Genomic DNA, 227,882 nt, shown 5'->3' with positions numbered 1-227,882 from the left:
AGTACAAGGTGATCCCGGCGCACAGGAGCGGCGCGGCGGCCTCGAACGGGACGCCTTCGGGGATGCGCAGCGCGAAGTGCTCGTCGACGACGATGTGGGTGGTGTAGCCGCCCTGGGTGATGGTGCCGTCGGCGTCGACCGCGCCGTAGGTGCCGACCATGCCCTTGAGGCAGTACTGCTCGTTGCCCTTGCGGCACTGCTCGCATTCGCGGCAGGAGCCGACCATGCAGCCGACGCCGGCGCGGTCGCCCACGGCGTGCTTCGTGACCTCGGCGCCGACCTCGGTGACGATGCCGACGATCTCGTGGCCGGGCGCGAGCGGGTACTGCTGCGGGCCCCAGTCCCCGCGCACGGTGTGGATGTCCGAGTGGCAGATCCCGGCGTACTTGATCGCGATGAGCACGTCGTGCGGGCCGAGCTCGCGGCGTTCGACGGTGGTCTTGACGAGCGGTTCGGTCGCGGACGGCGCGGCCCAGGCATTGACGGTCGGCACGGTGGCTCCTTCGGAAAGTGACGTGACACCGGTGAGCTTGAGCGCCAGGACTCGACGTACGCCCCATTCCGGTTCCGGTCCATCATCGCCCCGATTCGGCCCGCCGCCAAGGACCGGGTCCTGACCGGGGCGCGCCAGCGGGGGAACAGCACGGCCCCCCTGGCATCGAAACGCCAGGTGAACGCCGCATCCGGGCTCAGCGGTCGGCGGCCGCGATCACCGGTTCGGGCTCCGGCTCGCCGGCCTTCCGGCCCATGCCGACCAGGCACAGGACCGCCGGGACGAGCAGGGCGCCGCCGGTGAGCAGCGCGGTCCGCAAGGTGAACGCGGTGCCGATCGCGCCGATGACGGGCCCGCCGACGATCTGCCCGCCGCTGTCGAACATGTCCCTTGCGGACAGTGCGGTGGCCCGCACCTTCGGCTCGACCCTGACCACGAGCCAGCCGTTCACGAGCGGCTCGTACAGCGGCCGGGCCACCGAAACGAGCAGCAGGAACACGAGCGCGACCCAGAAGCCCTGCGCCAGGCTGAAACCGATGACGCCCGCCAGCGTCACGGCGGTGAACAGCACGAGCATCCCGATGATCGCGCCGGAGCCGAGGCGCGCAGTGCGCCGGGTGGCCCACTCGGTGACGCCGATGCCGCCGAGCGCCACAGCGCACGAGATGAGGCTGAACCACATGGCCGGCTCGAGACCGAACAGGTTCGGGAACCCGATGTCCTCCAGCAGGAACGCGCCCGAGAGACGGTCGAAGCTCTCGCTCCACAGCCCGAACGCGAACGTCATCCCCAGCAGCAGGACCAGGCCCGGCACGAGCTTCGGCGCGCGGCGCGCGGCGAGGAGCTGCCCGCCCACTTCGGCGCGCGCCTGCCCGAGCACGGTCCGCACCTTGCCGTCGCCGGCGGGCCGCTGGAAGTGCCGTTCGGGCATCACGATCACGAGCGCGACCGTGCAAGCGCCCATGAGCACGCCGCCGACGAGGAACGGCAGGCTGAGCGCGATGCTGCCCAGGGCGCCGCTGAGCAGGCTGCCGGTGATCCCGCCGATGAAGCTGAGCTGCGTGGCCCGCAGGTAGACCGGGGTCATCTCGGCCCGCTGCGTCTCGTCGGCGACCCAGGACTCCTGGGCGCCGCTCATGAGCGCCGCGCCGAGCGCCAGCAGCACCTGCGCCGCCAGGTGCACCCAGAACGCGGCCGAGAACCCCATCCACACCAGCCCGCCCGCGTACACGCCGAACCCCGCCACCACGCACGCCCGCCGGCTCACCAGGTCGGCCAGGAACCCGGTCGGCAGCTGGAACACCAGGTACGCGGCTTCGAGCACCGTGCCGATCAGCATGAGCTCGAACGGGTTCATCCCGCCCTCCTCCACCCGGTACACGATGGACGTGGTGAACGCCATGGCCACAAGGAAGGACAGCCCGACCCGCATCGCGAGGTAGAGCCGGTACGGGTTCACGCGAGAGCGGTCGACGAGGGGCACAGTCGCCAACGATGCGGCAGCGCCGCATCGATGTCAATCGAATTCTGATCCCTAGCAGCGGGTACGGCGCTCGTGAGGCCCCGCAGCGGTTCTCAAGGTTCGAGCTTCTTGCTGATCCACACCCTGACCTCAGGAGGGCAGTCGAGGCGCTGCGAAAGGCTGAGCGCCCCATGACCGAGCACATTGGACTCGTGGACCACTACGGCTTCGGCGATGGCGAACTTGGTCTCCACGCTCGCGTTCGGCCACATGGCCTCCTCGAGCCAGCTCATGAAGTCCGGCGAGCAGTCGAGGACGGACCGGATCAGACTGGCTGTCTTCCGCCGGTTCGCGGTGCCGATCCGGCCGCAGTCCCATCCGGCCAGCACCGCCTCGGCGTTCTGCCGCACCTCCGCCGTCGGCAGTCGGGTCGCCCCGAGCTTTCGCATCGTGGTTGACCATCGGGTGAACTGCTCCGAGAGCCCGTCTTGCACCGCGGCGGATCGCCCCGCCGTCGCTCCTGACCGCAGGAGGGGAGCAGAGGTCTTCTCCACCAGTTCACGGACCAGGGTGTCGCTGAGCGGGCGATGCTCGTCGACCCGGAACAGCAGCGAGAGGAGCTCTTTCACGAGCAGTGTGCTCTCGCCGGTGTCGAATGCGGCCCGGAGCCGGTTCGGCACGACTTCCGAGAGCAGCTCGACCACGGTCGCCTCGTCCGGGCTCGCCGACTCGTCGCCGGGGACGGGACTCATCAAGACGGCATCCGGAGTCGCTGCCGGATCGGCCAGTAGCCTCGCGAGTTGGACGGCGACCGTGGCGTGCGGTGTTCGGAGTGCTCCGCAGCGCCATACGGCGTCTTCGACCCTCGAGTAGCTGCCTGCCTTCACCGATTCGTCTATGAAGGACTCAAGGCCGCGAAGTGCGGCGGAGGCGCTGGCGCCTTCGAGGATCTGAGCGGTGATCCAGGCTTTCGCGGTGTCGTCCTGGACGGCTATGCGCCCTTCGAGACGAGCGCGGCGCGCGGTGTCCTCACCCCGTTCTGCCGGGATCAACGACCTGAACCGCTCGCGCTGCCGCATGAGGAATTCAGTCGGCGCGATGCGCAGCCAGGCTCCGATCGGGCTGACTCTGATGGAAGTCCATTCCTGGTCGGGTTCGTCGTCGGACGCGGCCCGGGTCCTGCGCTGATCGACCTCCTCGAAGTCGGTCAGGAGTGCTTCGTGCAGGTCGAGTTCCGGCCCGGCGACTTCTACCAAGGCCGTCCAGACTCGGCGGGGGTCTCCTGCCGCATGGGCTTGGAACGCCTCGATCAGGGTCTGCCGCTCTTCTTTCTGCATGTCTTCGGCGATCTGCGAGGTGAGCGCCAGCGCGTTGCCGATCGTGCGTCGGCCCGGGGCGTGGAGGTGGCGGCCCACCGCCAGACCGGTCTCATGGCGGAAGTCGTCGGCGACGAACTTGGCGGTGTTGGTCCACCGCTCGGGGTACTCGGAAGCCCGCTCGGAGAGCACGCCCGCCAGGAGCGCATCCCGGATTTCGGCATCTTCGCAGAGTCGGCGTACGAGCCTGACCTGAACGGAGTCCCAGCCGGGAGGCAGGTCTGCCTCGAGCAGCCCGATCCAGTCGTGCCAGCCGAGCCGTTCCCGGATGTCGTCGTCGGCCCAGCACCAGTGGAGGAGTTCGACCTGATCATCGATGTCGATGCCCGGAGGGCTCTCCGAGAGCATCGGTTCGGCGAGCAGCGCGATCGGATTCGTGACCGCTTCCGGGTCGGTGATGACGGCGCTCAGGAGCAGCCGTTTCCCGATGCTGCCCAGCTGCTGGTAGCGAGCGCAGAGCAGGTGGTGGAGCGAGTCGCCGAAGGCGTGTTCGCAGAGCTGCTCGATGAGGAACGACGGCAGGTTGATCCATATGTCGTTGGACAGGTCGGCTCGGCGCTGCTCGACGTGCTGCAGCGACAACGACAGGTACGGGATGGGGGAGGGGAGTTTGGGCAGGAGCAGGCCGATGGTCCGGGCGACTTCGGTGATCGCCTGCTCGTCGCAAGTCTTGAGGAGCGGCATGCTGATGTCGAGCGCGGTCCGGGCGCATTCGGCGGGCGCATCGGCGAGGTAACCGACCAAGGAGACCAAGAGCGGCTCGCTCTGCGCGGCGACGTGGTCGGCAACCGCTTTGAGGCGGTCGGGCAGACCGCGGCTCAGTGCCGACAGCAGTTGGAACTGCGCACCGATGGGGACGTCGAGGGGAACCACGGCCGCCAGCTCTTCGTATCGCGACTGCGTGATTTCCTCCAGCAGCAGCAGATGGAGGGCTACGGGCCACATGTGCGAACCCGTGTCTTCGAGCTGCGAGCGGAGATGGTCGAGATGGGCATGCCGATCGCGGCGGGTGAGTATCAGGGCGATGGCGAACTCCGCGAAGGTCTGGTGGAAGAACCCGTATCGTCCCGATCGCTCGAGTACCACCCCCTCGCTCACCAGTGCCTTGAGGCCGATGCCCGGTTCGTCGTCCTCGTAGGCCACCCACAGCGTCAGCTTCTTGCCGTCGATCGTCAAGATCCGGTCCGCGAGATCGAACGCGTCGACTTCCTGCGCCGCGGACTGCGAAGTGACCCTGAGGTGCCGGTCTCGGGCGATGCGATGCTTCCAGTACGTCTCGTACAGGCCGGTTATCGTCAAGTCCCCGGGCAGCCATCCACCCTCCGAGAAGAGGTCGCAGGCCATCGCGAGTCGAAGCGGCACTGCGCAGATGCGCTTGACCGTGCGCGCCCTGGATGGATCGGACAGCGAGGTGAGGAAGCGGCGCTTCTGGAGCTCGCTCCGCTGCAATGAGTCGACGTAGTCCTCCGCCCAGCGCAGGATCTCGACGTCGCTGAGATCGGGCATCCTGATCGCGTGCAGTCGGCTGTCGCCGTGCCATGGGGCGGAGGGATCAGGCCGGTACAGATCGTCGTACTCCTGCTTGCGGCAGGTGACGAACACCTGCGCGTGGAGCGAGCACTGCTTCAGGAGCGAGGCGAGGGCGTGGACGGTGCGCTCGGTCGTGACGACATCGAGCGTGTCGATGAGCAGGTGCACCGAGCCGTGCCGTTCGCTGAGCCGCTGCAAGGCCTTGACCAGTCCCGATTCGGGGTGGGGCAGTTCCGCGGCGCGGGCGAGCGCGACATCGGCCCGGTCCGTCCGCATCAAGTCCTCCATCGCCTCGACCCGGTTGCAGAGCACGGTGACGACCGCTGCTCCGCCGTCTTCCTGCGGTTGCGCCAGATGCTGCGCCAGTTGCCGCAGCAGGATGCTCTTCCCCATGCCGCCCTCGCCGGTGACGAAGGTGATGCGTCCCGCCTCCGCGTCGGCTCGGCGGATGTCGTCGGGGAGCAGATCGAGGCGGTTCACGACGGGCAGGGCGAAGGATTTGATGGTGTCGAGGCCGGCCAGGAAGTGCCGGTCCGACAAGGCGGGCCGCTTCGGGCGCGCCGGCGTTCGGCCCTTGCCCAGTTCCTCCTGTGCCGCCTTGAACAGCGCGTCCCAGTCGATTTCAGGCATCTCGACTGCGTCAGAGAAGAGGACAGTGCGCATGCGAGCCCAGGTCGCCGCCGACGGAAACGTCTTCCCCAGCTTCGTGTCCGACCAGGTGGCGTGGCCGACGCCCTTGTGCTGCCCGACGCCGCTGAGCCGCTGTGCGCCGCGCTCTCCTTCCGAAACCTGTGCCAGTGCCGTCTTGAGCGCCTTCATGAACGCGCGCTGCGCCGGGCCGGGCGGGTCCTTCGCCATCTTTCCTCCGGGGAGTGCGCGCGACCGATCCGGACGTCTTTTCCGGACGGGGGTGGTCGTTTCCCATGGTATAGGCGCATATCGCGAGGTCCGGAGCGCCGTACCGCACCGGACACGGTCGCCGGACCGCGGGAACCCGGCGAGGCTGGGATCCATGAACGCACCTACGACGCACTGCGCGGGCCCGACACACCAGGGCCGTTCGGCCTCGGTCCTCATGGTGGCCCAGGAGTGGAACTCTGGAAACGGTGGCCTGGCCACGCTCAACCGCTCGCTGTGCGTCGCTCTCGCCGCAGCGGGTGCGTCGGTGGTGTGCCTGATGCCGAGCGCGTCGCCCGACGAGCGTGCTCATGCGGCGGCGCATGGCGTCGTCCTGGTCGAGGCCCGATCGGTGCTCGGAGGGCTGCCCCGCCAGGCCATGGTGCGCATGCCGCCGCTGGCTCCGGGGTGGGTTCCCGATCTCATCGGCGGCCACAGCCGGTTCACGGGCCCTGAGGCGATGTGTCTCGCCGAGGACTTCTTCCCAAGCGCCAAGCGGCTGCAGTTCGTCCACATCGCTCCGGACGAAATGGAGTGGTACCGCCCGGACCGCGCGGACGACGCGGGTGTCCGGGCGGAGGACCGGACCCGTCTGGAGTTGGCGCTCGCCGCAGGCGCCTACCGCACCGTCGCAGTCGGGCCGCGGCTGCACGGGCTCCTGCGCCGCGAGCTGTCGGTGCACCCCGGTGTCCCTGAACCGGCATTGCTGGTTCCCGGGTTCGACTCCGAGCCGTTCCGGCCGCGGACGCCGCCGCCGGGCGAGCCGGTGCAGATCCTCCTCATGGGCCGACTCGAAGACTTCGACATCAAGGGCGTCGACATCGCCGCGAGAGCGCTGGGCCGTGCGGTGAGCCTGCGGGGCGGGGCGCGGCGTCCCGAGGTCGAGTTGCTGGTCCGAGGCGCGCCTCCGGGCGAGAGCGCCGCCTTGCGCGACCGGATCCTGGATCTGGCGGGGGACATCGACCTCCGGGTGACTCCTCGGTGCTTCACCACTGACCGGGTGACGCTGGACCAGGAGCTGACGAGGGCGAGCCTGGCACTCGTGACCTCCCGTGCAGAGGCCTTCGGGCTCGTCGCCCATGAGGCGATCGTCGCCGGGACGCCCGTGCTCATCAGCGATCGCTGCGGTCTCAGCCCGCTCGTGGAGAAGGTCGGCTCAGTGCAGGCCGTCGGCCCAGTCGTGCCGGTGACGCGGCGTCTGGACGAGGACGTCGAACGCTGGGGCTACCGGATCGCCGCCGTGCTCGACGACCGGGCGGCGGCGTTCCGTCGGGCCGATGAGCTGCGGCGGGCGCTCGCCGCACGATGGACCTGGAAGGACGCCGCAGAGCAGGTGCTCGGTCTCTGAGGAGGCGGGGCGGCACTTCTGAGCGTGAGCGAAGGACTGCACTGGGACAGTAGGATGGGAGGGTCGACGCCATTCGGAGGTCTTCCCCATGCATCCCTATGGAGCCCAGCACGACCGCGCCGCCTCCGCGCCCGCCAACGAGTTCCACGACCGAGTCCGCAACGTCGTCCAGATCGGACACGTCCGCGAATTCCGTTTAGCTGCAAGCGATGCCACCGAGACGCGCCAGTGGCCGATCCGTATCGGCGCGATCCCCGATCTCGCCGCCGCGCGTCAGTCCCGAGCCCTTGACGAGCGGCTCGCCTCCTCCCCGTTCCACGCCGGCGCGACCTGTCTGATCCTGCACGGCATGGGCGGCGCCGGCAAGACCCAGGCCGCCGCGGCCTATGCGCACGACCGATGGCGCAGTGGCGACATCGAACTGCTGGTCTGGGTGAACGCCGCCTCCCGCGACGCCGTCATCGCGACGTACGCGCAGGCCGCAGTCGAGATCTGCGATGCGAACCCGGACGACATCGAGTCGAGCGCGGCGCGGTTCCTGTCCTGGCTCGACCGGCCCACCGGACGCCGCTGGCTGCTGGTCCTGGACGACTTGACCGATCCGGCCCACCTCAACGGCCTTTGGCCTCCGTCCAATCCGGACGGCCGCGCGCTGGTGACGACCCGCCGGCGCGACGCGGCCCTCGACGGCGCTGGCCGCGCACGCCTCGCGGCGGACCTGTTCACCGAATCCGAGGGCCTGGCGTTCCTTCGCCGACGTCTCGGAGACGCCTCGCAGTGCATGTACGGCGCACGAAGGCTGGTCGCGGACCTCGGATTCCTTCCGCTGGCGCTCGCTCAGGCCGCGGCCTACATCCTCGACCAGCCGGGCATGACCTGCGAGGACTACCGTCGCCTGCTCGCCGACCGCTCGATCGCGCTCGCCCAGCTGCGCCCGGAGTCGCTGCCGGACGGCCACGTCCGGGCGACCGCGGCGGCATGGTCCCTTTCCATCGAGCGCGTCGATGCGGTGCAGCCGGTCGGGGCGGCCTCCGCACTCCTGCAGCTGATGAGTCTCCTCGACCCCAACGGCATTCCCGTTGCCCTCCTGACGGGCGGTACGGCGGCGGCGTTGCTGAAGACCGTCACAGGTTCCTCCGCATCCGGCGTCGGCGATCCTGGCGACGATCGAGCCCTGCACCGCGTGCTGGGCCGGCTCCGGCAGATGAGCCTGGTCGAGCATGACGGCCGATTGATGCGGATGCACGCGCTGGTCCAGCGTGCGGTCTTCGACGAGATCAGCGACGTCGACTCGGTCGCGACGACCGCGGCGGCCGCGCTGGTCGAGGGCTGGCCCGAACCGGAGCGGCACTCGCCGCTCAGCGCCGTGTTCCGGTCGAACGTCGCCTACCTCTGGCGCGCTGCAGGACCGTCGCTGCTGCGCGGCGGTGTGCACGAGTTGCTGTTCAGGTCCGGCGAGAGCCTCGGCAACCACGGACGGACCGCGGAGGCGCTGGCCTACTTCGAGCGGCTCCATGCCGCCGCACGCGCCGAGTGCGGAGCCGACCACCCCGAAGCCCTGCGCGTGCGGTCGCGGATCGCACATTGGCGGCAGGCGACCGGGGACGTCGTCGGTGCATTCGCCGCCCTTGAAGCCCTGGCGGCGGAATGCATCGAAGTGCTCGGCCCTGCACACCCGCTGACCTTCGCCGTCCGCGTCGATCTCGCGAAGCGGCAAGGCGAGTGCGGGGACGACGCAGGTGCCGCACGGGCACTGGAGGGGATCATCGAGGAGCAGGAGCGGGCGCTGGGACCCGACCACCCTGGGCTTCTTGAGGCGCGATTCAGCTTGGCGCGCTGGCGGGGCCGGGCCGGGGACGCGACCTATGTGGTGGACGTGCTCGGCGCCCTGCTCGAGGAGCATGTTCTTCGGCTCGGCCCGAATGATCCCGCGACACTGGCCGTCCGGTCGAGTATCGCCCGCTGGCAGGGACGGACCGGTGACATCGCCGGTGCGGTCGCGGCATATGAGCGGCTCCGTGCTGATCGGGCGGCCGTCTTCGGCGCGCGCCACCCGGACACGCTCAATGCGAGGTACCACTTGGCCACTTGGACGGGCCGATCGGGTAGGCGGTCCGAGGCCATTGCGATGCTCGAGGCGTTGATCCCCGAACTCATCGACATCCACGGCGCTTCGCACCCGCGGGCGCTGCGGGCGTGGGCCAGTCTCGCCTGCTGGTGCGGTGAGTCCGGCGACGCCGCCCGGGCGAGGGACACCCTTGCCGATCTGCTTCCTGAGCAGTCCAGTGTGCTCGGGTCGGACCATCCCCACACGTTCGAGACCCGCCACAACCTGGGGCGGTTCCAAGGTGAGGCGGGCGATCCGGACGCGGCTGTCTCGACCTTGAAGGGGCTGCTTGCAGATCGAAGCCGTGTACTGGGCCCTGACCATCCGAAGGCGGCGGCGACGCGTGCGGACCTCGAGTTCTGGGCCGCGCGTGCAGCGATGCGCTGAGCGAGGAGCGCCCGTCGCACTCGGCACTGGAGCAGCGGACGAGAGCGCCAAATGCACCAGGGGTCGGGGCGCATGCGCCCCGGCCCCCGCTGTGCGGACGTTAGTCCGCTCTGACGCCTTCTTCTTCAGCGTTCGCCGTCTGACGGGTGCGGACGCGGCGCAGGAGCGGTACGACGACGACCGTCAGGACCAGGATCGCCACGAGCGTGCCGGAGACGGGCTGCTGCACGAACTCGGTCACGTCGCCGCCGAAGATGCGCATGGAGCGGCGGAACGAGGCCTCCAGGAGCGAGCCGAGCACGAACGCGAGCACGAACGGCCCCGGCTCGAACCCGAGCTTGCGCATCCCGTAGCCGAGGAGGCCCAGGCCGATCACGAGCAGCATGTCGAAGGCGTTGTTGCGGATCGAGTAGGTGCCGATCATGGTGATGACCACGGTGATCGGCGCCAGGATCCCCGGGCGCACCTTCAGCATCCGCACGAACAGCCCGATGAGCGGGATGCTCAGGATCAGCAGCAGCAGGTTGCCCAGGTACATCGAGTTCACGACGCCCCAGAACACGTCCGGGTGGTCGCTCATGAGCCCCGGGCCCGGCGTGATGCCCTGGAGCATGAGCGCCCCGAACAGCACCGCCATGGTCGCGTTCGCCGGGATGCCCAGCGTCAGCAGCGGGATGAACGACGAGGTCGCGGCCGCGTTGTTCGCCGACTCCGGGCCGGCGACGCCTTCGATGGCGCCCTTGCCGAACCGGGACGGGTCCTTCGCGGTGCGCTTCTCCACGGCGTACGCCACGAGCGAGGCCATGGTCGCCCCGCCGCCGGGCAGGATGCCGAGGACGAACCCGGTGACCGAACCCCGCAGGATCGCCAGGCGCGACTTGAGCCAGTGCAGGCGGCCGGGGATCGCCCGCCCGAACGACGGGACCGCCGCCTGCGGCCGGTTCCGGTGCTCGAGGTTGTACAGGATCTCGCCGACCCCGAAGAGCCCCATGGCGACGATGGTGAAGTCGATGCCGTCGGCGAGCTGGTCGGTGCCGAACGTGAACCGCGGCGTGCCCAGCAGCGGGTCGAGCCCCACCGTCGCGAGCAGGAGCCCCGCCGCCGCAGCGGCGGCGCTCTTGATGACCGACCCGTTCCCGAGCGTGCCGACCAGGAAGATCCCGATCAGCGCCAGGATCGTGTACTCGGCTGGGCCGAACGCCAGCGCGACGCCGGCCAGGGCCGGGGCGATGAACGAGAGCAGGATGATCGAAGCGGTGCCGCCGATGAAGGAGGCGATCGCGGCGATCCCAAGCGCGGGTCCGGCCTCGCCGCGCCGCGCGAGCGCGTGCCCGTCGAGCGCCGTGACCACTGTGGAGGCTTCGCCGGGGAGCTTGAGCAGCACCGAGGTGATGGTGCCGCCGTACTGCGCGCCGTAGAAGATCCCGGCGAGCATGATGACGGCCGCCGTCGGTTCCAGGTTGTAGGTGATGGGCAGCAGGATCGCGATCGTCGCGGCCGGGCCGAGGCCCGGCAGCACGCCGATCAGCATCCCGACGGTGACGCCGAGCAGGCAGAAGAGGATGTTCTGCCACTCGAACGCCACCGCGAACCCGGAGAGCACGGAGGAGAAGTCCACGGTCGATACTCCAGAGGGGACGGACTAGAAGGCGATGAGGTGCGGTAGCGGCACGTTGAGCCCGATGATGAACAGGACGTAGGCGACCGCGGTGACGGCGACCGCCAGGATCGCGCTCATGAGCCACGACTCCCGGCTGAGGAACCGCAGCCACGCGAACAGCAGGAGCACCGTCGGCACCTCGAAGCCCACGATCTCGTACAGCGAGGCGTACACGGCCAGGCCGCCCGCGGCGGCGAGCACCGCCACGGTCCCGCGCGTGAACGCCTCGGTGTCTCTGCGGGTCTTGGCGGTCACGGCGATGATCCCGATCCCGGAGGCCACGAGCAGGCCGGCCACGATCAGCGGCCAGAGCCCCGGCCCGGGTTCGGTGAGGCTCCCGATGTTCAGTCCGAAGCTCAACCAGGCCGCGACGGCGCCGAGCAGCACGGGGATCGCCCCCGCCACCACCGCCTGCACGCGACCGCCCGCACGCGGCTCCTCAGGCTGCTCGCCCTGGGCCGCTTCGGTTTCGGCATCGGCCATGACCGCCTCGCTCATTCCGCGCTGCCGAGTTCGACGCCGGACGCGGCGATCTGGTCGGCGAACTGCTGGGTGGCCTCGGCCAGGTGCAGTTCCGCCTCCATGCCGTCGACCTCCCAGCGCTCCATGTAGTTGTCCTGCAGGAACTGGCCGTACTCGGAGCCCTCGCGGGCCTCCTCGAACGCGAGGGTCAGCACGCCCACGACCTCGTCCGGGGTATCGGCCGGGACGACGATGAACCGGCGCTGGTCGACGAGGATGTCGTGACCCGACTCCAGCGCGGTCGGCACGTCGTTGAGGTAGACGCTGCGCTCCTCGGAGAACACGCACAGCGGCCGCATGTCACCGGCCTCGATGTGCGGCATGGTCTCGGCGAGGGACAGCGACGCGGCGTCGATGTCCTGGCCCAGCAGTGCGGTGACCGTGGGGCCGCCGCCGTCGAACGGGACGTCGGTCGCCTGGACCTGGGCGAGACCGAACAGCAGTCCGGCCGAGAGCTGCGAGCCGGTGCCCACACCCGTGGTCCCGAAGTTCACCTGGTCGGCCGCGAGCAGGTCGGCCAGGGTCTGGTACGGCGAGTCGGCGTGCACCACGAGCACGTAGCCCTCATTGGTCAACGTGGTGATGATGCGCAGGTCCTCGATGACGACCGCGTCCGGGTCGTCGACGATGAGCGGGCCGATGGCGAACAGCGACTTGACGGCCAGGGCGATCGTGTAGCCGTCCGCCTTGCCCGCCAGGAGTTCCTTGAGCCCGACGGCGCCGTTGGCACCGGGCTTGTTCGTGACGGGCAGGGACTCGCCAAGGGGCTCCTCGGCGGCCTTGGCGACCGCGCGGCTGATCAGGTCGCCGGAGCCGCCGGCGTCGAAGGGCACCCAGAAGTCGACTGCACGGGTCGGGAAGTCCGTGTTCGCCTCGTCAGCGCCGCCCTGCACCTGGCAGGCCGACAGCGCGGCGAGGGGCGGCACTGCGGCGAGACCGGCGAGCAGTCCGCGTCGGGGGAAGGGGTGTTGCATTGTCTGCTCCTCTTAGTGATCGAATAGCCACGAATTCACCCCAGTGCGGGGCGTTTCGGGTTGAACATCCATCCGGGGACAAGGTATTGCATAGCGGTCGCGTCATCGCGCGCGCCCAGAGCATTTCTCGAATACTGCTCGTGAGCTGCTTCTACTTGCGCCGCATCGAGTTCGATGCCGAGACCGGGCGCGGTGGGCACTGCGACGGCACCGTCTTCGATGCGCGGCGGATCGACCGTGAGGCGCTGGCCGTCCTGCCAGATCCAGTGCGTGTCGATGGCGGTGATCTCGCCGGGCGCGGCGGCGGCGACGTGCGTGAACATCGCCAGCGACACGTCGAAGTGGTTGTTGGAGTGGGAGCCCCACGTCAGGCCGAAGGCCTCGCAGGCCTGCGCGACGCGCACCGAGCCGGCCATCGTCCAGAAGTGCGGGTCGGCCAATGGAATGTCGACGGCGCTCGAGCGCACCGCATGCGCGAATTCCCGCCAATCGCACGCGATCATGTTCGTCGCCGTGCGCATACCGGTGGCGCGCTTGAATTCAGCGAGCACTTCGCGGCCGGAATAGCCGTGCTCCGCTCCACAAGGGTCCTCGGCGTACGCCAGCACGCCGTCCAGTCCCCGGCACAGTTCGATCGCTTCCTTCAGTGACCAGGCCCCGTTGGGGTCCAAGGTGATCCGCGCGTCCGGGAACCGCTCGGCCAGCGCCGTGACGGCCTTGGCCTCCTCCGGCCCCGGCAGCACCCCGCCCTTGAGCTTGAAGTCCCGGAACCCGTACCGGGCCTCTGCTGCTTCCGCAAGGGCCACAACGGCTTCAGGGGTCATCGCCTCCTCGTCGCGAAGCCGCGTCCAGGCGTCGTCCGCACCGGACCCGTCGCGGTACGGCAGGTCCGTGCGGCCCCGGTCCCCGATGAAGAACAGGTACCCCAGGACCGGCACGCTGGTGCGCTGCGGCCCGTCCCCGATCAGGGCGGCGACCGGCACGCCGAGGTGTTTGCCGAGCAGGTCGAGCAGGGCGGCTTCGAGTGCGGTCCTGACGTGCACGGTGACGCGCTGGTCGAAGGTCTGTCGGCCCCGCCCGGCCGCGTCCCGGTCCGCGAAGCGGTGGCGCACGGCCTCGAGCACCATGCGGTACGCGCCGATCCCGGAGCCCACCACCAGGTCGGCGGCGTCGCGGAGGGTCTGCGCGATGGCCTCGCCGCCGGGCACTTCGCCGACGCCGGTGTTCCCGGACTCGTCGGTGAGGATCACGAGGTTCCGCGTGAAGTACGGCGCGTGCGCGCCGGAGAGGTTGAGCAGCATCGAGTCCTGCCCGGCCACGGGCACGACGCGCATCGCGGTCACTCTGGGGGTGGTCGCCTGTTCCGCTGGGCCAGCGGCCGGTTCGAGTCGCGTCATGAGGCGGACTGCTCGATCAGCGCGGATAGGGCGGCCAGTTCGTGCTCGGCCAGGTCGGTGAGCGGCGGGCGCACGGGCCCGGCCGGGCGGCCCACGGCCGTCATGCCCGCCTTGACGATCGACACCGCATAGCCCTTGCCGGCGTTGCGGATGTCCAGATAGGGCAGTACGAATTCGCGGAGCCGCCGGTACACCTCGGGGCGGTCCCCGGCGCGCACCGCGTCGTAGAACGCGAGCGCGAACTCGGGGACGAAGTTGAAGATCGCGGAGGAGTAGGTGGTCACGCCGAGCTGGAGGTAGGGGAGCGCGAAGGTCTCGGCCGTGGGCAGGCCGCCGATGTACAGCAGCCGCTCGCCGAGGGTCGCGTACAGGCGGGTCATGAACTCGATGTCGCCCACGCCGTCCTTGAACCCCACGAGGTTCGGGCATTCGGCCGCGAGCCGCTCGATGGTGCCGACGCTGTACTCGGCGTTCGACCGGTGGTAGACGATGACGCCGAGCGCGGTCGCCTCGCACACCGCGCGCACATGGGCGACGAGGCCGTCCTGCCCGGCCTCGGTGAGGTACGGCGGGAACAGCAGCACCGCGTCGGCTCCGGCGGCCTCGGCGTCGCGGGCGAAGGCGACCGCCTGGGCGGTGCCCTGGCCGGCCGGGGCGATGATCGGGACGGCGCCGGCGGCCTCGTCGGCGGCGACGCGCACGACCCGGCCGACCTCGTCGGGGGTGAGCGAGAAGAACTCGCCCGTGCCGCCCGCTGCGAACAGGCCCGCCGCAGGGAAGGACGCCAAGTGCCCCAGGTGCTTCCGGTACCCGTCCTCGTCGAAGGAGAGGTCCTTCCCGAAGTGGGTCACGGGGAAGGACAAGAGCCCCTCGCCCAGCGCACGCTGGATCTCTGCGGGGGTGTATCGCGACATATGCGGCAGTCTCCTGTTCCGGGGGGCTGAGGCCCGTACCGTAACCTCCGCCGCTTATACCGGTCCAACACTCATTCGATATCGACTGATACCTTCACGGTATGGCTACAGGCGACGTGGGTTACACACTCGACCAACTCCGCGGATTCGTGGCCGTCGCCGAGGAGTCCCATTTCGGCAGGGCCGCAGAGCGGCTGCGCATGACGCAGCCGCCGCTGAGCCGCCAGGTCCAGCGCCTCGAACGCGCCGTCGGCTTCGAGCTCTTCCTGCGCACGCAGCGCGGGGCCGAGCTCACCCCGGCCGGGCGCATCTTCCTGGAGGAGGCCCGCAGGCTGCTGTCCTCGGCGGACACCGCGCCGCTGCGAGCCCGCCGCGTCGCCGCGGGCACCGCGGGGACCATCCGCATCGGCTTCACCGCGGTCTCGGCCCTCACCGTCCTCGGGCGATGGATCAGTGTGGCCGCCGAGGAACTGCCCGGCGTCGACCTCGTTCTCAGCGAGATGGTCACCCACGCGCAGCTCGACGCCCTCCTCGCGGGGGAGATCGAGGTCGGGCTCGTGCGCCAGGTGCCGCGCTCGGACCTGCTCGACTCCCGGCTCGTGGCACGGGACTCGCTCATCCTCGCCGCCCCGCGCGACCACGTCCTCACGCGCCTGGATCGAACGCCCACAATGGAGGACATTGCCGAGCACGACGTCGTCACCTACTCGCCGTCGGAGGCCTGGTACTTCTACGAGCTCGTGGTCGCCGCGTTCCAGCAGGCGCACTTGAAGCCCCGGTACGTGCAGCACATCAGCCAGGTCCACACGGTCCTGTCAGTGGTCGACGCCGGGCTCGGGGTCGCGCTCGTGCCCTCCTCGGCCAGCGCGCTCAACCTCTCGAACCTGGTCTTCCTCGACATCGCGGACCTGCCGCCGGACACGGTCGAACTCCACGCCGTGTGGCGCCACCGCCACGGCAACCCCGCGCTCGACGCGCTCCTGCGCCGCGTCTGAGCGCCTAGGCTGCCGGCCCGATCGACTCGCGGTCCACGAACGCGGTCGGCAGCGCCGCGTCGTTCTGGGAGGAGCCGCCGTCGATCTCGGTCAGCAGCCGCCTGATCCCGAGCTCACCGAGGGCCGCCAGCGGCATCCGGATCGTGGTCAGCGCCGGCGTCGGCAGGTCGGCCCCGAAGATGTCGTCGAAGCCGACGATGCTCAACCGGCCCGGCACGTCCAGGCCGTGGTCCCGGCATTCGCGCAGCAGCCCGAGCGCGACGAGGTCGTTGTACGCGAGCACCGCGCTCACGTCGGCGGCCTTCACCCGCCCGAACGCCTCGGCCCCGCCCTCGCGGGTCGGCGCGTTCGATTTGATCTCCACGATGGACATGTCCCATTGCACTGCGATCTCGAACGCGTGCTGCCAGCGCTGCCCGTTCATCCACGAGGCCTCGGGCCCGGCGAGGTAGGCGATGCGGCGGTGCCCGGCCTCGCGCAACCGCTCCAGCGCCGTCGTGATCCCCGGCCGCACATCGGGGATGACGGCCGGGATGCCTTCGACGAGGCGGTTGACGACCACGAGGGGCTTCACCGAGGAGAGCTCCTGGATCTGGTGGTCCTCCAGGCGCGAGCCCACGAGGAGCAGTCCGTCCACTGAGGTCTGCAGCCGCTCGGCGGTGGCCCGTTCGAGTTCGGGGGACTCCTGCGAGTCGGCGAAGACGATGGTCATGCCGGTCTCGGAGGCCACCCGTTCGGCGGCGCGCACCAGGTCGAAGTACACCGGGTTCGTGATGTCCGAGACGAGCAGGCCGAGCGTGCCGGTCTTGCCGGTCGGCAGCGCCCGCGCCATGGGGTTGATCCGGTAGCCGAGTTCTGCGGCGGCGTCGCGGATGCGCCGCTCGGTCTGCGCGTTGAGGCGGCCGGGCTTGTTGAGCGCGCGCGACACCGTCGAGGGGCTCACCCCGGTCAGCCGCGCGATGTCGTAGATCGTCGGGGGCGCTTTGCGCTCGCCGTTGCGGGGACGGGTGGCGGCGTCGGACTGCTCCATGCCTCCCCTTTCGCGCTTGTTGCCGGGGGTTGTCATCCGGCAATCGTTTGGTGCCACGCAGCCGCGAGCCGCGGCAGGGCTCACTGAGCATACCCGAGGCCCGCCCCTTTTGCGGAGGCGAGGGTTCCGCGATTTCGGCGATGGCAATCGATTGACGAACGGTGTCGAACACGGCGTTCCCGCTGCTCCTGCTACGTCCCGACGTCCTTGCGGAAGCGGGCGAGCTTCGCTTCGACGTCGCGGATCTTCGCGTCGACGAAGAGGTGCTTGGAGTGTCGGTTCTCGCGGAGCCATGCTGCGGCGGCCATGGGAGTCCTCAGATGCGGGGGTGTCGGCTCAGGTCACCGTATCGCAGGCGGTCCGGCGGTCACGGGACGATCGAGTCGACGTACCCGCCGTCGACCCGCACGGCCGCGCCCGTGGTCGCGGACGCGAGCGGAGAGCTCAAGTACGCCACCAGGTTCGCGATCTCCTCGGGGTCGATGAGGCGGCGCAGGAGCGACTGGGGCCGGTGCAGGCGCATGAACTCGCGTTGCGCCTTTTCCCACGGCAGGTCCTTGTCGACGAGCTGGTAGACGAACTCCTCCACGCCGCCGGTGTGCGTGGGCCCGGCGATCACGGAGTTGACGGTGACTCCGGTGCCGGCCGCGGCCTTGGCGAAGCCGCGGGAGACGGCGAGGAGCGCGGTCTTGGTGGTGCCGTAGTGGATCATCTCCTCGGGGACGACTATGGCGGAGTCGCTGGCGATGTTGAGGACGCGGCCCCAGCCCTGCTTGCTCATGTCGGGCAGGTACGTCCGGATCAGGCGCACCGCGGAGAGCACGTTCACCTCGAAGTAGCGCCGCCACTCGTCATCGGCGATCTCCAGCGCCGGTTCGGCCCCGAAGATCCCTAGGTTGTTGACGAGGATGTCGACTGCGGGCAGGCCCTCGGCGAGCGCTGCTGCGCCGTCCTCGGTGGCGATGTCGCCGGGGGCGGCGAAGCAGCGGTCGGTGTAGGTGGCCTCGTTGACGCGGGCCACGGCGGCGTCCACGGTCTCGGGCTTGCGGCCGTTGATGCCCACGCGCGCCCCGCCGAGGGCGAGTTTCGCGGCGATGGCCTCGCCGATGCCCTGGGTGGAGCCGGTGACGAGCGCGGTCCTGCCTTCGAGGTCGATCGAGATCATGGAGCCACCGTAGCGCCGGTACGACGGGGCCGCGCCGGTTCGCGGCCGCCCGTACTCGCCTAGCGGGGGATGAGCCGCTGGAGCTGGGTCACGTGCCCCGGTTCCAGTTCCTCCAGGCTCGCCACGCCGAGGAGCTTCATCGTGCGCTCGACCTCCTCCTTGAGGATCGCGATCGTGCGGTCCACCCCGTCGCGCCCGCCCGCCATGAGGCCGTACAGGTAGGCCCGGCCGATCATGGTGAACCGCGCGCCCAGCGCAATCGAGGCGACGATGTCCGCCCCCGACATGATGCCCGTGTCCACGTGCACCTCGGTGTCGCGGCCGACTTCGCGCACGACCTCGGGCAGCAGGTGGAACGGGATCGGGGCGCGGTCGAGCTGGCGGCCGCCGTGGTTGGAGAGCGTGATGCCGTCGACACCCATGTCCGCCAAGCGCTTCGCGTCGGCGACGGTCTGGACGCCCTTGACCACGAGCTTCCCGGGCCACTGCTCCTTGATCCACGCCAGGTCCTCGTAGTCCACCGTGGGGTCGAACATGGTGTTCAGCAGCTCGGCCACGGTGCCCGACCAGCGGCTCAGGGAGGCGAACGCGAGCGGTTCGGTGGTGAGCATGTCGAACCACCAGTTCGGGTGCTTCGCCATGTCGAACACGGTCTTCACCGTGAGTTCGGGCGGGATGGCGAAGCCGTTGCGCTTGTCGCGCAGCCGCGCCCCGGCCACTGGGACGTCCACTGTGACCAAGAGGGTGTCGAACCCGGCCGCCGCGGCGCGGTCGACGAGCGCCATCGAGCGGTCGCGGTCCTTCCACATGTAGAGCTGGAACCAGTTGCGGCCGTTCGGGCCGCCGGCTTCGGCCACGTCCTCGATCGGGGTGGTGCCCATCGTGGACAGCGCGAACGGGATGCCCGCGGCGGCCGCCGCTCCGGCCCCGGCCCGCTCGCCCTCGGTGTGCATCATCCGCGTGAACCCGGTGGGCGCGATGCCGAACGGCAGCTCCGAGCGGCGGCCGAGCACGTCCCAGCCGGTGTCGAGCTTCGAGACGTCGCGCAGGATCGCGGGGTGGAACTCGATGTCCTTGAACGCCTGCCGCGCGCGGGCCAGCGAGAGTTCGGCCTCGGCCGCGCCCTCGGTGTAGTCGAACGCGGCCCGCGGGGTGCGCTTCTTGGCGATCCGGCGCAGGTCCTCGATCGTGAGCGCGGCGCGCAGGCGCCGCCGCTTCGCGTTGAAGTCCGGCTTCTTGAACTTCACCAACGGCAGGAGGTCCTTGGGACGGGGGAGTTGTCGCTGCGTCATGTGCGGGCCTATCGGGAGGGGGACGGGGCGTCCTGCAGCCCGGGAGGCGGCCGCTCGGCACCGCCGCGACCCGAACTACGGTTTGAATCGTTTCAAACACGGAGCTTATCCCACTCGACGCTCCCGCACCAGAGCGAACCTCGGAACTCCCGCCGTAAAAACCCCGCCTCCGATGCGCCGACTGCGCACCGGAGGCAGGACCGGGCTCACTCGCCGCTGCGCAGCCAGACCGTGGTCTCCGGCGGCAGCTCGCCGTTGAGCGGGCCGCTGGCGGTCAGCACCTCGCCGGCGGGCAGCGGCACGGCGGTCGTGCCGAAGTTCGCCACGGCCTCCCAACCGTTGGCCCGGCGCAGGTGCAGCACCTGCGGTCCCGAGTCGACCCACGTCAGCGATTCGTCGGTCTGGAGCCGGCGGCGCAGTGCCAGGGCGTCGCGGTACAGGTTGAGGGTCGAGTCCGGGTCGTCCGACTGCGCCTCGACCGAGACCGGGCCGAACCACTCCGGTTGCGGCAGATGGGCTCCGTCGCTGCCGAACCCGTACGACTTGCCCTGCTCGGTCCACGGGATCGGCACCCGGCAGCCGTCGCGGCCCACGTCCACGCCAGGGCTGCGGAAGAACGTGGGGTCCTGCCGCTCCTCGTCCGGGATATCGGCGACCTCGCCCAGTCCGAGCTCTTCCCCCTGGTAGAGGTACGCGCTGCCCGGCAGCGCGAGCATGAGCAGCGTCGCGGCCCGCGCGCGGCGCAGCCCGGCGGCCTCGTCCAGCACCGGGTCGGTGCCGCCCGAGAGGAGCCACTTGCGGTTGTAGTGGCGCGGCCGGTCCCCGTTGGGCGGCAGGCCGTACCGGGTCGCGTGGCGCACCACGTCGTGGTTGGAGAACACCCAGGTCGTGGAGGAACCGGACGCGGCGGCCTGCTCGAGGTTGTCGACGATGATGCGGCGGAACGCATCGGCGTCGAAGTCGGCTTCGAGCAGGTCGAAGTTGAACGCCTGGCCCAGCCCTTCGGCGCTGGCGTAGCGGGCGCGGCGCGCGGGCGGGTCGACCCAGGCCTCGGCAACGGCGATGCGCGGCGGGTCGTACTCGTTGAAGACCTCGCGCCAGCCGGCGTAGATGTCGTGCACTTCATCCCGGTCCCACAGCAGGTGGGTGCCGGTGGCCCGGTCCATCGCCGCGAGCTCGGCCTCGGAGGGCAGGTCCTCGGGGAGGTGCTTGGCGAGGGCGTGCGCGACGTCGACGCGGAAGCCGTCCACGCCCCGGTCGGACCAGAACCGCAGGGTCTTGAGGAAGTCCTCGCGCACGTCCTCGTTGCGCCAGTTGAAGTCCGGCTGCTCGGGGGCGAACAGGTGGAGGTACCACTGGCCGTCGCCCACGGGCTCCCAGGCCGGGCCGCCGAACATGCAGACCCAGTCGGCGGGCGGCCGCTCGCCGTGGGGGCCGAGGCCGTCGCGGAAGACGTACCGGTCGCGTTCGGGGGAGCCCTTCGGCGAGGCCAGCGCCTGCCGGAACCACTCGTGCATGTCGGAGGAGTGGTTGGGGACGATGTCGACGATGAGCTTGATGCCCGCGGCGTGCAGGGCGCCGATCATCTCGTCGAAGTCGGCGAGGGTGCCCAGGCGCGGGTCGACGTCGCGGTAGTCGGCGACGTCGTAGCCGCCGTCGGCCAGCTCGGAGGGGTAGAACGGGCTGAGCCACACGGCGTCGACCCCGAGCCGCGCGAGGTAGTCGACCCGGGAGGTGATGCCGGGGAGGTCGCCGAGGCCGTCGCCGTTCGCGTCGGCGAAACTGCGCGGGTAGATCTGGTAGACGACGGCCTGGCGCCACCAGTCGGCGTCGAGGCGTGCGGGTGCGGTCGTGTCGGCGGTGCTCGTGAGCAGCTCGGTCATGGACGTGAGCCTTTCAACTGTTGATATCCTGATTAAATCTAGTTCTCAAATCAAATGGCTCCCGCCATACTGGGCCAGGAAAGCCGAGGTGTCAAGAGACGTGCCCCGAGAAGACGAGAAGTACGCATTCTCACTGCGCCGCGCGAACGCGGCCGCCGTGCTCGAGTACGCCTGGGGTAGGACCGCCTTCACCGCCAGCGACGCCATCGCCGCGACGGGGCTGACCCGTTCGACCGTGATCGCGCTGTGCGACGACCTGGTCGAACGAGGCTGGTTCGCGGAGCTCCCGAACGCCCGCGCCGCGGGGGAGGAGTACCGCAAGGGCCGCCCCGCCCGCCGCTACGAGCTGCGTGCGAGCGCCGGAGCGGTCGTCGGCGTCGACGCCGGCCAGCACTGCATCACGGCGACCGTCGCCGATCTGCGCGGCAACGTCCTCGCGCGCACCTACACCGAGATCGACCCCGACGGCCTCGGCGGGCCCGAGCGCGTCAAGGCCGCCGATGCGACCATCGACCAGGCGATCGCGCTCTCCGGCGTCCCGAAGGCCTCGGTCATGTGCGTCACCGTCGGCGTGCCCGCCCCCACCGACCGCGACGGCGAGTCGCCCGACGGCGAATACGAGTACTGGCGCCGCATGAACCCGGGGTACGCCGCCCACTTCCGCGCGCGAGGCCTGCTCACCGAGGTCGAGAACGACGCCAACCTGGCCGCCCTCGCGGAAGGCGCCCTCGGCGCGGGCGTCGGCGCCTCCTCCTACATCGTCCTCATGTCGGGCGAGCGCTTCGGCGCCGGCTATGTGGTCGACGGCCACCTCGTGCGCGGGAAGCGCGGTGCCGCAGGCGAACTGCGGCTCCTCAACCTCGTCGAGGGCGTCGGCTCGACCGAGGGCATCGGGGCGCTCCTGCGCGACTGGGCCCTGGCACTGCGCTCATCGGGCACAGTGGACACTTCGAGTCCGATCATGGAGGCCCCCAGGCCGAACCTCAGCGCTGAACTCGTCTTCGAGGCCGCCGCGGCCGGTGACCCGGCGGCGCTCGCGCTCCTGGACCGCATGGCCGAGCGCCTCGCCCGCGTCTGCGCGGTCCTCGGCGGCCTGCTCGACGTCGAGCGCATCATCTTCTCCGGCGCGGTCGCCGACTCCCTCGCCCCGGTCCTGCCGCGCACCGCCGCCGTGCTCGAAGGCCTCACCCACCCGCCCGCGCCGGACCTCGTCGCCTCGCCGCTCGGCGGCGGCGTGGTGAGCCTCGGCGCGGTCACCCGCGCCCTGGAGATCGTGAGGACCGACGCGATCGTCCTCGAACCGCTCGCCCCGGCCGATCCCCCTGGGACCGGAGGTCGCCCTCCGGCCCCAGGGACCCTCACTCACTCCGCACGGATGTCGTCCACATAGACCGTGCCCGCCGCCGTCGTCCCGCCGTAACCCAGGTACAGGTTGAACGCCGACACCGCCGCCAAGTGCTCCGCGTCCAGTCGGGCGTCCGCGTGCCCGGTGTCCCAAGGCGCGGGCCGGAAGTCGGCGAACGGCGCGTTGACCTCCGCACCGGACGTGTTCGACAGGCCCGTGTTGTACTCGAAGTACGCGCCCTTCGACACCACCTGGATCGTCATGCCGTTCGTGGAGCCGTCGCCCTTGAGCCACAGCTTCAACGCGCTGAACGCCGTCCAGTCCTGGCCCACCGACTTCCCGATGCCCGTGTACCCGGCGTTCGCGAAGTCGTACGAGTACGCGAGACCGTAAGCGCCCGAGGCCTTGTGGTCCGCCGTGAGCGTGGTCGTGTTGGCGTTGACGTGGCTGTACGCCTCGCTCAGCGTCAGGTCGTCCCCGGCGTACCCCTCGAAGTCGTCGATCCACCCCACCGGGAGCGGCTCCACCTCGCCGAGGAACACCAGCGCCGAGTCCGTCATCATGCGGCCGTTCACCTTGGCGCTCACCTTGACCGTGACCGTCCGGTTGTCCAACCAGGACGGATCGATCGACCACTTCCCCGAGTAGAACCCCGCCGAGTCCCGCGTCAGCGCCACCGGCGTGCCGCCGTTGATCGAGTAGGTGGCCTTCCGCGAGGTCGCGGAGGTCAGGCGCATCCGGATCGTCGTCTCGGCCGTCGTCACGCGCTGGCGGTCGGTGGGCGTCACCAGGTGCAGGAACGGCGCAGCGGGCACCGCGTAGGTGCGCGCGTCGTAGACCCCGTCGAGATCGGAGGCGAAGAGCGAGTACGGGTCCTCGTAGAACTCCACGAAGTCCGGCTCCATCGCGTGCCCCGGGAACGGCACGTACGCGCGGTTGTTCCCGCCGAAGTTCGCCCAGGTCAGCATGTGCGACACCCGGCTCGCGGCCGGGTCGGCCTTCAGCGCCCCGAGGAGATCGGTGAACCAGTCGAGGTTCCGGCCCTCGTCCCCGGACTCCCCGAACTCGGTGAACGCCGGCACCTTCCCGCGCTCCTCGGCGAGGCCCACGACCATCGCCAGGTCCTTCATGGTGCCCGCCAGCCACTCCGGCGAGCCCGCCGAGTTGTCGTACGCGTCGTAGCCGAGGACGTCCACGAACTCGTCGCCCGGGTACGTCTTCATGTAATTCGTGGGGTCGCCGCCGAAGCTCGAGTTCGGCGAGTACGAGTACAGCAGGTTGTGCACCTTCTTGGTGTCCCGCAGGTACTCCACGGTGTACCGGAAGATCTCGATGAACTCCGCGGAGGTGCAGTGCCCTGCGCCCCACCAGAACCAGCCGCCCGTGTTCTCGTGGAACGGCCGGAACACGATCGGGATCAGCGTGCCGTCGGGCCGCTTGGCGCCCTTCACCGAAGCCGCGATCCGGTCCAGGAACTCGTTGAAGTCCGCGTGCTTCGGCCCGCCGGGGAGGATCTGGCTGACGACGCGGCCCGTGGTGTCCCAGAAGTCCCCGCCCGTGACGAAGTTGTACAGGTGCGCGCTCAGCACATTGATCCCGCCGAGCGCGTCCGACTTCTCGAAGGCCCAGCTCATGGCCTCGATGTTCTCCTCAACGGTGCCGCCGTATACGCCCGGTTTCTGGAACCCGTTGAGGATCAGCGTGTCCCAGCCGAACACGGCCGGGTAGTCGCCCGTGGTGGCCTGCACGTCCGAGGTGGTCTCGGTGAAGGTGTCGAAGGTGAACCCGTCGGTGAGGGTGTGCTCGTGGCCGAACAGGATGCCCTGGCCCTGCTGGTCGAGCATGTACTGGAAGAGCGCACGCGTCTGCGGCGTCGCGCAGTCGTCGACGAGCTTGACGCGCTGCCGCCGGTTCGTCTCGGCGCCGGCGGCCAGCGGCATGCCGGCGGACGCGGCGACTGCTGCCGCGGTGGCGGCGCCGAGGGTGATCACGGCGCGCCGGGGCGCGCGGAATGCGGAGATAGGCACTTGCGTCTCCTTTGGAACGTAAGGCCCTCGCGGGAGGGGTTGGATCCGGTGAGCGGCTATGACCTGGGGTTTCAAATACTGAATCGGTTAAGCCGACCACAGGATATCCATAGCGATTCATCGATGTCAACGGGTGCGGCGCTATCGCCTCGCCGCTTGACCGGTTCGGCCCGGGCCCGCGCGCGCTGTCCGGGACGGACGCGGACGGTCGCGCGCGCTGCCGCAGGGGCCGAGATCACCTAGGATGGTTGGGCATTGACCCCTGCCCACCCCTGACCCCGTTGCGAGGTGCAGCCGTGGAACCCGGATCGCTGATCGCCGACCGCTACCGACTCGACGCGACGATCGCCTCCGGGGGGATGGGCACGGTCTGGCGCGGGTACGACACCCGCCTCAAGCGGGCCGTGGCCGTGAAGATCCTCAAGTCCGGCTTCGAGCGGGACGAGAACGCCCGCGTCCGCTTCGAGCACGAGGCGCAAGCCGTGGCCTCCTTGCACCACAAGGGCATCGCCGCCCTCCACGACTACGGCGAGACGGCCGACGACAGCGGCGCGATCCTCTCCTACCTCGTGATGGAACTGATCGAGGGCCGCTCGTTGACCGAAGTGCTCCTCGGCGGCCCGATGGATCCGGCCGAGGCCATGCGGTTGTGCGCCCAGGTCGCCGAGGCCCTGCAGGCCGCGCACGACGCCGGAATCATCCACCGGGATGTGAAGCCCGCCAACATCATCATCGACGAGCGGGGGCGCGCGGTCCTGGTGGACTTCGGCATCGCCCTTTCGGCGGGGCGCACCGCCATCACCGAGACGGGCCTGCTGCTCGGCACCCTCCTCTACGCTTCGCCCGAGCAGCTCGAAGGCCATGAGCTCACCGCGGCCACCGACGTGTACTCGCTCGGGGCGGTCGCCTACGAATGCCTCGCCGGGACGCCGCCGTTCACCGGCGAGACGGCCGGGACCATCCTCAACGGACACCTGAACCAGCCCCCGCCCCAGTTCTCCGAGACGGTGCCGCCCGCGCCCGCCGCCGTGGTCTTCCAAGCCCTCGCCAAGGGCCCTGAGAGCCGCTGGCCCACCGCGGCGGCCTTCGCTGAGGCGAGTCTGCATGCCGCCGCGAACCCCGAAGAGCCGCATGCCGACCCCGCGCTCTTCGCACCGGCCCCAGCGATGCCGAGCACGACCGGTCCGCAACCCTTCCCCGCCCCGGTCCTCCCGCGCCGCCCTTCCATGCGCAAGCGGCTCCTGGTCGTCCTCCCCACGGCCGCGGTCGCCATCGTGGCCGCAGTCGCGGCCCTGATGCTCTCGCCCTGGCTCAGCGAAGCCGGTGACGGCGGCGGCGGCGAACGAGGCACCCTCGCCGCCGCAGGCCCATCGGCCTCAAGTGAAGGCGCGCCGGCGATCGCCGCCTCCGCGACCCCGGAGCCGTCCGCTACGGAGACCACCAGCGCCGTCGCGACCGACCTGGAGGAGACGACGAGCAAAGCTGACGAAGGCGGTGGCGAAGAGGCGACCGGAGGAGGAGACGGCGGTGCGGGAAACGAACCGACCGAGGACGCCACTGAGGATGATCCCGGCATGATCGACGGCAGCCCCCCGAACCTCCCGGACGTGAGGGGCGAGTGGTACACCGAGGCCCGGGACCACCTGCGATCGGAGGGTTGGACCAACGTCGCCTTCGCCACCGAGTCGACCGACCCGGACAACGGCCAGACCGAATGCAGCGTCGTCTACCAGGACCCGGACCCGGGCGCTCCCACCGACTACGACACCCCGATCACGCTGACCTACCTCGAATTCGCCGATGGCAACTGCTAAGCGGCGAGAGGCCCCGCTAGCGGCCGGTTTGCCCGCCCACTGCGATAACGGACCGGCGTGGTCGGTTCTGATAGGTACGTTCAGTTCTGGAGTTCCTCTCGAAGACGCCGCGCCAGTTCGGCCTTGGCGGCCGGGCTCTGGTCGATGACGCCGTTCTCTCCCATGAGCGCGTGGTACTGCTGCTGCGCGTAGGGGACATCTGGCGGCAGGGGCGCCACGTGCCAGTGGACATGCGCGTTCCCCTGCAGGCTTCCCAGCGACAGCACGTAGATCCGCTCGACCGGCAGCACCGCCTGCAGTCCCACCCCAATCTGCCGAACCAAGGCCTGGAGCGCCAGGTACGCTTCTTCGCTGAAGTCACGGATGACATCTTCGAGGTGCCGCTTGGGGCAGACCAACACGTAACCCTCGAGGGTCGGGTACCTATTGAGGAACGCGATGTGGTCGTCGTCTTCGTACACGACTTCGTGAAAGGCTTCGGGCTCGCCTGCTACAAGCGCACAGATGAAGCACCGCCCGCCCTGCATGTTCCTGACGTACGTCGCTACGTCGAACGGCACCTTCGCTATCCCGCGATCATCCATCACGTAACCTCGCACTCGCCGGATGAAACGAATGCGTCCGAACGAACGCACCCACGAACTGCTTACGTGACTTCGGTCGATGCCGCAACTGCGATCGCGAGGGCGCGGTGTTCTCGGGCCATGGCCTCGAGGTTTGATCGGAGCTCTGCCAGCCATTCGGGCTCGTCGTTGCCCGGCGTGCCGAGGGCTCGCGTGATCCGGACCAGCGAGCAGACGGCGTGTACGCCTGCGAACAGCCGTAGGCTCGCGAGCTCGTCCTCTTCGACGGCGCGAACGCTGCGGTATCCCGCGATGAACGCCTCGACCAGGGCCTTCCGCTCCTCCATGATGCGGCCGTCGGGCCCGGTCAGGTCCCGCAGGGCGTAGGCGACATCGGCGGCGTACCAGGAGAGCGCGGCCTCGTCGAAGTCGAAGGCCGTCGCCTGGTCGCCGTCCCACGCGAGGTTGTCCAGCTCGAAGTCGCCGTGGACGGTCCCGAACCCGGCCCGGTCGCGGGGCAGCGCGGCGACTCGCTCGCCCAGGCGTGCAGCGGCTTTCACGAGGTCGGTGTCGTCGGCGAATCGCTCCGGCACCTCCGCCAGCTCGCTGAATGCCTGCGGCAGAGCGGCATCGAGGCCGGCGGCATCGCGATGCACCACCGCGAGCGCGCGGCCCCACGCATGGGTCTGGTCCGCGGTGAGTTCATCGGCGTCCACTTCTTCGCCCGGCGCGGCTTCCACCACCATGGCGCGCATCGGTCCATGCGCGGTCGGCACGGTGACCGTGAGCGCTCCGGAGTCCGCCCGTACGGGCCGGACGACCGGTGTGCCCGCCTCGGCGAGGCGGTCCATGAGCGTCGCCACGGCCTCCACGGATTCGGGGCCCGTGTAGGTCTCCGGCACGAACCGCAGGTACCGCTTGCCACCCGGGTCGGGCAGCACGAACACGTGCGAGGCGCTGGAGCGCCACCACCTCGCGGTCCCGGGCTCGTACCCCCATGCGGCGGCGACCTCGTCGGCGATCGGACTGGTCCAGGCTTCGGTGACGGTCTGCTTCAGACGGTCGATCTCATTCAATGGCATCATCGCGAGCCAGTCTCGCTTGCTTGGGGGTGCGAAGGCAACCGGATTCCCAACGGCACGCCACCGTGCGAACGGTCCTCGCGCTCTGGGTAGGGTCGGTCTTCGAGATCCACATTCCACCGGCGGCGCTCCGGCCGCCCGTGGGCATATCGAAGGACGAAACCGGCATGAGTAAGCCTTCGCAGCCTCCGGCTTTCGATGAACGGAAGCCCCGCTCGGCGAACTGGAAACGCATCTCCATAGTGGTCGCCGCCGCGGCCGCACTGTTCGCGGGAACGACCGTGGCCACGGCCCTGGCATTCTCGCCCACCGGCTCTGAACCCCCCGACGACGCCTTGGATTCCTCCGCGAGCGCCTCCGAGCCCGCCTCGACCACCGAGGCCGCTTCCGAAGGGGCCGCGCTCGCCGGCCCCTCCGAGTCCCCCTCACCCGAAGCCGTCGGCGATTGCGGGCGAGCGCCAAGCAGCACACCGAAAGTCACCGTCACCGAGGTCGACACCGGCGGCGTCATCGGGTACGGCCAGGAAGGCGACACCGAGCGCCTGCCCATGGCCATCGCGGCCCGACCCGGCGGGTCCTGGCTCGCCTGGATCGGCACCGACGACCGGATCCACCTCGGCAAACTCGACTGCGACGACCAGCTCGAAGGCGAACCGATCGCCTTCGAAGGCGTCGACCTGCAGGACGTCATCGCGGACGAGGACGGCGTCGTCGTCCTGGTGACCCGCGAAGGCGAATGCGGCGACGGCCCGCTCTGCGGCGGCGAGTCCAGCCCCTGCCGCACGATGCACATGGTGCGCTTCGACAACGCGGGCGAACAGGTCTGGGAGCGCGAGGTCACCAACCTCGGCGAAGGCCTCGACGGCTACGACGACGGCGCGCGGTTCATCTGGTGGTACCAGCACCACGGCCGCCTCGCGACCGACGGCGAGCACTTCGCCGCCTACTTCGGCGTCGCGATCACCGTCGCCAACGGCGACTGCGTCGACATCCACCAGGGCGACCGCATGCAGGTGGTCGACGCGGACGGGAACCTCGTCGACCACCCGGACGCCTTCGCGACCGGCTGCAGCCACAGTTGGACCACGCGGATCGTCTGGGATCCGGCAGCCGACGAGTTCGTGATGGTCTGCGCCACCGACAACGGATGCCGGATCGCCCGGCCCGACCCCTACGAGACCGTTGCCGAGGGAACCTGCGACGGCACCCTCTTCGGCGGCGACCTCGTCCTCGCCGGCGACGGCGCGCGCTACTGGACCGCCTGGAGCCAGGGCGGCGAAGTGCGCCTCGCGCGGTTCTCACCCGAGAACTCGAGCGGCGAACTCGGGATCGACGCCGCCCATCCGCACCTCGTCACCTACGGCCAGACGCACATGCTCCTTGCCTGGGAGGACGGCGACGGCATGCGGGCGCAGGTCCGGGACTCCGGGACCGGCGCGACCGTGGGCGACGACTTCACCATCGACGTGCCCGACCACGCCTACCAGGCGTTCAAGGCCTACGACGACGGCAGCGCCGCCTACCCCGCCGCCGGGGACGGCGACTCGATCCTGATCGCCAGGGTGATGCCGCTCAGCGGCTGACACGTCCCGGATCACTGGATCGGCCGACTCGCGGACTGCGCCGCGGGCGCTGTGTCAGGCTTCGCATGGGCGGGTACCACCGCTCCAGTGATCCGGACTGTGGAGGCAGGCAACATGAGCGTGGTCGTCATCGGAAGCGCGAACCTCGACCTCGTCTACGAGGTCGAGCGCATCCCCGCGCCGGGCGAGACGGTGCTCTCGCGCGGCCTCGCCTCCTTCCCCGGCGGCAAGGGCAACAACCAGGCCATCGCCGCCGCCCGCGCCGGGGCCGAGACGCGCTTCATCGCCGCGCTGGGCCGCGACGCGGCGGCCGACCAGCTCGCCGCGCAGGCCCGGGACGCGGGCATCACCCTGCTCGACCGCCGTGTGGACGCCCCGACCGGCACCGCCGTGATCTTCGTGGACCGCAAGGGCGAGAACTCGATCGTGGTCAACTCGGGCGCGAACGCCGCGCTCGTGGACCTCACCGAGGCCGAACTGGCGGAGATCGCCGCCGCGGACGTCATGGTGGTGCAGTTGGAGACGCCGCTGGAGACCGTGACCGCCGCGATCCGCGCCGCGCGGGCCGCCGACACGGTCGTGGTCCTCAACGCCGCGCCGAGCGGGGCCTTCCCCGAGGAGCTGCTCGGCGAGGTCGACATCCTCATCGTCAACGAGCACGAGGCCGCCGAACTCGCGGGCGAGCCGGCCGGGACGGGCGAGCGGTCGCTCATGTCGGTGCTCACCGCGCACGGCTGCGACGTGGTCATCACCCTCGGCGCCGACGGGGCGTACGTCGGCGGGCGCGGCATCGACGCGGTGAAGGTCGCGGCGTTCCCGGTCGAGGTCAAGGACACGACGGGCGCGGGCGACGTGTTCGTGGGCGCCTTCGCCGCCTCCCTGGACCGCACGGCCGACGAGCGCTCGCTCGTGGCGGCCACCGAGTTCGCGACCGCCGCCTCGGCCATCGCGGTGCAGCGCAAGGGCGCGGGCCCGTCGATTCCGACCCTGGACGAGGTGCGGAGCCTCCTGGACTCCTGATTTCGGGCCGCGCGGCGCCGCTTTCGGCCATGATGGAGGGAGCAATCGGGCATCGGAGGCTCATCATGATCGGATTCATCGTCGCAGGGCTCATCATCGGCGCGCTGGCGCGCCTGATCAAGCCCGGCAAGCAGAACCTCGGCATTCTCGCCACGCTCGTCCTGGGCCTGGTCGGCTCGGTCATCGGCGGGACGATCGCGAACCTGATCGGCACGGGGGACATCTTCGAGCTGAACATCGTCGGGTTCATCGCGGCGGTGATCGTCTCGGTGCTCCTCATCGGCGTCGCCGAGAGCCTCATGGGCCGCAAGAAGTCCGCCTGACCTTCCCGCGGGGCCCCGCACGCCGTCGCGTGCGGGGCCCCGCGGCATGCAGACCCGCCGACGGCACATGGCGAAGGCCCTGTGCGCCGTCCGCACAGGGCCTTCGGGGCGTTCGGCTAGCGGGCGGCCGTCGTCGGTGCGCCGATGAGGCGCGGGGCGATGACGACCCGGTCGATGTCCGGCGCCCAGGCGCTCGCATTGCCCAGCCGCAGCGATTCGTCCGCAGTGGACAGTGTCACGGGGATCGTGCGCTGCGAGAAGCTGTTCCAGGAGTACGTGTAGCGGAAGTACGCGTGTCCCACCTGCTCACTGCCCTCCTGGACCTCCAGCAGCCGGTCCACGACCTGCGGGTTGTAGTCGTGCTGCCCCGAGGTCTCGGCGTTGGCGTAGTAGACGGTGAGGTCGTAGTCCCCGGGGGCGGCGAAGCCGTCGCGGGCGATCTCGACCGCGTTGCCGGTGCCGTTGCCGATCCAGCCCGCGAAGGCGCTCCCGGAGGCGTTCGTGCCGGTGCTGTCCGCAAGCTGCGTGACCGACGCCTGGCCGTGCAGGCTCATGTCCTCGGCCTCGACCGAGACGGCCGCACTGTCGGCGGCGCGGTTCCGGATCGTGGTGAGCGACTGGACCACAGCGCCGCCGGGGGAGCGCAGCTCGATCTCGTTGATGCCCTCGTTGAGGTGCACGGTGGCGGTGGAGCGCCACTTCCCGGCGCCGTTGGCGGTCACCTCGGTGACGGCGTCGCCGTTCACCGCGAGCTCGACCTTGGACGCCTTCGTGGAGGCCCAGTCGATCTGCACGTCGTAGTAGCCGGTCTCGATCGCGGTGGCGTACAGGTCCGCCCGGTCGTCGCCGCTCAAGGCCGCGCCGCCCTTGCAGTTGCCGGTCCATTTCAGGGCGGCGCCGTTCTCCAGGCGGAAACCGGAAGCCGGGTACAGCGTGGGCTCGCCTTCCTCCACAGAGGTCAGTGCGACCTTGTCGAGCGTGATGTCCGAGTTCGGGAGCCTGGTGGTCCCGTCGGCGCTGGCGCGGATCGACAGGGTGTGACTGCCCGCGGTGAGGTCCACGAGCAGTTCGGCGCTGCCGCGGTACTTCCACCTGCTGTTGTCGTTGAGCGCCAGGTCGGCCGCGTACTGGACGGTGCCCGCCGACTCATCGTCCACGAACAGCGCGTGCCGGCCGGGAACGCCCGGAGCGCCGCCGATCACCTGGAGCCGGTAGGTCCCGTCGTGCGGGACCTCCACGGTCCATTCGGCGCGGGAGCCGACCTGGTTGAAGGAGCCCACGTCCTTGCCGCCGGAGGCCAGGAACTGCCAGCCGCCGTTCGCCTGCGGGTCCTGCGTGTACACGGTCGCGGCGGTAATCGCCATGTCCTCGGCCTCGATCGTGTCGCGCCACGGCTGCGCGGTGGCATCGGCCTCGACATCGCGGCTCTGGCTCGGGGTGATGATGAGCTGGTAGCCCGCGTACCGGTCGTACGTGGGCACGTCGAGCCGCAGTCCGCCGTTCGCCACGTCGAGGCCGTCGTAGGCGGCGATCACGCGCGGGGTGTCGGCGAGGCCTTCGGCGCCGCTCAGCGCGTTCTCGCGGATCTCCACGTCGACCTTGCTGCCGAAGATCGACTTGTCGAGCCCTGAGAGGTCAAGGGCCACATCATTGTCGGTGCCTCCCCAGAGGACGGTGGCGCGGCGGTTCGCCTCGTCGACCGCGCCGATGCCCTGGAGGGTGTCGACGCCGTTGGGCGTCGGGGGCGTGACTTTCACGGTCTCGCTGCCGTCGAGGTCGCCGTACCACTTGAACATCCACCAGCCGGCGTTCGCGCCGTTCGGCCTGGCGCTGTTGTCGGAGAGGTTGCCCGCGTAGTTCCAGTAAGCGGTCTGGGCGTCCACCTTGGTGTCCTCGAACATCGAGAACCACTGGACGAGCTGGCCGGGGACGCTCATGTCGCGCAGCATCCCGTACTCGGTGATGTTGACCGGGATGGGGTCGAGGCCGAGGGCGCTTTCGAGCGCGCGGTAGTCGGCGAAGTTCTGCCGGTACGAGCCGAGGTTGTTGATGCCCAGCTCGTGCCAGACGAAGATGTCCGGCAGTGAGTCGTTGGCCTTGGCGAACTCGAGGATGTCGCGGCTGCGCTCGGGCTGCCAGCGGGTGTCGCCGGGCCCGGCGATGCGGGCGTGGCCGTGGCCGTGGCGCGCCCAGACCTCCTGGATCTTCTCGTAGACGGCCTGCCAGTCGCCGAGGAACTGGTCCTTCTGGCCGGCCCAGTTCGGGTACCAGTTGCCGCCGTCGGGCTCGTTGAAGGGCAGGAACACGTAGTCCTGCGGGCGATCGGAGTCGGTGGCGACGGCCTCGGTCACGAACTCGATGACCTCGAGGAAGTCCCAGACGCCGTTGCCGCCCTGGGTGTAGGTGCCGTCCTCCAGGTTGTACGTGCGGTCGTCGCCGGGGCGCCGGCCGCCGTTGTACGGCCATTCGGGGTAGTAGTCCTGCATGTAGATGTACATGTCCTCGCCGTGCTTGGCGAAGAAGCCGTCCTCGACCTTGATCGCGTCGCCGGAGGGGTGCTGGGTGCCGTACGGCGCCTTCTGCGAGGTGTTGGTGATGTGGGCGCCGTTGACGAGCGCCTGCGTGGGGGCGCCTTCGTCGCCGAAGCCGTAGAGCGTGCCGGAGGCGCCGCCGCGGAAGTCGCCGGTGCGCTCGGCGAAGTCCACCGCCAGCACGTCGGGGTCGGCGGCCTGCGCCGGCGCGGCGACGCCGGTCAGGGCGGTCGCGGCGACCGCCGCGGCTGCACCGGTGCTCATGAGTCTCCTCAACATCAGGGGGGTCCTCTCTTCATTGAGATGGGGGTATTTCGGCCCTCGGGCCGCAGGTAGACCGTACCGATTTTTGATAACGATTTCAAGACGTGACTTGAAATCGATTTCAGAACTGGGTTAGGGTTCGAACCGTTGACGACATCGCGGCCGACTCCCGACCGCGCTCACGACGTACGGACAAAGGGGTATCGTGACCGATCAGTTCTCTTGGGGCAGTAGACGTCTCGAGTTCGGATTCGCCTGGGGCGACGACTCGCCGGTGCGCATCGCCGGCGTCACCCGCGACGGGACCGCGATCCCGGTGCACGCCGTGCCCCTCGTCGAGGTCACGACCGCGCAGACGGGCAACAGCCCCGGCGCGGACCGCATCTCCCACACCCAGCTCGGCCTGGAACTTCGCTACGTCTCGCACTCCGAAGCCCGCACCGCGAACGGCCGCCTCCTCACCATCTGGCAGGCCGCCGACGGTGTCGAAGCGAGCATCGCGATCGAAATCCTCGACGGTGCCGAAACGGCCGTCCGCTCCCGCGTCTCGGTCGTCCCCGCCGGGGACCGCGCTCTCGTGCTCCGCTCCGTCGCCTCCTGGAGCGCCGGGTTCACCCGGCCCGGCACCGTCGACGACGACAACCTCGCGGGCTGGCACCGCGTCCAAGGCGTGAGCGACTGGTTCGGCGAAGGCCGCTGGTCGCGAACCCCCTTGCGCGGCATCGACTTCCCGCGCCTCTCCACCCAGCTCGCCCACAGCACCCACGACCCGCGCGGCCACTACTCCGTCACCTCCGACGGCACCTGGTCCACCGGCCGCCACCTTCCGGTCGCCGGCGTGGAGACCGAGGGCCTCGCCTTCGCCTGGCAGATCGAGCACAACGGCGCCTGGCGCTGGGAGCTCGGCGAAGACCTCCTCGGCGGCTACTTCACCCTCTCCGGACCCACCGATATGGACTCCTCTTGGACCCGCGTCCTGCGCCCGGGCGAGTCGTTCACCAGCGTCCCGGCCACGGTCACCGTGGGAGGCGACTTCACCGAAGCCGTTGCGGCCCTTACGGACTTCCGCCGCGCCGCCCGCCGCCCCCACCCCGACAACGCCGCGATGCCCGTCGTCTTCAACGACTACATGAACACCCTCATGGGCGACCCCACCACCGAGAAGCTGCTGCCGCTCATCGAATCCGCCGCCGCGATCGGCGCCGAGATCTTCTGCATCGACGCCGGCTGGTACGACGACGGCGGCAACTGGTGGCCCAGCGTGGGGGAGTGGCAGCCCTCCACCACCCGCTTCCCCGGCGGCCTCGGCGAGGTCATCGACGCCATCCGCGACGCCGGCATGGTGCCCGGCCTCTGGCTCGAACCCGAAGTCGTCGGCGTCGACAGCCCCATGGCCGGCAAGCTCCCCGATGCGGCGTTCCTCCAGCGCCACGGCCAGCGCCTGGTCGAGCACCAGCGCTACCACCTCGACCTGCGCCACCCGGCCGCCGTCGCGCACCTCGACGGCGTCGTCGACCGGCTCGTGAACGACTTCGGCGTCGGCTTCTTCAAGTTCGACTACAACGTCAACCCCGGCCCGGGCACGGACCTGAACGCGGACAGCGTGGGCGACGGCCTCCTCGGCCACAACCGCGCCCACCTCGCCTGGCTCGACGGCGTCCTCGACCGCCACCCCGACCTCGTCATCGAGAACTGCTCCTCCGGCGCGATGCGCATGGACTTCGCCGTCCTCTCCCGCCTCGCCATGCAGTCCACTTCGGACCAGCAGGAGTTCGCCAAGTACCCGCCGATCGCCGCCGCCGCGCCGATCTCCCTCCTGCCCGAGCAGGCCGCCAGCTGGGCCTACCCGCAACCCGAGATGAACGACGAAGAGGTCGCGTTCTGCCTCGTCACCGGGCTCCTCGGCCGCTTCTACGTCTCCGGCCACCTCAACCAGATGACCGCAGCCCAGCGCGCCACCGTCGCCACCGCCGTCGCCACCGCGAAGGAACTCCGCGGCGCTATCGCCACCGGCCACGCCTACTGGCCCGCCGGCCTCCCCGACTGGACCGACCCCTGGGTCGCCCTCGGCCTGCGCGGAGAAGGCCAGGACCTCGTCTCCGTCTGGCGCCGCGGCGGCGACGCCGCGACCGCACTGCACCTGCCGCACCTCGCCGGACGCGACCTCCGCGTCACCACCGTGTTCCCCCTCGACCTCCCCGAATGGAAGACCGACTGGGACCGCGACACCGCCACCCTCACCGTGCAGGGAGGCGACGCCGACATCGCCGCCCGCACCCTGCGCCTCGACTACTAAGTCCCTCACACCGTAAGGAGCGATTCAATGAAGAAGCAGTTCCGCATCGCGCTGGCGGTCGCCGCCGCAGGCGCGATCACCCTCGCCGGGTGCTCCGACCCCGGCGCCGACACCGGGTCCGACGGACCGGTCTCCTGGCCCGCGCAGGACGCCGACCTCTCCGGCACCACCCTCACCATCTGGGCCGCCCAGAACTCGAACACCGTGCCCGACAGCGTGATCGCGGGCTTCGAGGAGCTCACCGGCGCCGAGGTCGAGGTCGTCACCATCCCCGACCCGTACGAGCAGGGCGTCCAGACCAAGGTCGCCACCGGCGACAAGCCCGACCTCGCGTTCTGGCAGCCCACGGCCTCCCAGCTGACGGCCCTCAACGCCTCCCAGAACCTCCAGCCGCTCGACGACGCCCCCTGGCTCGACGCCTACAAGCCCGAGCTGCGCGACATCACCGGCATCCTCGACGACACCCGCTACGCCACCCTCATCACCACCCCGGCCGTCGAAGGCGTCTACTACAACAAGGAGGTGTTCGCGGCCAACGGCATCACCGCGACCCCCACCGACTGGGACTCCTTCCTGCAGACCGCCCGCGACCTCAAGGCCGCCGGCGTCACCCCCTTCCACGAGATGGCCGCCGACCGCTGGGGCACCCAGTGGTGGGTCCAGGTGCAGCTCGCCGACGCCGCCGCGGACGGCCTCTGGGACCGCGTGAACGCCAACGAGGAGTCCTTCACCGACCCGACCATCCAGGGCGCCATCGACACCTACAAGGCGCTCATCGACGAAGGCCTGTTCAACGAGGACATCAAGACCGCCACCTTCGAGGACCAGGGCGCCGCCCTCCTCGCGGGCGACGCCGCGATGGTCATGCAGGTCAACTCCTACTTCGGCCAGCTCCAGTCGCTCGCCGACACCGAGGAGCTGAACCAGAAGATCGGCTTCTTCCCGATCTCCCCGTCCGGCAACACCGGCACCTTCATCCCCGACCAGTCGAACGCCCTCGTGGCCTTCAAGACCGGCGACGAAGCGCGCGAGGCCGCCGCCCGCCAGCTCCTCTCCTACTGGATGGGCGACGGCTACGAGGACTTCGTGACCGCCCAGAACACCGTCTCGCTCCAGTCCGGTGTGGAGACCCCGGCCACCGTGCCCGAGGCCCTGCTCGCGGTCAGCGACTCGGTCGGCACCTCGGTCGGCTCCATGCAGGCCCTCGCCATCGCGAACCCGGACCTGTACATCTACCTCGCCGACATGATCCAGGGCACCAAGACGCCCGCCGAGGTCGCCGAGGCCACCCAGGCCCAGTTCGCGGAACTCGCCAAAGCCCAAGGCGCCGAAGGCTTCTAACACAGCCGCTCAACCGAGGGGCGCCGGGCCTGGTCAAGACCCCGGCGCCCCTCACACCCCAGCAACGCCGCTATCAGGAAGGCCGAACTCCGTGACCACCATGCTCGCCAAGGGCAAGGCAGGACCCCGCCGCCAAGACCATCCACTGTGGTTCCTCATCCCGGCGCTCGCGGTCCTGGTCGTGTTCTTCCTCGTCCCCACCGTCTTCAACTTCGTCTACGCCTTCACCGACTGGTCGAGCTTCAAGAGCGCCATCAACTTCGCCGGGCTGGACAACTTCACCTCCCTGTTCTCCAACGGCACCCTCCTCAACTCCCTCAAGGTCACCCTCGTCTACGCCGTGCTCGTCGCGGTCTTCCAGAACGCCTTCGGACTCGGCCTCGCGCTCCTGCTCGAGCGGGACACCCGCGTCAACCGCGCCGTGCGCGTCGCGTTCTTCGTCCCGGTCATCATGTCCGCGCTGGCGGTCGGCTACATCTTCCAGGCGCTGCTGAAGCCGGACGGGGCCCTGAACGGCATCATCGGCTGGTTCACCGGCGCAGAGGTCGCGATCCCGTGGCTGGGGAGCACGACGTGGACCATCGTGGTCGTCGCGGTCGTGCACGCCTGGAAGTGGATGGGCCTCTCGATGCTCATCTACCTGGCCGGCCTCAAGACCATCAGCGAGGACGTGCTCGAAGCGGGCCGCCTCGACGGGGCCGGGCGCTGGACCATGTTCCGCTCCATCCGGTTCCCGCTGCTCGCCCCGGCCGTCACGTTCAACGTCGCGACCGCGCTGCTCGGCTCCATGAACGGCTTCGACATCGTCCAGGCCACCACCGAGGGCGGCCCCGGCGGCACCACCGAACTGCTGAACATCTTCATCTTCCGGACCTTCGGGCAGGGCCTGTTCGCCCAGGCCACGACGATGAGCCTGGTGCTGTTCCTCCTGGTCGCCATCCTCGCCTTCCCCGTGATCCGGTTCCTGCGCAAGCGAGAGGACGTGCTGTGACCCTCACCGCCGAACGGCCCGAGACCGCCGCCCGCACCGCACCCGCGCGCCGCAGACCCCGCCGCCGCTTCCCCGTCCAGCCGGTCGCGGCGGTCCTCGTCGCGGTCCTCGTGCTCGGCGTCCCGTTCTGGCTCGTGATCGCGACCGCCGCGAAGGACCAGGCCGAAGCGCTGAACCCGGACCTGTCGCCGCCGAGCGAATGGCGGCTGTTCGACAACTTCGCCGAGGTCTTCGCGGACGGCCGCATGGTCGCGGGCTTCTTCGGGAGCCTCCTCGTGATGGTCCCGGCCGTGGTCGGCGTGCTCATACTCGGCTCGATGGCCGCCTGGATCCTCGGCCGCCGCGGCGGGCGGCTCACGGCGGCGATCTACGCCCTGGGCATCTCGGGGATCGTGCTGCCGCCGGCGGTGGTGACGATCGTGCTCCTGCTGCGCCAGCTCGGCCTCGCAGGCACCGCGCTCGGCATGATCGGCGTGTACATGGGCATGTACCTGTCCACAGTGATCTTCTTCGTCACGGGCTTCGTGCGCACCATCCCGCACGAGCTGGAGGAGGCCGCCCGCGTCGACGGGGCCGGGCCGGTGCGCACCTTCATCCGCGTGATCCTGCCGCTGCTGCGGCCGGTGCTCGCCACCGCGACCATCCTGATCTGCCTCTACATCTGGAACGACGTGTTCTACGCGCTGTTCGTGGTCGGCGGCCGGTTCGACACGCTGCCGCTGAACCTCTACCAGGTCGCGAGCGCGGGTCTGTATCTCCAGAACTGGCACCTCATCTTCGCCTATATCATCCTGATGAGCCTGCCGCTCCTGATCACGTTCGTGGTCGCCCAGCGCAGGATCATCTCCGGCATCACCAGTGGTGCGGTCAAGTGAGCGCCACCGGTGCAGTGAAGTGAGGAGCGCTGTGGCCAGGACGGGCAGGAACCCGACGATCTCGGACGTCGCCGAACTGGCGGGCGTCTCGGTCCCGACGGTCTCGCGGGTGCTCACCGGGGCCGCGAAGGTGAGTCCCGCCAAGCGCGAGCTGGTCGAGGCCGCCATCGCGGAGCTCAACTTCCGGCCCAGCGCCGCCGCGCGCGTGCTCGTCTCCCGCAAGTCGCAGACGATTGCGGTGATCGCGGGCAACACCTCCCGGTACGGCTACGCGGAGACGATCCGCGGCATCGAGATCGCGGCCCGCGCCGAGGGCTACACGGTGATGATCACCGTCGTGGAGAGCGCGGACGCGGAAGAGGTCGACCGCGCGGTCGCCGCGGTCCAGATGCAGACCCTCGCCGGGGTCGTGGTCCTCAAGTTCGACCCGCCCGGCGTCGCCGCGCTCCACAAGCTCGGCGCTGACCTCCCGGTCGTCGCCCTCTCCGGTACCAGGGAAGCCGGTGTGCCGCAAGCGGTCCTGGACGAGGCCGCCGCGGCCGAGGAGCTCACCGCGTACCTGCTGGGCCTGGGGCACCGCACCGTGCACCATGTGCGGGTCCCGCCCTCGCGCCGGGTCGACGGCCGCACGAGCGGCTGGAAGCGGGCCCTGACGAAAGCGAACGCGCCGGTACCGCCGGTGCGCGACGCCACCTGGGATCCCAAGAGCGGCATAGCGGTCGGCCGCGAGCTCGCCGCCGATCCCGAGGTGACGGCGGTCTTCTGCGGCAACGACGAGATCGCCATGGGCGTCATGCGCGGCATCACCGAGGCGGGCCGCCGCGTCCCCGAGGACATCTCGGTCGCCGGCTTCGACGACCACCCGCTCGCCGAGCTCTGGAGCCCGCCGCTGACCACAGTGGACCAGGATTTCGCCGGCCTGGGCACCCGAGGCTTCCAGCTCCTGAAGCAGGCGATCGACGACACGGGAGTCCGCCGCTACTCCAGCGAGCGCCCGGCCCTGGTCCTGCGCGAGAGCACCGCCGCCCCGCATCACGCCAGGTAGGCGCTTCTTCAACCAACTGGTTGACAACGATCGGACCGTAGTCTATCGTCGTATTCAACCAACTAGTTGAGGACGACCCGTGGGAGACAGTACGCAGCAGCTCGACCGGGCCTTCGCGGCACTCGCCGACCCGACCCGCCGCGACCTGGTCGCCCGGCTGTCCGTCTCGGACGCGACGGTGGGCGAGCTGGCCGAGCCGTACGACGTGAGCTTCCAGGCCATCTCCAAGCACGTCAAAGTGCTCGAGGAAGCCGGCCTGGTGACCCGCAGCAAGGACGCCCAGCGGCGGCCCGTCCACCTGAACAGGGAGGCATTCGACCTGATGACGCAGTGGATCGAGCGCTATCGCCGCGAAGCAGAGGAACGCTACCGCCGCCTCGACGCCCTACTGGCCCGCACGGCCCAGGACGACGAGGACCGGCGACCCGACAAGGAGCAGGCATCATGAGCAAGCACGAAACCGAGATCAAGGCAGACGCCAAAGTCCCGACCATCGAGATCACCCGCGAGTTCGACGCGGCGCCCGAACGCGTGTTCCAGGCCCACGTCGACCCCGACCTCTACGCCCAGTGGACCGGACCCCGCGAGTCGAACACGAAGATCACCCGCTGGGACGCCCGCACGGGCGGCGAGTGGGCGTTCGGCGGCGAGAGCGGAGGCGAGGCGTACGCCTTCTTCGGCAGCTTCCACGAGGTCCGCCCGAACGAGCGGATCGTCTGGACCTTCACCTACGAGGGCGAGCCCGACGGCGTCTTCCTCGAGACGATGACCTTCGAACCGCTCGATGGCGGCCGCACGCGGCTGCGGGTGCTGAGCGTGACGCAGGACTTCGAGACCCGCGACGGCATGCTCGCGAGCGGCATGGACGTCGGCGTCAACGAGGGCTTCGAGAAACTCGACGAGCTCTTGGCGCAGGAAGCGGCGTAGAACCATGGCGCAGAACGGAACCCAGGTGCCCGACGACCCGGCCGGGCGGCACGCCTTCGACGCCGCGCGCATCACCGCACTCGTCGAAAGCGCGAGCGCCGACGACTGGTCGCGCCCCAGTCCCGTCCCCGCATGGACGGCCCTGGACGTCGTGAAGCACCTGGTCGAATGGCCGCGCGACTTCCTCAAAGGGGCCGGGATCGAACTGGGGTCCTTGGACGCCGGCGCCGCCCCGGCCGCCGCCTGGAAGCGCCACGTCGCCGACATCCAGGCGATCCTCGACGACCCCGCCGGGCGGGTCCTCAGCAACCCGCACACCGGCGACAAGCCGGTTGACGAGGCGATCGACCAGTTCTACACCGCCGACGTCTGGGCCCACTCCTGGGACCTCGCCAAAGCGCTCGGACGCGAACCCGACCTGGGGGAGGAGCGCTGCCGCACCGCGCTCGCGGAAATGCAGCCGATCGACCAGATGCTGCGCGACAGCGGCCAGTTCGGCCCGGCCGTGCCCGTCGCCGACGACGCGTCCCCGCAGGACAAGCTGGTGGCCTTCATCGGCCGCGACCCGGCGTGGCGGCCCGAGGGCTGACCGATACGAGGAAACGGCGAAGCGACGGCGAGGGCCGGGAACCACTGCGGTTCCCGGCCCTCACTTGTCTTGCGCGGCTTGCGGTCGCACCCCCGAGTCGCCGCGCCCGCCGTCGCCCCGAGGCGAGGGCCTGCTCGCCAGAACGCCTCTTGTCCGCTAACCGACCATTGTCGACATTCCTGGTATCGACACCATGCCCGCTCGCTGGGGAAACACCGCCGCGTCCAAGATCATTCCCCTGCATGCGAGCCCACAAGGGACCCACCGCGCCTGTGTGTGTTGGTAGCGTGACTTCTTGCCAGGTCACCCAAGCCTGGCGTCGGGCCCGACGCTCTCAATCCCCCATCTTCTCGATGCAGTGCAGATCGGATTTCCCCATGAAGAAGCCCATCGCGAAGCGCGTGCTCATCGCGCTCGTGACGCCCGCCCTGCTGCTGGCCTCGCCGGCAGCCGTCATCGCCCAAGAGAACGACCCCGACCCCAAGGACGGTTACCAGAACCCCGAGGAAAGCCTCAAGGACGAGCTCACCAGCACGGCCGAGTCCCACGGCTGGACCTTCGAAGAGGCCGAGGCCCAGTACCGGGTCGCCGAGGCCATCGGCGAGATCGCGGCCAGGATCGCCCCCGAGCGCCTGGACGTGTTCGTCGGCACCGCCCTCTCCGAGAAGCCCGGAGGCACGCCGACGCTCTACGTCAAGGGCGAAGCCGACTCCTTCGTGCACGAGGTGATCAAGGAGAGCGGCCTCGACGTGATCGTCGCCGACCAGCAGCCCTTCTCGTTCCTCGAACTCGAGGACCGCAACGAGCGGCTCAACCGCGAGCTCACCGAGATCGGCTTCAGCGACCTCTCCAGCGGCTTCGACATCACCGCCGAAGGCGTGATCACCGCCGAACTGGCCGCGAACCCGGAGCTGCCCTCCGACCCGGAGGAGATCCTCAAGAAGCTCTCCGAGGAGTTCCAGAAGGGCGTCCAGCTGACGGTCTCGGACAAGCTCGGCAACACCGCCGAGCACGGCTACGGCGGCATGGCCGCTTACGTCGGCGGCACGTTCAACTGCACCACCGGCTGGACGGTCATCAACGCCCGCGGCGTCACCGGTGTGAGCACCGCCGGGCACTGCACCGGCATCAACCAGGCCTGGCAGCCCGGCCACGGCTTCATCCCCTTGACCTTCCAGCAGCAGCACCGCGGCTACTGGGGCGACATGGAATGGCACACCACCCCCGGGCACGTCGACCGCGCCGAGTTCTACGCCCACCCCAACACTCGACGCGACACCCTGTCGGTCGAACCCTGGTGGGGCTTCACCGTGGGCGAGTCGATCTGCATGTTCGGTCGCTCGACCAACGTCCGCAAGTGCGGCCTCGACGTCCAGAACCCCTGGTGGTCCTGCACGCTCGACGGCTTCTACACGCAGAGCCTGGTCCGCATGAACGGCGACGTCACCATCGGGGGCGACTCCGGCGGCGGCTGGTCCTGGAACAACCGCGCCTACGGTTCGCATGTGGGCGACTGCAGCTGGCAGAACGTCTTCTCCAGAGTGGACGACATGAACGAGGCGATCGGCGTGAGCGTCCTCACCCAGTAGCCCGTACCGAGCCGCGGCCCTGCGACCCCGCAGGGCCGCGGTCCTCATGACGCCGCGGCCGCGCGGTCCGCGTCGCCGGCGAGCACGCAGAACTCGTTGCCTTCAGGGTCGGCGAGCACGGCCCAACCGCTGCCGCCCGCCCGCCTGCGGTCGTGGACGAGGGTCGCGCCGAGCCGCAAGAGCCGTTCGACCTCCTCCTCGCGCGTGGTCTTCGGCCGCAGGCACAAGTGCAGCCGGTTCTTCACGATCTTCGGTTCCGGCACCTGGTTCAAGAAGATCGCCGGGCCGCCCGGCAGCATCACTTCCGTCTCCGCGTCACCGGGCCGGTCCTCCGGATGCAGGGGACGGTCGAACACTTGACTCCAGAACTGCGCCAGCTCATAGGCGTTCGCACAGTCGATCGCGACATTCTGCAGCACTGAGACCATGCCGGAAGTCTGCCGGAAGCGCCTCGCACCGGCGAGTGCTTTTCGTCCCCGCCTTGGCTTAATCGGCAAGAGGCGATATCATCGCCAAGTGACGATGAACGATGAGCGGGGCGTCTGCCTCTCCGACGAGATCAAGGCCGGGCTCCCCCCGGCCGCCGCCCTGTTCCACTCCCTGTCGGACCCGACCCGGCTGGCGATCGTGCGCCGCCTCGCCGACCACGAGGCGCGCATCGAACTGCGCGTGGCCGACCTCGTCGCCGAACTCGGCCTGGCCCAGTCCACAGTGTCCGCACACGTGGCCTGCCTGCGGGACTGCGGCCTGGTCACCGGGCGGAACGAAGGCCGACAGGTCTACTACAGCCTCGCCCGCACCGAACTCCTCGACCTGCTCGAAGCGGCCGACAGCATGCTGTCCGCGACCGGCCATGCGCCTGTTCTCCACCCGGCCGGAACCGCATCATGACCGCACCCGCAGCACTCACGGCCGAACGCCGAGTCCTCCTCAACGCCCGCTCCCGCCACCTCGCCTACGCCACCGCCGGCTACAACGCCGCCGAAGGCGTCATCGCCCTCGCCGCCGGAGCCGCGGCCTCCTCGACCGCGCTGATCGGCTTCGGCCTCGACTCGTTCATCGAGGTCTCCTCAGCCCTGATCGTGATCTGGCAGTTCCGCTCCCGCATCCCCGAAGAACGCGAACGCACCGCACTCAAGCTCATCGCGGTCTCCTTCTTCGCGCTGGCCGCCTGGGTCGGGTTCGATGCCGTCCGTTCGCTCTTGGGCCAAGGCGAAGCGGAGCCTTCGCCGGTCGGCATCGGCATCGCCGCGGTCTCGGTCGTGGTCATGCCGCTGCTGGTGTGGGCCAAGCGCCGCACCGGACGCGAACTGGGCTCGGCCACGGTCGTCGCCGACTCGATGCAGACCCTGCTGTGCACCTACCTGTCCGCGATCCTGCTCGTCGGCCTGGTCCTCAACGCGACGCTCGGCTGGTCCTGGGCCGACCCCATCGCGGCGCTCATCATCGCCGCCGTCGCCGTGCGCGAGGGCGTCGAAGCTTGGAAGGGCGAGCACTGCGACGACTGCGCACCCGTCGCGGACGCCCCCGCCGAGGTCGACGCCTGCTGCGCTGACGACACCTGCAAGGACTGAGAGCGTGTCCTCAGTTAGAGCGTGTCTCGGATGGTGAGTGGAGTGCGATGCCGTCGAGGATCAGGTCGAGGCCGTCGGTGAACCGCGACTGCTCTTGCGAGACCGACTCGGTCGCGACAAGCGCCTGCAGGCGGGGGAACGCAGCAAGGTCGGCATCGGCGAGCCGGGACTGCCACACCCTGCCGACGTCCTCGCTGCCTCCCTCGGCGCGTTCACTCCCACTGAGCGCGACCCGAGCACTGCCCTGGACGTAGTGGTTGATCGTTGAGATGGCCAGGCCGCATGCGCTGAGCGGGAGCTCGATCAGCGCGAGTGCGTCAAGGAACCATTCGGCGGCGGCGAGGGTTTCGGGGCCGAACGGCGGACGTGTTGTCGCGACGGTGTCGAGCAGCCAGGGGTGCGCCATGTACATATCCCAGTCGAGCCGCGCGGCGGTGTGCAGCCGCTCGCGCCAGGAGCGGCTCCCCGGATCGGGGTAGTGGTGGAGCCGCATGACCGCGTCGACCATCAGCGACAGCAGGACCTGCTTGTCGGGTACGTGGTAGTAGAGCGACATCGGGTTGCAGCCGAGACGCCCGGCGATCCGTCGCATCGACACCGAGCCGATCCCACCCTCATCGGCGAGTTCGACGGCGGACGCCACGATGGCCTCCGCCGACAGCGGCTTGCGGTCAGGTGATTGAGCTGGCATTCATACAGTGTATGTTAGCTCGCATGGATATCAACCACGGCCACGGTCATGACCGGACCGCAGGATGGGTGCTCGCCGGCCTCGCCGCGTTCATGACCGCGTTTCTCCTCTGGTGGCTCGTGCGCGACCCGCAGGAGTTCGTCGAGGTCCGTCTCGGCGTCACCCCCGCCCTCGCCGACATCCCGTGGGTCTGGGCGGTCGCCGCCGCGATCGCGATCGCCTACGCCGGCTACACCGTTTGGAACGTCCCGGCCGTGCGCGAGCACGTGACCACCTTCTCGCGCTTGAAACTTCTCGGCATCTGGGCGGCGATCGTCTCCGGGATGCTCGAGGAGATGGTCTTCCGCCAGCTCTTCATGGACTGGCTCGACCGCTCGGACACCGCGGCCGTCACGCAGATCGCACTGTCCGCGATCGCGTTCGGCATCGCGCACGCGGCGTGGATCGTGCTGGCCCGGGACTGGAGTATCGGCATCCCCGTCATCATCGCGACCACCATCCTCGGAGCGATGCTCGCGACTTTGTACCTCCTGGCCGACAGGAGCACATTGCCGGCCATCGCCACGCACACAGCGATCAATCTGGTCATCGAACCATGGCTCATCGTCGGTGCGATAGCCGGAACCTGGCGCGCGCAGGCGGCACCGGCAGACCGCCGGCCGTCCACGGCACACGACTGACCGCGTGTCCGAATCGCTGCGAGGCGCTGTGCGCCTTGAAGGGCGCGATCGGGCCCGTCACTATTCGCAGCCGGAACCAGCGCACGGCACGTCGATGGTGGCGTTCTCGCTGCTCGCACTGCAATACTCCGCAGTGTCGGTTATCGAGGTGTACTCGGCCCGGTAGGCCACCAACGTTTCGTCGGAGAAGGCCGGGAGGTCCTTCGCGCCTCGGTAAGCGAGTTCGGCCAGGCCCTCCGAGTCCGTCTCCGCTATACCGGTGACGCCCCCGGACAGCTCACCGCTCTCGTCGGTGTGCAAGACCATGAACTGCACCTCCGCGCCCTCGATAGGTTTCCCTTCGGTGGTCAGACGGCCGGACAGCACGACCCTCTCGGTCGGGTCATCGGTAGATACGCTGGCGGCCTCGATCTCGGTCGGAATGCATCCGCCGGAATCGGACTGGACTGAACACCCGGTTCCGGCGATCAGCAGCAACGGGACCGTCGTCCACAGCCCGACGTTGAAAGCGGTCGCTCTTCGCATGGGAGGTCTTCTTCCGGGGGTTCGGGGTTCGAGCACGGTCGCGGTGAGCGACTGCGCCAATATAACGATCGGCTGCCTGCCGACCATGGCGCTTCCCCGGCGCCCTCGTTGCGGGACAGCACGAAGCAAGGGAGGGGTGCCGCGCAGCGGCACCCCTCCCTGGTCAGTTTTGTTGTCAGCCCGTGGCGTTCATCAGGGCGCCGAAGTCCTTGGGGGACAGGTCGAACACCGGGGAGTCGCTGTCCAGCTTCGAGTCCCGCAGGTGGAAGCCAGCGTCGTCGGTGCAGAAGGCGACCTCGACACAGTCGGTGTTGTTGCCGCCGCCACTGCGACCGCTCTTACGCCATGCGCGGCGAACCTCGACGCAGTCGGAGTCGTTGCCAGCGCCGCTGCGAGTGCTCTTACGCCAAACGGTCACGCCTGTCGTCATCGTGGTAGACCTCGATCCGGATCGCCATTTTCCACAGCTTCTTGCGGAGGTCATCGTAACTCGCGATGCGCGAGGGATCGTCGATGCACCAGCTCGAGTCGACGCTCTCGGTGTAGACGAATGAGGGGCATGCGAGCTCACTGTCGCCCGGCTTGTAGATGCTGAAGTTGCCGTATCTGGCGTAGACGGGCACACGCAGAACGCGGATGGAAGCCCCGGGTCTGCGCGCCCACTTCCGAAGATTCTCCATCTGCTCCTGGTACAGCTGCTCGGAGATTCGTCGGAGCTGAAGGAGGGCAGCTTCCCCTATCAGGAACATGATCGTCGGTCGGTCGGTCCGGTTCTGTAGGGCCTCAGCTCGCTCTTCCTTGAACGCCCAGCCCTTGTCCAGCCGCGTCTTAGAAGCGGAAGGCTCGATCATTGGCATCACGGTGTAGTGGAAGGCTCTCGTTTGGAGCGGCCCGGGGATGATGAGGGCGTCGAACTTGAAGATGAAACCGCAGTACCCCTCGGCCAGGGCGATGAACAAGGCGTTGAACCACGCATCCGCCTCGATCGGCTCGCCCTTCTTCCGGGCGGCCGCAACCATTTTCATGTACCCGGCGCTTTCGTCGTCCATACCGCAGGCCTTGCCGTAGCCCTCGGCCAAGGCGACCGGGATGTCGGCCCGGCCGAGTTCCCAGGCACGAACGGTGTCCTCTGATCGCGGGATTGCGTCGCCGACTTCCTTCTGTGTCCTATGCGATCTGATCCGGTGCGTCCTGCCCATCGTCTTCAGGAACCACCACGCGGAATCCTCGATCACCATACCTGCCCCCAGGTTTGTGCCTGCTGTTGATTTGGATCATCCACTATCGCACAGCCGTGCCGCATTCGGAAGTCCCGGAGTGTCGTTGGGGGAGTAGTCAACCCTGAATTTCCCGGCCTGTTTTCTCCTGGTCAGAGTTCTCGGCGTCGGACTCGCAGTGGGCAAGTCTCTTCTTGTGACCTGCGGAAACATCCCCTAGATTCATGAGTGCCGAGAAGCGGTCGAACCGGTCTCGGTGCGGTGGGGGAGCCCGGGGGCCATTGCCTCCCAGAAGAACCGATGTGGTTCCCGGGCTCGCATCTGTCGGATACCCGACGGTCTGAAAGGGAGAAGCAATGACGACTATTCCGAACCAACCCGGAATGCCGGAGTCGATGTCGCTTGAACGGGGTTCGTTCAGCGATGACTATCGGACCTATCGGGTACGTGCATCGAGCGCTGATGCACCTGACTCGTTCCAGGTGCTGACGGGGAGGGGTGACGACATCGTGCTCATCGTGTCCGGCCTCAACTCCGATGACCTGAAAGCAACCTGGGGACCGTTCTGGCGGTCCTTCAAGCCCAACTGGAAGATCTGGATCGAGGAATCGGCCTTCCGGGTCTTCTACAGCCAGCACCAGGCGATCGAGTCGGCCCCGGTCTCGTGGGTGTTCTGTGAGGGCTGAGACGGCCGTCGAGCATCCTGACGACAATGGGTGGCTCGGTGACTTCCACAGGGGCCCAGCGGTGTTCAGCGTCTTCCGCGAAATGCGTGACCGGCACCCGCTGATCCCGGACGAGTACCGGATCACCTGCAATGACGGCGCGGGGCCGCGAGAGATCTGTCGGTTCGTCGATGAGCCGGAGATGGTGCCGGAGTGGTTCGGCGCGTGGAAGAACGACGAGTGGTGCGAGTGGATCCTCAAGCGGGCCTTGGCACTCGTCGCCAGCCCGGAGAACACCTGACCTCCTGACCTTCCTCCTGGCGTCCTCGGCGCGGTAACCCCCAGGGTCGCAGCCGAGGACACCGAAGGGCCGGCCGATCTTGGTGGGGATCGGCCGGCCCTTCACAGTGCGGGCTCGGTGCGTTCGTGGATCCCGCAGTCAGGACCAGGCAGCCGACGGCCAGGGCGTGTGCAAGTTCCGCGGTCGTGTAGAGAGCCTGGTTAAGACAGGTAGGGGCGCATAGCGAAGCAGACACAGGCTTCGCGATCATCGTGGCCTCCGAACTGTTTGACCGTGAAGGCATTTCTTGTGTCTGCTGCTGTATCGTCTTCGATCCCTGCCGTGCTCGCGAAGCTGGGGCCGCTCGATGCGGAGCGTTTCGCCGACCTGCGCCCCTACGTGGAGACGGCCACGGGGTCACGGTCGCAGGCGGGGCCGGTGGTACTCACTCGCCGCGATCCTGCTGGTGTGCGCTGCAGCGGCTCTCTCGGGCGCGAAGCATCGACGAGCTCGCCGAGTGAGGTGCCCGCGCGACGGCCGGCCTGCTGGAGGCAGTTGGTATCCGTCGCGACCTGTTGCAGCGGCGGCGCTCCCCGTCGCGGTCGACGATCGGGCGGGTGCTGGAGCGGATCGACCGGCTGCGGACCATGGTCAGACTCGGCCTGTAGCATCTGGGCCAATCGGCGCCGAACAAGGGAACATCGGGCATGGATGCAGTGGCCTGGACGCTGGGCGAGGAGTATCTGTGCCTAGGAATCACCTGGCCAGAGGGAGTTCCCGCACTCGATCTGGTGGAGGTCTCCGGCGCGGCGCACGTTCGGGTCCCGATTCGCCAGCGGCGGTTCGGGTTCAAGCCCGGTACGGCCGGGCGGTTCTGTATCGGACGGTACGGATTCGTGGACGGCACCGGCATCGAACTGGTGCCCTGTCCGGGTCAGGAGCCGGCCGCCAAAGGGAACCAGTGCGAACTGTGCGCGGCGCGCGACGAGTTCCGCTTCGCGCATCACTTCCACCGCGGCGGCTACGCACCCGACGCGCTGAAACGCTATATGGCCCAGCGCCATTGGGTCTACATAGCTTCGTTCGCGGACGGCGGCTGCAAGGTGGGCACGGCCTCCGACTGCCGCAAGCGATCCAGGCTCGACGAGCAGGGCGCAGTCATGGCCTCCTACCTCGCCGAGACCGAGGACGGTGCCTCGGCCCGGCTGGTCGAGGACTCGATCACCCGTGAACTGGAGATTTCGCAGTTCAAGCATCGCCGCTCGAAGGTCACCGCCCTGGCCGCGCCGGTCGAATGGGCGACCATCGCGGACCGCCACGCCAAGATCGTGACCCGAGCGGTCGAGCTGCTCGAGGGTTCCCCGCTGGCCGCGCAGGTCGCGATCGGACCCCAGCCGTGGCAGCCTCCGGACGAGGTGACCCGGGTGTTCTCGGAGCGTCCCGCCGAAGGCTGGGCAATCTATCCGCACGACCTCCGCGAGGGCGCCCACGGATTCCACGTCTCCGGGGCGCTAGGGCCCGCGGTGTTCGCCCGGACCAGTGTGGACGCCGACGCCGTCGGGTTCATAGCCGACTTCGGCTCACTGAAGGGCTTCCGCATCGCCCCCGGCGAGCACGTCTCCCCCGAGTCGATCGTGCAGGGGACGCTGTTCTAGACGCTGCCTCGTCCCAGGTGCCACTGATCCACGGCACGCCTGCGACCGTGGCCCCGTGACCGTCTCCAAGTAGGGGCGCAGGTCGGCGAAACGCTCCGCATCGAGCGGCCCCAGCTTCGCGCAGGGCGTGTTCAAGTTCGCGCTCGTGTGAAGGGTCGGGCTGAGGCTGCCTGCCCCGCGCCATGGCCGCTTTCCGCAACTTGGCTATCGGCGTCCTCAAAACGCTCGGCGCGACCAACATCGCCAAGACCACCCGCGCGATCAGAGACGAACCCGAACGAGCCCTCACGATCCTGGGCATTACCTACAAGCCGCACCGGAACTTGAACACGCCCTGGCCGACGGCTACTGGAGCGGCTCGGTCGCCGTTTCGGCGACCGAGCCTCCTCTGCTGCTAGCACTTTCCGCGGTTGGCAGTGGTGGTGGCCGGGTGCTACCGGTATCCGGCTCCCCAGAAGGGCGGAAAGCCGTAGTGGGTGTAGACGTTCTCGTAGTACGGGCGGTCGGGCTCTGGCATGAGTTCGGGGTCGTAGCCGGGTCCCGATGCGACCTCTTCGCGGCCCCGGTCTATGTAGACGTGGTCCTCGTCGATGCGCGTGACCGCGTCCACCGGAATGAGGACCTGCTTCTTCCCCAGGCCGAGGAAGCCTCCGGAGCCGACTTCGAGGAATCGGACCTTGCGTTCCGCTTCGTCGATGATGAGGCCGTCGACCGAGCCGGTCTCGTCGCCGTTCCTGTCGATCACCTTGCGGCCGCGTACGTCCTCGTCCTCGTTGGCGACGGTCAACTCGCTGTCGCCGAGCCGGGTGAGGGTGGTCGGCTTGTCGTTCATCGTGGCTCATTCCTCTCTTCCGTCCACTGGTGGCCTCTGGATACCCGCTGCGCCGAGGCCGAATCCGGACACCTGCGGTTCGGCCCCCAGCCTGCACTCAGGACGCCTGGACCGGGGCGGGCTCGGGGGCCGGGTCGGTGGCCGCCTGGGCGGTCCACGCCACGAGCGCAGCGCCGGCGAGGAGCGAGCCGAGGATGTCCATTGCCAGGTCGGCGATGGTGTCGTTGTAGCCGACGCCCACCGGAACGGCCAGGACGACCAGGAAGAACCATTCGACGAACTCCCACACCACGCCGAAGGCCAGGCCGATCAGCGCGGTGAGCAGCACCGTCGTGGCGCGGCGGTCGTCGCGCAGCCGCGGCAGGAGCGGGGTGCCGGCGATCATGAGGTAGGCCGCGGCCGCGATGGCTGCGGTCGCCAGGCAGTGCATCACCCAGTCGGTCCAGGCGAACCGCTGGTACCAGTCGGCGGTCGTGGCGAGTGTGGCGAGCGGCAGGAGGACGCAGACGGCCAGGTCGAAGGGGCTGGGAATGCGGGAGATTCGGGGGAGGAACAGCAGGGCGAACACCAACGCAAAGAGCCCGGCGTCGGCGAGGCTGCCGGTGGCCGCGGCGGCGATCGTGCCGGCGAGAACGATCAGGCGTGCGATGTCGGCGAGGAGGCCTGCAATGGTGAGGGCGGTGCTGAAGTTGGTTTTCACGGGGTTCGTTTACCCGCAGAGTGCGAAATGCAATCGATGACCTGAACGCATCGGCCCGGACACCGGTGTCGACAAAGGTCGCCGCCCGAGTCGACGAGCTCCGGTTCTGCGCGACCCTTAGGGCGGTACCGAAAACTGGTGAGGGCCGCAACCTCGGGAAGCAGCTCATCCGCATCGCCGACCCCGAGACGTTTGTAGAGGAGCACTGACTTGGACCACGACATCCGGCCGTACCTGCCGGAGGACGAGCGCGGCTGGCTGCGCTGCCGCGTCCTCGCGTTCCTGGACACCGCGTACTTCGATGACGTCAAGACGCGGAAGCCGTCGATGCCGCCGCCCAGCCTGGAGCTGGTCGCCACCGGCCCGCGCGGTGAGGTTCGCGGCATCCTCGACATCGAGGTCGAGGGCGCATCGGCGACCATCGAGACGATCGCGGTCCACCCCGACCACCGGTCCCAGGGCATCGGCCGCGCGCTCCTCCAGGAGGCGACCCGCCGCCTCCTCGACCTGAACGTGGCCACGCTGGACGCCTGGACCAGGGACGATCCGTCGACCTTGCGCTGGTACCGGTCCAACGGGTTCGCCGAGTCCGACCACTACCTGCATGTCTACGCGGACTATTACGCCGACGAGGCCGAGCCGGATCGCGCCGTCGGCGAACGGCGGCCGGATTTGCACCCGATCAAGGCGTTCCTGCACGGCCGCATGCAAGATGAAGCGGCGATGCGTGAGCAGTTCACTCGGGTGCATGTCTGCCGCCGCTTCATGCGTGCACTCGGCGGCTGATCGGCGACCACGCTGAGTGCCGTCCTGCGCGGGGGCGGCCGGAATGCGTTTGACGGCGCGGCGGAGCCGTGGCAGGGTTCGGCCGATGCGAACGGTACCGCCGCAGAGTGTGCTCGAAGCCTTTGCCGTCACCGGTCAGCCGCGTCTGCTCGAAGGCGGGCAGGGCGAGACCTGGCAGGCCGGTTCGATAGTCCTGAAACCCGCGGGCATGGCCGCGGAGGCCCGCTGGCGCGCTTCGATCCTCAACGCACTTCCCGACACCGACCGGGTGCGGATCGCCCGGCCCGTGCGCGCGGTCTCGGGCGACTGGCTGCACGAGGGTTGGGAGGCCGGGTACCTCGTCGCGGGCCGCACCGACCCGAAGCGCTGGAACGCGGCGATCGAGGCGGGCGCGGCGTTCCACGAACTGCTCGCCGACGTGCCGCGCCCGGACTTCCTCGACGACCGGGACAACTGGTGGAGCCGCGGCGACCGGGCCGCATGGGACCTGGCGGCGAGCGCGGAGGCGCCGGTCCTGCGTCGGCTGATGGAGGCGCGCGAGCCGGTACCGGCCGAGGAGCAGCTGGTCCACGGGGACCTGCTCGGCAATGTCCTCTATGGACCTGGACTGCCGCCCGCGGTAATCGACTGGGCTCCCTACTGGCGTCCGACTTCGTGGGCCGCGGCGGTGGTGGTGGTCGACGCGCTGTGCTGGCACGGCGCCGACCGGGACCTTGTCGAACGATGGGGCCATCTCGCGCACTGGCCGCAAATGCTGTTGCGGGCCTTGCTGTTCCGCATGATCACCGACCAGGAGGCCGCCGAGTCGCGCGGTGAGGACTGGCAGCCGCATCCGACCTACGGGCCGGTCGTGAAGCTGGTCCTCGACAGCCTCTGAGCGAGTTGCCCGCAGGCCGCGGCAGCGCCCGGACTCAAGCGGGCAGCTCCTGCACATCGCCGACTCCGAGCCCTGGCCGCCGTGGGGCAGTGGGCCTTGCTAAAGGCTGTCCCGTATCTCAGTTGCGTGTGCGTTGGCGGCGAGGGAAACTCGCTGGATGGTCGATGAGATACCGCTTGCTGGTGGGTTTATCAACGAGGTCGTGTTGAAGGACGGCAGCGTGCGTCGGCCCGTCGGCCCGCATTCACCGTTCACCCACCGGCTGCTCGAGCACTTCGAGCGCTGTGAGTGGCAGGGAGCGCCACGGCTGCTGGGGTTCGATGAGCAGGGCCGGGAGATGCTGACCTTCGTCGACGGCCACGTCCCCTTCAATCTGAACCGCTCCCCGTACGCCGAATCCGATGCCAGCCTCATTCAGTTGGCCGCCCTGGTTCGCCAGTTCCATGACCTCACTGCTGGAACCGACCTCTGCGGCGACGCCGAAACGGTCTGCCACAACGACCTGGCCCCGAGGAACACCGTCTACACCGACGACACCCAGGGTGCGCTGCCGGTGGCGTTCATCGACTGGGACGCGGCCGCTCCGGGCGAGCGCATCCATGATGTCGCCCATCTTTGCTGGCAGTACCTACGACTTGGAACCCTGGTCACTGATCTTCCTGAGACCGCTCGGCGCATGCGTCTGGTCGCCGACGCCTACGGCCTGGATCGCGACGGGCGCGCCCGCCTGGTGGATACGGTGCTGTGGTGGCAGGACCGCTGCTGGCGTGGGGTCGAGGCCGAGGCCGCTGCGGGTGATGCGGCCAAGATCAAGCTCGTCGAGATGGACGTGCCCGGCTGGATCCGCACGACCTGGCAATGGGTCCGCGATCATCGCTCCGATCTCGACGCGGCCCTCACGACGAGCGCTCCGTGACGGATAGGACTCCTGGGCGCTCACGACCGGCTCGTCATTGCTTGCGCAGCAAGACTTTAGGATGCTTTGGTGGGCATCATGACGGCTGCGGAGACATCTTGGATCGAGCCGTTCTCAGGGCTCTCGCGGCGCCAGTTTGCGAAGCTCGTTCGCCAATTCGTCCGTGATAGCGCCGACGCTCCTCGACCGGGCAGGCCCTGGAGCCTGCCATTGGCTGACCGAGCGCTGGACTCCGCGGAATCAATAGCGGGACAGCCTTTAGGAGTGCACGCGGGTGAGGAAGTCGCGGACCAGCGTCGTGATCTCGTCCAGGTTGGTCTCCAGCGCCCAGTGTCCGCCGTCGAGGAGGTGCAGTTCCGCTTTGGGGAGGTCGCGCAGGTACGCCCGGGCGGAGCCTTCGGGCATGTAGCCGTCCTGCGGTCCCCAGGCGATCAGGGTGGGCGGCTGGTGTTCGCGCAGGTAGGCCTGGTAGCGCGGGAACCAGTCGAGGTTGTCGCGCAGCCCTTCCATGAGGCCGTTCATGATCTCCCGGCGCTCGGGCGTGTGCAGCTGCGCCCAGGCCAGGGTCCACAGGTCAGGTGGGATCAGCGCGGCGAGGTCTTCCCGCACGTCGTTCAGGAACTCCTCCCGGAAACCGGCCTCGCTCACCGCCGCCTCCAGCGCGGCGCGACCCTGCGGCGTGGGGTGCTCCCAGTATTCGCGCAGCCCTTGGTATTTGGGTCCGAGCTCGTCTTCGTAGATGTCGCCGTTCTGGATGATGAGCGCGGCGATCCGCTGCGGTTCGGCGATCGCGTGGCGCAGCCCGATCTGGGAGCCGTAGTCGTGCAGGTAGATCGCGTACCGGTCGAGGCCGAGGCGGTCGGTGAACTGTCGCAGAAGCTCGGCGTAGCCGTCGAAGGTGCAGTGGAACCGGTCGGGTGCGGGGGTGCTGCTGTAGCCGAAGCCCGGGAAGTCGGGTGCGATCGTGCGCCAGCGGTCGGCGAGGGCGGGCATGAGGTTCCGGAACTGGTAGGAGGAGCACGGGTAGCCGTGCGGCAGGAGGACCACCGGCGCGTCCGCCGGGCCGGCCTCCCGGTAGAAGATCTCGGTGCCGTCGAGGACGAGGCGGTGGTGCCGGACGGTGCGGTCCGGTGCTGCAGGCTGGGTTCGGGCGGTGCGTCCGGTGTCCATGTCCGTCTCCTTCACGATCGTCCGGTTCACTGGCGAGGGCGCGGTCTCGGTGGCTTTCCGCGTTGCGGCAGACCTAAACGCCGCAGCGTGGCCGCTTGTGGGGACTGCCGCCTCGTCAGCTCAGCGGAGCTCGTCGAGCAGTTCGGACACTGGCCCGACCGTCAACATCCCGCTTCCCGCCCCGGCCAGTTCCCCTTCCGCCGGAGCGAGTGCAATCGCCGTCTTCGCCCCCATCGCCTTGTCGCCCAAAGCGATTGCCGCCCGCCCGCTGAGGGCCCACATCGCCTCGGTCAGCAGATCGCCCGGCGGCACCGGCGTTCGCCGCAGCACCGTCGCCGCTTCGTCCCGCTTCCCCTCCTCGAGCAGAAGCAAGGGCCGCGCCCAGGGTTCGTAAGGGCCCCAATCGGTGTCGTCCTCGAAGGCCAACGGCATCCCATGCCGCAACCGCAGGCACAGCAGCGCGAGCGGCAGCAGACCCCGCTGCACCCCCGGCATGCCCGCGCCGTCGAGCCGCACCGCCGCGGCACGGTAGGCGGCCTCGGCCGTCGCGAACGGCGCGTCGTGGGCCGCGAGCCGCATAGCCCGGTACCACTCGGTGAAGACCCCTGTGAGCGGTCGCTCGTGCCGCTCGGCGAGCTGATCGGCCGCCGCGGCGTGCTTATCGGCGCCGTCGAAGTCCGCCAGGGCGCTCCGCGCCTGGAGTCGCACGAGATGTCCGAGGATCGCGTACGCGGGCAGACGGTGCCGGGTCGCGAGCGTGACCAGCTCGGCACCGATCCGGTCCCGCTCCGAGGCGAGGCCGGTGCGGTGGAAGGTCTGCATGAACACGCCGTTGAGCGCGAACGCCAGCAGCGCGGGATCGCCCAGTCCCCGGGCGAGCCGTTCGGCCTCGGCGGCGGCTTCGGCCGGGCGCGGGCCCGGCACGCCCCGGGATTCGACCGCGACCACCGAGAGGAGGCGGGCCCGGTCGACTTCGTGCGCGTCAGTGCCCAAGCGCGCCAAGGCATGTTCGGCGGCGGCCACGATCCGGGCGGAGCGCGCGGGATCGTCCGCGCGCGTCCAGATCGCGGGCACGTCGTAGCCGCCGATCACCCGCGCCGCGAGCTCGGGGTCGTCCAACCGCTCGGCGGCGGCGACCGTGGCGGCCCGCTGCTCCTGCGCCGTCCCGAGCCCAGCGCCGCCGGTGAAGGCGAGGCTCCGGAGCAATCCCACAGTGGACTCGAGTCGCGCGGGCGACTGCGGGCCCACCGTCTGGTCGTACGCCGCCGTCGTTGCGGCCCATACCTGTTCGGCGCTTTCGGCACCGGGGTCGGACTGGCGCAGCAGGTCGGCCTCGAGCCGCCGCAGTCGCACGTTCGGTTCCACGCCATGCCGCTCGTCGAGCAGCGACCGGGCCCGGCGCAGGACCGCGAGCGCGTCCGCCTGCCGTCCCGTGCGGTACAGCGCCAGCGCCAGCAGCCGCCAGGCCTCCTCGCGCCACGGTTGCTCGGCCACCAGCGCGTCAAGCTCCGGCACCGCCTCGCCCGGCCGCCCCAGCTCCAGCAGCGCCGCCGCACGCCGCTCGACCGCCGCCAACCGCAACTGCTCGAGCCGGGCCCGCTCGGTGCCGGCCCACGCCTCATCGAAGTCCGCATACGCCGGTCCGCGCCAATCGCCAAGGGCCGCATCGAGAAGCGCGAGCGCCCGATGCGGCGGCGCACCGGCGGCCTCGGCGGCGGCCGCCTCGAACCGCCAGGCGTCCACGGCCTCCGGCTCCGCCCGCAGCGCGTACCCCGGCCCCTCGGTCACCAGGAGCCGCGCAGGTGTACGCGGACGCCGGTCGGGTTCCAGCGCGCGCCGGAGCGCCGCCACGAACGTCCGCACCGCGCTCACCGCGCCCGCCGGCGGCTCGCTCCAGAGGTCGTCCACGAGCCGGTCCACCGGCACGACCCGCCCGTGCGCGGCCACCAGCCGCGCCAGCACCGCCCGGTGCCGGGGACCCCGCAGCTCCAGCTCGGACCCGGCCTCGTCCCAGGCCAGGACCGGGCCGAGCACACCGATTCGCACAAGGGCACCTCCATCCGCCGTCAAACTATCGCGCTCATCGAACGCTCATCGGCGACTCGCAGACTCGAGAGACCCACCGAACCAGAAGGAGCGACCATGAGTCTTTCGATACCGGGCTTCGAGCACCACCGGATCGCCGTCGATGACGGTGTCTCCCTCCATGCGGCCGTAGGCGGCGAGGGCAGCCCGATCGTGCTGCTCCACGGCTTCCCGCAGACGCACCTGATGTGGCGGCACGTCGCCGCCGACCTCGCGGCCGACCACACCGTGATCGTCCCTGACCTGCGCGGCTACGGCGCGAGCGACAAGCCCGCCGAGGACGGCCCCGACACGTACGCGAAGCGCACCATGGCCGCCGACATCGTGAACCTCGCCGAGCGGCTCGGCCACCGGCGGTTCGCGCTGGCCGGGCACGACCGGGGCGCGCTCGTCGCGGTCCGCGCGGGGCTCGACCATCCCGAGGCGGTCTCGCACCTGGCGATCCTGGACGTGGTCCCGACCCTGGACATGTGGGAGGTGCTGCACGGCGCGGACGCGGCGGTCGCGTTCCACCTCTACCTGATGGCCCAGCCGCCCGGCCTGCCCGAGCGGATGATCGCCGCGAGCGCCGACGCGTTCTTCGGGTTCTTCCTCGACGCCTGGACGAAGGACCCCGAGGCCATCCCCGGCCCGGTGCGCGCGGAGTACCTGCGGGCCTCCCGCGAGGCCGTGACCTCCATTGTGGCCGACTACCGCGCTTCGGCGGGCGTCGACCTCGAGCACGACCGGGCGTCCCGCGCGAACCGCGACCTCCTGCGGATGCCGGTGACCGTGGTCCAGCAGGACTGGGGCGCGGCCCTCGGCTACGACGCCGCGGCCGTGTGGCGGGCCTGGGCGCCCGACCTCGACCACCGGCTCACCGATGCCGGCCACTTCATGGCCGAGGAGGACCCGGCGATGGTCGCCAAGATGCTGCGGGAGCTGTTGGCGCGCTAGCGAAAGGCGTGCTCCCCGGTCGGGGAGCACGCCTTCAGCCTCAAGCGGTCGCGGGCTCGACCGCCCGCTGCCACAGGACCACCGAGAGCCAGACGACCGCCGCGGCGAGGACCACGAGCGCGAGTCCCTACCAGAGGGTCTCCTTGTACGCCTTGTCGAGTCGCTGGTCGGTCTGCTCCGCGGTGCCGTCGACGGCGAGCTGGTCGCGGAGGATCCGGCCGAGCGTCGGCAGCGAGGCGCGGTCGGGCCAGGCCTCGGTCTTCCACAGCTTGGAGCGCATGAACGCCTTGGCGCAATGCATGTACGCGGTCTTCACGGAGACGACGAGGACGCTGATCGCCGGCTTCCCCTCCACGGCCATCCGTTCGCGCAGTCCAGTGTCGACGGTGACTCGCGCCTCGCCGCTCACCCGCAGCGTCTCGTTCATGCCGGGGATGACGAACAGCAGGCCGACCGCCGGGTTCAGCACGACGTTCTCGAGGGTGTCGAGCCGGTTGTTGCCGGGGCGGTCGGGGATGGCGATGGTGCGGTCGTCCAGCACCTCGGCGAAGCCCGGCCGGTCGCCCTTCGGCGTCACATCGGCGTTGCCGTCGAGGTCGGACGAACCGATCAGCACGAACGGGCTCCGCGCGATGAACGACCGGCAGTGCGCGTCGAGCCGCCCCAGCTCCTTGCGGACCGCGATGTCGGACGCGTCCGGCGTCTTGTAGATCGCGCGCAGTTCCTCGTGCGAGCCGATGTAGTCCACGGTCTCCTCCAAGCATGGTGTCCGGAGCCGCCCGACGAGCGGCGCCTGACCTGCGGCATCTCACGAACGAAAATACTAGCCCGGCGAGCATATAGGAGCTGCGCGGAAGCTCCGAACGGCCGGGTCGTTGCCAGACAGCGACATGTTTGGATGGGAACGTGTCACATGAAGCGATCCTCACCGAGCGGCTCCGAGAAGCCGGATACGTAGCGCGGAACGTGGAGCAGGCCCTCGGCGGCGTGGTCGCCGTCGCCGGGCTGGTCACGCTCGAAGACGGCACCCAGCTCTTCGCCAAGACCATGCTCGACCACGACCTCGACCTGTTCGCCGTCGAATCCGCCGGCCTCGCCGCGCTCCGCGACCTCGGCGGAGCCCGCACCCCCGAAGTGCTGCTCGCCACGCAGCGGCTCCTCGTACTCGAGAAGATGCAGCCGCGCCGCGACGACGAGGATTTCTGGGAGCGGCTCGCCCACACCGTCGCCGCGCTCCACACCTCCACCGTGAGCGACCGGTTCGGCTGGCACAGCGACGGCTGGCTCGGCAGGCTGCGTCAGGACAACACATGGGACGCGGACGGATACGCCTTCTTCGCCGAACGGCGCGTCCTGCGCTGGCTCACCGAACCGCTGGTCGACGCGGCGTTCGACCGTGACGAGCGCGCAGCGCTGGAACGGCTCTGCGCCGCCCTGCCGGATCTGGTTCCGCCGCAGCCGCCGTGCCTGAACCACGGCGACCTGTGGCAGGAGAACATCCTCGCCACCACTGAGGGCGACCCCGTGCTCATCGACCCGGCCGTGCACTACGGCTGGCCGGAGTCCGAGCTGAGCATGCTGTGGTGTGCGACGCGCCCGCCGGTCTCAGAGCGGTTCTTCGACGTGTACAAGGAGATCGCGGGGCTCGCCGACGGCTGGGAGGAGCGGATGCAGGTCCTGCACCTGCGGGAGCTTCTCAGCATCATCGCCCACGACGACGACGATTGGGGCGCAGCGGACGCCGTTCGAGCGGTCATCAAGCCGTTCATGCGCCGCGGCGGGACGAGCGGAGCGATCAGCGGGTAGGACAGTGGAGTAATCGAGCGGTTCCAAGCGCCGTTCCGAGACCGGCGCAGCGCGCCGCTCTCGTTGCACGCGTAGACAACCCAGTGCATTCCGGAAGCGCAGTTTCGGCGGCCTCGCCTACCGGCGACCTCGCGGGCGCAGCCGCCCGCCCGGCAGCGGGGGCGCGGGGATGCGCCGGCCGTCATGGTCCGCAACGTGGCCGAACCGGGTCTGATCCGGGTCCTCCCAAGCGGTCCGGGCGGCGACGATGTCCTCATGCGAGCGTCCGACGAAATTCCACCACATGACCAGTTCCTCCGCGAACGGCTCGCCGCCGAGCAGGAACACCGAGGCGCCCGCGTCCGAGGCGAGTGGCAGCGAGTCGCGGCCGGTGCCCAGGTAGAGCAGCGGGCCGCGTTCAAGGGGCGTGCCGTCCACTTGCAGCGCACCGGAGATGACGAGGACCGCGTGCTCGAAGTCCGGCCGCAGCGGCACCACGGGCGACGCACCGGGCGCGATCGTGACCTGCGCGCCGACGAGCGGTGTGAACACGGTCGCGGGGGAGACCGCGCCGGCGAGTTCGCCGAGGGCCACGATGCCTTGCGCCCCTTCGAGTTCGAACCGCGGCAGCTCCAGGTGCTGTTCAAAGCCCGGGGCGATGCCCTGGCCGCCGTCGGGCAGCGCGACCCACAACTGCAGGCCTTCGATGAGCGGGGCCTCGCCCAGCGAGAACTCGGAATGGGCGATGCCGGGGCCGCTGGTCATGAGGTTCAGCTGCCCGGGGCGCAGCAGGACGTCCGAGCCGAGGCTGTCGCGGTGCCGGATCTCGCCCCGGAGCGGCCAGGTCACGGTCTGGAGCCCGGAGTGCGGGTGGGGGAGCACCTGCATGTCCGTGCGCTCGGGCCCGAACTGGTCGAGGAAGCACCACGCGCCGACGGTGGGTATCTCCCGCTGCGGGAGGGTGCGGCTCACGTGCATGGCGCGGACGCCGCCGAGCGGCACGTCCCGGGCCTCCAGCAGCACCGATTCGGGCCCGGCGTGGCCGGAGGGCCGGCAGGGCTCTTCCACGGGGCGAACCTCGAGATTGCTCACGCGGTCACCTTAGCGCGGGAGCGGCGAATCGGACGTGGACCGCGCCCTCGCCAGTGTTGAAAGAATATATATCGACATCGAGGCATTTTGCCTCGGTCATTCGGCGTTGCTCGGCTTCGGGGCCGAAACGGCGGCGATGCCGCCCACGAACAGCTCGATCCAGCGCTCGCGGGCCCTGGGGGGCTGGTCGAGCGGGACGGTGGCGAAGAGCAGGAAGAAGTCCTCGATGTCGAGATCGGCCCGCAACTGGCCGGACTGCTTGCCCGCCTTGATGATCCGCTCCATGGCGGCGGTGCCGCGCGCGACGGGCCGGGCGATGTCGTACTGCGCGCCCAGGGCCCGTGCGGCGGCCTTGGCGGCCTGGTCGCTGGCGGCGAGTTCGATCGTGGTGAGGAGGAAGCGCCGGAACTCCGAGAGGGCGTCGGCGCCGGCCTCCATGCGGTCGGCCGTGGCCTCGACCTCGGTCATGATCCACTCGACGTGGGATTCGACGACGGCCGCGACCAGGGCGTCCTTGGTGGGGAAGTGCCGGTAGAGGGTGCCGACCGCGACACCGGCCTCTTCGGCGATGGCCTCCATCCGGACCTCGGGTCCGTGGGCGACGATCTGCCGGTCCGCGGCCTCCAGGATCTTGGAGCGGTTGCGGGCGGCGTCGGCGCGCAGCGGGCGTTCCGCGGTCATCCCGTCTCCTCTCGTTCGGACCCGCATCGTATGGCATCGCGTCTCGAGGCGCGCGCCGCGAAGCTTGCAATAACCTGAATCATGGTTCATGATGAAGATGAACGCAAATTCAGCTTATCTCGCCGCAGGGCCTATGCTCGAGGCGAAACCGACAGGAGACACCCGATGAGCAGCAGGCAGTGGACCGTCGCCGACATCCCCGACCAGACCGGCCGCACCGTCGTCGTCACCGGTGCCAACAGCGGCCTCGGCATCGAGACCGCCCGTGCGCTGGCCGGGCGCGGCGCGCACGTGATCATGACCTCGCGTTCGGAGGCCAAGGGCCGCAAGGCCGCTGATGAGATCCGCGAGGACCACCCGCGCGCGAACCTGGAGGTGCGCACGCTCGACCTCGAAGACCTGGACTCCGTGGCCGCGTTCGCGGACGGCCTGGTCGCCGATCGGAATCGCCTCGACCTCCTCGTCAACAACGCGGGCGTCATGGCGGTGCCGCGAAGCTTGAGCCCGCAGGGCCACGAGCGCCAGTTCGCCACCAACCACCTGGGCCACTTCGCGCTCACCGGGCGGCTCCTGGGCCTGCTCGAGGCGGGCCGGAACCCGCGGGTGGTGACCGTCTCCTCGCTCGCGCACGGGCACGGGCGCATCCACTTCGAGGATCTGACCGGCGCGAAGCGCTACAGCGCGATCGGCTTCTACGGGCAGTCGAAGTTCGCCAACGCGGTCTTCGGCCTCGAACTCGATCGGCGGCTGCAGGCGGCCGGGAGCCCGGTCCGCAGTCTGCTGGCGCACCCGGGGTTCTCCGCGACCCAACTCGCCGCGAACGGCATGAACGCGGTGACTCGGCGGATCACGGCGATGATCATGCCGTTCGTGACCCAGTCGCAGGCGGACGGTGCGCTGCCGCAGCTGCGCGCGGCCACCGATCCGAAGGCGCAGGGCGGCCAGTACTACGGGCCCGCCGGCAAGCGCGAGCGCAAGGGCGCGCCGGTCGTGGTCGACACGGTCCCGGCGGCCAAGGACCGGGAGACTGCGGCGCGGCTGTGGACGGTCTCCGAGGAGTTGACCGGCGTGAAGTACGAGCTCGCCGCCGCCTGACGTTTACGGCGCGGTCTCGTCGAGGTGCTTGACGATGCGGGTGGCGATGTCCCCGAGGGTGTCGAGTTCCTCGGGGGAGATCGCATCGAGCACGAGGCGGCGGACGGCGGCCACGTGCTTGGGCGCGGCGGCTTCGATCGCCTCCCGGCCCTGGTCGGTGATGGTGACGAAGGCGCCGCGGCCGTCCTCGGCGCACTCCTCGCGGGCGACGAGGCCGCGCTTGACCATGCGGGCGATCTGGTGCGAGAGGCGGCTCTGCTCGAAGTCGACGGCCTTGGCGAGCTCTTGGAAGCGCAGGCGGTCGGCGGGCTCGTCGGTCAGGGCCACGAGGATCGCGAAGTCGGCGCCCGAGAGCTTCGACTGCGTCTGGAGTTCGCTGCCGAGGCGGGCGAAGAGCTTCTGGTTCAGCCGGATGTAAGCGCGCCAGGCGTGCTGCTCGCGCGGGCTCAGCCACTGGGTCTCGTCGTTCATGATGCCCCCATCCTACCCGGTTCTTGACACATCATCTATCCCGAGCTACAGTTCACGATGAAGAACATGACGCATCATGTACGGCGCGGGTCCACCGCGCCGGGTGCGCCGTGAAGGAAAGCTGAGGCATCGCCATGCCCGCCGTCACCGTCGAAGACGTCCTCGTCCTGCCCCGCCTGCCGCTCCCTGACCCCGCCCAGACCCGCTTCCGCGAGGTCAAGCGCCTGGTCACCGCGCCGCTCGGCATGGAAGGCGAGGGATTCCAGGTCCGCCGCGGCTTCGCGGGCATCCCGATGCACGAACTCGACCCGTTCGTCCACTTCGACCACATGGGCGAAGTCGACCTCGCCCCGGGCGAGCCCACCGGCGCGCCCTGGCACCCGCACCGCGGCTTCGAGACCGTCAGCTATGTCATGGACGGCGTCATCGAGCACGAGGACTCCAACGGCGGCGGCGGCCGGATCAGCGACGGCGACACCCAGTGGATGACCGCCGGAGCCGGCATCCTCCACAACGAGATGCCGCCCGAGAGCTTCGTCATGAGCGGCGGCGTCGTGCACGCCACCCAGCTGTGGGTCAACCTGCCGCGCGCCCAGAAGTTCGTCGCCCCGCGCTACCAGGACATCCGCGGCCGCGAGTCCGCGCTCGTCACCACAAGCGACGGCGGATCGCTCATCCGCATCATCGCGGGGGACATCGCAGGCCACGCCGGACCGGGCTCCACGTACACGCCGATCACCTTGGCGCACATCACGGTCGAGCCCGGCGCGCAAGTGGACCTGCCGTGGCACCCGGAGTACAACGCGATCGTCTACGCCCTCGCCGGCGCGGGCACCGTCGGCACCGACCGGCGCCCGTTCCAGATGGGACAGACGGCCGTGTTCGGCCCCGGCGACGCGATCCGGGTGGCCGCCGCGCCGCTCCAGGACTCGCGCACGCCCAAGCTCGACCTGTACGTGCTCGGCGGGCAGCCGATCCGCGAACCGGTGGCGCACTACGGGCCGTTCGTCATGAACACCCGCGCCGAACTGGTGCAGGCCTTCGAGGACTACCAGGCCGGACGCCTCGGCGTGATCCCCGCGAAGCGCCTCCCGCACACCGATTAAGGGTGCTTGAGCGAGCGGCCCTCGACCACCAGGTCCTGGTAGTCGGGGTGCCGCTCGATCCAGCGGGCGTAGTAGGGGCACAGCGGCCGCACCCGCTCGCCCCGCGACCGCGCCTCGTCCAGCGAGACCCGCGCCAGCTCCGAGGCCGCGCCCATGCCCTGGGCCTCGGGGAACACCTCGGTGTGGGTGAAGGTGACGACCCCTTCGCGGCGCACGTACTCGGCGAAACCGAGCAGCTTCCCGTCCTGGTGCACCTCGTAGCGGCTCCGGTCCGGCGCATCGGTCACGTCCACGTTCCTGCCTCCTTCGGCCTCCCGCCAAGCATGGTCCCCCCGGGCCGCAACGTCCACCGAACGCGGAGTCTTAGCGATCGCGCCGGAATCGTGGAATCCTGGGGCGAAACGGCATCGAGAGCGGAGACCCCACGATGGTGAACGAGGAGTACCGGATGCGGACCGTGCCGGTGGGCACCGGCGCGACCGGCACGCGGACCGAGACCGATTCGATGGGGCCCATCGAGGTCCCCGCCGAGCACTACTGGGGCGCGCAGACCCAGCGCTCCCTGCACCACTTCGCGATCGGCGAGGACCGGATGCCCACCGCGGTCTACCGGGCCTTCGGCCGCGTCAAGCAGGCCGCGGCCCTCGTGAACGCCGCCGAAGGCCTGCTCGACCCGCAGCTGGCCGAGGCGATCGTCGTCGCGGCGGGCGAGGTCGTCGCGGGCGACCTCGACACGGAGTTCCCGCTCTCGGTGTGGCAGACCGGCTCCGGAACCCAGACCAACATGAACGTCAACGAGGTCATCGCCAACCGCGCCAACCAGCTCCTCGGCGGCGGGCTCGGCACCAAGACCCCCGTCCACCCCAACGACCACGTCAACCTGAGCCAGTCCTCGAACGACAGCTTTCCCACGGCCATGCACCTCGCGACCCTGCTGGCGCTGCGCGACCGCACCCTGCCGCAGCTCGACCGGCTCACCGAGGCCATCCTGTTCAAGGCCGAGCAGTGGGTCGACGTCGTGAAGATCGGCCGCACCCACCTCCAGGACGCCACGCCCCTCACGGTGGGTCAGGAATGGTCCGGATGGGCCGCGCAGCTGCGCGATGCGCGTGTGCGCCTTGAGGACTCGCTGACGAGCATCTGCGGCCTCGCCGCCGGGGGAACCGCCGTCGGCACGGGCATCAACGCCCCCGAAGGCTTCGGCGAGGCCATCGCCGCGAAGCTCGCGGAGCTGACCGGCCTCCCGCTGATGACCGCCCCGAACAAGTTCGCGGCGCAGGCGTCCCTCGACGGCATGGTCGCGGTGAGCGCCGGCCTGCGCGGGGTCGCGGTCGCACTCATGAAGGTGGCCAACGACATGCGCTGGCTCGCATCGGGCCCGCGCGCCGGGTTCGCGGAGCTGCGGCTCCCGGCGAACGAGCCGGGCTCGTCGATCATGCCCGGCAAGGTGAACCCCACCCAGCAGGAGGCCACGCTCATGGTGTGCCTGCAGGTCATCGGCGAGGACTCGATCGTCGCCGCCGCCGGCGCGCAGGGGCACTTCGAGCTGAACACGATGCGGCCGGTCGTGATCGCGAACGTGCTCCACTCGGCCCGCATCCTCGGCGACGCCGCCGAGAAGCTGAAGGAGTTCAGTGTCGAAGGGACGCAACTGGACCGGAAGAAGATCGCCGAACACGTGGACCGCTCGCTCATGCTGGTGACCGCACTCAGCCCGCACATCGGCTACGACAAGGCGACCGAGATCGCCCACAAGGCCGACGAGGAGGGCTCGACCCTGCGGGAGGCCGCGCTCGCACTGGGCGTGAGCGCCGAGGACTTCGACCGCATCGTCGACCCCGCGACGATGGTCGGCGACCCGCGCCGCGACCTCGGCCTCGCCTAGACCGCTTTCGCGACGGCGCGGGACCGGTGAATTCGGGCACGATCGGAGCGGATCGTGAAACATCCGCGGTTGCGCGGGCGTTGCGTGGCGTATGAGCACTCCGCAGTTTCGGCTCTCGCTGCTCGACCGCGCGGTCGTAGCCGAGGGCGAGACGCCCGCCGAGACCCTGCGCGACGTCGTCGCCAACGCCAAGCAGGCCGAGGACCTGGGCTTCCACCGCTACTGGGTGGCCGAGCACCACAGCGTGCCCGGGATCGCCGGTTCGGCGCCCACCGTGCTGGCGGCGGCGGTCGCGGCGGCGACCTCGCGGATTCGGGTCGGCACCGGCGGCGTGATGCTGCCCAACCACCGGCCGCTGGTGGTCGCCGAGCAGTTCGGAGTCCTGGAGTCGCTGTTCGAGGGCCGCATCGACATAGGCCTGGGGCGCACCCTCGGGTTCGTCCCGGCCGTCCGGGCCGCGCTGGGCCACGACCTGGACGAGGCCGAGGACTTCGACGAACTCTTGACCGAGCTCCTCGGCTACTTCACCGGCGAGCAGCAGTCCCACCCGGGCGTGCATGCGCGGCCCGGCGAGGGGCTGCGCCCTGAGCCCTACGTCCTGGCGGTGGGCTCCGGCGGCGAGTACGCCGCCAGGCACGGCGTCGGCCTGGTCATCGCCCCGTCAAAGGGGCTCAAGGCGACGCGCGCCAAGATCGACGAGTACCGCCGCGGCTTCCGGCCTTCACCGTGGCGGACCGAGCCGTACGTCGTCGTGGCGCAGACCGTCGCAGTCGCCGAGACCCGAGAGGCCGCCGAGGACCTGCTGCTCCCCGAGCAGTGGTCGACCGCGCAGTCCCGCACCAGAGGCGAGTTCCGGCCGCTGCGGCCCGCCGCCGAGATCCGGGCGGCCGAGAAGACCGGCCGCGAATCCGAGTACCTCGAACAGGCGCTGGCGGGCGCGATCTACGGCACCGCGGACGAGGTGGCCCCTCGCCTGACCGAGCTGGTCGAGGCCACCGGCGCGAACGAACTCCTCATCGGCACCTCGTCCTACGACCGCAAGGCCCTGTTCGACTCCCACCGCCGCCTCGCCGAACTCACCGGCCTCCCAAGCACGTAGCCGGCGGAAGCGCCGACTGCCAGAATGATGTTCATGGACATCGCAGCGGCAACAGCGAAGGCGACCGACTTGGCCGCCCTTTTCGACCGGCTCAACGAGGCGAACGGCCAGCGCGCCTGGTCGGGCCTCGACCTGGCGCTCGGCTTCGTCGGGGACGTGGGCGACCTCGTGCGGCAGGTGCAGGTCGCCGAGAACGTGCGCACCTACCCGGGCGGCCGTGAGGCGCTCGAACACGAGCTCGCCGACTGCCTGTGGTCGGTCCTGATGCTGGCCGACCGGTACGAAGTGGACCTCGCCGCGGCGTTCGACAAGACCACGAGCCAGCTGGAGGCCAGGGTCAACGCCAAACTGGCCGCGCTCGAAGAAGACGGTTAAGCCGGGCGGCGGGACCGACGCCGGTCCCGCCGCCCGTTGCGGTTCGCTACTTCGATTCGCCTCTGCCGCAGGCTTTGCAGAGGCCGCGCCTGCGCTGGTGGTAGGCCATCGCCGCCACGAACAGGGCCGCGCCCCACACCACCCACAGCGTCTCCGGCAGCTCCAGCGGCCAGGTCTCGGCGGTGACGCCGCCTCTCCCGACCACCACCCGGATGTACATGCCGCCCGCCGAGGCCACCAGGACCGAGACCAGCGTCGCCGGCACGACCGCCAGCATCGGCGGGACCCGCTTGCCGCGCAGGCCGATCATCCAGCGCGGGAAGACCTCGCCCCACCGCTGGATCAATCCGAGGGTGAGCACCGCGCCGATACCGCCGAGCGTCGCCAGCGCGGCCCCGGCGAGCCACAGGCCGTCCTCTTGGCCCTCCGCGTAGAACGCGGGGTCGATGCCGAGGCTGAAGCCGAGCGCCCACGCCCAGCGGGTGACCGAGTAGACGAGGGGAATCGCGAACGCGGTCCACGTCGCCGGGCGCGCCCACCGCTGGAGCGCCGACTGCCGCTCGACTTCGCCGCGACCGCAACTGCCGCAGGCGCCGTTCAGCTTGCGGCGGTAGGCGACTGCCGTCAGCCCCCATACGATGCCCATGAGGAGCAGTACGAGCAGGTTGAGCCGTTCGGTCCGGTAGAGCACGCCCCATCCGACGCCTTCGGGCCAGCCGAAGAAGAGCTTGCCGATCACCATCACGGGCGTGTAGGCGACGACGATGAGCGTGCGGTAGTCCTGGACGACCACGGTGAGGCCGACTGCGACGATCCAGGCGTACGCCGGGAGGAGCCACTGCGCCGCCCCGGCGCGGAAGCCCCGCGCCATGAGTACGCCCGCCACCGCGCCGAGCGCGCCGAGACCGGCGATGACCGGGCCGGCGACCTCGGGCGTCGCGAGGCCGAGCAGCGAGACCTTGAAGGCGAACGCGGGTTCGGCCATGAGTTCGCCGTCGCCGACGCCGAACGGGAATCCCGCGCCACCGAGCGTCCAGTAGAGGCCGAGCGCGCCGTAGAGGAGTGACCAGGCCGCGGCCGTGTAGCCGATCCATTCGGGCCAACCGGTCCTGGCGGGTCGGGTCTTCGTGAGCAATTCCGTCATGCTTCAAGCCTTGTCGCCCAAGCCCCTTGCGCCCATGTGCCGAACGGGCCCTTCCGGTCGCTTCGGGGGCCGCCGGTATGCCGTTCGGCATATCGGCGGCGGCCTGCGGAGCTGTCTATAGTCGGCAGGTGCCCCCACACGACTCCGGCAGTGCCTTGGACGCTGCGATCGACCGCCTGTACGCGGTGTTCGGCACGGTGCCCCGACCGGCGGCCATCGACCTGTGCCCGTGCTGCATGACCGAGCCCGAGGCGGCCGCGCTCTTGGCCCCGGTGCCGTTGCGCGAGTTGCGCACAGAGGTCCTCGAGCCGTACGTCGGCGATGTCCTCCTCACCGTTGGCAGCGTGGCGGATTTCCGGTACTTCCTCCCGCGGATCTTCGCGATCGCCTGCACGAGCGGATTCGACTGGCCTGAACTCGAACCGCTCTTCAGGCGTTTGCGCGTCGCCGGGTGGACCGACTGGGCCGCGGAGGAGCAGGCGGCGATCCGCGGTCTCCTCCAGGCGTTCTGGAGGCGGACGCTCGCCTCCGGTGATCGGGACGCGGACACCGTGCTGTGCGCGATCGGCAACGCCGAGGATGACCTTCGCCCCTACCTCGACGAGTGGGCCGCCGCTTTGCGCGATCCGGCCGCTGCCGCCGAACTACGGGATCTGCTGCAGCACTCGACGCGCTTGAAGCACGGCACCATGCGCTTGACGAACGCGTTCTGGGGCGGGCGGGAAGCCCAGGTCGTGCAGTGGCTCGGCGGTGCCGGAGTGCGGACCGCCGTCGCCGAGGCGTTCGCCGCCGCCGAGTCCGAGGAGGCGATGCAGGCGCTGGCGGAGGTCGACGACCTGCTGGCGGTGTACGCCCCATGAGGTTCGCTCGGGTGCCGCTCATGGCCGTTAGTGTGCTCGCGCTGCTGTACGGCGCGGTGTGGGTGCCGCCGGATCCGCTGGTGCACCTCGTCGGCGGCCTCACTGCGTGCTTCGCGGTCGTGGCCCTGCTCGGTACCGGGCCCCGGGGCCGCCGGTTCGCTCCGGTGGCGGCCGTCGTCGCCGGCGGGGTGTCGATCGGCACGACCGTGGTGTGCTTCGCGGGCCGCGTGCCCGGCGATACCGAGACCATGGCCTGGTTCTTCCTCGAAGCGGTCGCGCTGACGGGCCTGGTGTACCTGGCGGTCCTATGGGGACCGAGTGCCGGAGCGGCCGTCACTGGGGTCGTGCCGGGGTTCGCCACCGCGTTCCTGCTGTTCCGCTTCGATTCAGGGGAGGCGGGTCCGGGGCAACTCGTGGGACCGGCGGTGTGGTTGGCCCCGGCGATGATCGCGGCGGGTGTGGCGCTCTACCTTCGCCGGCTGGCGGCGGGCCGCCGCCGCGCGGTGCTCGACGCCCGGCGGGAGCAGCGGCTCGACCTGGCCAACGACCTGCACGATTTCGTGGCGCACGACATCAGCGAGATCGTGGCGCAGGCCCAGGCCGGGCGCATCGTCTTCGGTGCGGACCGGCCCGAGCTCGCGAAGCTGCTGGAGCGCATCGAGACCGCGGGTGTGCGGGCGCTCGGTTCGATGGACCGGACGCTCGCGCTGCTGCGCGACCCGGGCGAGGCCGCGCGGGCTCCGGTCGGCGGGGTCGACGACCTCCCGGCGCTCGTCGAGCGGTTCAACGAGGGCGGCGGTCCGCAGGCCGTGCTCGAGCTCCGGCTCTCAAGCCCCGTTGCCCGCGAGACGGGGGCGGTCGTGCACCGCGCGGTCACCGAAGCGCTCACCAACGTGCGCCGCCATGCGCCCACGGCCGCGACCGTGTCGATCGAACTCTCCGAAGTGGACGGAATGTTGCGCCTCCGCGTCGAGGACGACGGCCGGGACGCGCCGAAACCGTCGTTCCGCGACTCCTCCGGCCTCGGCCTGGCCGGAATGGCCGAGCGCGCCGAGAGCCTCGGCGGCAGCTTCGATGCCGGGCCCCGCGAGCCCTCGGGCTGGCGCATCACCCTGCGGCTTCCGTTGCAGGACACCAATGAAGGAGCACCACTGTGACCATCCGCGTCCTCATCGCCGACGACCAGGAGGGCATCCGCGAGGCCTTCCGCATGGTGATCGACGCCCAGCCGGACATGCGCGTGGTCGCCGAGGCCGCCGACGGCCGGAGCGCCCTCGCGCAGGCCGAGCTGCTGCGCCCCGACGTGGTGCTCGCCGACATCCGCATGCCCGTGATGGACGGCCTCGAGCTGACCCGCCGCCTCGCCGTGCCGGAGGTCGCCGATCCGGTGAAGGTGGTCGTGGTGACCACGTTCGACCTCGACGAGTACGTGTACACCGCGCTGCGCGACGGCGCGTGCGGCTACCTCCTCAAGCGGTCGGGCCCGAACCTCGTGATCGAGGCGATCCGCGCGGCCGTCTCGGGCGAGACCCTGATCAGCCCGCAGATCACCGTGAAGCTGCTGCGCAAGATGATCCCGCCGCAGGCGCCGACCAAATCCGGTGAGGCACTGAGCGAACGCGAGCTCGAAGTGGTGCGGCTGGTCGCGCGCGGCCTCCAGAACGATGAGATCGCGGGGGAGCTGTTCATCAGCGCGGGCACCGTCAAGAACCACCTCGCGAACGTGCAGCGCCGCCTCGGCGTGCGCAACCGCGTCGAGATCGCCGCGTGGGCCTGGTCCACAGGGCAGGTGACGGCCTGATCCGCCCCGGCCGTGCCACCCACGGGAAGCGACCTCGTTCCATCCTGGAACCCCAACTGCCTTACGCTCGAGGCATTCACCGGGAGGAGGACCGATGGCGCGGGCGTCACGGACGCAAGAGGTGGTCGAACAGGTCCTCGACGCCATCATCGACGGCAAGCTGCGACCGGGTGAGCCCCTGCCGCCCGAAGGCGTGCTCGCGGAGGACCTGCACGTCTCGCGGCTCACCCTGCGTGAGGCCGTGCGGCTGCTCCAGGCCCAGGGCGTCATCGTGCAGGTGCCCGGCCGCCGCCACCGCGTGGCCCCGGTCGCCCAGTGGACCGGTCTCGAAGCGGTCGTGCGGCACGCCCGCAGCGCGGGGGAGCGGGAGCGGTCGTCGCTCGAGCTGCTCGAAGTGCGCATGATGATCGAGACCGGCGCCGCCCAGCTCGCGGCCGAGCGCCGCACCGGCACCCACCTCGACGCCATGCGCGAGCTCATCGAACGCATGAAGGCCGCCCACGCGAGCACCGACGTGGCCGCGTTCGTGGCCGCCGACCTCGAGTTCCACGACGTGATCCTCCACGCCGCCGACAACCGGATCCTGGTGGCGGCCCTCCTGCCGCTGACCACGCTGCTCGCCGAGACCCGCAGCGAGACCAGCGCCGTCGCCGAGATCCGCGAGCACGCCATCGCCGAGCACACCGCGATCGTCGCCGCGCTCGCCTCCGGCGACCGCCTCGCCGCCCGCGACGCCATGGCCAGCCACATGGACCAGACCCGCGGCGACCTGCTCGAATACGTGCATTCGCGCCGCTAGCAGACGCCTGCTGCTCGGCGGGCTCAACCGCGCCGGTCAGGGAGGTTCGCGATCACCGCCTCGGTGACCTCCCTCGTGGTGGCGGAGCCGCCCACGTCACGAGTGCGAACGCCTTGGGCCGTAGCCGCTTCGATCGCCTTGCGCAGGCCCTCGGACTCGTCGTGCAGCCCCAGGTGCTCGAGCATCATCGCGGCACTCCCGAACGCGCCGATCGGATTGCACACGCCCCGGCCCGCGATGTCCGGCGCCGAACCGTGCACCGGCTCGAACATGCTCGGGAAGCGCCGCTCCGGATTCAGGTTCGCGCTCGGTGCGAGGCCCAGGCTCCCGGCGAGGGCGCTGCCGAGGTCGGAGAGGATGTCCGCGAACAGGTTCGAGGCCACCACCACCGACAGCGACTCGGGCTGGAGCACGAACCTGGCGCTCATCGCGTCGACCAGGACGCTCTCGGTCGCCACGTCCGGGTACTCGGCCGCGACCCGCTGGAACACCTGGTCCCACAGCACCATCCCGTACTGCTGGGCGTTGCTCTTGGTGACGCTGGAGACCTTCTTGCGCGCCCGCGTGCGGGCCAGCTCGAACGCGTACCGGATGATCCGCTCGCAGCCCACCTCGGTGAACAGCGCCGACTGGACCGCGATCTCGCCCTTGTCCTCGCGCGCGGCGAACGTGTGGCCGCCGAACCCGGCGTACTCGCCCTCGGAGTTCTCCCGCACCACGACCCAGTCCAGGTCCGTCTCCGCCGCCTTGCGCAGCGGGCTCTCGACACCCGGCAGGAACTGCACCGGCCGGATGTTCGCCCACTGGTCGAAGCCCTGGCAGATCTTGAGCCGCAGCCCCCACAGGCTCACGTGGTCGGGCACCGTGGGCCAGCCGACCGCGCCGAAGTAGATCGCGTCGAAGTCCTTCAGCGTCTCCAGCCCGTCCTCGGCCATCATCACGCCGTGCTCGGCGTAGTAGTCCGAGCCCCACGGGAACTCCTCCCACGCGAACGAGAAGCTCGCGCCGTCCGCCGCGATCGCGTCCAGGACCTCCCGCCCGGCGGCCACGACCTCGCGGCCCACCCCGTCGGCCGGAATGGCGGCGATGCGGAATTCCCTGGCGCTCATGGCTCCTCCTCGAATGCGCTGATGCTCGCCTCGAGTGAACAACGCGGCCGGGCGCGGTGTCCAAGACCGATCCGGTATCACCGCGATCGGCTCGACCTATCGCCGCCAGTCGGCGGCCAGTTCCAGGAACGCCTGCGCCGCCGGCGTCAATCCGCTCGGGCGGCTCACGAGCGCGATGCGCAGGTCCCACGCCGGCTCGATCCGGTGCACCGCGGCCCCGGCGCGCTCGGCCAGCGGCGTCCACGACGAGGGCATCACCGCGTGCCCGAACCCGGCCAGCACCAGCGTCAGGATCGACGTGCGGTGCGCGACCTCAGCCGCGATCCGCACCCCGATGCCCCGCGCGATCAGGTCGTCGACGAAGCGGCGCATGAACGTCCCGTACTGCGACACGATGAGCCGCATGCCCTCCAGATCGGTGTCGCGCACGATGTCGCTCTCGGGCAGGCCGTGGTCGGGCGGGGAGACCAGCACCAGCGCCTGGTCGGCGATCGGCTGCACCCGCAGCTCGGCGGTGCGCACGTCGCCCGCCGAACCGAGCAGCCCGATCTCGGCCACCCCGGTCCGCACGCTCGCCACCACCTCGTCGGCCGTGAACGCGCCGTCCACCCGGAACTCCACGGCCGGGTGCTTCTCGGCGAAGCGGCACATCATCTCGGTGAGCGGCTCGATCCCGGGGGAGGGCATGGACACCAGGTCCAGCCGGCCCGTCTGGAGCCCCTTCACCGCCTGCGCCGCCGCGCGGGCCGCGTCGAGGTCGCGCAGCACCTGCCGGGCCGGTTCGACGAGCTGGCGGCCCGCCTCGCTGAGCACCACGCCGCGCCCGACCCGGTGGAACAGCTGCACGCCCAGTTCCCGCTCGAGGTTCCCGATCGCCTGCGAGAGCGAGGGCTGCGCGATGTGGATCTGCTCGGCGGCCCGGCCGAAGCCGCCGTGGTCGACCACGGCGAGGAAGTACCCGAGCTGGCGCGCGTCCATGGCCCTCCCCCGTCCGTTTCGCCGTTTTTCGGAGTCTAGGCCCGCCCGGGACGCCCGGGCGGGCCCGGGCCTGTCAGCCTCCGATGTTGGTGAGCGCCACCATCGTCGGCACCGTGAGGGTGATGAGCACGCCGCCGATGATGTCGAACGCGATGCCGGAGCGGATCATCCGCGTCATCGGCACGCAGCCGGTGCCGTAGACGATCGCGTTCTGCGGCGTCGACACCGGCAGCATGAACCCGAGCGAGGCCGCGAACGTGGCCGCCAGCGCCGGGACGAGCGGATCGACGCCGGTGGCGGCGGCGAGCGGGATGATGATCGGCACCACGACCGCCGCCGAGGCGGTGTTGCTCGTGGTCTCGGAGATGACGATCGCCAGGAGCACGGCGAACGCGGTGATGGCGAAGGCGCTGGTGATGCCGAAGGTGTCGGCCGCGCCGTTGCCGATGGTCTCGGCGAGGCCGGTCGCGGAGAGCATGGCGCCGAAGATGATGCCGGTGCCGAAGAGCAGGATGGTGCCCCAGTCGATCTTCCCGGCGTCCTTCCAGGTCATCGTCGCCTGCTGCTTGGACCAGTTGACCGGGAGGATGAACAGGAGGGCGGCGCCGATGACGGCCGCGACGCCTTCGTTGAGGCGGTCGTCCACAAGGGCGTAGGCCTCGGAGCCGGTGCCGGAGACGAGGCCGACGACGGCGGGGACGAGCCAGAGGGTGACGGTGACGGCGAAGGCGGTCACCGTGTTCTTCTCGGCGCGGCTCATGGGGCCCTGCGCGATGCGCTGCTCGCGGATGTACTCCTCGACGCCTTCGATGCGGCGCACTTCCGGCTTGTTGATGAGCAGCAGGACCACGAAGAGGATCACGAACATGAGCAGGCAGATGGGGAGTGCGGTGAGCATCCACTGCCCGAAGGAGATCCGCTCGCCGGTGGCCTCTTCGATGAGGCCGCGCCCGATCAGGTTCGGCGGGGAGCCGACGGGGGTGAGGAGGCCGCCGACGCTGGCGCCGTAGGCGAGCATGAGCATCAGGGCCGCGCCGACGCGCAGCGTCATCGGGTCGAAGTCGGGGCGTACGACGCCCTGGTCCTGCATGAGCTTGGCGATGACGGCGAGGATGCCCAGGGCGGTGGGCATGAGCATCGCGACGGTGGCGGTGTTGGAGACGAACGCCGAGAGGATGCAGGTGATGGCGCCGAAGGCGATGATGGTGCGGAAGGTGGAGCGCCCGACCCCGGGGATGGCGAGGATGGCGAACGCGATGCGTTGGGCCACACCGTGTTTGAGCATGGCTTGAGCGAGGATGAACGCGCCGATGAAGGTGAAGATGGTGGTGGAGCCGAAGGGAGCGAGCACGTCGTCGGAGGGGGCCACGCCGAGCAGGATGATGGCGGAGACGCCGATGAGGCCGCTGATGGGGATGGGGATCGGCTCGCAGATCCAGAGCACGACCACGCCGAGGAGCACTGCCGCGAGGCTCTGCTGCTCGCCCGGGAGGTCCATGGGCAGGAAGAAGAACAGGAGCGAGACGGCGGGGGCGAGGAACCAGCCGACGAGGCGGCGGCCCCGCTCGAACCGAGCCTCGGCGCCGGAGCGGCCGAGTTCGGAGAGGCTGCGGTAGGTGCTGCCGCCGAGGAGCGCCTGCTCGACGTCGGTGCGGGGTCCTTCAACGGGTGTGCTTGCGGGCGTTGCCTCTTGCGGCTGCTCCGGTGCGGTTGACGTCATGCCTCCTCCTTGAGGGATAGACTCGGATCACTCTCTCACCGGGTGACATACCGGGTCCAAGACACACCTCCTCTCCGCCTTATAGGCGACGCCTATGAATCAGCTGCGGGGACTGGAGCGCTCTCGTTAAATATCGAAGATATTGACTCCGTCGATGTTGATTGTTACCCTTCACATCACCATTTCAGCTGCACAGCCCCTTGGAGCGTCAATGTCGACACCGCCCTCACACCGCACCACGCCGCGGCTCAGCCGCCGCGGCCTCATCGCGGCCGCCGCCGCCGTCCCCGCCGCCGCGCTGCTTCCGGCATCGCCGGCGGCGGCCCAGACCGCCTACACCGGCTACCTCATGGCCCACTTCATCGGCGAGGGCTCCGGCGGCGAGCAGATCTACCTCGCCCACTCCGACAACGGCCTCAACTGGACCGACCTCAACCGCGGCCAGATCGTGCTGCGCACGCCCATCGGCACCAAGGGCGTCCGCGACCCGATCATCGTGCGCAACCCCGCCGGGAACCGCTACTGGATCGTCGCCACCGACCTGCACATCGGCTCGGGCACGTCCTGGAACGACGCCGCCAACAGGGGCAGCAGGAACCTCATCGTGTGGGAGTCCACCGACCTCGTCAACTGGTCGATCCCCTGGTCGCTGCCCGTCGCCGCGTCCATCGGCGACGCGGGCGACGCCTGGGCCCCCGAGGCCATCTGGGACGCGTCCGCCGGGAACTTCCTGCTCTACTGGGCCACCAACTCGACCCTGAACGGCATCAAGAAGCACCGCATCTGGAGCGCCCGCACCACCGACTTCCGCTCCATCACCAGCCCGCAGGTGTACGTCAACCCGGCCGGCACCGAAGGCATCATCGACACCCAGATCGTCGAGGTCGCGGGCGGCACCTACCGCTACTACCGCGCCTCCAAGGCGACCCAGATCGTCATCGAGGGGGCGAACTCGCTCACCGGCTCCTGGACCCGCCTCGGCGACCTCGCGAACCTGACCGGCAGCGGCGTCGAAGGGCCCATGTGGGCGAAGTTCAACGACCGCAACGAATGGGCGCTGTGGCTCGACCAGTACGCCACCGGCCGCGGCTACATGCCCGTGCTCACCACCAACCCGGCCGCAGTCTCCGGCTACCGGAAGGTCTCCGGCTACAGCCTCGGGAGCAACCTGAAGCGCCACGGCTTCGTCCTCAACGTCACCCAGGCCGAGGAGACGCGGGTCCTGAACCGCTACCAGAACCCGGTGTTCAACCGGCTCCAGTCCTATAACTTCCAGGACCGCTACGTGCGCCACGCCAACTTCGACGTGCGCATCGACCCGGGCGTGAGCCCCCTCCAGGACTCCCAGTTCCGGCTCGTGCCGGGCCTGGCCTCCTCGGGCGCGGTCTCGTTCGAGTCGGTGAACTTCCCCGGGCACTTCCTGCGGCACGTCGACTACGACTTCGTGCTCGCCCCGCGCGCCTCCGGGGGCACGTTCAACGCCGACGCCACGTTCAACCGCGTCGCGGGTCTGGCCGACTCGTCGTGGAGCTCGTTCACCTCCTACAACTTCCCGACCCGCTACATCCGCCACTACGGGTACGCGCTGCGGCTCGACCCGGTCGCCACCGCCCAGGAGCGGGCCGACGCGACCTTCCGCGTCACCACGTAACCGGTCGTCCGGCGCGGGTCCGACCGCCCGCGCCGGACCCTCACGCCTTGGGCTTGCGCGCCGCGGGGGAGCACAGCAGCGCCACGGCGACGAGCACGAGCACCACGTAGAACGCGTTCCGCAGCCCCACCTGTTCGCCCATGATGCCGATGAGCGGCGGCCCGATGAGGAAGGCGCAGTACCCCACGGTGGCCACGACCGCGACGTTCGCGGTGGCCTTCTCGGGGTCGTCCGCGGCGGCCGACATGCCCACGGGGAATCCCAGCGACGCGCCCAGGCCCCACAGGACCGTGCCGACGATCGCGACCGGCGCGGTCGGGCCGAGGATCACCAGCAGCAGCCCCGCCAGCGCCAGCAGCGCCGACCCGGCCAGGACCGGCACGCGCCCGAACCTGTCGAGGAACAGCCCGCCGAAGGCCCGCCCGGCGGTCATCGCGGTGACGAACACGGCGAAGACGGCCGCGCCGCCGGGGTTGGTGAGGCCGTAGCCGTCGACCATCGCCAGGCCGAGCCAGTCGTTCGCGGTGCCCTCGGTGAAGGCCATGCCGAGGATGATGAGGCCGATGAGCAGCACGCGCACGTCCGTCCACGCCGACAGGCGGGTGCGCCACCCGGCCCGTTCGCCCGGCACGGCCTCGCGCGGCTCCTCGGCCGGCTGCAGGTGCTTCACGACGTACGCGGACGAGAAGAGCACCGCGGCGCCCACGGCCGTGAGGTGCACGCCGGCGCTGACGCCGAGCTGCTCGGTGAGCGCCCCCAGGCCCGCGCCGAGCATCGTGCCGACGCTGAAGCCCGCGTGGAACATCGGCATCAGGGTCTTGCCGATGCGCCGCTCGTTGGCCGCGCCGGAGAGGTTCATGGCCACGTCGAGCACCGAGTTGCCCGCGCCGAGGACCATCAGCGCCGCGAACAGCGCCCAGTACGAGGGCGCGAACCCGGCGATGAGGCCGATCGCGATGAGGCCGACCGCCGTCAGCGCGAGGAACCAGCGGATCGCCGCCGTCGCCCCCAGATGGGCCACCACGTGGCTCGCGGCGATGAGCCCGACCATCGCCCCGGCCGAGAGGCCCAGGATGAGCACGCCCATCTCCTGAGTGGTCGCACCGAGGAGGTCGCGCATGTTGGGGACGCGCGCGGCCCAGTTGGCGAACACGAACCCCGAGAGGACGAAGACCGCGAACACGGCGTTGCGCCAGTGCACGAGGGCGGGGTCGGTGCGGGCGGGCAGGGCGGTGCTGGTCACGGTCATCCAATCGGACGGCGGCATGGGTCGGGCCCGGTCCTGTGGAGGGCCCCGGTCCACCAGCTTGCACCGAGGTTTACCGTTCGACAAACGCATTCGACGGCTGGTGACCGCGCCGCGCACCGGCGGCGTCGCCGTGACCGCCGTCGCCGCGTCATGCTGGTAGCAGCCGGCACGCCATGGACGCCGGGAACCGTCGGCACCGCCGCGGCGCCTCGACCCGAGAAAGGCCACCTGTGAACCGTTCGAGCCACCTCACCGACCTCGAAGAGCAGTACGGCGCGCACAACTACCACCCGCTGCCGGTCGTCATCGCCGCAGGCGAGGGCGCCTGGGTCACCGACACCGAGGGCAACCGCTACCTCGACTGGCTCGCCGCGTACTCGGCCGTGAACTTCGGCCACCGCCACCCGCGCCTGACCGCCGCCGCGCACGCCCAGCTCGACCGGATCACCCTCGCCTCGCGCGCCTTCCGCACCGACGCGCTCGGCCCGCTCCTCTCCGGCCTCGCCGCCCTCACCGGCAAGGACGCCGTGCTGCCCATGAACACCGGCGCCGAAGCGGTCGAGACCGCCATCAAGGCCGCCCGCAAATGGGGCTACGAACGCAAGGGCATCGCCGCCGGCCGGGCCCGGATCGCCGTGTTCGACGGGAACTTCCACGGCCGCACCACCACCATCGTCGGGTTCTCCTCCGACCCCGGCTCCCGCGAGGGCTTCGGGCCCTTCGACGGCGGCTTCGACTCCGTCCCCTACGGCGACATCGACGCGCTCGCCGCCGTCGTCGGCCCCGACACCGCGGCCGTGCTCCTCGAACCGGTCCAAGGCGAAGCGGGCGTCATCGTCCCGCCCGCCGGCTGGCTCGCCGAAGTGCGCCGCCTGTGCGACGAGCGCAACGTGCTCATGATCGCCGACGAGATCCAGTCGGGCCTGGGCCGCACCGGCCACACGTTCGCGTGCGACCGCGAGAACGTCACGCCCGACGTGTACCTGCTCGGCAAGGCCCTCGGCGGCGGCATCGTCCCGCTCTCGGCCGTCGCCTGCGACCGCGAGGTGATGGACGTCTTCACACCCGGCACCCACGGGTCCACGTTCGGCGGCAACCCGCTCGCGGCCGCCGTCGGCACCGAGGTCGTCGCCATGCTCGCCACCGGCGAATGGCAGCAGCGCGCCCGCGACCTCGGCAAGCACCTCGAAGGCGCCCTGGCCGGACTCGACCGGTCCAAAGTAGACGCGATCCGGGTGTGCGGCCTGTGGGCCGGCGTCGACCTCGCCCCCACCGCTCCCTCCGCGCGCGAGGTCTGCGAGCGGATGCTCCGACTCGGCGTGCTCGCCAAGGAGACCCACCAGCGCACGGTGCGCATCGCCCCGCCGCTCGTCATCGAGCCCGAGGAGATCGACCGCGGCGTTGCGGCGCTGGCCGAGGCCATCGGCTAAGGCGGGTCCGGAGGAGGGGGCCGGTCCGCGACCGGCCCGCTCGGCGCGGGCCTACGCCGAGGACGGGTACGGGGTGAACCCGCTGCGGTGGTCCGTCACATCGAGGGGCCTGCCGATCGCCGGGAACGCCCGCTGCGGGCAGCCCGAGCGGTCGCACACCTTGCACCCCGGCCCGATCGGGGTCAGCGCCGCCGGACTCGCCAGGTCGAGCCCGTCCGCGTACACCAGGCGGTGCGCATGGTGCAGGTCGCAGCCCAGGCCGATCGCGAAGGTCTTCGCCGGCGTCCCGAACCCGCCGTAGCGCCGGGTCACCGTGCGCGCCACCCACAAGTACGACCGCCCGTCCGGCATCTGCGCCAGCTGCGTGCGGATCTCCCCGGGGTGCGCGAACGCCTCGTACACGTTCCACAGAGGACAACTGCCCCCCACGCGCGAGAAGTGGAAGTCCGTGGCCGACTGCCGCTTCGAGATGTTCCCCGCCCGGTCCACCCGCACGAAGAAGAACGGCACGCCCCGCGCCCCCGGCCGCTGCAGCGTGCTCAACCGGTGCGCCACCGTCTCCCACCCCACCCGGAACCGCCGCTGCAGCAGGTCCAGGTCGTACCGCAGTTCCTCTGCGGCACTGCGGAACACCCCGTACGGCAGGATCAGCGCGCCCGCGAAGTAGTTCGCCAGGCCGATCCGCGCCAGCGACCTGGCCTCCGGCCCCGAGAGGTCCGCGGCGGCCACGAGGCCCTCGATGAGGTCGGCGTGCTCGACCAGCGCCAAGTGCGTGGCGAGCTGGAACGCGCGCTGGCCGGGGGAGAGCAGCGGCGAGACGCGCAGGACCCGGCCCTCGGGGTCGAACCGGCGCTTCGCCCCGGCCTGCTCGTCCGCCGCCAGCTCGGCGACCGCGGTGTCATGCCGCGCCGCCAGGAGCCGCGTGAGCCCGGCGGCGAGGTCCGCCGGGTCGAGTCCGGCGGCGATCCGCTCGGCCGCCTCGTCCAGCTCGGGCACGTAGTTCCGCTTGGCGTAGAACAGGTCCCGCACCTCCTCGTACGCGGTGGGCGCGGCCCCGGCGTCCAGCTCGGCGCTCATCGCGGTGTTGCGCTCGACCGCGTGCCGGTAGCGCCGGTGCAGGTCGACCACATACCGCGCCAGCTCCGGCATGCCCTCGGCGAGTTCGCGGGTCTGGTGCGGCCCGACCTGCTCGGCGTGCGCGGTGTCGGCGAGCGCGTCCCGCAGCTGCGCGTCGAGCCGGTCGCTCTCGGCCGCCGAGAACCGCTGCACGTCCACGTCGAAGACCTCGGCCAGGCGCAGCAGCACCGGGCCCGTGATGGGCCGCTGGTTGGACTCCATCTGGTTCACATAGCTCGTGGAGATGCCCAGCGCGGTGGCGAGCGAGGCCTGGGTGAGGCCCTGCTCCTCGCGGAACCGGCGCAGCCGCAACCCCACCTTGGCCGTCCTCAACGCCATCATCAGGTCCTTTCACAACATTCACAGAACGGGGCCGATATTTCCACAAGAAACCACATGTTCAGTGCTTTCAAGAGCATCGGTGGTTGTACATACTGTGAAGATACTCGTCGAAGGAGCCGCTGCATGATCGAGCACCACGTCCGCGCCCACGCCTCCCGTGAGGCATTGCCGCGCGAACAGGAGCTGGCCTGGAAACTCGCGGAGGTCGCCGTCGACCCCGTCCCGGTCGAACCCGACGTGGCCGAGATGATCGGCAACCGGGTCATCGACAACGCCGCCGTCGCGGCCGCGTCCCTCGCCCGCCGCCCGGTCGCCAACGCCCGCGCCCAGGCCTTCGCGCACCCCTACCGCCCCGGCGCGGCCGTCTTTGGCGCCGGCCCCGAGGTGCGCAGCTCGCCCGAATGGGCCGCCTGGGCCAACGGCGTCGCCGTGCGCGAACTCGACTTCCACGACACGTTCCTCGCCGCCGACTACTCCCACCCCGGCGACAACATCCCGCCGGTGCTCGCCGCCGCCCAGCACCGCGGCCTCGACGGCGCGGCACTCGTGCGCGGCATCGCCACCGGCTACGAGATCCAGATCGACCTCGTGCGCGGCATCTGCCTGCACGAGCACCGGATCGACCACATCGCCCACCTCGGCCCCGCCGCGGCCGCCGGCATCGGCACCCTCATGGGCCTCGACGCCGAGGTGATCTACCAGGCCATCGGCCAAGCGCTGCACACCACCACCGCCACCCGCCAGTCCCGCAAGGGCGCGATCTCCTCCTGGAAGGCCTACGCGCCCGCGTTCGCCGGCAAGGCCGCGATCGAAGCGGTCGACCGCGCCATGCGCGGCGAAGGCGCGCCCTCACCCATCTGGGAAGGCGAGGACGGCGTCATCGCCCGCCTCCTCAGCGGACCGGACGCCCGCTACACGGTGCCGCTGCCCGCCCCCGGCGAACCCAAGCGCGCCATCCTCGACTCCTACACCAAGGAGCACTCCGCCGAATACCAGAGCCAGGCCCTCATCGACCTCGCCCGCCGCCTCGCACCGCGCATCAACGACCTCTCGCGCATCGCCGAGATCGTGATCCGCACCAGCCACCACACCCACAACGTGATCGGCACCGGCGCGAACGACCCGCAGAAGACCGACCCCGACGCCAGCCGCGAGACCCTCGACCACTCCATCATGTACATCTTCGCCGTCGCCCTCGAAGACCGCGACTGGCACCACGAGCGCTCCTACACCCCCGAACGCGCCCACCGCGACTCCACCGTGGCGCTCTGGCGCAAGATCCGCACCCTCGAGGACCAGGAGTGGACCCGCCGCTACCACGACCCCGACCCCGACAAGCGCGCGTTCGGCGGCCACGTCACCGTGGTCTTCGACGACGGCACCACGCTCGACGACGAACTCGCCGTCGCCGACGCCCACCCCAGAGGCGCGCGGCCCTTCGCCCGCGAGCAGTACCTGCAGAAGTTCCGCACCCTCGCCGACGGTGTCATCGAACCGTCCGAACAGGACCGGTTCCTCGACCTCGCCTGCCGCATCGACACCCTCGACGCCGCCGAGGTACGCGCCCTCAACCTCGCCGCCCCTCCCGGCACGCTCACCGCACCGGAGACCGGAGGACTCTTCCGATGACACCACGCGTCTCACCGTCCCAGAAGCGCCGCGCACTGCGCGCCGGGCTCGCCTCCGGCCGCCTCCAGCGCCTCCCCGGCGCGTTCTCGCCGCTCGTCGCCCGCGCCGTCGCCGATCGCGGCTTCGAAGGCGTCTACGTCTCCGGCGCAGCGCTGGCCGCCGACCTCGCGCTGCCGGACATCGGCCTCACCACGCTCACGGAGGTCGCCGGGCGCGGCGGCCAGATCGCCCGCGCCACCGACCTGCCCACCCTCATCGACGCCGACACCGGCTTCGGCGAGGCGGCGAACGTCGCCCGCACCATCGCGGCCTTCGAGGACGCCGGGCTCGCCGGCTGCCACCTCGAGGACCAGGTCAACCCCAAGCGCTGCGGCCACCTCGACGGCAAGGAGGTCGTGCCGGCCGCCGCGATGCTGCAACGCGTCCGCGCCGCCGTCCAGGCCCGCACCGACCCGGACTTCGTCATCTGCGCCCGCACGGACGCCCGCGCCATCGAGGGCCTGGACGCCGCGATCCACCGCGCCAAGGCCTATGTGGACGCCGGGGCGGACATGGTCTTCCCCGAGGCCCTGCGCACCGAAGCCGAGTTCGCGGCCTTCCGCGAGGCGGTCGACGTGCCGCTCCTGGCGAACATGACCGAGTTCGGCACCTCGCCCGGCCTCACCGCCCGGCAACTCGAGGACCTCGGCTACAACCTCGTGATCTGGCCCGTCTCGAGCCTCCGCGCCGCCATGGGCGCCGTCGAAGACCTCTTCGACACCCTCGAGACCGAGGGCACGCAAGAGTCCCATGTGGACCGAATGCAGACCCGCGCCCGCCTCTACGAACTCGTGGACTACGCCGCCTACAGCGCGTTCGACAAGCAGCTCTTCGATTTCCAGATCCCCGGGAGGGACGCATGAGCATCGACATCCGCAAGGGCCTGGCCGGAGTCGTCGCCGACACCACCGCCATCAGCGAGGTCGTCCCCGAGACGAACTCCCTCACCTACCGCGGCTACCCCGTGCAGGAACTCGCCCGCAGCTGCTCCTTCGAGGCCGTCGCCCACCTCATCTGGTACGGCGAGCTGCCCGACGCCGCCGCGCTCGCCCGCCTCAGTGAACGCGAAGGCGCGCAGCGGGAGGTCACCCGCTCCACCATCAGCGTCGTCGACCGCGTCCCCGACAACTGCCACCCGATGGACCTGCTGCGCACCGCCGTCTCCTGCCTCGGCGCCGAGGACCCGGCCGAGGACGACAACAGCCCGGCCGCCAACCGCGCCAAGGCCGAAGCGATGTTCGCCAAGCTCCCCACGATCGTCGCCCACGACTTCCGCCGCCGCCGGGGCCAGGGCCGCATCGCCCCCGACCCGGGCCTGGGCTTCGCCGAGAACTTCTTCCACATGTGCTTCGGCACCGTGCCCGCCCCGGAAGTGCTGCGCTGCTTCGAGATCTCGATGATCCTCTACGCCGAGCACAGCTTCAACGCCTCCACGTTCACCGCCCGCACCGTCGCCTCGACGCTCTCGGACATCTACTCGGCCGTCACCGCCGCGATCGGCGCTCTCAAGGGACCGCTCCACGGCGGCGCGAACGAGGCCGTCATGCGCATGATGCTCGAGATCGACGACCCCGCGCTCGCCGGGGACTGGCTGCGGGAGCGGTTGGCCGCCAAGGAGAAGGTGATGGGCTTCGGGCACCGCGTCTACAAGGACGCCGACTCGCGCGTCCCGACCATGAAGGCCGCCTTCATCGACATGGCCGAGCTCCAGGGCGGTCAGCGCTGGGTCGCGATGTACGAGGAGCTCGAGGCGGCCATGATGGCGGCCAAGGGCATCCACCCGAACCTCGACTTCCCGGCCGGGCCCGCCTACTACCTCATGGGTTTCGACATCCCGATGTTCACGCCGCTGTTCGTCATGTCCCGCATCACCGGCTGGACCGCGCACGTGATCGAGCAGCTGGAGTCGAACGCCCTGATCCGGCCGCTGAGCGCCTACACCGGACCAGCGCAGCGCGCGATCCCGTTGGCGGCCTAGCGCCTGTCCCGTGAATCAGGTCGGCCCGGAGCGCGACGGTCCGGGTCCCGCTCCGCGCGTCCCGGCCGCGTTCAGGCGCTGGCGAAGGGCGGTCATACTCGGTACCGACGCAGGCGCGGGGGTGTCAGGCCTCCGGCAGGGAGGCAGGAAGCATGAAGCAGCCGCAGCAGGCCCGGGCGGTCCAATGGCACCTCACCGCGGACGGTTCGGCGGTCCAGGCGTCCCCGAAGGCCCTCGATCACTTCGATCCGAAGCAGGAGGCGCCGAAGGGACTGAAGTACCTCCGCTACGCGACCACGCGGCGCCTGGCGCTGGCGGACCTGTACGCCTTCGAGGAGGTCGTCGACAAGGCCGCGGCGCGCTACAACCGCGTGTCCTCGGCGGGTGTCCTCACGGGTGTGATCGGGCTGGCCGCGATGATCGTCGGCTGGGGCGTCCTCCCCGCGATCGGCGTCGACGGCGACTGGACGCAGATCCTGCGCATCGCCGCGATCCCGGTCCTGGTGGCCGGGTTCGCGGGCGTGATGTTCGCGCCCGGCTTGACGAACCGCAGTATCAATGGCCTCCGGGCCGAGGCGGGCCTGGACTCCTCGACCCTTGAGGTCCTCAAGGAACCCGACGCGCTGGCCCTGCTCCACGCCCCGGGGACGGTCTGCGGGCCCGGCATCGCGGGCGGCTAGGGCCTTCCCCTAGCGCGGTCGGCAGGTACCGCTTGCGGAGCGAACGCGAGAGTTCCATGCTGCGGACACGGTGCAGGCGCGTCGGCGTTCAGGACCGCGGGCGACGGATGCGGGCGCGCCGGGCGAACTTCTGGGCGACGAGCGAGGCCGAGCCGGCGATCACGGTGACGTTGAAGGCCATCTGGACGCAGAGGAGGGCGCGGGCGACCTGGCCCTGCGCCGAGACATCCCCGTATCCGACGGTGAGCAGCGTGCTGAGCGCGTAGTAGAGGGCGTCCACGCGGGTGTCCAGGCCCGTGAACTCGCCGGGCCGGTAGACGGCCACGGCGTAGTCGACGAGCGCGAACACCAGCAGTCCGGCGAGGATGCCGACGACCATCGCGCCGAGGGGGGCGTCGGGCTCGCGGATCTGCCGCACCGCCTGCCAGCGGATGGCGACCGCGACGGCCGCGAGCAGCACGGCGGTGGCGCACCAGCGCAGGACCAGGACGGCGGCGTCGGGCTCGCTGCGGATCGGCACGACCAGGTACAGCACCATGAGCGCGACGCCCGCGAGCGTCCAGCGCAGCCGGTGCGGTCGCATGCCGCCTCCCTCCTCGCCCTGCACGGTCGCCTCCTACGCCGGTCCGGGGGCCGGCTCGCGCGCTTCGCCGCCGTCCCGGTCGATGAGCCGCTCGGTCGCGAACGCGACGACGACGGCGATGAGCACGATCGGGGTCATCCCGGCGGCCCCGGACCCGAGCAGCAGCGTGACGAGGACCGCCGCCGAGACCGGCAGCGGGAGGATCGCCGCGGTGGCGGCGGCCATGCCCGCGGCCATCGCCGGGGCGGTGCCGAAACCCGGAAGTCCACTGAGGAGCACGCCGAAGGCCGCGCCGAGGAACAGGGCCGGGAAGATCGGACCGCCGCGCAGCGTCGCGAGCGACACCGCGTACGCCAGGCCCTTCAACACCAGCAGTGCCGCGAGTGCCCAGGCCCCGGGCACGTCGCCCTCCTGCGTGAACGTCCCCAGCCCCTCCTGCCCGGACAGCAGCACCTCGACGGGGGAACGCCCGGTCAGCAGTGAATACGCCGCTGCGGCGGCGGCGGTGACGGCCACGGCGACCATCGCCATGAGCGCGGGCCGCCGCGTCGCGTGCGGGACGAGGCGCCGCCCGAGGTGGTGGACCTGGCGCACCCCCACCGCGATGACCACCGCGAGCGGGATCGTCCACAGCAGATCGGCGAGGTCGGGGCGGGCCGGGACGTCGAGCCCGGGGAGGCTGAGCGAGGGCACCGCCAGGCCCGTCCACTCGCCGAGCCCGGTGAACACGAGCGCGCCGACCCCGGCCGAGAGCAGGCACGGGAGGACGACCAGGGTCTGCCGGAGGCCGGCGCGGCCCGCCGATTCGAGGATGAACACGGCCGCCACGAGCGGGCTGCCGAAGATCACGGCGACGGCCGCGGCGGAACCGGACGTGCTGACGAGGGCGTTCTCCGGACCGCGTGCGATCCAGCGGCCGGCGAGGATCGTCGCGAGGGCCGCGCCCACGGCCATGAGCGGCGCTTCAGGGCCGAGCACGACGCCGAGCGGCAGGCCGCCGAGCGCCGCGAGCAGGATGCCGGGCAGATGCGAGGGCGGCACGGGTTCGGCCGAGAGGCCCGCGATCGGCACATGCCCGCCATGCCCGGGCAGGCGGCTGACGGCGACCGCGACGAGCACGCCGCCGACGAGGAGCCAGGGGACCGGCCACCACCACGGCACCGGGTCGAGTCCCCACCGCTCGGGCAGGTCCTCCCAGACGAAGCCGGTCAGCCAGTGCAGGAGCGCGAGGAACGCGAAGGCGGCCACGGAGACCGGAACGCCGACGAGGCCGGCGAGAGCGAGCACGCGCGCGTATCGCGCGCCGAGCCGTTCCGGGGCCGGACCTCCGGAAGTCCCACCCATGCCGCCCCCCGTCCTCGATCCTGCACTGTGGATCTTCCTACGGCGGCGGGCGTGCCGCAGGGCATTCGCCGTCCCGCCACCCCAACCCCTCTTGCAACATACCCTAGGGGGGTATATAGTGATGCGGTCGCGGCCGCCCCTGGCCGCCCAGCATTGAGGAGCAACCGTGGACCACTCCGCCCATGAGCACCACGACCACCACGAGCCCGCCGCGCATGAAGGCCACACCGGACACGGGCACCACGAGGACCACGCGTCCCACGGCGACAAGCCGACCCCCGCGAGCTGGCGCATGGCCGCCTCCGCGACCCTCCACTGCCTCACCGGCTGCGCCATCGGCGAAGTCCTCGGCGTCGTCATCGGCACCGCCCTCGGCTGGCACGGCGCGGCCACCATCGCCCTCGCGATCACCCTCGCGTTCCTCTTCGGCTACGCCCTGACGATGCGCGGCGTCATGCGCGCCGGACTGTCCTTCAAGGACGCACTGAAGGTCGCGCTCGCCGCCGACACCATCTCGATCGCGGTCATGGAGATCGTCGACAACGGCTTCATCCTCGCCATGCCCGGCGCGATGGAGATGGGCCTGGCCGACCCGCGGTTCTGGCTCATCCTGGCCGCCGCGCTCGCGATCGCCTTCGTGGTCACCGTCCCGATCAACCGCTGGCTCATCTCCCGCGGCAAGGGCCACGCGGTCGTGCACCAGCACCACCGGCACTAGGTCGCGAACCCCGGACCAGCCGTCAGGCCGCGACCGGGCGCAGCGCCTCCATCGTCCGGTCCAGGCAGGGTCCGAACACCTCCGGATCGGTGCCGCAATGGAGCGACGCCGCCTGGAGGCACGCGAACGCCCCGCCCACGATCGCCCGCACGACCACCGCGTCCGGCTCGACCCCGCTCTGCCCGGCCCGCTCCACCAGCAACTCCGAGAGCGAACGCTGCAGCAGGTCGAGCCGGCCCAGGTACGCCGCGAGCAGGCGCGGGCTCGCGCTCACGATCTCGTGCAGCACCCGGTCGCGCTCGCGCACCGCAGGATCGGCCAGGCGCTCCACCACCGGATCGAACGCGCGACGCAGCGAATCCCACACCGACTCGCCGGGCGGGCGGGCCTGCAGGCGGGCCGAGAGCTCCTCGCCCAGGCGCTCGACGCTGTCGAGCACCACCTCGTCCTTCGACGCGAAGTACCGGAAGAAACTGCGCTGGGACATGCCGACGGCGGCGGCGATCTCATCGACCGTCGTCTCCTCGAAACCCTTTGCCACGAACAGCGCTTCAGCGGTCCGTGCGATCCTCGACTGCACGGCCCGACGTGACACTTCTCGCAGACTCCCACCGGCGCCCATGACCGGGATGGTAGCAACTGCAATGATTGACAGTCACTGACACTTTCCGGTGCGCGCGTCCCGTCACCCTCCGACACCCCGGTGGGCTCCGGTACGGGACCGTCGTGCACCGGGCAGGAACACCACCGAAGGAAACATCCCCCATGACCGTTGACCAGCGACCGGCAGAGACCCCCGAGGCCGAAGCCGCGCCAACGCCCGAACCGGGCATGTCACGCCAGATCAAGATCGTGCTCGGCGTGCTCCTCGTGGCCACGTTCGTCATGATCCTCAACGAGACCGTGATGGGCGTGGCCCTGCCGCGACTCATGGAGCAGTTCCAGATCACCGCCGCCACCGTGCAGTGGCTGACCACCGGCTTCATGCTCACCATGGCCGTCGTCATCCCCATGACCGGCCTCATCCTCCAGCGCTTCACGACCCGCACGGTGTTCCTCGCCGCCATCGGGCTCTTCTGCGCCGGCACCCTGCTCGCCGGCGTCGCCACGATCTTCCCCGTGCTCGTCGTCGCCCGCGTGATCCAGGCCAGCGGCACTGCCGTCATGCTGCCGCTGCTCATGACCACCGTGATGACCTTCGTCCCGGCCGAACGCCGCGGACGCACCATGGGCTTCATCACCATCGTCATCGCCGTCGCCCCCGCGATCGGCCCGACCTTCTCCGGCTTCATCCTCAACAACCTCACCTGGCGCTGGATGTTCCTCGCCGTGCTGCCCATCGCCGTACTGGCCCTCGTCCTCGGCGGGGTCCTCATCAAGAACCTCGGCGAGACGCGCCCGGTCAAGCTCGACCTGCTCTCCGCGCTCCTGTCCGCAGTGGCCTTCGGCGGCATCATCTACGGCCTCAGCAGCCTCGGCGAGTCGGCGGCCGGGAACCACACCCCGGTCCCGCCGTACGCCGCGGTCGCGGTCGGCGCCGTCTCCCTGGCCCTGTTCGTGTTCCGCCAGCTCCGCCTCCAGCGCCGCGACGCGGCTCTCATGGACCTGCGGCCCTTCAAGAGCCGCTCGTTCACCGTCGGCATCATCATGCTGCTCATCTCGATGGCGACCCTCTTCGGCTCGCTCATCCTGCTGCCGATCTACCTCCAGAACGTCCTGGACCTCACCACGCTCGAGACCGGCCTGGTGGTCCTCCCCGGCGGCCTCGCCATGGGCCTCTCCGGACCGTTCATCGGCCGCGTCTACGACAAGGTCGGCCCCCGGCCCCTCGTCATCCCCGGCTCGATGGTGCTCGCGGGCGCCCTCGGCCTCATGACGATGCTCGACGGGGGCAGCGAGGTCTGGTTCGTCGTGGTCATCCACGTCATGCTCAGCCTCGGCCTCAGCAGCCTCATGACCCCGCTCATGACCTCCTCGCTCGGCGCCCTGCCCATGGAGCTCTACCCCCACGGCAGCGCCATCATGAGCACCCTCCAGCAGGTCGCGGGCGCGGTCGGCACCGCCGTGTTCATCACCCTGATGACCACCGGCGCCGCCTCGAGCCTCGACTCCGGCGCGACCGCAGCGGTCGCCGAAGCCGACGGCATCCACCTCGCCTTCCTGTGCGGCACCGCCATGGCCCTCGTCGCCGTGGCCGCCGCCTTCCTGGTGAAGAAGGCCGACAACCCGAACGGCGACGCCGTCCCGGCCCACTAGAAGCGCACGACTAAAGGCCCGGCCCCGCGGGGCCGGGCCTTTTCGCGCCCCCGCCCGCAGCGGCGGATGCTACCGTCCGAAGATGCCGCGAACCGACCAAGCCAGCAGGGACATACCCGCCTCCGTCGACCGCGTCTACACCGCGCTCACCGACCCCGAAGCGCTCGCCGCCTGGCTCCCGCCCGCCGGCATGACCGGCCGCTTCGACCACTACGACGCCCGCCCCGGCGGCGGCTACCGCATGACCCTCACCTACGACGACCCCGCCGGCGCACCCGGCAAGACCACCGCCGACACCGACACCGTCGAAGCCCGCTTCACCGAACTCGTCCCGAACACCCGCATCGTCACCGAAGCCGACTTCGTCTCCGATGACCCCGCCTTCACCGGCACGATGACCAGCGCGTGGACCCTCGAACCGGTCGCGAGCGGCACCCGTGTCACCATCACCGCCGAGAACGTCCCGGACGGCATCAGCGCCGAGGACCACGCCGAAGGACTCGGGTCCTCCCTCCTCAACCTCGAGGCCTACCTGGAGCGCTAGCGGATCGAGCCAAACGGCCGGGTTCTCAATGGCTGGGTTCCTAACGAAAATCCCGCGACGGCGCACTGGGGCTGTTCAGGTCCAGGATCGTCAGCTTGTCCGCCACGATCATCGGCATCGTCTTCTTCGGCGCATCCAGCGGCTTCTCCACCGCCCCCCTGATCACCAGCGCCCTCGCCACCGAGGCGACGCTCTGCCAGCGCTTCCAGAGCCCTTGGGAGCACACGATGTTCGCGATGCCCGTCTCGTCCTCCAGGCTCAGGAACGTGACGCCCTTCGCGGTCGAGGGGCGCTGGCGGTGCGTGACGATCCCGGCGACCTCGATCCGCGTGCCGTCCTCGGCGAACGGCAGCTGCGCGGCGGGCAGGACCCCGGCGGCGTCGAGCGAGGCGCGGACCAGCTCCATCGGGTGGGTCTGGACCGAGAGCCCGAGGCCGGTGTAGTCGGCGCGGGCGAGTTCGGCGGCGCTCATGCCGGGCAGGGTGGGCGGCGGCGCGGCCGGGCCGGTGCCGGGGATCGTGCCGGGGCGCTCGTCCACGGTCCCGGCCGTCCACAGTGCCTTGCGGCGGTCCGGTTCGAGGCTCTCGAAAGCACCGGCGACGGCGAGCTTCTCCATGCGCTCCTTGCCGAGTCCGGTCCGGCGGGCCAGGTCGGCGAGGTTCTGGAACGGGCCGTCCTGCTCGCGTTCGGCCACGATGCGCAGCGCGGCCGGTTCGCCGAGCCCTTTGACGTTGTCGAGGCCCAGGCGCAGGTCCGCTTCGCCGAGGATCGGCGCGCGGCGCTCGCGCCCGGAGGGGATGAGCGAGGCGACCGCGTTGCTGGCGTTCACGTCCGGGGCGAGGACGGCGAGGCCGTGGCGCTGGGCGTCGGCGATGAGCGAGGCGGGGGAGTAGAAGCCCATCGGCTGGCTGGCGAGGAGCCCGGCGTAGAACGCGGCCGGGTAGTGGCATTTGAGCCACGCGGAGGAGTAGACGAGGTGGGCGAAGGAGGCGGCGTGCGACTCGGGGAAGCCGAAGTCGGCGAAGGACTTGAGCTGCTCGTAGACCTGGTCGGCCTGCGCGCCGGTGATGCCGTTCGCGGCCATGCCCTTGTAGAGGCGCAGCCGGAGCTCCTCCATCTTCTCGGCGGACCGCTTGGCGCCCATGGCCCTGCGCAGCTTGTCGGCCTCGCCGCCGTTGAACCCGGCGGCGTCGATGGCGATCTGCATGAGCTGCTCCTGGAACAGCGGCACGCCGAGGGTCTTCTCCAGGGCGGGCATCAGCTTGGCGGGCACGAGGTGCTCCCAGGGCTCGCCGTGCCTGCGGCGCAGGTAGGGGTGGACCGAGCCGCCCTGGATGGGGCCGGGCCGGATGAGGGCGACCTCGACGACGAGGTCGTAGAACTCCTTCGGTTGCAGGCGCGGGAGGGTCGCCATCTGGGCGCGGGACTCGACCTGGAAGACGCCCACGGTGTCGGCGCGCTGCAGCATCTCGTAGACGACCTCCTCGTTCAGGTCGATCCGGGCGAGGTCGATCGGGTCGCCGTGGAAGTCGCCGATGAGGTCGACCATGCGGTGCAGGGCCTCGAGCATCCCCAGGCCGAGGAGGTCGAACTTGACGAGGTGCGCGTCCGCGCAGTCCTCTTTGTCCCATTGGAGGACGGTGCGGTCCTTCATGCGGGCCGGTTCGACCGGCACGATCTCGCTGACGGGCTGCTCGGTGAGCACCATGCCGCCGGGGTGGATGCCCAGGTGCTGCGGCAGGTTGACGAGGTCGCCGGCGAGGGCTTGGACGTCGGCGGGGATGCCCTCGGCCTCGGCGGGGTCCACGCCGCCCCAGCGGTGGAGGCGCTTGGACCAGGCCAGGGCCTGGTCGTTGCCGTACCCGAGGGCCTTGGCGGCGTCGCGGACCGCCGAGCGCGGCCGGTAGGTGACCACGTTGGCCACCAGCGCGGCCCGGTCGCGGCCGTACTTCTCGTAGACGTACTGGATGACCGCTTCGCGGCGGCCCGATTCGATGTCGAGGTCGATGTCGGGCGGGCCGTCGCGGTCGGAGGAGAGGAACCGCTCGAACAGCATTCCGTACGCCACGGCGTCCACATTGGTGATGCCGAGGGCGTAGCAGACGGCGCTGTTGGCGGCCGATCCCCTGCCCTGGCAGTAGATGTCGTGCTCCCGGCAGAAGTGGACGATGTCGGCGACGATGAGGAAGTAGCCGCTGAACCCCAGTTCCTCGATGACCCGCAGCTCGCGCTCGATCTGGTCCCAGGCGCCCGCCACCCGCTCCTGCCCGCGCGGCCCGTAGCGCTCGGTCCCGCCCTCGTCGGTCAGCGCCCTGAGGTAGGAGTGGTCGTCGTGGCCCGCGGGGACGGGGAAGTGCGGCAGCCGCGGGGCCAGCAGCTTGAGCTGGAAGGCGCACTCGGTGGCGATCCGCACCGATTCCTCCAGGGCCGCTGGGAAGTCGGCGAAGCGCTGCGCCATCTCCTCGCCTGAGCGCAGGTGCGCCCCGGCGTTCGCGGGCAGGTGCGGGTCGGTCGCATCGAGGGTGCTGCGGGCGCGGATCGCGGCGAGTGCGGCGGCGGTGCGGGCGCGGCCCGGGGCCGCGTAGTGCACGTTGTTGGTGGCCACGATCGGCACGCCGAAGCGGCGGGCCAGGGCCGCGAGCGTCTCGATCCGCTCGGTGTCGCCGGGCAGGTCGTGGCAGGTGAGCTCGACGGCGAGGTGCTCGGGGCCGAAGGCGTCGGCGAGTTCGCGCAGCGCGCCCTCGGCGGCGTCGGGGCCGCCGGCGTCCAAGGCCGTGTTGAGGAAGCCCTTGCGGCAGCCGGTGAGGATCTGCCAGCCGCCGTTCGCGTGGGCGCCCAGCCCGGCGAGGGAGTAGCGGGGCCGGTCCTTCTCGCCCCCTTCGAGTTTGGCCTCGGTGATGGCGCGGGAGAGGGCCCGGTAGCCGTCGGGGTCGCGGGCGAGGACGACGAGGTGGCGTCCGGCCGGGTCGACCTGGCCGCGGCGGGCCCGGGGCAGGTCGAGGTTCAGTTCGGCCCCGAAGACCGAGGGGAGACCGAACCCGGTTGCGGCCGAGTCGAACTGCGGGATCGCGTACAGGCCGTCGTGGTCGGTGATCGCGAGTCCTTTGAGGCCGAGCCGGTGGGCCTCGGCGGCGAGCGCGGCGGGGGCGTCCGCGCCGTCGGCGAAGGAGTAGTGGGAGTGGCAGTGCAGCTCGGCGTAGTCAGTCATACCAGCCCACCGCCTTCCACTGCCCGCCTTCGCAGACGAGGAGGGCGGCGCGGCCGTCGGCGAGCTCGACCTGAAGGCGCGCGTAGCGCCGCGCCGCCGGGCTCCACCAGCGCTCGGACACCGGCCACGGCCCGGCCCAGGCGACGACCCGGACCTGCTTGCCGCCCAAGGCGACCACGGCCGGGGACGCGGACAGGTCGCCCCTGGCGAGGGCCTGGACGGGGGCCCCGGCCGCGTCGAGGACGGCGACGTGCTCGTCGGTGCCGATGAGGCTGGGCAGCGGATCGGGCAGCGTCCCGGGCCACGGCCCCGAAGGCGGCGGCGGCGCGTGCTCGACCTCCCATGCGGCGCCGCCGTACCGCTCGGCGAGGTCGCGGCCGTCGGTGACGGCGGCGATCTGCACGGCGTCCGGGCCGAACCGGCTCTGGGCGTGCCGCAGGGCGGCCTCGGCCTTCACGTCACGGGCGGCCTTGTCGCCCCACAGGCCCCGCCCGGCCGCGACCAGGCCGATGAGCCCGCCGGGGGCGAGTTCGAGCATGGTGATGGCGTGCGCGGTCTCGTCGGCCGTTTCGCTTGCGGCACTGGTGGAGAGCCAGCCCTCCAGCTGCCAGCGCACGCGCCGCGACAGTTCGGCCGCGCCGATGGCGGGGTCGAGCTGCCAGGTGCGGCGGCGCTCCATGCCGCTGCCGGTGCGGGCGGTGATGTGGACGCGGGTGCAGGCGAGGTTGCGCGCGTCGAGGAGGCGCAGCAGGCGTTCGGCGAGGGGCCGGGCGGCGAAGACGGCCTGCCCGACCGTGGCGTACGGGGTCTCGGGGGTGTCGGTCACGGTCAGTTCCGGAGCGGCCGGGCGGGGGACGAGCGGGCGGGCGAGCTGCCCGGCGGCGAGCAGCTGGGCGCGGCGCACGGCCGCGCCGAACCGCTCGGCGACGGCCTGGCCGGGCAGGTCGCGGAAGGCGCCGAGCGTGTCGATGCCCAAGTGCCGCAAGGTCTCGCAGGTCTCGTGGTCGACCAGGCCCGTGGCCTGGAGGTCGCGGATGTCGCGGCGGGCGAGAAAGGCCGCGTCGCGCCCGGCCGGGACGATCCGGCCCTCGTGCGCGGCGAGGACGGCGGCGAACAGGCCGTCGGCGACCCCGGTCAGGCAGTCCTGGTCGACGAGGCCGGAGACGGTGTCGATGAGGGTCTCGCAGAACGCGGCCTCATCGCCGGCCCCGCGCCGCAGCGGCACGGCGACGACCCCGGGCTCGAGCACTTCGACGTAGGGGGTGAGCAGGTCGAGCGCGTCGAGCACCGGCTCGAACGCGGCCGAGTCCTCGGCATCCCAGTCCACGAGCCGCATCACGAGCACCCGGCTCCCGGCCCGCCGCACCTGCACGCTCACGAGGGCTCACCTCCGCCGGGCCGAAGCTGAACCACCTCGCCACCGGAGTCCCGCTGAGTGCCGTTCGCGCGATGCGAGGGGCTGTTCCGATCGGCGGCACCTCGGTCCATGGTGGATCTTGATCGCAGCTCGATGACGTTGCCGTGCGCGGGGCGCTCCGCTTCGGCGGTCGTCGTCACCGGGTCGAGGCGGCGCTCCTCCGTTTCGCCGCCGTAGGGCCAGATCCGGGCCTTGCGGGTGCTTCCGGTGCGCCAGTGGGCGGCGACCTCCAGTTCGCAGGCGTCGAGGCGGCCGGCGCCCCAGCGGCGTCCGGCGTTGGGGCGCAAGCCCTTCCAGCGCGCGCGGGCGACCTCGAGCCGGGCGTCGGCGCCTGCCACCGGGCGGGTCTCCCACCAGATGATCGCGGTGCCGCTCTTGCGGGCGCGGGCGGCCAGCCGCTGCGTCTGGGTCGGCGTGAGCCCTTCGCTCGGCACCACCACCGCGGCGACGCCCTCGGCCAGCGTCCCCGCCGCATCGACCACGAGCGGCCCCGGATCGACCAGCGCCACCCGCCCGAGGTCGACCCCGGCGGCCGTCGCCGCCAGCGGGTACACCCGCGGCATCCCGACCAGTGCGCACCACGCGCCCGACCCGGTCGGACCGGCCAGCAGCCGCCACAGCAGCGAGGTCGCCCCGCGCCGTGAGGCCATGATCGCGGTCACAGTCGCGAGTCCGCCGTAGGGCAGGAGCGCGGAAATGTCAGGGGTGACGGGGAGGATGACCCGTGACGCCTGCATCGCGGCGGAGGCTTCTTCGTCAGCGGCGGCTTCGGAGGGCCGCGGCTCGGCGGCCACGGCGCTGCGCGGTGCGGTCGCGAGCGACCCGGTGGTCGGCGGTCCGGCCGCAAGGCGGGCCTCGCGCCCGGGCCTCGCGTCGGCTGCGGGGCGCAGCTCTGCGGCGGTGCGCAGGCCGAGCTCAGCGGCCAGCGCGGCCGCGACGGATGTCGCCACCAGTTCCCCCGTATCTGTCGAACATGTGTATCAAGATCAACATACCGAACTGCGGGCAGCGCGCAACCTCAAACAGGTGTTTGATAAATCTCCTGGCGGCAATCTGCGACTCAGCCCAGGTCACATGGCATGGAATGGCCACGAATCGGCATTTCCGCGATGATCGCGCCCATCGGGCCCAGCGCGAGCGAACCGCGGGAAAAGCGCCTGAACGACCGGCGTGCCCGGTGATCGCCCTGGCGGGAAGGTGCGCTGAGGAGGAGGTCGCCTGAATCGGGGGCGTCGCCGCGGCTCGTCCGCCGCTCGGTCCTGACCCTTGATCGATCGGCCCGGGCTCGATCCGCCCGGCCGGTGCCTGGGAACAGCCCGGCACCCGGAAACACGAAAGGGAAGGGCCCTCGGCCGCTTCCCTCTCCAGAATATAACCCGGGTGTGCCGAACAAGGGCACACCGGGGTGCGTTTTCGCAGGTCAGCGTGGTTCACAATCGTACTTCCACACCAGAACCCACGAAGCCGAGGGGGACCGGAATGCCAGTGCCGCCGATCGAAGAGGCCACCGAAGCGAACGAGGTCCGCAGCGCCTTTCACCTGCCTCCGCGCCTGTCCGCGAAGGCCGACCCCAAGCTCATCGCCGACGACGAGCGCCATTTCGCCGCCATCGCGGCCAGCCTCGAGCAGTCGATCGCCGAGGTCGCCGACCGCCTCGCCGCCGTCCGCAAGGAGGCGGGCGGCACGGGCCGGTTCGAAGGCCAGGCCGCGGCCGACCGGGACCGGGAGATCCACCGGCTGACCGGCCGCCTCGGCGCCCTGCGCCGCTTCGGCCTGGACCTGTGCCTCGGCCGGACCGTCACCACCGAAGGCGAGACGGTCTACATCGGACGCCTCGGGCTCACCGGCGACGACGGCCGCCGCCTGCTGCTCGACTGGCGCTCGCCCGCCGCCGAGCCGTTCTTCGGCGCCACCCACGCCGACCCGATGGGCCTGGCCAGCCGCCGCCGCTACCGCTGGACCCGCGGCCGCATCAGCGACTACTGGGAGGAGGTCTTCACCCCGGACGGCCTCGAAGGCCATGCGGCCCTTGACGACCAGTCCGCGTTCATCGCCAGTCTCAGCACCAGCCGGTCCGAGCGGATGCGCGACGTCCTGGGCACCATCCAGGCCGACCAGGACGCGATCATCCGCGCCGGTTCGAGCGGCACGCTCGTGGTCGACGGCGGGCCCGGCACCGGCAAGACCGTCGTCGCCCTCCACCGCGCCGCCTACCTGCTCTACTCCGACCCGCGCGTCGGCCACCACCGCGGCGGCGTCCTCTTCGTCGGCCCGCACCAGCCGTACCTGGCGTACGTGGCCGACGTCCTCCCCAGCCTCGGCGAGGAGGGCGTGCAGACCTGCACCGTCCGCGACCTCCAGCCCGAAGGCGCCGACGCACCGGACGAAATGGACGACCGCGTGGCCGCCCTGAAGACCGGCGCGGCCATGGTCAAGGCGATCGAGCCGGCCGTGCGCCGCTACGAGCGCCCGCCCGCCGAGGAGCTGGCCGTCGAGACCCACTGGTCCGAGGTCCGGCTCAGCGCCGACGACTGGGCCGACGCGTTCGACGCCGCAGGCCTCGGCACGCCCCACAATGAAGCGCGCGAGCAGATCTGGGACGAACTGGTCGCGATCATCGCCGAGAAGCACGACGAGGACGAGATCGAGGAGGACCTGCTGCGCCGATCCCTCGCCCGCAACCGCGAACTCACCCGGGCCTTCGACAAGGCCTGGCCGGTCATCGAACCCACCGACCTCGTCGCAGCACTGTGGGCGGTCCCCGACTTCCTGCGCATGTGCGCCCCCTGGCTCGACGAAGACCAGGTCGCGCTGCTCTACCGCGAGGACCCGAAGGCCTGGACCACCGCCGACCTGCCGCTGCTCGACGCCGCGCGGCACCGGCTCGGCGACCCCGAGGCCTCACGCCGGTCCCGCCGCAGGGAGGCCGAGATCGCCTCCGAACGGCAGGTCATCGACCGGGTCGTGGAGGAGATCCTGGAGGCCGGCGACGGCAACGTGGAGGAGATGATCCTGCTCAAAGGCGCCGACCTGCAGGACGCCCTGGTCCACTACGAGGACCTGGAGACCGCCGAACCCGACCCGCTCGCCGGGCCGTTCGCGCACGTCATCGTCGACGAGGCCCAGGAGCTCACCGACGCCGAATGGCAGATGCTGCTGCGCCGCTGCCCGTCCCGGAGCTTCACCATCGTCGGCGACCGCGCCCAGGCGCGGCACGGCTTCACCGAGTCGTGGAGCGAGCGGCTGCGGCGCATCGGCCTCAACCAGGTGCGCCTGGCCTCCTTGAGCATCAACTACCGCACGCCCGAAGAGGTGATGGCCGAGGCCGAGCAGGTCGTCCGGGCCGCGATCCCGGACGCCAACGTCCCCACCTCGGTCCGCAGCAGCGGCGTCCCCGTCCGGCACGGGTCCACTAGGGATCTCGGCGCGATCCTCGACGCCTGGCTCGCCGAGCACGCCGACGGCACCGCCTGCGTCATCGGCGACACCGCGTTCGAGGCGACCGCGCGCGTCCGCTCACTCACTCCGGAGCTCGCGAAAGGACTCGAGTTCGACCTGGTCGTGCTCATCGACCCGGAGGCGTTCGGCGACGGCATCGAAGGCGCGGTGGACCGCTACGTCGCGATGACCCGCGCCACCCGGGAACTGGTGATCCTCACCAGTCCTTGAGGCCGCGGCGTCCGCTGCGCCGCAAGCCGGTTCAGGCGGTCTCCCCGCGGGCGCCGAAGTCCGCGGGGAGGCCCGCGACCATGTCGGTGTAGTCGCCGAAGGCCTGCTCCACCCGGTCGCGCTCCAGGCCGAACCGGTCCAGGCGGTACTCGTGCCTGCGGCGCTGGCCGGGCCGGGTGAGCAGGTGCTCCAGGTGCGCCGACGCCTGGTCGTCCCAGGCCAGGTCGAGCCTTTCGAACAGGAGCGGCACCTGTTGCCGGGCGTCGTCGGTCATCTGCGTGTAGCCGACGTCGATGATCTGCCCGGGCAGGCCGGCGCGGGCCGCCGTGCTCATCTCGACGGCCTCCACGAGCAGGCTCAGGGCGGTGGCGCCGATCTGCGCCGGGTCGTACTTGCGCAACTGCACCGACCAGCCGACCTCCATGAGCGAGCAGTACGAGGCCACCACGGTCGCGGGGTCCCGGTGGTTCCACACCACCTGCGCCCCGGGAAAGGTCTCGACCAGGGTCGGCAGGGCCCACAGGTGGCAGGGGGTCTTGAGGACCCAGCGCCGGCGCTCCCGCCCGTACTGCATGACCTGCAGCGCCTGCTTCAGGAACCGGTAGTCGTCGGTGAAGTCGCGGTCGCGGCGCCACTGCCTCGCGCTGTCCATCGGGCCGCAGACCCCCCACAGGAAGATGTGGAAGGGCAGCAGGAAGATGCACTCCTCGGGCAGCATGGCGTCCATCTTGTGGATGTCCCCGAAGACGGGTGCGGCCTTGTCGTAGGTGCCGATGAAGTCCTGCGCGTCCTTGATCGCGGCCCGGGCCAGCGCCTCGTCCGCCCCGACCGGCAGCGTATTGAACATCTCCCACAGCGGAGCGCGATTGCCCGCGGGATGGGCGAGCAGGTTGTGCGTGAAGGTGGTGGCCGTGCGCGGCAGACCGGTCACCACGACCGGCGCCGTGATCGGCTCCTCCTCGATCTCAGGATGCTCGGCGATGGCCCGGGCGACGCGGAAGCGGTTGGTGGTCCGGGACTGGAGGGCACCGAGGACCGACGCCCAACCGATCGCGGACGCGTAGTCCTGGTCCGCCCAGGCGCGCAAGACGAACCGCGCGTCCGCGAGGTACTGCTCGTGGTCGGCGGCCTTTCCACCGGTCTCGGCTTCGGCGGTCGCGATCAGCTTGTCGAAGGCCCTGTCGACGCGGCGGCCCGCCATGGTGGGGGCGAGCAGCAGGTTGAGGGCTTTGATGGTGAACGTGGCCTGTCCCATGAGGGGGCTCCTAGCATCGGCGTGCCTGGTTCCGAAAGGGATTCGGGATCCCAGGCAGGATATGGGCGCAGTCCTGCTCGCACAAGCCAGGCCGGGCGCGCCGATGCGGCCCCGGGTGAGCAACGACCGGCCGCGCGCTCACGCGCGGCCGGTCCTGCGCGCTATTCGAGCTTCTCGAACCAGAACTCGTGCTTGAGGAACGAGGTGTCGTACTCGTGGCCAGGGTACGGCGGGATCAGCTGCGAGGCCTGGAACAGCCGCCAGCCGTCGCGCAGCGCCTCGACACCCGTCTCGTACGGCGGGTCGTCGCCGTCGCCGGTCGTCGGGTTCGTCTTGCCGGTGCCGTCGTACTCGGCCCAGGCGAGGACCTGGGAGTCGAGTCCGGAGGTGTTCAAGTAGAGGACGAGGACGTGCTGCTTCATCAGACCCTCCCGGGGCGGTTGGCGACGCGGGTCGCCCAGTAGTCGATGTCGAACGAGGGGTCGTTGGTGAGCGCCCGCCACATCTTGATCCGGTTGTAGATCTCCAGGCGGGCGGTGGCGTGCTCGCTCCAGGGGTGGAAGACCGACAGCGCTTCCGCGACCTGCGGATCGTCCAGATCGGACACATCCCAGGTACGCACCTGCGGCACCGTCGGGTTGAAGCGGATCTTGTACATGTAGCGGCGGATGTCGGAGTCGTTGCGGCGGCCGCCGTGCCAGATCCCGTGGTGCAGCAGCACCACGGTGCCGGGCGGGCAGGTCAGCCGGGTCTGGCCGCGCAGGTTCTGGTACCGGCCCGTGTCGGACTCGTTGGTGCGCCGCAGGTGCGAGCCGGGCACGGACAGGGTCCCGCCCATGTCCGCGGTGACCTCCTGCGGGTAGTACATGAGCTGCACGTCGAACGCGTCGATGCGCGTGTCGATGATCGCGTCCCCGTGCAGCGGCTGCGCGTTCCCCTCGTGCGGCTCCCGCACGTGGACATGGTGGTGGTCGACCGTCGGATCGGGACCGACGAGGCTCTGGAGCGCCCCGGCCACCGCCGGGATGTCCAGGAGCGCCCGGGAGATCGAGCCCTCGGGGAAGGCGTCCTTCACCGGCGTGCCGTAGTCGACGTGCGGCTGCTGGCCGGCGTCGAACTCGGGGATGGCCCGCTCGTTGAGTCCGGGCGGCACGATCGCGTCCATACGGTGGTACCCGTTGGCGACGAACCGCGCCGTCTCGACCGAGGTCAAAAGGTGCTTGGTGGTTGTCATACACCGAAGATAGGATCTGGACTCGTTGTTGTAATTGGCTGTAATCACCAACTAGTGGTCGGTTTTCCATATGCGCACGGTGACGCTTCACCTCGACGAACCGCCGGAGGTCGTCAATGCCGGTGTCGGCATCCACGGCCTCAACCTGCCGGAGGAGCGCTTCCTCCTGCCCGACCTGTGGCAGATCCACCTGCACAAGTACGAGGGCGCGATCGAACTCGGCGGCACCGTCCACCCCGTCAAGCCCGGCTGCGTGAGCCTGATCCCGGCCGGCGCCGAAGTCCTCTTCCGCTACCGCGGCCGCTCCGAGAACCTCCACATCCACGCGCGCCTTCCCAAGGGCGGCAACGAGTACGCCGTACCGGTCATGCAGGACGCCGGACCGACCGCGCCCGCGCTGGCCGAGATGTTCCGGCAGGCGATCACCGCCGCGCCGGAGGCCCCGGCCCGCGCGAACGCCGAGGCCTGGGCGCTCCTGTGGCGGATGACGCGGCTCGATCCGGGACCGGCCGGGGAAGGGCACCACCGCTCGGTGGAGGCGGCCCTCGCCTACATCGAGGAGCACCTGCCGGGCCAGTTCACGGTGCCGGAGATCGCCGCCGCGGTCGGCTTGTCGCACAACCACTTGACGCGGCTCTTCCACGCCGCCACCGGCACCACCGTGGTCGCCCACATCCGGCGCCGCCGCCTCGAGCGGGCCCGGCACCTCCTCCTGGAGTCGACCCTGTCGATCCCTGCGGTGGCCGCCGCGGTGGGCATCGCAGACCTCCAGGCGTTCAACAAGGCCTGCCGCCGCGAGCTCGGGGCCTCGCCGCGGGCGGTGCGCGAGGCCGCCCGGAAACTCTGAGCCGCCCAGGGGTTTCGGGCGCGGGTTACTCTGCGGTACCTTCACGAAAGTTACTCGCGTCACTCTCGGAGGTGCCTGTGGTCGCAATGCCGCGCTTGCCCGACTTCGCTTGGGGGGTGGCCACTTCGGCCTTCCAGATCGAAGGCGCCACAGCGGCCGACGGCCGCGGGCCGTCGGTCTGGGACACGTACACCGACACCCCCGGGAAGATCCGCGACGGCCACACCGCCGCGACCGCCTGCGACCACTACCACCGGTACTCCGAGGACATCGCCCTCATGCGCGACCTCGGCATCGACGTCTACCGCTTCTCCATCGCCTGGCCCCGCGTGCGGCCGGGCGGGACCGGCCCCGCCAACCCGGCCGGGCTCGACTTCTACGAACGCCTCGTCGACGGCCTCCTCGACGCCGGGATCGCCCCGATGGCGACCCTCTACCACTGGGACCTCCCGCAACCCCTCGAAGACGCCGGCGGCTGGCTCGACCGCGACACCGCACACCGCTTCGCCGAGTACGCCGCCATCTGCGCCGAGCGCCTCGGCGACCGCGTGCGGCACTGGATCACCCTCAACGAGCCGTTCGAGCACATGGCCCTCGGGTACGCCCTCGGCCAGCACGCCCCCGGGCACACACTGCTGCTCGACGCGCTGCCCGCCGCCCACCACCAGCTCCTCGGCCACGGCCTCGCCACCAGCGCCCTGCGTGCCGCGGGCGCACCGTTCGTCATGCTCACCAACAGCTACACGCCCGCGGTGCCCGCCACCGGCGGCGAGGACGACCTCGCCGCCGCCGCGACCTACGACCTCCTCCACCGGCGCCTGTTCACCGACCCGGTGCTCCTCGGCCGCTACCCGGACCTCGCGCCCTTCGGCCTCCAGGCCCTGCCGTTCGTCAAGGACGGCGACCTGGAGGCCATCGCGCAGCCCCTCGAGGGCCTCGGCGTCAACTACTACAACCCGACCCGCCTCACCGCGGCCCCGCCCGGATCCCCGCTGCCGTTCGACATCGTGGAGTTCGACGACGTCGCGACCACCGACTTCGACTGGCCCGTCATCCCCTCCGGCCTCACACAGACCCTTGTGGAGCTCACCGGGGACTACGGCGCCGCCCTGCCGCCCCTGTGGGTCACCGAGAACGGCTGCTCCTACACCGTCCCGCCCGCCGCGGACGGCTCGATCCCCGACCAGGACCGCATCGACTACCTCGCCGCGCACGTGAAGGCACTCGACGCCGCAATCGACCAGGGCGCCGACGTGCGCGGCTACCTCGTGTGGACCCTCCTCGACAACTTCGAATGGGCCGAGGGCTACCACCAGCGCTTCGGGCTCGTGCATGTGGACCCCGACACCCAGGACCGCACCCCGAAGGCCTCCTACGCCTGGTACCGCGAACACCTCGCGGCGAGCAAAGCACCAGGCGCGCAAGAAACCGCATCGCACGACGGGCCGACCGCGCAGAGCAGACGCCCGTGACCACCGCCCCCGAAGCCCCTCCGCCCGCCGCCCTCGCCGAACCCGAACGCAACGTCGGCAAAGTCTGGATCGGCGGCATCACCACCGGGATGCTCGGCCTCTACATGGCCTTCTTCACCCCGATCCAGGTGCTCCTGCCCCTCCAGCTCGCCGAGATCGACGAAGACGGCAAGGTCGCCGCGTTCGGCCTCGTCACCGGCTTCGGCGCACTCGTCGCCGTCATCGCCAACCCCCTCGCCGGCGCGCTCTCCGACCGCACCACCGGCCGCTTCGGCCGCCGCCACCCCTGGACCCTCGGCGGCATCGCCGTCGGTGCGCTCGGCCTCTACCTGCTCGGCCTGCAGACCACCGTCATCGGCGTGCTCCTGTGCTGGTGCCTCGCCCAAGCGGCCCTCAACGCCGGGTACGCCAGCCTCAACGCGGGCATCCCCGACCACGTCCCGGTCCGCCAGCGCGCCGTCGTCTCCGGCTGGATCGGCTTCCCGCAGGCCCTCGGCCTCGTCGTCGGCGCGGTCATCGTGACCATGCTCGTGACCGACATCCCGACCGGCTACCTCGTGATCGGCCTGGCCGCCTTGGCGATGGCGCTCCCCTTCGTACTGTCCACACCGGATCCACCGCTGCCGCGCGCCGCCCGGCCGCCCTTCAGCTGGCGGGCCCTCCTCGCCACGTTCTGGGTCTCGCCCCGCGCCCACCCCGACTTCGCCTGGGCCTGGTTCACCCGCTTCCTCGTCATGCTCGGCAACGCCACCGGCACGCTTTACCTGCTGTTCTTCCTGCAGGACGCCGTGCGCTACGAGGAGCTGTTCCCCGGGCGCACCGCCGACGAAGGCGTCCTGGTCCTCACGCTCCTCTACACCGGCGGCGTCATCGCCACCGCCGTCGCGGGCGGCGTGCTCTCGGACCGCATCGGCCGCCGCAAGCCGCTCGTCGTCGCGTCCTCGGCGGTCATGACCGTCGCCGCGCTGCTCCTGACCTTCTGGCACACCTGGCCCGCCGCGATCGCCGCCGCCGCGATCATGGGCGCCGGCTTCGGGATCTACCTCTCGGTCGACCAGGCGCTCATCACCCAGGTCCTCCCGGCCGCCTCCGACCGCGCCAAAGACCTCGGCATCATCAACATCGCCTCCACCGCACCGCAGGTCCTCGGCCCGGCCCTCGCAGCCCCCATCGTCGCCGGCCTCGGCGGCTACTCGGCGCTGTACGCCCTGAGCGCGGCGGCCACCCTTCTCGGCGGGATCCTGGTGTGGCCCATCAAATCCGTGCGCTGAACGGGCACTGGCTACCATGCTCGACATGCCCGCCGCCATCCTGTACTGCGCCGACATGCTCCACCCGCGCCGCCCCGACGAGCACTACGCCGCAGAAGCGGCCCTGGCCGCCGCACTCGGCGCACCGGTCGCCCTGATCGACCACGACGCCCTGACCGGCGGCGACACCGCCCGTGCCGTCGCCAGGGTCCCCTCAGGACTCGGCACGGCCTGGTACCGCGGCTGGATGACCACCGCCGACCGGTACGCCCAGCTGCACCGCGCCCTCGCCGCACGCGGCGTCCACCTCGCGACCGCGCCCGAGCAGTACCGCACCGCCCACGAACTGCCCGGCTGGCACGACGCATTCGCCGCGCTGACCCCGGCGACCCGGTGGATCCCCTTGGGGGCGGGGGAGTTGCCGACCACCGACGCGCTGGCCTCTATCGCGAGCAGGCTTCCAAGTGGACCGGGCATGGTCAAGGACTACGTGAAGTCCCGCAAGCACGAACCGGAGGCCTTCTTCGTCCACGACCTCGCCGACGCCGCGGCCCTGCGCGAGGTCGCCGAGTGCTTCATCGAGCGCCAGGGCCCGCACCTGGCCGGCGGCCTCGTGGTGCGCGCGTTCGAGGACTTCGCCGGAGCGGACGGACGGGCCGCGGAGGCCCGCGTCTGGTGGGTCCGAGGCGAGCCGGTCGTCATCGGACCGCACCCGGACCACCCCGAGACGGTGATCGAACCCGATCTCACCGGAGTCGCCGAAGCTGTTGCGGCCCTGGGGTGCCCGTTCGTCACCACCGACCTCGCGCAGCGCACGGACGGCATCTGGCGCGTGGTCGAAGCAGGCGACGGCCAGGTCAGCGACTTCCCCCGAGGCACCGACCCCGAACCCCTGCTTCGCGCCCTCATCGGCGAGTAGAGGATGCCGGGCGGCCGGACGCGGGTGAAAAGCGTTTGCCGGGGTGACCGTGCGGTCCTACGCTCACCCGATGGCAGACACTCCCCTCCTGTGGCTCATCGGCACGGCCGGTTCGGGCAAGACCACGACCGCATGGGCGCTGTACTCGCAGCTCGCCGATGAAGGCGTCAAGGTCGCGTTCGTCGACGGCGACCAGCTGGGGATGGCGTATCCGGCCCGGCCCGGGGATCCGGACAACGATCAGGTCAAGGCGCGGGGGCTCGGCGCGGTATGGCCGGGGTTCCGTGCGGCCGGGGCGCAGTGCCTCATCGTCTCCGGCATTGTGGAGGGCGCGGCGACGGTCGCGGACTACGCCGCTCAGGTCCCCGACACGGCGATGACCTTGGTCGAGCTCAGGGTCGGGACCGAGGAGCTGCGGGACCGTTTGATCGGGCGCGGCGCGGAGTACTTGATCGAACCGGCCCTCGCGCATGCCGCCGCTCTTGAACGCGACCCCCTCACCGAGCACCGTGTCGACACCGGCGGCAGGAGCGTCGATGAGGTGGTGAAGCTGGTCCGCAGGCGCATCGGCGACTGGCCCGGTGCCACCGCGGGCAGTGTCGAGGCGTTCGACGCTCCGGCCCCGGTCGAGAGCGACCGGATGCCGATGGCGTGGATCTGCGGCGCCACCGGCGTGGGGAAGTCCACGGTGGCCTTCGGGGTCTTCATGCGACTCTTGGGATCCGGTGTCAAGGCGTCGTACGTCGACCTCGCGCAAATCGGCTGGTTCCGGCCGACAGCCGAGGACGACCCGGACGGCCACCGCCTCAAGGCCCGCAACTTGGCGGCGCTGTGGCGGTCCCACCGCGCGGCCGGTTCGGAGTACCTGGTGGTGTCCGGCACCGGCGGGGGAGCGGCGACGGCGCGGCACTACCTGGACGCGGTGCCCGACTGCGAGCCGGCGGTCGTACGCCTCGACGCCCGGCCCGAAGTTCTCGCCGACCGGATCCGCTTGCGGGGCAAGGGTGTCGGCGTGGAGCTACCAGGCGATGACTTGCGCGGGCTGGCCGAGGCGGGCCTCGAACGCCGCATCGAGGCGGCGCAGGAGGAAGCGGCCCGGCTCGAACGGGACCGCATCGGCGAATTCCGGCTGGACACGAGCGACCGAACCCCGGACGAGCTCGCCGACGCCATCATGGAACTGATCAAGCGCTGATCACCTGTGCGGGCTGGGCGAGAAAGTCGGTCAGCGGTGTAAGCGCGGGTCGTCTCGGTCGCGGGACTTGGTGAAGATGTCGGCCAGGACCCGGAGCGCCATGATCGAGGCGATCAGGAGCAGTGAGAGGCCGAGGAACTGGTAGAGGCCGATGTCCTCGGTGACGGCCGGGCCGGTCTCGATCCCCAGGAGCATGGCCGACATGACGCCCGCGGCGGCGGCGAGCACCGTGAGCAGGGCCTGGTGCAGCCAGTCGGTGATGGCGCGGCGGTCCTCGGCGCGCGAGAACAGCCGGAAGTTCGCGGTGAGCCGTCCGGCCTCGGCCGCGGCGGCGAGCCGGTCGAGGCGGCGGGGGAGCTTGCGGAGCACCGGCAGGAGGTCGGCGGCCTCCTCCGCGATCAGGTCCTTGACCGCGGCCGGGCGCAGGTGCTGCTCGGCGTAGGCCTCGCCCACGCTGCGCGCCTGCGTCACCAGGTCGAAGCCCGGGTCGATCGCCGTCAGGCATCCCTCCAGTGTGGCCAGTGCCCGGAACACCGCCGCGAGCTCCGGCGGGATCGCGATGCGGAACTTGGCGATGATCCGGAACAGTTCGGTGAACATCCGCAGGTCCGGGGCCGCACCGGCCATGAGGTGGCGGGCCATGAACGCGCCCAGCGCCCGCTCGAACGCGGCCTGGTCGAGCTCTGAGGGCCTGGTCGAGACGCTGATGAAGGCGTCGGCGAGCGCCGGCCCGTCCTGCCGGTCCACGGCCGCGAGGATCGCCTGGAGCGAGGCGCGCAGCTCCCGGTCGAGCCGGCCGACCGACCCGAAGTCGATGAGCCCCAACCGGTCGTCGTCGAGCAGCAGCAGGTTCCCCGGGTGCGGATCGGCATGGAAGATCCCGTCGATCATGACCTCGTCGAGCATCTCGCGCAGCAGCGAGGCCGCGAGCGGGCCCGGTTCCAGGCCGCGCTCGGCCAGGACCGGGCCGGCCGTCGCGAGCGGGACGCCCGAGAGCCGCTCCATGACCAGCACCCCCTCGTCGGAGAGGTCCGGATGCGGCCGAGGGACGCCGACGGCGGCGCGGCGCCGGTCGTGCGCGACCGCGACCTGCGCGAGGTTGCGGGCCTCCACCGTGAAGTCGACCTCCTCGCGCAGCGCCGTGGCGAAGCCGGCCGCCAGCCCGAGCACGTCCATCGAACGGCCCCAAGCGGTGTGGCGGTCGAGCAGGTGCGCGAGGCGTTCGATGATGTCGAGGTCGCGCTCCACGGCCTGCGCGGCGCCGGGGCGGCGCACCTTCACCACCACGGCCTGCCCGCCGTGCAGGACGGCACTGTGGACCTGGGCGATCGACGCCGCGGCCATCGGCTCGGGATCGAACCGGGAGAACACCTCGCCGACCGGCGCGCCGATCGCCGCCTCGACGAGCTCGGCGGCGGTCGTTCCGGGGATCGGCGCCGCCTGGTCCTGCAGCTTCGCCAGCTCGGCGATGTACGCCGGCGGCAGCAGATCGCGCCTGGTGGAGAGGATCTGGCCGAGCTTCACGAACGTGACGCCCGCGTCGTCGAGCGCCAGTCGCAGCGAACGCGCCTGCTCCGGCCCCTGGCCCAGCTGGCGGCGGCCTTTGAGCAGCCCGAACAGGCCGTGCCTGGAGGCGATGGCGAGGATCTGGAGGTACCGGCGGGTGCGCCGCAGCCGGGCGCGCAGGCCCTTGAACCAGCTCCGGACCGGCGGCACGGCACCCGTGGGCAGCACCGCCTCCCACACCACCAGCATGATCATCGCGATCACCGGCGCGCAGATGAACGCCAGCACGAGCAGCGCCACGGCCCCGGGCGCCTCTTCGGCGGTCGGCTGACCATCCTCAAAGGGCGCGAACAGGGTCGGCACGAGTCCGCCCTGGACGATGGACTGGCTCACGACGCTGACGATGATCAACCGCCACAACGTGTACCGGACATCGAGCAGCCTCGTCGCGGTGTACGCGACGAGGGTGGTGTTGATGGCGAGTCCGAACACGGAGACGAGCAGGACGGTCACGAGGCGGGCCCTTCAGGTCGAGGTGAGATCCGATGCCGCCACAGGTTACGGCACCGCCGCGCCGCTCGGTCCGCAGTCGACCGCGTTGGAATCCGTGGAGCGCTGTTGACATCCGTGCGTGCAATGCGCACCATATATTGAATATGTTCGATGTGACCGCATTGTTCCCGCGATCGCATCGGCGCGAGACGCGAAGGCGGTCACCATGACGAACCCACCGCAGGCGGGCAGCTCCCGCCGCACGGCACTCAAGCGCATCGCGGCCACCGCGGCGGCGGCCGCCACCGTGCCGCTCCTCGGCACCGCCGACCCCGCGAGGGCCGCGGACGCGGCCGCCCGGCAGATCGGCGCCGCGGCCTGGGAGACCCTCATCGGCGGCAACTCCTTCGCCAGCCGCGCCGCACTCGAATCCGAGTGGAACTACCTGTACCCCTGGGGTTCCGACCACAACGGCACCGCCCGCATGTACGCGTCCTCGACGGACTCGAACCACTGCTTCCTCTCGCCCGCGGGCGTCCTCAACCTCAAGGCCACCCGCATCACCTGGAACGAGGGCAACAGCAGCAAGGACCCGCACCTGCCCATCCGCTACCACTCCGCGGCGATCCACGCCAAGAACCAGGTCCTCGTCAACGACCGCTACCCGAACTGGGAGATCCGCGGCGAGTTCCAGGCGCCCTCCGCGCGCGGCACCTGGCCGGCCTTCTGGATCACTGGCGCGAACTCCTGGCCGCCCGAGAGCGACATCCTCGAGTACAAGGGCGACAACCGGAACTGGTTCAACACCTACGACGGCGCCTGGGACAACACCCTCGTGGCCGTCTCCTCGCCCGGCAGCTGGCACGAGTACCGGATCTGGATGACCAAGACCTCCGGCACCGACGTGCAGATCCACTACTACCTCGACGGCGCCTGGAAGGCCGCCCACACCGGCTCCAACTTCGTGGGCAAGGCGATGAACATCATCATCAACCTCCAGATGGAGGGCTCCTCGGGTTCCAGCGGCCCGACCGGCGACACCTACTACAAGGCCCGCAACGTCTACGTGGGCCGCACCAACAACGGCTGACGAACAGCGGGCCCGGCCGGAGAGCCGGGCCCGTCGTCACAGCCTCGGGTCGACGGGCTCGGACTCCAAGGCCAGGACGGCGAACACGAACTGGTGCACCCGCCACAGCGGCGCGTCGTGCGCGACCAGGTCCAGCGCCTCGAGGCCCAGCGCGTACTCGCGGAGCGCCTGCGACCGCTTGTGCCCCAGGCGGCGCCCGCGCAGCCGCTCGAGGTGCTGCGGGTCGGTGTAGTCGGCGCCGTAGATGAGCCGCAGGTACTCCCGGCCGCGGACCTTGAGCCCCGGCTGGAGTTTGAGCCGGGTGTCGAGGACCGGCTTGACGACCATGCCCTCACCGCCGGCCGCGCACAGCTCGTGCCACCACTCGGTCGCCTCGGCCTCCTCGGCGGTGCCGAGCGCGACCCAGCGGCGGCGCGTCTCGAGCAGCGTCCCGGTCGCATCGGCGGCCACGAGCGCGTCGATCATGTCGAGGTGCCGGTCGTGGCGGTGGTCGGCCCGGTTCGCGCCTGCGGTGGCGAGGATCTGGAACGGCGCGAGCCGCACGCCCTCAAGGCCTTCCGTGGGCCAGCAGTACCGCTGGTACGCGGCGGCGAACGCCTCGATGTTGGCCAGCCGGGAGGCGGTGCGCGCGGCGAGGTCGGCGACGTCGAGCCCCCGGGCCGCCGCGGCTTCCAGCGTTGCGACGGCGGCGGGGAGCGCGGCCGTGCCGGCGGCCGCGACGGACGCGAACTGGTCCTCGATGAGCTCGCGCGCCTTGGCCGACCAGGGGAGCAGCTCGCAGTCGAGCAGCATCCAGTCGGTTTCCAGTCGCTCCCACAGGCCCGCGCTTTCGGCGGCCGCGGCGACGCGGTCGAGCAGCCTGTCGGTCAGCTCGTCCTCGGCGAAGAACGCCCGGCCGGTGCGGGTGAGCACCGCGCCGGCCGGACCGGACTCCAGCCCGAACCGCTTGCGGGCCGTCTCGGGGTCGCGGCACACCAGGACCACGGCCCGCGAGCCCATGTGCTTCTCCTGGCACACCACGCGTTCGGCCTTGCCCCGGTACTGGTCGAAGGCCTGCGCCGGGTGCTCCAGGTAGCCGTCCAGTGTGGACGCGCCGACGGGGGCCATCGTCGGCGGCAGGTACAGCACGCGCCGCGGATCCTCGGCGAACCGGCTCATGACCTCCAGTGCGGCGGCCGCGTTCTCGGCGCGGACCTTCACGGTGCCCACGAGGCCGGTGGTCAGGTAGCGGTCGCCCGCGACGTCCTCGAAGTCCAGCATGGTCGCGTCGCGGCCGGTCGGGGCGTGCAGCGGCCGCACCGGCTCGTACCATTCCTGCTCCGCCGCAACGGAGACGAGCTCCCGTTCGGGGTACCGCAGGGCCGTGAGCCGACCGCCGAAGCAGCAGCCGGTGTCGAGGCAGATGGTGTTGTTGACCCATTCGGGCTCGGCGGTCGGCGTGTGGCCGTAGACCACCATGGCCCTGCCGCGGTAATCCTCGGCCCACGGCAGGCGCACGGGCAGGCCGTACTCGTCGGACTCGCCGGTGGTGTCGCCGTACAGCGCGAAGGACCGCACCTTGCCCGAGGCGCGGCCGTGGTACTCCTCCTTCAACCCGGCGTGGGCGACGACGAGGTCGCCGCCGTCGAGGCGGTAGTGGCTCACCAGGCCGTCCATGAAGGACCTCGCCTGGGCGTTGAACGCCTCGTCCTCCCCGCCGAGCTGTTCGAGGGACTCGGCGAGGCCGTGCGCGATCTTGACCTTGCGTCCGTCCAGGGCCCGCACGAGCTTCTGCTCGTGGTTGCCGCAGACGCTGAGCGCGTTCCCGGCGGCGACCATGCCCATGACCAGGCGGAGCACGCCCGGAGTGTCCGGGCCGCGGTCGACGAGGTCGCCGACGAAGACGGCCTTGCGGCCCTCGGGGTGCGCGGCGCCGACCGCGCGGCCCTCGCCGTCGCGCTCGATCGTCCATCCCAGGTCGCCGAGCAGCGTCTCGAGTTCGGCGCGGCAGCCGTGCACGTCGCCGATGATGTCGAAGGGGCCGGTCTCGTCGGTCCTGTCGTTCCAGGACTTGGCGTACTCGATGCGGGCGCGCTCGATCTGCTCGGCGCCGGTGAGCCGGTGGACGCGCCGGAACCCTTCCTTGTTGAGTCCCTTGAGGCTGCGCTTGAGGTCGCGGTGGTGGCGGCGGATCACGGCCTCGCCGAAGTCGCGGTCGGGCCGGGCGGCGTTCCGCTCGGCGGCCAGGCCGGGCTCGACGTCGAGGACGATCGCGTCGATCAGGACGTGGTGCTCCTTGGCGAGCTTGACGAGCGAGGCGCGGGACGTCGGCTGCACGTTGGTGGCGTCCACGACCGTGAGCAGGCCGCGGCGCAGCCGCACGCCCACGATGTGGTGGAGCAGGTCGAACGCTTCGGCGGTCGCCGTCTGGTCGGACTGGTCGTCGGCGACCAGGCCCCGGCAGTAGTCGGAGGAGACCACCTGCGTGGACTTGAAGTGCCGGGCCGCGAAGGTGGACTTGCCGGATCCGGACACGCCGATGAGGAGGACGAGCGAGAGCTCGGGGACGCTGATCCGCGTCGACTCGGTCGCGTTGTCAGACACGGTCGAACACTCCCATCTGGGTCGGGGCTCCGGCTTCGGGATCGGCGTCGCCGACCCCTTCGATCCGCACGCGGTAGCCGTACTGCGCGGCGGTCGCCTCGGCCCAGGCGTTGAAGTGCGGCCGGTCCCATTCGAACCGGTGGTCGGCGTGGCGCATCTGGTGGTCGTCGAGGCCGTACTGCGCGTTGTACTCCGCGTTCGGGGTCGTCACGATGACCGTGCGCGGCCGGGCCTCGCCGAAGACGACCCGCTCCATCGCGGGCAGGCGGCCGGCGTCGAGGTGCTCGATGACCTCCATGAGGACGGCGGCGTCGTGGCCGCCGAACCGCTTGTCGCGGTACACGACCGACCCCTGCCGGAGTTCGAGCTTCGCCGCGAGGCGCTCGGGCATCCGGTCGAGTCGCAGGTTGCGCTCGGCCTGCGCCAGCGCGCGCGAGGAGACGTCCACACCGGTGACGCGGGTGACCTGCCGCTCCTCGAGCAGCGGGGCGAGCAGCTTGCCCGAGCCGCAGCCGAGATCGATCACCGAGGTCGCGCCGCTCCGGCGAACCGCGTCCAGGACGGCGGCGATGCGCCTGCGGTGCAGCGGCTGCGTGCGCTCAGCGCCCGCGCTGTTCGTCGGTGACGCGTCGCCCTCCACCGGTTCCTCGTCCAGGGGCGTTTCGCGTTCGGGCGCGGCGCCTTCGGCTTCCGCCAGCCTGGTGAGCGCCGCGCGCTCATAGGACCTCCGGTGCGCGAGGTACCGCTGCGTGATGAGGTTGCGCTCGGGGTGGGACGCCAGCCAGTCGCCGCCGGAGCGCACGAGCTTGTCGACCTCGCCGATGTCGACCCAGTAGTGCTTGGCGTCGTCCAGCACGGGCAGCAGCACGTACAGCTGGCTCAAGGCGTCGGAGAGCCGCGCTTCGCCGCGCAGGCGGACCCGCACGTGGCGAGAGTCGTGGGCGAAGCCGGGCAGCGGCACCGCCTCGGCCTGCACGTCCCAGCCCAGGGGCGCGAAGAGCGCTGCGACGAGGTCGGGGCCGCCCTTGCAGGGGACGGCGGGCAGCTCGATCTCCAGCGGGAGCAGGGCCGCCGCGAGCTCGGGGCGGGACTCGCTCACGCCGCTGCGGGCGGTCGAGAACACCTTGCCGAGCGCGACGGCCATCAGCGACGAGGCCGCGTAGGGCCGGTCGTTGACGTACTGCTGCAGCGAGGCGTCACCGGAGCGCCCGTAGGTCTTCGCCAGCCTGACCGGGTCGACCTCCAGCAGGAGCGCGGCCGTGCAGCGCGCCGCCGTCGCCTCGGGGTAGAAGACCCAGGCGGTGCCGAAGGACTGCTCGAACGCCTGCACGTTCGCGGGGTTCTTGCGCAGGAGCCAGCCCAGGTCGGTCGCGGGCCGGGCCTCGGTCGCGGAGGTGGTCGAGATCGTCAGGAGCACCCGCTGATCATGCCACCGGCTCCGCAACCCGGCGAGTCGGTTTCGGACGGTCCCGGGCGGCGGATCGCGGGGCTTGGTTTTGGGAAGCGATTGCCCTATGATCGCATTGACAAATATAAATGCCCGGATTGCTGAGGAAACTCCCGGCATGTCTCAGCGTCCGGCCCTCCCATGGAGTCGACATGGCAACGAATACCGAAGGCCGCCCGCGCCGCGGGCGGCGACTGGCGGTCGTGCTGGCCGCCGTCCTGAGCGGCGTCATCGCCGCAGCCGGGACCTTCTTCGTCACGACCGGCGCGCAGGCGGTGGAAACCGGCGTCTGGTACCAGCTCGAGTCCCGCCACTCGGGGCTCGTGATGGGCATCCGCGGCGCCTCCACCGCCAGCGGCGCCGAGCTCGTCCAATGGGCCGCCAACGGCTCCCAGGACCAGCAGTTCCGCTTCGTGGACGCCGGCGGCGGCTACTTCAAGATCCAGGTGCGGCACTCGGGCATGGTCCTGGACGTGGCGGGCGCGAGCAAGGCCGACGGCGCCACCGTGCAGCAGTGGGGCGACGGCGGCACCACCAACCAGCAGTGGCGGGTCACCGAGAGCGGCGGCTACGCCACGATCGTCAACCGCGCCTCAGGGAAGGCCCTCGACGTCTGGGGGCGTTCGACCGCCCAAGGCGCGCGCATCTCGCAGTACACGCCCACCGGCGCGGCGAACCAGCAGTGGGAACTGATCCCCGCAGACGGCGGGGTGGAGGCCGACTTCGTGGTCGCCGCCGACGGCTCCGGCACCCACACCACCGTGCAGGCCGCCGTGAACGCCGCGCCCTCCGGCTCGACCATCCTCATCAAGCGCGGCACCTACAAGGGCAGCGTCACCGTGCCCTCCTCCAAGACCGGCCTCACCCTGATCGGGGCCACCGGCAACGCCGCCGACGTCGTCATCCACGACAACCGATGCGCCAGCTGCGACAACGGCTCCGGAGGCACCTGGGGGACCAGCGGCAGCGCCAGCGTGCTCCTCCAAGGCGCGAACTTCACCGCCGAGGACCTCACCTTCGCGAACACGTACAACGAGGCCGCGAACGGCAACAGCCAGGCCGTCGCCGTCAAGGTCCAGGGCGACCGCATGGTCTTCGACAACGTGCGCTTCCTCGGCAACCAGGACACGCTCCTGACCGACTCCCCTTCGGCCGCAACGGTCTCACGGCAGTACTACCACAACTGCTATGTCGAGGGCGACGTCGACTTCATCTTCGGACGCGGCACCGCCGTCTTCGACGACTGCCAGATCCACTCGCTCAACCGCGGCTCGACCTCCAACAACGGCTATGTGACCGCCGCGAGCACCGAGATCACCAACCAGTACGGCCTGCTGTTCTACCGGTGCGACCTGACCAGCAACGCCCCGTCGAACTCGGTCTACCTCGGGCGGCCCTGGCCCGCAGGCGGTTCCACGACCGCCCGCGGACAGGTCCTCTACCGCGAATCCGACCTCGGCGACCACATCCGCGACGACCCGTGGACCGACATGTCCGGCCTGAGCTGGCGTGACGCCCGCCTGAGCGAATACGAGAACGACGGCCCCGGCGCGGGCGCCAACGGCAACCGCCCGCAGATGTCCGATGCCGACGCCTCGCAGTACGAACCCGCCGACTACCTGCGGGGCACCGACGGCTGGAACCCGATCCGCTGACCCTGCGCGCATGCGGCCTGTCCGGTCCCGGACGGGCCGCTTCGCCGTGCGCCGGATTTCTGCGCGGAACCGCGCCGCCCGGCCGCGCCCAGTGGTTGTCTGGAAGCACCGCCGATCACTACGAGCCGGGACGCGCAGCGCCCGGGCGACGAAGGAGGAACGCCATGTCAAAGGTGAAACCGGTACCCGACGAGTACCCGCGAGTGACGCCGTACCTGCACGTCCAGGGCGCGGCCGAGGCCATCGAGTTCTACAAGTCCGTGCTCGGCGCGAGCGAGCGGGGCCGCATGGCCGGCCGCGACGGCAGCGGCGTCGGCCACGCCGAACTCGAGATCGGCGACTCGATGATCATGCTCTCCGACGAGGCCCCCGAGATGAACGCCTACGCCCCCGGGCACTTCGGCGGGACGCCCGTGTCGCTCCACGTGTACGTCGAGGACGTCGACGCGGTCTTCGCCGCGGCGCTGGCCGCGGGCGCGAAGTCGCTCAGCGAGGTCGTCGACCAGTTCTACGGCGACCGGTCCGGCACCTTCGAGGACCCGTGGGGCCACAAGTGGCACGTCTCCAGCCACATCGAGGACGTCCTGCCCGAGGAGATGGAGCAGCGCGCCGCCGCGCAGGCGCAGGGCTGAACCGCGGCACCGACACGCAGCGAGGCGGCCCGTCCGGAATCCGGACGGGCCGCCTGGAGTGCGGTATCAGGTCAGAGCGTCACCACCCGGCCGCCCAAGGTCACCACGAGCTTGCCGGTCGAGTCGAAGGACCAGCCCAGCCCGCCCGAGTAGTTCGAGCAGCGCGAGCCGTTGGCGCCCGACCAGAACTGGTTCGAGCTGTCCGAGTTCCCCACGATCCGGTCGTTCGTGCCGCTGGAGTACCGGCAGGACGTGTTGTTGCGGAACGTGTGCGAGCCCGCGTCGAAGCTGAAGTTCCGCTCGGCGTTGTCGATGCTCAGGTTGTTCGAGATCGTCATCGCGCCCGGGTTCGAGTTGTACGTGAACCCGTGCTTCCCGTTGTCGAACGCGATGCTGCGCACCACGGTGTGGTTGATCGGGACGTCCTCGCCGCCCAGCTTGTACCCGTTGCGGTCGCCCGCCCCGGCCTGGCCGCCGTTGGAGAGCGTGCCGTTCTCGTACGCCAGCGAGTCCTCGATCCGCACGGCCCCGATCGGGTCGTAGTCCGAGTACGTGTACAGGTCCCAGCCGTCATCGATGTTGTTGTGCGCCACCGAGTACCGGAAGATGTTCCCCGAGCCCACGGTCAGCTTCGCCGCGAAGCCGTCCGCATCCTCGCCGTCCGAGTCCGCGTTGTCGTGCGACTCCGCGCTGAGGATCAGGTTGTTCGCCGGCCACGAGGAGGTCGGACTCGTCGAGGTCTGCCGCGAGAGCTGCAGGCCCGTGTCGCGGTTGTAGCGCGTGATCGTGCGCTCCAGGATGTTGTTGCTGCCGCTCACGAAGATGCCGTTGTCACCAGCCCGCTCCACCGTGAGCCCCTTGAGGTGCCAGAAGTTCGCGTACAGCGCCAGGCCCCGGTTCGCGGACGCCTCGGACTGCGCCGAGAAGTTCAGCACCGGCCGCTCGCCCGGGTACGCCGCGAGCGTCGTGCGGGCGCTCGACGAACCGCTGTCCTGGTCGATGACCACGGTCGAGGAGTAGTTGTACGTGCCCCCTCGCATGTAGATGGTGCCGCCCGCGTTCACCCGGCTCAGCGCCGAGGCCAGCGTGGTCGGGTTCGCCTGCGTGCCCGCGGCCGAGTCGGTGCCGCCCGGGGCCACGTAGAGCGCGTTCCCGGTGGGCGGCGGGGTCGTGGGCCCGGTGCCGCCGCCGACCTCGAAGTCGAGGAAGTCGATGTTGGCCAGGCCGTCGCCGCTCGTCGCGGTGAGGCGGATCGTGTTGCTGCCGGCGTTGACCGGCACGGTGAGGGTCTTCGTGGCCCAGGTGGTCCACGAGCCCGTGCCGCCGAATGCGCTGGCGGACTGGGCGACCGAGCCGTTGACGGTGATGTCCGCGGGCCGGGAGGCGGTGGTGCCGTTGGCGTACCGGATGCCAAGGGTGGCGGTGCCCGCGCTGGCGGCGTTCACCGTGAACTGGGCCGTCGCGCCCGTCGTGTTCGGAGTGTTGCAGAACCCGCTGCCGGAGAATCCGGCGTTGTTGGAGTCGATGGTGCCCGAGCATGTGGCCGGCGAGGTCTCGGCCTCGTACCGGACGGGGGCGGCGGAGGCCGATTGCATGGCGACCAGGGTGGCCGCGGTGGCGATGATGCCGGCGAACCCGGCCACGAGCGCGGTGCGCACGCTTCTTCGACGAGACATGTTGCTTCCCTTCGCAACTTCGTTGTCGCACTGAGGGTGTGAGGGCCTCAGGCGGTTGATCCAGATATCGAAATGTATAGATCAACCGGTTGCCATGAGCGTAAGGAAAAGGCTTTCCTCTGTCAAGAGTGCAAATCGGACAATGCCCCGCCCGTCCGGAGCGGGGCCGCCGGAAACTCTCTCCTGGGAGCGATTGACAAAGTTGTGTGTCCCAACTTAATCTGGTATCGAGGATGTTCGATGGCCTCTCGCGGCCGCGCGTCCGTTCCGGCAGTCATAGTGGACAAAAGGAGTGCCATGCAAGGGGTCAAGCGACGAACCCGCAGGTGGATAGCCCTCGTGATGACGGCGGTCGCCACTATGGCGGCCGGACTCGGCATCCTCCTCCCTTCGGTCGCATATGCGGCTGAAGGGTGCAAAGTAGACTACAAAATCGTCAGCCAGTGGGGCGGAGGCTTCACCGGCGACGTCAAGATCACCAACCTCGGCGACGCGATCAACGGCTGGGACCTGTCCTGGACCTTCCCCAACGGCCAGCGCATCACCCAGATCTGGAACGCCTCGCACACCAGCTCCGGCGACCAGGTCACCGCCAAGAGCCTCGGCTACAACAGGTCGATCCCCAAGGACGGCTCGACCTCCTTCGGCTTCAACGGCTCCTGGTCCGGCACGAACGGCGTGCCGAGCGAGTTCAAGCTCAACGGCGCCGTCTGCACCGGCACCATCGGCGAGCCCAGCACCCCGCCCACCACCACGCCGCCCCCCACCGGCGGCGCGACCGCCATGGAGACCGTCGCGGCCATGGAGCCCGGCTGGAACCTCGGCAACACCCTCGACTCCGTCGGCGCCGACGAGACCGCCTGGGGCAACCCGCGCGTCACCCAGGCGCTGGTCGACAACATCGCCGCCCAGGGCTACAACAGCATCCGCATCCCCATCACCTGGGACAACCACCAGTCGAAGACCGCCCCGTACGCCGTCGAGGACGCCTACCTCGACCGCGTCGAAGAGGTCGTCGGCTACGCCCTCAACGCGGACCTGCACGTCCTCATCAACATCCACCACGACTCGTGGATCTGGATGGCGGACATGAACACCAACCGCACGGTCGTCGAGGCCCGCTACGAGGCCATCTGGACCGAGCTGGCGACCCGCTTCCGCGACGCGCCGCCGGAGGTCCTGTTCGAGAGCGTCAACGAGCCGCAGTTCAACAATGTGGACGACGCGACCGCCGAGGCCCTCCTGGACGACCTCAACGTGCAGTTCCACGAGATCGTGCGCGGATCCGGCGGCGGCAACGCCACCCGCGTGCTCGTGCTGCCGACCCTGCACACCAGCGCCGACCAGGACCACCTCGACGCGCTGAGCACGACGATCGCCTCCCTTGACGACGAGAACATCGCCGCGACCGTGCACTTCTACGGCTTCTGGCCCTTCAGTGTGAACATCGCGGGCTACACGAAGTTCAACGCCGAGGTTCAGGCGGACATCGAGGGGTACTTCAACCGCGCCTACAACGAGTTCGTCGCGAACGACATCCCGGTGATCGTCGGTGAGTGGGGCCTTCTGGGCTTCGACGCCCACACCGGCACCGTCGAGCAGGGCGAGAAGCTCAAGTTCTTCGAGTACGTGGGCTACTACGCGAAGCAGAAGGGGCTCACGCTCCAGCTGTGGGACAACGGCCAGCACTTCAACCGGGCCACCTACCAGTGGCGCGACGCCGAGCTCTACAACATGATGAAGGCGAGCTGGACGACCCGTTCGGGCACGGCCTCCTCGGACCAGGTGTACGTGGCGAAGTCGGGCACCGTCTCGGACGTCTCGCTGACCCTGAACCTGAACGGGACCACGTTCCAGGGCCTGCGCCTGGGCACCCAGAATCTCGTGCAGGGCACCGACTACACGATCTCGGGCACCACGCTCACGATCAAGGCGAGCAGGCTCACCAGCCTCCTCGGCGACCGCAACTACGGGGTCAAGGCCGATCTGCACGCGGTGTTCTCGCAAGGGACGCCGTGGCGGATCAGCATCATCTCCTACGACCAGCCGACGATGTCGGCCGCGAGCGGGCCTTCGGCCTCGTTCGCGATCCCGACCCAGTTCAAGGGCGACCAGCTGGCGACCATGGAGGCGAAGTACGCCGACGGCACGCCCGCCGGGCCGCAGAACTGGACCTCGTACAAGGAGTTCGCCCGCGCGTTCAGCCCCGACTACACCGCCGGCACGATCAGCCTGCCGACGGCGTTCTGGAACGAGGTCAACGACGGCCAGAAGGTCACGCTGACGTTCCACTTCTGGAGCGGCAAGACCGTCACCTACTACGTGACCGAATCCGGCGGCAACGTCACCGGCTCGCTCACCTGATCTGATCGGTGAGGCGGCCCCGGCGCGAGAGCGCCGGGGCCGTTCGTCTGTCCCGCCTCAGCGGACCGAGCGGCGCCGCACCGCCGGGAGGTGCGGTGCGGGCCCGGTGCCGGGGGCCGTCACGCCTCGCCGCGTCCCAGCACAGCGTCGAGGAGACCCGGGAAGGCCGCGTCGACCTCCTTGCGGCACAGCGTGTTCATGCGCGAGGTGCCGACGTAGCGCTGGGTGATGAGTCCGGCCTCGCGGAGCACGTTGAAGTGGTGGGTCGCGGTGGACTTGCTCACGGTCAGGTCGAAGGTCCCGCAGGCGCGGTCCTCGCCGGAGTCGTAGAGCTCGCGGAGGATGCCGCGCCGCACCGGGTCCACGAGCGCTTCGAGCACCTGCTGGAGCGGCACGTCGCCGATCTCCGGGTGCGCCGGCGTTCGACCCTGCTCCCGGCTCGCTGCTCGCATGCGACCTCCCTGCATCATCATACGATCCTCATCGAAGTATGATCCTCATCGAACTTCGATCACGATCGTACTAACCTTGCGGGAGCCGGCGATGGCCAAGACAGTGCGTTTCCACGAGTACGGCGGTCCGGACGTGCTCCGCGTCGAGGACGCCCCGGTGGGCGAGCCCGGCCCGGGTGAGGCGCTGGTGCGGATCGAGGCCGTCGGCCTGAACCGGGCCGAGGCGCTGTTCCGCACCGGCGTGTACATCGAGCAGGCGCGATCGTTCCCGGCCCGGCTGGGCGCCGAGGCCGCCGGGGTCATCGAGTCGCTCGGCGAAGGGGTCACCGGTTTCCGTGCGGGCCAGGCCGTCAGCGTGATCCCGACGTTCTCGATGAACGACTACGGGGTGTACGCCGAGCGCGCCGTCGTCCCGGTCGCCTCGCTCCTCGCCCGGCCCGGATCGGTCGACGCCGTCCAGGGCGCGGCCGTGTGGATGCCCTACCTCACCGCCTACGGCGCGCTCGCCCAGGTCGGCGGCATCCGGCCCGGCGACACCGCGGTGATCACCGCGGCCTCCAGCAGCGTGGGGCTCGCCGCGATCCAGATCGCGAACCGCCTCGGCGCCGTCCCGATCGCCACCACCCGCACGCCGTCCAAGAAGGACGCACTGCTGAAAGCCGGTGCGGCCGAAGTGATCTGCACCGGCGAGGAGGACGTCGCCGCGCGGATCCTGGACTGCACCGGCGGGCGCGGCGCCGAGTTCGCCTTCGACGCCGTCGCCGGCCCCGGCGTCACCGCGCTCGCGAAGGCGATCGCCCCCGACGGGACCCTGTTCCTCTACGGCGCGCTCTCGGGCGAGCCGACGCCGTTCCCCGGCTTCGACCTCGGGATGCCCGCGCTGAACATGCGCACGTTCCTCGTGCACGAGACCACCCGGAACGCCGAGCGGCTGCGCACGGCCGCCGCGTTCATCGCCTCGGGCCTGCGGGACGGCGCGTTCACGCCGACGATCGACCGGGTGTTCGCGCTCGACGACATCGCCGAAGCCCACCGCCACATGGAGGGCGGCGCCCAGTTCGGGAAGCTCGTCGCGGTTCCTTAGCGACCTAGCGGGTGGACTCGCGGATCTTCAGCTCGAACGGGGCCGTGTGGTCTTCGGGGGGCCGGGTCGGGTCCTCGAGGCGGGAGGCGATGAGCTCGACCGCCTTCTCGGCCATCCAGCGGTGGCCCGGTGCCACAGTGGACAGCGACGGCGTGAGGAACTCGCAGACGGAGATGTCGTCGAAGCCGACGACGCGCACGTCCTCGGGGCAGCGCATGCCGAGGTCGGCCAGACCGCGCATGACGCCGATCGCGACCGAGTCGGTGATCGCGACGACGCCGTCGAAGTCGACCCCCGCCTCGTGCAGGTCGTGCACGGCCCGGCGGCCGGTCTCCTGCCCCATGCCCGACAGGCACACCAGCGCGGGATCCACCGGGATCCCCGCGGCCTTCAACGCCTCCGTGTAGCCGTGGTAGCGGCGCGAGCCCACGTGCACGCCTTCGAGGCTCCATCCGGTGACGTTGGCGATCCTGGTGCACCCGCGCTCGATGAGGTGCTCGGTGGCCGCGCGCGACCCGGCCTCGTTGTTCATGCCCACGTGGTCGATGGTCTGCCCGTAGTCCCGCTCGCCGAGCATCACGATCGGGAAGTCGGACCACGTCTGGGCCTGCTCGCGCGGGTCGAGGATCACGGCGCTGATGATGAGCCCGTCGAACTGCAGCCGGTGCGACTGCGAGATCGCCTCGGCCTCGCCCTCGGCGGCCGCCCCGGTCTGCTCGATGGCCACGTGGAAGCCCTTGGCCGCGGCCGCGGCGATCACATGCTCGCCGAGCACGCCGAAGTACGGCTGGTCGACGCCGGGCACCGCGAGGCCGATCACCCCGGTGCGTCCGGCCTTGAGCGTGCGGGCGTTGACGTTGAGGCGGTAACCGGACTGCTGGACGGCTTCGAGCACGCGCCGGCGCACGGGGTCGCTCACCCCGGGCCGGTTGTTGACCACATTGGATACCGTCATCTTCGACACCCCGGCCAGCCGCGCCACGTCGCTCATCGTCACCATCGGTTACCGCCTCTCATGCTGCCGCCTATCTTCCCATCATCCGGACCGCTGCACGACGGCCGTGGCGAACGACCACGGCGGCAGCTCCAGGTCGAAGCCGCTGTCGCCCTCCACTCGCGAGTCCGCAGGAGCCACCGGTGAGGCCTCGTGCGGACGGCCCTCGTCGGGACCGGCACCGGCCAGGAGCCGCACCGCCGCGGTGACCGGACCGGGGTCGCCCGGCAGTTCCACCGCGGCCGTGCGCGCGGTCGCGGTGGCGTTCACCAGCCGCACCACGTACTCGCCGTCGCCGCGCGAGAACGCCCCGGCGACGACCCGCTGCTCGGGTCGCAGGTCCTGCTCGTAGTCGTGCCGCAGTTCGCCGTCGACCCAGACGCGGACGCGGGGGCCTTGCGTGCGGATGCGGACCCGCACGGGCTCGCCGGTGCGGACGCCCGGATACGGGAGCGGCCCGTGGTCGTCGCTGGTGATGCCGTCGTCGCCGCGGATGACCACGGTCGACTTGTTCTGCCAGCCGCCCACGACCACGTCCAGGTGGCTCCCGGGCGCCTCCGGCCCGAGCCGCACCAGGAAGCCCTCCTCGCCGTCCCGGCGGACGGCCGTGAACTCCAAGTCGGTGTCGCGCGGGTCGATGCCGCCGAGCAGCACGCCCTCCCCGCCCGGCGCCGTGACGGCGTCCGGCAGCGGGTTGCCGTCCAGGACCAGGCCCGTGAACGCCACCGTGGCGCGGTCCGAGCGCAGCAGCGCCGTGCCCGCTTCGGGGAGCGTCACCGGTTCGCCTTGCACGCCTTCGAGTTCGACCGCGTGGACGCGCTCGCCGCGCTCGGTCCCGAACATCTGCTGCACGTGGTACGACGCGCTGGGAAGCACCTCGTCGGCGGTGAAGTAGATGAGGTCGGGCACCCACTGGGTGTGCCCCACCCGGGCCAGCAGCGGCGCGTAGGACGCGAGCCGCACGACCTCGGGGCGGCGTTCGAGCCCGATCATGTACGCCGCCTCGGCCAGCGCCGAGCGCACGGTGTTCGAGCGGGCCGCGTACTCGCCGATGTACACCTTCGCCTCGGCCGGGTCGTACGACTCGTACCGGTCGGTGTTCTGGTGGAACCAGCGGGGGTTGAGGTAGCCGTGCTCGTCGACCATCGGGGTGCCGCGCTCGCGCACGAACGCCCATCCGGCCTCGTAGTCGGGTCCGGCCGGCTGCGGGCCGGAGGTGCCGATGACCGTGATCTCGGGGTGCGCCGCGCGCACGGCGTCCTCGATGCGGCCGTAGCGGTCCCGGAAGTCGTCGGTGATCTGGTCCTCGTTGCCGATGCCGAGGTAGCGCATCCCGAACGGCTCGGGGTGGCCGAGCTCGGCCCGCCTCGCGCCCCACGCGGTGTCGGTGCCGCCGTTGGCGAACTCCACGAGGTCGAGCACGTCCTGGAGGTAGGCATCCATTTCGGACTCGGGGATCGGGTGCGGGCCGCCGGGGGAGTTCTGGCAGCACACGCCGGCCGCGACGATCGGGATCGGGGTCGCACCGGTCGCCAAGCACAGCTCGAAGTACTCGACGTACCCGATCTGGCGGGACTGGTGGTAGCCCCAGGTGTTGCGGATCTGCTCGCGCTCGTGGCGCGGCCCGATCGTGCGCTTCCAGTGGTACATGTTGTCGAGGCCGTACCCGTGCGCCAGGCAGCCGCCGGGGAAGCGGATGAAGCTGGGCTTCAGCTCCTGCAGCGCCGCAAGCAGATCGGGACGGAACGTCAGCGGCTCGCCGTCCGCGCCGAGCGGGCGGAGCGAGACGCAGTCCAGGTCCACGACGGCGAATGCGGGCACTTCGATGCGAAGGGAACCACGGCCGGGCATGCCGGTGCCGAGCTCCATTTCCTCACGTGCCCACTCGATCGACTCGACGAAGACTTCCGAACCGGCGAGCGGAACCGCTGCGGACCCGATCACGGCTGTCAGGCGTTGGTTCTCCGACGACCTGGCGAACAGTGAGAGCAGGAATTTCCGACCCGGTGCGACCGCAATGCCGTCCCAGCCCTCGTTCACGAGGGTGAGCGGACCTGTGAGGCGCACGTAATGGGAGTTGTTCGGGTGGACCGGATCGTCGGTGCGCACCTCGACGGTGCCGGATCCCTCGACGGTCCACCCCGTCAGCGCGTGCCAGCCTTCCCGGTCGGCCTCGTTGAACTCGAAGTCGCCGTTGCGGGTCAACTCGGCGTTGAGCCCGCCGTCGAGGGCGTCGTTGAGGTCCTCGATGAAGAGGCCCCACAGGTCGGGGGCCGCGTCGGCGCCAGGAGCGCCGACGCGGACGGTGAAGCGCTCGCTCACGCGAGGGCGCCCGAAACGGTGACGAAGGAGTGCGCCGGGAGGTGCACGCGGAGTTTCGAGCCCTCCACCTTCACGCCCTCGTACGCGCGCGGGGCCACGGCCTCGAGCGCCTCGGGGGTGTTGTGGGCCTGGAGGGTGTCGGCGGTGAGGATGACCGACTCGAACTCGCCCAGGCCGCCGCCGCGCAGGTCGATCTCGACGTCCTGACCGGCTTCGGCGTCCAGGTTGGACAGCGAGACGAGCAGGCGGCCGTCCTTGCGGGAGGCCGAGACCGACACGGTCGGCAGCTCCTTGCCGTCGACCTCGCGGGTGGGGATGCCGGCCGGGGCGTCCACGCGCAGCGACGCGGCGTCCTGGTGGCCCTTGTTCATCTGGAACACGTGGTAGGTCGGCGTCAGCACCAGCGCGCCCGAGTCGGGGTCGGTGAGGATCATCGCCTGGAGCACGTTCACCGTCTGCGCGATGTTCGCCATGACGAGGCGGTCGGCGTGCTTGTGGAAGATGTCGAAGTGGAGGCTCGCCACGAGCGCGTCACGCATCGTGTTCTGCTGGTACAGGAACCCGGGGTTGGTGCCGGGCTCGACGTCCCACCAGGTGCCCCACTCGTCCAGCACGATCCCGATCTCCTTGGTCGGGTCGTACAGGTCCATGACGTTGGCGTGGCCCGTCAGCAGCTCGTCGGTGCGGTTGGCCTTGAGCATCGTCGTGTAGTACTCGTCGGTGCTGAAGTCCTTCGCGTCGCCCTTCTTGTCCCAGGTGCCCGCGATCGTGTAGTAGTGCACGGAGATCGCCTGGTAGAGCTTGCGCTCGACGCGCTGGCAGCCGATGTGGCTCAGCTGCTCCATGAGCGTCTTGGTCCACTCGAAGTTGAAGTCGGCGGCGCCGGCGGCGATGCGGTAGAGCTTGTTGTCGCCGTAGTCGCGGCAGTAGGTGGCGTACTTGCGGGCGTCCATGGCGTACTGCTCGGCGGTCATGTTGCCGCCGCAGCCCCAGGTCTCGTTGCCCAGGCCCCAGAACTTGACCTTCCAGGGCTCCTCGCGGCCGTTCTGCTTGCGCAGGCGCACCATCGGGGAGTCGCCGTCGCGGGTGAGGTACTCGACCCACTCGCTCATCTCGCGGACGGTGCCGGAGCCGACGTTGCCGGAGATGTACGGCTCGGTCTCCAGCATCTCGCACAGGTCCATGAACTCGTGGGTGCCGAAGTGGTTGTTCTCCTCGACCCCGCCCCAGTGGGTGTTGATCATGGCGGCCCGGTCCTCTTTGGGGCCGATGCCGTCCATCCAGTGGTACTCGTCGGCGAAGCAGCCGCCGGGCCAGCGCAGGTTGGGGATGTCGAGGGCACGGAGGGCTTCGACGACGTCGAGGCGGATGCCGCGCACGTTCGGGATGTCGGAGTCCTCGCCGACGTAGAAGCCGCCGTAGATGCAGCGGCCCAGGTGCTCGGCGAAGTGGCCGTACACGTGCTTGCTGATCTTGGGGCCTTCGATGTCGACGTTGATGACGGCGGACACGGCGTCGGTGCTCATGGGGAGCCTTCCTGGCGATTGGACCGGTGAGTGCGGGATCTTTATCGGTAAAGCGCGGTTCACTCTACCCGGTCGCACACCCGCCGTGTCAATACCGGCGCACCCCTGAATCCCGACCGATCCCGGCGTCCCGCGCAATGAGCACCACCCGACACCCGTGGACACCGGACCGCTCCCCGTGATTCCATGCGGCATGGCCGAAAGCCCCCGCGCCTTCGCCGTCACCGACTCCTAGCAGTCCCCGAGAGGACCGCCCCGCATGAACGCCCTCATGGAATTCCTCTACCTGCCCCTGTTCACGATCGCCGGCGTCCCCACCACCCTCGCCGAAGGCCTCGCCTTCATCACGGGGGCGATCTGCGTCTGGCTCGTCGCCCGCCAGCACATCGCCAACTGGGGCATCGGCATCGCCAACTGCCTGCTCTTCATCCTGATCTTCACCGACAGCGGCCTCTACGCCGACGCCGGACTCCAGCTCGTCTTCATCGCCCTCGGCGCCTACGGCTGGTGGAACTGGGTGAAAGGCGGCGGACCCGCCGACACCCTGCCGGTGAGCCGCACCGGCCGCATGGAATGGGTCGCCCTCACCGGCGCCGGGCTCCTCGGACTCGCGGGCATCGCGCTGCTCCTGACGTTCGCCACCGACTCGAACGTGCCCCTCTGGGACGCCCTCACCACCGTACTCTCGCTCCTGGCCACCTATGGCCAGTGCCGCAAACGCGTCGAATCCTGGTACCTCTGGATCGCGGCCGACATCGTGTACGTCCCGCTCTACGCGTACAAGGGCCTCTACCTCACCTCGATCCTCTACATCGGATTCATGGTGCTGTGCGTGATCGGGCTCCGCAACTGGCGCAGCGACCTCGCCGCCAAAGCCGAACCCGTCGGGGCCGCCGCATGACGACACCCGAGCACGGCCTGGTCCTCGGCAAGTTCTACCCGCCCCACGCCGGCCACCACCACCTGATCCGCACCGCCGAAGCCGGATGCGAGCGCCTCACCGTGCTCGTCTCCCACGCCACCGTCGAATCGATCCCGATGGCGACCCGCGTCGCCTGGCTCCAGGAGGCCCACCCGAACGTGCGCGTGATCGGCACGGTCGACGACGTCCACATGGACCTCAACGACGAGGCGATCTGGCAGGCCCACGTCGACATCTTCAAAGCGGCCGTGCCCGAACGGATCGACGCCCTCTTCACCTCCGAGTCCTATGGTCCGGAGCTGGCCCGCCGCCTCGGCGCCGTCCACATCGAAGTCGACCAGGACCGCGGCGCGTTCCCCATCTCGGGCACCCAGGTCCGGGCCGACCCGGCCGGGAGCTGGGACTACCTCGAAGGACCCGTCAGGGCCGGCCTCGCCCTCCGCGTCGTGGCCCTCGGCGCCGAATCCACCGGCACGACCACCATCGCCGAGGCGCTGGCCGAGCACTACCGCGGGCGCGGCGGCGTCTGGTCCCGGACGCAGTGCGCGGGGGAGTACGGGCGCACGTTCAGCGAGGAGAAGCTCCGCGCACTCCAGGCCGAGCGCCCGGGAGCGACCTGGAGCGACGTCCGCTTCGCGACCGAGGACTTCCCGCTGATCGCCGAGCGGCAGCACGAACTCGAGGAGCAGGCGGCGCGCATCGGCGGGCCCGTGCTGTTCTGCGACACGGACGCATTCGCGACGACCGTCTGGCACGAGCGCTACCTGGGCGGCCGCAACCCGGAGGTCGAGCGGGTCGCGAACCGGCTCGCGCACGACCTCTACCTGCTCACCGACCATGTGGGCGTCCCGTTCGAGGACGACGGCCTCCGCTCGGATGCGCACCTGCGCCCGTGGATGACCGCCCGTTTCGCGGCGGAGCTGGAGCGCACCGGCCGCCGCTACGTGAAACTCGAAGGCCCGCACGAGGAACGCCTCGAGCAGGCGGTCGATGCGGTCGACGCGCTCATCGCAGCAGGCTGGCACTTCGCGCAGCCGCTCCCCGAATACCGTTGAGCGGCATGCGGGGAGCGGCCACCGACTAGTCGACCGCGACGGCGCAGGCGAGGAAGCCCCGGCCGTCCTTGACCCGGAAGACGAAGGCCTCGCGGGCCGGGCCCTCCTCCTCGTTGACGTCGCACGTGCGCTCGAGCCAGCGGGTCGCCGCCGACTTGGAGCTCCATGCGTCGGTGGTGGGCTCGCTGGTGTAGACCTTCGTGATCTCCCAGCGCGCCTCCGGGTCCGAGCATTCGATGAACATCTCGTCGTAGTCGCGGTCGCTCTCGCTGACCCCGCTCGGGAGGCACTGGCCCTCGTACCCCTCGTACCCGGGGCCCATCAGGCGGACCAGGCCCACGATGACGATGACGACGATGGCAAGGAGGGCGAGGACGACGATGACGGCGACGGGCTTGGAGACGGTGGGCTTCTCGGTCTTGGACACGGGGCGCCAATCTGTCTGGGGGAGTGGGCGGTCGGCCTCGGTGAGGCCTGGACTCCGACATAGTAGGGCGTCTCCGCCCGAACCCGTGGACACCGCGCTGTTCGACCTTGCCGCTACACCTCGATGTGGGAGCCGACGATGATCGTGCGGTCCCTCGGGAGCTGGAAGTGCTCGGCCGCATCGGAAGTGATGTGGGAGGTGGCGATGAACAGGTGCTTGCGCCAGGTCGCCATCGTCGGTGCCGTCCCGGCCCGCAGCTGGATCGTGGAGAGGAAGTAGACGGCCTGGTCCACCCGCAGCCGCCGCCCCTCGGCCTGCTCCGGGCTCACGAGCCGCAGCGCCCGCGGCACGTCGGGGGTCTCGGCGTAGCCGAAGCGGGCCGTCACGTGGATGACCGGGTCCTGGCAGTGCCCCAGGTCGTCGACGACGATCCGCTCCGCGTCGGGGACGCGCGGCACCGGCTCGGTCTGGACTGCGAGCACGATGGTCTGCGCGTACCGGGCGTGGTTGAGCTCCAGCGCGGCCCGCAGGGCCAGCGGCGCGGTGTCCTTGCCGCGCCCCAGGTACACGCCGGTGCCGGGCACCTGCGCGGCCTTGGGTTCGCCGCGGCGCATCTTGTCGACGAACGCGCGCAGCGGGCCTTCGCGGCGTTCGCGTTCGGCCGAGACCACCTGCCGCCCGCGCTGCCAGGTGATCATCACGGTGAACGCGGTGACGCCGATGAGCAGTGGCAGCCAAGCGCCGTGGACGATCTTCGTGCTGCTCGCGGCCAGGAAGGTCACGTTGATCGCCAGGAGCAGCCCGCCGCCGGCCGCGATGGCCCACTTCGGGATCTTCCAGCGGCTGCGCGCGATGTAGAGGAACAGGATCGTGACGATGACGATCGTGCCGATCACGGCCATCCCGTAGGCGAATGCGAGCGACTCCGAGGTGCGGAAGGCGAAGACCAGGGTCAGCACGGAGACCATGAGGAGCCAGTTGATCCACGGCACGTAGATCTGGCCGTAGTGGTGCTCGGAGGTGTGCGCGACCCGCAGGCGCGGCAGGTAGCCGAGCTCGGAGGCCTGCGCGGCGACGGAGAAGGCGCCGCTGATGACGGCCTGGGACGCGATCACGGTCGCCGTCGCGGCCAGCAGGAGCAGCGGGATCCGCCCCCATTCGGGCGCGAGGAGGAAGAAGGAGCCGGCGATGTTGCCGGTGTCCTCCAGGATGAGCGCACCCTGGCCCATGTAGTTGAGCAGGAGCGCGGGGAAGACCATGAACAGCCAGGCGCGCGAGATCGGCCTGCGCCCGAAGTGCCCCATGTCCGCGTACAGCGCCTCGGCGCCGGTGAACGTGAGGATGACCGCGGCCAGGGCGAAGAACGCGATGTGGAAGTGGCCGAACAGGAAGTCGACCGCGTGGACGGGGGAGAGGGCGCGGAGGATCTCGGGGTTGCGGGCGATGCCGCCGAGGCCCAGCACGGCGAGGGCAGTGAACCACACGGCCATGATCGGGCCGAACCAGCGGCCGATGACCGCCGTGCCCTTGCGCTGGAACGCGAACAGCAGCACGATGATCACCGCGGTGGCGGGGATGATGAACGTCTCGAGGTCGGGGTTGACGGTCTTGACGCCCTCGACGGCCGAGAGCACGGAGATCGCGGGCGTGATCATGCTGTCGCCGAGGAACAGCGCGGCGCCGAAGATGCCGAGCCCGGCGAGGAAGAGGCCGGCTTTGCGCCCGCGCCCCTGGCTGTGGCGGCGGATGAGGGTGATGAGGGCCATGATGCCGCCCTCGCCGTCGTTGTCGGCGCGCATCGCGAAGCCGACGTAGAAGATCGTCACGATGATCATCAGCGACCAGAAGATCAGCGAGATGATCCCGTAGACGTTCTCGGTGCTGACGGGCACCGGGTGCGGGTCGGCGGGGTTGAAGATCGTCTGCAGCGCGTAGATCGGGCTGGTGCCGATGTCGCCGTATACGATGCCGAGGGCTCCTACGAAGAGGGCGAGTCGGGTCGCGCCGGCGGCGGAGGTGCTTCGGGGGTCGTTCCTCGGGGGCGCGGTGCCCGGGTCGGCGACGCCTGCAGTGCTTTGAGCGGTCACGGGGAATGCTCCTTTCCGCAGCCGGATGCTAGCCCGCGACGAGGGCCGAAAACGGGTTCGCGACCGCTCCTCGCAGATCCATACGTTTTCTTGACGCCGATTGCATTCCTGCATACGCCCTGTTGACGGTCCTCATTCTCGCAACTGAATGTCAAACATCGACATAATTCAATGCTTGACCGAAGGGTTGGAGGGTGTCATAATTTGGGCGGATGAAAGCGCTTCCATCCACCTGCTCCCTCACGCGTGCGCCACGCACGAGATAGGCCGGCCCTCATGAACACCGCATCCTCGGTCCATGCCCCGCCCCCGCGGGGGCGCTCCCTCTTCAGACTCCTGCTCGGCATCCTGGCCACGCTCGTCCTCGTCCCCGTGATCGCCCTCGTGCACGCGGCGCCCGCCGCCGCGAACACCAGCGGGTTCCGCGGCTTCAACTGGGCCGTCATGGGCGACAACTTCGTCGAAGGCCCGCTCGTCCTGGACAGGCTCAGCCAGTCCGACAGCTACGACACCGTCAGGGCCAAGGCCGACGCGATCTACGCCGACATGGCCTCGACCATGGGCACCAACACCGTCCGCCTGCCCGTCAACACCCACACGGTCGGAACGACCTGGTGGAACGCCTACCGCGGCACCATCGACGCCGCCACCGCCCGGGGCTTCAAGGTCATCCTCGCCTACTGGGAGGACGGCGCCGCCTCAGGCGGGCGCATCACCAACATGACGGCGTTCAACAACATGTGGAACACCGTGACCAGCCAGTACGGCTCCAACAGCCTGGTCTACTTCGAACCGATGAACGAGCCGCACGGCTACAGCTCGACCGACTGGCGGAACCTCGCCTCCTCGTGGATCAGCGCCCGACCTTCCATCCCCAAGGGCCGCATCCTCGTCGGCGGCACGGGCTACAGCCAGGACGTGAAGCCCATCTGCGCCGACTCCCGCTTCGACGGCACGCTCCTGTCCTACCACCACTACGCCTTCTTCTACGGCACCAAGGACTACGCCGGGTGGGTGCAGAGCTTCCGCGACGGCCTCGGCTCGTGCGCGTCCCGCGCGGTGCTCACCGAGTTCGGCGCGCCCATGGACAACGGCCTGAACTACGCCAACGCCTCCAGCACGGACAACTTCGTGCGGTACCTCCGGGCCGTGACCGACACCGCCCGCTCGCTGAACATGGGTTCGACCTACTGGCCCGCACTCGGCGGCAAGTACACCGGCACGTCGGGCTACGACTGGTACTCGATGTTCGCGGCGAGCGGCAGCGGCACCGACATCAACCTGACCATCCGCAACCCCTCCGGCGCGGACCGCATCCGGTACGGCTGGGGTGACGAGATCGGCGGGGGCAACACGGTCACCGACATCGTCGGCCGCGGCTCCGGCAAATGCGTCGACGTCCTGAGCGGCTCGACCGCGAACGCGGCCGAGATCATCCAGTACACCTGCCACGGCGGCGCCAACCAGCAATGGGAACTGCGACCTGCCGCCAGCGGCTACGTGCAGCTCGTCTCGCAGGCCTCGGGCAAGTGCATCGACATCAACGGCGCCTCGACGGCCAACGGCGCCAGGGCGATTCAGTACACCTGCGGCAGCGGCACCAACCAGCAGTGGCAGGTGCGGAGCGTCGCCGGCGGCTACGTCGAGCTCGTCGCCCGCCACTCCGGCAAGTGCCTGGAGGTCATCGGCGGCTCCACCGCGAACAGCGCCCGCCTCCAGCAGTACACCTGCTCCGGCGGCACCCAGCAGCACTGGACCGTCTGAACCCGCACCCGCGCCCCGGGCGGCACATGAGCCGCCCGGGGCGCGGGTCCCGGTCTGCGGGCGGACGAACCCGAGGAAATACGCCTTCGGGGGCGCTCGGCGTTGCCTCCCAGTCGAAAAGGGAACGAACTCCACACTCGGACACGAGCCGGTGCGCACGCGGCGAGCCGGGGCATATAACTAGGGCAAGGATCTACCGAGAGGTGACCATCATGTCCTCCTTCAAGCGCACCGCGGTCGTCGTCGCATCGGCCGCCGCAGTGTTCCTCCCCGCCACCGCCGCCGCCGCGAACGACCCCGAGGTCCCCGCCGAGGGCTGGGAGTACTCCGAGCAGTGGGACGGCGTCCGCGACGAGTACACCGCCGAGGCGAACGCCGAGATCGACGAGCTCCTCGCCGAGCACTTCGAGGACTGGAGCTTCGACAACTCGCTCCCCACCACCCGCCTCCAGAACTACTTCATCGACGGCCAGAACGAGACGCCGGTGCAGCGCAAGTTCCGCACCGACTACTACGTCGACCAGACCGGCGAGGGCTTCGAGGTCGCGCTCTACCTGCCCGGCGGCATCGCGACCGGGGTCCAGGACCTCTCCGGCGGCGCGGAGCTCGACATGCACTACCTCCTCCACTGCCAGGAGACCGACACCGACTGCGGGGAAGAGGAACTCGAGGACGGCACCATCGTCGCCTGGACGACCGACGGCACCTATGTGGACGCCGCCGTGTTCCACCCCGACGGGTCCGTCGCCACCGTCTGGTGGGGCCTCGCCGAGGACGGCCTCGACGTGACCACCGACGAGATCATCGCCCTCGCGCTCGAACTCGAGACCGGCCCCGTGTGGGACGCCCTCGAAGCCGACACCGACTCCTGATCACCGCCTGACGCGATCGACCGCAGCGGCCCCGCCCACCCGGCGGGGCCGTTCGCCGTGCGCCCACGGCCGGGCGCTGCTCGCCCGTCCCTAGATGCCGAGCCAGTGGTCGGCCAGGTCGTCCAGTGTGCCGATCCCGGGCGCGGGGATGGTCTTGAAGGACCAGGGAAGGTTGGCGAACCGGTGGAGCAGCGCGTAAGCCATGACGCGGCGGGCGAGGCCGGGCGCCTGCTCCGTGCGGACCCCGTATCCGTGCAGGAACTCCCTCCAGACCGCCTTGTCGCCTCTCGCGAGGAACACCCCTGGGGCGAGGAGGTCGTAGTCCGGGTGGCCGCACATCGCCGGCTCGAAGTCGAACAGGCCGGTCAGGGCGAGGCCGCCGTCGCGCGGGGCGGCGAGCAGGTGGGCGTCCGAGAACTCGGTGTGCAGCAGGACGCTGGGGACCGGGTCCAGTTCGACCGAGTCGAGGAAGTCCGGAATCTGCCGCAGCCAATACGGGTCGAGCTTCGCGCGTTCCTGCCGCTCCACCGCGGTGTGCCTCTGCCCCTTGATGAACCGGTCCCAGTCGGGCGGGCCGATCGGCGGTGCGGGGACCTCGTGCAACACCGCCAGCGCCTCGCCTGCGCTGCGCGCCAGCGAGCGCTTCGCGTCCTGGTCCAATGCGGGCCAGAGCGATCGGAGGTCCCGACCGGGGAGCTTGGTCATGAGCAGATAGCCCCAGTCGTCAAAGCGGCCGGTCGCGACCACTTCGGGTGTCGGCACGGGCAGGCGGCCGTGGAGCGCCCGCATGACGGGCTCCTCGGTGGCGAGGTCGTCGATGTCGGCGACCGGGTAGAGCTTGAGCACCAGTCCGTCGCCGAGGTCGTAGACGGGCAGCGAGCCTTCGGTGAACTTGGTGATCCGCTCGGCCCCGTGGCCGAGCTCGGCGCACAGCGCCTTCACCCCTGGCCACAGGCTCTCGTCGGTGATCAGCTCGCACTGCTCGTCGGTCGCGGAAGGAGGGAGGAGTGCCATCTGCCGATGGTAGGAACCGGCTGTGCTGCCGGTCCAGCGGTTTTTCGAAGCACAATGTCCCCTAGGGACTAGCGGCGTTCGTCTGCCGGGGCGCGATTGCCCCGGCAGACCGGGAGCTACTCCTGGAGGTAGTCCTGAGCGTTGTCCAGGTGGCCCTGCATGGTGTCGCGCCATGCGACGAGATCGGTCTCGATCGGCTGGAACGCCTCTACGAGCATGGCGGCCCAGCCCTCCTCGATCGCCGGACGGAGGTCGCTCTCCTGTCCGCAGGCCGCGAAGTCCACGGCCATGGCGCGTTCGAGCTCCAGCACGCCCATGAAGTCGGCCGGGACCTCCTCGGGGCCTTCGGGGATCTCGATGCCCTCCTCGCCGTACTCCTCGAAGTAGGCCGGGTCGTACATCTGGCCGAAGTACTGCCACAGCGGCATGTTGAAGGAGTCGTCCAGCTCCCAATCCGCGTACCCGCCGTCGATGAGGCAGCTCTCGAACGCGTCGACTTCGTCGCGGACGGCGTCGAAGAGTGCGCTGTAGTCCTCGAACTCCCCGAGCGCGAGCACCGGGCTCGGCTCGTGGGTCTCGGCGAACTCGCCGCCCTCCTCGCCGTCCTCTCCCTCGTAGGACACCATGTAGGGCTCGCCGTACATGGTCTCGACCATTTGGAGCCAGCATCCCCCCAGCGGGGCCTCGGGGTCGGGCTCGGGGCCCTTGACGCCTTCGTCTATCGCGGGCGAGCCGGTGTAGGCCTCGATCCATTCGGCGTGGTAGTCGGCGTCCTGGGCGTCCCATTCGCTTGTGTCGAGCCCCATGTCCTCCTCGTCGAAGATAACGAAGGCGGCCATCGCCTCGGGCGTCAGCAGCTCCTCGGCCAGGTCCTCGTCGGCGGAATTGCGCACGAACTCGGTCCACACGCCGAAGCCCCACTGCTCGGCGGCCTCGGCGGTCGGAACCGCCCAGAGCGGCGCGCCGGAGAGGTAGCCGCCCGCGGTGTACGCGGCGGTATGCGACTTCTGGAACTCCATGGGGTCGTGGACATCGAAGCCCTCGTCTTCCAGGCAGCGCTTGGTGACCCGGTGCTCGATCTCGGTGAGCTCGTCGGTGATGGCGTTGCTCTCGTTGACGATCTGGTAGAGCCGCTCGGCTTCGGAGACGGCGTCGGGCCCCGGCTCGACGGCGGTGCCGGCGGCTTCGGGCGAGTCCTCGGCGGAGCAGGCCCCGGCGGCGAGCAGGCCGCAGACGACGGCGAGAGAGGTGAGCGCTCGGCCCGTTCTGAGTCGCACTGGAGGTGGTCCTTTCGCTGGGGATGCGGGATGCGGGTAATACGGCGCCCGGGCCGCAGCGGTTGTCAGCGGCCGAGTGTGAGCAGTGCCTCCCGCATTTCGGAATAGCCCCCGCCCCCGGACCGTTAAGGTAGATGCAAACGCATGAAGATTGGACCGCCGCGGCGGGGAGAGCAGGGAATACCATGCAGTTCGGTGTCTTCTCAGTCAGTGACATCACGCGCGACCCGGTCTCGGGGGAGACGCCGACCGAGGCCGAGCGGATCGACGGCATCCTCAAGATCGCCGTCAAGGCCGAAGAGGTCGGCCTCGACGTCTTCGCCATCGGCGAGCACCACAACCCGCCGTTCTTCTCCTCCTCGCCCACCACGCTGCTCTCGCACATCTCGGCGCTCACCGAGCGGCTCATCGTCTCCACGGCGACGACCCTCATCACCACGAACGACCCGGTGCGCATCGCCGAGGAGTACGCGATGCTCCAGCACCTCTCCAAGGGCCGCATGGACCTCATGCTCGGCCGCGGCAACACCGCCCCGGTCTACCCCTGGTTCGGCCAGGACATCCGCCAGGGCCTGCCGCTCGCGCTCGAGCACTACAACCTGCTGCACCGGCTGTGGCGCGAGGACGTCGTGGACTGGGAGGGCGAGTTCCGCACCGCGCTCCAGGGGTTCACGTCCACGCCCCGCCCGCTGGACGACGTGCCGCCGTTCGTGTGGCACGGCTCGATCCGCACGCCCGAGATCGCCGAGCAGGCCGCGTTCTACGGCAACGGCTACTTCGCCAACCACATCTTCTGGCCCACGTCCCACTCCAAGCGCCTGGTCGACTTCTACCGCCAGCGCTTCGAGCACTACGGCCACGGCACCCGCAAGCAGGCGATCGTCGGACTCGGCGGCCACGCCTACATCGCGAAGCGCTCGCAGGACGCGGTCGACGAGTTCCGCCCGTACTTCAACGAGGCCCCGGTCTACGGCCACGGCCCCTCCCTGGAGGAGTTCACCCGCGGGACCCCGCTCTCGGTCGGCAGCCCGCAGGAGGTCATCGACAAGACCCTGACCTTCCACGACGCGTTCGGCGACTACCAGCGCCAGATGTTCCTCATCGACCACGCCGGGATGCCGCTCAAGATGGTCCTCAACCAGCTCGACCTCCTCGGCGAAGAGGTCGTCCCGGTGCTGCGCAAGGAGCTCGCCGCCCGCCGCGACCCCGAGTCGGCCGACGCGCCCACCCACGCGGGGCGGGTGTTGGCCAAGTACGGCGACCGTCCGGCGCGCCAGCCGCGCCCGAACGCCAACCTCGGCGACAACACCGCCGGCGACATGCCCTACCAGGACGACGAGCGCTGAAGGAGGCGAACATGACCCGCAGCAGGAGTCGCCGCGCCAATGAGGCGTGGGAAGCGCTGCTCACCGCGCACGCCGCGCTCATGAAGCGGTTCGCCGCCGAGCCGATCTGGGGCGAGCTGTCGATGCGCGAGTACGACGTCCTCTACACACTGTCCAAACACGATGAACCGCTGCGCCTCTTCGAGCTCGGACGCGGCGTGCTGCTCAGTCAGCCCGCCCTGTCCCGGCTCGTCGACCGCCTGGCCGAGCGGGGCCTGATCGAGCGCGCCCCCGACCCCGAGGACGGGCGGGGCGTCCGCCTCGCCCTCACCGAGGCCGGCCGCGAGCAGCAGCGGCGCGTCGGCGGCCGGCACGCGGTCGACGTCGCGCGCGCCGTCACCGCCGCCCTCACCGACGAGGAGATCGCCGCGCTCGAGGCCATCGGCCGCAAACTCGCCGCCCAAGGCGCGGCGACCCCCGCCCAACGCCACCACGAGGAGGCCGTCCTGTGACCGTCCAGCAGCGCCGATCCGAAGGCGCCCAACCGTTCCACCTGGTCGTCGTCAGCGGCGGCACGAGCGACCCGTCCTCGACGCGGATGCTCGCCGACCGCATCGCCGACCGCGTGCGCACCCTCGCCGAGGACCGCGGCGAACACGTCGCGACCGACGTGATCGACCTGCGCGAACTCGCCACCGAGATCACGACCGCGCTCGTCTCGCAGCTCATGGGCCCCAAGATGACCCGCGCCGTCGAACTGCTCGGCCGCGCCGACGCCGTCGTCGCCAGCGCCCCGGTGTACAAGGCTGCTCCCAGCGGCCTGTTCAGCTCCTTCTTCCACGTCCTCGACAACGACCTGCTCATCGCCAAACCGGTCATCCTCGCCGCGACCGCCGGCACGGCCCGGCACGCCCTCGTCGTGGACGACCAGATGCGCTCGCTGTTCGCCTACCTGCGGACGATGACGGTGCCGACCTCGGTCTTCGCCGCCACCGAGGACTGGAACTCCAAGGAGCTGGGGGAGCGGATCACGCGCGCCGCGATCGAGGCCCTGCTGCTCATGGAGTCCGGCTTCGCCGAGAAGGTCCGCAGCGAGTCCTGGAAGCACTACCAGCACGAGTACGGCAGCGCGGGCGGCACGGAGCTCGACATCGACCTCAGTTCCGACCTCATGCGCCTGGCCACCGGCGGCTCGGCCAAGCCGAGCCGCAGCACTTAGGGGGCCACCGTTCAAGGTTCCCGACCAGTACTTTGGAAGGGAACCCGGAACACTGGAGGCACGATGGACGGCGACGGCGAACTGGTGGACTACTCCGCCGCGGACCTCCCGACGGACTACGGCACGGAGGTCGCCGCAGTGGCGGCGGGCGCGCCCGGCGACGACTTCGACGACCTCGTCCTCCCCACACCCGCCGATGTCACGGCCGACCGGCTCCAGTCCGAGGAAGTGGACTCCGCCGAACTCACCTGGGTCGAGCCCGACACCAGCTCCGGTCCCTGATAGCGGGAGTGCGGCCGAGTTCAGGCTCGTCGCCCCCAGCGGCCTGAGAGCTCGAAGAACCACGGACTGAAGGCGCGGCGCCCTCGCGGGCACCGCGCTTTCAGCGCCTTCCGCTACCGGGCCCGGTAGGCGGCCACCGCCGCTTCCGTGTCCTCGCCGACCAGTTCCGCGTTGATCTGCGCCCCGGCCATCGCGCCCGCCGCGGCGGCGGCGCCGACCTGGGCCATCAGGTCGGTGACATTGCCCGCGACCCACACGCCGGGGACGTCCGTCTTGCCGAACGGGTCGGCCGGGACGTGCTCGCCCATGCCCGAAGGGTGCTCGACCGCGCCGAGGCCCAGGTCCTGCAGGAATCCGGCCCGCGCCTCCATCCGGGCGGCCGTGGCGAGCACGGCGCGCGCCACGAACTCGCCGCTCGCCAGCCGGACGCCGGTGATGCGCCCGTCCTCGGACTCGATCCGCTCGATCGCGCCGTCCACGATCCGGGTGCCGCGCGCCTTCAGCTTCTCGGCCTCCTCCGGCGGCAGGGCCAACCGGTCGTTGGTGAACACGACCAGGTCGGCGGTCCACTGCCGGAACAGCAGCGCGCCGTGCATCGACATCGGGCCGGTCGCCACGATGCCGATCGGCTGGTCGCGGACCTCCCAGCCGTGGCAGTACGGGCAGTGGACCACGCCCCTGCCCCAGTGCTCGGCCAGTCCCGGGATCTCCGGCAGCCGGTCCACCAGCCCTGTGGTGACGAGCAGCTTGCGGGCCTTGACCTCCCGGCCGTCGGCCAGCGCGACGGTGAAGCCCGCTTCGTTCGCCTTCGCGCTGGTGACGGCGCCGTCGACCACGTGGCCGCCGTACTGCCGCACCTCGCCGCGCCCGATCGCCAGCAGCTCCTGCGGCGGCATGCCCTCGCGGCCGAGCAGGCCGTGGATGCCCTCGGCCGGGGCGTTGCGGGGCTCGCCCGCGTCGATCACGGCCACCGACCGCCGCGCGCGGCCGAGCATGAGCGCCCCGTTCAGGCCTGCGGCGCCACCGCCGATCACCACGACGTCGTACTGTTCCCTCAGTTCATCGGTCATTGCGACCACCTCCGAGCACCAAGGTAAATGTGCCTGCCCGAAACTGGCAAACATTCTTGCCGATCTGGCAAACTCGGGGCATGGACGAAATGGATCAGGCGCTCGGCGCGGTCGGCCCGCGCCTGCGGGCGCTGCGCAAGGCCCGCGAGGCGACCCTCGCGGACCTCTCGGAGCAGACCGGGATCTCCGTGAGCACCCTCTCGCGGCTGGAGTCCGGGTCCCGCAAGCCCACGCTGGAACTCCTGCTGCCCTTGGCGAAAGCCCACAATGTGAGCCTCGACGACCTCGTGGACGCCCCGCAGACGGGCGACCCCCGCATCCACATGCGACCGGTCACCCGCCACGGCATGATCTACCTGCCGCTCACCCGCCGCCCCGGCGGCATCCAGGCCTACAAGCTCATCATCCCCGGCGGCAACAGGGGCGAGCCGAACCCGCAGGTGCACGAGGGCTACGAGTGGATGTACATCCTCAACGGCAACCTGCGGGTCGTCCTCGGCGACCACGACTTCGTGATGAAGCCGGGCGAGGCCGCCGAGTTCGACACGCGCACCCCGCACTGGTTCGGCAACGCCGACGAGCGGTCCGTGGAGTTCCTGAGCCTGTTCGGCAGCCAGGGCGAGCGGGCCCACCTCCGTGCCAAGCCGAAAGCCAAGGGCGGCTGAACCACGGGCGTCAGGCGAAGGCGTTCACGCCCGTGAGTTCGGCCGAGAGCGTCCAGAGCCGCTTCGCCTCGCCGGGGTCTACCGCGTAGGGCCGGACGCCCGACCACTCCTCCGACACCTCGGCGACCTCGCAGTTCTCAAGGTAGAGCCCGCCCATGCCGTCGAGCTGCGGCGACGTCGCGGCCCAAGTCTGCGTGGCCGCGCCCTGCCCGGTCGTCTTGAAGTACTCCGGCGGGTTGCCCTCGTCGTCCATCCAGCCCATCTCCCGCTGCTCCTCCACGGGGATGTGCCGCTGCAGCGGCGTGAGGATCGCCCCGGGATGCAGCGCGAAGGAGCGGATGCCGAGGGACCGGCCGAGCCGGTCGAGCTCGACGGCGAACAGGATGTTCGCGGTCTTCGACTGCCCGTAGGCCTGCCACCGGTCGTAGCCCTGGTAGAAGTGCGGGTCGTCCCAGCGGATCGACGAGTGGCCGTGGCCGCCCGAGGAGGTCATGACGACGCGCGCGCCCTCCAGGACCGGGACGAGGTGGTTCACGAGCGCGAAGTGCCCGAGGTGGTTGACCGCGAACTGGAGCTCCCAGCCGCGCTCGGTGCGCGTCTCGGGGCAGGCCATGACGCCCGCGTTCCCGAGGAGCATGTCGATGCGGCGCCCGTCGGCGAGGCGCCGTTCCGCGAACTTCCGGACGCTGTCGAGGTCGGCGAGGTCGAGTTCGTCGACCTCGACGTTCGCGATGCCCTGGAGGTTCTCGGCGGCGAGGTCGGGCCGGCGGGCGGGGACGATCACCGTCGCCCCGGCGTCCACGAGGGCGCGGGTGGTCTCAAGGCCGATGCCGGAGTAGCCGCCGGTCACGACGGCGGTCTTCCCGGTGAGGTCGATGCCGGCGAGGACGTCGGCGGCGGTGGAGCGGTTGTCGAAGCCGGAGTTGATCGGCTGCTGCTTGTCGTTCATGCCCCGACGCTACGACTTGGAGTGCACTCCAAGGCAAATCACCAGGTCAGTCCACACTGCTCACACCTGGGGCCGCGCTACTCCAGGCTGTGCTGCTCCAGGCTGTGCTTCTCCAGGAAACCCAGGACGTGCGCCAGGCCGCGCTCGCCCAGGCGGGTCTCGCCCGGGAGGATGTACGCGCGCAGGCCGCTCGCCGCCGCGCCGCCGTCCTTGGCCGGGTTGTCGCCCACCATCAGCGTGCGGCGCGGGTCGACGCCGAGGCGCTCGCACGCGGCGCGGAACAGCACCGGGTCGGGCTTCTCGGTGCGGTACTGGTACGAGATGACGCGCACGTCGATGAGGTCGACGAGGCCGAAGTGCTCCATGTGCACGCCCACGTCCCAGGGGAAGTCCGAGACGATGCCGGTCTTGATCCCGCGGCGGCGCAGCTCGCGCAGCAGCGGCTCGGTGTCCGCGTACGGCACCCACGCGTCCGGGGCGGCGATCGCGGCGTACGCCTCGGCCTCGACGCCCTGGAGGAAGTCGACGTGCGCGAACCAGCCCAGGAGGGCCACGCGGTGCTGCTCGGCCGACTCGTCGCGCCCGATCTGCAGGGCGGCGACCTCGGGGATGCGGTAGGCCTCGCCGAGCTGCGCGACGGTCTTCTCGAGCAGGTCGGCGTCGAGCACGCGGCCCGTGGCGGCGGCGATCCGGTGCAGCCAGGTGCCCGCGTCGATGAGCTTGAAGATGGTGTTGCTGAAGTCGAACAGGACCGCCTCGATCGGCGGCACGGGCTCGGACTGCTCGGCCTCGGTGGGCCGGTAGGCGACGGCTGAGTCGAAGAGGCTGTGGATCACGGCGGGCCTTCCATCCTGGACTGCGGCGGTCGCCGCAACCGTAACCGAGCGCGGGCGGCCCGGACCACGGTTCCGGCCGCACCTCACACCGGGAACCGCCTTGTTCCACCCCCGTTTAACCGCTGGTCCACTGCGGTACCGGTCCCGCATACTCGGCGGATGCGTCGACTTCCGCACGGCTACACGAACCTGACCACCGGCGACCGGGCGACGGTCGTGAAGCACTACCAGGGGCCCGATGCGGCGCAGCGGCTCGAACGCGAGCGAACGCTGCTGTCCGCGCTGGCAGGCGCGATCCCGGTGCCTCCGCTGCTGGGCGCGGGCGAGGGCGCGCTGACGCTCGGCTTCGTCGCGGGCACGCCCGGCCAGGAGCTGCTCGACGCCGCTTCTCGACCCGGTGACGCCGCCGCGGTCCTGCGCGCCTGCGGGGAGGTCCTGCGGCGCATCCACGCGACCACGGGCGGCCTCGGCGAGGGCACGCTGGTGCACGGCGACTTCGGGCCGAACAACCTCCTGCTCGACCCGGTCGGCTTCGTGGTGACGGCGGTGGTCGACTGGGAGTTCGCGCACCTCGGCGACCCGATCGAGGACCTCGCGTGGTGCGAGTGGATCGTGCGGATGCACCACCCGGACCGGGTCGGGGCGCTCGACGCGTTCTTCGCGGCCTACGGCGCGCCCGTCCCGGACTGGCCGCTGCGCCGGGCCGCCATGGTCGACCGGTGCCTCGAGCTGCGCGAGTTCTGCCGCCGCTGGGACCCGGACGGGCCCGCCGTCGCCGAGTGGGAGCGGCGGGCCGGGGTCACCGCGGGCTGGTGACCGCGTCGTAGAGCGGGTTGGTGCCCGGCGGGCGCTCCTCGTCCGCGACCGGACCCGGGGCGGTGCCGTCGCCGAACGGGCTGCCGCCCAAGGACTCCCGGCCGTGGTCGGAGAGCCAGTTCGCGAGGTCCGGGCCGACCGGGACCACCTGGGTCGGGTTGATGTCCTCGTGCACCACGTAGTAGTGCCGCTTGATCTGGTCGAAGTCCACAGTGTCCCCGAAGCCGGGCGTCTGGAACAGGTCGCGGGCGTACGCCCACAGGACCGGCATCTCGGTGAGCTTGTTGCGGTTGCACTTGAAGTGGCCGTGGTAGACCGCGTCGAAGCGCACCAGCGTCGTGAAGAGTCGCACGTCCGCCTCGGTGACCGTGTCGCCCATGAGGTACCGGCGGTCGGCCAGGTGCTCCTCGAGCCGGTCGAGGGCCTTGAACAGGCGCTTGTAAGCCAGCTCGTAGGCGCGCTGCGACCCGGCGAAGCCCGCCCGGTACACGCCGTTGTTGACCTCGGTGAAGATCCGTTCGATCACCGGCAGCATGTCGTCGACGAGCGCCTCGGGGAGCAGGTCCGGCGCGCCGTCGCGGTGGTGCTCGGCCCACTGGGTGGAGAGGTCGAAGGTCAGCTGCGGGTAGTTGTTGGTGACGAGCTGGCCGGTGGGCACGTCCACGAGCGCGGGCACGGTGATGCCGCGCGGGTACTCGGGGAAGCGCTTGAAGTAGTGCTCCTGCAGCCGCTCAGTGCCGAGCACGGGGTCCCGGCCGTCGGGGTTCAGGTCGAACGTCCACGAGCGCGCGTCGTGCACCGGCCCCGGCGTCGCCAGCGAGATGACGGATTCGAGGCCGAGCAGGCGGCGGATGATGATCGACCGGTGCGCCCAGGGGCAGGCCCGCGCGGCCACGAGCCGGTAGCGGCCCGGCTCGACCGGCCAGGCCAGCGCGCCTTCGGTGAGCCCGGCCATGCGCGGGTCGCCGATCTTGGAGTGCGCCTCCACGGGCGCGGCCCGCACGGCCGCCGCGTCGGCCACGACGCGGTCCTCGATGTAGTTGGTGTCCCTGGTGAACTCGCCGCCGGTCACGTACGCGCCCTTGGTGGAGTGCGCGGTGCCGTCGGTCCGGTCGGATTCGCTCTGTGCCACAACCCCAGCCTACGCATTGCCGCCTCGTGCGGCTGCCGCCCCGGCGAACGCGCGGGGGACCGCCCCCGGTCAATTTTTCCAATGGATTGAAAAAGTACTGGACAACCCCGGGCGCACCGGCGAATACTTGACCGCCATGTCCACCTCCAAGCGCCGCCGCATGCTCGCCCTCGGCGCACTCGCATTGGGCGCGTTCGGGATCGGTCTCACCGAGTTCGTCGTCGTCGGCCTCCTCGGGCCGCTCGGCGAGGACCTCGACGTCTCGATCTCCACGGCCGGACTCCTCGTCACCGGATACGCGGCCTCGGTTGCGATCGGCGCGCCGATCATGACCGCCGCCGGCACCCGCCTGCCGCGCAAGACGATGCTCGTCATCCTCATGAGCCTCTTCATCGCCGGCAACGTGCTCGCGGCGCGGGCCCCGGACTACGGCGTGCTCATGACCGGCCGCGTCGTGTCCGCCCTGTGCCACGGCGCGTTCATGGGCATCGGCCCGGTCATGGCCGCGAGCCTCGTCGCCCCCGAGCGGCGCTCGCGCGCCATCGCGCTCATGATGACGGGCCTGACCCTCTCGAACGTGGTCGGCGTGCCCTTCGGCACGGCCCTGGGCCAGCAGCTCGGCTGGCGCGCGGCGTTCTGGGGCATCGCGATCATCGGCGCGGTCTCGCTGGCCGCCATCATCGCGTTCGTGCCCTCCCGGGCGAACGACACCGGCGGGTCGCTGCGCACCGAGCTCGCGGTCTTCCGCAGGCCGCAGGTGTGGCAGGTCCTCACGATCACGATGCTCGGCTGGGGCGCGGCGTATGCCGCCATCACCTTCATGGAGCCGATCCTCACCCGCGTCTCCGGGTTCGACACCGGGGCCGTGCCCTGGCTGCTGATCCTCTTCGGCATCGGCCTGACCGGCGGCAACCTCCTCGGCGGGCGCCTGGCCGACCGCGCGCTCATGCCGACCCTGTACGGCACCATCAGCGCGGCCACCGCCGCCCTGGTCGTGTTCGCCTTCGCGGCCCCGTACGCGGTCCCGGCCGCGATCATGGTGTTCGTGCTGGGCGCGGCCGGATTCGCGATGGTCCCGGTCTTCCAGACCCGCGTCATGGACGTGGCGAAGGAGGCGCCCTCGCTGGCGTCCTCGGTGAACGCCGCGGCGTTCAACGTCGGCATCGCCCTCTCCGCGTGGTTCGGCGGCCTCGCCATCGACGGCGGCCTCGGACTCGTCGCTCCAGTGTGGATCGGTGTGGCCCTGGGCCTCGCCGCCCTCGCCGTCGCCGTGGTCTCCGGGGCGGCCGAGCGCCGCGCGAAGACCGGTACGCCCGCGGGCCTCGCGGCGGCGTCGGGTGCTCGGGCGCGTAGTCTGCGGTGAAAGGCCGGAGACCGCTCTCCGTTCGGTGAGGAAGTTCGCTCGGATGCAGTTCAGCAACACGATCACGATCGCCCGTCCGCCCGCAGAGGTCTTCGCCTACCTGGCCGAGCTCGAGAACATTCCGCAATGGAACTACGCGATCGGCGAGACCCGCAGGACTTCAGCGGGCCCGGTCGGCGTCGGCTCGCAGTACACGCAGGTCCGCACGATCCCCGCCCACGCGGAGGAGCAGCTGGAGATCACCGGTTTCGAGCCCGACTCCGAGCTGACCATCACCGGCGACCTCGGCCCGTTCCACGGCGAGATCACGTACCGGCTGGCCCCGGCCGAGGGCGGCACCGCCCTCACCAACAGCATGGCCCTCCAGGCCTCCGGGCCCGCGCGCCTCATCGCCCCGCTCGCGGCGACCCGCGTCAAGAACGCGGTCGCCGCCAACCTGGAAGCCCTCAAGCAGCTCCTCGAGAAGGAGTAGCCGCCCATCGTCCGGGTCAGTTGAGCGCGAGAAGGCTCACGGCCGCCGCCGCGGTGCCGAGGCCGATGAGCTGGCCGCGGTGGAGGCGCTCACCGAGCACGTTGCGGGCCAGCAGGACTGTCCCGGCCGGGTAGAGGGCCGCGATCACGGCGACGACCGCGAGGTCGCCGCTGCGGACCGCGAGCAGGAACAGCAGGTTCGCCACCGAGTCGAGCGCGCCCGCGGCGGCCGACACCGCGACCGCAGGCCGCTCCGGTCCCAGTCGGCGACGCAGCAGGAACGCCGCGCTCAACGTCACCGCCGACGAGACGGCCCGGCCGACGACCAGCGGCCCGACGCCGCTCTCGGCGGGCGCCTGGTGCAGGAAGACCAGTTGCAGCGCGATCGCCGCGCCCGCCCCGAACGCCAGCAGCAGCGCCGTCCGCGAAGGCCGCGACGACCGCATCCCCGGCCCGGCGCTCACCAGCACCACCGCCACCAGCGCCAGCGGCAGGCCGAGCATCCCGGCCGCGGCCAGGTGCTCGCCCTGGAGCAGGCCCACGCCCACCGGCAGCGCGGCCGAGACCAGCGCGGTGATCGGCGAGAGCACGTTCATCGGGCCGATCGCCAGCGTGCGGTACAGCAGCACGAACGCCGCCGCCGAAGCCACGCCGGAAGCCGCGCCCCAGGCGACGCTGGCCGCATCGAACGACGCCCCGAGCAGCGGCCACAGCAGCAGCTCGACCACCAGGCTCGCCGGGGCCGCGATCATCACCGTCCGCAGCACGTGCGCCTTGCGGGCCCCGAGCCCGCCGAGGAAATCCGCGCACCCGTAGGCGAGCGAACTGCCCAGGGCCAGCACGAGCGCGATCACGGCATCCCACCATCCTCCATTGAAACGACCGGATAGAATAGTAGAACGACCGACGTCGGTCAGTCAAACGACCGCTCGGACCATCTCAGTGACCTACGCGTCAGGAAGGCGAGCACATGAGCGACGCGGAGGCGGCCCTGCGAACGGTCGCGACCAACGTCAAGGCGGCCCGCGTCCGCGCCGGCCTCTCCCTCGACGAACTCGGCCGCCGCGCCCGCGTCAGCAAAGGCGCGCTCGTCGGCCTCGAGAAAGCCCAGGGCAACCCCAACCTCGCCACCCTGGTCCGGCTCGCCGACACCCTCGGCGTCTCCGTCTCCGCCCTCATGGAAGGGGCCGCCGACGACCGCGTCCGCATCGTCACCGCCGCCGCAGTCACACCACTGTGGACCGGTGAGCACGGCGGCGAGGCCCGGCTCATGCTCACCACCCCAGGCCCGGCCCCGGTCGAGATCTGGCGCTGGCGGCTCGAACCGGGCGAGGCGTACACGAGCCACCCGCACCAGGCGGGCGTGCAGGAGACCGTCAGCGTCATGTCCGGCGAGATGGTCCTGGTCGTGGACGGCACCGAGCACCCGCTCACCGCCGGCCAGACCGCCACCTTCGGCGGCGACGCCCCGCACGCCTACCGCGGCGCGGGCACCGGCACCTGCACCCTCGTGATGACGGTCAACCTCCCGCCGGGCACCTGAACCCGTCGACAGCGTGGAGCCGGCCCATGGCGAGCATTCCTGCCGAGCATTCACCGGATGCCGTCCGCAGTGGTGTCTGCGGCCGGTCCCCGCGAGCTGATTCGGGGACCGGCCGCCGACCGTTCTCGCACCCGCGCAACGAAGGTGCGGCCGTCGCGCGGGGGAGTCGCAATCAGCGGGCGTGGGCGAGGACGCCCTTCACCGCCGATTCGAGGGCTGTCCGGCGCCGCGGGTTCTGGGGGCGCGGAAGGCCGTAGTGCTCGCGCAGCGTGGTGCCGGTGTACTCGGTGCGGAAGCGCCCGCGCTCCTGGAGGACGGGGACCACGTGGTCCACGAACGCCTCAAGGCCCGAGGGCAGCACGGCGGGCATGATGTTGAACCCGTCCGCCGCTTCGGCGTCGAACCACTCGACGATCGCATCGGCGACCTGCTCGGCGGTGCCGCTGAAGGTGCGGTGGCCGCGCCCGCCGCCGAGCCGTCCGATCAACTGCCGCACCGTCAACCGCTCCCGCCGCGCGAGGTCCACGATGAGCGTGAAGCGGCTCTTGGCGCCCTCGACCTGGTCCTCGTGGGGCAGGTTCGCGGGCAGCTCCCGCTCGAGGTCGAGTTCGGACGGATCGAGCTGCAACTGCTTGGCGAGGTCGCCCAGTGCGTACTCGGCGACGATGAGCCGGTCGAGCTCGGCCTCGAGTTCGCGGGCCTCCGCCTCGGTGTCGCCGATGACCGGCACGATCCCCGGCAGCACGAGCATCCCGCCGGGGTCCCGGCCGGCCGCCGCGGCCCGCCGCTTGATGTCGGCGTAGAACGCCTGGGCTTCCTGGAGCGTCTGCTGGGCGGTGAAGATCGCCTCGGCGTGGAGCGCCGCGAACGCCTTGCCGTCCTCAGAGGACCCGGCCTGGACCAGGAGCGGGTGGCCCTGCGGCGAGCGCGGCACGTTCAGCGCTCCGGCGACCTGGAAGTGCTCGCCCGCATGGTCTGCGGGGTGGACCAGGCGCTCGTCGCCCCAGCGTCCGGTCTCCTTGTCGCCCAGGATCGCCGCGTCGTCCCAGGAGTCCCAGAGCTTCTTGGCGACCTGCAGGAACTCCTCGGCCCGGGCGTACCGCGAGGCGTGGTCGGGGAGTTCGGCGAGGTTGAAGTTGCGCGCGGCGTCGAGGGTCGCGGTCGTGACGATGTTCCACCCGGCCCGCCCGCCGGAGAGGTGGTCGATGGAGGCGAAGCGCCGGGCCAGGTTGTACGGCTCGTTGTACGTCGTCGACGCGGTGGCGATGAGTCCGATGTGCTCGGTGACGGCCGCGAGTGCGGCGAGCACCACCGTCGGCTCCAGTGACGCGGAGGGCCGGCGGCCGATGGTGCCCCACAAGGAGGGCGAGTCGGCGAAGAACACCGAGTCGAGCTTCCCGCGCTCGGCGATCCGCGCGAGGTTCGCGTAGTGCGCGATCTTGGTGGGGGCGTGCGGGTCGGACTCGGGGAGCCGCCACGAGGCCTCGTGGTGGCCGGTGTTCATCAGGAACGCGTTGAGGTGCAGTTGCCTCTGCGGTGCGCTCATGCTTTCTCCTTCGTGGTCTCGGTGAGGCCGAGTGCGGCGAGCAGTTCGGTGCGGATCGCGGCGAATCGCGGGTCGGACGGGTTGCGCGGGCCGTCGAGGTCGACGCGCCGCTCGGTGCGGAGGTGGCCGGAGTCGAGGACGAGCACGCGGTCGGCGAGGGCGATCGCCTCGTCGACGTCGTGGGTGACGAGCAGGACGGCGGGTCGGTGGCGTTCGTGGAGGGCCCGCAGGAGTCCGTGCATCTTGATGCGGGTCAAGGCGTCCAGGGCCCCGAAGGGCTCGTCGGCCAGGAGCAGCTGCGGTTCGCGCACCAGCGAGCGGGCGAGCGCCGTGCGCTGCTGCTCGCCGCCGGAGAGCTCGCGGGGCCAGGCCCGCTCGCGGCCGGCGAGGCCCACCTCCGCAAGGGCTTCGCGGCCGCGCTCCTTCGCGTTCGGGCCTTCGAGCCCGATCACGACGTTGCGCAGGACCCGCTGCCACGGCAGCAGCCGCGAGTCCTGGAAGATCACCGAGACCTGTTCGGGCACTTCGATGCTGCCGGTGCCCTTCGCGTCGGCGCCTGTGGAAGCACGGCCTTCGGCGACCCTGTCCAGGCCGGCGAGCGCCCGCAGCAGCGTCGACTTGCCCGAGCCGCTGCGGCCGAGGAGGGCGACGAACTCGCCGGGGGCGATGTGGAGGTCGAGTCCGGAGAGGACCGGCCGGTCGTCGGTGAAGGAGCGGTGCAGGTCGCAGATGCGGACCGCGGTGGCCGCGGTCAGTCCGCCAGTGTGCGTCGCCATGACAGGACCCTCCTCTGTGCGATGCGGACGATGGCGTCGGAGCCGAGGCCGAGGAGCCCGTAGAGGACGAGGCCGACGATGATGACGTCGGTCTGGCCGTACGTGCCGGCCAGCAGCATCATGTAGCCGATGCCGCTGGTGGCGTTCACCTGCTCGACCACGACCAGGGACAGCCAGGAGGCCGTGACGGCGAAGCGGAGCCCCAGGAAGAATCCGGGGAGCGCGCCGGGCAGGACGACGCGGCCGATGAAGGACGCGGGACCGAGGCGCAGCGTCTCGGCGAGTTCGGCGTAGCGGCCGTCGATCGAGCGCAGGCCGTTGTGCGTGTGGAGGTAGATCGGGATGAGGACGCCGAGTGCGATCGTGATGATCTTCATCCGCTCGTCGATGCCGAACCACAAGAGCAGGAGCGGCAGCAGCGCGAGGTTCGGGATGGAGCGCTTGAGCTGCACCGGTCCGTCCACGATGGCCTCGCCCCAGCGGCTGAGCCCGGAGACGACGGCCAGCACGAGCCCGGCGGCGACCCCGAAGGCGAGGCCGAGCGCGAAGCGCCGGGTCGACACCAGCAGGTCGGGGCCGAGGCGCCCGGACTCCCACAGGTCCCAGGCGGTGGTCGCCACGGTCCATGGGGCGCTGAGCACCCGTGGGTCGATCCAGCCCTGCGCCGAGCCCCAGCACCACACGCCCAGCAGCAGGAGCGGGCCGATGAGGTACCCGAACGGGATGGCTCTGCCCGGGCCGAGGCGGCGCCTGCCGCGCGGGCGCGAGGCCCGCCCGCTCGCCGCCTCGTCGTGCTCCGGGGCCGTGACCGCCCGGACCGGCTTCACGTCGACGGCGGTCACGGCGCACCCGCCTCGCCGTACTCCTCGACGCCTTCGGCGACGAGCGTCTCGAAGCGGCGGTCGTAGAGGTCTTCGGCGTCGAGCACCTCGTTGCCGGTGCCTTCGGCGACGATCTCGATGGTCTCCTGGTGGCGGGCGATGCCCTCGGTCCAGTCGGCGGGGAAGTCCGGTTCGCCCTGGCGGTCGAACAGGTACTCGCCGTCCTCGTAGGACAGTCCTTCGTGCTCGACGAACCACGCGTTGATCCAGGCGTCCTTGTTGGCGCGGGTCCACAGCCGCGCCGCACCCCAGAGCCGCACGTACGCGGCGATGGCGGCGGCCTTGTCGGCGTCCTCCAGGACCTCGGTGGGCGTGTACAGCAGCCACGGGTCGTCCCGGATGCCGTGCGAGATCGTCGTGGCACCGTCGGGGCCGTACTTGTTGAGGTAGGACCTGACCTGGGAGTCGCCGACCGGGGCGACGTCGACCTCTCCGCCGGCCAGCGCGTTCGTGTAGGTGTCGGCGGTGCTCGGCAGCTCCACCAGCTCCACGTCGTCCTGGGCGAGGCCGGCGGCGGCGAGCACTCGCAGGATCAGCGCGCCCTGCGCCTGCCCGGGGGAGTAGGCGATCCGCTTGCCCGCCAAGTCTTCCAGGCTCGTGACGTCGACTCCGGGGGCGATCCCGAGGTCGTAGATCGGGTGCGCGAGCGGGTCGACCCGGTAGGAGGCGGCCACGATCTTCGTCGGGAGGCCGGTCCAGTTGGTGTGGATCGGCGGGATGTCGGCGACCGAGCCGATGTCGAGGGACTGGGCGCGGAACGCCTCGGCGGTCTTCGGCCCGCCGGAGATGTTGGCCCACTCGATCGTGAACGGCAGCACTGCGGCGAGCCCGGAGAGCTCGTAGGCGATCTGGTTCTGCGGGTCGCCGACGACCAGGACCGTCCCTTCGGGAACGTCGGCGGGGATCGCGGCGTCGGCCGCGAGCACCGGGCCGGTGGGCTCTTCGGAGCAGGCGGTGAGCGCCAGCGCCGCGACGGCGGGCGCGCCCGCTATCAGGGTTCTGCGGGTTGCTCTGTGCGACATAGGGATTGGCCTTTCAAAGAAGCGAGAGTCGGGCGGTGCCGACCGGATGGTCAGTCGAGCGGAGCCGCGGCGCAGTAGCCGCCCGCGTGGTAGACCAGCGGCTCGTGGTCGCCGCCGGTCTCGGCGTGGACCACCAGGGCCAGGAGCACGTGGTGGTCGCCGGCCTCGACGCGGTCGGTGACGACCGCGCGCAGGAACGACGGGGCGTTGTCGAGCACCGGCTCACCGGTCTCCAGCCGCGACCACAGCGTCGGCCCGCCGAAGCGGTCGATGCCGCTGGTGGCGAACCGGGTCGCGATCTCGTGCTGTGCGGCGGACAGGAAGTTGACGGTGAGGCTCGCGGCGTCCCGGACCGCCGGCCAGGCGGAGGAGCCGGTGGCGATCGCGAACGACACGAGCGGCGGGTCGATGGACACCGAGGTGAGCGAGGTGGCGGTGAACCCGGCCGGGCCCGACCCGGCGTCGGCGCACACCACGGTCACGCCCGCCGGATGGGCCCGGAAGAGCGCTCGGAAGGACTCGGGGGCGACCCCCGCCGGGGAGGCGAGTCGCGCGCTCATGCCGTGGCTCCGACCGGCTTGCGGCCCAGGCCGAGCGAGGCTTCCAGGGCCGGGGCGTGCGCCGCGGTCCAGGCGCCGATGTGCTCGAGGAGGTCGGGCAGTTCGCTCTCGCGCAGGGTCAGCGACGGCACCGGCAGGTGCGCGCCGAGCTCGGCCAGGACCGGCCGCAGCTGCAGGTCGGCGAGGAGCCGGTGCTCGGCCGAGGCGGCGATGGTGACCGGCACGGCCAGGACCCCTTCGAGGGCCCGCGGTGCCAGTTGGTCGAGGAAGAGTTTGAGCAGGCCGGTGTAGCTGGCCTTGTAGACGGGTGTGCCCACGACGAGCACGCGGGTGGCGTGCAGCAGCGTGGCGGCGTGCTCGAACCCGTCGTGCGGGGGCTCGATGCCGTCGAGGTACAGCTCCGCGAGGTCGATCGAGGCGGCGCGCGATGCGGCCCCGAGCGCCGGGCCGATGGCCGCGGTGAGCGCCTCGGCGGTGGTCAGGGTGCGGGAGAGTCGCTTCGGATTACCGACCACAGTGGTCAGTGAAAGGGCGGCGGTCACGTCGGTGTCCTTACTGTGAGACTGGCGAGGGCATGCCGCTGGAGGGCGTGCTGGGGAACGGGCGTCGAAGGGCCCGTGGAGATTCGCAGGTGGAGGCGATCGAGCGCAGCCGGGAGCCTGCCCGGCGAGGGCCGCGCTCTAGCGCATTCGCGGACACAGAGCGCTGGAGGCGCGCATCTGGTCGATTTCGCGCCGCCGCGTGAGGAACTCGGCGGTCGTCATGCGGAGAACGATATCAGTACTCCTATAGAAATACTAGGAATTCTTAGATGCTGAGAAGCCGGTCCGTGGCAGGCGAGGCCGCGCCGGTCCGGTACGCCACCTCGCGGCTGCGGGCAGAGCGCTTGCGCGGCGAGCGTCTGAAACCGGTTGGGCTGCAAGGATTGAGCGATCGCCGAAGCGACCGGCCAACGAGTGCTACAGGCGTCTTATGTCGTGCGGCACATGCGTACTGCGGCTACTATGGGCGCGACCTTGCCCCCGCCCGGAGTTGGACCACCATGCCGCCACTGCACCGACGACTCCTCCTCGGCGGCGCCCTCGGCATCGCCGGACTCGGCGCCGCCGCCGCGGCATGGGCCGGCCGGGAGCCCGACTCCGGCGTGATCGGCAACCTCCCCACCGAAGCCGAACCGTGGGAGGGCTCCGGCCCACTCGACTTCGCCGACCTCCGCGAACGCGCGAAATACCTGCTCACCGGCGGGACGATCGACACCGAGGACCCCGACTACGGGCGGGCGCTCCGCGTGCTGAACCGCGGGGCGAACGGCGACTGGGACACCATGGACCGCGCCGCGGAACGGACCGGACTGTGGGCCGACCTCGGCCCCGCCGGCGAGGCGCTGAGCTTCAGTACCTCCTACGTCCGCCTCCGCCGCATCGTCCTCGCCTGGGCGACGCCCGGCACCGACCTGCACGGAGACGAAGCCGTCGTCGGCGACGTGGTCGACGCGCTCGTACTGCTCTACGAAGCGGGCTACAACGAGCACGCCGAGCAGTCCGGCAACTGGTACTGGTGGGAGATCGGCTCGGCCTCCGCGCTGATCCAGATATGCACGCTCCTGGGCGACCGCATCCCCGGTGAGCACCTCGCCCACTACCTCGACACTGTGGACCGCTTCTGCCCCAACGCCGACGTGCGGCTCGCCTCGCCCAGCGATCGCGAAACCGGCGCCAACCGCGCCGACAAGGCCGCGATCCTGGCGCTGCGCGGCATCGTCGGCGAAGACCCCGACAAGCTCGCCCTCGCCCGGGACGGACTCTCCGACATCGAAGGCGAAGGCGCGAACAGCCTCTTCCGGATCGTCGACGAAGGCGACGGCTTCCACCGCGACGGCTCGTTCCTCCAGCACGGCCACGTGCCCAGCACCGGCAGCTACGGCATCGTCCTGCTCACCTCGACGACCCTCGCGCTCGCGCTGCTCAAGAACTCGGTCTGGGAGGTCACCGACCCCGACCTCGTGCGCTTCTACGACGCCGTCGAGCGCTCGTTCGCGCCGTTCACCGAGGACGGCCTGTTCATGGACTGCCTGCGCGGCAGGAGCATCGCCCGCCCGACCCAGCGCGACTCCGACACCGGGCCCGAGCTGGCCGAAGCGGTGATCGGACTCGCCGATCTCGCCCCCGCCGACTACCGGGACCGGTGGCGCGCGCTGGCACGGGGGTGGATCGAGCGCTCGGCCGACGCCGTCCCCTTCCACGAGCAGGCCGGCCTGCGGGGCATCCGACAGGCCAAGGAGATCCTCGCGGACGACGCGATCGAGGCCGCGCCCCGGCCGTCGTACACGCGCGTCTACCCGGGCATGGACCGGCTCCTGGTGCGCCGCCCCGAGTGGTCGTGGGCGCTCTCGATGTGCTCCAACCGCGTCGCCGGCTACGAGATGATCGGCGGGGAGAACCTCAACGGCTGGTACATCGGCGACGGCATGTCATATCTGTACACAGTGGATGATCCGCTGCAGTTCAACGACGCCTTCTGGCCCACCGCGAATCCGTACCGGCTGCCGGGCGTCACCGTGGACTCGCGCGAGCGCGAAGTCATCGGACACGGCGACGACCTCATCGTCCACCTGCCCGCGAACGACGTCGCGGGCGGCACGGCCCTCGACGACCGGCACGCCGTAGCGGCGATGGACCTCATTGGCGAGGACTCCACCCTGCGTGCCAAGAAGGCCTGGTTCGTGGTGGACGAGATGATCTGCGCCCTCGGCGCGGGCATCACCGCCGCCGACGGCCGGGCGATCTGGTCGACAGTGGAGCATCGCAACCGCCACGCCGACGGCGACCGGCGCATGACCGTCGACGGCGTCGTCCCAGCGGCGGACAGCGACCTCAAAGAGTCGATCGAGGGCGCGACCTGGGCGCATCTGCCCGGCGTCGCCGGCTACGTCTTCCCTGCCGGGAGCGCCGGACTCCGCGTGGGGCGCGAAACCCGCCGCGGCGCTTGGAACGACATCGAGCAGGGCCCGACCACGGGCGGCGGCGACACCGAAGTCCACACCCGCCGCTACGCCACCCTCTGGTTCGACCACGGCGTCTCCCCGGTGGACGCCGCTTACGCCTACGTCCTGCTGCCCACCGCCACCGAGGCGGTGACCAGGGCGCAGGCCGTCGACTGCGACATCGAAGTGCTCGCGAACACCACCACGGTCCAGGCCGTCGCGGCCCCCCGGCAGGGCCTCCTGGCCGCCCACTTCTGGCAGGCCGGCGACATCGGCGGGCTCGCCTGCGACGGCCCCGCCTCGGTGATCGTGGTCCAAGGCGAGGACCTCGCCGTCGCCGTCGCCGACTCCGGCCGCACCACCACCGAGGTCACCATCGAACTGCCTTACGCCGCAAGCGAAGTGATCGAAGCGGACGACACCGTCACCGTCGAGACCGGCGACCGGCCCCGCATCACCGTGCGGACCGAAGGCTCCCTCGGCGCGACCCACACCGTGCGACTGCGCTGAATCCCGAACCCGCACCGCCCGAGGACTGCGGACGCCCCGGGCCGCAACCGTTCGGCCGCGGCGGTTCCGGGAGCGCCTGTGCGCCGTCCCGCGACGCGATGCTCACGGCCGGAAGCGGTACCCCATGCCCGGTTCGGTGAGGAGGTGCACCGGGCGGGCCGGGTCGGCCTCGAGTTTGCGGCGCAGCTGGGCCATGTACTGGCGCAGGTAGTTCGTCTCGCGGTCGTAGTTGGGACCCCACACGCGGTGCAGCAGCTCGCGCTGGCCCACGAGCTTCCCCGGGTTGCGCAGGAGCACTTCGAGGAGCTGCCACTCGGTCTTGGTGAGCCGCACCTCTTCGCCGTCGCGCACGACTTCGCGGGTCGCGAGGTCGACGGTGGCCGAGCCGATCACGGTCACGGGGGCGTCGCTGCCGGCGCTCCCGCGCCGGGTCGCGGCCCGGACGCGGGCGAGGAGTTCGCCGATGTCGAACGGCTTGGTCACGTAGTCGTCGGCGCCCGCGTCGAGCGCGGCGATCTTCTCGGCGCTCGCGGCCCGGCCCGAGAGCACCAGGATGGGCGCGCTCGTCCAGCCCCGCAGTCCCGCGATGACCTCCGTACCGTCCATATCGGGCAGTCCGAGGTCGAGGACGACGAGGTCGGGGACGAACGCGGCGGCGGCGCGCAGCGCCTGCGCCCCGTCCGGCGCGGTCGCCACCTCGTACCCGTGCGCGCTCAGGTTGATCCGCAACGCCCGCGCGATCTGCGGTTCGTCGTCGACGACGAGGATCTTGATCACTCCGTGCCCTTCTCTTCCACCTGCGGCAGCGCCAGCACCATCGTCAGGCCGCCGCCCGGGGTCGCCTCGGCGACGAGCGAGCCGCCCATCGCCTCCGCGAGGCCGCGCGAGAGCGCGAGCCCCAGGCCGACGCCGCTGGTGTTGTCGCGGTCGCCGAGCCGCTGGAACGGCGTGAACATCAGCTCGCGGCTCTCGTCGGGCACGCCCGGGCCGCGGTCCACGACCCGCAGTTCCACGAGGTCCCCGTGCCGGCCCGCGATCACCAGGGGCGGCTCGCCCTCCGGGCTGAACCGCAGCGCGTTCGCCACCACGTTCACCAGGATGCGTTGCAGCAGACCGGGATCGGCCTGCACTTCGGGCAGGTCCGGGGCCACGTCGAGGCGCACGGCCGCGGCGGCGTCGCCGATCTCGTCGAGCGCCCACGGCACCGCGTCGTCCAGGGCCACCGGGACCGGGTTCGCGCCGAGTACCCCGGCCTGGAGGCGGCTCATGTCGAGGAGGTTGTCCACCAGGCTCGTGAGCCGCGCCAGGGAGGTCTCGGCGGCCTCCAGGAGCTCGTCGCGCTCTTCCGGCGTGAACAGGTCCCCTGTGGACCGCAGGCTCGACACGGCGACCCGCGCGGACGCCAGCGGCGTGCGCAGGTCGTGGGAGACGGCCGCGAGCAGTGCGGTGCGCAGTTTGTCGGTGTCGGTGAGCCGCTGCACCGCGGCGGCCTGGCGTTCGAGCCGTTCGTGTTCGAGCGCGGCGGCCGCGTGCATCGCGAAGGCCTGCGCGATCCGCCGGTCCGCCGCCTCCAGGGTGTGCCCGCGCAGCGCCAGCGCCAGGTCGTCGCTGATGGGCAGGTCGTTCTCGGCCGTCCCCGGGCTCGCGCACCCCTCGCCCGCGCACGCGATCACGCGCCACAGCCGCGGGTCCTGCCGCTCGGCCGGGCCCGCCCCGGCCTCGGTGCGTTCCAGGAGGGTCGCCGATTCGAGCGAGAACGTCTCGCGCAGCTGCTCGAGCAGGTCCTCGACCCGGCTGCCGCCGCGCAGCACGCTGCCGGCGAGCGTCGCCAGGGTCTGCGCCTCGGTGCTCGCGCGCGCCGCGAGCCGCGCCCGCGCGGCCGACAGGTTCACCACGCCCGCCCCGCCCAGCGCGAGGGCGATGAAGATCGCCAGGGAGATCAGCTGCTCCTGGTCGTGGACTTTGAGCGTGTTGTACGGCTCGGTGAAGAAGTAGTTCAGCATCAGGCTGCCCGAGAGCGCGCCGAGCAGCGCGGGCCACATGCCGCCGGTGAGGGTCAGGCCGAGGACGGCGGTGAGGACGATGAGGATCATCGTCGTCAGCGACAGCTCCTCGTGGAGCGGCAGGAGCGCCATGCACAGGGCCGGGATCCCCAGGAGTGCGAGTGCGATCCCGAGCCGCCGGCGGCCGCCGATGACGCCGCGGCCCGTGCGCGCCCGCTTCACCGTGGCGACCCGCTCGTGGCTCACCAGGTGGACGTCGATCTTTCCCGAGCTCGCGGTCGTGGTGACGCCGACGCCGCGCGAGAGCATCTGCGCGAACCGGCCCCGCCGCGAGGCCCCGAGCACCAGCTGGGTCGCGTTCACGCCGCGCGCGAACTCCAAGAGCGCGTTCGGGATCGCGCGCCCGACCACCTGGTGGTAGGAGCCGCCGAGGTCTTCGACGAGGTTCCGCTGCCGGGCGAGGTTCCGCGCGGAGCGCGCGCTCACGAGCCCGTCGCCCGAGGCGACGTAGACCGCTTTGAGGTCCGCCCCGCCCGAGCGCGCGGCGATGCGGGCGGCGCGGCGGATGAGCGTGTCGCCCTCGTCGCCGCCCGAGAGCGCGACGACGACGCGCTCGCGCGACTCCCAGGTGGCGGTGATGTGCTGGTCTTCGCGGTACTGCTCCAGCTGGTCCTCGACCTTGTCGGCCAGCCAGAGGAGCGCGATCTCGCGCAGCGCGGTGAGGTTCCCGACCCGGAAGTAGTTCGCGAGGGCGGGCCCCACCTTCTCCGGCGGGTACACGTTGCCGTGGATCATCCTGCGGCGCAGCGCCTCCGGGGTGATGTCCGCGAGTTCGACCTGGTCGGCACGGCGTACGACCTCGTCGGGGACCGCCTCCTCCTGGGGCACCCCGGTGATCTGGGCGACCACGTCGCCGAGCGAGGCGAGGTCCTGCACGTTCACCGTGGAGATGACGTCGATGCCGGCGTCGAGCAGTTCGTCGACGTCCTGCCAGCGCTGCTCGTTGCGCGAGCCGGGCGCGTTGGTGTGGGCGAGCTCGTCGACGATCGCGACCTTCGGCGCGCGTGCGATCACGGCGTCCACGTCGAGCTCGCCGATCCCGGCCGCGGTCCTGCGCGGCACGGTCTCGAGGCCGTCGAGGAGTTCGGCGGTGTGGGGCCGCCCATGCGTCTCCACGATGCCGATGACGACGTCGGTGCCGCGTTCGCGGCGCCTGCGGGCCTCTTCGAGCGCGGCGAAGGTCTTGCCGACCCCCGGGGCCGCGCCGAGGTAGATCCGCAGTTGTCCACGTGACACGGACCCATCATTCCCCGCTCAGGGCGGGTCGGCCATCAAGAATGCGTCAAAGGTGTCCTCCGGTACGCCGCGGCGGCCGGAAGCGGGCCGGCGGCTCGCTGCTGGGGAACCGCTCCATGACGCCGGTGGCGGCCCCTTGGCAACCGCGCCGGGGCCCCGCACGCTCTACGGGCGCGTCGGACCGTTCCAGCCCCACAGCGGCATTTCGAGGCGATCCGGCACGGCCGCAGCAGCGTCCGGATAGCGGGCCATCAGGTCGGTGGCCCAGCGGAACCACGCCTTGAGGGTCTCGCGCAGCCTCGGGTCGTCCGGGATGCCCGCGTCGTCGAGCGCGAGCGCGAAGCATTCCTGCGCTTCGTCGTCGAGGTCGCGGTGCTCGCCGTTGCCCGAGTGCATCCGCATCACGCGGCTGTGGTCGCCGAGCGATCCCGTGTAGGCGGGCGGGCCGCCGAGCTGCTCGCCCCAGTACGCGGCGAGGCGTTCGAGGTGCTGCGGGTGCTGTCCGGGATGGGTGAACGGGTGTCGAGTGTGCACGCCGGCGAGGCAGCGCTCATGCCATGCCCGGGCGAGCCTGAGCATGGCATCAGCGCCTCCCGCCGCTGCAAAGACGGTGGACTCCATGGCCTCATCGTCGCACCGGGGTGCGACAGCGGTCGGCGCAACCGGCCCGTTCAGCGGTCGGCGGGGGAGCGGGCGGTGTCCCGTCCGGTGAGCCGGACGCTCCTCGCTCATCCCGATCGGACTGCTCCTGGTCTTCCAGTGACTCTTCCTCAACGGCGCCGGCCTCGGCGGTGCACTGTAGGGCTGACCCGAAAGGCGGCAGTCGCCGAACCCATGCGGCCCGGCGCGTCTCACTCCCTGATGCGTGTGCCGGGCGATTACAGGACCGCGTCTGGCAAGATGTCCCCGTCGCGCCGGGAGCCGCACGGCGGCGCCGTCTGCCGGTGCCGCCGAAGACAACGCGTGCGACGTCTGACCGTCGATGCGACGAAAGAAGCGCCAATGCACACTTCCCCCTGCAGGACCCGTGCCCGGAAGGAGGCCTCCCCGTGGTCGACATGACCTGGTTCGAGGCCATCGTGCTCGGGGTCGTCCAGGGCCTGACCGAGATGCTGCCGATCTCCTCGTCCGCGCACCTGCGCCTCACCTCGGCGCTGTTCTTCGAAGAGGACGCGGGCGCGTCGTTCACCGCCGTGACCCAGCTCGGCACCGAGACCGCGGTCCTCCTCTACTTCTGGAAGGACATCGTCCGCATCCTCGTGGCCTGGTGGAAGGGCTTGCGGGACAAGGAGCTGCGAGGTGAGACCGACTACCGGCTCGGCTGGTACGTGATCATCGGCACCCTCCCGATCGTGTTCTTCGGCCTCATCTTCAAGGACGCCATCCGCGACGGCGCCCGCAACCTCTGGCTCGTGGCGTTCAGCCTCATCTTCTTCGGCCTGCTGCTGGCGCTCGCCGAGCTGGTGGGCCGGAAGACCCGCACGTGGGAGGACTTCCGGATGAAGGACGGCCTCATCCTCGGCTTCGCCCAGGCCGCCGCGCTCATCCCCGGCGTCTCCCGCTCGGGCGGCACGATCACGGCGGGCCTGTTCATCGGCCTGGACCGGACGGTGGCCGCGCGGTACTCGTTCCTGCTGGCGATCCCGGCGGTGTTCGGCGCGGGCATCCTCAGCCTCGGCGACGTGTTCGACCCGGCCACGGAGGGCTCGGTCCCGAGCGGCGCGCAGATGCTGGTGGCGACGATCATCGCGTTCTTCGTGGGCCTGGCGGCCGTGCACTGGATGCTCAAGTGGGTCGCCAAGCACAGCGTCTTCATCTTCGTGTGGTACCGCTGCATCCTCGGCGTCGCCGTCGTCATCATGCTGGAGACGGGCTACCTCAGCGCCACCTGATCCTTTGCGCTGCAACGAGGGCCGGTCCAACGACCGGCCCTCTACGCGTGCCCGGGACCTGTCAGCGCCGGGATTCGGCCAGGGCCAGTGCCGTGATCGAGCCGAGCAGGACCACCGCCCCCGCCGCGGTGGCGACCGTGAGCGGCTCGTGGAGCAGCGCGACGGCCAGGAACGCGGCGGTGACCGGTTCGATGAGCATCATCACCGAGGCCGTCGTCGCCCTGACCCGGGCCGCGCCCGCGAAGTACAGCGGATAGGCCAGCGCGGTCGTGAACACCGCGAGGTACCCGATGATCGCGAACGCCCGCACCGGGTCGCCGACCGAAGGAGCGAGCCCCTCGAACCAGGCGGGCAGGAGCAGTAGCGCCGCGCCGATCCCGAAGGACCACATGGTGAGCGTGAACGGGTCCTCGCCGTCGCTGCGGCGCCCCGTGGCGCGGCCGAGGAGCGTCACGGCCGCGTATCCGGCCGCCGAGAGCAGCGCAAGCGCGACGCCGCCCGGGTCCACGACGCCCGCGCCGTTGCCGAGGACGAGGACGCCGAGTCCGGAGACCGCTCCGGCGACGGCGAGCGCGCCGCCGCGGCCGAGGCGCTCACCGAGGAGCAGGCGGCTGCCGAACGCCGTCAGGATCGGCCCGGTGCCGAGCGTGAGCAGGGTAGCGGCCGCGACGCCGGTCGCGTCCACGGCGGCGAAGTACGCGGTCTGGAAGACCGCCATGCCGAGCCCGACGCCGGCCAGGAGCGGTGCCCGACGCCGCAGCGGCGCGTTCGGCCTGATGCGGGTGCGCTTGGGGCGCAGCGCGGTGAAGGCCAGGAGCAGCACGAGGCCGCCGAGGTGGCGCCAGAACGAGACGGCCGCGGGGCCGAGATCGCCCGCGCGGTAGACGAGTTCGGCGGCGGCGCCGGTGGTGCCCCAGGCGAGGCCGGTGATCGTGAGGAAGCCGAGGCCGCGCCTGGCGGCTTCGGGGCGAGCGGGGGCAAGGGTCGTTGACATGCGTTCTCCAGCAGGGAGCGAAGTGACGTGGCTCGTCTGCGGGCATGCCGAATTCGCGCTTCGGCTCAGAACGCCTTGCGCGGCGATGGATCAGGTGCCCGCCTCAGGCGGCGGGCGGGGGAAGGAATCCCAGTGGCATGGCGCCACCCTACCGGTCAGGCCAGGCCCGCGGCCAGTCGCTCGAGTCCCGTTTCGATGACGTCGAGGCGCTTGCAGAACGCGAACCGCACTTCCGGGCGCGCCGCCTGGTCGAGGTAGAACACCTGGTTCGGGATGGCGACGACGCCGCACCGCTCGGGCAGTTCGAGGCAGAACGCCAGGCCGTCCGCGTACCCGAACGGCGCGGCGCTCGCGGTCACGAAGTAGGTGCCCTCCGGTTCGTGCACGTCGAACCCGATGTCCCCAAGCCCGGCCACCATGAGGTCGCGCCGCTCCTGGTAGCCCGCCGCATAGGCCCGGTAGAACCCGTCGCCGGAGGCCAGCGCGGCGGCGATGCCGTACTGGAACGGGGTGCCGGATGCGAACGACAGCCACTGCTTGACGTCCTTCACGCGCGCGACGAGCTCGGCGGGGCCGCTCGCCCAGCCGATCTTCCAGCCGGTGACCGAGAACGTCTTCCCGGCCGAACCGACGGTGACCGTGCGGTCCCACATGCCCGGGAAGGTCGCGAGCGGCACGTGCGCGCGGCCGTCGAAGACCAGGTGCTCGTACACCTCGTCGGTGACCGCGATGAGGTCGTGCTCGACGGCCAGCGCCGCGATCGCCGCCAGTTCCTCGCGGCGCAGCACGGTGCCCGTGGGGTTGTGCGGCGAGTTGACCAGCAGCGCCTTGGTGCGCTCGGTGACGGCGGCGGCGAGCCGGTCCTTGTCGAGCCGCCAGTGGCCCGATCCGCCCTCCGGCGCCTCGAGCCGCACCGGCACCAGCGTGCCGCCCGCCAAGGCGACCGCGGCCTTGTAGGAGTCGTAGCTCGGTTCGAGCGCGATGACCTCGTCGCCGGGGTCGACGAGCGCGAGGATCGCCGCGGTGAGCGCCTCGGTCGCCCCGGCGGTGACCGTGACGCCCTCGTCCGGGTCCGGCGCGAGGCCGTACCAGTGCCGCTGGTGCGCCGCGATCGCCTGGCGCAGTTCGGGAATGCCCGCGAGCGGCGGGTACTGGTTGTGCCCGTCGCGCATGGCGGCCGCGGCGGCCTCGATGACGTGCGCGGGCCCGGACTCGTCAGGGAAGCCCTGGCCCAGGTTCACCGCGCCGTGGCGCAGCGCGAGCGCCGACATGGTCGTGAAGATCGTGGTCTGGGGCCGCCGGCCGGGTCCGCTCACGGTGCCTCCTCCTGGTTGCCGAACAGCGCTGGACGAACCCGGCCATCATCCCAGCCCGCGGCGTCAACCGTCGGCGGGCCAGCGGCCCTCGGCCTTCGCCCGCTCGATCTCGGCGAGCCCGGCCGGGCGCATCCGGCCCGCCGCGATGAGCGCTTCGGCGATGCCCCGGTTCCGCTTCGACCACGGGCTGCGCTTGGTGCGCGGCGAGTAGCGCTGCAGGAACGAGTCCTCGTCGAGGCCCTTGCGGTGGCCGTCGATCCACCCGAAGCACAGCGCCGCTTCGAGCGCAGGGCCGATCCGGAGCCGCCCCTCGGGGGAGCGTTCCTTGCCGATGCGCAGCCACACTTCGCGCTCGCCCTGGTGATTCTCCAGCCAGACCTCCCACTCATCGCGGTCGGCGAGATCGAGCGGTTCCACGGTCAGGCCCCCTTGCCGAACGAGGCGAGCGTGTCGAGGTAGTGCTGGTTGTACATGACGCCGAGCACGTTCCCGAACGGGTCGACGAACGAGGCCGTCTCGAACCCCTCACCGCGCACGATCTTCGGCTCGTACTCCTTCGCGCCCATGGCGCTCAGCCGCGCGATGCTCGCGTCGAGGTCGTCGACGTGCCAGTACGCGATGGCGCCGCCGGGCGCGGCGGTCATGTCGTGCGGCGCCCATCGGCCCTGGGCGATGCCGATCTCGTGCTGGTAGTCGCCCACCCGGAACTCGATGTACCCGGGCACCTCGAAGTACGGTGCGGCGCCGAGCAGCTCGGTGTACCAGGCCTTGGCGGCCTCGAGGTCCTCGGCGAAAAAGCTGATGGTGCTGAATCCTCGCAGCATGTGCGTGCTCCTTTGTCGTCGTTGAAGACCAAGCTATGGCCCATTGCGGAAGATTGGCTTCCGCAATGCGTGCGAGAATCAGAGCATGCTGGAGACCTCCGCGCGCCTGCTCCGCGTCCTCGCCCTCCTCCAGGCCCGCCGCGACTGGACGGGCGAGGCGCTCGCCGCGCGCCTCGACGTCACGACCCGGACCGTGCGCAGCGACATCGACCGGCTCCGCCGGCTCGGCTACCGCGTCCACTCCACGACCGGCAGCGCCGGCGGCTACCGCCTCGAGGCCGGGAACGCCGTGCCGCCCTTGCTGCTCGACGACGAGGAAGCCGTTGCGGTCGCGGTGGGCCTGCGCGCGGCGGCCTCGGGCTCGGTGGCCGGGATCGAGGAGACCTCGCTGCGGGCGCTGGCGAAGTTGGAGCAGACGATGCCGTCGCGGCTGCGCCGCCGCATCGACATCCTCAGGGCCGCAACCGCTTCGGCCGCCGCTGCGGGCCCCACGGTGGACGCCGGGGTCCTGACGGGGATCGCTGAGGCCGTGCACCGGTGCGAGCAGCTGCGCTTCGACTACCGCGACCGGGCGGGCGCGGCGTCGCGCCGCCGGGCCGAGCCGCACCGGCTCGTGTACACCGAGCGGCGCTGGTACCTGCTCGCTTGGGACGTCGACCGCGAGGACTGGCGCACCTACCGCGCCGACCGGATTGGTCTGCGGACCCCGAACGGCCCGAGGTTCACGCCGAAGGAGCCGCCGGAGGAGGCCGTCGCCCACGTCCTGCGCGGCCTCGGGCATGCGGCGTGGCGGCACCAGGCCGTGATCCGCCTGCAAGCGCCTGTGGAGCAGGTCGCCGCGATGCTCCCGCCGGGCAGCGGCCTGCTCGAACCCGCGGGCGACGCCGAGTGCCTGTGGCGCACGGGCAGTGACTCCCTGCGGGACCTCACGAACTACCTCACCGGTTTGGACCTGCCGTTTATAGTCGAGGCCCCGCAGTCGCTGCGCGACCACCTGAACGGCCTCGCCGCCCGCTACCTCGCGGCGACCGCGTCAGAAAAGACTCGAGAAGTAGTGGAATAAAGCATTCCGTTCTGATATGATGGTGGTATCGGAAGCGACAGCGACCGCACACACCTCAAGGAGCACGACATGACCACGACCACCTGGCCCCTCCTCGCCGAAGCCCACGACGCCCTCCTCAACGCCGTCAAGGGCGTCGGCGACGACCAGTGGCAGCTGCCCACCCCCTGCGACCAGTGGACCGTCACCCAGGTGCTCCAGCACGCCGCGGGGGACCAGGTCGGGTTCGCCGCCGCGCTCACCGGCGGCGAAGGCCCCGACGAGAACCCGTTCGCCCCCTCGGGAACGCCGCTCGCCGACCCGGTCGCGCACGTCGAGGCCGCGACCGGAGCCGCCGCCGCAGCCTGGGCCGGCGTCGCGGCCGATGCCGAAGCAGTGCCGGTCCCCGTGCCCCCGAACACGCTCGACGCGGTCACCGGCGTGGGCGCCTGCGCCCTCGACGCGGCCGTCCACGCCTGGGACATCGCAAAGGCCACCGGCCAGGCCCAGCCGCTCAGCGAGGAGGCCGCGAGCGCGATCCTCCTCGCCGCCAAGCAGATCGTCGAACCGCTGCGCGCCTGGGGCGCCTACGCGCCCGCGCTCGAACCGCAGGACGGCGACGACGCGGTCGCAGCACTCCTGCGCTACCTCGGCCGCAATCCTGAATGGACCGCCTGACGCGACCGCGGGCGGCGGATCTCCGCCGCCCGCGCAGCGCCTCGGCGAGGCCGTAGACGAACGCGCATGCATCGTGGCGTCCTAGCGATGGGCGCGGCGCCCCTGATCGACTTGACTGGGGGACATGAGCAACGAGAACGACATCATCCTGGTCACCGGCGCGACCGGCAAGGTCGGCCGCCGCCTCGCCTCCCGCCTCCGCGAGGCCGGGCACACCGTCCGCGCGGTCTCGCGCAGCACCGAGATCCGCTTCGACTGGCACGACGAATCGACGTGGGCCGCGGCATTCGAGGGCGTCACCGCCGCCTACCTGATCCCGCCGGACGAGCCGTTCCCGGCCGCCGCGGTGGTCGCCGCGGCCGAGCAGGCCGGCGTGCGCCGCCTCGTCGCCCAGTCCGGCCGGCGCATCCACGTGGTCGCCGAAGCGGCGGGCGTCGGGCCCGAGGCGGTCGGCATGTACGCGGCCCAGGAGGCGGTCAAGGCCTCCAGCCTTGAATGGACCGTCTTGCAGGCCAACAACTTCAACCAGAACTTCAGCGAAGGCGACATGCTGCCGGCGATCCGCGAGGGCGAGCTCTTCCTGCCGGTCGAGGACACCGTGGAACCGTTCATCGACGTGGACGACATCGCCGAGGTCGCCGCCGCCGTCCTCACCGAGGACGGCCACCACGGGAAGACCTACGAGCTGAGCGGCCCCGAATCGCTCACCTTCCCCGCGGCGGTCGAGGCGATCGCGCAGGCGGCCGGCAAGCCCGTCGCGTTCCAGTCGGTGAGCCCCGAGGACTACGCCGCGGCGCTGCGCGCCGAGCAGCTTCCCGAGGACCTCGTGTTCTTCCTCGACGTGATGTACCGGGTCATGCGGGAAGGCAGGATCGGCGACGTCGCCGACGGCGTCGAGCAGGTCCTCGGGCGGAAGCCGACCGCGTTCGCCGACTGGGCGAAGCGCGCCGCCGCTGAAGGCGCCTGGGTGAAGTAGCCGAGTGCCGGCCGGGCCCGGGACGACCCGATCGCTCGGCCCGGCAGCCTGCCGGGCCGAGCGCTCGCCGACCCGCATCTGATCGAGCAGCGCGGCCGGGCTCCGACGAGCCCGGCCGCGCTGCGTCCGAGCGTCTCGCGGACCCCCCACCGACCGGGCTCGCGCCGACCGGCGCGAGCAGGCCGGATCCTTGTCGCGAACCCGTTCCCGCGACCCCGTTCCCGCGCCCGCGGCCCCCAACACGCTCGACGGTCCGGCCCGGAGAACAGCGGGACCCTACGCACCGTGATCGAGGCGTAGCCTGGAGAGTGGCCGCCCGACCGTGTCCCCGAACGACACCGTTCGAACCGCACTGCCCTGACAGGACGGCCGCCCCTCCTTCCGAAGAAGGCCGCCATGTCCAGACTCCTCGTGACCCTTCGGCGCACCGACGACCGCGACGCCGTCCTCGGCAGCGTCCTCGAAACCGGCGCCCGAGTCCTCGCCGAATACCCCGACCAGCTCCTCGTCACCGGCACGCCCCGGCAGGCCCGCGACCTCGCCGCGCAAGGCCTCGAGACCACGCCGCTGCCCGAGCAGCCCGTCCAGACCGCCGGCGCCAGCTTCCAGTTCGCCGCCGCGCTCGACGCACAGACCGCCGTCCACATCGATCCCGAACCCGGCCGCACCGCCTACTACCTCGTCAAACTCGTCGGCCCGCCGATCAGCTCCTGGCTCGACCAGCTCACCGAGGCCGGCGCCGACCTCCACGGCAGCCTCTCCGGCTTCACCCTGCTCGCCGGGTTCCTTCCCGAACGCGCCGAAGCGATCCGGGACCTCGACTTCGTCGACGAGGTCACCCCCTACCGCCCGGCCATGAAGGTCTCCCCGAAGCTCCACCCCTCGCCGCGCCGCGACCTCGACGCCGCCTACCTCGCGGCCGTCGACCCCGACGACTTCGCCGAGGACGGCCCGCAGATGATCGAAGTCGCCGTCTTCCCCGGCGAGGACACCGCCCCGCTGGCCCGCCGCATCCGCGCCGCGGGCGGCTCGGTCTTCACGGCCCTCCCGAAGTCCCTCGTGGCGAGCGTCCCGCGCCCGGTGATCGCCGAACTCGCCGACCTCGAAGGCGTGCAGGCGATCATGCCGTACGCGTTCTCGCAGACCAGCAATGACAAGGCCGCCGCGATCATGGGGGTGCCGACCGACCACCGCTTCGGCGCACTCGCGCTGGCGGGCGCGGGCCAGATCGTGGCCGTCGCCGACTCCGGGCTCGACAACGGCGACCCCGAGACCGTCCACCCCGATGTGCGGGGCAGGATCGCGGCGATCACCTCCTGGCCGACCCGGAAAGTCCTGGCGCCCTTCACGAACGACCCGCCGGGCCACGACGACGGCCCGGCCGATACCGACTCCGGGCACGGCACGCACGTTGCCGGCTCGGTCCTCGGCAGCGGCGAGGCCGCCCGCCAATCCGGTGCCGGACCGGTCCCGGCCGGGATCGCACCCGAGGCGACCCTCTTCTTCCAGGCGATCAATCAAAAAATCCGGTGGAAGTCCCGCGCCGAGCTCGCCGCCGCCGGCCTGCAGCCGTTCACGATCCCTTGGCCGCCACCGGCTTCGGGCCTGTACGGCATCCCCGGCGACCTCGGCGCGCTCTTCGGCGAGGCCTATGAGGCGGGCGCGCGCGTGCACACCAACTCGTGGGGCGCGCCGCTCGCGGGGGAGTACGGGCAGAACGCGCGGGCCGTCGACGAGTTCATGTGGACGCACCCGGACATGCTGGTGCTCTTCGCCGCCGGGAACGACGGCGCGGACGCCGACAACGACGGCCTCATCGACCCCGACTCGATGGGCTCCCCTGGGACCGCCAAGAACTGCCTCACCGTGGGCGCCAGCGAGAACGAGCGGCCGAGCGGCTCGGAGCCGCCGCCGGGCATCGACCGCAACTGGAGCCAGCTGGGCCGCTATCCGAAGCTCGGCGCGGCCGGGCACGTCTCGGACGACGCCGACGGCATGGCCGCGTTCTCCTCGCGCGGGCCCACTGACGACCTGCGGATCAAACCCGACGTGGTCGCCCCCGGCACGAACGTCCTGTCCATGCTCACCTCGGTGTACGCCGGAGACGACGAACCGCTGTGGGGCCGCCTGCCCGAGGGGCATCCGCTGCGCGAACGGTACTGCTGGAGCGGCGGCACCAGCATGGCCACCCCGCTGGTCGCGGGCGCGGCGGCGATCGTGCGCCAGCACCTCGCCGCCCAGGGCCATCTCGAGGACGGCCGCCGCCCGTCGGCGGCGCTCCTGAAGGCGCTCTTGGTGAACGGCGCGGTCGCGATGCCGGGCCAGTACCCCGGCGAGGTCCCCGCGGGCCCGAACCCGGTGAGCGGCTTCGGTCGCATCGACGTGGCCCGCGCCGTCGGCGCGGCTCATCTCAGCCGTTTCGCGGACGCGCCGGACGACGCGGTCGCGACCGGCGAGATCCGCCGCTACCGGATCGAGGCCGCCGACCCCGACCTGCCGCTGAAAGTGACGCTGGTGTGGACGGACGCGCCGTCGCTCGAGGGCCTGGGCGGCCTGGTGAACGAGTTGTACCTGCAACTCGAGACGCCTTCAGGGGAGGTGCTGAACTGGGACGCGGGCCCGGCCACGCGCGTCACGAACAACGTCCAGCAGCTCACCGTGATCGCACCCGAGGACGGCGTCTACACGGTCCGCGTGCGCGGCGTCTCGGTCACCCAGCACGCCCCGGGCGCGGCCCCTTCGGACGGTCTCAGCCAGGACTTCGCCCTCGCCGCCTCGAATGCGGTCGCCGAGGGCGACGGCGCTGCCGCGCTCGCCCCGATGCCGGCCTCCCGGTGAAGAAAGGCGGTGGGCTTCCGAGAGGGAGTCCGCCGCCCACACCCGCTCGCAATGGGATTCCCGAGCGCTTCGGCCTACGCGCCGTCCTGCCGAGTCATCGGCGGTCGGTCAAGGATCTCGACGTACACGATCCGCTCGTGCACGACATCGAGCACGAGGTCGCCGGTCTCGGGATTGAGCAGGATGTTGCGATGCCCGGGGCCGTACGGCGTCCCGGGCGGGTGCTCGGCGGTGCGGAAGCTCTGGCAGTAATCGTCCTTGCACCCGCACTCGGCGACCAGGCGCAGGTCCGCCACCGCCGTCGCCAACGACCGCTCACCCTGGGCCTCGAGCAGCCGGGCGAGCTCGGCGACGAGTTCGGGATAAACGTCCCGGACCAGCGGATGCTCTTCCATGATCGCCAAGCATAGTGACGGCCCGGCCCGAAGTGAGCTGCCCTCACCGCGAGCCGAGCCGAGCCGGCACCCGCCGGACCGGGACCTAGACCGCTGACCGGGCGCGGAGCTCGGCGACCGCCCGCTCCGGGTCGTCCACTTCGAGGATCAGCCGGTCGTACCGTGCGCCCTCGAGTTCGATCACGATGGCATCGTCGGGATTCGCGACGTCCCAGAAGTCGCGGCTTCCGGCCCGCCGGAACGATCCCGTGTTGACGACGCCGGGAAGGTTGGTCGCCTTGCCCCAGCGTGCGCCCGGGAAAGCCCGGGCCGCGGCGGGGTCGGCGCGGACGGCCGTGATCGCCGCCAGCGGGATCACGAGGGGCCGCCAGCGCCCGAAGGCCCGCCGGGCTCCCGTGAGCCGGATGGTCAGGTGCGTTTCCGTGCATGCCAGTTCGGCCATGTCGATCTCCTTCGTTCGCTTCAGGTGACGTCGCGTCGCATGGGCAGCAGTACCGCGGCCGCCGCCGCGAGCAGCGCGTAGGCGAGCAGCACCGCCGCGCCGAGCACGGGCGGCAGCAGGGTCGCGGCCGAGCCGGTGACCTCGATGGACGCCTCGCCCATAAGGCTCGCCTGGGTCAGCGCGGCGGTGGCGCCGCCGGGCAGGAACGGGTACACCGCGCTCACCCCCGGAATCAGGACGAGCAGGTGCTCGACCATGTACAGGTAGGCCCCGAGCACGGCAAGGGCCGCAGTCTGGTCCCGCAGCAGCGCCCCGACGCCCACGCCGATCACGGTGTACGCGGTCATCGCCGCCGTGAGGCACGCGAGCATCCCCGCGACCGTCCCCGGGGAGGCCCCGACCTCGGTGCCGCGCGCCGCCGCGGCCCCGTAGAGCGCGATCGCCGCCGATCCGGCGACGATGAGGCCGTACCCGGTGCCCGCAAGGGCGTACGCCGCGAGTTTCGCGGCGAGGACCCGGTGCCGCCGGGGCGCGAACAGGAACGTGTAGGTGATGGTGCGGTGCCGGTACTCCGAGGTCACCGCGAGCGCCCCGAACAGTGCGGGGGCGAGCACGGTGAGGCCGATCAGGCTGAGGACCAGCCGCACACCCGGACCGGTGTCGATCCCGGGCATCGGCGGGTCGAAGTTCTCGGGGCCGACGAGCACGGCCATGGCGGTGAGCGCGCCCCCGGAGAGCACGGCGACGGGCGGGCCCCAGCGCCACAGCGGGGTCGAGAAGAGGCGGCGCAGTTCGGCGCGGACGAGGCGGTTCATGCCGCGGCTCCCGTCAGTCGGAGGAAGGCCTGTTCGAGGCCGGTGCCATCGCTGAGCAGTTCGGTCAGGGGCCCGGTGGTGAGGAGCCTGCCGCGGTGCATGACGACGACGTCGTCGACGAGCCGCTCGGCCTCGGAGAGGACGTGGCTCGCGACGAGGACCGTGCGGCCCTCGGCGGCGAGGTCGCGCAGGAGGCCGCGCAGCCAGGCGATCCCTTCGGGGTCGAGGCCGTTGGTGGGCTCGTCGAGGATCAGGACGGGCGGATCGCCGAGGAGCGCGGTGGCGAGGTTGAGGCGCTGGCGCATGCCGGTCGAGTAGCCGCCCGCGCGTCGGTCGGCGGCGTATGCGATGCCGGTGAGCGCCAAGGCTTCCGCGACGCGGGCGGCCGGTGCGCCGAGCATGTCCGCGTAGACCCGCAGGTGGTCGCGGCCGGTGCGGGCGGGGTGGAAGTTGGAGGCCTCCAGGACCGCGCCGACGGTGCGCGCCGGTTCTGGCAGGTCGCGGTAGTCGCGTCCGCCGATGCGGGCGGTGCCCGCGTCGGAGGCGACGAGGCCGAGGAGCATCCGGAGAGTGGTGGTCTTGCCGGAGCCGTTGGGGCCGAGGAAGCCGGTGACGCGGCCGGGTTCGACGTCGAAGGTGAGGTCGGTGACGGCCTCGACCGGTCCGAAGCGCTTGGTGAGGCCCCGGATCTCGAGGCGGTGGTGCGGGGGCATCTGAACTCCATCTCTTCTATCTGTTCTAGTTCATGTATATCAGATAGACTTGACGGATGCGCATCACGCTTGCGGTGGACAGCGAGATCCCGATCTATCAGCAGATAAGGGACCAGATCGTCACCGCCATCGCCACCGGCGAGCTCACCGCCGAGACGCCGCTGCCCTCAACCCGGCAGCTCGGCGCCGACCTCGCGGTCAACTTCCACACCGTCAACAAGGCGTACGACCTCCTCCGGCACGAAGGGTTCATCCGCGTCAACCGCAAGAGCGGCGCGGTCATCCGCCGCGACCGCACCTCCGGCCCGCCCGAGCCCGGCGTCGCCGACGCCTGGCAGGAGCGGCTCACGATCATGCTCGCCGAGGCCGTCGCCCACGGCCTGGACCGCGACGAGGTCCTGGCCCGCACCGACCGCATGCTCGCCGCGTTCACCGCCGCCGAGAGGACCGAACCGTGACCCTCCCGCTCATCACCCTGCTGCTGACCGCGGCCCTCGTGACCGCCGTCTTCCGGTCCGCCCCGGCCCTCGCCCGGCCCGGCATTCCGTTCGGCACCGCCGTCCCGCCCGACCGCCTCGCCGACCCCGCGATCCTCCAGGCCCGCAACCGCTTCGCCCGCACCGTGCTCGCCTGCGGCGCCCTCACCGCCGCGCTCGCCGTTCCCGCCGCGTTCCTCCTCGACCCCGAAGCGGTCACCGCCGCCGCGGTCACCGCGCTCGTCCTCGCCGACACGGCCGCCTACACGCTCGCGGGCCGCCGCGTGCGGGCCGCGAAGACCGACGGCGACTGGTACGCCGGGACCGCGCAGGCCGTCACCGCCGACCTGAGCTTCCGCGCCGACCCGGTACGCGTGCCCTGGCGCTGGACCATTCCCGCGGTGCTCGTCCTCGCGGCCACCGCCGCCATCGGGGCCGCCCGCGCTGGATCGCTCCCGGCCACGCTCCCCGGCCTCGGCGGCCTGACCCTCGACGGCGGACCGCGCGTGCCCGCGACCTTCCTCGCCGCCGCCAACCCCGTCCTCACCCAGGCCGCGCTCACCCTCGCGGTGCCGCTGCTGCTCGCCGCGATCCTGAAGTCCCGCCCCGAGATCGACGCCGCCCGCCCCGCCGACTCCGCCCGCCGCTACCGCGTCTACCTGCGATCCCTCGCCAACCTGCTCCTGTTCACCGCCGCCTGCGTGAACCTCACGCTCCTCGGCATCGCCCTGCGCCTCTGGGAGATCCTGCCGCCCTCACCCGCGGCGACCATCGCGATCTTCACGCCCCTCGCCGCCGCCGCGGCCGCCGCCGTGGCCTTCGAGGTCCGCGTCGGCGTCGGCGGGCACCGCCTGCCCGGCGGCGAGCCCGAGGACACCGGCCTCGTGCAGCGCGACGACGACCGGCACTGGCACCTCGGCGGCTTCGTGTACGCCAACCGCGACGACCCGGCCGTCCTCGTGCACCAGCGCGCAGGCGGCCACCAGTGGACCGTCAACCTCGGCCACCCGGTCGGCTGGGGCACCGCCGCGCTCCTCGTGCTCATCGCCGCCGCCGCGGCAGGCGCCGCCGCCCTCGGTATCGTCGACCTCCCCGACCGCGGCCTGTGACCGCCCGACCAGGAGCCCCCATGGACCTCGACCGCTTCTTCACGCCCCTGGGCGCCAAGGTCAGCGCCCATATCCGCGACATCTCGGACGGGCGCGGGACCGGATTCGGCGAGACCGACCCCGTGATCCTCGTGTCCGTCGTCAAGCTCTTCATCGCCTGGGAGTTCCGCTGCCAGGTCGAAGAGGGCCGCATCGACCCGGCCGCCCCCATCCGCGTCACCGCCGCCGACCGGCTCGGCGGCACCGGCGTCGCCGGGTTCCGCTACGACTCCCAGATCGCGGTCTGGGACCTCGCGTCGCTCATGATGGAGGTCTCCGACAACTCCGCCGCCGACCTCGTCGTCAAGCACATGGGCGCGGGCGCCCTCCGCAGCCTCCCGGCCCGGCTCGGCCTCAAGGACACGCGCCTGCTCGGCGCGCCCCGCACCATCCTCGAAGAGGTCGCCCGCGACCTCGACATCGCCGACCTCGAAGCCCTCGCCCACGTCCTCGAGGCCGGCTCGGTCACCACCGCCGAACTGCGCGCCACCAGCGCCTGGGACCCCATGCGCACCAACGCCTCCACCCCCGCCGACATGACCGCGTTCCTGCGCCACATCTGGAACGGCCCCGCACCCGTCGCCGCCGACGTGCGCCGCTGGATGGGCCGCCAGCTCACCGGCGGCCGCCTCTCCCGCCTCGCCCCCAGCGAGGTCAGGCCCTTCGGCCGCTCCGGCTCACTCCCGGGCCGGCTCAACGAGGTCGCCGTCTGGGAGTGGCCCGACGGCCGCCGCCACGCCATCGCCGTCTTCGCCCAGGTCACGCGCGGCAACTTCCGCGAAGTCGAACTCGCCATGAGCCGCGCCGCCCTCGCCCTGACCGAAGCGCTCGCAGCCGATCAGTAGATCGACGACCACGGCCGCGGCGGGTTCGCCGGGTCGGTCTCGGCCGCCCGCTGCACCAGCGTCCGCATCCGCTGATGCGCCCGCAGCAGCTCCGGCGCCTCCCGCATGAGCACATGCCCCGCAGGGGTCAGCTGGACCTGCCCGCCGCCGCGGTCGAACAGCTCCGCGCCGAGCTCCTTCTCCAGCCGCCGGATGCGCTGGCTCAACGGCGGCTGCTCCATCCCCAGGCGCTCGGCCGCCCGGCCGAAGTGACGTTCTTCACCCACTGCCAGGAAACACTCCAAGTGCCGCATGATGTCCACGCGGCAACGATATCAACGCGCGTATCAGCCCATAGGCGCGTCGATATTGGACGGAACGGGACACGGCGGCTTGAATACCACCCATGACCACAGCCAACGACCACTCCCCGCCGATCCGCCGCCGCGGCCTGCTCATGGGCACCGGCGCGGTCGCGCTGGCGGCCACCGCCACCGCGGGCGGCATCGCCGCCGCACAAGAAGAGGACACGCAGTCCGAAGCCGCTCCCGCAGTGCGGCTGCGCTGGCTCGGCACGAACGCCTGGGAGTTCACCACCCCGTATGCGACGGTGCTCATCGACCCGTGGGTGAGCCGCTTCCCGACCGGCGCGTACACGCCGGAGGGCGCCGACCCGGAGACGAGGATCGAGGTCTACGAGGACGTCATCGACGAGCACCTGCCGAAGGCCGACACCATCCTCGTCACGCACGGCCACTGGGACCACATCGCCGACGTCCCGTACCTGGCCTCGCGCACCGGCGCGACGGTCCTCGGCACCGAGACGCACCTGAACCTCCTGCGGGCCATGGACGCCCCGGAGGCCCAGTTCTCGCAGGTCCTCGGCGGCGAGCTGTACCGGTTCGGCGAAGCCGCTGACGAGGGCTACACCGTGGAGGTGTTCCGGTCCTCGCACTCGGCGAGCGGCGAGCACAAGCAGATCCAGTTCGGCGGCACCCGGCCGGGCGCGGTTCCGAAGCGCCCCAAGCAGATCAAGGACTTGATCGAAGGCGGCAGCCTCACCTACTGCCTCGATTTCGGCGGCGTCTCGTTCTTCAACGCCGGCTCGGCGAACTTCCACGAGCACGAGATCGCGCACCTGCGACCCACGGCGGTGTTCGTGCAGCCCGGCGGCAAGCACATGCCCGACTACGTGGAGCGGCTGCTGGCGGCCACGGGCTTCCCGCGGTACGTGATCGCGACGCACTGGGACGACTTCGACAAGCCGCTCACCGAACCCGCCGTCCCCGGCGGCAACCCGAACAACGTGGAGGTGCTGCGCGAGCGCGTGGCCGCCGCGAGCCCCGACTCCGAGTTCCTCGTCATCGACCACCTGGAGAGCCATGACTTCTGAGGTCCACGTCCGCTGGCTGGGCACCAACGCCTGGGAGGTCACGGGCAACGGCGCGACCGTGCTCGTCGACCCGTACGTCTCCCGCACCTACACGGGGGCGACCAAGCCGGGCCGGTTCGACCCCGAGACGCCGATCGCGATCGACGAGGCGGCGATCGACGAGCACATCGGCGCCGCCGACTCGATCCTCATCACGCACGCCCACTTCGACCACATCGCCGACGTCCCGTACGTCGCCGAGAAGACCGGGGCGACGGTGCTCGGCACCGAGACGCACCTGAACCTGCTGCGCGCCATGGGCACCCCGGCCGAGCAGCTGTCGCTGGTGTGCGGCGGCGAGCGGTACCAGTTCGAGGGCTACACGGTCGAGGTGTTCCGCTCCTCGCACGGCGTCACCGGCAAGCACAAGAACCTGCTGTTCCCGGGCACCCGGCCGGGCGAGGTCCCGGCCCGGCCCGAGGTGGTCAAGGACCTCGTGGAAGGCGGCAGCCTCGCCTACCTGGTCGACTTCGACGGCGTCTCGCTCTACTTCAACGCGGTGCCGTCGTTCCACGAGCGCGAGATCGCGGGCATCCGGCCGACGGTGCTGTTCATGCAGGGCGCCAACCCGAACTACCCGGACTACGAGGAGCGGCTGTTCGCGGCGGTCGGCAGCCCGCCGTACGTGATCCCGACCCACTGGGACGACTACGAGGAGCCGCTGACGGAACCTGCCGTCGACCTCTTCGGCGGCGCGGCCCTGGGGGAGGTGGTCGCCCAGTACAGCCCCGACTCGCAGTTCGTGCTGCTCGACCACCTCGAGTCGTTCACGATCACGGGTTAGGCCGCTAGATCCAGCCCTGCTCCCAGGCGTGCTGGGCCGCGGCGTGGCGGGTCTTCTTGTCCAGCTTGCGCATCGCGGTCGACAGGTAGTTGCGCACCGTGCCGGGGGCGAGGTGGAGCTGGGCGGCGATCTCCTCGATCGTGCCGCCGCCCCTGGCCGCGCGGAGCAGGTCCAGCTCCCGTTCGGTCAGGGGCGAGCGGTCCTCGGTGAGGGCCGTCGCGGCGATCTCCGGGTCGATGTAGCGGCGGCCCTGGCCGATGTCGCGGATGATCTGCGCGAGCCGCTCGGCCGGGGTGGTCTTCGGGACGAACCCGGAGACGCCGGCGGCGAGGGCGCGGCGGAGCACGCCGGGACGCGCGTGCCGGGTCACGAGCATGACCTTGATGCCGGGGTTCGCCTCGCGGATGCGCGTCGCGGCCCAGAGGCCGTCCTGCGGCGGCATCTCGAGGTCGAGCACGGCGATGTCGGGCAGCCGCGAGGCGGCGAGCGCCACGGCGTCGGCCCCGTTGTCGGCCTGGGCGATCACGGTGATGTCGGATTCGAGCCCGAGGAGCACGGCCAGCGCTTCGCGCACCAGCGTCTCGTCGTCGGCGACCAGGAGCCGGATCATCGCCGGACCCGCTTGGGCGCGATGCGGCGCACCGGCACCGCCCGCCGCGGCTTCGCCTCCCGGCGCTGCGGAGGCACCTGCGGGTGCTGCGGCGCCGCTTTCGGCACGGTGCCCTTGAGGATGAACCGGTCGCCGTCGTGGACGTGCTCGACGGTCCCGCCCGCTTCGGTGAACCGGTCCTTGAGCATCGTCAGGCCATTGCCGTGCCCGGTGGGGGAGGGCGCGCCGTTGTTCGTCACCGTCACCGTGACCTGCGCATCGACCTCTACGATGGACACGTTGGCGGCGGTCGGCTCGGCGTGCCTGATGAGGTTCGTCGTCGCCTCGCGCACGAGCAGGCCCAGCAGCTTCTGGGTGTCCTCGTCCAGTGACGGCGCGGCGTCGGGCACCGTCGCCTGCACCCCGGCCGATTCGAGAATCCTTGCAGCCGAATCGATCTCGTCGGCCAAGGCGACCTTCCGGTACCCGCCGACGACCTCCCGCGCGTCTTTGAGCGCCGCCCGCGCCAGCTCCTCCACGGCCCGCATCTCGGCTTCGGCGCGCTCGGGATCGACCGTGACCAGCCGCCGCGCCACCTGCGCCTTCAACGTGATCGCCTGCAGGTTCCCGCCCTGGATGTCGTGCAGCTCGCCCGCGAACCGCAGCCGCTCCTCAGCGACCGCCAGCTCCGCGGCCAGGCCGCGGGCGTTCTCGAGCTCCTGCGCCACCTGGTAGTGCCACAACTGGCACACGACGGCCGTACTCACCGTGGGCACCATCAGCACCGTCACGACGACCGCCCCGATCGAGAACCACCCGAGCTGCGCGAACACCACCACCGCAGCGAGGACGGCCACGCACGCCAGCAGCAGGGCCCGCGCCCGCCTGCCCGGCCTGAACCACAGCGCGAACTCCGCGACGAGCATCCCGGCGGGCGCCGCCCACATGCCTTCGACCGTGCCCGAGCGCGCCTCGGCTGCGGCCCCGAGCACCAGCATCACCAGTGACACCGACCAGAAGACCTTGCGGCGCAACGGTCCCTGACCGTGCCAGTGGAGGGCGAGGGCCGCCGTGCACAGCACGACCGAGACCGTCGCGGCCCCGCCCGCCAGCGCCATGTCGATATCGGACATGTCGGAGCCCGCGATGAACAGCACGGCCAAGAACAGCACCGCGGGGCCGGTGCCGATCACGGTGAAGAACGTGTACGTGCGCAGCCGGCGCAGATTCAGCGCGGAGGCCTCAGGTTCAGGGGGCATCCCGAGATTCAACCACCCCGGCCACGAATGACATTTGTCAGACCGCCCCCACACGTCCGTCACCTCGACCGATGCGGTTCCGGCACTACCTGCGGCCCTTCGCGACCGGGAGCATTGACGTCATGAACGCGATCACCCACCAAGCGCAACCCGCCGTCGAGATCCGGGACCTCGCCTGCCGCTACGGCTCCTTCACCGCCGTCGACGGCGTCTCCTTCACCATCGCGCCCGGGGAGCTCTTCGCGCTCCTCGGCACCAACGGCGCGGGGAAGACCACCACCGTCGAGACCGCGGTCGGGCTGCGCCGCCCCGCCGCGGGCACGGTCCACGTGCAGGGCCGCGACCCCTACCGGCACCGCCGCGAGCTCGCCGGGCGCGTCGCCGTCATCGGCCAGGAGACCGGCTTCGCCGACGACCTCACAGTGCGCGAGACGCTGCGCCTGTGGACCGACCTGCACCGCCTCCCGTCCCGCGAGGAGCTGATCGAACGCGTGGACCTCGCCCACCGCGCCGGTGTGCGCGTCGCCGCGCTCTCGGGGGGCGAGCGCCGCCGCCTCGACCTGGCGATGGCGCTCTCGACGGACCCGGCGGTGCTGTTCGCGGACGAGCCGACCACGGGCCTGGACCCGGCGTCGCGGCGGCGCACCTGGGCGCTGCTGCGCGAGCTCACCGAGCGAGGGGCGGCCGTGCTGCTGACCACCCACTACCTGGACGAAGCGGCCGAACTCGCCGACCACGTGGCGATCATGGACCGGGGCCGCATCGCCCGCTTCGGCACCGTCGAGGAGATCACCGCGTCCCACGAGGCGCGGATCACCGTGGGCCCCAAGCCGTTCGACCCGCTCGCCCTGCCGGTGCTGGCGGGCCGGACCGCCGTGTCCGACGGGCGGCTCACGATCCGCACCACCGAGCTCCAGGCGGACCTGCACCGCCTCCTGGACTGGGCCGCCCGCACCGGTGTCGACCTCGGCGACCTGCGCGCCGGACCGGCCACGTTGGACGAGATCTTCGCCGAAATCGAGACCGCCCCCGCTTCCTGAACGCCCCCCTGAACTGGAGACCTGCCAATGACCGCTCTGACCCTCGCCGTCGCCGAGACCCGGCTGATCCTGCGCAACCGCACCGTCCTGGTGACCGCCGCCGTCCTCCCGATCGCGATGGCGATCGCGGTGGGCCGCTCGAACCTGGGGGCCGTGTCCGAGTCCGGCGGTTCGCTCGCCGCCGTGCAACTGGGGATGCTGCTCCTCTTCGGCGTGCTCATGCCCATCACGATGACCCTCGCCGCCCGCCGCCAGCAGCGCTACCTGAAGCGGCTGCGGTCCTCGCCGGCCTCCACAGCGTCCATCGTGGCCGGACTCGCCGGGCCGCTGGTGCTCATCGTCGCCGTCCAGGCCGTCATCGTCTTCGCGGTCATGGCCTGGCTCGGCAACGCCGGGCCCGAACACCCCGAACTGCTCGTGCTCGCCTTCGCCAACGGCGCCGTCACCTCGGTCGCCCTGGGCTTCCTGACCGCCTCGTTCACCAAGAGCCCCGAGGCCGCCCAGATCACCGTGATCCCCGCGACGCTGGTGTTCATGGTCGGCCTCTTCCTCGGCCTGGCTCCGATCGATGGCGCGCGATCGGTGCTCGCCGCGGCCGTGCCGGGCGCGAGCCTGACCGAACTGACCCGCCTGGCCTGGGACGGTTCGCCCGACGGCTACGCGGCCGCGGTCCGACCGCTGGTCCTCTCCACCATTGTGGCCGTCGCCGCCGCGCTCCTCGCCGCCCGGCTCTTCCGCTGGCAGCCCCGGGCCTGACTGCTCTCCGCGAAACCCCCGAGGCGCGATCGTCGCGGTCAGGGGCCGGCGGGGACGCCCGCCGATGGGGCCAGGCCGCATCGACTGAACAGCTGATTTACCAAACCGTTGTCGCCCATGCCTTGCCGCTCGGCGCGCAGGGCCATAGCTTGAAACCATCGCGGCGAACGCGATAGGACCGGACCCCCCGTCCCCCGTGCACTCCGGTGCCCGCTCCCCAGATCCGGGGGAGCGGGCACCGGCCTCATCTACGCCGAGGAGCAGGTCACCTGCGGTGCCGCGCTCGGCCCCGAGGCGACGAACCCGAAGGCCTCCCGCGACTGCCCGGCCGCGACGGAGCCGTTCCAGCCCACGTCATCGGCGGTCACCGTCGCCCCCGTCTGCGACAAGTCGGCATTCCACGACGAGCTGACCCGCTGCGAGCCCGGCCAAGTCCACTTGAGACTCCAGCCGCTCAGCGCCGCGCTCCCGGCGGTCACGTCGACCCGGCCCTGCCAGCCCGATCCCCAGTCGCCCACCACGGTGAGCGTCGCCGTGCAGCCGCTCGCAGGCGGCGGCGTGGTCGGAGGGGGCGTGGTCGGCGGCGGTGTCGTCTCGCCGGTCCCGCAGCCGGGACTCGTGTTGGTCTGCGTGAGCAGGCCCAGCCGCCAGGGCAGGTTGTTGTAGTCGCCGCTGGAGTTGGGGTCCATGCCCTGGTAGAGGTACCGCATGTTGCAGGTGCTGACCTCGAGCTTCTGGTCGATCCCGGACCGGATCATCTCGCCGTGGCTGATGTCCCGGGTCCACTGCCCGCCGGGGAAGGTCACATTGGACTGCGCGGCGAACGGGTTGGCGAGGTCGGCCGCCAGCGGCGTGTAGGGGCCGGCGATGCTGGGCGCGGTCCACGACCGGAAGTAGCGCCGCCCCGCCTCGCCGAACGCCTCGACCAGCAGCAGGTATCGGTTCTCGCCTTGGATCTTGTAGACGTTCGCGGCCTCCCACAGGTCGTACTTGTTGCTCTCCTCCATGGCGATGACCGGCTCGCTCATGCCGTTCGGGAAGTTCGCGAGCGAGGTCTGCGACCGGTACAGGTGCCCGTTGTCGTCGGAGGAGAACAGGTGGCAGTTGACGTCGTCGCAGGTCACCCACATGTCGACCCAGTAGCCCGAGCCGATGTTGTCCTCGATGATCTGCGGCATGCCGGAGTAGAAGTGCTTCGGCGCCGTCCACCCGTTCGGATTCGAGATGTCGGTGTTCGTCGAATATGACGCGTTCCCGGTCTGGTACACCAGGTACCAGAGGTTGTCCGGCTCGTAGAAGAACACCTGCGGTGCGGCCCGGTAGCCGGTGCCGATCGCGGACCGGTCGAGGTAGTGGTGGGTGGCGCTGGCGGCCTGCGACCAGTCGGTGAAGTTGAAGTACACCATGTTGTACCCGGCCGAGCTCGCGATGGACGCGAACACGTGCCACCGGCCGTTGTGGAAGACCACCGACGGGTCCTTCAAGCCCGCAATGTTCGGGTGCGCCGAGTCCGGCTTCGGGCCCGCGAGGACCCCGCTGGAGGACCAGGCGAAGTTCGCGGGCAGGGCTTCGGCCTGCGCCGGAGTGGCCGCGTCCTCCTCCGCGTTCTGCGCGTGGGCGGTGAGCCCTGCCGCCATGGTCGCCGCCAGCGCGGCGGCGAGCAGTGCGATGCGCACCGCCCGCAGCCGCGTTCGGATCGAGATGCTCATGTCGTCCTCCTTGGGATGCAAGGCGGTCGCGCTCGGAGCCCGAGAGTTTCGGGAGTTTCCGGAACCATCGCGACCGCACGAACAGGTTACCGATAAACATCGACGTCTGTAAATGCCATCGCGACCCGGTTGCGCTACGCTGCGGAGGCGTCACCCGGCCTGGCGGCTCTGTGGCGTGCATTGCCAACGCAGAGAGGACCTTCCATGCGCCGGACCACCGCACGATTGCGTCTTGTCAACGCCCTCACCGCTCCCGCCGCGCGGGCCCGTCACGACCCGTACCGCTTCTTCGACCGCCTCCTCGACGCGCAGCGCTCCGCGAACGCGGGCGTGGCCCTGACGGCGGAGGACGAGTCGGAGCTGCAGCACCTGCGCCGCTTCCTCGGGTTCATCGCCGACGTCCCGTCGCTGAGCGGCGTCGGCTGGCTCTCGGTGCGGGACATGGTGAAGACCCGCATCCGCAACCGGTTCCTGGTGCGGCGCCTGCAGGCCGAGCATCCGGAGGTGCGCGAGGAGCGGATCGAGGCGCCGGTGTTCGTGATCGGGCTGCCCCGCACGGCGACCACGCTGACCCACAAGATCCTGGCGAACGCGCCGGGCGGGCGCGGGCCGTACATGTGGGAGATGGACAACATCGGGCTGCCGCGGCCGGAGGCCGAGGTCGCGAGGCTGCGCCGGCAGACCCAGAAGCGGCTCGACCAGATCCTCATGCTGAGCCCGTCGTGGTCGCGCATCCACCCGGTGCGCGCGGACTGGGTGGAGGAGATCTACTTCCTGCTCAACCAGAGCCGCCTGCACAACACCATGGCGCCCATGCCGAAGTACGTCGAGTTCCTGCGCTCGTACGACGCGCGGCCGGACTACCGGTTCGTGCGCGACGTGCTGCAGATCCTCCAGTTCCGGCGCCCGGCGCCGCGGTGGATGCTGAAGCACCCGGACTGCCTGGGGGAGACGGCGGCGATCCACCACGTGTTCCCCGATGCGAAGTTCGTGTGGACGCACCGGGACCCGCACACGGTCATGGGCTCGATGTGCTCGATGGCGGAGTCCCTCGGCTACCTGCACAACCACCCGAAATCGGTGGACCCGCGGCAGATCGGGCAGATGTGGCTACAGATCCTCCCCGAGATGGTGGAGCGGGCCAGGCGCGAGCGCATCCAGATGCCGCGCGAGTCCACGGTGGACGTGGCCTATCACGCGATGATGGCGGACCCGTTCAAGTACGTGCCGGAGCTGTTCGACAAGCTCGACCTGAAGTGGACGGACGCCGACGAGCGGAACCTGGAGGAGTCGCTGAACCGCCCGCGGGACCAGCGCGGCCACGAGTACTCGATGGTGCACTACGGGCTCGATCCGGCGATGGTCGACGATGCGTTCGGCGACTACGGGCTGTTCGTGGACAACCTGACCGCGAGCATCCGCTGACCGGTCATCCGGTGTAGTCGAGGCCGGTGAGGGCGACGCCGCGGAACGCGGCGAGCTTCTCGGCCTCGACTTCGATCGCCTTGCGTTCGGGCGCTTCGAGATCGCGCCAGGGTTCGACGGTGACGTTGAACTTCTTGCCGGACTTGCGCGGGCGCCACACCCCGGCGACGCCGCCGTCGACGAGGACGGCGCCGGGCCTGCCGAGCACCGGCCACAGGGCCTTGACCTTGGCGGGGTCGGTGACGAGCGTGGCGCGGTCGCGGGCCTGGAGGTAGAGGTCGTAGGGGCCGAGCAGTCGCGTCCCGGAGGCCTCGGCTCCCTGGAGCGCTTCGAGGTCGGCCTCGAGCATCCAGCGTGTCTCGCCTTCGGCGGCGCCTTCGACCGCGACTTCGACGGCGTCCGCGGGCCAGTGGGCCTTGACCTCGCGGACGGGCGCGTCCACGTACTCGGCGACCTGCTTGTGGGTGGCGGGGCCGAGCAGGTGCAGGTAGGCGCGGACCGGGTCGAGGCGGTCCTCATAGGCCTCGGCCACCGTGAAGCCGGGCATGGGCTGCAGCACGGGCGGGGAGGTGTCGGGCACGAGTTCGAGGCCGGCGCGGACCGCGGAGAGCCGGAAGGGCATCTCGTAGAGGTGCACGGCGTCGCACGAGCGGCAGTACCGCTGGTACGGCTCGGGCATCGCCTCGTGCAGGCGCGTCGACATCTCGCCTTTGACCATGGGCTCCTTGACAATCGCGCGCATCTGCCCGGCGACGGCGTCGAGCGCGTCGAGGACGGGGATGCCCGCGTCCTTGAGGGGCTTGGAGGCGTCGAAGATCCGCTTCGCGGCGTCGGTCTCGGACCAGGGGGCGACGGCGGCGGCCACCTGCGGGGCGTCGGCGCGCCGGTAGCAGTGCGGCGCGCCGCGCAGCGTCCAGAGCCACACGAGGTCCTGGTGCTCGGCGGCGGCGCCGAGCCCGGCGGTGTCGACGCCGCGCAGCTCGAGGGCCCAGAGCGCCCCGTCAGGGCCCGTGTCCTGCACGCCGAGGTCGAGGGCGGCCGTGTCGGCGACCGTCCCGCTCTCGCGGTCGAGCTGCTGTGCCTGGACGCGGTAGCGCTGCACCTGCTGGCGTTCGATCATGCCCCCACGCTAGCGCCGGGGACCGACACGCGGGGTCCGATCGGCGGCGCAGAAGATTTTCGGGCGGCGCGATGAATCCGCACGGCGGGGCTCGTCTCTACTGGCAAGAACCCGATACTCCTTGAAAGAGGCCCCGCCATGACGACCTACGACCGCACCGCAGACGAGACCGTTCTCGCGACCACCGCCGCCGCAGCCCCCGGCAAGGTCCTGCACATCACCACGTGGGTGTTCCAGATCCTCTTGGGCCTGTTCATGATCGGCGCCTCGGCCACGCCGAAGCTGCTCGGCATGGAGTCCGCCGCCGTCGGCTTCGACATGATCGGCTGGGGCGACTGGTTCATGTACCTGGTGGGCTGCCTGGAGGTCGCCGGCGGCGTCGGCCTGCTCATCCCTCGCGTCGCGGGCCTCGCCGCTATCGGCCTGAGCCTGCTCATGGTGGGGGCCGCCATCTTCAACGTCGCGATCCTCGACTACCCGGTGCTCACGCCGCTGATCCTGCTGGCCCTGTTCGCGGGTGTCGCGTGGGTCCGACGGCACCAGACGCAGCGGTTCTTCAAGCACGGCTTCGCCTCCGTGCGGTGAACCCGCGCAGCAGGGGCCGGTGGCATTGCCACCGGCCCTTTCGCGTGCCCGCCGCACATGTCATGCAAGGCATCGAAGGCACCTGCTAATGTCTGTTGGCAGGTATTGGAGGCCGTATGGACGAAGGCATCCCGACCGGGGACGACCTGGTCGCGCTCCTGGCGGCGCTCGCCAGCCCGCACCGGCTGCGCGTCGTCGCCGCCCTCGCGGGCGGACGCAACTACGTGAGCCAGCTGGCGCGGGACCTCGGCATCAGCCGGGCGCTGCTGCAGGTCCACTTGAAGAAATTGGAAGCATCCGGCCTGGTCACCTCCGCAATCGAAGTGTCGGAGGACGGCAAGGCCATGAACTACTACGAGGTCGTCCCGTTCGCGGTGCACCTCACCCCCGAAACCGTCGAGCGGGCCTCGACGAGCCTCACCCTCTAGAAAGGACCGCTGACATGGACAGCCCCTACGATTGGCAGGAAATCATCGGCACCGTCGGACTCTTCACGCTCCTGATCACCGTCGTCCTCTCCTTGATCTGGCGCAAGACGTTCATCAAGCGCGCCGAGATGCAGATCAGGCAGGACGACCGGTACAAGAAGCTCGCCGAACGCGCCGACGAGCACCAGGCCGAGCTCGCCCAGCAGCTCGCGGTCCTCAATGAGCGGATCGCCCGGATCGAGACGAGCAGCGCGGGGATCGAGCAGACCCTCAAGGTCGTCGAGTAGCAACGCCACCGCGCAGTACCGCCGTCCTCGGACGCGACATCGAGAACCTCGCCCGGCAGTGATCCGGGCCGTCGAGCGGCAACTCGACGGCCCGTACCCGGGCCTCCACCGCCGGGCGGCAACCCGGCGACCTCCACCCGAGGGAACGCACCACCTCGCCGCACGCAAAGCCGCGGCGAGTTCCGCAGGAACGCCCCCCGAACAGGAAAGCAGACCGTGCTCCACGACAAGACCGCAGACCCCCGTGCCCGGACCGCACCGCACATCCGCCGCGGCATCGTCGCCGCCGTCGCCGACTGGTCCGCCCGGCACCGGGCCATCGCGATCGGCGGCTGGCTCGCGCTCGTCGCCCTCGCCCTCCTCTCCGGAGCGATCCCGCTGGGCGAGGAGGCCCGCGCGGCCGACCCCGGCGAAGCGGGCATCGCCGAGCAGCGCATCGACGCCGAGGGCGGTTACGCCGTCCGCGAGAACGTCCTCATCACCGGCCCCGACACCGACGACGCCGTCACCGACCTCGTGACCGCGCTCGCCGCGGCCCCCGAGGCGGTGGGCGACATCGGCTCCCCGCTCAGCGACCACGGCGACCGCTGGCTCGCCGACGACGGCGCCGCCCTCGTCACGTTCTCGATCCTCGGCCCCGACGCTCGATACGAAGCCAACTACCAGGCCGCCCTCGACGCCGTCGCCGCAGTGCGAGCCGCGCATCCCGACACCGAGCTCCTGCAAGCGGGCGACGCGACCCTCTCCGGCGCCGTCGACGCCGGCATCAAGGACGACATGCGGCGCGCCGAGACCACCTCGCTGCCGCTCACCGTACTCGTCCTCCTGGCCGTCTTCGGATCGCTCTGCGCCGCCGGCATCCCGCTCCTCCTCGCCGCCACCAGTGTCGCGGGCGCCTTCGGCCTCCTCGCGCTCCTCGGCCACTGGGTCCCCTTCAACGGCGCCGGCTCCGCGATCGTGCTCCTCATCGGCATGGCCGTCGGCGTCGACTACTCGCTGTTCTACCTGCGCCGCTTCAGAGAGGAACGCGCCGCCGGGCACGATCCCGACACGGCGCTGCACACCACCGCCCGCACCTCCGGGCACGTCGTCGCCGCCTCCGGCCTCACCGTCATCGTCTGCATGGCCGGACTCCTCATCACCGGCATCGACGTCCTCAAAGGACTCGCACTCGGCACCGCACTCGTCGTCGCCCTCGCCGTGATCGGCTCCGTCACCTTCCTCCCCGCCCTCCTCGCCACCCTCCGGCATCGCGTCGACGCCGCCCGCCTTCCCTGGATCGGCAAGCGCCGCATCAAAGCCGAACCCTCCCGCTTCTGGGGTCGCGTCGCCGCCGCCGTCGTCCGCCGCCCCCTCATCACCGGCGGCCTCGCCGCCGTCCTCCTCCTCATCGCCGCCACCCCCGTCCTCGGCATCCGCCTCCAAGACGCCGCCGTCACCGCCAGCCTCCCGCCCGGCACCTCCACCGCCGTCGACAACGCCACGACCATGCAGCAGCACTTCCCCGGATCGGCCACCAGCGCCCGCGTCGTCATCACCCCCGGCGGCGACGAACGCCTCGACCCCGCCGCCATCGACACCGCCATCGCACACCTCCACGACGAAGCCGCCGCCAGCAACGGTCGCCTCCTCGAACCCATCACCACCACCAGCCTCGGCGACGCCGTCGTCATCCGCGTCCCCCTCGCCGGCGACACCACCGGCCCCGAAGCCGACGCCGCCCTCGCCTACCTGCGCGACCACGCACTCCCCGACGCCTTCGGCCCCACCGGCACCCGGACCGCCGTCACCGGCAAGACCGCGCTCCCGCACGACTTCACCGAGCAGCTCACCGCCCGCACCCCCTGGGCGATCGCCTTCATCCTCCTGCTCGCCTTCGCACTCCTGGCGGTCACCTTCCGCTCCTGGACCCTCCCGCTCGCCTCGATCGCCCTGAACCTCCTCTCGATCGGCGCCGCCTGCGGGGCCCTCACCTGGGTCTTCCAAGGCGGCCACCTCGAAAGCCTCCTCGGCTTCACCTCCTACGGCGGCGTCGTCAGCTGGATCCCGCTGTTCATGTTCATCATCCTGTTCGGACTGAGCATGGACTACCACATCTTCGTGCTCTCCCGCGTCACCGAACGCCGCCGCGCAGGAGCCGCCGGACCCGACGCCATCGTCGGCGGCATCGCGGCCAGCGCCGGCGTCGTCTCCAGCGCCGCGCTCATCATGACCGGCGTCTTCTCGGTGTTCGTGACCCTCTCGGCCATCGAGTACAAGATGCTCGGCCTCGGCATGGCGCTAGCGATCCTCATCGACGCGACGATCGTGCGCGGCGTCCTGCTCCCGGCGGCGATGTCGCTCCTGGGCGACCGCGCCTGGGGCCGGGCGACCGCCCGCCCCTGAACGCCCGCACCAGTGCCCGACCCGGACGAGCACGAGGGGCCGCCCCGTTCGCAGGCCCGTCGCAAGTGAGTCCGAGCGGGCACTGGACGCGTGCCGGACCCCGGCCTGAGGCGGGGTCTGCTAGAAACCTCACATGGCTGAGAAAACCGGATTGCCCCTGCGCAGAAGTCTTGCGAACACCCCGCCGCTCACCGCTGGCATCCTCTTCGGCATCGGTCTGGCAGTCGCCACCGCCGCCGTATGGGCCGTCCAGGAACTCGGCACCGTCATCACCGCCCTCATCGTCGCCGTGTTCCTCGCGGTCGGACTCGAACGCATCATCAGCGGGATGACCAAGCGCGGCCTGCCGCGCTGGCTCGCGATGACCATCCTGCTCCTCGGCGTCGCCATCGTCTTCTGCGGCGGCATCGCCGCGATCATCCCCGCGATCGTCCGCGAATCCGCCCAGTTCGTCGACAGGGCCCCCGGCTACTACGAGACCCTCATGAACAGCCGGCTCGTCGAGAGCTTCGGCGGCCAGGACGGCCTGCTGGAACGCGCCGAAGGCGCGCTCACCGCCGCGAACATGACCAAAGCGCTCGGCGGCGTCGCGGGCGGGGTCGCCTCGTTCTTCGGCGGTCTGGTGTGGACGATCACCACGATCCTGCTGACCCTCTTCATCCTCGCCGCCTACGTCCAGCTCCGCAAAGGCGTGATCCGCCTCGTCGCCGCCTCCCAGCGCGAGCAGACCGAGCGGATCCTCGAAGGCATCCTCCGCCAGATCGGCGCCTACCTCATCGGCGCCCTCGCCATCGGGGCGCTCGCAGGCATCTCCTCCTGGATCTTCATGGCCATCGTGGGCATCCCCTACGCAGCGCTGCTGGCCCTCCTGGTCGCCCTGCTCGACCTCATCCCGCAGATCGGCGCGACCATCGGCGCCGTCGTCGTCACCCTCGTGGCCCTCGCCGTCTCACCCATGACAGCCCTGGCCTCGGCGATCTTCTTCGTCGCCTACCAGCAGTTGGAGAACTGGGTCATCTACCCGACGGTCATGCGCAGCGCGGTGAAGGTGTCGAACCTCGCGGCGATCGTCGCCGTGCTCGTCGGCGGCACCCTCTTCGGGGTCGTCGGCATCGTCCTCTCGGTGCCGATCTACGCCGCCATCCGCTTGATCGGCAAGGAGCTCGTGCTCCCGCGCCTCGACCACTCCTGATCGGACCCGAACACGACGAGGCCGGAGGCGCATACCCGCACGCGCCACCGGCCTCGTCTTCGCATCCAGGATAGGTCGCCCCTGCAAGCCCGCCCGCCTGACCTCCGCGAACATCGACCGGCGGCGGCCGAGGCCGACCGGTGCCGGCTCCTCGAGGCACGGCCCGGGGCGATTCCGCTTGAGCCCTGCGGCGGGGGTGAGGCTACAGTCGACTCGAGAGGCCTTGGGGGACAAGGACTCCACCCCGATGGAAGGACATCCCGATGGGCGACGGCAACACCACGATCTACGAGAGGATCGGCGGCGACGACACCCTCCGCGAGACCGTCGACGCCTTCTACGGCGCAGTGCTCCACGACCCGGTCCTGCAACCGCTGTTCGGCGCCGGCGCCGCCCACCACGTCGATCACCTCACCGCCTTCCTCGCGGAAGTCTTCGGCGGCCCGGCCCGGTACACCGACGAACTCGGCGGCTTCGACACCCTCCTCACCGCCCACCGCGGACTCGCCATCACCGACGAGCAGCGCGCCCGCTTCATCGAGCTCTTCGACCGCGCCGTCAAGGACCACGGGCCGGCCGACGACGCGCTCCGGACCTCACTCCACGACTACATCGTCTTCGGCACCGAAGTGGCGCAGGTGAACTCCCACGCCAAAGGCGAGGACGACCTGCACCCGTGCCAGGAAGTGCCGCACTGGCCCTAGCGGAGGCGGCGCGGCGTCCCCTAGCGGTCAGCCGGTGGCGAGTTTCGCGGCGAAGGCGATCATGACGGCGCCGACGAAGCCGTTGCCGGCTGCGGCGAGGCGCCTGCGGCGGCGGAAGGTCTGGGCGAGGCCGTCGCCGGCGAGGATGAGGGACGAGAGGTAGACCATCGAGCAGACCTGGAGGATCACGAAGAGCACGCCGTAGCTGAGCACCGGGTACGCATAGCCCGGGTCGACGAACTGCACGAAGAACGCGACGAAGAACAAGATCGCCTTCGGGTTCAAGAGGCTCGCCACGAGCGCCCGCACGAACGGCCGCTCATTCGCCGCGCCCGCCTCCGCAGTCGTCGCAGCGAGCGGATCGCCGCGCCGCGCCGCACGCCACGTCTTCCAGCCCCCGCGCAGCAGTCCGAACGCCAGGAACGCCAGGTACGCGACGCCCGCCCACCGCACCAGGTTGTACAGCACCGGCGAAGCGGCGAACATCGAGGCGAGACCGGCCGCCGAGGCGACCATCAGCACCGAGTCGCCGAGGAACACGCCCGCCGCGGCCTGGAACCCCGACCGCCGCCCCTTCCGCGAGGCCACCGACAGGACGTACAGCGAGTTCGGGCCCGGCAGCAGGATGATGAGCACGGTGGCGACGACATAAGTCCACAGATCGACGGTGCCGAACACGGGCGGTTCCTTCCAGGGGCCGAGCTCTCGAGCGGCAGGGCGGGACGCAGCGGCGTGCTGCGAAACCTCGCCAGTCTATGGCCGCCGGGACCACGGCGGCAACCGTGATCCCGTGAGTCGGACCGAACGGCGAAGGGCGCTGGAGTCGGCCGAATCGAACCTAGTGCTCCCTTGCGGTAGGTGACATATCACCGGTCACATGGCACCGCCTCGCGCTCAGGCGCCGCCGGTCCGGCGCTGGCGCACCATGCCGCGGAACAGCTCCTTCGGGCTCGGCGCGGGAGGCAGCGGCTCCGAGCCGCTCTCCGAGAACGCCCGCAGCATCTGGCCCACCAGCCGCTTCGACGCCATCGCCCCCGCGTCGCCGACCGTCCCCAGGACACCCGCATTGGCCATCAAGAGGATCGGCAGATCCTCGGGGGAGAAGTCCTCCCGCAGGCGCCCCTCCTTCTTGGCCCGGCCGATCAGCTGCGTGAACGCCTCGAACGCCTCCTGGCGCTGGCGTTCGAGCACCTTCGCGGTGCCGTAGTTCATGGTGAGGACCTCCGCGAATCCGCGGTTGGCCGCCTGCAGTGCGCACACGGTCTCGACGTACTCCCTGAAGCCCTCCCAGGCGCTCTCCGCGTCCCGGGCGGCGACCGCGGCGTCCCGGTTGCGCTGCATGGCGTCCTCGAAGACCGCGGCGATGAGGTCCATGCGGGTGGGGAACCGGCGGAAGAGCGTCGCGATGCCCACGCCGGCCGCGCGGGCGATGCCCGCCATGGAGGCGCTGAGCCCTTCGCGCCGGTAGACCTTCCGGGCCGCCTCGACGATCCGGTCGCGGTTCTGCTCGGCGTCGCTGCGAAGCCGCCTGGCGCGCTTGCACATACCGCTTTCGGAGCTCGAGTCCATGGACCCATCCTAACCAAGTGGAATGCCCTATCCGCTTGTGTTGTTAGACTGAGAGCCCCGTAACGGATAGACCGCTCCACTTCCTGGAGCGGTCTCGACCATGACGCTGTCAGGAGACCGCCCCCATGAACGTGTTCCTCTGGATCCTCCAAGGCCTGCTCGCCGCCGCCTTCCTCGCCGGCGGCACGCTGAAGGCGACGCAGCCGAAGGAGAAGCTCGTCGCGAACTTCTCCTGGGTCGACGACTTCTCCCCGGCGATGGTCAAGTTCGTCGGCATCACGCAGGTCGCCGGTGCACTCGGCCTGGTCCTGCCCGCGCTCACCGGCATCGCGGTGATCCTCACCCCGCTCGCCGCGGTCGGGCTGGCGCTCACCATGGTGCTCGCGGGGATCTACCACTTCCGCAAGGGCGAGTACTCCAGCCTGCCGGTCAATGCCGTGCTCTTCGTCCTCGCGGCGATCATCGCCTGGGGCCGGTTCGGGCCGTACGCCTTCTAGCGGGCCCGAACCAACCGGCTCACGCTGCGGCGCCCGCCCGCAGGCGCCGCAGCATCCTCGCGTCCGCGAAGCCGACCGCCCGCGCTGCCGCGTCGACCGTGGCGCCATGCCCGATCAGGTGCTCGGCCCGCTCCAGGCGCAGCAGCGACTGGTACCGCAGCGGCGTCAGGCCCGTCGCCTCCGCGAACTGCCGGGTGAGGGTCCGCTGCGAGACTCCCGACGCGGCCGCCAGGTCGGGCAGGCGCAGTGGTTCCGTGAAGTGCGCGTCGATCCGGTCCTGGACGCGGTGCACGGTGTCCGACAGGTGCGAGCGGTGCCGCAGCATCGCGCTCGCCTGCGGCTCGTCCCCGTTGCGGCGCGCGAAGACCACCATCTCCCGCGCCACCCGCGCGGCCGCCGCCGGTCCGTGGCGCACCGCCACGAGATGCAGCGCCAGGTCGATCCCGCTCGCGATCCCCGCCGAGGTGATCACGCGGTCGTCCTCGGTATATAGAACGTCACGTATTACTGCGGCGTCAGGGAAGCGCCGCGCCAGCTCCTCCTGCAGGTCGTGGTGCGTGGTGCACCGCCGCCCGTCGAGCAGGCCCGCCTGCCCGAGCGCGAACGCGCCCGAGCAGACGCTCGCGACCGTGCCGCCGCGGCGGTGGTGCTCGAACAGGTTCCGGGCCTGGGAGGCCGAGAGCCGCGGGCCGCCCGCGGTCCCGGGGGACCGCCAGCCGGGCACCATGACCAGATCGTCCGTGCCCAGACGCGGCCATGCGGTCTCGGCCTTCACCGCAAGTCCTTGGGCCGTGGGCACTTCGGGGTCGTCCGCGACGAACCGCAGCCGGTAAGGCGCTGACCCGCCCGGGCGGGTCAGCACATCCGCGGCGGTCGAGAAGACCTGCGCCGCGCCCGCCAGATCGAGCAGATGCAACTTCGGCACCAGCAGGAAGACCACCTCGGACACCGCGCCCCCTTCAGCGTTCAGTCGGCAGCACGATCCTGCCACTCGCGCACCAGCGCGTCCACTCCCGTCACCGTCGCGAACCGCCCCGACAGCGCGTACTCGGTCCGCTCGATGATCGCGTCCGTCCCCAGCGTGCGCGGGTCCGCCAGGACCTCCTCGAGATTCCGGCCCTGTGGCGCGTCCCGGTGCTCGACCGGGTTCGTCGACGTGGCGTCCGTGACGAAGACCGTCCGGTATCCGAGGTCCGAGGCGACCCGCGCGGTCGTCTCGCAGCACTGCTCAGTGCGGATGCCCGTCACCGCGACCTCGCCGATCCCCTCCTGAGTGAGGAGCTGCTGCGCGTTCGTCGTGGTGAACACGTTATGGGAGGTCTTGAACAGTTCCGGCTCGCCCGCAAGGGGTTTAAGACCGGGCAGGTACTCGACGAACCCGCTCGCGGGGTCGAACACGTTGCCAGTGCCCGGTTCGGCGTGGCGCACCCACACCACCAGGTGGCCGCCCGCGCGCGCGGCCTCCACGAGCGGATTGATCGAGGCGACGATGTCGGGGTTCGACATGTGGGCCCACATGGGGCGCTGCCGGAAGGACTCCTGGACGTCGATGACGAAGAGTGCGGTTCTCATGCAGTCAAGCGTCGTTCGCCGGAAGCATTGCGGCCAGGCACGATCGCGCCGTGCTGCGGACCGATCCGGTCAGGAGCGACGAATGCCGTGCCGCCCGACCCTCCGCGGCCCGGTCTTGACCCGGTCGGGTCGCGGAGGATCAGACGGCACGGCGTCTTCGGGGTGTCCCTACAGAGTGCCCAACGTCCGCAACCCCGGCAGCGCCTTGCCGTCGAAGTCGAACAGTGCCTGGTTCTCCCACCCGTTGCCGCTGGCCGGGTCGGCCGGGTCCCATCCGGCGCCGGCGACGCCGGTCCAGGTGGCCTCCCACCAGAACAGGCCCTTGCCGAGCCCGTTCGGCACGGCCTTCACCACGTCGGCGATCGCCGTGATCCAGTACGACTGGTTCTCCGGGCTCGACGGGAAGCCCGCCACCGGCTCAGGGTCGGTCATGATGTTCGCGAACCCGTCCGAGTCGCCCGTGGTGAACGGGTAGGCCGTCTCGACCAGGTACAGCGGCTTGCCGTACCGGCCCGCCAGGTCGTTCAGGTTCGCGGCCAGCCCGGCGAGCTCGCCGTGCCAGTACGGGTAGAACGACGCGCCGATCGCGTGGAACGGCACGCCGTTCGCGACCGCGTTGTCGAAGAACCACTGGAACGCGCCGCTGTTGCCGCCCTCGGCCAGGTGCAGGATCGTCTGCGCCTTGGGGAGGACGTCGGCGACCGCGTCGCAGCCGGCCGTCAGGAGCCCGGCCATCTGCTCGAGCTGGTCCCAGCGGCCGTCGGGCCAGATGAGGCCGCCGTTGGTCTCGTTGCCGACCTGCACGAGCCCCGGTTCGACCCCGGCCCGCTTGAGCGCGCCGAGCACGTCGGCAGTGTGCTCGTACACCGCGGTCTTCAGGTCGGCGAAGCCCAGTCCGGCCCAGGCCGCGGGCTTGTACTGCTTGCCAGGGTCGGCCCACGTGTCGGAGTAGTGGAAGTCGACCAGGAGGTCCATGCCGGCGCGTTTGGCGCGCCTGCCGAGTTCGACGACCTGGGTCTTGGTGTTGTAGCCGTCGGCGGGGTCGACCCACACCTTGGCGCGGATGCAGTTGAGGCCGTTCTCGGCGAGGATCTTGACGGCGTCGCCGCGGCGGCCGTCGGCGCGGCGGTAGACCGCGCCGTAGTCCTCGTTCTTGATCAGGCCGGAGATGTCGGCGCCGCGCACGAAGCGGGCCTTGCCAGAGCGCTGGGTCGGGGCGGCCGCGGCGCTGCTCGCGGTGGCGGCGCCGATGGCGGCCGCACCGGCGGCGGTGAGCGCGGTTCTGCGTTTCATGGCGTTCCTTTCGAGGAGTCGAGGGAGGCGGGCCGGTCCCGAGAAGTACGGTCCGGCCCGCTCAGAGTGGGGTCTAGAGGGTGCCGAGCGTCTTGAGCGCCGGGGTGGCCTTCCACGCGAAGTCGAACAGGGCCTGGTTCTCCCAGCCGTTCTTGCTGTTGGGGTCGTACGGGTCCCAGCCGTTGCCGGCGACGGCGGTCCAGGTGGCCTCCCACCAGAACACGCCCGCGCCGCGGCCGTTCGGCACGGCCTTCACGACGTTGGCGATCGCCTGGAGCATGTTCGACTGGCCCGCGTAGCTGGCCGGGTAGCCGGAGACGGGGGTCGCGGCGCTGATGATGTTGCCGAAGCCGTCGCGGTCACCGGGGTTGAACGGGTACGCGGTCTCGACCACGTACACGGGTTTGCCGTAGCGGGAGGCCATGTCGTTGAGGTTCGACTGCAGGCCGGACAGCGAGCCGTGCCAGTACGGGTAGTACGAGGCGCCGATCGTGTCCCAGGTGACGCCGCGGGCCTGCATGGCGTCGAAGAACCAGCGGAACACCGAGTTGTTGCCGCCCTCGGCGAGGTGCAGCATGACCTTCGCGGCGGGGACCGTGGCGCGGACGGCGTTGGCGCCCGAGATGAGGAACTGCGCGAGGTTGTCGAGCTGGTCGTAGCGGCCGGTGGGCCACAGCATCCCGGCGTTGAGCTCGTTGCCGACCTGGACCATCTGCGGCGCCGCGCCCGCGGCGACCATGGCGCCCAGGACGTCCCGGGTGTGGTCGTAGATCGCGGTCTTCAGCTGCGCGACGCTGTAGTTCGCCCAGGCCGCGGGTTTGGGCTGCGCGCCCGGGTCGGCCCAGGTGTCGGTGTAGTGGAAGTCGACGAGCACGTTCATGCCGGCCGCGCGGGCGCGCTTGGCGACGTTGACGACGTGGGTCCTGTTGTTGTAGCCGTCGGCGGGGTTGACCCAGACCTTCAGGCGGATCCAGTTGACGCCGCTCTTCTGGAGGATCCAGACGGCGTCCTCCTGCCAGCCGTCGGGCCACATGTACACGCCGCCTTTGGCCTCGGACTTGGCGAGGCTGGAGATGTCGGCGCCGCGCGCGAACGCGGTCTGGGCTGCCGCGGACCCGGCGGTGCCGAGGGCCAGGGCGGGGGCGGCGAGTGCCGCCGCCGCGGCGGTGAGCGCGGTCCTTCGCTTCATTGCGAACCGTCCTTATGGGGTAGCACTTGCAGTGGTGGTGCGGCCTGCGGCCGCGGAGGGATCAGTTCCCCGCGTGCGCGAGGACGACGACCTCCCCGGCGGGAACCGGGACGCCGTCGGTGTAGACGACGCCGCTGAGGGCGTCGGTGCCCCGGAGGTCCGGGACGTGCTGGTCCTGACCGGTGTGGTTGATCAGGAAACTGAGGGGGCCGCGGCGGACCGCTTCGAGTCCGTCCGGAATGCCTTGCGGCCGTGCGACACCGGCGCCGTCGAGCACGCGGGCGAGGAGGTCGCGCAGGCCGGTGGCGTCGTCGAGGGCGGTCGCGGCGTACCAGGCGGTGCCGGAGCCGACGGGGTGCCGCGTGACCGCAGGGCGGCCCGCGTCCGGGCCCTCCGCGAACGCGGCCACGGCCTCGGCTCCGTCGAGGCGCACGTGCTCGGACCAGATCCGCCCGCTCGCACCCGAGGTGAGGGCGAGCCGGGCGCCCTCGTGCAGCGGGTGGTACTCCTCGACCCACAGGCCGAGCGTCTCCCGCAGCACCGCGGCGTGCGCGCCCGGGTGCACGGTGTCGTGCTCGTCGACGACCCCGGAGAAGTAGGAGACGAGCAGGTGGCCGCCGTCTTCGACGTATCCGCGCAGGTTCTTTGCGGCCGACGTGGTGAGCAGGTAGGAGGACGGCGCGATCACGGCCTTGTAGCGGCCGAGGTCGCTTTCGGGGTGCGCGAAGTCGACGGTGACGTGCTGCTTCCACAGCGACCCGTAGTAGGCCTCGACGCGCTCGCGGAACTCCAGGTCCACCGAGGGGCGCCATTCGAGTTCGAGGGCCCACCAGGACTCCCAGTCCCACAGGACCGCGACCTCGGCGTGCACGTCGGTACCGACCACAGTGGAGAGTTTCTCGAGGTCGCTGCCGAGGGCGACGACGTCGCGCCACACCTGGGTGTCGGTGCCGCCGTGGGGGAGCATCGCGGAGTGGAACTTCTCGGCCCCGGCGCGGGAGGCTCGCCACTGGAAGAACATGAGGCCGTCGGCGCCGCGCGCGACGTGGGCGAGGGAGTTGCGGCGCATCTCGCCGGGGGTCTTGGCGATGTTGCGCGGCTGCCAGTTCACGGCCGACGTCGAGTGCTCCATGACCATCCACGGGCCGCCGGCGACGGCGCGGGTGAGGTCGGCGCTCATGGCGAGCTCGATCTCGTGCTCCTCGCGCTCGGCGATGAGGTAGTGGTTGTTGGAGACGACGTCGACGTGCTCGGCCCAGCGGAAGTAGTCCATGTCCTTGCAGTTGGGCACCATGAAGTTCGTGGTGGCCGGGGCGGCGGAGTGGCGGGCGATGATGTCGCGCTGGAGCCGGTAGTTGGCGAGGTGCGCGTCGCCTGAGAAGCGCATCCAGTCGAGCTTCAAGGCGGGGTTGACGCCGGGCGGGGCGGCCGCGGGGGCCTCGACCTGGTCGAAGTCGCGGTAGGTGAGGCCCCAGAAGGCGGTGCCCCAGGCCTCGTTGAGCGCGTCCACATCGCCGTACTTCGCCGCGAGCCAGCGCCGGAAGTGCGCGGCGGACTCGTCGCAGTAGCACTGGACGTTGGCCCAGCCGTACTCGTTGTGCAGGTGCCACATCTGGACGGCGGGATGCGCGCCGTAGCGGGCCGCGAGCTGCTCCACGATCGACGCGCACGCGTCGCTGTAGACCGGGTGCGAGGGGCACACGCCGTGGCGCGAGCCGGAGGCCATGGTGCGGCCCTCGAAGTCGACGAGGCGGATCTCGGGGTGCGCGCGGCGCAGCCACGAGGGCGGGGCGGACGTGGGCGTGCCCAGGTCGACGCCGATGCCGTTGGCGTGCAGCAGCTCGATGACCTGGTCGAGGCCGGTCCAGTCGTATGCACCGGGGGCGGGCTCGATGATCCCCCAGTTGAAGATCCCGAGGCTGACGAGGTTCACTCCCGCCTCGCGCATGAGGCGGACGTCCTCGTGCCAGACCTCCTCGGGCCACTGTTCGGGGTTGTAGTCGCCTCCGTAGCGAATGGTCTGCACCGTGTCTCCTGTGAGGTTCCTTGCATCAATGCCTGTGAACGTGCACAGTACTGGACCCTCGGCCCTGACGCAACCTGAGGATGAGAGGGGCGCTGTTTCAAAATTGTGATCGTTCTATGAAGAATTTTTGTCTAAAAAGCGGACATTAGGCCCAAAACTTAGTTGCTAACCGGGATTCGAGTCGCTAGATTCGTGTAATCGTTCACAGCCTGGTGGCGCGATTCATACGCCCTGCGCCGACCAGGCCACCACTCACCCGAGACAAGGACTTGACATGCGCAGCAACGGTGCTCACGCGGGACCCTCCCTCAACCGCCGCAACCTCCTCGCAATCGGCGGCGGCGTCGCCGCGGCCGGAACCCTCGCCGCCTGCGGCGGTCCCGAGGACGACGAGAACGCCCAGAGCGGCGGCCTCGAGTGGGACGCCGACGCCCAGCAGTACGTGATGGAGGAGGACATCGCCTCCGGCAAGGCCGCCCTCAAGGTCTGGTTCGAGCAGGACTACGTCGCCGAGGCGATCATCGCGGCCTTCACCGAGCAGTTCCAGGGCGTGAAGGTCGAGTACGAGCTCGTGCCCCAGAACGACGCCGTCGAGAAGATGACCACCGCCGGCGAGGCCGGGCAGGGCGCCGACGTCTACATGTCCTTCTACGACCAGCTCTCCCGCGCCATCGACCAGGGCGTGGCCGCCCCCCTCGGCGAGTACGAGACCGTGCTCAAGGGCCGCATGAGCGCGACCTTCACCGGCGTCGTCTCCGGTGGCGACGACGGCACCATGCACGCCGTCCCGGTCACCACCGAGTCGATCGCGCTGTTCTACAACAAGACCCTCCTCAAGGAGCTCACCGGCTCCGACGCCCCGGCCGCCACCTGGGAGGAGATCAAGGCCCTCGCCGCCGAGTACAACGACGCGTCCAAGAACCAGTGGACCGTCCAGTTCACCCCCGGCGAGATCTACCACGCCTACTCGATCCTCTCGGCCGTCGGCTGGCAGCTCTACCCGGACCTCGACCCGGCGAAGCCGAACTTCGACGACCCGGCGCTCGTGGCGGCCCTCGACTACTACGCGGGCCTGCGCGAGGTCTTCGACGTCCCCGCCGCCGACGCCACGGAGGAGAACATCCGCCAGGAGTTCGCCGCCGGCAACACCCCCTACGCCATCAACGGCCCATGGGCCTTCGCCGACTCCGACGCCGGCGCCGAGGCGAACGGCTTCGAGTACGGCGTCACGGTCCTCCCGAGCGTCGACGGCGGCCAGCCCGCCAGCTCCTTCGCCGGCATGCACACCGCCGTCGTCTCCGGCTACACCAAGTACCCGGCCGCCGCCCGCGTCTTCGCCGCCTTCCTGGCCTCCGACGCCGGCGCCGCCGCCCTCTACGCCGCCACCGGCCAGATCCCGGCCCTCAACGCCGAACTGCTCGCCGGCATCGAAGGCCTCGCCGACGACCCGCACGTCGCCGGCATCGTCCAGCAGTCCGCCCAGGCCGACCTCATCCCGCAGGTCCCCGAGTACTTCTGGGAGGTCGGCAACACCCTCGCCGTCGACGTCTGGGACTCCCTGAGCGCCGCCGCCGACGCCCAGACCAAGGCCGTCGACACCTACAACGAGCTGCACGGACTTTAGGGCCCACGGCACGATGAGCAACGCTCCAAGCAGCAGGCTCCCCGCACTGGTGCCGGGCCTCGCCTCGGCACTGGTGTGGGGGGCCGGCCAGCTCCTCAACCGCCAGGCGGGCAAAGCCGCCTTCTACTTCGCGTTCTTCGCAGGCCTGGTCGGCTGGGAGATCGCCTCCGGCAACTACTACGCCGGAATGGACTTCACTGCCCGCTCCAACGGCGGGTTCTTCGTCAAGGGCCTGTGGGGCCTGTTCACCCTCGGCACCCAGTCGCGGCAGATGACCCTGACCGGGCTCTCCGAAGGCGACAACTCCGTCACCCTCCTTGCCAGCGGCCTCATCGCACTGCTCGTCCTCGCCCTCCTGGCGGTCATCTGGATCTGGGGCGTCCGCGACGCCGCCGCCTACCGAGCCGCGCTCAACACCGGCGGCGCCCGCGAATCCTCCGCGGCGTACTACCGGCGGCTGTGGGACAGCGCGTTCGCGTACATCATGCTCTCGCCGGGCCTCGTGCTCGTCGTGTTCATGTCCGTGCTGCCGGTCCTGTTCGTCATCCTGGTGGCCTTCACCAACTACAACCGCGACCACCTGCCCCCCAAGAACCTCGTCGAATGGGTCGGTTTCGACAACTTCGGCGCGATCCTCTCCGGCTCCGCCTGGACCGACACCTTCCTCGGCGTCCTCGCCTGGACGTTCGTGTTCGCGCTCGTCACCACGGTCGCCTCCTACGCGCTCGGCTTCTTCCAGGCCGTGCTCCTGGCGAACAAGAAGGTCAAGGCCCCGCGCGTGTGGCGGTCGATCTTCCTCCTGCCCTGGGCGGTCCCCGCGATCGTCTCCGCCCTGGTGTTCCGCTCGATGTTCAACGGCCAGTTCGGTCCCGTCAGCCAGTGGCTCGTCGACGTCGGCCTCACCGATGACCGCATCTACTGGTTCACCGACGCCTCGAACCCGAACCTCGCCCGCGCGGTGGTGCTGCTCATCAACCTGTGGCTCACCTTCCCGTTCTTCATGGCCCTCGTCGGCGGCGTGCTCACCAACATCGACGCCAGCTACTACGAGGCGGCCCGCATGGACGGCGCCAGCGCCTTCCAGCAGCTGCGGCACATCACCCTGCCGGTGGTCCACAAGACCGTCGCGCCGCTGCTCATCCTCTCGTTCGTGTCCAGCTTCAACAACTTCGGCGTGGTCTACTTCCTCACCGAAGGCGGCCCCGACAACGCCGACTACCGGTTCGCCGGCAGCACCGACCTGCTCGTCACCTGGCTGTTCAAGCTCACCTTCGAGACCCAGCTGTACAACATCGGCGCCGTGATGAGCCTCTTCATCTTCCTCATCGTCGGCACGATCTCCGTGTGGAACCTCAACCGCTCCAAGGCGATTCGGGAGCTCTGACCATGACCGCCAAGATTGCCGAACGCCCCGCGCCGAGCGGGACCGCCACACCGCCGCGCCGCCGCAGGCGCCCCCGCGGCGAGGGCCTCTCCACGGTCCTCATCCACCTCGAGCTCGTCCTCGTCGCCGCCGTCGTCGTCTTCCCGCTCCTGTGGGTCGTCGGCGCCTCCCTGAGCCCCGGCGACGGGCTCGGCGAGGTCTCGCCGTTCCCCTCCGAGGCCACGATCGCGCACTACACGGACCTCTTCACCGAGACCTCCTACGGCCGCTGGTACCTCAACTCGCTCTACGTCGCCGTGCTCAACATGGCCGGCTCGGTCGTGCTCGCGGCCGTCTGCGGGTACGTGTTCTCGCGCGTCAAGTTCAAGGGCCGCAAAGCGGGCCTGCTGAGCATCCTCATCCTGCAGATGTTCCCGGCCTTCCTGGCCGCCATCGCCGTGTACATGCTCTTCCTGAACTTCGGCCTGCTCGACTCGCTCACCGGCCTCGCGCTCGTGAGCATCGCCGGCGCCCTGCCGTACAACATCTGGCTCATGAAGGGCTACACCGACAACCTGCCCGCGAGCCTCGACGAGGCCGCCGCGATCGACGGGGCCGGGCGCCTCACGATCTTCGCGAAGATCATCCTGCCGCTCATGCGGCCGATGCTCACCTTCGTGGCGATCACGCAGTTCACGCTGCCGTGGATGGACTTCATCCTGCCCCGGCTGGTGCTGCAGAGCGCGGACAAGCAGACCGTCGCCCTCGGCCTGTTCAATATGATCAGCTCCGAGTACGCCAACTCGTACACCACGTTCGCCGCCGGCGCCGTCGTGCTCGCCCTGCCGATCACGATCCTCTACATCGTGCTCCAGCGCTACCTGGTCACCGGCGCGAGCGCCGGCGCCGAGAAGGGATAGGCCCATGGCACGCATCCGGGGCGCGGACGTCTCGATGACCGCCGAGATCGAGCAGCGCGGCGCGGTCTTCCGCGCCGGCGGCACGCCGCACGACCTCTTCGAACTCCTTGCCGCCCAAGGCGTCAACTGGATCCGCCTGCGCCTGTGGGTGGACCCGCGCGACGAGGCCGGCGAGCCCTACCTGGGCGGCACGAACGACCTGGCGACGACGATCGCGCTGGCCCGCCGCGCCAAGGCCGCAGGCCACGCGGTCCTCCTCGACCTGCACTACTCCGACTTCTGGACCGACCCGAAGAAGCAGTCCACGCCGAAGGCCTGGCGCGGCCTCGAAGGCGCCGACCTCGAAGCGCGCGTGCACGACTGGACCTCGGACGTCCTGACCGCACTCGCAGCGGCCGGGGCGTCGCCCGACATGGTCCAGGTCGGCAACGAGATCACCAACGGGATGCTCTGGCCGCACGGCCGGACGCCCCGGTTCCTCGACGCCGAACGGCGCTTCGAACGCGAGGACCCGGCCGCGTTCGACCGGCTCACCGGGCTTTTGGCGGCCGGTGTCACCGCGGTCCGCGAACCGGGTGCCGGTGCGCGGGTGATGATCCACCTCGACTTCGGCGGCGCGAACGAGCTCTACCGCGGCTGGTTCGACCAGGCGACCGCGCGCGGCCTCGACTTCGACGTGATCGGCCTGTCCTACTACCCGTACTGGCACGGGACGCTCCAGGACCTGGGCGCCAACCTCAACGACCTCGCCGCGCGCTACGGCAAGGACCTCGTGGTCGTCGAGACCGCGTACGCGTGGACCGGCGACGCCCCGGCCGGGCACCACCAGGTGTTCCAGCCCGAACTCGCCGAAGCCGGCGGCTACCCGGCCTCGCCCGAGCGGCAGGCCGCGTTCCTGCGCGACCTCTACGCCACAGTGGACGCCGTGCCCGGCGGCCGCGGCCTCGGCATCGTCTACTGGGAGCCCGCGTGGCTCCCGGTCGACGGCACCACCTGGGCCTCGCGGGCCGGCATGGAGTACGGCGACGACGTGGTCGACGAGTCCGGCAGCTCCTGGGCCAACCAGGCGCTGTTCGACTTCGACGGGAACGCGCTGGCGTCGCTGCGGGCGCTGGGCGGCGCGTGAAACCGCTGCGGTACAGCCGTTCGGACCTATCGTGCGGCACATGCGGAGCGGTCGCCGTCCCCTTGGGCGGCCGCCCCGCATCCCGCCCGACCGTGCTCCCCGACGGCGCCGGCTCGGAGCGGGCCTCGGCCCGTCGCGATCGCCGGGGCGAGTGATAATCGAGTGAGACACAAGGGAGAGCTGAGCATCTTGACACGGAAACGACCGACGATCCACGACGTGGCCGAGGCCTCGGGCGTCTCGCGCGGCACGGTCTCCCGCGTCCTCAACGGCAAGGCGAACGTCTCGCTGTCGGCCGAGGCGGCGGTGCGGCGCGCGGTCGCCGAGACCGGGTACGTCGTGAACCGCGCCGCCCGCAGCCTGAAGACGAGCCGCACCGGTTCGATCGTCATGGTGCTCTCGGAACCGCAGGAGCGGCTGTTCGAGGACCCGAACTTCTCGGTGCTCATGCGCGTGGCCACGAACCAGCTGGCCGACCGCGACATGTCGCTGGTGCTCATGATCGCCGGCGACGACGGCGGCCGCGACCGGGTGGCGCGCTACCTGCGCGGCGGCCACGCGGACGGCGCGCTGCTCATCTCCACCCACGCGGGCGACCCGCTGCTCGACGAGATCGAACGCGCGGGCGTGCCCGCGGTCGCCCTCGGCGCGGTGCTCGGCCGCGAGTCGGTGATCCCGTACGCCGCCGCGGACGAGCGCGGCGGCGCGCGTGCCATGGCCGAGTACCTGGTCGAGCAGGGCCGCCGGAAGATCGGGATGATCACCGGTCCGCTCGACACGCCGGGCGGGTCGCTCCGCCTGGAGGGGTTCACGGGCGTGCTGGGCCGCAAGGCCGGGAAGCAGATGGTCGTGCACAGCGACTACACGCAGGCCGGCGGCGAGGCTGCCATGCACCGGCTGCTGCAGAACGTGCCGGACCTCGACGCGGTGTTCGTCGCTTCCGACCTCATGGCCGCGGGGGCGCTGCAGGCGCTGCACGCGGCCGGTCGCCGGGTCCCCGAGGACGTGGCGGTCGGCGGGTTCGACGATTCGGCGATCGCTTCGGCGACCCGCCCGGCCCTGACCACGGTCCGGCAGCCGCTGGCGAATGTGGCCGAGGAGACCGTGCGGCTGCTGCTCGCCCTGCTGGAGGACGAGGAGGTCGAGCCGGTCATCCTGCCGACGAAGCTGATCGTCCGCGACAGCGCCTGATCTCGACTGCGAAGGCGGGGCGTCCGGTGGTCCGGGCGCCCCGCCTTCGCGATGCGTGACATGTGGCGTGTGACGTATTACTGTGCTCGTACTCAGACCGGGACCTTCTCAGACCGGGACCTTCCTGATCCGGCGCCGGACCGGTGCGGGCTCGGGGATGTTCGCGGCCAGCGCCATCACGGACCCGGCTGCGAGCAGGAGCAGCCCGGCGGCGGCCACGACCTCGCCCGAGCCGAGCGAGCCGGCCGGGAGGTCTTCGCTGATGCGCAGGTCGCTGCCGTACATGACCATGGCGCCCGCGAGGCCGCCGAAGGCCCAGACAGTGCGGGTCTCATGGGTGCGCAGCGTGAAGTACAGGGCGCACCACACGACGAGGAGCAGCATGAGTCCGAGGGACATGACGTAGGTACGGGTGTCGGGCTGGACGCCTGCGACGCCGGAGAGGTGCCAGTAGTCGAGCGAGCCGCCTCCGGCGGTGTCGACCCAGGGCATGAACATCGAGCCGACCATGAGGACCGAGCCGCCGAGGGCGGTCAGGCCGCCGATGCGGGAGTACGGGGTCGAGGGCGTGCGCTGCAACTTGCACCTCCGGTGGGAGAACCGCTGATGCCTCAAGCGGACCACCGCGGGGCGGCGGCGTCAACGTTCTTGACGGGTTCTTGACGCGAAAGGGACGGAACTGTCGGGGACCGGACAGACCGGCAGCGGTCCTCCCCGGGCGGCGAGCCTCACCAGGTGCGCGTGCGCGTACTCGCAGACCACGGCGTGGCGGTAGACGGCGTGCGGCACATCGGTGTTGGAGTCGGCGCGGATAGCGAGGTCGCCGCTGCACCAGCGTAGGAACGTCGGGTCGCCGGTGATCGCGGCCAGGATGGCGAGGATCGAGTCGTCGAAGCGCATGGAGTGCACGGCCCGGCGGTACTCGTCGGGGGTGAGGCAGGCGGCGAACGGCAGGTTCATGAGGCACAGGGCGGTCTGGATGTCCAGGCGCATCAGGCGGAACCGGTGCGGCTCGGGGTCGAGCGCGGGCATGTCGAGGCCGCTGAAGTCCAGGGTCTGCGGGGGCCCGATCCGGTTGCCGTCGAGGGCGATGAGCACTTCGTAGACGTTGATGTCGTGCTCGATGACGGCGCGGTCGCCGAGTCCGGCGAGGTTCACGGGCCGGAGTGCGACCGGTTCGATCCCGGCGGGGGTGTTGCGGACGATGAAGTTGAGGAGGTTCGTCTCGATCACGAAGTGGCGGATGAGGAGTTCGACCGCGAGCGGTGAGACGAAGCGGCGCAGGAACCACAGGCAGAGCCGGTCCATGAGCCGGTGCGCGGTCCAGCGCACCGGCGTGAGGCGCTTGAGGGCGACGATGACGAGCGCGAGCACCCGCGAGACGGGCCGCAGGACGGGGTAGATCCAGGTGCGGGTCCACTGCCGCTGGTCGTCGGTGACCATGCGGGCGACGCCGGGTTCGAGGGGCATCGCGGGGTCGGCCCTCATCGCGTCCCACAGTGGAGGGTCGCCGAGCGGTCTGCCGGACGGCTCCGGGGCAGTGTTCGAGCTAGACATTGTCGAGCTCTTCGAGTTGGAGGGCGTAGAGGCGGGCGACGATCTTGGCGGTCTTGACGATGGCGTCGGCGGCCGCGGCGTCGATGCGCGGCGAGGCGAGGATGGCCTGGAGCTTCGCGAAGTGGTCGTCGTCGGCTTCGCCGTGGTAAGCGAGGAAGCCGACCTGGTCGTCGCGCAGGCCGAGGGTGGTCTTGAACCGGGCGGCCCAGTCGGAGGCCTTGCCGGTGCCGAGGCCTTCGATGATGAACATGGCGCCGAGGAGGCCGATCGGGTCGGGCTGGCTCGCGGTGTGGAACATGTACGCCGACAGGGCTTCGGAGCCGATGTTCTTCTCGCCGGCGCGGATGTCCTCGATGGACCCGCCGCAGGCGGCGTAGTCGCGTTCGATCATCATGAAGTCGCGGTGCTCCTCGGCGGCGTGCCCGATGGCGGCGCTGCGGAGGTCGAACAGTTCGACCGAGAAGTTGGAGGCGGCGCGGGAGATCCAGCGGGCGCCGTCGGCGACCTGCTGGCGCAGGTTGAACAGGAGCCGCCGGTAGTCCTCGATGGTGGCGGTGCCCTCGGCGAGGCGTTGCATGACCGGGACCTGGTCGAGCCGCTGCTCGAACTCCTGCCAGACGGCCGCCAGGCGGTCCTGGACGCTCGCGGACTGCGGCGCGATGCGCTGCACCACGGGCGGGACCTGCACCGGCCGCGAGACCGGCACGGGCGCCGGCGTCTCCGCTTCAGCGTCCACACAGGTCAGATGCGCGAACCCGAACGTGAACCGGCCCGATTCGGGCACGGCGAGGAGCACGGTCTGGCCGGGTTCGAACCGCCCGGTCCGCCAGCACTCCTCCAAGGCGATGAAGATCGAGGCCGCGCCGGTGTTCCCGCGCGTCTCGAGGTTGGAGAACCACCGGCCCGTGTCGATCTGCGCGCCAGCGGACGCCAGCTGGTCGAAGACGATGTCGCGGAACGCGTTCGTCGAGTAGTGGCACAGCACGTGGTCGAGCTTGCCGAGGTCGATGAGCCCTTCGCGGGCGAGCGACTGGAACTCCCGCAGCCCCGCCTCGGCCAGCGCCCCGAGCGCGCTCGTGTCCTGCCGCAGCAGCATCATCCCGGCCTGTTCGGCCGCGGCGGCGCTGCCCATGTCCTGCCAGGTGCGGCCCGCGGCGGGGGCGGTGCCCTCGCCCATGCCGGCCCGCATGCAGACCTGGTTGGCGTGCGCGAGCGAGACCGTGCGGACCCAGTCGACGCGCAGCGAAGGCCGGTCGGGGCGCGGCTGCGCCTCGACCAGGACCGCACCGGCGCCGTCGGAGAGCATCCACCGCAGGAAGTGGGCGTCGGCGTCCCCGCCGCCATTGCCGGGCTTGCCGCCGAAGCGCGAGCCCCGCAGCCACCGGCTCGACAGCTCGCTGCCGACCACGGCCGCGCGCCGCCGGTCGCCCAGGCGCACCTTCGCGACCGCCGCGTCCAAAGCGGCGAGGCTGGAGGCGCACACGCCGGAGGCGGAGAGCACCTGCATCGGCCCGCCTCCCAAGCGGCCGTGGACCATCGACGCGAAGCCGGGCACGAGCAGGTCGCCCTGGGTGGTGGCGGTGGCGAGCATGTCGAGGTCGGCCGCGCCCAGCCCGCGCTCGTCCAATGCGGCGTGGAGCGCGTTCGCGGCGAGCTCCTCGTTCAGCTCGGTCGTGCGGCCCTGCGCGTCGAGCGCGTAGTGGCGTTTGGCGATCCCGTTGGCGGCCAGGATGCGGCGGCGCAGGCGGTCGCCGCGCTCGTCGACCCCGCCGAGGCGCGCCGCGATCTCGTCGTTGCCGACCGGGGGACCGGGGAGGTACGCGCCGGCGGCGGTGATGTAGGCGTTCATCCCTCCATTGGACAGGACCGGCGCCGTTCCCGCCATCGGCGCTTCTACTCAATTACGGGCGGCGAAAGTACTCAGTCGCCGTCGATGCCCTGTTCGATCGCGTACCGCACGAGCTGCGCCCGGTTGTGCAGCTGGAGTTTCGTGAGGATGTGCTGCACGTGGTTCTGCACCGTGCGCTGCGAGAGCACCAGGCGCTCGGCGATCTCGCGGTAGTTCAGTCCCTTCGCGACGAGCCGCAGCACCTCGGTCTCGCGTTCGGAGAGCTTCGGCCGCTCCTCCTCGTTCGCGTTCGCCAGGCGCCGGTACTCGCCGAGGACGAGGCCCGCCAGGCCCGGCGTGAACACCGCGTCCCCGGCCGCGACCCGCTCGACCGCATCGGCGAGCTCGGCCGCCGACGCCGATTTGACGAGGTACCCGCGCGCCCCGGCCTTCATCGCCTCGAGCACATCGGACGATTCGCCGCTCGCCGAGAGGATGAGCACCGCCGTCGCGCAGTCCTCCCCGAGGCCTTGCAGCACACCGACTCCGGAGAGGTCCGGCAGCTGCAGGTCCAGGATCGCGACGTCGGGGCGCAGCTCCCGGATCGCGGTGAGCGCCGCCCTGCCCTCTCCGCAGGCGGCGAGCACGCGGTGCCCGGCCCCGGTCAGGTCGCGGGCGATCGCCTCCCGCCAGATCGGGTGGTCATCGACCACGATGAGCGTCGCCATCGGCGTCCCCTTCCGTTCGCGGACGCGGCACCCGCATCTCGACCTCCGTGCCCGACCCGGGACCGGAGACCACCGTGACGGTCCCGCCGAGCTCCCGCACCCGACCCTCGATCGACTGCGCCACACCGAGACGCCCCTCGGCGGCGGCCTCCGCGAGCCGACCCGGCGCGATGCCGGGCCCGTCGTCGCGGACGCTCACCGTGACCGCCTCGCCGTCGTCCTCCACCAGCAGCCACACCCGCGTCCCCTCCGGGCAGTGGTCCCGCACATTGTCGACCGCGCTCGCCACCGCCGCCGCGACCTCCCGCGCGGTCGCCGCGGGCAGCCGCACCGGCGTCGCCGGGGCCGCCACGGTCACCGACTCGCCCGCGTGCCGCCCCACGAGCTCGCGCAGGTCCCGCCGCCCGTCGAGCGGGTGCTGGTACGCCTCGGAGGAGATCAGCGCCCGCAGCGCCTCCTCCTGCCGCCCCGCGAGCCGCCCCAGCTCGGCCGCCTCACCGCCGATCTCGTTGCCGCGCCGCTGCACCAGCGCGAGCACCTGCAGCACCGAGTCGTGGATGTCCCGCGCCAGCCGCTCCCGCTCCTTCGCCGCCGCGGTTCGCTCGGTCGCCCGCCGCGTCCGCTCCTCGGCCTCCACCCCGAGCCGCACCAGGTGCCCCACGGTGAAGCCCGTGAGCACCAGCAGCGCCGCCTCGTTCACCGTGTTCTCGCCGATGCCGCCCCGGAACACCATCCCGAACACCGCGATCACCCCGCCCGCGACGGCCCCGCTGCGCCGCCCCCACGCCGCACCCCACGCGAGCACCACCCCGGCCAGCCACGGCCCCAACGAGATCGGCACCGGCCCGTCCGAGACGGCCAGTGCCCACGCCGACACCGCGACCGCCAGCGCCGTCACCGCGAGGTCGGCGTAGACCACCCGCTCCTCGTACCCTCTGCGGGTGTACCGGTAGCTCACCACCGCGGTCCACCCGCCGAGCACGACCACCAGCAGCGCCGCGGCCACCGGCCGCACCAGCGCCTCGAACGCGAAGGCGCCCAGCAGCACCGGATAGCCCAGAGCGGCGAACCGGAACACCGCGATCGCCCGCCGCAACTGCGTCTGCAAACCCACCCGCGCATTCTCCCAGGCGCCCGCGGAGCACACGGGTCCAAGTGCGACCGGAGTTCCCTACACATCGGCCGGTGGACCAGGGTCACTACAGTTGCGGCATGTCCTTTTCCAGCCCCCGGCCCGCCTCGATCAGCGTCGACTTCGGCACCTCGCACACCGTCGCCACGATCCGGCGCGCCGACGGCCGCGTCCACCAGCAGCTGTTCGACGGTTCACCGCAACTGCCCTCCGCGGTGTTCATGGACGACGAAGGCGGACCGGTCGTCGGCGCCGACGCCGTCCACTCAGGCCGCCGCAAGCCCGACCGGTACGAACCGAACCCGAAGCGGCGCATCGACGACGCGCAGATCCTCCTCGGCGAGACCGAGATCCCCGTGACGAGCGTCATCGCCGCGGTGCTCTCCCGGGTCGCGCGCGAATGCGAGCAGACCCTGGGCTCGCTCGGGCCGGTCACCGTCACCGTGCCCGCCGCGTGGGGCCCGACCCGCCGGCACGTCGTCGCGGACGCCGCCACCGCCGCCGGTCTCGGCACCGTGGACCTCGTCGCCGAACCGGTCGCCGCCGCGAGCTACTTCGTCGAGACCATCGGCGCGGAGGTGCCGCCCGGCAGCGGCGTCGTCGTCTACGACCTGGGCGGCGGCACCTTCGACGCCACGGTCCTGCGCCGCGCGACCAACGGCTTCGACGTGCTCGCCGTCGACGGCGCCGACGACCTCGGCGGCCTCGACTTCGACCAGGCCCTCGCCGAGCACGTCGCCAAGAGCGTGCAACCGGACGACGAGCGCTGGCAGCGCTTGACGAACCCGACCGAGCCGGCCGACCTGCGCCACCGCACCGCCTTCACGGAGGAGGTGCGACAGGCCAAGGAGCGGCTCTCCCGCAGCGCCTCGACCGAGCTCACGATCCCGCTGCTCGACATCGACGCCCACCTCACCCGCGAAGAGCTGGAACAGGTCTGCGCGCCGCTGGTCGAGCGCACGATCCGCGTCACCCAGGGCGTGATCCGCGAATCGGGGCTCGCGAAGGAGCAGATCGCGGCGCTCTTCCTCGTCGGCGCCGCCAGCCGCATGCCGCTCGTCGCCACACTCCTGCACCGCGAGCTCGGCATCGCCCCGTCCGCGATCGAGCAGCCCGAACTCGCCGTCTCCGAAGGCGGCCTCCTCGCCCAGCACACCGTCAACACCCCCATCTCGGTCCCGAGCCCGGCCCTGCCGCCGCAGACCGCGACCCCGGTCGCCCCCGTCCCGGTGCCGAGCCCGGTGAGCGCCCCGACCGGCCAGACGATGCGGCTCCCGCACCCCTCGGCCCCGCCCATGGCGACCTCGCAGCCGACGACCTCCCAGCCGACCCCGCAGGCGGTGCCCGGAATGCCGCCGCACCCGCTCACGCAGCCGCACATGGCCCCGCCCTCGGGCCCGCCCGCCGGCCAGTACCCGACCGGTCCCATTGCGCCCCAACAGGGTCCCTGGATCAAGTCGAAGCAGGGCATCGCCGTGCTCGTCGCCGTGGCCGCCGTCGTCGTCCTGTCGGTCGGCGCGCTGGCGGCGCTGCCGTACCTCACCAAGGACGATGAGGACGACCCGCTCACGTCGAACGAGCAGCAGCAGACCGAGGGCGCCGACGTGGCCGGGGACGCCGCGGCCACTGAGGACGACACCGACGGCTCGGCCTCCACCGGCGACGACGACGGCCTCGTGCCGCTCGCCGACGCGGTCCAAGGCGACCTGACCGCCCGCATGGAGTCCCAGCACGTCGGCGCGGTCACGCAGGTCGAGGTCGCCCAGCTCGACGGCGCGGACGTCGTCCTCACCGGCGGCGAGGACGGCATGGTCCGCATCTGGGACCCCTTGGACGGCAGCCTGATCGACGAGTACCGCGGCCACAACGGCGTCATCCAGAGCCTCGGCGTCGTCACCGAGACCGGTGGGCGCGTCGCGGTCTTCTCCAGCGACGGCACCACCGACGACACGTGGTACCTCGACGACCCGGCCACGTCCGTCGCCGACCGCGAATCCGCGTACGACACCATCTACTGGTACGGGCTCTGGGACGGCACCCCCGCCTACGCCACGGACTACCAGGTCAAGCAGTTGTTCACCGGCAACACGATCACCGACATCGACACGTTCTACGGCGACGGGCTCTCGTTCATCGACGTAGGCGGCACGCTGCGGGCCGTCTGCCACTACGAGAACCGCGTCATCGTCACCGACCTCGCTTCCGGCGAGCCGGTCGGCGGCACGTTCGACCAGCTCCAGTACGACATCATGGCCTTGGCCGTCGGCCAGGCCGCGGGGAAGAGCCTCGGGGTCACCGTCACGGGCGAAGGCGCCATCCAGGCCTGGGACCTCGCCGCCGCGGAACCGTTCGGCGCTCCCGCGCAGGAGCTCTACCAGACCGTGACCGGCCTGAGCGTGCTCGAGATCGACGGGAAGGCCGCGGTCCTCGCCTCCGGCGACCAGGGCTTGAGCTTGTTCGACCTCGAGACCGGCGCCCCGATCGGGGAGAGTTTCGCCGCCCGCACCGGCGACGAGGCGCTCACCGGCGCGGCGGTGACCGAAGTGGACGGCCGCCAGGTCGTCATCACCGGCACCGCCATGGGCCAGGTCGAGGTCTGGAGCCTGTAGTGACAGCGGCGCGGGTCCCGCGGGGTCCGCGCCGCTCAACCGCACTTCGATCCAGTCGCGCCGCCCCCGCTACTGCCGCGGCGGCGTGGTCGAAACAGGCTCGGTCGAGGCGTGCGTGGCCGGAAGCAGCGAGCCTTCGGCCGCTTTCGCGTTGCGGCGCTTGCGCGCCAGACGGATCGGCACGATGACCGCGGCGGCCGCGAGGGCCGCGACGGGCAGGAACGGCAGCAGGACGCCGATCACCACCGAGACGGCGACCAGCAGGTTCACCGCACCCTTGAAGCCCACGACCACTCCGTCCCAGAACGAGTCCGGCCCCGCATAGCCCGCTTCCTGCCCCACTGCTGACGGGGCGACGACCGTGAAGTCGATGGTGGACATGGCGACCCGGTCCTGCAGGTCCTCCAGTTGCGACTCCAGGGACGCCAGTTCGCCTTCGCGCTCGGCCAGTTCGGCCTCGAGTTCGAGGATCGCGGTCACGGAGGTGGCCTCGGCCAGGAGCTGGCGGACGCGTTCGACGCTGGCGCTCTTGGTGGCGATGTGCGCGGCGAGGTCGACGGTCGCCTCGGTGACGTCCTCGGTGGTCACGGACCGGTGGCGCTCGCTCTCGGCGAGCGCGGCGAGCCCGTCCATTGCCTCGGTGAAATGCTCGGACGGCACGCGCAGGACCAGGTGGGCGCTGCTGTAGGAGGCCTCCTCACCGGTCGCGCGGTCCCGTTCGTCGGCGGTGACGAATCCGCCGTAGGACTCGGCGAGGTCCCAGGCCTGCTCGGCGATGCCTTCGGCGTCGGCGTCCTCGACTTCGAGCACCGCCTCGTAGACGATGGCGCGGTCGCCGGTGTCGACCTGCGGGTTCGCGGAGGCTTCGGGGGCTGCGGCGGCTTCGTCCTCGACGATGTCGGCGGCGTTCTCGTCGGCGGCCCGGCCGCCGCCTTCGCCTCCGGCATTCGAGCAGCCGAACAGGAACAGTGCGGCCGCGGCGAGCACGGCGGCGGATCTGAGGAGTCGCATGTTGAGCCTCGCAAGGGGTGTGAGCAGGGGCGGGGCGGCCGGGGCCGCCCGGTGTCTCCAATGGTGATCCCTCCGCGTCACGAATCGACTGCGGAAATCTCTCGATAGGGGAGGGGCGGCCATCGGCGCACCTTTGACGCCCACAGGCACCGAAACGTTCCGGCCCGTCGTGCGAAGCCGCCTCCCCGAAGCGGAACGGGCGATGCGGTCTGCTGCAATATACTTGCAATAACGGAGCCAGTGTGTGACATGTGATATGCCACTGCCTCTGGCATGGACCGAGCCCAAGAGGGAGACCGATTGGCGGACAAGGAGACACCGGTGACCGACCACGAACCCCACGAACCCGGCGGCCGCGCCTCCGGCGACCTCGCCCCCGAAGACACCGCCCCCGGCGACCGCGCTGCCGGAGACGATGCAGGTGGCAACCGCGCTCCCGGAGACGTTGCTCCGGGAGACCGTGGCCGGGTGCACCCGATCACGCGGTACGGCGAGGCCGTGCTCCACCGCGCCTGCAAACCGGTCGAGGTCTTCGACGACGCGCTGGCGGAGCTGATCGAGGACATGTTCGCGAGCATGTACGCGGCCAACGGGGTCGGCCTGGCGGCCAACCAGATCGGCGTCGACGCGCGGGTCTTCGTGCTCGACTGCGAGGACGCCGACGGGGAGCGGACCGTGGCCGCCGTGGTCAACCCGGTGCTGCACCTGCCCCCCGCTCCGCGCGAGCTCATGGTCGGGGACGAGGGCTGCCTGTCGGTGCCCGGCGCGTTCGAGGACACGCCCCGGTCGACCACCGCCGTGGTCGAGGGCTTCGACGCCGAGGGCAAGCCCGTGCGGATCGAGGGCACCGGCACCCTCGCCCGCTGCCTCCAGCACGAGTACGACCACCTCGAAGGCACCGTCTACGTCGACCGCCTCCCGAAGAAGGCCCGCAACCGCGCCCTCGCCGAGGCCGGCCTCCGCTAGGCCCCCAGGGCTGTCGGACCGCTCTGGCATCATCGGCGCGGTGGACTACCGAGAGCTGAAACAGGAACTGCGCCGGTCGTACGATGCCGAAGCCGGCTCCCGCGCCGTCATGAAGGACACCCCGTGGAAGGCGCTGGAGCGCGCCCGGTTCGCCGCCCGGCTCCGCGAGACGGGGGCGTCGCGCCTGCTGGAGATCGGTGCGGGGCACGGGATCAGCGGCAGGTTCTTCGCCGACGAGGGCCTCGAGGTCACCTGCGTCGACCTCTCGCCCGAGCTCGTCGCGCTCTGCAGGGCCAAGGGCCTCGACGCGGCGGTGATGGACTTCGGCGACTTGGCGTTCGAGGACGCGTCGTTCGACGCTGTGTTCGGCATGAACTGCCTGCTCCACGTGCCGAAGGCCGACCTCTCCGGCGTGCTCGCCGAAGTGCGCCGCGTCCTCGCCCCAGGAGGCCTCTTCTATTGGGGGCAGTACGGCGGGCAGGACTACGAAGGTGTCTGGGAGACCGACTCGTACGAGCCGAAGCGGTTCTTCTCCTTCTTCACCGCCGACCGCATCGAAGCGGTTGCGGCCGAGCACTTCGCGCTCGTGGAGGCGAACCACGTCGCCCTCGAGTCGAACATCGACCAGTATCAGGGCCTGATCCTGCGCAAGCCCTGAGTGCGCGAGATACGTTTGGTGCAGGGCTTTTGGGGCTGGGCAAAACGCCCGGCCCCGCTCTATCCTCGCCACAGGCCGCCTGGCCGCCGCCCAGGCGCGGAACGGGGGACACGCCATTGTCTGCTGAGCAGCAACAGATCGCCGAACGGATCGCGACGGGCAACGACGGGCGCATGTACGCCACCGAGCCGGACCGGTTGCGCCGCCTCGTGCGCTACGAGCTCGCCCGCGAAGACCGCCTCTCCCAGCCGGAGCTGCGGCAGGCCGGCGTCGGGCTCATCGCCCTGGGGGAGTACGCGGAGGCGCAGCGGGTCCTCGCCGCCGCCGTGGACCGCGCCGCCACCCCGCGCCAGCGGGTCGCGGCGCTCGTCAACCTCGGCGACGCCCACCGCTACCCCGGCGACCTCGCGGAGGCCGAGCCGCTCTACGAGCAGGCCATCGAGATCGCCCGGGCGGAGAGCCCGAACACGCTCCACTTCGCGTTGCAGCACTACGGCAAGCACCTCATCGACGCCCGCCGCCCGCACCACGCCGTCGAGATCCTCACCGAGGTGCTGGCCATGCGCCGCAAGATCGGCGACCCTGCGCTCATCACGTCGACCCAGGAGGCGCTGAGCGCCGCCCGCGCGGCCGTCGGCCAGCGTACGATCTGACACTCGTGAAGCCGAGCAGAGGAACGCCATGACGACGAACCCGACCGCCGACGCCCTTCCCGCCCGGCGCGAGGCGATCGGCCTCGCCCGCCTCGCCGACATGCTGCGGGCCGAAGCCGCCAACGGCCTGTACTGGGGCTGCGAACCCGACGAGGAGGCCCGGCTGCTGGAGCTGCGCGACCACGCCGCCGCGCTGCTCGCCGAGGTCGACCACCGCCCGTACGAGGCGATCAGGGCGATCTTCGCGAACGACGCCGATCTGCGGTCGCCGATTCCCGGCACCGAGTTCCGCATCGACTGCGGCGATGGCACGCGCCTGGTCCACCGCCGGCGCTTCCGCTCCGACACCCTTGCGCAGCGCCTGGAGGCCACCGCCGCCGCCCTCGGCGCGGACGTCCCCGCCGAACCGGTCGCCATCGCCGACACCGACCTCGCGGACCTCCCGTGCCCCCACACGTACCTGCTCGTCTACGAGTTCGCGACGGCCCTCGACGCCGACGCGGCCGAGAAGCTGCTGGAGCCGGCCGACCCGGACCTCGCCGGCGACCTGCCGACCTACGCCCCGGCCGCGAGCGCGGTCGTGCGCGAACGCGGCCCGCTGCGCGTCTCCACGGCCGCCAAGGCGATCCTCGACGCCGTCGCCGCGATCGCGAAGGCCTCCCTTGCGGCCGCGACGAGCCCGTATTCCATCGAACGGCACCACCGGGTCGCGGCGCACTGCGAGCGCACCACCGAAGCGGACCTGGTCTACCCGCGCATCGACTGCGGCGACCTCGCCGCGTTCGGCGTCCCCACGGGCGCGGACGCTGCGATCTTCGACGACGAGGGCCGCGTGCTCGTCATCAAGCGGACCGACACCGGGCAGTGGGCCGTGCCCGGCGGGGCCACCGAAGTGGGCGAGCCGGTCGCCCTGGCCGCGATCCGCGAGGCGTTCGAGGAGACCGGACTCGAGGTCGCGCTCACCGGCCTGTCCTGGGCGTTCGACAAGCGGGACACCGACCTCGGCGACAGCCGCATGCCGATGATCATGAGCTTCACCGCCGCGCAGACCCGCCCGGGCCAGGCGATCCGCCTCGCCGAGCTCGAAGCCTCCGCGCACCGCTGGATGACCGAGGCGGAAGCGGCGGCGGCCGACCTGTTCAAGGGCCACGAACTGCGCATCCCAGTCGCCTTCGCGCGCAGCAGGACCACAGCGTAGACGCGGGCGGGCCCGGCGACCGTTCGGCCGCCGGGCCCGCCCCGCGCTCAGATCCCGAGAGAAGGAAGGAGGCCGCCGCAGGAGCTCTCGACCGCGGTGTACGCCTCCGTCTCCTCCGCCGATCCCGCCTCGGTGAGGTAGTACGCGTTGAGCTCGTCGATGCACGCCTGCAGGGCCTCCGCGTCCGCCGCGGGCCCCTCCAACTCGGACACCTGCGCCTGGGCCGCCGCGAGGTCCTCCTCCAACTGCGAGATCTGGTCGTCGCGGTCGGAGAGCCGCGCCTCCGCGTCGTCGAGGTCGCCGCTGGCGCTCAGCCACAGCGCGACCGACACGGCGGCGGCGGCCAACCCGACGACCATGCCGATGGCGAGGAGCACCACCGCCGGGGACTTTCGCGGCGCGGGCGGGGGAGGCGGCTGCAGGAACGTCTGCGTCCCGTATCCGGGCTGGGCCGGGATGCTCTGCGGCGGTGGGGCCGTCGGCGCCGGGAGGGGCGACTGCGGGGCGTACCCGGAGTCGTACGGCTGCGGTTGCAGCGGCGAGTAGGCGGGCGGCACGCTCTGCGGTTGCTGGGGATCGCTCGGACCGCCGAGGTTGTAGTGCGGAGGCGGGTTGTAGGCCATGATGGCTCCTTCAACGGAGGGTCGCAGTCCAGGGTAGAGCGGCCGTGCGAATCGACGGCACTACCAGTGTGACGACAGGGAACCGGGACCGGTCCCCGTTGTTACCCAAACTTGACATCACGGACCTGCAACGGCTGGGTCCTGAGTGACTCGGGCGGGCGCGGAGCATCCGAGCCCGCCCGAGTCGCTAGGCCGCCTTGAGGGTGCCGCCGTCGATCACGTGGTCGGCGCCGTGGATGTTCGCCGCCCGGTCGGAGAGCAGGAACGCCACCAGGTCGGCGACCTCCTCGGGCTCGCCGATGCGACCCGAGGCGATGCCGAACTGGCCGGGGATCGCCTCGAGGAAGTCGCTGTGCGCGACACCGTACGCGGCCGCGACCTTGCCGCCGAACCGCTCCTCGTCGCGCCACAGCGACGAGCCGACGACACCGGGCGAGACCGTGTTGACCCGCACGCCCTGCGGCGCGAGCTCTTCGCTGAGCCGCTTGGAGAACGCCGTCAGCCCGGCCTTGGCCTCGCTGTAGGCGACCGGACCGACCGCCGGCAGGTACTTGTTGACCGAGGAGACGTTCACGATCGCGCCGCGGCGTCCGATGAGGTCCGGCAGGGCGGCCCGCGTGGTCCACACTGCGCTGAACAGGTTGAGGTTGAAGATCGACTCCCACTGCTCGACGGGGATGTCGAGGAAGCCGCCGAGCGCCATCCGGTCGGCGTCACCCCCGCCGACATTGTTGACCAGCAGGTCGATGCCGCCGACCGTGCTGATCGCCTCGGTGACGATGCGCTCGGCGCCCTCCCTGGTGGAGAGGTCGGCGCTGATCGCGGCGGCGGCGACCTTCTCCAGCTCAGGGGTGACGGTGCGGGCGGCGCCGACGACGCGGACGCCTTCGGCGGCGAGGGTCTCGGCGATCGCGAGGCCGATGCCGCGGCTGGCTCCGGTGACGAGGGCGGTCTTGCCGTTGAGTCCGAGTTCCATGGGTGTGCCTTTCAATTGTTCTTGAACTTGAGGTCAAAAATTAGGGCCGCAAAAACGCCCTCGAACGAGGGCGCGTGCGATCCCGCGCGGCGGTCAGAGACCCGCCACGGCCGTGTCGATGATCCGGTGCAGCACCGGGGCGTCGTGGGTCTGGGTCATCACGCGCAACCCGACGACGGTGTTCATCAGGAAATGCGCCTGCGCCTCCGCATCGACCTCCTTCGCGACGTCGCCGTCGCGCTGGCCTTTGCGGATCCGCTCGGTGAACAGCCGGATGGTCGCATCGGTCATCCGCTGCACCGCCCGCATCGCCTCGGGGTCCGTGGCGCCCAGTTCGAGCGCGGTGTTGGCCGCGAGGCAGCCGCGGGGCGCGGGGAGGCTCAGGTCGATCTCGATGAGGCGCATCAGGTAGGCGCGGATGCGCTCCTTGGCGGTGCCCGGTTCGTTCAGGAAGGCCTCGGTCATCGCCGAGCCGCCCTCCCCGTACCGGTCGAGCGCCTTGCCGAACAGCTCCCGCTTGGAGCCGAACGTGTGGTACAGGCTGCCCTTGCCGACGCCGGTGGCCTCGGCGAGGTCCGCGGGGGAGGTCCCCGCGTATCCCTTGGTCCAGAACGTCTCCATCGCCTGCGCGACGGCCACGTCCGGATCGAAGTTCTTCGGTCTGCCCATGTCCGACACCCTACACCATTCTTGACCCCAGGGTCAATAATGGGTGCGGTTCGCGTCCTCGGGCGACGAAGGCGCTGGTGGGCAACCGGTCCGAAGGTCGCGGTGATCGTGCCGTTTCGTACGGTTGCCGCACTTGCGGGGCCGGGCGATACTGGAACGGTGCTCACACCCCTCGTCATCGCCTCCGATCTGGACGGCACCCTCCTCGCCCCGGACGGCGCCCTGTCCGAGCGGACCCGCGACGCCCTCGCGGCCGCCCGCGCCGACGGCATCGCCGTCGTCGCCGTCACCGCCCGCACCCCGTACGGCGTCGACATGCTGCCCGACCTCCTGCCGCACCTCGACGGCGCGGTCTGCGCGAACGGCGCGATCGTCTACGACCCCGCCAGCGGCCGCATCCGCATCCTCCGTTCGATCCGGATCTCGCAGGGCCGCAAGGTGGTCGCGGCGATCGCCAAGCGTCTGCCCGACGCGGTGTTCGCGGTGGAGAACGGCACCTCGATCGTCGGCGAGGAGCCCTACCGGGCCCTGGTCGGCTCCTCGAACTGGGAGTTCGCGAACGATGTCGACGGGGTCTTCAAGCGCGCCAAGCGGGCCGTGAAGATCAAGGTCTACTGCGGCGAGCGCACCGGCGATGAGATGGCCGCCGCGGTGGCCGGCGCCGACCTCGGCGGGCTCGCGATGTGCCATTGGGGCGACTTCGGCATGCTCGATCTCAACGCCCGCGGTGCTGACAAGGCCTTCGGCCTCGCCACCTGGTGCAAGGAGCGCCGGGTCGGGCCCGATGCGGTGGTCGCCTTCGGCGACATGCCGAACGACGCGCCGATGCTCGCCTGGGCGGGCCGCTCCTACGCGATGGGCGACGCCCACCCCGAGGCCGTCGCCGCCGCGACCGACCGTGCCGCCACCAATGCCGAGGACGGCGTCGCCCAGATCATCGAAGGGCTCCTCGACAGCGACACCGCGGCCGCCGCCTGACCCGGCCCGCGTCCGCGTCCGCGTCCGCGATAACGCCTTGCGGTGCGCCGCCCGGTCTGCTGGACTGGGCGGAGCGCGGTACCGCGAGCGTTCGGTCCGCACGCTTCGCCGGGCGTGCCGCGCACGACACAGAGGAGACTGGGATGCGCCAACAGTTCATGTCATTCGAGAAGGGTCACTTCGAACTCAAGGACATGACTGCTGTTGCGTACGCTCAATCTCGGGATCCTCGCCCATGTCGACGCCGGTAAGACCAGCCTGACCGAGCGGCTCCTCCAAGCCGCCGGCATCATCGACGAGGTCGGCAGCGTCGACGCGGGCAGCACCCGCACCGACACGCTCGACCTCGAACGCCGCCGGGGCATCACCATCAAGTCCGCGGTGGTCTCCTTCGCGCTCGGCGGCACCGCCGTCAACCTCATCGACACGCCCGGCCACCCCGATTTCATCGCCGAGGTCGAGCGGGTCCTGAACCTGCTCGACGGGGCGGTGCTCGTCGTCTCGGCGGTCGAGGGCGTCCAGGCCCAGACCCGCGTCCTGTACCGGGCCCTGCGCCGCCTCGGCGTCCCGACCCTGGTGTTCGTCAACAAGATCGACCGCACCGGCGCCCGCACCGATGCGCTCGTGCGCGACCTCGCCGCGAAACTCGACCCGGCGATGGTCGCGATGGACACCGTCACCGGCCTCGGCACACCGGCGGCGGCGAGCCGGCCGCGCGAACGCGACACCGCGTTCGACGAGGACCTCCTCGAAGCGCTGCTCGACGACGAACTCCTTGACGCCTACCTTGCGCCCGCCGACGCCGCCATGAAGCGCAGTGGTATGTCACATGTCGCGCATGACGCAGCACTGGCCTCGGCCTTCGCGGCGCGCGTCGCGCAGGCGCAGGCCCACCCGGTCCACTTCGGCTCGGCGATCACCGGCGCCGGCATCGCGAACCTCGTTGAGGGCATCCGCCGCTTCCTGCCCGGCTCGGAAGGCGACCCAGACGGGCCGCTCTCCGGCACGGTGTTCAAAGTGGAACGCGGCCCGGCGGGGGAGCGGATCGCCTACGCCCGCCTGTTCTCCGGCACGGTCGCCGTGCGCGACCGCATTCACGTCGGCGACGGCCGTGAAGCCAAGGTGACCGGCATCAGCGTCTTCGAGGACGGCGCCGACCGGCCGCGGCCCCGGGCCGAGTCGGGCCGGATCGTGAAGCTCGGAGGCCTCGGGGAGGTCCGCATCGGCGACGCGATCGGGCAGCCGCCGAAACTGCGCACCGAGCACTTCCTGCGTCCCGCTCTGGAGACCGTGGTCGCCCCCGCGGACGAGCAAGACCGCCCGGCCCTGCACGCCGCGCTCACCCAACTGGCCGAACAGGATCCGCTCATCGGCCTCCGCCACGACGAGGCGCGGCGCGAGCTCTCCGTCTCGCTCTACGGTGAAGTGCAGAAGGAGGTCATCGGCGCGACCCTCGCCGAGGAGCACGGCCTGGAAGTGGACTTCCGCGAGTCCACGGTGATCTGCGTCGAACGCGTCGCCGGCGCCGGCGCGGCCGCCGAGTTCATCGCGAAGGCCCCCAATCCGTTCCTGGCCACGGTGGGCCTGCGCGTCGAACCCACCACGGGGCGCGGCATCGACTTCCGGCTCGGCGTGGAACTCGGCTCCATGCCGTTCGCGTTCTTCAAAGCCGTCGAGGAGACCGTCCACGATGCACTCCGTGAAGGGCTCCACGGCTGGCAGGTCGAAGGCGCTGCGGTCACCATGACCCACTCGGGCTACTGGGCCCGCCAGTCCAGCGCCCACGGCGGGTTCGACAAGAGCATGTCGAGCACCGCCGGCGACTTCCGCAACCTCGTGCCGCTCGTGCTCATGGCCGCCCTCCGCGAAGCGGGCACGGTCGTATGCGAACCATTGCACCGCTTCCGCATCGAGCTGCCCGCGGCCGACCTCGGCGGCGTCCTCGCGGCGCTCGCGAAGCTCCGCGCCGTCCCTGAGCCACCGGAGCTCGGCGGCGGGCGATGCATCCTCGAAGGCACCATCCCCGCCGGCGCCGTCCACGGACTCGGCCAGCGCCTCCCGGGCCTGACCAGCGGCGAAGGCGTCCTGGAGAGCGTCTTCGAACGGCATGAGCCGGTGAGCAGCGGCCTCGTGCCGTCCCGCCCCCGGACCGGCGCGAACCCGCTCGACCGCGACGCCTACCTCCTCGCGGTGGCGCGCCGCGTGACCGGCAACTGAGCCCGTCCCGCCACGATCCGAAATGGATTCCATTGTGTCCCAATATGTTCGCTATTTGAGGATTTGATGAGGAAATGTATGATTAAGATCCCTTGACCGCCACTTCGTCCCGTCGGCACCCCGGCGGGACGAGTAGAGAACGGACACAAGCACATGAAGCTAAGGCTCGTCACCGCGAGCGTCGCGCTGGGGGTCGTCGTGGCCGCCACCAGCGCCGCCACCCTCACCGCCCAAGCCGATCCGCCCGAACCCGCAGGCGACGCGCTCGCCACCTGGACCGTCCCGCGGCTCACCGCCGACGAAGCGGCCGAACTCGAACGGCTCGGCTTCACCCTCGCCCACGACCACGGCGACGCCTCCCACATCATCGGCGACGAAGCCCTCGCCGCCGAAGCCCGCGAACTCGGCTACGACCCCGAATTCCTCGACACCGTCTACAAGGAACTCCCGGTCACCGCCGAGCAGGAGGGCACCTACTACGGCGGCTACCGCACCGTCGACACCTACGAGGCCGACCTCCAGGCGCTCGCCGCGGCCAACCCCGAACTCGCCAGCCTCCACGACATCGGCGACTCCTGGCTCAAGACCCAGGGCGACCCGGCCGGGCACGACGTCTACGCCATCTGCCTCACGAAACGCAACGCCGGCGACTGCGAGACCGACCCGGACTCCACCAAGCCCCGCTTCACCCTCGTCGCCCAGATGCACGCCCGCGAGATCGCCACGGGCGAGGTCGCCTGGCGCTGGATCGAGAAGCTCGTCGACGGCTACGGCACCGACACCGAGGTCACCGAGCTCATGGACACCACCGAGGTCTGGGTGGTCCCGATCGCCAACCCCGACGGCGTCGACATCGTCGCCTCCGGCGGCGACGACCCGATCCTCCAGCGCAAGAACGCCAACGACACCAACGGGAGCTGCGGCGACCGCCTCGGCGTCGACCTCAACCGCAACTCCACCTTCGAGTGGGGCGACGACTCCACCAACCCCTGCTCCGAGACCTACCAGGGGCCCTCGGCCGGGTCCGAGCCCGAGACGCAGGCCGTCGAGGACTGGCTCCGCGCCCTCCACCCCGACCAGCGCGGCGAGAACCCCGGGGACGCCGCGCCCGGCGACGCCCGCGACGTGTTCATCACCCTCCACTCCTACGGCGAGTACATCATCGTCCCGTGGGGCTACTCCAGCGATCCGGCCCCGAACGACGCCGGGCTGCGCGCGCTCGGCAAGGACATGGCCGAGTCCAACGGGTACTTCGTGGGCACCAACGACGACACCGTCGGCTACAGCACCAGCGGCACCACCGACGACATGGCCTACGGCGAACTCGGCGTCGCCTCGTTCACCTTCGAGATCGGCCCCGACACGGGGAACTGCGGCGGGTTCTTCCCCGCGTTCACCTGCGTGGACGACAGCCTCTGGCCCGAGAACGAGGGCGCACTCATGACCGCCGCGCAAGCGGCGGCCGCGCCTTACGCCGGCTAGCGTCCCGGGCCCCGGCGGCGCGCCGGGGCCCGGAAAACCCGATTCGCCGGTTCCGCCCGACCCGACCGTCCATACTGTCCGGATCATTCCGAGGGAGTTCGGCTGCAAGGAAGAGTCCTGACGGAGGGGAGCGGGCCATGGCGACCGACGGGACGGCCGGGGCCAAAGGCGGGAACGCGATCCGCCGACTCATCATCGCGGGCGTGATCGTCGCGCTCGCCGTCTGGTTCATCCTCGCCAACACCGAGACAGTGGGCGTCAAACTCTGGCTCGTCAGGGTCGAGACGCCCATGTGGATCATGATCACCATCGTCTTCCTCGCCGGATGGGCCGTCGGTGCACTGCTCCGACGACGCTCCGCGAAGCAGCGCGGCTGAACCACGTTGGACCTCGATGCGGGCCGGAGCGTGTGACGCTCCGGCCCGCAGCCCGATCAGGGTTGCCCCGCACTGCACCGAACCCCGATACTCAGGCGGTGCCCCTACCGAAACTCATCGCCACCGACCTCGACGGCACCCTGCTCGACCCGCAGGGCCGACTCTCCGAACGCAACCAGAAGGCACTCCAGGCCGCCCGCGAGCACGGCATCGTCACCCTCGCCGTGACCGCCCGCCCGCCCCGTGCGGTCTACCGCGTCCCTGAACTCGCCGGCGTCCTCGACGGTGCGATCTGCTGCACCGGCGCGATCTGGTACGACACCGCGACCCGCACCGCCGACCTGCGCCACCCCCTCCCACTGCCGACCGCCCGCGAACTCCACGACCGGCTCCGCGACGCCCTCCCCGGCGCGCTCTTCGCCGTCGAGACCGGCCAGCGCCAGGTCGCCCACTCGACCCACATGCAGGCGGGCATCCACTACGGCGACCCCTGGACCGTCCTCGAACCCGGCGCGGACCTGCTCGCCCACGCCGACACCGTCGCCGAACTCGTCGTCCGCGTCCCCGGCTCGACCGGCACCGCCATGCACGAGGCCACCCGCCACATCGACATGCCCGGCGTGCGCCTGTGGCACTGGGGGAACTTCCCCGAGATCGAATGCACCGCCGCCGCAGCGACCAAGGGCAAGGCGCTGGCCGCCTGGTGCGCCGGCCGCGGGATCGGTCCTGAGGGCGTGATCGCGTTCGGCGACATGCCGAACGACGTTTCGATGCTCGCCTGGGCGGGTCGATCCTTCGCGATGGCGGGCGCGCACGCCGAAGCGATCGCGGCCGCCACCGACCGCGCCGACCCGGCGGCCGAAGACGGCGTGGCGAAGACGATCGAGGCGCTCCTCGACCTCCAGGTCGGCTGACCCCAAGCGCGACAGCATCATCGCCGCGCCTTGCGCCTTGCGCCTTGCGCCTTGCGCCTTGCGCCTTGCGCCTTGCGCCTTGCGCCTTGCGCCTTGCGCCTTGCGCCTTGCGCCTTGCGCCTTGCGCC

205 protein-coding genes and 3 pseudogenes (1 of these 208 running past the window's edge) are annotated in these 227,882 nt (G+C 70.8%); 107 read left to right on the top strand and 101 right to left on the bottom strand.

Annotated features, from left to right (window positions below; genetic code table 11):
• From AB0I03_RS06100 to AB0I03_RS06090, 3 genes are all read right to left on the bottom strand, one after another.
• Nucleotides 1-493 carry the 5' end (the start) of an NAD(P)-dependent alcohol dehydrogenase gene (locus AB0I03_RS06100; RefSeq protein ID WP_360407193.1) on the bottom strand. It extends 551 nt beyond the left edge of the window, so the window shows 493 of its 1,044 coding nt (coding positions 1-493); it begins with the start codon at nt 491-493; the stop codon falls past the left edge of the window.
• 196 nt (nt 494-689) lie between these two features.
• Complete coding sequence (locus tag AB0I03_RS06095) at nt 690-1,976, bottom strand: MFS transporter (protein WP_360407190.1); 1,287 nt, start codon at nt 1,974-1,976, stop codon at nt 690-692.
• A gap of 92 nt (nt 1,977-2,068) precedes the next feature.
• Nucleotides 2,069-5,719 carry an NACHT domain-containing protein gene (locus AB0I03_RS06090; protein ID WP_360407187.1) on the bottom strand — a complete coding sequence of 1,217 codons (3,651 nt, stop codon included), beginning with the start codon at nt 5,717-5,719 and terminating at the stop codon, nt 2,069-2,071.
• A gap of 154 nt (nt 5,720-5,873) precedes the next feature.
• On the opposite strand from AB0I03_RS06090, the gene AB0I03_RS06085 reads away from it, so the two are divergent.
• Entirely contained in the window at nt 5,874-7,106 is a 1,233-nt protein-coding gene (locus AB0I03_RS06085) for a glycosyltransferase family 4 protein (protein ID WP_360407184.1), read from the top strand.
• Nucleotides 7,107-7,194: 88 nt separating this feature from the next.
• On the top strand, nt 7,195-9,600 hold the full coding sequence (locus tag AB0I03_RS06080) for a tetratricopeptide repeat protein (RefSeq protein WP_360407181.1): 2,406 nt from the start codon (nt 7,195-7,197) through the stop codon (nt 9,598-9,600).
• 100 nt (nt 9,601-9,700) lie between these two features.
• On the opposite strand, the gene AB0I03_RS06075 is transcribed toward AB0I03_RS06080, so the two are convergent.
• Genes AB0I03_RS06075 through kdgD form a run of 5 tightly spaced genes read right to left on the bottom strand, consistent with a single transcriptional unit; the run spans nt 9,701 to nt 15,067 of the window.
• Complete coding sequence (locus AB0I03_RS06075) at nt 9,701-11,218, bottom strand: tripartite tricarboxylate transporter permease (protein ID WP_360407178.1); 1,518 nt, start codon at nt 11,216-11,218, stop codon at nt 9,701-9,703.
• A gap of 24 nt (nt 11,219-11,242) precedes the next feature.
• Nucleotides 11,243-11,743: a tripartite tricarboxylate transporter TctB family protein gene (locus AB0I03_RS06070; protein WP_360407175.1), complete on the bottom strand. Its 501-nt coding sequence runs from the start codon at nt 11,741-11,743 to the stop codon at nt 11,243-11,245.
• 11 nt (nt 11,744-11,754) lie between these two features.
• Nucleotides 11,755-12,756 carry a tripartite tricarboxylate transporter substrate binding protein gene (locus AB0I03_RS06065; RefSeq protein WP_360407172.1) on the bottom strand — a complete coding sequence of 334 codons (1,002 nt, stop codon included), beginning with the start codon at nt 12,754-12,756 and terminating at the stop codon, nt 11,755-11,757.
• 35 nt (nt 12,757-12,791) lie between these two features.
• Nucleotides 12,792-14,090 (bottom strand): enolase C-terminal domain-like protein, encoded by a 1,299-nt coding sequence (locus AB0I03_RS06060; protein WP_360407169.1) that lies wholly within the window; start codon nt 14,088-14,090, stop codon nt 12,792-12,794.
• Nucleotides 14,091-14,149: 59 nt separating this feature from the next.
• Complete coding sequence (kdgD, locus tag AB0I03_RS06055; RefSeq protein ID WP_360407166.1) at nt 14,150-15,067, bottom strand: 5-dehydro-4-deoxyglucarate dehydratase; 918 nt, start codon at nt 15,065-15,067, stop codon at nt 14,150-14,152.
• Nucleotides 15,068-15,168: 101 nt separating this feature from the next.
• On the opposite strand from kdgD, the gene AB0I03_RS06050 reads away from it, so the two are divergent.
• The gene (locus tag AB0I03_RS06050) at nt 15,169-16,062 is read left to right on the top strand and encodes a LysR family transcriptional regulator (RefSeq protein WP_360407163.1); all 894 of its coding nucleotides are present in this window, start codon (nt 15,169-15,171) and stop codon (nt 16,060-16,062) included.
• Between the two features lie 4 nt (nt 16,063-16,066).
• Here AB0I03_RS06050 and AB0I03_RS06045 read toward each other — a convergent pair whose 3' ends face one another.
• The 4 genes from AB0I03_RS06045 to AB0I03_RS06030 all read right to left on the bottom strand — a co-directional run bounded on the left by AB0I03_RS06045 (nt 16,067) and on the right by AB0I03_RS06030 (nt 21,432).
• The gene (locus AB0I03_RS06045; protein ID WP_360407160.1) at nt 16,067-17,092 is read right to left on the bottom strand and encodes a LacI family DNA-binding transcriptional regulator; all 1,026 of its coding nucleotides are present in this window, start codon (nt 17,090-17,092) and stop codon (nt 16,067-16,069) included.
• 367 nt (nt 17,093-17,459) lie between these two features.
• On the bottom strand, nt 17,460-18,254 hold the full coding sequence (locus AB0I03_RS06040) for an SDR family oxidoreductase (RefSeq protein ID WP_360408110.1): 795 nt from the start codon (nt 18,252-18,254) through the stop codon (nt 17,460-17,462).
• Nucleotides 18,255-18,316: 62 nt separating this feature from the next.
• On the bottom strand, nt 18,317-19,549 hold the full coding sequence (locus AB0I03_RS06035) for an alpha-hydroxy acid oxidase (RefSeq protein WP_360407157.1): 1,233 nt from the start codon (nt 19,547-19,549) through the stop codon (nt 18,317-18,319).
• 206 nt (nt 19,550-19,755) lie between these two features.
• Nucleotides 19,756-21,432 carry a glycoside hydrolase family 13 protein gene (locus AB0I03_RS06030; protein WP_360407154.1) on the bottom strand — a complete coding sequence of 559 codons (1,677 nt, stop codon included), beginning with the start codon at nt 21,430-21,432 and terminating at the stop codon, nt 19,756-19,758.
• A gap of 100 nt (nt 21,433-21,532) precedes the next feature.
• On the opposite strand from AB0I03_RS06030, the gene AB0I03_RS06025 reads away from it, so the two are divergent.
• A complete protein-coding gene (locus AB0I03_RS06025; RefSeq protein ID WP_360407151.1) occupies nt 21,533-22,822 on the top strand; it encodes an ROK family protein in 1,290 nt (429 codons plus the stop codon).
• On the opposite strand, the gene AB0I03_RS06020 is transcribed toward AB0I03_RS06025, so the two are convergent.
• Complete coding sequence (locus AB0I03_RS06020) at nt 22,795-24,804, bottom strand: glycosyl hydrolase (protein WP_360407148.1); 2,010 nt, start codon at nt 24,802-24,804, stop codon at nt 22,795-22,797. The two genes, AB0I03_RS06025 and AB0I03_RS06020, sit on opposite strands and share 28 nt — an antisense overlap.
• Nucleotides 24,805-25,100: 296 nt before the next feature.
• Between AB0I03_RS06020 and AB0I03_RS06015 the strand changes: the two genes are divergently transcribed.
• A complete protein-coding gene (locus AB0I03_RS06015; protein WP_360407145.1) occupies nt 25,101-26,618 on the top strand; it encodes a protein kinase in 1,518 nt (505 codons plus the stop codon).
• 80 nt (nt 26,619-26,698) lie between these two features.
• On the opposite strand, the gene AB0I03_RS06010 is transcribed toward AB0I03_RS06015, so the two are convergent.
• Together AB0I03_RS06010 and AB0I03_RS06005 are read right to left on the bottom strand one after the other, a co-directional pair.
• Nucleotides 26,699-27,202, bottom strand: coding sequence for an HIT family protein (locus tag AB0I03_RS06010; RefSeq protein ID WP_360407142.1), 504 nt, complete (start codon nt 27,200-27,202; stop codon nt 26,699-26,701).
• A gap of 62 nt (nt 27,203-27,264) precedes the next feature.
• Entirely contained in the window at nt 27,265-28,266 is a 1,002-nt protein-coding gene (locus tag AB0I03_RS06005; RefSeq protein ID WP_360407139.1) for a phosphotransferase, read from the bottom strand.
• 164 nt (nt 28,267-28,430) lie between these two features.
• On the opposite strand from AB0I03_RS06005, the gene AB0I03_RS06000 reads away from it, so the two are divergent.
• The 3 genes from AB0I03_RS06000 (at nt 28,431) to AB0I03_RS05990 (ending at nt 31,189) form a co-directional block, all read left to right on the top strand.
• Nucleotides 28,431-29,846, top strand: a complete 1,416-nt coding sequence (locus AB0I03_RS06000) for a hypothetical protein (RefSeq protein WP_360407136.1) — start codon at nt 28,431-28,433, stop codon at nt 29,844-29,846.
• A 114-nt stretch (nt 29,847-29,960) separates the two neighbouring features.
• Complete coding sequence (locus tag AB0I03_RS05995) at nt 29,961-30,866, top strand: ribokinase (RefSeq protein ID WP_360407133.1); 906 nt, start codon at nt 29,961-29,963, stop codon at nt 30,864-30,866.
• A 65-nt stretch (nt 30,867-30,931) separates the two neighbouring features.
• On the top strand, nt 30,932-31,189 hold the full coding sequence (locus tag AB0I03_RS05990; protein WP_360407130.1) for a hypothetical protein: 258 nt from the start codon (nt 30,932-30,934) through the stop codon (nt 31,187-31,189).
• Nucleotides 31,190-31,305: 116 nt separating this feature from the next.
• Here AB0I03_RS05990 and AB0I03_RS05985 read toward each other — a convergent pair whose 3' ends face one another.
• Nucleotides 31,306-33,984, bottom strand: coding sequence for a hypothetical protein (locus AB0I03_RS05985; RefSeq protein WP_360407127.1), 2,679 nt, complete (start codon nt 33,982-33,984; stop codon nt 31,306-31,308).
• Between the two features lie 205 nt (nt 33,985-34,189).
• Between AB0I03_RS05985 and AB0I03_RS05980 the strand changes: the two genes are divergently transcribed.
• The 9 genes from AB0I03_RS05980 to AB0I03_RS05940 all read left to right on the top strand — a co-directional run bounded on the left by AB0I03_RS05980 (nt 34,190) and on the right by AB0I03_RS05940 (nt 43,637).
• Nucleotides 34,190-36,280 carry a glycoside hydrolase family 36 protein gene (locus AB0I03_RS05980; protein WP_360407124.1) on the top strand — a complete coding sequence of 697 codons (2,091 nt, stop codon included), beginning with the start codon at nt 34,190-34,192 and terminating at the stop codon, nt 36,278-36,280.
• A gap of 27 nt (nt 36,281-36,307) precedes the next feature.
• On the top strand, nt 36,308-37,621 hold the full coding sequence (locus tag AB0I03_RS05975) for an ABC transporter substrate-binding protein (protein ID WP_360407121.1): 1,314 nt from the start codon (nt 36,308-36,310) through the stop codon (nt 37,619-37,621).
• Nucleotides 37,622-37,721: 100 nt separating this feature from the next.
• Nucleotides 37,722-38,612 carry a sugar ABC transporter permease gene (locus AB0I03_RS05970; protein ID WP_360408107.1) on the top strand — a complete coding sequence of 297 codons (891 nt, stop codon included), beginning with the start codon at nt 37,722-37,724 and terminating at the stop codon, nt 38,610-38,612.
• 110 nt (nt 38,613-38,722) lie between these two features.
• Nucleotides 38,723-39,487 (top strand): carbohydrate ABC transporter permease, encoded by a 765-nt coding sequence (locus AB0I03_RS05965; RefSeq protein ID WP_360408104.1) that lies wholly within the window; start codon nt 38,723-38,725, stop codon nt 39,485-39,487.
• 31 nt (nt 39,488-39,518) lie between these two features.
• Entirely contained in the window at nt 39,519-40,532 is a 1,014-nt protein-coding gene (locus AB0I03_RS05960) for a LacI family DNA-binding transcriptional regulator (protein WP_360407118.1), read from the top strand.
• Nucleotides 40,533-40,611: 79 nt separating this feature from the next.
• Nucleotides 40,612-40,980, top strand: coding sequence for a metalloregulator ArsR/SmtB family transcription factor (locus tag AB0I03_RS05955; protein WP_360407115.1), 369 nt, complete (start codon nt 40,612-40,614; stop codon nt 40,978-40,980).
• Nucleotides 40,977-41,459 (top strand): SRPBCC family protein, encoded by a 483-nt coding sequence (locus tag AB0I03_RS05950; protein WP_360407112.1) that lies wholly within the window; start codon nt 40,977-40,979, stop codon nt 41,457-41,459. Before AB0I03_RS05955 ends, AB0I03_RS05950 begins: the two co-directional genes overlap by 4 nt.
• Nucleotides 41,460-41,463: 4 nt before the next feature.
• Nucleotides 41,464-42,048: a TIGR03086 family metal-binding protein gene (locus AB0I03_RS05945; protein WP_360407109.1), complete on the top strand. Its 585-nt coding sequence runs from the start codon at nt 41,464-41,466 to the stop codon at nt 42,046-42,048.
• Between the two features lie 377 nt (nt 42,049-42,425).
• Nucleotides 42,426-43,637: a hypothetical protein gene (locus AB0I03_RS05940; RefSeq protein ID WP_360407106.1), complete on the top strand. Its 1,212-nt coding sequence runs from the start codon at nt 42,426-42,428 to the stop codon at nt 43,635-43,637.
• 44 nt (nt 43,638-43,681) lie between these two features.
• Here AB0I03_RS05940 and AB0I03_RS05935 read toward each other — a convergent pair whose 3' ends face one another.
• On the bottom strand, nt 43,682-44,065 hold the full coding sequence (locus AB0I03_RS05935; protein ID WP_360407103.1) for a VOC family protein: 384 nt from the start codon (nt 44,063-44,065) through the stop codon (nt 43,682-43,684).
• A 94-nt stretch (nt 44,066-44,159) separates the two neighbouring features.
• Here AB0I03_RS05935 and AB0I03_RS05930 point away from each other — a divergent pair, with 94 nt between their 5' ends.
• Both AB0I03_RS05930 and AB0I03_RS05925 read left to right on the top strand, forming a co-directional pair.
• Entirely contained in the window at nt 44,160-44,528 is a 369-nt protein-coding gene (locus tag AB0I03_RS05930) for a metalloregulator ArsR/SmtB family transcription factor (RefSeq protein ID WP_360408101.1), read from the top strand.
• The gene (locus AB0I03_RS05925; RefSeq protein WP_360407100.1) at nt 44,525-45,211 is read left to right on the top strand and encodes a cation transporter; all 687 of its coding nucleotides are present in this window, start codon (nt 44,525-44,527) and stop codon (nt 45,209-45,211) included. The genes AB0I03_RS05930 and AB0I03_RS05925 overlap by 4 nt, the downstream gene beginning before the upstream one ends.
• 10 nt (nt 45,212-45,221) lie before the next feature.
• Here AB0I03_RS05925 and AB0I03_RS05920 read toward each other — a convergent pair whose 3' ends face one another.
• Nucleotides 45,222-45,902, bottom strand: a complete 681-nt coding sequence (locus AB0I03_RS05920; RefSeq protein WP_360407097.1) for a TetR/AcrR family transcriptional regulator — start codon at nt 45,900-45,902, stop codon at nt 45,222-45,224.
• A 23-nt stretch (nt 45,903-45,925) separates the two neighbouring features.
• Here AB0I03_RS05920 and AB0I03_RS05915 point away from each other — a divergent pair, with 23 nt between their 5' ends.
• The gene (locus AB0I03_RS05915; RefSeq protein ID WP_360407094.1) at nt 45,926-46,582 is read left to right on the top strand and encodes a CPBP family intramembrane glutamic endopeptidase; all 657 of its coding nucleotides are present in this window, start codon (nt 45,926-45,928) and stop codon (nt 46,580-46,582) included.
• Between the two features lie 60 nt (nt 46,583-46,642).
• On the opposite strand, the gene AB0I03_RS05910 is transcribed toward AB0I03_RS05915, so the two are convergent.
• The 3 genes from AB0I03_RS05910 to AB0I03_RS05900 all read right to left on the bottom strand — a co-directional run bounded on the left by AB0I03_RS05910 (nt 46,643) and on the right by AB0I03_RS05900 (nt 48,345).
• The gene (locus AB0I03_RS05910; protein WP_360407091.1) at nt 46,643-47,107 is read right to left on the bottom strand and encodes a hypothetical protein; all 465 of its coding nucleotides are present in this window, start codon (nt 47,105-47,107) and stop codon (nt 46,643-46,645) included.
• Nucleotides 47,108-47,282: 175 nt separating this feature from the next.
• Nucleotides 47,283-47,525 (bottom strand): DUF397 domain-containing protein, encoded by a 243-nt coding sequence (locus tag AB0I03_RS05905; RefSeq protein WP_360407088.1) that lies wholly within the window; start codon nt 47,523-47,525, stop codon nt 47,283-47,285.
• Nucleotides 47,509-48,345 (bottom strand): Scr1 family TA system antitoxin-like transcriptional regulator, encoded by an 837-nt coding sequence (locus tag AB0I03_RS05900; RefSeq protein ID WP_360407085.1) that lies wholly within the window; start codon nt 48,343-48,345, stop codon nt 47,509-47,511. The genes AB0I03_RS05905 and AB0I03_RS05900 overlap by 17 nt, the downstream gene beginning before the upstream one ends.
• 335 nt (nt 48,346-48,680) lie before the next feature.
• On the opposite strand from AB0I03_RS05900, the gene AB0I03_RS05895 reads away from it, so the two are divergent.
• The 3 genes from AB0I03_RS05895 (at nt 48,681) to AB0I03_RS05885 (ending at nt 50,924) form a co-directional block, all read left to right on the top strand.
• Nucleotides 48,681-49,010, top strand: a complete 330-nt coding sequence (locus tag AB0I03_RS05895) for a hypothetical protein (protein WP_360407082.1) — start codon at nt 48,681-48,683, stop codon at nt 49,008-49,010.
• Between the two features lie 82 nt (nt 49,011-49,092).
• Nucleotides 49,093-49,290, top strand: coding sequence for a hypothetical protein (locus tag AB0I03_RS05890; RefSeq protein WP_360407079.1), 198 nt, complete (start codon nt 49,093-49,095; stop codon nt 49,288-49,290).
• Between the two features lie 686 nt (nt 49,291-49,976).
• Nucleotides 49,977-50,924, top strand: a complete 948-nt coding sequence (locus tag AB0I03_RS05885) for a DUF2797 domain-containing protein (RefSeq protein WP_360407076.1) — start codon at nt 49,977-49,979, stop codon at nt 50,922-50,924.
• A gap of 433 nt (nt 50,925-51,357) precedes the next feature.
• Here AB0I03_RS05885 and AB0I03_RS05880 read toward each other — a convergent pair whose 3' ends face one another.
• Nucleotides 51,358-51,756, bottom strand: coding sequence for a PRC-barrel domain-containing protein (locus AB0I03_RS05880; RefSeq protein WP_360407073.1), 399 nt, complete (start codon nt 51,754-51,756; stop codon nt 51,358-51,360).
• Between the two features lie 97 nt (nt 51,757-51,853).
• Nucleotides 51,854-52,456, bottom strand: a complete 603-nt coding sequence (locus AB0I03_RS05875; protein WP_360407070.1) for a hypothetical protein — start codon at nt 52,454-52,456, stop codon at nt 51,854-51,856.
• Between the two features lie 210 nt (nt 52,457-52,666).
• On the opposite strand from AB0I03_RS05875, the gene AB0I03_RS05870 reads away from it, so the two are divergent.
• The 4 genes and pseudogenes from AB0I03_RS05870 to AB0I03_RS05855 all read left to right on the top strand — a co-directional run.
• On the top strand, nt 52,667-53,242 hold the full coding sequence (locus tag AB0I03_RS05870) for a GNAT family N-acetyltransferase (RefSeq protein ID WP_360407067.1): 576 nt from the start codon (nt 52,667-52,669) through the stop codon (nt 53,240-53,242).
• An 85-nt stretch (nt 53,243-53,327) separates the two neighbouring features.
• Nucleotides 53,328-54,119 (top strand): TIGR02569 family protein, encoded by a 792-nt coding sequence (locus AB0I03_RS05865; RefSeq protein WP_360407064.1) that lies wholly within the window; start codon nt 53,328-53,330, stop codon nt 54,117-54,119.
• Between the two features lie 157 nt (nt 54,120-54,276).
• Nucleotides 54,277-55,035, top strand: coding sequence for a phosphotransferase (locus AB0I03_RS05860; protein ID WP_360407061.1), 759 nt, complete (start codon nt 54,277-54,279; stop codon nt 55,033-55,035).
• Between the two features lie 66 nt (nt 55,036-55,101).
• Nucleotides 55,102-55,263: pseudogene (locus tag AB0I03_RS05855) on the top strand (IS5/IS1182 family transposase); the annotation flags it as partial.
• A 30-nt stretch (nt 55,264-55,293) separates the two neighbouring features.
• Here the strand turns inward: AB0I03_RS05855 and AB0I03_RS05850 are convergent.
• Complete coding sequence (locus AB0I03_RS05850) at nt 55,294-56,205, bottom strand: alpha/beta hydrolase (RefSeq protein WP_360407058.1); 912 nt, start codon at nt 56,203-56,205, stop codon at nt 55,294-55,296.
• 120 nt (nt 56,206-56,325) lie between these two features.
• On the bottom strand, nt 56,326-58,251 hold the full coding sequence (locus tag AB0I03_RS05845; protein WP_360407055.1) for an AfsR/SARP family transcriptional regulator: 1,926 nt from the start codon (nt 58,249-58,251) through the stop codon (nt 56,326-56,328).
• A 96-nt stretch (nt 58,252-58,347) separates the two neighbouring features.
• Between AB0I03_RS05845 and AB0I03_RS05840 the strand changes: the two genes are divergently transcribed.
• Nucleotides 58,348-59,226: an alpha/beta hydrolase gene (locus AB0I03_RS05840; RefSeq protein ID WP_360408098.1), complete on the top strand. Its 879-nt coding sequence runs from the start codon at nt 58,348-58,350 to the stop codon at nt 59,224-59,226.
• Between the two features lie 127 nt (nt 59,227-59,353).
• Here AB0I03_RS05840 and AB0I03_RS05835 read toward each other — a convergent pair whose 3' ends face one another.
• On the bottom strand, nt 59,354-59,974 hold the full coding sequence (locus AB0I03_RS05835) for a pyridoxamine 5'-phosphate oxidase family protein (protein ID WP_360407052.1): 621 nt from the start codon (nt 59,972-59,974) through the stop codon (nt 59,354-59,356).
• A gap of 158 nt (nt 59,975-60,132) precedes the next feature.
• Here AB0I03_RS05835 and AB0I03_RS05830 point away from each other — a divergent pair, with 158 nt between their 5' ends.
• A complete protein-coding gene (locus AB0I03_RS05830; protein WP_360407049.1) occupies nt 60,133-61,032 on the top strand; it encodes a fructosamine kinase family protein in 900 nt (299 codons plus the stop codon).
• 117 nt (nt 61,033-61,149) lie between these two features.
• On the opposite strand, the gene AB0I03_RS05825 is transcribed toward AB0I03_RS05830, so the two are convergent.
• Nucleotides 61,150-62,103: a pirin family protein gene (locus AB0I03_RS05825; RefSeq protein ID WP_360407046.1), complete on the bottom strand. Its 954-nt coding sequence runs from the start codon at nt 62,101-62,103 to the stop codon at nt 61,150-61,152.
• Nucleotides 62,104-62,199: 96 nt separating this feature from the next.
• Nucleotides 62,200-62,784 carry a helix-turn-helix domain-containing protein gene (locus tag AB0I03_RS05820; RefSeq protein WP_360407043.1) on the bottom strand — a complete coding sequence of 195 codons (585 nt, stop codon included), beginning with the start codon at nt 62,782-62,784 and terminating at the stop codon, nt 62,200-62,202.
• Nucleotides 62,785-62,949: 165 nt separating this feature from the next.
• Here AB0I03_RS05820 and AB0I03_RS05815 point away from each other — a divergent pair, with 165 nt between their 5' ends.
• Nucleotides 62,950-63,879 (top strand): oxidoreductase, encoded by a 930-nt coding sequence (locus AB0I03_RS05815; protein WP_360407040.1) that lies wholly within the window; start codon nt 62,950-62,952, stop codon nt 63,877-63,879.
• Between the two features lie 3 nt (nt 63,880-63,882).
• Here AB0I03_RS05815 and AB0I03_RS05810 read toward each other — a convergent pair whose 3' ends face one another.
• Entirely contained in the window at nt 63,883-64,350 is a 468-nt protein-coding gene (locus AB0I03_RS05810; protein WP_360407037.1) for a MarR family transcriptional regulator, read from the bottom strand.
• A 134-nt stretch (nt 64,351-64,484) separates the two neighbouring features.
• Between AB0I03_RS05810 and AB0I03_RS05805 the strand changes: the two genes are divergently transcribed.
• Complete coding sequence (locus AB0I03_RS05805) at nt 64,485-65,456, top strand: pirin family protein (protein WP_360407034.1); 972 nt, start codon at nt 64,485-64,487, stop codon at nt 65,454-65,456.
• Here AB0I03_RS05805 and AB0I03_RS05800 read toward each other — a convergent pair.
• Nucleotides 65,453-65,749, bottom strand: a complete 297-nt coding sequence (locus AB0I03_RS05800) for a GNAT family N-acetyltransferase (protein ID WP_360407031.1) — start codon at nt 65,747-65,749, stop codon at nt 65,453-65,455. The genes AB0I03_RS05805 and AB0I03_RS05800 overlap by 4 nt on opposite strands.
• A gap of 134 nt (nt 65,750-65,883) precedes the next feature.
• Between AB0I03_RS05800 and AB0I03_RS05795 the strand changes: the two genes are divergently transcribed.
• The 3 genes from AB0I03_RS05795 (at nt 65,884) to AB0I03_RS05785 (ending at nt 68,815) form a co-directional block, all read left to right on the top strand.
• The gene (locus AB0I03_RS05795) at nt 65,884-67,341 is read left to right on the top strand and encodes a class II fumarate hydratase (protein ID WP_360407029.1); all 1,458 of its coding nucleotides are present in this window, start codon (nt 65,884-65,886) and stop codon (nt 67,339-67,341) included.
• Between the two features lie 91 nt (nt 67,342-67,432).
• Nucleotides 67,433-68,440 (top strand): MsnO8 family LLM class oxidoreductase, encoded by a 1,008-nt coding sequence (locus tag AB0I03_RS05790; protein WP_360407026.1) that lies wholly within the window; start codon nt 67,433-67,435, stop codon nt 68,438-68,440.
• A gap of 33 nt (nt 68,441-68,473) precedes the next feature.
• Nucleotides 68,474-68,815: a MazG nucleotide pyrophosphohydrolase domain-containing protein gene (locus AB0I03_RS05785; protein WP_360407023.1), complete on the top strand. Its 342-nt coding sequence runs from the start codon at nt 68,474-68,476 to the stop codon at nt 68,813-68,815.
• 46 nt (nt 68,816-68,861) lie between these two features.
• Here AB0I03_RS05785 and AB0I03_RS05780 read toward each other — a convergent pair whose 3' ends face one another.
• Complete coding sequence (locus AB0I03_RS05780) at nt 68,862-69,959, bottom strand: hypothetical protein (protein WP_360407020.1); 1,098 nt, start codon at nt 69,957-69,959, stop codon at nt 68,862-68,864.
• 128 nt (nt 69,960-70,087) lie between these two features.
• Here AB0I03_RS05780 and AB0I03_RS05775 point away from each other — a divergent pair, with 128 nt between their 5' ends.
• The 4 genes from AB0I03_RS05775 (at nt 70,088) to AB0I03_RS05760 (ending at nt 73,419) form a co-directional block, all read left to right on the top strand.
• A complete protein-coding gene (locus AB0I03_RS05775; RefSeq protein WP_360407018.1) occupies nt 70,088-70,819 on the top strand; it encodes a hypothetical protein in 732 nt (243 codons plus the stop codon).
• A 20-nt stretch (nt 70,820-70,839) separates the two neighbouring features.
• Nucleotides 70,840-71,976, top strand: a complete 1,137-nt coding sequence (locus tag AB0I03_RS05770) for an ATP-binding protein (protein ID WP_360407015.1) — start codon at nt 70,840-70,842, stop codon at nt 71,974-71,976.
• Complete coding sequence (locus AB0I03_RS05765) at nt 71,973-72,620, top strand: response regulator transcription factor (protein WP_360407012.1); 648 nt, start codon at nt 71,973-71,975, stop codon at nt 72,618-72,620. The genes AB0I03_RS05770 and AB0I03_RS05765 overlap by 4 nt, the downstream gene beginning before the upstream one ends.
• A 94-nt stretch (nt 72,621-72,714) precedes the next feature.
• Complete coding sequence (locus tag AB0I03_RS05760) at nt 72,715-73,419, top strand: FCD domain-containing protein (protein ID WP_360407009.1); 705 nt, start codon at nt 72,715-72,717, stop codon at nt 73,417-73,419.
• A gap of 23 nt (nt 73,420-73,442) precedes the next feature.
• On the opposite strand, the gene AB0I03_RS05755 is transcribed toward AB0I03_RS05760, so the two are convergent.
• The 3 genes from AB0I03_RS05755 to AB0I03_RS05745 form a co-directional block, all read right to left on the bottom strand.
• Nucleotides 73,443-74,528: a tartrate dehydrogenase gene (locus tag AB0I03_RS05755; RefSeq protein WP_360407006.1), complete on the bottom strand. Its 1,086-nt coding sequence runs from the start codon at nt 74,526-74,528 to the stop codon at nt 73,443-73,445.
• 96 nt (nt 74,529-74,624) lie between these two features.
• Nucleotides 74,625-75,506: a LysR family transcriptional regulator gene (locus AB0I03_RS05750; RefSeq protein WP_360407003.1), complete on the bottom strand. Its 882-nt coding sequence runs from the start codon at nt 75,504-75,506 to the stop codon at nt 74,625-74,627.
• A gap of 73 nt (nt 75,507-75,579) precedes the next feature.
• On the bottom strand, nt 75,580-77,226 hold the full coding sequence (locus tag AB0I03_RS05745) for a DASS family sodium-coupled anion symporter (RefSeq protein ID WP_360407000.1): 1,647 nt from the start codon (nt 77,224-77,226) through the stop codon (nt 75,580-75,582).
• 211 nt (nt 77,227-77,437) lie between these two features.
• On the opposite strand from AB0I03_RS05745, the gene AB0I03_RS05740 reads away from it, so the two are divergent.
• Nucleotides 77,438-78,877, top strand: a complete 1,440-nt coding sequence (locus AB0I03_RS05740) for a glycoside hydrolase family 43 protein (protein WP_360406997.1) — start codon at nt 77,438-77,440, stop codon at nt 78,875-78,877.
• A gap of 40 nt (nt 78,878-78,917) precedes the next feature.
• On the opposite strand, the gene AB0I03_RS05735 is transcribed toward AB0I03_RS05740, so the two are convergent.
• Nucleotides 78,918-80,120 carry an MFS transporter gene (locus tag AB0I03_RS05735; protein ID WP_360406994.1) on the bottom strand — a complete coding sequence of 401 codons (1,203 nt, stop codon included), beginning with the start codon at nt 80,118-80,120 and terminating at the stop codon, nt 78,918-78,920.
• 236 nt (nt 80,121-80,356) lie between these two features.
• Between AB0I03_RS05735 and rocD the strand changes: the two genes are divergently transcribed.
• On the top strand, nt 80,357-81,556 hold the full coding sequence (gene rocD / locus AB0I03_RS05730) for an ornithine--oxo-acid transaminase (protein WP_360406991.1): 1,200 nt from the start codon (nt 80,357-80,359) through the stop codon (nt 81,554-81,556).
• Between the two features lie 51 nt (nt 81,557-81,607).
• On the opposite strand, the gene AB0I03_RS05725 is transcribed toward rocD, so the two are convergent.
• Nucleotides 81,608-83,011, bottom strand: a complete 1,404-nt coding sequence (locus AB0I03_RS05725; RefSeq protein WP_360406988.1) for a short-chain fatty acyl-CoA regulator family protein — start codon at nt 83,009-83,011, stop codon at nt 81,608-81,610.
• A 126-nt stretch (nt 83,012-83,137) separates the two neighbouring features.
• On the opposite strand from AB0I03_RS05725, the gene AB0I03_RS05720 reads away from it, so the two are divergent.
• The 4 genes from AB0I03_RS05720 (at nt 83,138) to AB0I03_RS05705 (ending at nt 87,340) form a co-directional block, all read left to right on the top strand.
• Nucleotides 83,138-84,643, top strand: coding sequence for an MmgE/PrpD family protein (locus AB0I03_RS05720; RefSeq protein WP_360406986.1), 1,506 nt, complete (start codon nt 83,138-83,140; stop codon nt 84,641-84,643).
• Entirely contained in the window at nt 84,640-85,545 is a 906-nt protein-coding gene (gene prpB, locus AB0I03_RS05715) for a methylisocitrate lyase (protein WP_360406983.1), read from the top strand. Before AB0I03_RS05720 ends, prpB begins: the two co-directional genes overlap by 4 nt.
• Complete coding sequence (locus tag AB0I03_RS05710) at nt 85,542-86,660, top strand: bifunctional 2-methylcitrate synthase/citrate synthase (protein WP_360406980.1); 1,119 nt, start codon at nt 85,542-85,544, stop codon at nt 86,658-86,660. The genes prpB and AB0I03_RS05710 overlap by 4 nt, the downstream gene beginning before the upstream one ends.
• 152 nt (nt 86,661-86,812) lie before the next feature.
• A complete protein-coding gene (locus AB0I03_RS05705) occupies nt 86,813-87,340 on the top strand; it encodes a hypothetical protein (RefSeq protein WP_360406977.1) in 528 nt (175 codons plus the stop codon).
• Nucleotides 87,341-87,428: 88 nt separating this feature from the next.
• Here the strand turns inward: AB0I03_RS05705 and AB0I03_RS05700 are convergent, their stop codons facing one another.
• Both AB0I03_RS05700 and AB0I03_RS05695 read right to left on the bottom strand, forming a co-directional pair.
• Nucleotides 87,429-87,923 carry a potassium channel family protein gene (locus AB0I03_RS05700; RefSeq protein ID WP_360406974.1) on the bottom strand — a complete coding sequence of 165 codons (495 nt, stop codon included), beginning with the start codon at nt 87,921-87,923 and terminating at the stop codon, nt 87,429-87,431.
• A gap of 33 nt (nt 87,924-87,956) precedes the next feature.
• Complete coding sequence (locus tag AB0I03_RS05695; RefSeq protein WP_360406971.1) at nt 87,957-89,210, bottom strand: chloride channel protein; 1,254 nt, start codon at nt 89,208-89,210, stop codon at nt 87,957-87,959.
• A gap of 223 nt (nt 89,211-89,433) precedes the next feature.
• Here AB0I03_RS05695 and AB0I03_RS05690 point away from each other — a divergent pair, with 223 nt between their 5' ends.
• Nucleotides 89,434-89,985, top strand: coding sequence for a DUF4396 domain-containing protein (locus tag AB0I03_RS05690; protein WP_360406968.1), 552 nt, complete (start codon nt 89,434-89,436; stop codon nt 89,983-89,985).
• Nucleotides 89,986-90,007: 22 nt separating this feature from the next.
• Here AB0I03_RS05690 and AB0I03_RS05685 read toward each other — a convergent pair whose 3' ends face one another.
• Entirely contained in the window at nt 90,008-90,607 is a 600-nt protein-coding gene (locus AB0I03_RS05685; protein ID WP_360406965.1) for a TetR/AcrR family transcriptional regulator, read from the bottom strand.
• Nucleotides 90,608-90,750: 143 nt separating this feature from the next.
• Between AB0I03_RS05685 and AB0I03_RS05680 the strand changes: the two genes are divergently transcribed.
• Nucleotides 90,751-92,241, top strand: coding sequence for an MDR family MFS transporter (locus tag AB0I03_RS05680; RefSeq protein ID WP_360406962.1), 1,491 nt, complete (start codon nt 90,751-90,753; stop codon nt 92,239-92,241).
• A gap of 82 nt (nt 92,242-92,323) precedes the next feature.
• On the top strand, nt 92,324-92,785 hold the full coding sequence (locus AB0I03_RS05675) for an SRPBCC family protein (protein WP_360406959.1): 462 nt from the start codon (nt 92,324-92,326) through the stop codon (nt 92,783-92,785).
• Nucleotides 92,786-92,825: 40 nt separating this feature from the next.
• Here AB0I03_RS05675 and AB0I03_RS05670 read toward each other — a convergent pair whose 3' ends face one another.
• The 3 genes from AB0I03_RS05670 to AB0I03_RS05660 are packed head-to-tail and all read right to left on the bottom strand — an operon-like array spanning nt 92,826 to nt 98,360.
• Nucleotides 92,826-95,993 carry an error-prone DNA polymerase gene (locus AB0I03_RS05670; protein ID WP_360406956.1) on the bottom strand — a complete coding sequence of 1,056 codons (3,168 nt, stop codon included), beginning with the start codon at nt 95,991-95,993 and terminating at the stop codon, nt 92,826-92,828.
• On the bottom strand, nt 95,986-97,371 hold the full coding sequence (locus AB0I03_RS05665; RefSeq protein ID WP_360406953.1) for a DNA polymerase Y family protein: 1,386 nt from the start codon (nt 97,369-97,371) through the stop codon (nt 95,986-95,988). Before AB0I03_RS05665 ends, AB0I03_RS05670 begins: the two co-directional genes overlap by 8 nt.
• Nucleotides 97,368-98,360, bottom strand: coding sequence for a hypothetical protein (locus AB0I03_RS05660; protein ID WP_360406950.1), 993 nt, complete (start codon nt 98,358-98,360; stop codon nt 97,368-97,370). Before AB0I03_RS05660 ends, AB0I03_RS05665 begins: the two co-directional genes overlap by 4 nt.
• Before the next feature lie 529 nt (nt 98,361-98,889).
• On the opposite strand from AB0I03_RS05660, the gene helR reads away from it, so the two are divergent.
• Complete coding sequence (helR, locus tag AB0I03_RS05655) at nt 98,890-101,079, top strand: RNA polymerase recycling motor ATPase HelR (RefSeq protein ID WP_360406947.1); 2,190 nt, start codon at nt 98,890-98,892, stop codon at nt 101,077-101,079.
• A 31-nt stretch (nt 101,080-101,110) separates the two neighbouring features.
• Here helR and AB0I03_RS05650 read toward each other — a convergent pair whose 3' ends face one another.
• The 3 genes from AB0I03_RS05650 to AB0I03_RS05640 form a co-directional block, all read right to left on the bottom strand.
• A complete protein-coding gene (locus AB0I03_RS05650) occupies nt 101,111-102,334 on the bottom strand; it encodes a sulfotransferase (protein WP_360406944.1) in 1,224 nt (407 codons plus the stop codon).
• Nucleotides 102,335-102,495: 161 nt separating this feature from the next.
• Complete coding sequence (locus AB0I03_RS05645; RefSeq protein WP_360406941.1) at nt 102,496-102,756, bottom strand: hypothetical protein; 261 nt, start codon at nt 102,754-102,756, stop codon at nt 102,496-102,498.
• Entirely contained in the window at nt 102,756-103,568 is an 813-nt protein-coding gene (locus tag AB0I03_RS05640; RefSeq protein WP_360406939.1) for a phytanoyl-CoA dioxygenase family protein, read from the bottom strand. The genes AB0I03_RS05645 and AB0I03_RS05640 overlap by 1 nt, the downstream gene beginning before the upstream one ends.
• 70 nt (nt 103,569-103,638) lie before the next feature.
• On the opposite strand from AB0I03_RS05640, the gene AB0I03_RS05635 reads away from it, so the two are divergent.
• From AB0I03_RS05635 to AB0I03_RS05615, 5 genes are all read left to right on the top strand, one after another.
• Nucleotides 103,639-104,415: an AraC family transcriptional regulator gene (locus AB0I03_RS05635; RefSeq protein WP_360406936.1), complete on the top strand. Its 777-nt coding sequence runs from the start codon at nt 103,639-103,641 to the stop codon at nt 104,413-104,415.
• Between the two features lie 86 nt (nt 104,416-104,501).
• Nucleotides 104,502-105,887: a GH1 family beta-glucosidase gene (locus AB0I03_RS05630; protein ID WP_360406933.1), complete on the top strand. Its 1,386-nt coding sequence runs from the start codon at nt 104,502-104,504 to the stop codon at nt 105,885-105,887.
• Nucleotides 105,884-107,158, top strand: a complete 1,275-nt coding sequence (locus AB0I03_RS05625) for an MFS transporter (protein ID WP_360406930.1) — start codon at nt 105,884-105,886, stop codon at nt 107,156-107,158. The genes AB0I03_RS05630 and AB0I03_RS05625 overlap by 4 nt, the downstream gene beginning before the upstream one ends.
• A gap of 25 nt (nt 107,159-107,183) precedes the next feature.
• Nucleotides 107,184-108,056 (top strand): ATP-grasp domain-containing protein, encoded by an 873-nt coding sequence (locus tag AB0I03_RS05620; RefSeq protein ID WP_360406927.1) that lies wholly within the window; start codon nt 107,184-107,186, stop codon nt 108,054-108,056.
• Between the two features lie 70 nt (nt 108,057-108,126).
• Nucleotides 108,127-109,251 carry an AAA family ATPase gene (locus tag AB0I03_RS05615; protein WP_360406925.1) on the top strand — a complete coding sequence of 375 codons (1,125 nt, stop codon included), beginning with the start codon at nt 108,127-108,129 and terminating at the stop codon, nt 109,249-109,251.
• A 30-nt stretch (nt 109,252-109,281) separates the two neighbouring features.
• Here AB0I03_RS05615 and AB0I03_RS05610 read toward each other — a convergent pair whose 3' ends face one another.
• Nucleotides 109,282-111,270, bottom strand: a complete 1,989-nt coding sequence (locus AB0I03_RS05610; RefSeq protein ID WP_360406922.1) for an AarF/UbiB family protein — start codon at nt 111,268-111,270, stop codon at nt 109,282-109,284.
• 205 nt (nt 111,271-111,475) lie between these two features.
• Here AB0I03_RS05610 and AB0I03_RS05605 point away from each other — a divergent pair, with 205 nt between their 5' ends.
• Nucleotides 111,476-112,339: a glycoside hydrolase gene (locus AB0I03_RS05605; protein WP_360406919.1), complete on the top strand. Its 864-nt coding sequence runs from the start codon at nt 111,476-111,478 to the stop codon at nt 112,337-112,339.
• 36 nt (nt 112,340-112,375) lie between these two features.
• On the opposite strand, the gene AB0I03_RS05600 is transcribed toward AB0I03_RS05605, so the two are convergent.
• Entirely contained in the window at nt 112,376-114,922 is a 2,547-nt protein-coding gene (locus AB0I03_RS05600; RefSeq protein ID WP_360406916.1) for a polynucleotide kinase-phosphatase, read from the bottom strand.
• Nucleotides 114,915-116,339, bottom strand: coding sequence for a 3' terminal RNA ribose 2'-O-methyltransferase Hen1 (locus AB0I03_RS05595; RefSeq protein ID WP_360406914.1), 1,425 nt, complete (start codon nt 116,337-116,339; stop codon nt 114,915-114,917). The genes AB0I03_RS05600 and AB0I03_RS05595 overlap by 8 nt, the downstream gene beginning before the upstream one ends.
• Nucleotides 116,340-116,521: 182 nt before the next feature.
• Between AB0I03_RS05595 and AB0I03_RS05590 the strand changes: the two genes are divergently transcribed.
• Entirely contained in the window at nt 116,522-118,024 is a 1,503-nt protein-coding gene (locus AB0I03_RS05590) for a pectinesterase family protein (protein WP_360406911.1), read from the top strand.
• A 164-nt stretch (nt 118,025-118,188) separates the two neighbouring features.
• On the top strand, nt 118,189-118,656 hold the full coding sequence (locus AB0I03_RS05585; RefSeq protein WP_360406909.1) for a VOC family protein: 468 nt from the start codon (nt 118,189-118,191) through the stop codon (nt 118,654-118,656).
• Nucleotides 118,657-118,727: 71 nt separating this feature from the next.
• Here AB0I03_RS05585 and AB0I03_RS05580 read toward each other — a convergent pair whose 3' ends face one another.
• Nucleotides 118,728-120,332, bottom strand: a complete 1,605-nt coding sequence (locus AB0I03_RS05580; protein WP_360406906.1) for a carbohydrate-binding protein — start codon at nt 120,330-120,332, stop codon at nt 118,728-118,730.
• Nucleotides 120,333-120,629: 297 nt separating this feature from the next.
• Here AB0I03_RS05580 and AB0I03_RS05575 point away from each other — a divergent pair, with 297 nt between their 5' ends.
• A complete protein-coding gene (locus AB0I03_RS05575) occupies nt 120,630-122,696 on the top strand; it encodes a cellulase family glycosylhydrolase (protein WP_360406903.1) in 2,067 nt (688 codons plus the stop codon).
• Between the two features lie 119 nt (nt 122,697-122,815).
• Here the strand turns inward: AB0I03_RS05575 and AB0I03_RS05570 are convergent, their stop codons facing one another.
• A complete protein-coding gene (locus AB0I03_RS05570) occupies nt 122,816-123,148 on the bottom strand; it encodes a helix-turn-helix transcriptional regulator (protein WP_360406900.1) in 333 nt (110 codons plus the stop codon).
• Between the two features lie 91 nt (nt 123,149-123,239).
• Between AB0I03_RS05570 and AB0I03_RS05565 the strand changes: the two genes are divergently transcribed.
• Entirely contained in the window at nt 123,240-124,232 is a 993-nt protein-coding gene (locus AB0I03_RS05565) for a zinc-dependent alcohol dehydrogenase family protein (RefSeq protein WP_360406897.1), read from the top strand.
• A gap of 4 nt (nt 124,233-124,236) precedes the next feature.
• Here the strand turns inward: AB0I03_RS05565 and AB0I03_RS05560 are convergent, their stop codons facing one another.
• The 3 genes from AB0I03_RS05560 to AB0I03_RS05550 are packed head-to-tail and all read right to left on the bottom strand — an operon-like array spanning nt 124,237 to nt 129,074.
• The gene (locus AB0I03_RS05560) at nt 124,237-125,232 is read right to left on the bottom strand and encodes a LacI family DNA-binding transcriptional regulator (RefSeq protein ID WP_360406894.1); all 996 of its coding nucleotides are present in this window, start codon (nt 125,230-125,232) and stop codon (nt 124,237-124,239) included.
• 36 nt (nt 125,233-125,268) lie between these two features.
• Nucleotides 125,269-127,548 carry an alpha-L-arabinofuranosidase C-terminal domain-containing protein gene (locus AB0I03_RS05555; protein ID WP_360406891.1) on the bottom strand — a complete coding sequence of 760 codons (2,280 nt, stop codon included), beginning with the start codon at nt 127,546-127,548 and terminating at the stop codon, nt 125,269-125,271.
• Complete coding sequence (locus AB0I03_RS05550; protein ID WP_360406888.1) at nt 127,545-129,074, bottom strand: alpha-L-arabinofuranosidase C-terminal domain-containing protein; 1,530 nt, start codon at nt 129,072-129,074, stop codon at nt 127,545-127,547. The genes AB0I03_RS05555 and AB0I03_RS05550 overlap by 4 nt, the downstream gene beginning before the upstream one ends.
• Nucleotides 129,075-129,333: 259 nt before the next feature.
• Here AB0I03_RS05550 and pnuC point away from each other — a divergent pair, with 259 nt between their 5' ends.
• A complete protein-coding gene (gene pnuC / locus AB0I03_RS05545) occupies nt 129,334-129,975 on the top strand; it encodes a nicotinamide riboside transporter PnuC (RefSeq protein WP_360406885.1) in 642 nt (213 codons plus the stop codon).
• A complete protein-coding gene (locus AB0I03_RS05540) occupies nt 129,972-131,051 on the top strand; it encodes an AAA family ATPase (RefSeq protein WP_360406882.1) in 1,080 nt (359 codons plus the stop codon). Before pnuC ends, AB0I03_RS05540 begins: the two co-directional genes overlap by 4 nt.
• Before the next feature lie 25 nt (nt 131,052-131,076).
• On the opposite strand, the gene AB0I03_RS05535 is transcribed toward AB0I03_RS05540, so the two are convergent.
• Together AB0I03_RS05535 and AB0I03_RS05530 are read right to left on the bottom strand one after the other, a co-directional pair.
• A complete protein-coding gene (locus AB0I03_RS05535) occupies nt 131,077-131,478 on the bottom strand; it encodes a hypothetical protein (RefSeq protein WP_360406880.1) in 402 nt (133 codons plus the stop codon).
• 113 nt (nt 131,479-131,591) lie between these two features.
• Nucleotides 131,592-133,565, bottom strand: coding sequence for a potassium transporter Kup (locus AB0I03_RS05530; RefSeq protein WP_360406877.1), 1,974 nt, complete (start codon nt 133,563-133,565; stop codon nt 131,592-131,594).
• 276 nt (nt 133,566-133,841) lie between these two features.
• Here AB0I03_RS05530 and AB0I03_RS05525 point away from each other — a divergent pair, with 276 nt between their 5' ends.
• Both AB0I03_RS05525 and AB0I03_RS05520 read left to right on the top strand, forming a co-directional pair.
• Entirely contained in the window at nt 133,842-135,329 is a 1,488-nt protein-coding gene (locus AB0I03_RS05525; protein WP_360406874.1) for an RICIN domain-containing protein, read from the top strand.
• 212 nt (nt 135,330-135,541) lie between these two features.
• On the top strand, nt 135,542-136,201 hold the full coding sequence (locus tag AB0I03_RS05520) for a hypothetical protein (RefSeq protein ID WP_360406871.1): 660 nt from the start codon (nt 135,542-135,544) through the stop codon (nt 136,199-136,201).
• Between the two features lie 90 nt (nt 136,202-136,291).
• Here the strand turns inward: AB0I03_RS05520 and AB0I03_RS05515 are convergent, their stop codons facing one another.
• Both AB0I03_RS05515 and AB0I03_RS05510 read right to left on the bottom strand, forming a co-directional pair.
• Nucleotides 136,292-137,215 (bottom strand): aminoglycoside 3'-phosphotransferase/choline kinase family protein, encoded by a 924-nt coding sequence (locus tag AB0I03_RS05515; protein WP_360406868.1) that lies wholly within the window; start codon nt 137,213-137,215, stop codon nt 136,292-136,294.
• Between the two features lie 116 nt (nt 137,216-137,331).
• Nucleotides 137,332-138,492, bottom strand: coding sequence for a hypothetical protein (locus AB0I03_RS05510; RefSeq protein ID WP_360406865.1), 1,161 nt, complete (start codon nt 138,490-138,492; stop codon nt 137,332-137,334).
• A 185-nt stretch (nt 138,493-138,677) separates the two neighbouring features.
• Here AB0I03_RS05510 and AB0I03_RS05505 point away from each other — a divergent pair, with 185 nt between their 5' ends.
• The 4 genes from AB0I03_RS05505 (at nt 138,678) to AB0I03_RS05490 (ending at nt 141,318) form a co-directional block, all read left to right on the top strand.
• The gene (locus AB0I03_RS05505) at nt 138,678-139,838 is read left to right on the top strand and encodes an LLM class flavin-dependent oxidoreductase (RefSeq protein ID WP_360406862.1); all 1,161 of its coding nucleotides are present in this window, start codon (nt 138,678-138,680) and stop codon (nt 139,836-139,838) included.
• An 11-nt stretch (nt 139,839-139,849) separates the two neighbouring features.
• Nucleotides 139,850-140,329, top strand: coding sequence for a MarR family transcriptional regulator (locus tag AB0I03_RS05500; protein WP_360406859.1), 480 nt, complete (start codon nt 139,850-139,852; stop codon nt 140,327-140,329).
• Nucleotides 140,326-141,036, top strand: coding sequence for a CE1759 family FMN reductase (locus tag AB0I03_RS05495; protein ID WP_360406856.1), 711 nt, complete (start codon nt 140,326-140,328; stop codon nt 141,034-141,036). The genes AB0I03_RS05500 and AB0I03_RS05495 overlap by 4 nt, the downstream gene beginning before the upstream one ends.
• A gap of 63 nt (nt 141,037-141,099) precedes the next feature.
• The gene (locus tag AB0I03_RS05490) at nt 141,100-141,318 is read left to right on the top strand and encodes a hypothetical protein (protein WP_360406853.1); all 219 of its coding nucleotides are present in this window, start codon (nt 141,100-141,102) and stop codon (nt 141,316-141,318) included.
• 113 nt (nt 141,319-141,431) lie between these two features.
• On the opposite strand, the gene AB0I03_RS05485 is transcribed toward AB0I03_RS05490, so the two are convergent.
• On the bottom strand, nt 141,432-142,388 hold the full coding sequence (locus AB0I03_RS05485) for an NAD(P)/FAD-dependent oxidoreductase (protein ID WP_360406850.1): 957 nt from the start codon (nt 142,386-142,388) through the stop codon (nt 141,432-141,434).
• An 80-nt stretch (nt 142,389-142,468) separates the two neighbouring features.
• On the opposite strand from AB0I03_RS05485, the gene AB0I03_RS05480 reads away from it, so the two are divergent.
• Nucleotides 142,469-143,053 carry an XRE family transcriptional regulator gene (locus AB0I03_RS05480; protein ID WP_360406847.1) on the top strand — a complete coding sequence of 195 codons (585 nt, stop codon included), beginning with the start codon at nt 142,469-142,471 and terminating at the stop codon, nt 143,051-143,053.
• A 10-nt stretch (nt 143,054-143,063) separates the two neighbouring features.
• Here the strand turns inward: AB0I03_RS05480 and AB0I03_RS05475 are convergent, their stop codons facing one another.
• Both AB0I03_RS05475 and AB0I03_RS05470 read right to left on the bottom strand, forming a co-directional pair.
• On the bottom strand, nt 143,064-144,002 hold the full coding sequence (locus tag AB0I03_RS05475) for an SDR family NAD(P)-dependent oxidoreductase (protein WP_360406843.1): 939 nt from the start codon (nt 144,000-144,002) through the stop codon (nt 143,064-143,066).
• Between the two features lie 77 nt (nt 144,003-144,079).
• Complete coding sequence (locus AB0I03_RS05470; protein ID WP_360406840.1) at nt 144,080-144,838, bottom strand: HAD family hydrolase; 759 nt, start codon at nt 144,836-144,838, stop codon at nt 144,080-144,082.
• Between the two features lie 159 nt (nt 144,839-144,997).
• On the opposite strand from AB0I03_RS05470, the gene AB0I03_RS05465 reads away from it, so the two are divergent.
• Nucleotides 144,998-145,654 carry a phosphotransferase gene (locus AB0I03_RS05465; RefSeq protein ID WP_360406837.1) on the top strand — a complete coding sequence of 219 codons (657 nt, stop codon included), beginning with the start codon at nt 144,998-145,000 and terminating at the stop codon, nt 145,652-145,654.
• Here AB0I03_RS05465 and AB0I03_RS05460 read toward each other — a convergent pair.
• Nucleotides 145,638-146,786, bottom strand: coding sequence for a glutathione S-transferase C-terminal domain-containing protein (locus AB0I03_RS05460; protein ID WP_360406834.1), 1,149 nt, complete (start codon nt 146,784-146,786; stop codon nt 145,638-145,640). The two genes, AB0I03_RS05465 and AB0I03_RS05460, sit on opposite strands and share 17 nt — an antisense overlap.
• Nucleotides 146,787-146,922: 136 nt before the next feature.
• Here AB0I03_RS05460 and AB0I03_RS05455 point away from each other — a divergent pair, with 136 nt between their 5' ends.
• Nucleotides 146,923-148,149: an MFS transporter gene (locus AB0I03_RS05455; RefSeq protein ID WP_360406831.1), complete on the top strand. Its 1,227-nt coding sequence runs from the start codon at nt 146,923-146,925 to the stop codon at nt 148,147-148,149.
• A 43-nt stretch (nt 148,150-148,192) separates the two neighbouring features.
• On the top strand, nt 148,193-148,621 hold the full coding sequence (locus AB0I03_RS05450; RefSeq protein WP_360406828.1) for an SRPBCC family protein: 429 nt from the start codon (nt 148,193-148,195) through the stop codon (nt 148,619-148,621).
• A gap of 16 nt (nt 148,622-148,637) precedes the next feature.
• On the opposite strand, the gene AB0I03_RS05445 is transcribed toward AB0I03_RS05450, so the two are convergent.
• The gene (locus AB0I03_RS05445; RefSeq protein ID WP_360406825.1) at nt 148,638-149,474 is read right to left on the bottom strand and encodes a DMT family transporter; all 837 of its coding nucleotides are present in this window, start codon (nt 149,472-149,474) and stop codon (nt 148,638-148,640) included.
• 116 nt (nt 149,475-149,590) lie between these two features.
• Here AB0I03_RS05445 and AB0I03_RS05440 point away from each other — a divergent pair, with 116 nt between their 5' ends.
• Nucleotides 149,591-150,163 (top strand): XRE family transcriptional regulator, encoded by a 573-nt coding sequence (locus tag AB0I03_RS05440; RefSeq protein ID WP_360406822.1) that lies wholly within the window; start codon nt 149,591-149,593, stop codon nt 150,161-150,163.
• A gap of 172 nt (nt 150,164-150,335) precedes the next feature.
• Here AB0I03_RS05440 and AB0I03_RS05435 read toward each other — a convergent pair whose 3' ends face one another.
• From AB0I03_RS05435 to AB0I03_RS05410, 6 genes are read right to left on the bottom strand one after another with little or no spacing between them, the layout of a single operon-like run.
• On the bottom strand, nt 150,336-151,709 hold the full coding sequence (locus AB0I03_RS05435; RefSeq protein ID WP_360406819.1) for an LLM class flavin-dependent oxidoreductase: 1,374 nt from the start codon (nt 151,707-151,709) through the stop codon (nt 150,336-150,338).
• A complete protein-coding gene (locus AB0I03_RS05430) occupies nt 151,706-152,485 on the bottom strand; it encodes an ABC transporter ATP-binding protein (protein WP_360406816.1) in 780 nt (259 codons plus the stop codon). Before AB0I03_RS05430 ends, AB0I03_RS05435 begins: the two co-directional genes overlap by 4 nt.
• Nucleotides 152,461-153,327 carry an ABC transporter permease gene (locus tag AB0I03_RS05425; RefSeq protein WP_360406813.1) on the bottom strand — a complete coding sequence of 289 codons (867 nt, stop codon included), beginning with the start codon at nt 153,325-153,327 and terminating at the stop codon, nt 152,461-152,463. Before AB0I03_RS05425 ends, AB0I03_RS05430 begins: the two co-directional genes overlap by 25 nt.
• Entirely contained in the window at nt 153,324-154,388 is a 1,065-nt protein-coding gene (locus AB0I03_RS05420; RefSeq protein WP_360406810.1) for an ABC transporter substrate-binding protein, read from the bottom strand. The genes AB0I03_RS05425 and AB0I03_RS05420 overlap by 4 nt, the downstream gene beginning before the upstream one ends.
• Before the next feature lie 50 nt (nt 154,389-154,438).
• Nucleotides 154,439-154,948, bottom strand: a complete 510-nt coding sequence (locus tag AB0I03_RS05415) for a flavin reductase family protein (RefSeq protein WP_360406807.1) — start codon at nt 154,946-154,948, stop codon at nt 154,439-154,441.
• Complete coding sequence (locus AB0I03_RS05410; protein ID WP_360406804.1) at nt 154,945-155,490, bottom strand: NAD(P)H-dependent oxidoreductase; 546 nt, start codon at nt 155,488-155,490, stop codon at nt 154,945-154,947. The genes AB0I03_RS05415 and AB0I03_RS05410 overlap by 4 nt, the downstream gene beginning before the upstream one ends.
• 500 nt (nt 155,491-155,990) lie before the next feature.
• Between AB0I03_RS05410 and AB0I03_RS05405 the strand changes: the two genes are divergently transcribed.
• A complete protein-coding gene (locus AB0I03_RS05405) occupies nt 155,991-158,441 on the top strand; it encodes a polysaccharide lyase 8 family protein (protein ID WP_360406801.1) in 2,451 nt (816 codons plus the stop codon).
• A gap of 102 nt (nt 158,442-158,543) precedes the next feature.
• Here the strand turns inward: AB0I03_RS05405 and AB0I03_RS05400 are convergent, their stop codons facing one another.
• The 3 genes from AB0I03_RS05400 to AB0I03_RS05390 form a co-directional block, all read right to left on the bottom strand.
• A complete protein-coding gene (locus AB0I03_RS05400; protein WP_360406798.1) occupies nt 158,544-159,218 on the bottom strand; it encodes a response regulator in 675 nt (224 codons plus the stop codon).
• Nucleotides 159,215-161,740, bottom strand: a complete 2,526-nt coding sequence (locus tag AB0I03_RS05395; protein ID WP_360406795.1) for an ATP-binding protein — start codon at nt 161,738-161,740, stop codon at nt 159,215-159,217. The genes AB0I03_RS05400 and AB0I03_RS05395 overlap by 4 nt, the downstream gene beginning before the upstream one ends.
• Nucleotides 161,741-161,905: 165 nt before the next feature.
• Nucleotides 161,906-162,361: an oxidoreductase gene (locus AB0I03_RS05390; protein ID WP_360406792.1), complete on the bottom strand. Its 456-nt coding sequence runs from the start codon at nt 162,359-162,361 to the stop codon at nt 161,906-161,908.
• A 437-nt stretch (nt 162,362-162,798) separates the two neighbouring features.
• On the opposite strand from AB0I03_RS05390, the gene AB0I03_RS05385 reads away from it, so the two are divergent.
• Nucleotides 162,799-163,632, top strand: a complete 834-nt coding sequence (locus tag AB0I03_RS05385) for an undecaprenyl-diphosphate phosphatase (RefSeq protein WP_360408095.1) — start codon at nt 162,799-162,801, stop codon at nt 163,630-163,632.
• Between the two features lie 61 nt (nt 163,633-163,693).
• On the opposite strand, the gene AB0I03_RS05380 is transcribed toward AB0I03_RS05385, so the two are convergent.
• From AB0I03_RS05380 to AB0I03_RS05365, 4 genes are all read right to left on the bottom strand, one after another.
• Nucleotides 163,694-164,626, bottom strand: coding sequence for an EamA family transporter (locus AB0I03_RS05380; protein ID WP_360406789.1), 933 nt, complete (start codon nt 164,624-164,626; stop codon nt 163,694-163,696).
• 155 nt (nt 164,627-164,781) lie between these two features.
• Complete coding sequence (locus tag AB0I03_RS05375; RefSeq protein ID WP_360406786.1) at nt 164,782-165,942, bottom strand: pyridoxal phosphate-dependent aminotransferase; 1,161 nt, start codon at nt 165,940-165,942, stop codon at nt 164,782-164,784.
• A 63-nt stretch (nt 165,943-166,005) separates the two neighbouring features.
• Entirely contained in the window at nt 166,006-166,359 is a 354-nt protein-coding gene (locus AB0I03_RS05370; protein ID WP_360406783.1) for a hypothetical protein, read from the bottom strand.
• Between the two features lie 2 nt (nt 166,360-166,361).
• Nucleotides 166,362-166,766 carry a VOC family protein gene (locus AB0I03_RS05365; protein WP_360406780.1) on the bottom strand — a complete coding sequence of 135 codons (405 nt, stop codon included), beginning with the start codon at nt 166,764-166,766 and terminating at the stop codon, nt 166,362-166,364.
• 85 nt (nt 166,767-166,851) lie between these two features.
• On the opposite strand from AB0I03_RS05365, the gene AB0I03_RS05360 reads away from it, so the two are divergent.
• From AB0I03_RS05360 to AB0I03_RS05345, 4 genes are all read left to right on the top strand, one after another.
• Nucleotides 166,852-167,829: a WYL domain-containing protein gene (locus AB0I03_RS05360; protein ID WP_360406777.1), complete on the top strand. Its 978-nt coding sequence runs from the start codon at nt 166,852-166,854 to the stop codon at nt 167,827-167,829.
• 69 nt (nt 167,830-167,898) lie between these two features.
• Entirely contained in the window at nt 167,899-168,486 is a 588-nt protein-coding gene (locus AB0I03_RS05355; protein ID WP_360406774.1) for a TIGR03086 family metal-binding protein, read from the top strand.
• 124 nt (nt 168,487-168,610) lie between these two features.
• Nucleotides 168,611-169,462: an NAD(P)H-binding protein gene (locus AB0I03_RS05350; RefSeq protein WP_360406771.1), complete on the top strand. Its 852-nt coding sequence runs from the start codon at nt 168,611-168,613 to the stop codon at nt 169,460-169,462.
• A 396-nt stretch (nt 169,463-169,858) separates the two neighbouring features.
• Complete coding sequence (locus AB0I03_RS05345) at nt 169,859-172,300, top strand: S8 family serine peptidase (RefSeq protein ID WP_360406768.1); 2,442 nt, start codon at nt 169,859-169,861, stop codon at nt 172,298-172,300.
• Nucleotides 172,301-172,374: 74 nt separating this feature from the next.
• Here AB0I03_RS05345 and AB0I03_RS05340 read toward each other — a convergent pair whose 3' ends face one another.
• The 4 genes and pseudogenes from AB0I03_RS05340 to AB0I03_RS05325 all read right to left on the bottom strand — a co-directional run.
• Nucleotides 172,375-172,695 carry a hypothetical protein gene (locus AB0I03_RS05340; RefSeq protein ID WP_360406765.1) on the bottom strand — a complete coding sequence of 107 codons (321 nt, stop codon included), beginning with the start codon at nt 172,693-172,695 and terminating at the stop codon, nt 172,375-172,377.
• An 85-nt stretch (nt 172,696-172,780) separates the two neighbouring features.
• Nucleotides 172,781-173,137 carry a hypothetical protein gene (locus tag AB0I03_RS05335; protein ID WP_360406762.1) on the bottom strand — a complete coding sequence of 119 codons (357 nt, stop codon included), beginning with the start codon at nt 173,135-173,137 and terminating at the stop codon, nt 172,781-172,783.
• Nucleotides 173,138-173,157: 20 nt separating this feature from the next.
• Nucleotides 173,158-173,952 carry an ABC transporter permease gene (locus AB0I03_RS05330; protein WP_360406759.1) on the bottom strand — a complete coding sequence of 265 codons (795 nt, stop codon included), beginning with the start codon at nt 173,950-173,952 and terminating at the stop codon, nt 173,158-173,160.
• Nucleotides 173,953-174,011: 59 nt separating this feature from the next.
• Nucleotides 174,012-174,665: pseudogene (locus AB0I03_RS05325) on the bottom strand (ATP-binding cassette domain-containing protein); the annotation flags it as partial.
• Nucleotides 174,666-174,721: 56 nt separating this feature from the next.
• Between AB0I03_RS05325 and AB0I03_RS05320 the strand changes: the two are divergent.
• From AB0I03_RS05320 to AB0I03_RS05310, 3 genes are read left to right on the top strand one after another with little or no spacing between them, the layout of a single operon-like run.
• On the top strand, nt 174,722-175,123 hold the full coding sequence (locus AB0I03_RS05320; protein WP_360406756.1) for a GntR family transcriptional regulator: 402 nt from the start codon (nt 174,722-174,724) through the stop codon (nt 175,121-175,123).
• Complete coding sequence (locus AB0I03_RS05315) at nt 175,120-176,250, top strand: hypothetical protein (protein ID WP_360406753.1); 1,131 nt, start codon at nt 175,120-175,122, stop codon at nt 176,248-176,250. The genes AB0I03_RS05320 and AB0I03_RS05315 overlap by 4 nt, the downstream gene beginning before the upstream one ends.
• 20 nt (nt 176,251-176,270) lie before the next feature.
• Nucleotides 176,271-177,134, top strand: a complete 864-nt coding sequence (locus tag AB0I03_RS05310) for a serine hydrolase (RefSeq protein WP_360406750.1) — start codon at nt 176,271-176,273, stop codon at nt 177,132-177,134.
• Here the strand turns inward: AB0I03_RS05310 and AB0I03_RS05305 are convergent.
• Nucleotides 177,128-177,427, bottom strand: coding sequence for a LysR family transcriptional regulator (locus tag AB0I03_RS05305; RefSeq protein ID WP_360408092.1), 300 nt, complete (start codon nt 177,425-177,427; stop codon nt 177,128-177,130). The two genes, AB0I03_RS05310 and AB0I03_RS05305, sit on opposite strands and share 7 nt — an antisense overlap.
• Nucleotides 177,428-177,519: 92 nt before the next feature.
• Between AB0I03_RS05305 and AB0I03_RS05300 the strand changes: the two genes are divergently transcribed.
• Together AB0I03_RS05300 and AB0I03_RS05295 are read left to right on the top strand one after the other, a co-directional pair.
• Nucleotides 177,520-178,506, top strand: coding sequence for an MBL fold metallo-hydrolase (locus AB0I03_RS05300; protein ID WP_360406747.1), 987 nt, complete (start codon nt 177,520-177,522; stop codon nt 178,504-178,506).
• Complete coding sequence (locus AB0I03_RS05295) at nt 178,496-179,329, top strand: MBL fold metallo-hydrolase (protein ID WP_360406744.1); 834 nt, start codon at nt 178,496-178,498, stop codon at nt 179,327-179,329. The genes AB0I03_RS05300 and AB0I03_RS05295 overlap by 11 nt, the downstream gene beginning before the upstream one ends.
• 4 nt (nt 179,330-179,333) lie before the next feature.
• On the opposite strand, the gene AB0I03_RS05290 is transcribed toward AB0I03_RS05295, so the two are convergent.
• Nucleotides 179,334-179,939, bottom strand: coding sequence for a response regulator transcription factor (locus AB0I03_RS05290; protein WP_360406741.1), 606 nt, complete (start codon nt 179,937-179,939; stop codon nt 179,334-179,336).
• Nucleotides 179,936-181,177, bottom strand: a complete 1,242-nt coding sequence (locus AB0I03_RS05285) for a histidine kinase (RefSeq protein ID WP_360406738.1) — start codon at nt 181,175-181,177, stop codon at nt 179,936-179,938. The genes AB0I03_RS05290 and AB0I03_RS05285 overlap by 4 nt, the downstream gene beginning before the upstream one ends.
• Nucleotides 181,178-181,299: 122 nt before the next feature.
• Between AB0I03_RS05285 and AB0I03_RS05280 the strand changes: the two genes are divergently transcribed.
• Nucleotides 181,300-182,217, top strand: coding sequence for an ABC transporter ATP-binding protein (locus tag AB0I03_RS05280; protein WP_360406735.1), 918 nt, complete (start codon nt 181,300-181,302; stop codon nt 182,215-182,217).
• 27 nt (nt 182,218-182,244) lie between these two features.
• Nucleotides 182,245-182,973 carry an ABC transporter permease gene (locus AB0I03_RS05275; RefSeq protein ID WP_360406732.1) on the top strand — a complete coding sequence of 243 codons (729 nt, stop codon included), beginning with the start codon at nt 182,245-182,247 and terminating at the stop codon, nt 182,971-182,973.
• Nucleotides 182,974-183,221: 248 nt separating this feature from the next.
• On the opposite strand, the gene AB0I03_RS05270 is transcribed toward AB0I03_RS05275, so the two are convergent.
• Together AB0I03_RS05270 and AB0I03_RS05265 are read right to left on the bottom strand one after the other, a co-directional pair.
• Entirely contained in the window at nt 183,222-183,611 is a 390-nt protein-coding gene (locus AB0I03_RS05270) for a cellulose binding domain-containing protein (protein WP_360408089.1), read from the bottom strand.
• Nucleotides 183,588-184,547 (bottom strand): annotated as a pseudogene (locus AB0I03_RS05265) (non-reducing end alpha-L-arabinofuranosidase family hydrolase); the annotation flags it as partial. The pseudogene AB0I03_RS05265 and the gene AB0I03_RS05270, both read right to left, overlap by 24 nt.
• A 339-nt stretch (nt 184,548-184,886) precedes the next feature.
• On the opposite strand from AB0I03_RS05265, the gene AB0I03_RS05260 reads away from it, so the two are divergent.
• Nucleotides 184,887-186,107 (top strand): sulfotransferase, encoded by a 1,221-nt coding sequence (locus tag AB0I03_RS05260; protein ID WP_360406729.1) that lies wholly within the window; start codon nt 184,887-184,889, stop codon nt 186,105-186,107.
• A gap of 4 nt (nt 186,108-186,111) precedes the next feature.
• Here the strand turns inward: AB0I03_RS05260 and AB0I03_RS05255 are convergent, their stop codons facing one another.
• Entirely contained in the window at nt 186,112-187,227 is a 1,116-nt protein-coding gene (locus AB0I03_RS05255) for a winged helix DNA-binding domain-containing protein (RefSeq protein ID WP_360406726.1), read from the bottom strand.
• A 138-nt stretch (nt 187,228-187,365) separates the two neighbouring features.
• On the opposite strand from AB0I03_RS05255, the gene AB0I03_RS05250 reads away from it, so the two are divergent.
• The 6 genes from AB0I03_RS05250 (at nt 187,366) to AB0I03_RS05225 (ending at nt 192,808) form a co-directional block, all read left to right on the top strand.
• Entirely contained in the window at nt 187,366-187,812 is a 447-nt protein-coding gene (locus tag AB0I03_RS05250; RefSeq protein ID WP_360406723.1) for a DoxX family protein, read from the top strand.
• A 116-nt stretch (nt 187,813-187,928) separates the two neighbouring features.
• The gene (locus tag AB0I03_RS05245) at nt 187,929-188,240 is read left to right on the top strand and encodes a transcriptional regulator (RefSeq protein WP_360406720.1); all 312 of its coding nucleotides are present in this window, start codon (nt 187,929-187,931) and stop codon (nt 188,238-188,240) included.
• 14 nt (nt 188,241-188,254) lie between these two features.
• On the top strand, nt 188,255-188,527 hold the full coding sequence (locus AB0I03_RS05240; RefSeq protein ID WP_360406717.1) for a hypothetical protein: 273 nt from the start codon (nt 188,255-188,257) through the stop codon (nt 188,525-188,527).
• A 216-nt stretch (nt 188,528-188,743) separates the two neighbouring features.
• Complete coding sequence (locus AB0I03_RS05235; RefSeq protein WP_360406714.1) at nt 188,744-190,912, top strand: MMPL family transporter; 2,169 nt, start codon at nt 188,744-188,746, stop codon at nt 190,910-190,912.
• 133 nt (nt 190,913-191,045) lie between these two features.
• Nucleotides 191,046-192,104: an AI-2E family transporter gene (locus AB0I03_RS05230; RefSeq protein ID WP_360406711.1), complete on the top strand. Its 1,059-nt coding sequence runs from the start codon at nt 191,046-191,048 to the stop codon at nt 192,102-192,104.
• Nucleotides 192,105-192,367: 263 nt separating this feature from the next.
• Nucleotides 192,368-192,808: a group II truncated hemoglobin gene (locus AB0I03_RS05225; protein ID WP_360406708.1), complete on the top strand. Its 441-nt coding sequence runs from the start codon at nt 192,368-192,370 to the stop codon at nt 192,806-192,808.
• 27 nt (nt 192,809-192,835) lie between these two features.
• Here AB0I03_RS05225 and leuE read toward each other — a convergent pair whose 3' ends face one another.
• Complete coding sequence (leuE, locus tag AB0I03_RS05220) at nt 192,836-193,486, bottom strand: leucine efflux protein LeuE (protein ID WP_360406705.1); 651 nt, start codon at nt 193,484-193,486, stop codon at nt 192,836-192,838.
• A gap of 216 nt (nt 193,487-193,702) precedes the next feature.
• Nucleotides 193,703-194,377, bottom strand: a complete 675-nt coding sequence (locus AB0I03_RS05215; protein ID WP_360406702.1) for a TetR/AcrR family transcriptional regulator — start codon at nt 194,375-194,377, stop codon at nt 193,703-193,705.
• Nucleotides 194,378-194,502: 125 nt separating this feature from the next.
• On the opposite strand from AB0I03_RS05215, the gene AB0I03_RS05210 reads away from it, so the two are divergent.
• Nucleotides 194,503-194,874, top strand: coding sequence for a DoxX family protein (locus AB0I03_RS05210; protein WP_360406699.1), 372 nt, complete (start codon nt 194,503-194,505; stop codon nt 194,872-194,874).
• A gap of 19 nt (nt 194,875-194,893) precedes the next feature.
• On the opposite strand, the gene AB0I03_RS05205 is transcribed toward AB0I03_RS05210, so the two are convergent.
• From AB0I03_RS05205 to AB0I03_RS05185, 5 genes are all read right to left on the bottom strand, one after another.
• On the bottom strand, nt 194,894-195,823 hold the full coding sequence (locus tag AB0I03_RS05205; RefSeq protein WP_360406696.1) for a DJ-1/PfpI family protein: 930 nt from the start codon (nt 195,821-195,823) through the stop codon (nt 194,894-194,896).
• Nucleotides 195,824-195,840: 17 nt separating this feature from the next.
• Nucleotides 195,841-196,446: an isochorismatase family protein gene (locus AB0I03_RS05200; protein WP_360406693.1), complete on the bottom strand. Its 606-nt coding sequence runs from the start codon at nt 196,444-196,446 to the stop codon at nt 195,841-195,843.
• A gap of 168 nt (nt 196,447-196,614) precedes the next feature.
• Nucleotides 196,615-197,739, bottom strand: coding sequence for an arabinogalactan endo-1,4-beta-galactosidase (locus AB0I03_RS05195; protein ID WP_360406690.1), 1,125 nt, complete (start codon nt 197,737-197,739; stop codon nt 196,615-196,617).
• A gap of 73 nt (nt 197,740-197,812) precedes the next feature.
• Nucleotides 197,813-198,928, bottom strand: a complete 1,116-nt coding sequence (locus tag AB0I03_RS05190) for an arabinogalactan endo-1,4-beta-galactosidase (RefSeq protein ID WP_360406687.1) — start codon at nt 198,926-198,928, stop codon at nt 197,813-197,815.
• Nucleotides 198,929-198,989: 61 nt separating this feature from the next.
• Nucleotides 198,990-200,954 (bottom strand): beta-galactosidase, encoded by a 1,965-nt coding sequence (locus AB0I03_RS05185; protein WP_360406685.1) that lies wholly within the window; start codon nt 200,952-200,954, stop codon nt 198,990-198,992.
• 274 nt (nt 200,955-201,228) lie between these two features.
• Here AB0I03_RS05185 and AB0I03_RS05180 point away from each other — a divergent pair, with 274 nt between their 5' ends.
• The 5 genes from AB0I03_RS05180 to AB0I03_RS05160 all read left to right on the top strand — a co-directional run bounded on the left by AB0I03_RS05180 (nt 201,229) and on the right by AB0I03_RS05160 (nt 207,178).
• A complete protein-coding gene (locus AB0I03_RS05180) occupies nt 201,229-202,578 on the top strand; it encodes an extracellular solute-binding protein (protein ID WP_360406682.1) in 1,350 nt (449 codons plus the stop codon).
• 13 nt (nt 202,579-202,591) lie between these two features.
• Nucleotides 202,592-203,962 (top strand): sugar ABC transporter permease, encoded by a 1,371-nt coding sequence (locus tag AB0I03_RS05175; RefSeq protein ID WP_360406679.1) that lies wholly within the window; start codon nt 202,592-202,594, stop codon nt 203,960-203,962.
• 2 nt (nt 203,963-203,964) lie between these two features.
• Nucleotides 203,965-204,861 carry a sugar ABC transporter permease gene (locus AB0I03_RS05170; protein ID WP_360406676.1) on the top strand — a complete coding sequence of 299 codons (897 nt, stop codon included), beginning with the start codon at nt 203,965-203,967 and terminating at the stop codon, nt 204,859-204,861.
• A 4-nt stretch (nt 204,862-204,865) separates the two neighbouring features.
• Nucleotides 204,866-205,987, top strand: coding sequence for a glycosyl hydrolase 53 family protein (locus AB0I03_RS05165; protein WP_360406672.1), 1,122 nt, complete (start codon nt 204,866-204,868; stop codon nt 205,985-205,987).
• A 189-nt stretch (nt 205,988-206,176) separates the two neighbouring features.
• The gene (locus AB0I03_RS05160) at nt 206,177-207,178 is read left to right on the top strand and encodes a LacI family DNA-binding transcriptional regulator (RefSeq protein WP_360406669.1); all 1,002 of its coding nucleotides are present in this window, start codon (nt 206,177-206,179) and stop codon (nt 207,176-207,178) included.
• A gap of 108 nt (nt 207,179-207,286) precedes the next feature.
• Here the strand turns inward: AB0I03_RS05160 and AB0I03_RS05155 are convergent, their stop codons facing one another.
• The 5 genes from AB0I03_RS05155 to AB0I03_RS05135 form a co-directional block, all read right to left on the bottom strand.
• Nucleotides 207,287-207,757 carry a hypothetical protein gene (locus AB0I03_RS05155; RefSeq protein ID WP_360406666.1) on the bottom strand — a complete coding sequence of 157 codons (471 nt, stop codon included), beginning with the start codon at nt 207,755-207,757 and terminating at the stop codon, nt 207,287-207,289.
• A 60-nt stretch (nt 207,758-207,817) separates the two neighbouring features.
• Nucleotides 207,818-208,735, bottom strand: coding sequence for a hypothetical protein (locus tag AB0I03_RS05150; RefSeq protein ID WP_360406663.1), 918 nt, complete (start codon nt 208,733-208,735; stop codon nt 207,818-207,820).
• Complete coding sequence (locus AB0I03_RS05145; protein WP_360406660.1) at nt 208,728-210,584, bottom strand: 3-oxoacyl-[acyl-carrier-protein] synthase III C-terminal domain-containing protein; 1,857 nt, start codon at nt 210,582-210,584, stop codon at nt 208,728-208,730. Before AB0I03_RS05145 ends, AB0I03_RS05150 begins: the two co-directional genes overlap by 8 nt.
• A gap of 71 nt (nt 210,585-210,655) precedes the next feature.
• On the bottom strand, nt 210,656-211,291 hold the full coding sequence (locus tag AB0I03_RS05140) for a response regulator transcription factor (RefSeq protein ID WP_360406657.1): 636 nt from the start codon (nt 211,289-211,291) through the stop codon (nt 210,656-210,658).
• Nucleotides 211,266-212,405, bottom strand: coding sequence for a DUF5931 domain-containing protein (locus AB0I03_RS05135; protein WP_360406654.1), 1,140 nt, complete (start codon nt 212,403-212,405; stop codon nt 211,266-211,268). The genes AB0I03_RS05140 and AB0I03_RS05135 overlap by 26 nt, the downstream gene beginning before the upstream one ends.
• A 98-nt stretch (nt 212,406-212,503) precedes the next feature.
• Between AB0I03_RS05135 and AB0I03_RS05130 the strand changes: the two genes are divergently transcribed.
• Nucleotides 212,504-215,032, top strand: a complete 2,529-nt coding sequence (locus AB0I03_RS05130) for an Hsp70 family protein (RefSeq protein ID WP_360406651.1) — start codon at nt 212,504-212,506, stop codon at nt 215,030-215,032.
• A gap of 69 nt (nt 215,033-215,101) precedes the next feature.
• Here AB0I03_RS05130 and AB0I03_RS05125 read toward each other — a convergent pair whose 3' ends face one another.
• On the bottom strand, nt 215,102-216,043 hold the full coding sequence (locus AB0I03_RS05125; protein WP_360406648.1) for a DUF4349 domain-containing protein: 942 nt from the start codon (nt 216,041-216,043) through the stop codon (nt 215,102-215,104).
• Nucleotides 216,044-216,364: 321 nt separating this feature from the next.
• On the opposite strand from AB0I03_RS05125, the gene def reads away from it, so the two are divergent.
• The 4 genes from def to AB0I03_RS05105 all read left to right on the top strand — a co-directional run bounded on the left by def (nt 216,365) and on the right by AB0I03_RS05105 (nt 219,518).
• Nucleotides 216,365-217,009, top strand: coding sequence for a peptide deformylase (gene def, locus AB0I03_RS05120; RefSeq protein ID WP_360406645.1), 645 nt, complete (start codon nt 216,365-216,367; stop codon nt 217,007-217,009).
• Between the two features lie 40 nt (nt 217,010-217,049).
• Nucleotides 217,050-217,667, top strand: a complete 618-nt coding sequence (locus AB0I03_RS05115; RefSeq protein WP_360406642.1) for a class I SAM-dependent methyltransferase — start codon at nt 217,050-217,052, stop codon at nt 217,665-217,667.
• A gap of 116 nt (nt 217,668-217,783) precedes the next feature.
• On the top strand, nt 217,784-218,320 hold the full coding sequence (locus AB0I03_RS05110) for a tetratricopeptide repeat protein (protein ID WP_360406639.1): 537 nt from the start codon (nt 217,784-217,786) through the stop codon (nt 218,318-218,320).
• Between the two features lie 28 nt (nt 218,321-218,348).
• Nucleotides 218,349-219,518, top strand: coding sequence for an NUDIX domain-containing protein (locus AB0I03_RS05105; RefSeq protein WP_360406636.1), 1,170 nt, complete (start codon nt 218,349-218,351; stop codon nt 219,516-219,518).
• Between the two features lie 47 nt (nt 219,519-219,565).
• Here the strand turns inward: AB0I03_RS05105 and AB0I03_RS05100 are convergent, their stop codons facing one another.
• The 3 genes from AB0I03_RS05100 to AB0I03_RS05090 form a co-directional block, all read right to left on the bottom strand.
• Nucleotides 219,566-220,141: a hypothetical protein gene (locus AB0I03_RS05100; RefSeq protein WP_360406633.1), complete on the bottom strand. Its 576-nt coding sequence runs from the start codon at nt 220,139-220,141 to the stop codon at nt 219,566-219,568.
• 187 nt (nt 220,142-220,328) lie between these two features.
• Nucleotides 220,329-221,117, bottom strand: coding sequence for an oxidoreductase (locus AB0I03_RS05095; protein ID WP_360406630.1), 789 nt, complete (start codon nt 221,115-221,117; stop codon nt 220,329-220,331).
• A 93-nt stretch (nt 221,118-221,210) separates the two neighbouring features.
• A complete protein-coding gene (locus AB0I03_RS05090) occupies nt 221,211-221,786 on the bottom strand; it encodes a TetR/AcrR family transcriptional regulator (RefSeq protein WP_360406627.1) in 576 nt (191 codons plus the stop codon).
• Nucleotides 221,787-221,945: 159 nt separating this feature from the next.
• On the opposite strand from AB0I03_RS05090, the gene AB0I03_RS05085 reads away from it, so the two are divergent.
• The 5 genes from AB0I03_RS05085 to AB0I03_RS05065 all read left to right on the top strand — a co-directional run bounded on the left by AB0I03_RS05085 (nt 221,946) and on the right by AB0I03_RS05065 (nt 227,754).
• Entirely contained in the window at nt 221,946-222,764 is an 819-nt protein-coding gene (locus tag AB0I03_RS05085) for an HAD family hydrolase (protein ID WP_360406624.1), read from the top strand.
• A gap of 204 nt (nt 222,765-222,968) precedes the next feature.
• Nucleotides 222,969-224,981, top strand: coding sequence for a translation factor GTPase family protein (locus AB0I03_RS05080; RefSeq protein ID WP_360406621.1), 2,013 nt, complete (start codon nt 222,969-222,971; stop codon nt 224,979-224,981).
• A 153-nt stretch (nt 224,982-225,134) separates the two neighbouring features.
• A complete protein-coding gene (locus AB0I03_RS05075) occupies nt 225,135-226,463 on the top strand; it encodes a M14 family zinc carboxypeptidase (protein ID WP_360406618.1) in 1,329 nt (442 codons plus the stop codon).
• A gap of 137 nt (nt 226,464-226,600) precedes the next feature.
• Entirely contained in the window at nt 226,601-226,840 is a 240-nt protein-coding gene (locus AB0I03_RS05070; RefSeq protein ID WP_360406615.1) for a DUF1049 domain-containing protein, read from the top strand.
• 98 nt (nt 226,841-226,938) lie between these two features.
• Entirely contained in the window at nt 226,939-227,754 is an 816-nt protein-coding gene (locus AB0I03_RS05065) for an HAD family hydrolase (protein ID WP_360406613.1), read from the top strand.
• Nucleotides 227,755-227,882 lie beyond the last annotated feature (128 nt).

The organism is Glycomyces sp. NPDC021274 (assembly GCF_040641195.1).
GTDB lineage: Bacteria > Actinomycetota > Actinomycetes > Mycobacteriales > Micromonosporaceae > Glycomyces.
This window is presented reverse-complemented; position numbering and strand designations above follow the sequence as displayed.

Coding starts and splice junctions, on each gene's coding strand:
- AB0I03_RS06090 (WP_360407187.1), bottom strand. CDS start 5,719: ATGGCGAAGGACCCGCCCGGCCCGGCGCAGCGCGCGTTCATGAAGGCG.
- AB0I03_RS06085 (WP_360407184.1), top strand. CDS start 5,874: ATGAACGCACCTACGACGCACTGCGCGGGCCCGACACACCAGGGCCGT.
- AB0I03_RS06080 (WP_360407181.1), top strand. CDS start 7,195: ATGCATCCCTATGGAGCCCAGCACGACCGCGCCGCCTCCGCGCCCGCC.
- AB0I03_RS06070 (WP_360407175.1), bottom strand. CDS start 11,743: ATGGCCGATGCCGAAACCGAAGCGGCCCAGGGCGAGCAGCCTGAGGAG.
- AB0I03_RS06065 (WP_360407172.1), bottom strand. CDS start 12,756: ATGCAACACCCCTTCCCCCGACGCGGACTGCTCGCCGGTCTCGCCGCA.
- AB0I03_RS06060 (WP_360407169.1), bottom strand. CDS start 14,090: ATGCGCGTCGTGCCCGTGGCCGGGCAGGACTCGATGCTGCTCAACCTC.
- kdgD (WP_360407166.1), bottom strand. CDS start 15,067: ATGTCGCGATACACCCCCGCAGAGATCCAGCGTGCGCTGGGCGAGGGG.
- AB0I03_RS06050 (WP_360407163.1), top strand. CDS start 15,169: ATGGCTACAGGCGACGTGGGTTACACACTCGACCAACTCCGCGGATTC.
- AB0I03_RS06045 (WP_360407160.1), bottom strand. CDS start 17,092: ATGGAGCAGTCCGACGCCGCCACCCGTCCCCGCAACGGCGAGCGCAAA.
- AB0I03_RS06035 (WP_360407157.1), bottom strand. CDS start 19,549: ATGACGCAGCGACAACTCCCCCGTCCCAAGGACCTCCTGCCGTTGGTG.
- AB0I03_RS06030 (WP_360407154.1), bottom strand. CDS start 21,432: ATGACCGAGCTGCTCACGAGCACCGCCGACACGACCGCACCCGCACGC.
- AB0I03_RS06010 (WP_360407142.1), bottom strand. CDS start 27,202: ATGGATGATCGCGGGATAGCGAAGGTGCCGTTCGACGTAGCGACGTAC.
- AB0I03_RS06005 (WP_360407139.1), bottom strand. CDS start 28,266: ATGATGCCATTGAATGAGATCGACCGTCTGAAGCAGACCGTCACCGAA.
- AB0I03_RS06000 (WP_360407136.1), top strand. CDS start 28,431: ATGAGTAAGCCTTCGCAGCCTCCGGCTTTCGATGAACGGAAGCCCCGC.
- AB0I03_RS05995 (WP_360407133.1), top strand. CDS start 29,961: ATGAGCGTGGTCGTCATCGGAAGCGCGAACCTCGACCTCGTCTACGAG.
- AB0I03_RS05990 (WP_360407130.1), top strand. CDS start 30,932: ATGATCGGATTCATCGTCGCAGGGCTCATCATCGGCGCGCTGGCGCGC.
- AB0I03_RS05985 (WP_360407127.1), bottom strand. CDS start 33,984: ATGAGCACCGGTGCAGCCGCGGCGGTCGCCGCGACCGCCCTGACCGGC.
- AB0I03_RS05975 (WP_360407121.1), top strand. CDS start 36,308: ATGAAGAAGCAGTTCCGCATCGCGCTGGCGGTCGCCGCCGCAGGCGCG.
- AB0I03_RS05970 (WP_360408107.1), top strand. CDS start 37,722: ATGCTCGCCAAGGGCAAGGCAGGACCCCGCCGCCAAGACCATCCACTG.
- AB0I03_RS05950 (WP_360407112.1), top strand. CDS start 40,977: ATGAGCAAGCACGAAACCGAGATCAAGGCAGACGCCAAAGTCCCGACC.
- AB0I03_RS05945 (WP_360407109.1), top strand. CDS start 41,464: ATGGCGCAGAACGGAACCCAGGTGCCCGACGACCCGGCCGGGCGGCAC.
- AB0I03_RS05940 (WP_360407106.1), top strand. CDS start 42,426: ATGAAGAAGCCCATCGCGAAGCGCGTGCTCATCGCGCTCGTGACGCCC.
- AB0I03_RS05935 (WP_360407103.1), bottom strand. CDS start 44,065: ATGGTCTCAGTGCTGCAGAATGTCGCGATCGACTGTGCGAACGCCTAT.
- AB0I03_RS05930 (WP_360408101.1), top strand. CDS start 44,160: ATGAACGATGAGCGGGGCGTCTGCCTCTCCGACGAGATCAAGGCCGGG.
- AB0I03_RS05925 (WP_360407100.1), top strand. CDS start 44,525: ATGACCGCACCCGCAGCACTCACGGCCGAACGCCGAGTCCTCCTCAAC.
- AB0I03_RS05920 (WP_360407097.1), bottom strand. CDS start 45,902: ATGCCAGCTCAATCACCTGACCGCAAGCCGCTGTCGGCGGAGGCCATC.
- AB0I03_RS05915 (WP_360407094.1), top strand. CDS start 45,926: ATGGATATCAACCACGGCCACGGTCATGACCGGACCGCAGGATGGGTG.
- AB0I03_RS05910 (WP_360407091.1), bottom strand. CDS start 47,107: ATGCGAAGAGCGACCGCTTTCAACGTCGGGCTGTGGACGACGGTCCCG.
- AB0I03_RS05900 (WP_360407085.1), bottom strand. CDS start 48,345: ATGGTGATCGAGGATTCCGCGTGGTGGTTCCTGAAGACGATGGGCAGG.
- AB0I03_RS05895 (WP_360407082.1), top strand. CDS start 48,681: ATGACGACTATTCCGAACCAACCCGGAATGCCGGAGTCGATGTCGCTT.
- AB0I03_RS05890 (WP_360407079.1), top strand. CDS start 49,093: ATGCGTGACCGGCACCCGCTGATCCCGGACGAGTACCGGATCACCTGC.
- AB0I03_RS05885 (WP_360407076.1), top strand. CDS start 49,977: ATGGATGCAGTGGCCTGGACGCTGGGCGAGGAGTATCTGTGCCTAGGA.
- AB0I03_RS05880 (WP_360407073.1), bottom strand. CDS start 51,756: ATGAACGACAAGCCGACCACCCTCACCCGGCTCGGCGACAGCGAGTTG.
- AB0I03_RS05865 (WP_360407064.1), top strand. CDS start 53,328: ATGCGAACGGTACCGCCGCAGAGTGTGCTCGAAGCCTTTGCCGTCACC.
- AB0I03_RS05860 (WP_360407061.1), top strand. CDS start 54,277: ATGGTCGATGAGATACCGCTTGCTGGTGGGTTTATCAACGAGGTCGTG.
- AB0I03_RS05850 (WP_360407058.1), bottom strand. CDS start 56,205: ATGGACACCGGACGCACCGCCCGAACCCAGCCTGCAGCACCGGACCGC.
- AB0I03_RS05840 (WP_360408098.1), top strand. CDS start 58,348: ATGAGTCTTTCGATACCGGGCTTCGAGCACCACCGGATCGCCGTCGAT.
- AB0I03_RS05820 (WP_360407043.1), bottom strand. CDS start 62,784: ATGACCGCGGAACGCCCGCTGCGCGCCGACGCCGCCCGCAACCGCTCC.
- AB0I03_RS05815 (WP_360407040.1), top strand. CDS start 62,950: ATGAGCAGCAGGCAGTGGACCGTCGCCGACATCCCCGACCAGACCGGC.
- AB0I03_RS05810 (WP_360407037.1), bottom strand. CDS start 64,350: ATGAACGACGAGACCCAGTGGCTGAGCCCGCGCGAGCAGCACGCCTGG.
- AB0I03_RS05805 (WP_360407034.1), top strand. CDS start 64,485: ATGCCCGCCGTCACCGTCGAAGACGTCCTCGTCCTGCCCCGCCTGCCG.
- AB0I03_RS05795 (WP_360407029.1), top strand. CDS start 65,884: ATGGTGAACGAGGAGTACCGGATGCGGACCGTGCCGGTGGGCACCGGC.
- AB0I03_RS05790 (WP_360407026.1), top strand. CDS start 67,433: ATGAGCACTCCGCAGTTTCGGCTCTCGCTGCTCGACCGCGCGGTCGTA.
- AB0I03_RS05785 (WP_360407023.1), top strand. CDS start 68,474: ATGGACATCGCAGCGGCAACAGCGAAGGCGACCGACTTGGCCGCCCTT.
- AB0I03_RS05780 (WP_360407020.1), bottom strand. CDS start 69,959: ATGACGGAATTGCTCACGAAGACCCGACCCGCCAGGACCGGTTGGCCC.
- AB0I03_RS05770 (WP_360407015.1), top strand. CDS start 70,840: ATGGCCGTTAGTGTGCTCGCGCTGCTGTACGGCGCGGTGTGGGTGCCG.
- AB0I03_RS05760 (WP_360407009.1), top strand. CDS start 72,715: ATGGCGCGGGCGTCACGGACGCAAGAGGTGGTCGAACAGGTCCTCGAC.
- AB0I03_RS05755 (WP_360407006.1), bottom strand. CDS start 74,528: ATGAGCGCCAGGGAATTCCGCATCGCCGCCATTCCGGCCGACGGGGTG.
- AB0I03_RS05750 (WP_360407003.1), bottom strand. CDS start 75,506: ATGGACGCGCGCCAGCTCGGGTACTTCCTCGCCGTGGTCGACCACGGC.
- AB0I03_RS05745 (WP_360407000.1), bottom strand. CDS start 77,226: ATGACGTCAACCGCACCGGAGCAGCCGCAAGAGGCAACGCCCGCAAGC.
- AB0I03_RS05740 (WP_360406997.1), top strand. CDS start 77,438: ATGTCGACACCGCCCTCACACCGCACCACGCCGCGGCTCAGCCGCCGC.
- AB0I03_RS05725 (WP_360406988.1), bottom strand. CDS start 83,011: ATGGCGTTGAGGACGGCCAAGGTGGGGTTGCGGCTGCGCCGGTTCCGC.
- AB0I03_RS05720 (WP_360406986.1), top strand. CDS start 83,138: ATGATCGAGCACCACGTCCGCGCCCACGCCTCCCGTGAGGCATTGCCG.
- prpB (WP_360406983.1), top strand. CDS start 84,640: ATGACACCACGCGTCTCACCGTCCCAGAAGCGCCGCGCACTGCGCGCC.
- AB0I03_RS05710 (WP_360406980.1), top strand. CDS start 85,542: ATGAGCATCGACATCCGCAAGGGCCTGGCCGGAGTCGTCGCCGACACC.
- AB0I03_RS05705 (WP_360406977.1), top strand. CDS start 86,813: ATGAAGCAGCCGCAGCAGGCCCGGGCGGTCCAATGGCACCTCACCGCG.
- AB0I03_RS05700 (WP_360406974.1), bottom strand. CDS start 87,923: ATGCGACCGCACCGGCTGCGCTGGACGCTCGCGGGCGTCGCGCTCATG.
- AB0I03_RS05685 (WP_360406965.1), bottom strand. CDS start 90,607: ATGGGCGCCGGTGGGAGTCTGCGAGAAGTGTCACGTCGGGCCGTGCAG.
- AB0I03_RS05680 (WP_360406962.1), top strand. CDS start 90,751: ATGACCGTTGACCAGCGACCGGCAGAGACCCCCGAGGCCGAAGCCGCG.
- AB0I03_RS05675 (WP_360406959.1), top strand. CDS start 92,324: ATGCCGCGAACCGACCAAGCCAGCAGGGACATACCCGCCTCCGTCGAC.
- AB0I03_RS05670 (WP_360406956.1), bottom strand. CDS start 95,993: ATGACTGACTACGCCGAGCTGCACTGCCACTCCCACTACTCCTTCGCC.
- helR (WP_360406947.1), top strand. CDS start 98,890: ATGCCAGTGCCGCCGATCGAAGAGGCCACCGAAGCGAACGAGGTCCGC.
- AB0I03_RS05650 (WP_360406944.1), bottom strand. CDS start 102,334: ATGGGACAGGCCACGTTCACCATCAAAGCCCTCAACCTGCTGCTCGCC.
- AB0I03_RS05645 (WP_360406941.1), bottom strand. CDS start 102,756: ATGAAGCAGCACGTCCTCGTCCTCTACTTGAACACCTCCGGACTCGAC.
- AB0I03_RS05640 (WP_360406939.1), bottom strand. CDS start 103,568: ATGACAACCACCAAGCACCTTTTGACCTCGGTCGAGACGGCGCGGTTC.
- AB0I03_RS05635 (WP_360406936.1), top strand. CDS start 103,639: ATGCGCACGGTGACGCTTCACCTCGACGAACCGCCGGAGGTCGTCAAT.
- AB0I03_RS05630 (WP_360406933.1), top strand. CDS start 104,502: ATGCCGCGCTTGCCCGACTTCGCTTGGGGGGTGGCCACTTCGGCCTTC.
- AB0I03_RS05620 (WP_360406927.1), top strand. CDS start 107,184: ATGCCCGCCGCCATCCTGTACTGCGCCGACATGCTCCACCCGCGCCGC.
- AB0I03_RS05615 (WP_360406925.1), top strand. CDS start 108,127: ATGGCAGACACTCCCCTCCTGTGGCTCATCGGCACGGCCGGTTCGGGC.
- AB0I03_RS05605 (WP_360406919.1), top strand. CDS start 111,476: ATGACGAACCCACCGCAGGCGGGCAGCTCCCGCCGCACGGCACTCAAG.
- AB0I03_RS05590 (WP_360406911.1), top strand. CDS start 116,522: ATGGCAACGAATACCGAAGGCCGCCCGCGCCGCGGGCGGCGACTGGCG.
- AB0I03_RS05585 (WP_360406909.1), top strand. CDS start 118,189: ATGTCAAAGGTGAAACCGGTACCCGACGAGTACCCGCGAGTGACGCCG.
- AB0I03_RS05580 (WP_360406906.1), bottom strand. CDS start 120,332: ATGTCTCGTCGAAGAAGCGTGCGCACCGCGCTCGTGGCCGGGTTCGCC.
- AB0I03_RS05575 (WP_360406903.1), top strand. CDS start 120,630: ATGCAAGGGGTCAAGCGACGAACCCGCAGGTGGATAGCCCTCGTGATG.
- AB0I03_RS05570 (WP_360406900.1), bottom strand. CDS start 123,148: ATGCGAGCAGCGAGCCGGGAGCAGGGTCGAACGCCGGCGCACCCGGAG.
- AB0I03_RS05565 (WP_360406897.1), top strand. CDS start 123,240: ATGGCCAAGACAGTGCGTTTCCACGAGTACGGCGGTCCGGACGTGCTC.
- AB0I03_RS05560 (WP_360406894.1), bottom strand. CDS start 125,232: ATGGTGACGATGAGCGACGTGGCGCGGCTGGCCGGGGTGTCGAAGATG.
- AB0I03_RS05550 (WP_360406888.1), bottom strand. CDS start 129,074: ATGAGCACCGACGCCGTGTCCGCCGTCATCAACGTCGACATCGAAGGC.
- pnuC (WP_360406885.1), top strand. CDS start 129,334: ATGAACGCCCTCATGGAATTCCTCTACCTGCCCCTGTTCACGATCGCC.
- AB0I03_RS05540 (WP_360406882.1), top strand. CDS start 129,972: ATGACGACACCCGAGCACGGCCTGGTCCTCGGCAAGTTCTACCCGCCC.
- AB0I03_RS05525 (WP_360406874.1), top strand. CDS start 133,842: ATGAACACCGCATCCTCGGTCCATGCCCCGCCCCCGCGGGGGCGCTCC.
- AB0I03_RS05520 (WP_360406871.1), top strand. CDS start 135,542: ATGTCCTCCTTCAAGCGCACCGCGGTCGTCGTCGCATCGGCCGCCGCA.
- AB0I03_RS05515 (WP_360406868.1), bottom strand. CDS start 137,215: ATGGCACTCCTCCCTCCTTCCGCGACCGACGAGCAGTGCGAGCTGATC.
- AB0I03_RS05505 (WP_360406862.1), top strand. CDS start 138,678: ATGCAGTTCGGTGTCTTCTCAGTCAGTGACATCACGCGCGACCCGGTC.
- AB0I03_RS05500 (WP_360406859.1), top strand. CDS start 139,850: ATGACCCGCAGCAGGAGTCGCCGCGCCAATGAGGCGTGGGAAGCGCTG.
- AB0I03_RS05490 (WP_360406853.1), top strand. CDS start 141,100: ATGGACGGCGACGGCGAACTGGTGGACTACTCCGCCGCGGACCTCCCG.
- AB0I03_RS05485 (WP_360406850.1), bottom strand. CDS start 142,388: ATGACCGATGAACTGAGGGAACAGTACGACGTCGTGGTGATCGGCGGT.
- AB0I03_RS05480 (WP_360406847.1), top strand. CDS start 142,469: ATGGACGAAATGGATCAGGCGCTCGGCGCGGTCGGCCCGCGCCTGCGG.
- AB0I03_RS05475 (WP_360406843.1), bottom strand. CDS start 144,002: ATGAACGACAAGCAGCAGCCGATCAACTCCGGCTTCGACAACCGCTCC.
- AB0I03_RS05465 (WP_360406837.1), top strand. CDS start 144,998: ATGCGTCGACTTCCGCACGGCTACACGAACCTGACCACCGGCGACCGG.
- AB0I03_RS05455 (WP_360406831.1), top strand. CDS start 146,923: ATGTCCACCTCCAAGCGCCGCCGCATGCTCGCCCTCGGCGCACTCGCA.
- AB0I03_RS05450 (WP_360406828.1), top strand. CDS start 148,193: ATGCAGTTCAGCAACACGATCACGATCGCCCGTCCGCCCGCAGAGGTC.
- AB0I03_RS05440 (WP_360406822.1), top strand. CDS start 149,591: ATGAGCGACGCGGAGGCGGCCCTGCGAACGGTCGCGACCAACGTCAAG.
- AB0I03_RS05435 (WP_360406819.1), bottom strand. CDS start 151,709: ATGAGCGCACCGCAGAGGCAACTGCACCTCAACGCGTTCCTGATGAAC.
- AB0I03_RS05430 (WP_360406816.1), bottom strand. CDS start 152,485: ATGGCGACGCACACTGGCGGACTGACCGCGGCCACCGCGGTCCGCATC.
- AB0I03_RS05420 (WP_360406810.1), bottom strand. CDS start 154,388: ATGTCGCACAGAGCAACCCGCAGAACCCTGATAGCGGGCGCGCCCGCC.
- AB0I03_RS05415 (WP_360406807.1), bottom strand. CDS start 154,948: ATGAGCGCGCGACTCGCCTCCCCGGCGGGGGTCGCCCCCGAGTCCTTC.
- AB0I03_RS05405 (WP_360406801.1), top strand. CDS start 155,991: ATGCCGCCACTGCACCGACGACTCCTCCTCGGCGGCGCCCTCGGCATC.
- AB0I03_RS05390 (WP_360406792.1), bottom strand. CDS start 162,361: ATGGAGTCCACCGTCTTTGCAGCGGCGGGAGGCGCTGATGCCATGCTC.
- AB0I03_RS05385 (WP_360408095.1), top strand. CDS start 162,799: ATGACCTGGTTCGAGGCCATCGTGCTCGGGGTCGTCCAGGGCCTGACC.
- AB0I03_RS05380 (WP_360406789.1), bottom strand. CDS start 164,626: ATGTCAACGACCCTTGCCCCCGCTCGCCCCGAAGCCGCCAGGCGCGGC.
- AB0I03_RS05365 (WP_360406780.1), bottom strand. CDS start 166,766: ATGCTGCGAGGATTCAGCACCATCAGCTTTTTCGCCGAGGACCTCGAG.
- AB0I03_RS05360 (WP_360406777.1), top strand. CDS start 166,852: ATGCTGGAGACCTCCGCGCGCCTGCTCCGCGTCCTCGCCCTCCTCCAG.
- AB0I03_RS05355 (WP_360406774.1), top strand. CDS start 167,899: ATGACCACGACCACCTGGCCCCTCCTCGCCGAAGCCCACGACGCCCTC.
- AB0I03_RS05350 (WP_360406771.1), top strand. CDS start 168,611: ATGAGCAACGAGAACGACATCATCCTGGTCACCGGCGCGACCGGCAAG.
- AB0I03_RS05345 (WP_360406768.1), top strand. CDS start 169,859: ATGTCCAGACTCCTCGTGACCCTTCGGCGCACCGACGACCGCGACGCC.
- AB0I03_RS05340 (WP_360406765.1), bottom strand. CDS start 172,695: ATGGAAGAGCATCCGCTGGTCCGGGACGTTTATCCCGAACTCGTCGCC.
- AB0I03_RS05335 (WP_360406762.1), bottom strand. CDS start 173,137: ATGGCCGAACTGGCATGCACGGAAACGCACCTGACCATCCGGCTCACG.
- AB0I03_RS05330 (WP_360406759.1), bottom strand. CDS start 173,952: ATGAACCGCCTCGTCCGCGCCGAACTGCGCCGCCTCTTCTCGACCCCG.
- AB0I03_RS05320 (WP_360406756.1), top strand. CDS start 174,722: ATGCGCATCACGCTTGCGGTGGACAGCGAGATCCCGATCTATCAGCAG.
- AB0I03_RS05310 (WP_360406750.1), top strand. CDS start 176,271: ATGGACCTCGACCGCTTCTTCACGCCCCTGGGCGCCAAGGTCAGCGCC.
- AB0I03_RS05305 (WP_360408092.1), bottom strand. CDS start 177,427: ATGCGGCACTTGGAGTGTTTCCTGGCAGTGGGTGAAGAACGTCACTTC.
- AB0I03_RS05300 (WP_360406747.1), top strand. CDS start 177,520: ATGACCACAGCCAACGACCACTCCCCGCCGATCCGCCGCCGCGGCCTG.
- AB0I03_RS05295 (WP_360406744.1), top strand. CDS start 178,496: ATGACTTCTGAGGTCCACGTCCGCTGGCTGGGCACCAACGCCTGGGAG.
- AB0I03_RS05290 (WP_360406741.1), bottom strand. CDS start 179,939: ATGATCCGGCTCCTGGTCGCCGACGACGAGACGCTGGTGCGCGAAGCG.
- AB0I03_RS05285 (WP_360406738.1), bottom strand. CDS start 181,177: ATGCCCCCTGAACCTGAGGCCTCCGCGCTGAATCTGCGCCGGCTGCGC.
- AB0I03_RS05280 (WP_360406735.1), top strand. CDS start 181,300: ATGAACGCGATCACCCACCAAGCGCAACCCGCCGTCGAGATCCGGGAC.
- AB0I03_RS05275 (WP_360406732.1), top strand. CDS start 182,245: ATGACCGCTCTGACCCTCGCCGTCGCCGAGACCCGGCTGATCCTGCGC.
- AB0I03_RS05260 (WP_360406729.1), top strand. CDS start 184,887: ATGCGCCGGACCACCGCACGATTGCGTCTTGTCAACGCCCTCACCGCT.
- AB0I03_RS05255 (WP_360406726.1), bottom strand. CDS start 187,227: ATGATCGAACGCCAGCAGGTGCAGCGCTACCGCGTCCAGGCACAGCAG.
- AB0I03_RS05250 (WP_360406723.1), top strand. CDS start 187,366: ATGACGACCTACGACCGCACCGCAGACGAGACCGTTCTCGCGACCACC.
- AB0I03_RS05245 (WP_360406720.1), top strand. CDS start 187,929: ATGGACGAAGGCATCCCGACCGGGGACGACCTGGTCGCGCTCCTGGCG.
- AB0I03_RS05240 (WP_360406717.1), top strand. CDS start 188,255: ATGGACAGCCCCTACGATTGGCAGGAAATCATCGGCACCGTCGGACTC.
- AB0I03_RS05230 (WP_360406711.1), top strand. CDS start 191,046: ATGGCTGAGAAAACCGGATTGCCCCTGCGCAGAAGTCTTGCGAACACC.
- AB0I03_RS05225 (WP_360406708.1), top strand. CDS start 192,368: ATGGGCGACGGCAACACCACGATCTACGAGAGGATCGGCGGCGACGAC.
- AB0I03_RS05215 (WP_360406702.1), bottom strand. CDS start 194,377: ATGGACTCGAGCTCCGAAAGCGGTATGTGCAAGCGCGCCAGGCGGCTT.
- AB0I03_RS05210 (WP_360406699.1), top strand. CDS start 194,503: ATGAACGTGTTCCTCTGGATCCTCCAAGGCCTGCTCGCCGCCGCCTTC.
- AB0I03_RS05200 (WP_360406693.1), bottom strand. CDS start 196,446: ATGAGAACCGCACTCTTCGTCATCGACGTCCAGGAGTCCTTCCGGCAG.
- AB0I03_RS05195 (WP_360406690.1), bottom strand. CDS start 197,739: ATGAAACGCAGAACCGCGCTCACCGCCGCCGGTGCGGCCGCCATCGGC.
- AB0I03_RS05190 (WP_360406687.1), bottom strand. CDS start 198,928: ATGAAGCGAAGGACCGCGCTCACCGCCGCGGCGGCGGCACTCGCCGCC.
- AB0I03_RS05180 (WP_360406682.1), top strand. CDS start 201,229: ATGCGCAGCAACGGTGCTCACGCGGGACCCTCCCTCAACCGCCGCAAC.
- AB0I03_RS05175 (WP_360406679.1), top strand. CDS start 202,592: ATGAGCAACGCTCCAAGCAGCAGGCTCCCCGCACTGGTGCCGGGCCTC.
- AB0I03_RS05170 (WP_360406676.1), top strand. CDS start 203,965: ATGACCGCCAAGATTGCCGAACGCCCCGCGCCGAGCGGGACCGCCACA.
- AB0I03_RS05165 (WP_360406672.1), top strand. CDS start 204,866: ATGGCACGCATCCGGGGCGCGGACGTCTCGATGACCGCCGAGATCGAG.
- AB0I03_RS05150 (WP_360406663.1), bottom strand. CDS start 208,735: ATGTCTAGCTCGAACACTGCCCCGGAGCCGTCCGGCAGACCGCTCGGC.
- AB0I03_RS05145 (WP_360406660.1), bottom strand. CDS start 210,584: ATGAACGCCTACATCACCGCCGCCGGCGCGTACCTCCCCGGTCCCCCG.
- AB0I03_RS05140 (WP_360406657.1), bottom strand. CDS start 211,291: ATGGCGACGCTCATCGTGGTCGATGACCACCCGATCTGGCGGGAGGCG.
- AB0I03_RS05130 (WP_360406651.1), top strand. CDS start 212,504: ATGTCCTTTTCCAGCCCCCGGCCCGCCTCGATCAGCGTCGACTTCGGC.
- AB0I03_RS05125 (WP_360406648.1), bottom strand. CDS start 216,043: ATGCGACTCCTCAGATCCGCCGCCGTGCTCGCCGCGGCCGCACTGTTC.
- AB0I03_RS05105 (WP_360406636.1), top strand. CDS start 218,349: ATGACGACGAACCCGACCGCCGACGCCCTTCCCGCCCGGCGCGAGGCG.
- AB0I03_RS05100 (WP_360406633.1), bottom strand. CDS start 220,141: ATGGCCTACAACCCGCCTCCGCACTACAACCTCGGCGGTCCGAGCGAT.
- AB0I03_RS05095 (WP_360406630.1), bottom strand. CDS start 221,117: ATGGAACTCGGACTCAACGGCAAGACCGCCCTCGTCACCGGAGCCAGC.
- AB0I03_RS05090 (WP_360406627.1), bottom strand. CDS start 221,786: ATGGGCAGACCGAAGAACTTCGATCCGGACGTGGCCGTCGCGCAGGCG.
- AB0I03_RS05075 (WP_360406618.1), top strand. CDS start 225,135: ATGAAGCTAAGGCTCGTCACCGCGAGCGTCGCGCTGGGGGTCGTCGTG.
- AB0I03_RS05070 (WP_360406615.1), top strand. CDS start 226,601: ATGGCGACCGACGGGACGGCCGGGGCCAAAGGCGGGAACGCGATCCGC.